Below are 223,384 nucleotides of genomic sequence, written 5' to 3' on the forward strand. Positions count from 1 at the left end.
GATCGATCGCGTTCCGCTTCTCCGGGCGGTCCAGGGTCGCGATCACGCGGTCGGCGCGCTCCTCGATGCGCAGCGTCATGACACGAGCTCCACGATCATCGCCGTGCCCTGGCCGACGCCGACGCACATCGTGGCGAGGCCGTAACGTGCGCCCTCGCGCTCCATGCGTCCGAGCAGCGTGACGATCAGCCGCGATCCGCTGGAGCCGAGCGGGTGGCCGAGGGCGATCGCACCGCCGTCGGCGTTCACGATCGCGGGGTCGAGTCCGAGGCGGCGGATGCAGGCCAGCGACTGCGAGGCGAACGCCTCGTTCAGCTCGACGGCGCCGATGTCCGCGATGGTCAGCCCGGCCTTGTGCAGCGCCTTCTCGGTCGCCGGAACCGGGCCGAGCCCCATGATCTCGGGCGCGAGGGCCGCCGTGGCCGAGGCGACGATGCGCGCGCGGGGGCGCAGGCCGTGCGCGGCGACGGCCTGCGCGCTCGCGACGAGGATCGCCGAGGCCCCGTCGTTGAGGGAACTGGAGTTGCCGGCCGTGACGACCGCGCCGCCGGCGACGACGGGACGGAGCCCCGCGAGCACGTCGAGCGCGGTGTCGCGGCGGGGTCCCTCGTCGGTGTCGACGAGCCCGCGGGCCGTCTCGACCCCCACGATCTCGGGGACGAAGCGCCCCGCGTCGATCGCAGCCAGAGCGCGCTGATGGCTCAGGAGCGCGAACGCGTCGGCATCCGCCCTCGAGATCCCGTCGACGCGCGCCACCTCCTCTGCGGTCTCCGGCATCGAGAAGGTCGCCTTGTCACGTGCGCTCAGCCGAGGGTTCGTGAATCGCCAGCCGATCGACGTGTCGAAGGCGGCTCCCGGCTTGCTCCATGCCCGCTCCGGCTTCGCCTGCACCCAGGGCGCCCTGGTCATGGATTCGACGCCGCCGGCGACGATGAGGTCGGCGTCGTCCGCGCGCACGGCGTTCGCCGCGAGGGCGATGGCCGACATCCCCGACGCGCACAGCCGGTTCACGGTCAGCCCGGGGACCGAATCGGGAAGGCCGGCGAGCAGCACGGCCATGCGGGCCACGTTGCGGTTGTCCTCGCCCGCCTGATTCGCCGCGCCCAGGATCACCTCGTCGATCGCATCGACCGGCGCCGTCGACCTGCTCACCGCGTCGCCGACGACGAGGGCGGCGAGGTCGTCCGGGCGGACGCTGGAGAGCGCGCCGCCGTAGCGGCCGACCGGGGTGCGCGCACCGCCGACGAGGTAGGCCTCGGACATCGTCATCCTCCTGTCTGCCGCCACTGGCAGATAATTTCAGACCGATCGGTCAGGAATACATTCTCAGATGAACCGGCGGTTGGCAACTCCGAGATGACAGACTGGTCGCATGCCCCGCACCGATCCCGCAGATCCGACGCCGAAGCGGGGCAGGCCGGGCTACGACCGCGAGCAGGTGCTCGCCGTCGCGGTGAAGGTGTTCAACGACCACGGCTACGACGCGACCAGCGTCGCCGACCTCACCGCCGCGCTCGGGCTGACGAAGTCGGCGCTCTACCACCACTTCGACTCCAAGTCCGCGATCCTCGAACTCGCGCTGAACGACGCGCTCGACGGACTGGAGCAGGTCGTGGACGACGCCGTGGCGCAGCATCCGCTCGCCGCCGACCGTCTGCGCTCGATCGTCCGAGGAGCCGTTCGCGTGCTCACCGAGAAGCTCCCCTCCGTGACCCTGCTGCTGCGGGTGCGGGGCAACAGCGAGGTCGAGACGACGGCGCTGCGGCGTCGGCGCGACTTCGATCAGCGGGTCACGGCGATCGTCGCCGAGGCGCAGCGCGAGGGGCTGATCCGCGATGACGTCGATGCGGCGGTCGCGACCAGGCTCATCTTCGGCATGATCAACTCGGTCGTCGAGTGGTACCGACCAGGCGGCCCCGTAGACCCCGAAGAGCTCGGCGAGGACATCCTGCGCGTGAGTCTGGACGGGCTCCAGTCGCGCTGACCTCGGGTCGTCGGCCGGGATCAGGTGCGGCGATGCGGCGCCGGATCAGTCCTCGGCCGGCGCGACTCGCGGGGGCCACGTCGTCGAGCCGAGCTCGCGGGAGATGTTGCGGGCCGTCTCCCGCAGGGCCGCGAGCACCACGTCGGATGCCGGGGCCTGCGCGGTCGGCATCACGACCGCGAGCGCCGCGACGATGTCGCCCCGCGCGTCGGCCACGGGCGCCGCGATCGACGTCTCGCCGAGCACGGCCTCGTCGGTCTCCGAGGCGCTTCCCCGTTCGACGATCGCCGGCAGCTCGAGGGTGAGCCTCGCGACGTCGGTCACGGTGTCGCCGGTCAGACTGCGCAGCGGCTGCGCGAACACGTCGCGCTGGAACCCCTGATCGTAGGCGAGCAGCACCTTGCCCATCGCAGACGCGTGCGCCGGGATCGCGACCCCGGTCTCGAGCATCTGCTGGCTGTCGTCCGGGCGCAGGTTGTGGTGGATCACCAGCACGTCGGTGAAGTGCGGAGCGCCGAGCCGCACGGACAGGCCGGTGCGGCGGGCGAGATCCTGCGTCCAGCGCATCGCGCGGGCGCGGACGTCGAGGGTGTCGAGGTAGACGTTGCTCAGCCGCAGCAGCGTGGGGCCGAGCATGTAGCGTTGCCCGCCGCGCTCCTTGGCGACGAGGCCGTGCTCCCTGAGCGACTTGACGATGCCGTGCACGGTCGACGGGGGGAGGTCCAGCGCGAGGGCGAGGTCGGTGATGCCCAGATGCCGGGCGCCCTGCAGCAGCTCGAGCACCTTCGCGGCGCGGTCGATGGCCTGGATCATGCGGCCCTCCCTCTCAGACGATTCTTCCTCGAATCGGCGACTCGACGGGGTCTTGACATCCCGTCCGACTCCGAGCATATTCGACATTAACGAATTCCTTTCGGATTTCGACGACTTTCAGCCAGGCAGTGATCAAGGGAGATCGGACGATGAAGAAGCTCATCAACAACCCTGCGGACGTGCTCATCGAGTCGCTCAGGGGAGTCGCCGCGGCGCACCCCGAGCTGTCGGTGGACCTCGACACCAGCGTCATCACGCGCGCGACGCCCAAGGCGCAGGGCAAGGTCGCCGTGGTGTCCGGTGGAGGCTCAGGACACGAGCCGCTGCACGGCGGATTCGTCGGCATCGGGATGCTCGACGCCGCCGTGGCCGGTGAGGTCTTCACCTCGCCGACCCCCGACCGGGTGCAGGCCGCCACGAAGGCCGTCGACCGCGGCGCCGGGGTGCTGCACATCGTGAAGAACTACACCGGAGACGTGCTGAACTTCGAGATGGCCGCCGAGCTCGCCGAGATGGAGGGCATCGAGGTCGGCACGGTCGTCGTCGACGACGACGTCGCCGTGCAGGACTCGCTGTACACCGCCGGTCGACGCGGCGTCGGTCTCACCGTGCTGCTCGAGAAGATCGTCGGCGCCGCCGCGGAGGAGGGGCAGGACCTCGCCTCCGTCGTCGCACTCGCCCAGCGCGTCAACGCCCAGGGCCGGTCGATGGGCATGGCGCTCACGAGCTGCACGGTGCCGGCCGCAGGCAAGCCCACCTTCGATCTCCCCGAGGACCAGATGGAGATCGGCATCGGCATCCACGGCGAACCCGGTCGCCACCGCGAGCCCCTCGCCCCGGCATCCGACATCGCCCGGCAGCTGGTGGAGCCGATCCTCGCCGACCTCGATTTCACGGGACCCGTGATCGTGATGCTCAACGGCATGGGCGCCACCCCGCAGATCGAGCTGTACCTGATGTACGCCGAGGTGGCTGCTCTGCTGGAGAAGGCCGGCGTGCAGATCGTGCGCAACCTCGTCGGCAACTACATCACCTCGCTCGACATGGCCGGATGCTCGGTCACGGTACTCAAGGCCGACGACGAGATCCTGCGGCTGTGGGATGCGCCGGTCGTCACCCCCGGTCTGCGGTGGGGCGCCTGATGGGGAACGTGGGAGTCGCGGCGCTGCAGGACTGGATCGCGCGATTCAGCGCGGCTGTCGCCGAGAAGAAGGACTGGCTCACCGAGCTCGACTCGGCCATCGGCGACGCCGATCACGGAGCGAACATGTCGCGGGGCATGGGCGCCGTCGTCGAGAAGCTGAGCGGAGGCGCGCCGGCCACGGCGGATGAGCTGCTCAAGACGGTGGGGATGACCCTGGTCAGCTCGGTGGGCGGCGCCAGCGGCCCCCTCTACGGCACGTTCTTCCTGCGCATGGGGATGAGCGCGGGAGCGGTCGACTCCCTCGACGGCGCGTCGCTCGCCGGCGCTCTGCGCGCAGGTCTCGACGGCATCGTCGCCCGGGGCAAGCCCGAAGCGGGGGACAAGACCATGTTCGACGCGATGTCTCCGGCCGTCGACGCATTCGACGGGGCCCTCGCGGGCGGCGCCTCCGTGAGCGAGGCGGCCCACGCGGCCGCGGTCGCGGCGGCGACGGGTCGGGATGCGACGCTCCCGCTCGTGGCGCGCAAGGGCCGCGCCAGCTACCTCGGGGAGCGCAGCGCGGGTCACCTCGACCCCGGCGCCGCGTCGACCGCTCTGCTGTTCGAGACGCTGGACGCCGCGATCGCGGCCGCCTCCTGATGATCGGCATCGTCGCCGTCTCCCACAGCGCTCGGCTCGGGGAGGCGGCGCTCGAACTCGCCCTCCAGATGGTGCAGGGCGGTGGCGTGCAGGTGCGCGTCGCGGCAGGAGCGGGAACGGATGCCGAGGGCACGCCGATCCTCGGAACAGACGCGACCGCGGTGGCCGCGGCCATCGACGAGCTCGCCCCCGACTGCGACGGCGTGCTCGTGCTGATGGATCTGGGGTCTGCGGTGATGAGCGCCGAGCTCGCCCTGGAGTTCCGGACCAGCGAGGTTCCCGTGCGGCTCGTTCCCGCGCCGTTCGTCGAGGGACTCCTCGCCGCCGTCGTATCGGCGGCGACCGGGGCGTCGCTGGACGTCGTCGCCGACGAGGCCTCCGCTGCTCTGGGGGCGAAGACCGGGCAGCTGGGAGAGCACACGACCGAGCCCGAGCGGGAACCCGCGGACGAGCGCGGAGAGGCGCAGGGGGAGCGGATCACTCGCACCGTGCGGGTGCGCAATCCGCTCGGCATCCACGCACGCCCCGCCGCGCTCATCGCCAAGGCATCGACGGGAGCCGAGGTGCGGCTGCGCCTCCTGCCCGACGGGCCGGAGGCGGCCGCGGCCAGCCTGTCGCGCCTGCTGATCCTCGGCGCACGTCAGGGCGATGAGATCGAGCTCTCGGCGTCAGGAGACGCCGCCGAGGAGGCGCTCACGCGTCTCGCCGCCCTCTTCCACGACGGTTTCGGCGAGGGCGTCGAGGCGGCGGCGCCTGCTTCCGCTCCCGTCGAGGCGCCCCCTGCGACCGTCGCGGCCGGCGCGGTGCTGCGGGGCCGTGGCGTGAGCGCGGGGGCCGCCGCTGCGGTCGTCGTGCGTCTCGCGCCGCCGCTGCCGGAGCCCGAGGCCGACATCGTGATCGACGAGGCCGACCGCGATGCGGAGGTCTCCGCGATCGAGTGGGCAGCGGTCGCGGTCGCCGACGAACTGCGCAGCCGCACGGCGGAGGCGTCAGGCGAGGCTCGCGACATCCTCGACGCCTCTCGGCTGCTGGCCTCCGACCCCGAGCTCGTCTCCGAGGCGTCCGCGCTCGTGCGGACGAAGGGACGTACCGCCGCGCGCGCCGTCTGGGAGACCGCATCCGCGCACGAGAAGGGACTGGCCGCTCTCGGCGGACGGATGGCCGAGCGGGCCGCCGACATCCGCGACGTCCGCGACCGGATCATCGCCGAGATCCTCGAGGTGGAGATGCCGGGGGTGCCCCAGCGGGACGAGCCGTTCGTGCTCGTGGCGACCGATCTCGCCCCCGCAGACACCGCAGCGCTGGACGGAGGGCGCTGCGTCGCCCTGGTCACGGAGCAGGGCGGACCGACCTCGCACACGGCGATCATCGCTCGCTCCCTCGGGCTGCCGGCCGTCGTGGGCGTCGCGGGGGCGACGGGGATCGCCTCGGGCGCGACCGTCCTGGTCGACGGGGACCGAGGCATCGTCGAGGTGGAGCCGTCACCCGCCAGGATCGACGCGGCGGTCGCCGCCGCCGTCATCGTGCCGTTCGACGGCGCGGGCAGGCTGGCGGACGGCCACGAGGTGCCGCTGCTCGCCAACGTCGGCGGAGCGGCGGATGCCGTGGCCGCCGCAGCGGCCGGCGCGGAGGGCATCGGGCTCTTCCGCACCGAGTTCTGCTTCCTGGACCGCACGGAGGCTCCGTCGGTCGAGGAGCAGATCGAGGCCTATCGCAGCGTCCTCGCAGCGTTCCCCGGACGCAAGGTCGTGGTGCGCACGCTCGATGCGGGCAGCGACAAGCCGCTGCCGTTCGCGAACGCCGACGACGAGGAGAACCCCGCGCTCGGTGTGCGCGGGCTCCGCATCGCCCGTCGTTCGCCGGCTCTGCTCGAGGATCAGCTGCGCGCCCTCGCCGCCGCGGCCGCCTCGGAAGACGCGCTGGTCGAGGTCATGGCGCCCATGGTGGCCACGGTCGAGGAGGCGCGGGAGTTCGCCGAGCGGGCGCGTGCAGCGGGGCTCGCGCGCGTCGGCATCATGATCGAGACGCCGTCGGCCGCGCTGCTGGCCGCGGAGATGCTGGAGGTCGTCGACTTCGTCAGCATCGGCACGAACGACCTCGCCCAGTACACGCTCGCCGCCGACCGCCTCCTCAGCGATCTCGGCGACCTCAACGACCCGTGGCAGCCCGCGGTGCTCCGCCTGATCGGCACGGTCGGCGCCGCGGGGCGGGCGGCAGGCAAGCCCGTCGGCGTCTGCGGTGAAGCGGGGGGAGACCCTGCGCTCGCGCCGGTGCTCGTCGGACTCGGAGCGACGAGCCTGTCGATGACGCCTCGCGCCCTCGGACGGGTCGCGGCATCCCTCGCCGGTGTCACGGATGAGGAATGCCGCGCGGCTGCCGAGGCCGTGCTCGCGGCACGGACGGCGGAGGAGGCCAGAGCCGCGGTATCCGTGGCGCTCGGATCCTGACGTCCTGCCGGTCACACCCTCCCGAAGGCGCGGAGGGGATGCTCGATGAGCTCGACCACGCGTCGCAGGAACGAGGCGGCGTACCCGCCGTCGCAGACGCGGTGGTCGAAGACGAGCGACAGCTGGGCGATGCGTCGGGCGACGATCTCGCCCTCCACCACCCACGGACGCTCCAGGATGCGACCGAGGCCGAGGATCGCCACGTCGGGGTGGTTGATGATCGCGGCGGACCCGTCGACGCCGAAGCCGCCGTAGTTGTTCAGGGTGAAGGTCGAGCCCCGCAGGCGCTCCGGCGGCATCGTTCCGCCGCGCGCGGTGCCGGCGAGCTCGCGGAGAGCGGCGTCGAGGTCAGCGGCGCTGAGGGCATCGGCGTGCGGGATGACGGGGACCATGAGGCCACGGGGAGTGTCGGCGGCGATGCCGAGGTTCACTCCCTCGAACTCGATGACCTCCGACGCGTCGGGGGAGAGGCGCGAGGCGAGCAGCGGATGGTCCTCCAGCGCGATCAGCACGAAGCGGGCGATCAGCGCGGTGATCGAGGGCGCACGTCCGCCCTCTGGCGCCATCTCGGCGCGGGCGTTCCAGAGCGCGGTGGCGTCGACGTCGACCCACACGGTCGCCTCGGGGATCTCGGCCCTGCTGCGGCTCAGCGTCGCATTCGCAGCCTTGCGCAGGGGCGACATGCGGGTGCGGGACCGCACGGCCAGGCCGTCGATCCGTGCGTCGCTCTCGAGAGCGGACGCCGCCGGACCGCCCTCCACGGGAGCGGATGCCGCGGCCGTCACGCCGTCCACGGCGTGATCGACGGCCGCGCGGAGCACGTCGGCCCTGGTGATCGCTCCGTCCGCCCCGGTCGGCGCGATGAGGCGCACGTCGAGGCCGAGGTCTCGCGCGAGCCGGCGGACGAGGGGTGAGCGCACGGCGACCGGTCGACGGGCGGCCGCCTCTGCATCCGAATTTCGGATGATCGTACGATTCTCGGATGCCGTTGGCGGAATCGTCCGAGAAATGCGCGGGTCTCCGATTTCAGGAGTCGTGACCGGGGTGTCCGGAGCGGCAGACGAGAGATCCGGAGTCACGGTCGGAGCACCCGGACGCGCGGCGGGGCGCCGGCGCCGCCCCGTGGCACCGCGCTCCGAGGTTCCGTAGCCGATGAGGACGTTGCCCGAGCCCGCGCGCTCCTCGGTGCGGTAGGCCTCGTGGGCGTCGGATGCCGCGGCATCCGCGACCTCGAGCACGGGTGCTCCGACGTCGATCGTGTCGCCGGGGGAGCCGTGCAGCGCGATGACCACGCCGGCGAACGGGGACGGCAGCTCGACGACGCTCTTCGCCGTCTCGACCTCCGCGATGGGCTGATCCGTCGTGATCGTGTCGCCCACAGCCACGAGCCACTGCACGAGACCGGCCTCGGTGAGTCCCTCGCCGAGATCGGGGAGGCGGAAGACGCGCGCGGTGAGGGCGCTCACTTCTCGTCCTCCCAGTGCAGCGAGTCGATCGCGTCGAGAACGCGGTCGACGTCGGGCAGGTACCAGTGCTCCAGCTTGGGCGGCGCGTACGGGGTGTCGAAACCGGTGACCCTGCGCACGGGGGCCTCCAGATACTCGAAGCAGCGCTCGAACACCCGCGCCTGGATCTCCGACGCGACGCTCACATAGCCCGGAGCCTCCGCGATCACGACCGCGCGGCCCGTCGAACGCACGGCGGCGGTGACCGTCTCGTCGTCGAAGGGCGACAGCGAGCGCACGTCGACGACCTGCACGCTGCGTCCCTCGGCGGCGGCGACCTCGGCGACCTCCAGCGCCAGCGGCACCGAGGACCCGTAGGCGAGCAGGGTCACATCCGTGCCGTCGCGGGCGACGCGTGCGGTGCCGATCTCGGCGGTGACCGAGGTGTCGACCTCGCCCTTGGCCCAGTAGAGCTTCTTCGGCTCGAGGAAGATCACGGGATCGGGGGAGGCGATCGCGGCGCGCAGCAGCGAGTACGCGTCTTGCGGAGTCGATGGGCTGACGACCGTGAGACCGGGGGTGTGCGCGTAGTACGCCTCCGATGAGTCGCAGTGATGCTCGACCCCGCCGATGCCGCCGCCGAACGGGATGCGGATGACCAGCGGCATCCGCACCCCGCCCCGCGTGCGGTTGCCGAGCTTGGCGACGTGGCTGACGACCTGCTCGAACGCAGGAAGCGCGAAGGCGTCGAACTGCAGCTCGACCACGGGGCGCATGCCGTTCATTGCCATGCCGACCGCCGTGCCGACGATGCCCGACTCCGCGAGCGGTGTGTCGAAGCATCGGTCCTCGCCGAACCGGGCCGTGAGGCCGTCGGTGATGCGGAACACGCCTCCGAGGGCGCCGACGTCCTCCCCGAAGACGACGACCTCCGGATCCGCCTGGATCGCATCGGCGAGGGCGAGGTTGAGTGCGGCCGCCATGCTCATCGTGGCCACGGCGGGTGTCGACGCCTCTGTCCGGACGTCGTGCTCGGCGATGGTCATCGTGCGCCTCCTGAGGTCTCGGCGGGGGTCCGATCGATCTCTCCGCGGAGCAGCTGCCACTGCTCCTCGAGCTGCGGTGAGCGGGTCGCGGTCACGAAGCGGAAGAGGTCTTCGGGGTCGAGCTCGGCATCCGTGTTCAGCGCGTCGCGCATGGCCTGGGCGATCGTCTCGGCCCCGGCCGCGTACTCGGCGTCGAGCGCCTCGTCGAGGACGCCGGAGGCCGTCAGGTGTGCACGGAGGCGCGTGAGCGGGTCCCTGGCCACCCAGGCCTGCACCTCGGCGCGCTCGCGGTAGCGGGTGTCGTCGTCGGCGTTGGTGTGCGCCTGCATCCGATACGTGTGGGCCTCGACGAGAGTCGGCCCTCCGCCGGTGCGCGCGCGGTCCACGGCCTCTCCGAGCACCGCGAGGACCGCGGCGACGTCGTTGCCGTCGACGCGCTGCCCCGGCATGCCGTAGCCGATGGCCTTGTGCGCGAGGGAGGGGGCGGCGGTCTGACGCGAGAGCGGCACCGAGATCGCGAACCCGTTGTTCTGGACGAAGAACACGACCGGCACGTGGAAGACCGCGGCGAAGTTCATCGCCTCGTGGAAGTCGCCCTCGCTCGTGGCGCCGTCGCCGCAGAGTGCGACGACGACCGTGTCCTCGCCCCGCTGCTTCGCCGCATAGGCGAAGCCGACGGCGTGCAGGAGCTGCGTGGCGAGCGGGGTCGCCTGCGGGGCGACCCGATGGGTCTTCGCGTCGTAGCCGGAGTGCCAGTCGCCCTTGAGCAGCACCAGGGCGTCGGCGGCGCTGACACCGCGCGCGATCACGGCGACGGAGTCGCGGTAGGTCGGGAACAGCCAGTCCGTCTCGGCGAGGGCGAGCGCGACCCCGATCTGGCAGGCCTCCTGCCCGTGCGACGACGGGTACACCGCGAGTCGCCCCTGCCGGACGAGGGCGCTGGCCTGGTCGTTGATCCGCCGGCCCTCGACGAGACCGCGGTACGCGCGCAGCAGGCTGGCGGTGTCCGGCAGCGCGTAGTGGTCGTCGGCGACGACAGCGCCGTCCTGGTCGATCAGCTGCACCGCCTCTTCACGCGGGAGCATGTCCGTGTCCTGCATCCGTCCGCCCTCCTTGCCGAACTCGATGGGTCCAGCATGCGTCGCTCCGCGCACTCGTCCAAGATCTATCCGCGAATCCTGGACGAATGGATGAGGATTGTTGATTCAGGCATCGAAGTGTCAGAATTCATCGACAGAACGAAGGGGTGCCATGATCACGCTCGACGACACCGATCACGCGATCCTCCGAGAGCTGCGTCAGGACGCCCGCGCCTCGATGACGGCGATCGCGGATGCCGTGCACATCTCCCGCGCCGGCGCCCACGCCCGCATCAAGAGGCTCACCGAGGCCGGCGTCATCACGGGGTACGCCGTGCGGACCGACCCCGTGCTGCTCGGTCACCACGCCAGCGCGTACGTCATGCTCGCGATCGAGCAGGCCACCTGGCAGGACGTGAGCGCTCGGCTGCGCGCGATCCCCGAGATCGAGCACATGGCGCTGGTCGGCGGGGACTTCGACGTCATCCTCCTGGTGCGCGCGAGTGATGCGCGAGACCTCCGCCGCATCGTGCTGGAGGACATCCAGGCGATCCCGTCGATCCGCTCGACGCGGACCACGCTGATCTTCGAGGACTTCACCAGGGCCTGAGAGTCACGGGAGGGTGTCCGCCTTCCCTCGATCCCTTCGCACTCGGACATCACCGGCGCGCTCCGCGACAAGTCCGGCGGGCCGCGGCATCCGACAATGAAGGGGACCGGGGCTGTCCACCGGTCGAAGCCCCCGCTCGAAGGAGAGTCCCGATGTCCGAATCCGCCGCATCCGCAGCCGCCGCGCTGCTCGACCGCATCCAGGCGCCGGAGGGCGCAGGACGAGAGATCCCGGACGCCGCGACGCGCGAGATCATCGGACGGGCCCCCGTCGACTCGGTCGACGTCCTCGACGACGCGATCGCGCGTGCCAGGGCGGCACAGCCCGCCTGGGAGGCGCTCGGCCACGAGAAGCGGATCGAGCTGCTGCTCGCCGCGGCCGATGCGATCGACGCGAACGCGGAGGCTCTCGCCTACATCCTCTCGCGCGAGCAGGGCAAGCCGCTGAACGGACCGAACGCCCGGTTCGAGCTCGGAGCGTGCTCGGCGTGGCTGCGCACGAACGCTGCGACGGTGCTGGAGTCGCAGGTGCTCGTCGACGACGAGAACCTGCACGCGGAGCTCGTGTACAAGGCGGCCGGGGTGGTCGGGGCGATCGGTCCGTGGAACTGGCCGCTCATGATCACGATCTGGCAGATCGGGCCGTCGCTGCGCATGGGCAACACGGTCGTCGCGAAGCCCAGCGAGTACACGCCGCTGAGCGTGCTCGCGATGCTCTCGGTCATGAACGAGGTCCTTCCGGCCGACGTCCTCATCGGCGTCTCCGGCGACCGCGAGGTCGGCTCGCGTCTCGCCTCGCATCCCGACGTCGCCAAGATCATGTTCACGGGCTCGACGGCCACGGGGCGCCGCATCATCGAGAGCTCGGCCGGCAACCTCGCCCGCCTCACGCTGGAACTGGGCGGCAACGACGCCGGCATCGTGCTGCCGGGCACGGATGCCGCGGCGATCGCGCAGGACCTCTTCTGGGGCGCGTTCATCAACACCGGCCAGACCTGTGCGGCGATGAAGCGCCTGTACGTGCACGACTCGGTGTACGACGACGTCGTGAACGCGCTGGGCGAGATCGCGGCGTCGGTCCCGATGGGCAACGGCCTCGACGAGGACAACGTCCTCGGACCGCTGCAGAACAGAGCGCAGTTCGACATCGTCTCGCGGCTCGTCGACGACGCGAAGGCGTCGGGGGCGCGGGTCGTCACGGGCGGCGAGGCCGCCCCGGAGCTGGGCGAGCTGTTCTACCGGCCGACCATCATCGCCGACATCTCGAACGACGCCGCCCTCGTGCAGGAGGAGCAGTTCGGACCGGCCCTGCCGATCATCCGCTACTCCGACGTCGACGAGGCGTTCGCCTGGGCGAACGCGGTCGATGTGGGCCTCGGCGCGTCCGTGTGGTCGAGCGATCCGGATGCCGCCCGCGAGGCGGCGACGCGCATGCAGTCCGGCACGGTGTGGATCAACTCGCACGGCGGGCTGCACCCGATGGTGCCGTTCGGCGGGGTGAAGAGCTCGGGCTACGGCCTCGAGTTCGGCGTCGAGGGACTCAAGTCGGTCGCGGTGACGCAGGTCGTCTCCGGCCCCGGACGGAAGGGCTGAGGCGTGCGGACCGCGATCGTCGTCGGCGCCGGCACATCGGGCGCCATCGTCGCGCGACGGCTGGCCGATGCGGGCGTCGCCGTGACCCTGATCGAGGCGGGCGGCTACGACACCAACCCCGCGATCCACGACCCGTCCCGTGCGGGGGAGCTGTGGCACTCCGCCGAGGACTGGGACTTCTTCACGGTTCCGCAGGAGCACGCGGCCGGCCGCCGACTGCATCTGCCTCGGGGCAAGGTGACGGGCGGATCGCACGCGCTGAACGCGATGATCTGGGTGCGGGGCGCGGCATCCGACTACGACGGATGGGAGCGCGACGGGGCGACCGGCTGGGGCTGGTCGGACGTGGAGCCGGTCTACGAGGCCATCGAGAACGACCTGCTCCCCGTGACCGATGACTACCCGCTGTCGCCGATCCAGGCGTCGATCATCGAGGCCGCCGTGCAGGAGGGACTGCCGCACAACCCGGACTACAACGCCGGCACCCTCGACGGCGTCTCGCAGGAGCAGGTCACGATGCGTGACGGGCGCCGCGTGAACACGTGGATGGCATACGCGCAGCCGATCACCGACCGCCTCACGGTCGTCACCGGCCGTGAGGTGCACTCGGTGATCGTCGAAGACGGTCGGGCGCTGGGGGTCCGGCTCGGGGAGGGGGCGGATGCCGAGGAGTTGCGGGCCGACGAGGTCATCCTCTCGGCGGGCGCCCTCGGGTCTCCGGTGATCCTGCTGAGGTCCGGTATCGGGCCGGCGGAGGAGCTGGCCGCACTCGGCATCCCGGTCGTGCAGGACTCGCCCGAGGTCGGGAAGAACCTGCACGACCACCTCCTGTCTCCGGTGATCTTCACCACGTCGCGACGCATCGGACCGCCGCAGCCCGGCGTCTCGGTGACGCAGAGCCACCTGTTCTGGCGCAGCCGGCCTGACCTCGCCGAGCCCGACACTCAGCCGATCCACTTCTCGGTTCCGATGTGGGGCGACCTCGAGCCGCGGGGCGACGACGGCTTCACGCTCATGGCCGGTCTCGTCACCCCGCACAGCCGCGGCGCGCTCACACTCTCGGGCCCCGGTCTCTCGGACGAGCCGCTGATCGATCTGGCGGCCCTCGCCGACGAGCGCGATGTGGCCTCTCTCGCGGCGTCCGTGCGCCAGGGACGCCGCATCGGCGCGCAGCCCGCCCTCGCGGGGGAGTGGGGAGCGACCGAGGTCTACCCCGGACCCGAGGTGGCCGATGCCGACGTCGAGGACTGGGTGCGCCGCACCGCCATCACCTACCACCACCAGGTCGGCACCTGCCGCATGGGCAGCGATGCGGGCGCCGTGGTCGACCCGCAGCTGCGGGTCAGGGGGATCGCGGGGCTGAGTGTGATCGACGCCTCGGTCATGCCCACGGTGCCGACGGGCAACACGAACGCGCCTGCGGCGATGATCGCGGAGCGCGGGGCGCGGTTCCTGCTCGGGGCGTGAGCGCCGGAGGCGACGATGACGGTGTCAGCGGGCGGCGCGGGCTTTCGGACGGCGGAACGTCGCGAGGAGAGCCTCGAGAGCGTCGTTCAGGCGCCCGTCGCCCGCCGAGTCGGGCATGAGCACGGCGATCATCTGCCATCCGGCGTTGCGCGAGGCGACCTCGCTGACCGCGGTCTCGATGTCGACGTGGTCGGCGAGCTCGCCGTCTTCGCGCGCCTCGGTAAGGAATCGCCGGAACAGCTCCCGCCAGTGCAGGTTGTTCACGCGATGGATGCGGGTGACCTCGTCGTCCTGGGAGGCGTGATCCCAGAAGGAGATGACGACGCGCGCGTACAGCGGGCCGTTGGGGCTGTAAGGGAGGATCTCCCGGCACACCCGCTCCAGAGCGGCGAGGCCGCGGATCCCCTCGATGCCCGCGTGGATCCGATCGTTCGCCTGGGTGTAGAGGCGCAGGAACGCCGCGGTGAGCAGGCTCTGCTTGTTCGGGAAGTACCGCGCGATGGCGCCGTGCGCGTAACCGGCCTCCGTCGCGATCTCGCGCATCGTCAGCTTCTCGAACCCGACGCGGATGATGACCTGCACCGCGGCGTCGGCGATGTGGTCGCGGCGTTCGTCATGGTCGACGATCTTCGGCATGGCAGGCCCCCCTCGTTCTCACGATTCTAGTTTTGACCTTTTTAGTCACCAAATGGTGACGAATGTGATGCAATCGTAACCAATCAAATACAAGGCAAGAGTACGATCTTTTTAATCACCAACTGGTGACTAACTCGAAGAGGAGTTGCAATGAACGTCCATCGACTCACCCGTCGCGCCGGCGGTGTCCTGGCCGCGGTCGGGGTGCTCGCCCTCGCCGCCTGCTCGTCGTCTCCGGCTGCCGAGCCTTCTCAGGGCGGGGGAGGCGGGATGACCACGGTCAAGGTCGCCACGATCGGCCTCACGTCCGACGGCGCACTGCTCACCGGGATCGCGCAGGGCTTCTTCGAGGACGAGGGTCTCGAGATCGAGACCTCCATCGTCGCGAACCCTCCCGCCGGTCTCGCGGCCGCGCAGAGCGGCCAGGTCGACATCGCGTACTCGCCCAGCATCCCCCTGCTGAACGCGCTCTCCAGCGGCGTCCCGCTCACGGTCATCGGCGCGGCCGACGGCTACATCGACGGCGCAGCGGACTCCGAAGACCCCGACGCCCTCGACGACACCGGCCTGTATGCCAGCGCCGACAGCGGCATCACCTCCGTGGCCGATCTCGCAGGCGCCACCATCGCGATCCCCGCCCGCAAGGCGCAGCTCGAGGTGGTGATCGCCGACGCTCTCCAGGACGAGGGGATCGACCCCGCCGCCGTGAACTGGGTGGTGCTCGACTTCACCTCCGCCGTGGCCGCGCTCAAGAGCGGGACGGTCGACGCCGCGGGCCTCGTGAACCCCTTCACGGCCGAGGCCGATGCGATCGGCGCCGTCCGGCTCTCCTCGCCGTCCGTCCGGTTCTTCGAAGAGGGCGCGACGGGCCTCTGGACCGCCGGCGCCTCCACGGTCGAGAACAGGAAAGACGTGATCGCGGCGTTCCAGCGGGCGCTGGCCAAGACCAACGCCTATGCGAACGAGCACCCGGAGGAGGCGATCACGGCGGGTCTGGAGTACACCGGATCCACGCTCTCCCTCGACGAGGTGAAGGTGCCGTACTGGCCTCTCGCCGTGCTCCCCGAGGAGCTGGAGCGCGTCAACGACAAGCTCGTCGCGCTCGGCTTCCTGGCGCAGCCCGTTCCGCTCGACGGCGTGATCGTCAGCGCGAAGTGACCGCGGGCATGCGCACCTCCTCCGTGGCCGGCGCTCTCGTCGGCGCACTCGGCGTCGTGTGCGGTCTCGGGGCGTGGCAGCTGGCGGCGACCGTCGGGCCGCTGTCCTCGTCGCCGCTGCCCACCGCGACTGAGGCGATCGGTGAGGCGGTGCGCATGCTCGGCACCGCACAGCTCTGGGAGGCCATCGGCGCGACGCTCGCCATGGCCCTGCTCGGACTCGTCCTCGCCGTGGCGGTGGGAGTCCTCCTGGGCGTCGCGATCGGCACGTCGCCGCTCGCGCTGCACGCCACCCGCGTCCCGCTGGAGTTCCTCAAGCCCATCCCGCCCATCGTGATCCTGCCCATCGTCGTCCTCGTGCTCGGTCCGACCTCCGGGATGGGTGTGTTCCTGGTGTTCTTCGGCTGCGTGACGGCGATCGCGGTGCAGTCGGCGGCCGGCGTCTTCGACACCGACCCGGTGGCGAGGGCGACGGCGCGGTCGTACGGCATGGGGTCGGCCGAGATCCTGGGCCGGGTGGTGCTCCCCAGCGCCCTGCCCTACATCGGCACCGCGGTGCGTGTCGCCGCACCCACCTCGCTCGTCGTCGCCGTGGTCGCCGGACTCCTCGGTGGCGGTCCAGGGCTCGGACAGAGCCTGCTGCTGTCGCAGATCTCCGGCAATCAGCCGCAGCTGTTCGCCTATGTCGTCATCCTCGGCGTGCTCGGCCTGATCATCCAGGGTCTGAGCCAGCAGGGGGAGCGGATGCTGCTGCACTGGCACCCGCAGTACCGGAAGCAGGACCACCGATGACCCTGACCACCTCCATCCAGACCAGGGCCCGCGTGCGCCGCAGCAGGTCGCAGAGCGGGTCGCCGCGGTGGATCCTCATCGGCGCCGAGATCGCAGTGCCCGTCGTGCTGCTCGCCGCCTGGTGGCTCGCCTCCGCCGGGTCGACGAACACCTTCTTCCCTCCGCTGCAGACCATCCTCACCCGCCTGGGGCAGCTGCTGCAGACGCCGGCGTTCCTCGGCAGCGTCGCCTCCTCGGTCGGCAACCTCGCGCTCTCGTTCGTGCTCGCCACCCTCATCGGCGTGATCCTCGGCTGCGCACTCGGGCTCGTCCGACCGCTGAGCTGGTTCGCCGAGCCCGCCATCCACTTCTTCCGCGCCATCCCTCCGGTGGCTCTCGTGCCGATCTTCGTGTCGCTGATCGGCTTCGGCAACGAGACCCGCGTGCTGTCGATCACGTTGGCCGCGGTGTTCCCCATCCTCATCTCGACGATCGACGGCATCAGGGCGGGAGAGCCGACGATGGAGATGGTCACCAGGGTCTACCGGCTCACCCCGGCCGAACGCCTGTTCCAGGTCGTGCTGCCCGGCGCGGGGCCGCGCATCCTCTCCGGCATGCAGGTCAGCCTCATCACGGCGTTCGTCGTGATGATCGCCAGCGAGATGCTCGGGTCGTCGACCGGACTCGGAGCGGCCACGCTGCTCGCGCAGCAGTCGTTCGCGATCCCCGACATGTGGGCGGGCATCCTCGTGCTCGGCATCATCGGCTACGCGGCCACGGCCGTCTTCACCCTCTTCCGGCGCCGCGTGCTGCGCTGGTACATCGCCTCGCAGCAGCAGGAGAAGAACTCATGACCATCGCAGAACAGGCCCCCGTCCGCCTCAGCGTCGCAGGCCTCGCCAAGTCCTATCAGACGAAGAACGGTCCGGTCCCCGTGATCGCCGACCTCACCTTCGACGTGCGCGTCGGGGAGGTGTGCTGCATCGTCGGCCCGTCCGGCATCGGCAAGACGACGCTGCTGAAATGCCTCACCGGGCTGCAGAGCATCACCGCGGGAACAGCGGCCATCGACGGCCGGCCCATCGACGGGCCGCCGGAGGAGATGGCCCTGGTGTTCCAGGAGTACACGCGGTCGCTCATGCCGTGGCTCACGGTGGAGAAGAACGTGCGGCTGCCGCTGAAGCACCTGCGGCTGCCCGTCGCCGAGCGTGAGGAGCGGGTGTCCGCAGCGCTCGCCGCGGTCGGTCTGGCCGGAGCCGAGTCGAAGTACCCGTGGCAGCTCTCCGGCGGGATGCAGCAGCGCGCCGCCATCGCCAGGGCCATCGCGTATCGCCCCGAGGTCCTCGTGATGGACGAGCCCTTCGCCTCCGTCGACGCGCAGACGCGCTTCGAGCTGGAGGACCTGTGCCTGCGCATCCGCGAGCAGTTCGGCATGACGATCGTCGTCGTCACCCATGACATCGACGAGGCGGTGTACCTCTCCGACCGCGTCGTCGTGCTCGGCGAGCGACCCGCGAAGGTGACCGAGATCATCGAGATCGACTTCGGCGGCCCCCGCGATCAGCTCCGCACGCGCGCACTGCCCGCCTTCGCGGAGCTGCGGACGGAGATCTTCGAGCTGATCAGGAGGGCCGGCTAGATGGCGGATCGGACGGCACGCGGATACGAGGCGTTCGAGGGGCGGGTCGCCGAGTTCACCTCGGACTCCGCACCGTGGTGGCCCGCGCCGCGACGGGCGCGGAGGAAGGCCCCGAACATCATCGTGATGCTCATCGACGACCTCGGGTTCAGCGACCTCGGCCCGTTCGGGAGCGAGATCGAGACGCCGCACATCGACGCCCTCGCCGACGACGGCTGGGTCTTCACGAACTACCGCACGGCGCCGATGTGCTCGCCGGCCAGGGCCGCCCTGCTCACGGGCCTCAACCCCCACCGCGCCGGCTTCGGCTTCGTCGCCCACATCGACCCCGGCTATCCGGGGTTCAGCTGTGAGCTGCCCGCCGACGCCCCGACGCTGGCGGAGTCGCTGCGCGCGGGCGGCTATGCGACCTTCATGGTCGGGAAGTGGCATCTCACGCTCGAATCGCGCCTGCACGACGGCGCGGATCGCGCCAGCTGGCCGCTGCAGCGAGGGTTCGACCGGTACTTCGGCAGCATGGACGGCTTCACCTCGCTGCACCATCCGCACCGCCTCGTGCAGGACAACTCCGTCGTCGGCATCCGCGAGTTCCCCGACGGGTTCTTCCTCACCGACGAGCTCACCGATCGCGCGATCGGGATGATCGACGACCTCCGGGTGAACGACCAGGAGAAGCCGTTCTTCCTCTACTACGCGCACACCTCGGTGCACGGGCCCATCCAGGCGAAGGACGCCGACATCGAGAAGTACCGCGGCCGCTACGAGGCGGGGTGGAGCGCCCTTCGCGAGGAGCGCTTCGCCCGTCAGCGCGAACGGGGAATCGTGCCGTCGCACGCCCGGCTTCCGGAGGACGCCATCGCGGACGGCGACCGGATCCCCTCCTGGGATGCGCTGGGCGAGGACGAGCGCCGCCTGTTCGCACGGCACATGGAGGTGTATGCAGCGGCGGTCGACGAGATCGATCAGAGCGTCGGGCGGCTCCTCGAACGGCTGGAGCGCAGCGGAGAGCGCAACAACACGATCGTCATCCTCGCGAGCGACAACGGAGGGACGGCCGAAGGCGGTCCGAGCGGCACGCGCAGCTACTTCGCGCAGTTCGGCACGCACGGAGGGATGCCGGAGGGCTGGGTGACCGATGTGCCCCGCGACGTCGAGGAGATCGGAGGGCCGCGGCTCTTCGGGCAGTACCCCACGGGGTGGGCCCGCGTCTCGAACACCCCGTTCCGCTCGTTCAAGTCGACGACCTACGAGGGCGGGGTGCACGCTCCTCTCATCATCTCGTGGCCGGATGCCCCCATGGAGGGCGGACTGCGCGACCAGTTCGTGTTCGTCTCCGATCTCGCTCCCACGCTGCTCGACCTCGCCGGCGTGACCCCGCTCTCCGAGCGCGGTGGTCGCACGGCGCAGGACATGGACGGCGGCAGCATCGCGGGCGTGCTCGCCGATCCCGACGCCGAGGGGCGCGAGGCGCAGTACTTCGAGTGCGTCGGCCGCCGCGCACTGGTGGAGGGCGAGTGGAAGGCACTGTCGGCGACGGCGCCGACGAAGGCCGAGGGCGCCGAGGGGGGCGAGTGGGAGCTGTACCACCTCTCCGCCGATCCCACCGAGACGGTCGACCTGTCGGCGGAGCATCCGGAGCGCGTGGCGCGGATGGCGGAGCGCTGGCACGCGGAGGCCTGGCGCAACACCGTGTTCCCGCTCGACGACGACGGCTCCCTCTTCCGGCTCCGGCCAGACACGGAGGAGCCGCTGTCGGCGCCGATGACGCTCGTGCCGTTCCGGCCCCCGCTGGAGCGCTTCCGCTCGGCGAAGCTCACGGTGCTGCGCTCCTTCACGATCGAGATCGAGATCGAGACCCGCGCGGAGGCGGCGGGCGTCATCGTGGCGCACGGTGACCAGGGCGGCGGCTATCTCCTCGCCGTCGACGACGGACGGCCGCTCCTCGTGTACAACGCGTACGGCGCCATGCACCGCGCACGCGGCGATCGCCTGGGGGAGGGCGCGCATCGTGTGCTCGTCCGTTTCGACGAGCGACCCCACCTGCGCTGGCGCCTGGGCGTCGACGTCGACGGCGTCGAGGTCGCGGTCGTCGAGGACGTGCCCATGCTGCTCGGGATGGCCCCGTTCACCGGCATCAGCGTCGGCTACGACTACGGGGGTCCCGTCGACTGGGAGCTGCACGAGGCGCATCGCACCTATCCGTTCGGCGGGGGCGAGCTGCGATCGGTGCGGTACGTGCCCGGCCGGCGCTCCTCCTATGACGGGACCGTGCTGCGGGCCGTGGGCGAGGCGGTGCAGGCGATCGCCGACTGAGCGCGCAGGTGCGGCGCGGCGCGGTCAGAGCGCGCAGCGGAATCCGAGGTGCGTTGTCGCCGAGTCCTCGGTCTGCGAGGAGCGGGCGGCCGGGCGGTAGCGGAGGCAGTACTCGGGGGCGCAGAGGTGCGAGCCGCCCTTGGTGACGCGCCGTGCAGGTCCCCGTGCTGCCGAGTCGAGGAGGGTGACGCGGTCGCCGGGCTGAACCGTCGGGGTCATGCCGTGGCGCGGGGTCCAGGCATCCGCCGTCCACTCCCACACGTTGCCGATCATGTCGCTCAGACCGTACCCGTTGGCGGGGAACGCGCCGACGGGCGAGGTGCCCGACCAGCCGAGGGCTCCGGTGCTCCGGTAGGGGAACTCGCCCTGCCAGGTGTTGGCCATGAGGATGCCGGACGGTCGCAGCTCGTCGCCCCACGCGTAGCGCGCCCCCACGAGTCCGCCGCGGGCGGCCCACTCCCACTCGGCCTCCGTCGGCAGACGCTTGCCCGCCCACTCCGCGTAGGCCAGAGCATCCGCGAAGGCGATCTGGACGACCGGGTGATCGAGGATCTCGTCCACGTCCGATGATGGACCCTGCGGCGCCCGCCAGTGCGCTCCGGGCTGCCAGCGCCACCACTGGCGCCAGTCGCCGAGGTCGACGGGGCCGGCGGTGGGGGTGAAGACGAGCCCGCCGGGGACGAGCGTCGCGGGGTCGGCTCCGGGGAAGTCGGCGGGATCGAGCGGGCGCTCCGCGACGGTCACGTACCCCGTCTCGGCGACGAAGCGGGCGTACTCGGCGTTGGTGACCGGATGCTCGTCGATGTCGAAGGCTGCCACCTCGCGCTCGACGACGGGTCCCTCCTCCGGGTAGTGATCGTCAGAGCCCATCCGGAGGAGCCCGGCGGGGATGCGCACCATCCCGTGGCTCATCGCAGCGCCGACAGCACGGAGAAGACCAGCGCGACGGCTCCGAAACCCGCACCGAGCACGGCGAGGAGGACGAGCATGGCGCCGCCGTGCGGGGAGACGCCGGTCGCGCCCGAGAGGAACGCGCCCAGCCTGCGCTGGCGTCGGTGGGCGGCGAACCAGAGGGCGCATGCGGAGAGCAGCCCGACGATGCCCGGAGCGAAGCCCCAGAACGTGGCTTCCGGGGGCAGGGCGATCGGCAGGACGCGCAGCGACAGCAGCGAGCCGATCGCGATCGAGAGCGCCGTGCGCCGCCACGCGAGCTCGGTGCGCTCGAGCTGCAGCCCCGGGTCGAACGGGCGGTACGCCGTCATCGCCACAGCACACCGGCCGTGACCAGCAGCCCGACGACGACGACCACGACGGCGAGCAGCAGGGCGGAGAAGGCTCCGGGGAGCGGCCGGGACAGGCGCAGGGCGCGCTCGGCGCGCATCCACTCCCACCAGGCCAGGGGAGCGACCGCGGTGCCCGTCACGATCAGCAGCAGCGACGCGGCGAGCCGGAACCCCGGGTGCAGGTCGAGGCCGAGCACTTCGAGGGCGACGCCGCCGGCGATCAGCGCGAGTCCGGTGCGCGTCCAGGCCAGGAAGGTCCGCTCGTTCGCCAGGGAGAACCGCGGATCCGGCTCGTCGCCGACGGAGTAGACGGAGCGGGGGAAGCGGCGCATGGGCTCATCGTATCGATGCATGGTCAGCCGGCCGCGAACACCTCTCGGCCGGAGAACCACGTGGAGAGCACGCGCGTCTCGATGATGCGCTCCGCGTCTCCCGCGATCGCATCCCGCTCCAGGACGACGAAGTCGGCGGACTTGCCCACCGCGATCGACCCGGTCTCGTCGCCGAGGCCCATGGCCGTGGCGGCGTTGATCGTGAAGACCTCCAGGGCCTCTTCGGCGGTGATCGCCTGCTCCGGCCACAGCACGCCGGGCGCGCGGTGCAGCGGATCGGCGCGGGTGACCAGACCCTGCAGTCCCTCCAGCGTGTTGGGCGATTCGCACACCGGCCAGTCCGACCCGCCCGCGACCAGGGCGCCCGCGTCGAGCAGCGCCCTGTTCGGCTGGGAGTGCTCGGCGCGCTCGCCGAGCACATCGGCCAGCGCCTGCGTGATGACACCGGGGAACCAGATGAACGGGGAGATGTCGGCCGACACGCCCAGCGCGTGCAGGCGGGGGATGTCGGCATCCGCCAGGAACTGCCCGTGCGCGATCTGGATCGGCGTCGTGAAGCCGTCGGCGCGGATCCGCTCGGCGACGTCGAGCACGAGACGGGCCGAGCCGTCGCCCGTGCAGTGCACCTTGGCGCCCAGCCCGCGCTCCGCGACCGTGCGGAGCCAGCCGTGGAGCTCGTCGAAGGTCATCGTCGTCTCGCCGTGGAAGTGCGCGCCGTGCGCGGCATCCGCCACATACGGTTCGAGGAACGACGCCGTCCTCGCCGGCGGCACCCCGTCGAGGAAGATCTTCACGAAGTCCGGCCGGTGGTGCGGCGTGCGGAACTCCTCGCCGCGCTCGACGAGCGCCTGTCCGATCGGGTCGAAGCCGAAGATCTCGTCGTTGATGAGCAGCGATGACACGACCCAGGCGTTCAGGTCGCCGTCGCGGTCCAGCGTCGCGAGCGCCGAGAGGATGTCGGTCGAGACCCCCGCATCCTGGAAGGTCGTGATGCCGAAGGAGTTGAGCAGCTCGACCCCGCGCCGAGAGGCGGCGACGTGCTGCTCCGCGGTCAGGCCGCCGCTGCGGTCGTACGCCTCCTGCACGGGGATGCCCGCCGCTTCCAGCAGCACCCCGGTCGGGGTGCCGTCGTCGGGATCGAGGATCGTCACGCCGCCCGAGGGGAGGCCGTCGGCCGTGATGCCGGCGAGCTCCAGGGCGCGCGTGTTCGCCCAGCGGTTGTGCCGGGAGTCCTCGACGATCACGACGGGCCGTCCACCCGCGGCCTCGTCCAGCCGCAGGCGGGTCGCCGTGTTCGCGAGCGTCGGCAGCAGCGTCGTCGCGACGACCCCGCCGATGATCCACGCGTCCTCGGGAAGGGTCGCCGCCTTCTCGGCCACCCTCTCCAGGATCTCGTCGAGGGTGAGCGACGGGGGCAGCGAGAGCTCGAAGAGCTCGGTGCGACCGGCGAGCGCGTGGTGGTTGTGGACGTCGACGAAGCCGGGGTAGACCGCGGCGTCGCCGACGTCGAGCATCCTGGTCTCGGGCCCGCGATGGGCGGACACCGCAGACAGCGCGCCGACGGCCGAGATCCGGCCGTCCCGCACCGCGAACGCCTCCGCGAACGGCTGCGACCGGTCGGCGGTGCGGATCACCGATCCGGTGACGATGAGGTCTGCGGCATCCGTCATCTCAGATCCTTCCGAACTCCGCGGGCTCCAGGCCGGCGCTGTGGTGAGTGGTCGAGATGAGGCGGCCGTGCGCGCCGAACGTGAAGTGCGTGGGGATCTCGCCCGTCTCGTCGAGCCCGAACAGCACGCCGTGCGAGCGGATGGCGTTCACGTCGCGGTGGTCGGCGATCGTCACGGATGCGCAGGGGATGACCTTCTCACGCCACGCGAAGATGTAGATGCCGGGGCGCACCTCCCACACGGTGTTCTCGTCGGTGTCGGCGAGGCCGCGCTCGGGGCCGGCGAGGCACTGCCACGAGTACCAGCGCTCAGACAGGTACACGTGCTCGTAGGCGTGCTCGGTGCTGTAGACCCACTCGACGCGGCGGCCGATGAGGGACGTGGTGGGAGCGGCCTCTGCTCCGGTGACCTCCGCGCCCTCGATGATGCTCGGGGCGAAGACGTGCTGCACGCGCGTCTTCCCCTTCTCGGGCGCGGGGAGGATGAGCGAGATCACCGCGAGCGCACGGCCGTGCCGAAGATCGAGCACGAGGGAGACGGCCTCGTTCGGCAGGTAGTCGTGGTGGAACTGCACGTAGAACAGGTCCTCGTCGACCTCGACGGCCTCGTAATCGTCGGTGTCGGATGCCGCGGCGGTGCTGTCATCGGCGCCGGGCTGGTAGTCCCAGGTGACCGTGGTGTCGGCGAAGCGGTGCACGATGCGGGTGCCGCGCCCGTCGACGACGGTGATCTCGCGGCCGCTGAGGGCGGTCGTGTGCGGGGCCTTGTTCGCGTCGAAGCCGGGGGCGAGGCCCTCGAGGGGCAGCCAGGTCGAGGTGTCTGCGGGGTTCAGGGTCGTCATTTCTTCTCCTGTCGGATGGGGCGGGTCAGCGGGCGCTGACGCGCTCGAGGTCGGTGGCGAGACCGTCGTACACGGCCGGTCGGGACTTCTTCAGGTACGCGCCGTAGACGATGCCGCCGATCACGGCGAGCACGAGCAGCAGCGGCATCAGGCGGATCGCGAGCTCCTGGGAGCCGGCGACGATGTCGAAGTTCACGATCGCGAGGATCGAGATCGCCGCGATGCCGAGGAAGCCGATGCCCGGCGCGATGAACGTGCTCCACCACCGCGGGTCGCCCTTGCGGCGGAAGTACACGACGATCGAGATCGCCGCGAGGCCCTGCAGGATCAGCACGCTGAGCGTGCCGAAGCCGAGCATCGCGGGCACGAGCGTGACGATCGGGTCGGCTCCGGCGATCGCGAAGATCACGGCGACGATCGCGGCGAACGACGCCTGCACGATGCCGGCGAGCTGCGGTGCGCCGTTGGTGCGGGTGCGGGAGAGCGCCTGCGGCAGGATGCGGGCGCGGCCGAGGGAGTAGAGGTAGCGCGTGGCGGAGTTGTGGAAGGCGAGCATCGCGGCGAAGAGGCTCACGAGCAGCAGGATCATCATGACCGTGGTGAGCGGGCCGCCGAGGTACTGCTGCGACAGCGTGAAGATGAGGTCGCCGGTGGGCAGGTGCTCCACCGCGGTGGCCTGCGCCTGCGCGACGCCGGTGGCGCTGACGACGGCCCAGGTGGTGACGCCGAGGATGATGCCGATCGCGATGATCGCCGTGTACGTCGCGCGCGGGATCGTCCGCAGCGGCTGCTTCGCCTCCTCGCTGAACAGCGCCGTGGCCTCGAACCCGAGGAACCCGGTGGCGGCGAGCAGCAGGCCGATCGGCAGAGAGCCCGAGAGCACCCACTCCGGGCTGAACGCCGCGACGTCGTAGCCGGTCTGCACGAGCACGGAGATGTCGAACACGACGAGCATCAGCGTCTCCAGCACCAGGCACACGCCGAGGATCTTGGAGCTGAAGTCGACGCCGACCCTGGCGAGCACGAAGCACACCACGATCGAGGCGAGCCCCCAGACCAGCCAGTGCACGTCGAGGCCGGTGAGGTCGCGGATGATCGTCTGCATGAAGAAGCCGCTGGTGCCGATCGTGCCCACGACGAAGAAGTTGTAGCCGAGCGTCGCGATCAGCCCGGCGATCAGTCCGCCGGTGCGGCCGAGGCCCTTCACCACGAAGGCGTAGAAGCCGCCGGCGTTGACGAGCTGCTTCGACATCTGCGCGTAGCCCACCGCGAAGAGCAGCAGGATCGCCGCGACGATGAAGAACGACATGGGCGTGCCGCCGCCGTTGCCCAGCGCGATGGCGAGCGAGGCGACGACGACGATGCCCGTGAGCGGCGCGACGGCGGCGAGCACGAGGAAGACGATGCCGGCGACGCCCAGGGCTCCTGGGCGGAGGGAGGTGTGCTCTGCGGATGGTGCGATCGGATCTGCCACGGCGGCTCCTTTGCTCGGTGACGGCCGTGCGCGCACGGCATCGACGACGAGGGGGATCGTCGATAGAGCGAGTCTGCTCCGCCCTCGTCGCCCGCGCTTGACCCTGAGTGAAAGACGATGGTGTCAGCGTGCACAGCCGCGTCGGGGTGCTTCGACGTCGAGGACGCCGCAGAGCAGGATGACTGTCAGGACGCCGCCGTCCTCCGCGTCGACAGATGCGCCGGCGGGGTCAGGAGAGGCGACATGGACCTGCATCTGAGCGGTACGACCGCCCTCGTCACCGGGGCGGGGAGCGGCATCGGCAGGGCCGTCGCGCTCGCGCTCGCCGCCGAGGGGGTGCGCGTCGCGCTTCTCGATCGCGACGGAGCGGCCCTCGCGCGGACGGCCAGCGGATGCCCGGGCGCCCTGCTCCTCGTGGCGGACGTGACGGACGAGGCGCAGGTCGCCTCGGCTCTCGCGCGGGTCGACAGGCTGGACGCTGTCGTGTGCTGTGCGGGGATCTCCGGCCCCGTGGGCGCCGGCATCGAGGACGTCTCGCTCGCGGAGTGGAACGCGGTGCTCTCCGTCAACGTCACCGGGCCCTTCCTCGTGCTCCGCGCGGCGCTGCCCCTGCTGCGCGCATCGGCCGCGGCATCCGTCGTCCTGATCTCCAGCGACTCCGCCTTCGTCGCCTCTCCCGGCATGGCGCCGTACTGCGCGTCGAAGGCCGCGCTGGTGCAGTTCGGCAGGGCGCTGTCGGTCGACCTCGCGGGCACCGGCATCCGCGTGAACACCGTCGCCCCCTCGGTCGTCGACACCCCCATGAGCCGCGGAGACCTGGGCGACACGGCTCTCGACGAGGCGGCGTTCCCCGTGCAGACGGCCGACGAGGTGGCCGCGCACGTCTCGTACCTGCTGTCGCCGCGCAGCCGCGCGGTCAACGGCACCACCCTTCTCAGCGACTTCGGGTACACCGCCCGGTCGGGATTCCCCGCTTGAGCGCGCACGCGCCAGACAGACAGGAGCAGCACATGGGACTCGTAGTCGGATCGACGGTCTCCGGACGCGTCGTCGTCATCACCGGAGGCGGCACGGGCATCGGAGCGGCCATCGCCGAGCGGTACGCGGCCGAGGGGGCGCACGTCGTCGTCGTCGGACGCCGGGCCGAGCCGTTGCAGGCGGTGGAGAAGGCGGTCGGCGCGCACGCGATCATCGCGGATGCCGCGGACACGGAGTCCGCCAAGGCCGCAGTGGCCGAGGTGCTGGCGACGTTCGGCCGCATCGACGTGCTGGTCGCGAACGCCGGAGGCCACGGCTTCTCACCGGTCGGCGACACCGATGACGCGGGGTGGGACGCCGCCATCCGCGCCAACCTCACGACGGCGTTCGTCATGGCGCGCGAGGCGCTGCCCGCACTGCTGGAGTCGAAGGGGCAGATCGTGATCGTCTCGTCGCTCGCCGGGCTCTTCGCGGGGCCGTCGGTGGCCGGGTACACGGTCGGCAAGCACGCGCTCATCGGCCTCACCCGTACGCTCGCGCGCGACTACGGCAAGCACGGCGTTCGTGTGAACGCGGTGTGCCCCGGGTGGGTGCAGACGCCGATGGCCGACGACGAGATGGACGAGTTCGCCACGCACGCCGGCCTCGGGTCGCGCGAGGAGGCCTACGCCACGGTGACCGCTGACGTGCCGCTGCGGCGCCCCGCGCGTCCGGCCGAGATCGCCTCGGTCGTGCGCTTCCTCGGATCGGGCGAGTCGTCGTACATCACAGGCGCCGTCATCGTCGCCGACGGCGGCTCGCACGTGGTGGACGTGCCGACGATCGCCTTCGACCACGCCGGGATGTAGGGATCGCGGCGGGGTCGGGGATCGGCGCAACAGCCGGACGGGTTCCCCGTCGTTGAGCGATCGTGTCTGACGGCTCTGTTCCGGAATATTAGCCTGAACAGCCGAAAACCGGCCTCGAATGTCGGTGGCTCTCGGTTGGATGGAGTCATGAGCAGCACCGCCGGCATCCTCGATCGGGTCGTCACCGACCTCGATCTGATGCTGGGTGCCGTCGGGTTCGGCGGGCTGTCCGCGACCGAGCGGATGGACGTGCTCAGAGGCGCAGGCGAGGCACTGCGGCGGCTCGAGGCGATCGTCGTCGAGACGGTCGCCGATGCCGATGCCCGAGAGCTGCCGGATGCGTTCGGATGCCGGTCGCTGAACGAGCTCCTGCAGCGCGTGCTCCGCGTGGATGCCGCGACTGCGGCGCGCATGGTGAAGTCGGCATCCGCCCTGCGTCGAGAGCTGAGCCTGCTCACCGGGGAGCGCCTGCCTGCGCGGTGGCCTGCGCTGCGTGAGGCGATGCTCGACGGGGAGGTGGGCGTCGCCGGACTCCTCGCTGCGACCGGCCCGATGGAGCAGGCCGGGGATCGCATCGGCGCAGCCGACCGTCTGCGCGCCGATGCCGAGCTGGCAGATCAGGCGCGGGGCATCGTCAGGGAAGACGACGGCCGTACGACTGCGGTTCCGCCCGCCACTCCCGACGACCTGCGGCAGTACTCGCAGCTGATCGCGCTGTACCTCGACCCCGACGGCTCGACGCCGATCGAGGCGCGCGCGTCGCAGCGGCGCTCCGTGGTCATCGGGCGGCTGCGCGACGGCGCCTATCCGATCCGCGGTGCTCTCCTGCCCGAGGTGTATGCGCAGCTGCAGCTGATCTTCGACGCCCAGCTTAATCCGAAGGTCGAAGGACCCGCCGATCTCGGCGTGATGTTCCGACCCTCCGAGGAGCTGACGGGAGATGCGCGTCCTGACGCGGAGCAGCGGGGCGACGCCGACTCGCGCACGCGGGCGCAGAAGCAGCACGATGCGCTGGCCGCCGCACTGGGCATCGCGGCTCGACACGACGACATGCCGTCGCTCGGCGGCGCGGCCCCCACCCTCGTGGTGCACGTCGACGCGGCGCAGATCTCTGAACGCGAGAGCGGCGGATGGGCGACCATGCCCGGCGTCGAGGCGCCTGTTCCGGCATCCGTGGCGGTCCACACCGCGTGCTCAGGGGCTGTGCAGCGCGTGCTCTTCGACGAGGGCCGCATCGTCGGGATCAGTGCGACCGACCGCGTCTTCACGGCGACTCAGCGCCGCGCGATCGTGCTCCGCGACGGCGAGTGCCTGATCCCCGGATGCCACGTCCCCGCGTCGTGGTGCGAGATCCACCACGTCACCGAGCACGCGCGCGGCGGCCCGACCCACACCGACAACGGGGTGCCCCTGTGCTGGCATCACCACCGGACCCTGGATCGCTCCGGATGGGAGATCCGGATGTCGGAGGGTGTTCCGCAGATCAGGGGTCCCGGATGGTGGGATCCGAGTCGCGAGTGGCGTGAGCAGCGCCGACCGAGACGCGCTCTCATCGCGGTCGCCTGAGCAGGCGGTGTCTGTTCGGCGACGCCGTCCGTTCGGCGACGCCGGGCGCAGGGCGGGAGCCGAACTCCCGGGCCCGACACGCCGGCGTCCCGACGCAGACTTCGCGCGACGCCTGACCTCAGCCGACGTGCAGCTCGAACCCGCCGTCGACGGCGACCACGGCCACCTGGGTGAGGTCGGCGACGTGGTATTCGGGGGAGTGGGAGGTCGCGTGGGCGCCGACGCCGATCACGCGCATGCCCGCGGCGTGGGCGGCCTGGATGCCGGCCCCCGAGTCCTCGAAGACGACGCAGTCGGCCGGATCGATGCCGAGGAGTTCCGCGCCGAGCAGGAAGCCCTCGGGGTCGGGCTTCGACCTCGACACGTTCTCCGCCGTGACGGTGAGCGCGGGCACGGTGAGCCCCGCCTCGCCCATGCGGGCGTTCATCAGTCGCACGTCGGCCGACGTCACGATCGCGTGCGGGAACGGGAGGAGGTCGGCGAGGAGCACGTCGGCTCCCTCGATCGCCACGACGCCGTCGACGTCGCTCGCCTCGTTGGCGAGCATCTCCCGGTTCTCCTGGAGGTTGATCTCGTGGTCGCGCTCGGGGAGCATGATCGCCATGCTCTGGTGCCCCTGACGGCCGTGCACGACGCTGAGCACCGTGGCGGGGTCGATGCCGTGGGGCGCAGCCCAGGCGAGCCAGAGCCGCTCGACCACCGCGGTCGAGTCGACGAGGGTCCCGTCCATGTCGAGGAGGGCGGCGCGGACGTGGACGATCTCGGTCATGCTCCCAGGCTAGTGCCGCCGCATCCGTCCTTCCTGGGCGCGGACGGGTCGGGTAGCGTCGACGGGAAAGACCGAGGGGGCAGGATGCGGAGAACGCGCAGGGCGATGCTGATCACCGGGGGTGTGCTGCTCGTCGGGCTCGCGCTCGCATGGTTCGCGGTGCGCAACCACGAGGCGATCCACACGATCGTCGGCATGGACACCGTGCTGGGGTGGATCACGCACGGCGCCGCTCTGCTGATCCTGGCCGGCGGAGTCGCCCTCCTCGCCGGAGGCGTCTTCGGGAGCGCCCCTCAGGACGACCCCGAATGACGGCCGGTCAGCCGCCGAGGTAGGCGCGATGCAGCAGTTCGGGGTCGCCCTTGAGCTGCTCAGACGTCCCCTGGAACGAGACCTGACCGCCCGCGACGACCACGGCCTCACGAGCCAGCCCGAGTGCGAGCTGCGTGAACTGCTCCACGAGCAGCACGCCGACCCCGGACTCGGCGATCGACTTCACGATCGGCATGAGCCGCATGAACACGACGGGCGCGAGCCCCAATGACATCTCGTCGATGAGCAGGATGCGCGGTTTCGCGGCGAACGCGCGCGCGAGCACGACCATCTGCTGTTCGCCGCCGGACAGCAGGGCCGTGGGGGAGTCGATGCGCTTCTCCAGTTCGGGGAACTGCTCGAGCGCGGCATCCAGCTCCGCCGGGGTCCTCGCGGTGAGCGAGATGTTCTCCCGCACGGTGAGCGAGGGGAACACGGCCCGTCCCTGCTCGATGTGCACGATCCCGCGCCGCGCCCTGGCGACCCGTGACAGCTTGTCGATCGGGTCGCCGTCGAGCGTCAGCGATCCGGCGGAGTGCGGGGTCACGCCTGACACCGACTCGATCAGGCTCGTCTTGCCCGCGCCGTTCGGTCCCACGAGCGCCAGCACCTCTCCGCCGCGCACGGTGAGCGACACGTCGGAGATCACCGGCCCGGCGCCGCGGCTGACGGTCACACCGTCCAGGACGAGTTCGCTCATGACAGCAGCTCCGTCTCTCCCATGTACGCCTTGACGACGTGGGGGTTCGCCAGCACCTCGGCCTGGGGGCCGCTCGCCAGCACCTTGCCGAAGTCGAGCACCGTGAGCATCGGGCACACCGAGCGCACGAGGTCGAGGTCGTGCTCGATGATGATCAGCGCCACGCCGTAGCGCGACGGCAGCTCCCGCAGGCGGGCGGCGAGAGCCAGGTGCTCCTCGTGCGACAGCCCGGCGGCCGGCTCGTCGAGGATCAGCAGCCGAGGACGCGAGATCACGTTCGCCGCGACTTCCACCAGCCGCCGGGTGCCGACGTCGACGCTCGACAGGCGGGCGCGGGCGGGCGGGCACCCGAAGAACTCGAGGACCTCGTCGATGTCGGATGCCGCGAGCCGCCGCCGCGCGACGAACCGCACGTAGGCGCCCACGGTGAGCGCGGGCGGCACGCGGTCCTGCTGGAACGTGCGCCGCAGTCCCAGCCGGGCCCGCCGCGTGGGGGAGAGTCCGGCGAGATCGCGGTCGCCCAGCAGCACACGGCCGCCGTGCTTCGGCAGGAACCCGCTGATCGCATCGACGAACGTCGACTTGCCCGCGCCGTTCGGCCCGATGAGCCCCATGATCGATGCGGCGGGCACCTGGAACGACACGTCGTCGAGCGCCTTCAGGGCGCCGAACTGCACGGTGAGCCCCTCCACGGTGAGCACGGGGGCGCCGTCGAGCGCGGCCTCGTCCACCGTCGCGGTGGTGGTCGTCGTGATGGCCGCGGCGTCGGCGGGAGCATCCGGGGGCAGCGCTGTCAGCGCCGCGCTCGCGGTCCTGCGGTCGGCGCGGCGCCAGAACACGTCGCGCACGGTCTGACCGAGGTTCGTCCCGCCGGTCAGCGCCTGCACCCCGAGCACGCCGAAGACGACGAAGCCCCAGTTCTGGTCGATGCCCCAGCGCTTGAGCAGCTCGGGCACGAGGACCCAGAGGATGCCGCCGAGGACGGCCATGTCGATGAGGTGCGCGCCCGACATGATCGCAAGGACGTACAGGGCCAGTGACTGCAAGGGCGTGAAGCTCGATGCGAACGGCAGCTGCACCTGTCCGGCGAGCAGGCCACCCGCGATGCCGCCGAGGGCGGCGGAGACGGCGAAGGCGGTGAGCTTGGCGACCTGCACGCTCTGCCCGGCCGCGGCGGTTCCGCGCTCGGAGAAGGCGACGGCCTTCCACGACGAGCCCCAGCGTCCGCGCTGCAGGAAGAACACCCCGAGCGCGCAGACCGCGAGAACCACGATCGACAGGAAGAAGAACTGCCGGTCGTTGGAGAACAGCTCCGGCCGCTCGATCGACGTGCCGTCCACCGAGCCGGGGAACTGGATCTGCACGAGCGTGACGTCGGCGGCTGCCGCGAACCCGAGGGTGACGACGGCGAGGTTGACGCCGCGCAGGCGCAGAGCGGGAAGCCCCACGAGGACGCCGACGAGCCCTGCGGCGACGCCGCCGAGCACGAGCCAGACGATGAAGCCTCCGGGGGCCTGCATCACGTTCAGCAGCGAGACGATCCACGCGCCCACGGCGGCGAAGGTCAGCTGGCACAGGGCGATCATCCCGGCGGAGCCGGTGACGATGCCGAGGCCGAGGATCGCGATGGCGGCGACGACGGCGCTGATCGCGAGGAACACGAAGTAGCCGGGAAGGGCGGCGCTGAGGATCGCGCCCACCCCCACGGCGACGGCGGCGATCGCGAACGGCCAGACGGCCTTGACGACGCGGTTGTCGGACAGGGGCGAGCGGTCAGCGAGCGGCATCCCACACCTCCTTGCGCTGGGTCCACAGGAGCAGGACCACGATGAACAGGAACGGAAGGAAGTTGCGCACCAGCGCGACCTCGTCGATCTGCGCGACGAGACCGCCGAGCACGCCGAGCACGATGCCGCCGACGACGGCGAGGTCGAGCCGCCGGAAGCCGCCGAGGAGCGCCGCGGCGGCCGCGGGGACGATGAGCATCGACAGCCCGGTGGCGTCGCTGGACTGGGTCGGAGCGACGATGATGATCGCGATCGCGCTGATCACCCCGGTCACGAACCACACCGAGATCGACAGCGGACGCGAGCGGATGCCGAGCAGCTCGGCCGTGGTCGGCCGCTCGGACAGAGCCCGCAGCTGCGTGCCGACCCTGGTGCGGCGGAGGATGATCCGCACGACCACGGCGGTGACGATGGCCATCAGCACGGTGGCGACGGTGACCTGGCTGACGACGACGCCCCCGAAGGAGAAGGCGGGGCCCGCGATGATCGGAGTGAAGGGCTGCGGCTTGTTGCCGAACAGGATGAACGACAGCGAGATCAGCAGGAGCAGCGGACCGACGGTCATCGCCGAGCGGGTCGTCGTAGAGGCCTCGGAGAGCCAGGTCGCGGCGATCCAGCCGATCGCCGCGGCGAGGAGCCCCGCGACGAGGATGCCGAGCACGGAGCCGAGCCAGATCGGCAGCCCGAGGCTGCTCACGAACCACACGGCCGTGAACGCGCCGAACATCCCGGTCGCGGCCTGGGCGAAGTTGACGACCCGCACGAGGCGGCTCATCAGCGTCAGGCACACGCCGAGGACGGCGTAGAGTCCGCCGGCGGCGAGACCGGCTATGGCGCCTTGCAGCATGAGGCGTCCTTTCTGATCTGAGGGGGGAGGGGAACTCGAGCGTCGAGCGGGGAGGGCCCCGGTCGTTGAGCGAGCGAGATCCCCGGTCGTTGAGCGAGCGAAGCGAGACGAAACGCCGCGACGGACGTTCGGCGCCGGATGAGGCGTTTCGTCTCGGTCGCTCCGCTCCCTCGCTCAACGACCGGGTGGTGCCGTTCGCTCAGCGACCGGGGCGGTGATGCCCTTCTCGCTCAACGACCGGGGGAGGCGGACTACTCGCCGATGCGCAGCCAGTCGTCGGCGACCTTCTCCCAGGCGTTGGTGCCGGACTTCAGGATGATCGGCCAGCCGGCGGTGTTCTGCGTGCCGAACGCGTAGGGCGTACCCACCATCGGATTGTCGATCGCCTTCATGTCCTGCAGCGCCGTGCTGACGCTCTCCCGCGTGATGTCGCCCTTGATCGACTTCAACACCTCGATGAAGTACGTCGCCGCGAGGTAGCCGCCCTGGCTGAACGACGTGAGCGGGATGTCGTTCTTCTCCATCAGCGCTCGCCAGTCCTTGTTGATGTCGTTGTCGTCGGTGAACGGGTAGAACTCGGCGGGCACGTAGATGCCGGCGCCGGCGTTGTCGACCGCCTTCGCGAAGTTCTCGCTGTAGACGCTCGTCAGGTAGAGCCAGGTCACGTCATCCCAGCCCTGCGCGTTCGCGGCCTTGACCTGGCCGATCGCGTCGGGCTCGACCGGGTTGATCGCGAGGGCCTTGCAGCCCTGCTCGCGCGCCTTGACGATGTAGGGCGTGTAGTCGGATGCTCCGTACGGCACGGTGTCGTCGACGTACTTCGGCTTCTTGCCGGTGATCTCGGTCCACTTGTCGATCGCGGCCTGGTAGGTCGGGCGCGTGGAACCGGCGATCTCGAGCAGGACGCAGATGTCGTCGAGCCCCAGGACCTCGGAGCCGTACTGCAGCGTCAGGGTCATGTCGTTGAACGGGCCGACGTTGGCGGGGGAGATGTTCTTGCTGTCGAAGCATCCCGTGTCGACGCCGATGCCGGGGATGGAGAGGATGCTCTCCTGCTCGTAGTACTTGGCGTTGATCTCGCACTCGATGAGGCTCGCCGAGCCGACCAGCGCGACGGCGCCGTCGCTGCCGACGAGCTCGCGGGCCGAGGCGGTGGCCGTGGCGGGGTCGCCCTTGTCGTCGAGCGCCTTGTAGTCGATCTTCTGGCCGTTCAGGCCCCCGGCCTCGTTGAAGGCGTCGAAGACGGCGGCCGCCGCCTGCGAGGCCTCGGGGAAGGTCGCCGGTCCGCTGATCGTGTTGACGGAGCCGACGACGATCGAACCGCCCCCGCCTCCGCCCGATCCGCCGTCGTCGGCGCAGCCGGACAGGATGAGGGCTGCCACGGCGATAAGGGCCGCAGTGCCTGCTACTCGCTTGTTCATGTGCTTCCTTGCCTCTCGATTTCGGGTGTTGCTGTGCCGACGGGTCAGCCGCGCAGGGCGCGATTGACCAGTTCGGTGTCGGTGAACTGCTCGAAGGCGGTGACCCTGCCGTCGGTCAGCCGCCACACGTGGGCGACCCTGGCGGCGAAGAAGCGCCCGGTCAGCGTGTAGGTGCCGGAGTAGGTGCCGATGCCGACGACCACGTCGCCGCCGTCGACGACCTCGTCGATCGCGACCGTGTAGTCGTCCCACTCCTCCTGGATCCGCTGGAAGACGCCGGCGGCGACCGCGTCGGGGCCGATGTAGGTGCCGGCGTAGGGGAACCCCGCCGCCTCGGTCCACTGCACCTCGTCGGCGAGGGGGGCGAGCATCCCGTCGAGATCGCCGCGGTCGCTCGCGGCGTAGTGCTCGCGGATGATGTCTGCGTTGCTCATGTGCGCGCTCCTCGATCAGACGGGCTGGGCGTCGGGATAGGTGACGGAGCCGAGGGGATAGATGTGGCCGCCGCCGCGGGAGTGCTCGGCGTCCCCGTCTCCGTTGAGGCCGAGGAAGATGCCGGTGGTCATGAGCTGGTATCCGAGATCGTGCAGCCAGACGCTGGCGACGGCGATGCGGAACTCGCGGAAGCAGAACAGGTACAGTCCGTCGGCGAACTTCCAGACGGTCGAGAGATCCATGTCTCCGTGGCCGCGCTGCACGCCCTCCAAGCACTGCCAGGCGTAGCGCTGGCTGGAGACGTAGACGTGCTCGTACAGGTGGTGCGGGCTGTACCGGTAGACGTTGCGCTTGCCGATGAGGTCGCGGCTCGGACCGGGTATCTCGCCCGTCGGATCCCCGCCGTCGACGGTCGCGGCCCAGAACTCCTGGCCGACCTGCGGCTCGCCGGGGAGAGCCTCGGCGGCGATGCGGGAGCGGACGACCGTCGCCCTGCGGGTCGAGGTCGAGTAGACGACGGTGATCGCCTCGCGCTCGCGGCTCTCCAGCGGGATGTTGACGAACACGACGTCGTCGCGCACCGCGACCGCGTCGTACGGGTCGGTCCCCGCGGCGTCGAACCCGGTCCACGTCGCGGCCACGGAATCGAACACGAGCGAGAAGGCCGAGCCGTCGTCGAGGGTGAGCGCCACCGCGGTTCCCGCGAGGGACACGTTCGGCAGGCGGAAGGTGTCGATGCCCGCGGCGAACTCGTCGTAGGTGCGCCACTCGTCGAGTGCCGGGTCGGTGGAGATGTCGGTCATGGAGGTCCTGACGTCGCACACGGCGGAGCATCCTCGCTCCGGGCACCGCAGCTTCGCGGTGCGCTTGCCTCATGCTCGATCCGGGCGCCTCATCCGCTCAAGGCGCGCGCGACCATCGCGCGCCGAGAGTCAACCGGCGTGCCCTCCGGGGCAAGTGCAGGATGCGGGGCGACGGCTCTCACCCGCGCACCGATGCGAGCAGCGGCGCGCCACGACGACGACGGCACGGGCGCGCTGGGCGGCGAGAGGATGCCGGTCGCCGCGCAGCGGCCGTCGGCGAGCCGTCAGTGCGCGGCGCGGTACTCGCTGGGCGAGATGCCGAAGGCCGTCTTGAACGCGCGGCTGAAGTGCGCGGCGTCGACGAACCCCCAGCGCGCGGCGATCGCCGCGACCGGACGGTCGGCGAGCATGGGGTCGAGCAGATCCCTGCGGCACTGCTCGAGGCGTCGCGTGCGGATCCAGGTCGACACCGTGACGCCCTGCTCCTGGAAGAGCCCGTGCAGGTGCCTGGTCGAGATGTAGTGCGCCGATGCGATCGAGGCGGGCCCGAGGTCGGTCGAGGCGAGGTTGCGGTCGATGTAGGAGCGGATGCGCTGCACGAGCGCGCGGTGCGGATCGGCGGAGACCTCGTCGAGACCGAGCTCGCGGGTGAAGACGGTGGACACGAGGTCGAGAGCGCTGTGCGCGAGGCGGGCGCCGGTGGTCCCCGCGAGCTGGTCGAGATTGCCGGCGAGCTGGGTCAGGTAGGGCACGACCATGCCGCCGAGCCCCTCCTGACCGGAGATGCGCACGGCCGTCAGCTGTCCGATCATCTCCGGCGGCAGGCTGATCAGATGCTTCGGGAACATCACGACCATGGTGCGGAAGTCCTCGTCGAACACGAGGGAGTACGGGCGGTCGGTGTCGTACACGGCGAGGTCGCCGGGGCGCAGCACGGCCTCCCGGTCGTCCTGGATGAGCAGGCCGGTGCCGGCGAGCATCAGGCTCAGCTTGAAGTAGGAGCGATCTCCGCGGGCGATGAGCTCGGGGGTGCGCTCGACCACGTGCGACGTCGCGCGCAGGTCCGTCACGTGCACTTCGTCGACGGAGGCCGCGCGGATCATGCCGCGGAAGTGGTCTGCTCCGCTGCTGGAGACCTGCAGGGGGACGAAGGACTCCGACACCGCGGCGCGGAACTCGCTGATGTTGCGCGCGACGAGAGTCGACACCGATTCGGCGGAAGCCGTGGGTGCACCGTTCATGAAAGATCACCTCGGGTGGTGGAACGACGACGTTGTATACGATCCGTTCCGTGATGTTATCACCGACTGCGCCCGCCCCGCGCGGCTTCTAGGATGTGGAGCGGAGGGCGGAGCATGAAGAGGATCGGCGAGCAGGCCATGCGGGTGCTGCGACAGCTGCGGGGGCCGGACACATCCGATTCCGTGTTCGAGGCGACGGCGCTGATCGTCGGGACGCTGTTCCTCGTGCTGGGGTTCGTCATCGCCTTCCCGGTGTTCTTCGGGCACGAGCTCGCGATCAGCGGATCCGGCTCGATCGGCGGCTTCGCCGCGTACGGCGGGGCTCTCACCGCCGTGCTCGCGTTCGTCCTCGGACGGGTCGCCGTGCGTCCGGTCGAGATCGCGGAGGATGCCGTGCGCGACGGTTTCAGCGTGCCGGGGGACCGGCTGCGCTGGTACGACCTCGCGGCGATCGCCTTCGCGCACGCGGCGATCGCGTATCTGGGCTGGCTCGGCATCGCGAAGCTGCTCGAGCTCAGCTTCATCGGCGCGCCCGTGTTTGCCTTCCCCGGCGCGATCCTCGTCAGCGTCGCGTTCGCGCTCACCGCCTACGTGAGCTTCCTCAGCGCGGTGGCCCTCACCCCGATGGTGCTCTCGCTGGTGCTGGCGGTGTTCCTGGTGGTCGGGGCGTTCGCCGCGATGCTCGCCTCGAGCGACGAGAACTGGTGGCGCGACAACCTCTCCGCCCTGGGCATGAGCACCAACAGCGCGTCGATCGCGTTCAACGCGACGCTGATCATCGCCGGCGTCATGATCACCACGATCTCCCGCTACGCGACGGCCGGGCTGCCGGTCGACGACGAGAAGGATCGGCGGGGTCGCTTCCTGGTGCGCGGCGGGCTGATCCTCATGGGCGTCTTCCTCGCCTGCGTCGGGATCTTCCCCGTCGACGAGTTCTTCCTGCTGCACAACACCGTCGCGACCGGCATGGCCGTCGTCTTCGCCGTGGTCGTGGTGGGCCTGCCCTGGTTCCTGCGGACGATCCCCCGCGTCTTCGTGCTGTTCGGGTGGGCGTACGTGCTCGTGATCGCCGTGCTCGGGGCGTTCTTCGCCGTCGGCTACTACAACCTCACGGCCGTCGAGCTGATCGCCGCCGTCCTGATCTTCAGCTGGATCATCGTCTTCCTGCGGACCGCTGGGTCCGTCGTCGGCAGCACGGCGGGCGACCCGGTCCCGGTCACCGCAGAGGGGTGACCGAGGCCGGGCCGCCCGGTTCGTCGTCGCGCTGACTCAGCCGCGGCGTGCGCGGAGGCCGAGGACGGCGGCGAGGAGGCCGACCGCGGCGATCACGGCCGCGCCGACGAACGCCGCGCTGTAGCCGGCGGCATCCCCGCCGTCGACGCTCGCGCCGGCGCTCACCGCGGTGAGCACGGCGAGCCCGACCGCGGAGCCGATCTGGTAGCTCGTGTTGACGAGGCCGGACGCGACGCCCGCCTCTTCCGGCGGCGCGCTCGCGATCGCCGTGCTCAGCGACGGAACGAAAGCGAGCGCCATGCCGGATGCGGCGACCAGGGACGCGGGCAGCACGTGGGCCGCGTACACGCCGTCGGAGGGAGCGAGCGCCAGCCAGCCGACGCCGACGCCCAGCAGGACGAAGCCGGATGCCACCATGGTCCGCGTGCTCAGCCGCGCCGACAGGCGAGGGGCGACCAGAGTCATGCCGATCACGATCAGCACCGTCATCGGCACGAGCGCCGCGCCCGCGGCGAACGCTGATGCGCCGAGCACGTTCTGCAGGTACAGGTTCAGGAAGAACCACATCGGGATCCAGGAGGCGCCCAGCAGGAGCTGGGCGATGTTGGCGCCGGCCAACTGGGGCAGACGCAGCATCCCGAGGCGCAGCAGCGGCTCGGCGGCGCGAGCCTGCCGGGCGACGAACAGCCCGAGGAGCAGGATGCCCGCGCCCAGCGATCCGGTGGCCTCGATGCTCAGCCACCCGATCTCCGGCGCCCGCACGACGCCGTACACGACCAGGGCGAGGCCCGCCGTGCCCGCGATCGCGCCGAGGAGGTCGACGCGACCCGTCGCTCGCACGCCGCGAGGGAACGCGATCGGTGTGAGAGCAAGGATCGCGATCGCGATCGGCACGGTGATGTAGAAGACCCAGGGCCAGCCGAGGTACTCGGTGAGCAGTCCGCCGAGGAAGACTCCGGCCGTGCCGCCGATCGGGGCGGCCGCGCCGTAGACGGCGAATGCGCGGGGGAGCTGTGGCGTCCCGCCGAACAGCGTCATGAGCAGCGTCAGCGCGGCGGGCGCGATCAGCGCGGCCCCGGCGCCCTGCACGGCGCGGGCGGCGATCTCGACACCGGCGTCTCCGGCGAGGCCGGCGGCGAGGGAGCCCGCGAGCAGCACCGCCCACCCGATGGTGAACATGCGTCGCGCCCCGAAGAGGTCGGAGAGCCTCCCGCCGAGCAGCAGCAGTCCGCCGAAGGCGATCACATAGGCGTTGAAGACCCACGACAGGGCCTCCTGCGCGAATCCGACGTCGCGGGCGATGTCGCTGAGCGCGACGCCGATGATCGACGTGTCCATGATGACGACGAACTGGGCGGCGGCGATGAGCGCCAGTCCCAGTCCGCGGCGGGGGGCTCTCGGGAGCGGGGCGGCTCCGGCGTTCTGTGTCGTGGACACGGGATTCCTCTCGATCGGGACGCCGACGGCCGGCATCCTCTGAAAGGACTCAATGGAATACCCCCCTAGGGTATTCCCGACGGCATGCGAAAGCGTCGTCCGAGGGGGCGGAGTCACTCGGCGCGCAGCTCGCGGGTGGCGTCGGCCGTGCGCTGCAGGGCGTGCACGGAGTGCGCGTGTCGCCGCTGCGCGACGCCGACGAACACCGCGTCGACGAGGGCGAGCTGCGCGATGCGGCTCACCATGGCGCCCGCGCGGAAGCGCGACTCCCTGGCGTGCGTGAAGAGGGTGTGATCCGCCCCACGGGCGAGAGGGGAGTCGGGGGCGCCGGTGATGCCGATCGTGGCGGTGCCGTTGTCGCGGGCGGTCTGCAGGAAGCGCACGGTCTCCAGCGTGGTGCCCGAGTTCGAGAAGCCGATCGCGACCGACTTCGTGGCGCTGAGCGCGGCGGCGGCGCTCGCCTCGTGCGAGTCCGAGAGCACGATCGCCGATCGGCCGATCCGCAGCAGCTTGTGGCCCAGATCGTCGGCGGCGAGGCGGCTGGCGCCGATGCCGAAGAGGAGGATCCTGTCGGCATCGTCGATCGCGTCGACCGCGGATGCGAGCACGTCGTAGTCCAGGTTGCCGACGGTCTCCTCGATCGCCAGGAGCTCGAGGGCGGCGATCTTCGCGGTCGCCTCGCGCAGGGTGTCGCCGGCGGAGATCTCCGAGCCGAAGCCCGTGGGCATGCTGAACTGGGCGGACTCCCTGCCGAGCTCCGTCGCGAGTGACACGCGGAGCGCCGCGTAGCCGCTGACGCCGATGGCGCGGCAGAAGCGCACGACCGATGCGACCGAGGTGTCACACGCGGCGGCGAGCTCGTTGATCGTGAGGTCGACGACGATCGACGGGTTGTCGCTCACGGCGCGGGCGATGCGCGCGAGGGAGGGTGGCAGCGTCTCGGTGGCCGTGGCTATCGTGGTCTGGATGCTCATGCCGCCCTCTCGGTCGTGGCGGACCTCTCCGCGTTGAATAATTGTTTCACGCCCTCGCGACTATGCGTAGACTATTTTCATGACTTCGCCCGCCCCCGCATTCGCCGTCGACCTCGGCAAGACCCGGTGCCGGGTCGTGCGCGTCGTCGATCGGGAGCGAGTGCGTCACGACGGTGTCGGCGCCCCGGGCCTGGCCGCCCCGCACGGAGCGGACGCCGCCTTCGATGCGATCGTATCGCTGCTCGCGCGATTCGAGGGCCCGATCGGACCCCTAGGAGTGGGGGCTGCGGGTGCCTGGGCGGCTCCGCAGGCGGCATCCGCCCTGGCTCGACGACTGGCGCGGCAGACGGGGGCGCCGGTCGTCGTCGCCTCCGACGTCGTGACCGCGCATGCGGGCGCTCTGGACGGAGCCGAGGGCACCCTGCTCATCGCGGGAACGGGCGCCGCCGCACTCGGAGCGGATGCCGACGGCGTGCGCCTCGTCGACGGCTGGGGTCCTGAGCTCGGCGACTTCGGCAGCGGCTCCTGGTTGGGACGGGAGGCGCTGCGCGCGGTGGTGCGCGCGTCCTCGGGCCTGGGTCCTGCGACCGTGCTGACCGCCGCCGTCGAGACCGTGGTGGGCCCCGCGTCGGCCGTCCCGTCGTGGATCGGCCGCGATGAGCCCCTGGCCAGACGGCTCGCACAGCTGGCGCCGCTCGTCCTGGAGTCCGCCGAGCGCGGCGACGACGTCGCCCTCGCGATCGCCGACGAGGCGGTCAGGCTGCTCACCGCCACGACCGTTGCCGCCTCCCGCACGGCGAATGCGGCACTGCACGGCGGCCTCACCGACCACGGATGGTTCCGCGCCCGGCTCACCTCGTCCCTCGACTCCGCCGACCGCACCGTCGTCGCCTCCGCGGGCGACGCCATCGACGGAGCGCTGATGCTCGCGCTCCGCACCGACCTCCCCCACGAAAGGTTCGCGCACCGTGCCGAATGACGACCGTCTGACCGAGCTCCTCGACGAGCTCTCGCGCCTCGACACCGAGGCCTCGACGACCGAGCGCGGCGACCTCGACCTGCTCGGCTCCGTCGAGCTCGTGCGCGCGATGAGCGCGGAGGACCGCAGGGTCCCCGAGGCTGTCGCCGATCGCGCCGAGGAGATCGCCGCAGCCGTCGACGGCATCACCGCGCGGTTCCGCCGCGGCGGGCGTCTGATCTACATCGGCGCGGGAACCGCCGGTCGCGTCGGCGTGCTCGACGCGAGCGAGTGCCCGCCGACGTTCGGCACCGACCCGTCGATGGTCGTCGGACTGATCGCGGGAGGCGAGACGGCGATCCGCTCCGCCGTCGAGAACGCCGAGGACGATCAGGATGCCGCCGAGCTGTCGCTGCGCGAACTGGCCCTGACCGCAGACGACACGGTCGTCGGGATCTCGGCTTCCGGTCGCACCCCGTACGTGGTCGGAGGACTGCGCTTCGCCCGCGGCATCGGCGCGCTGACGGTCGCGATCGCCTCGAACGCGCACTCCGCGATCGGTGCGGAGGCCGAGATCGCGATCGAGGTCGTCACCGGCCCCGAGTTCATCTCCGGCTCGACGCGTCTGAAGTCGGGGACCGCGCAGAAGCTCGTCGTGAACATGCTCACGACCCTGTCGATGATCAAGCTCGGCAAGACCTACCGCGGGGTCATGGTCGACCTCCTCGCCACGAACGAGAAGCTCCGCGCGCGCTCCATCCGCACCGTGATGCAGCTCGCCGGCGTCGAGGCCGAGGAGGCCGCCGTCGCGCTGTCCGCCGCTTCGGGTTCGGTCAAGCTCGCACTCCTCATGCTGGCGACGGGCGCTCAGGCGGATGCCGCGGCATCCGCCCTGGAGAGCGCCGACGGCATCCTGCGCGAGGCGATCGCCGCACTGAGCTGACGCGCGCCTCGTCTCGAGGTGCGCGTCAGCTCAGTGGCCGCAGGTGCAGGCGGCGCCTCCGCCGCAGCATCCTGCGTCTGCGGTTCCATGCGCCTGGGACGACTCCGGCACGTCCATCGCGGGGTTCTGGTCGAGGAAGCCGTAGGGCTTGAACCAGAAGCCGGCGTAGTCGACGGGCATGATGGGCCAGTCCTCCGGGCGCGGGAAGTGCGTGAGCCCGAAGGTGTGCCACAGCACGATGTCCTCGCCGTCGATCGACCGGTCGTCTGCGGTGTACTCGGGGAGGCCTGCACCGCCCTGGTGGGCGTTCGGGTAGCGTCCGGCGGGCCAGATCTGGCCTGGTTCGTGCTTCGTCGCCCACAGATGCTTGGTCGCGAAGGCCGCGCGGGCCGCCACGGAGGATGCGGGGTCGGCCATCAGCAGGGCGGTCGGCTCGGGGATCAGGTGGTACGCGGTGGGGCGGCCCACGGCGTTCGTGCGCGAGGCGCTCTGGATCTCCCACACCCGGGCGACCGAGGTGTCGGCCTCGCGCTGCGCCTGCTTCTCGGTGACGAGCGGGGTCTCCGACCAGCTGAAGGCGTTGCCGAACGGGTTCTCCGCTCCCATGGGCACGCGCTGCGCGTCGACCTCCACGAGGCGGTTGTCCTCGCCGTCGATCGCCACGTCGAGACGCGCGCTGAACAGGTGCTGGTGCACCGGTGCGAAGACGCCGGGGGCGAGCTCGGTCGCGTGCCTCTGCCGCACGCCCGGTTCTCCCGCGCCGACGAAGACGATGCCCGTGGCCTTGGCCGTGACCTCGATCGAGCCGTCGAGGTAGAAGTGCCAGTAGAAGCCGTAGTCGTAGTTGCCGATCGTGGAGAAGTACGACACCACGAAGCGGCGCGAGCGGCGCACGTCGGCGCGACCGGCCAGATCGGTGTGCTTCCAGAGGATGCCGTAGTCCTCCTCGTGCATGCAGACGACGTTGGGGATGCGCACGGGGTGCCCGTGGTCGTCGGCGACGTACCCGTCGAGGTAGCGGATGACGCCGAGGCAGTCGCATCCGAGCTCCAGGTGGTTGGCGTTCTTGCCGAGGAGGTACTCGCCCGCGTCGAAGTAGCTGATCCAGAAGCGTCCGGGCGCGGTGTCGCCGTAGGGGACGACCATCTCGGGCACGCTCGCACGGCTGAGCACGGAGCGACCGTCGAAGCTCACGTCGTGCAGCACGAGACCCTCGCGGGCGTTGAAGCTCACGCGCATGGACCAGTTCTCCCACTCGACCAGGGAGCCCGACACGGAGAAGCTCGGGCCCTCGGGCTGCGTGATCTCGATGGGCTTGAGGGTCGTGCGGGCCTCGCCCTGCACCTCGGGGTAGTAGTTGCCGTGGCCGGCGGGCACCGGCACATCGCCCACGTCCTCGACGCGGATCACGCTGTTCGCCGTCAGGTCGATGTGCACGATCAGACCCTCGACAGGGTGTGCCCACGGCGAGTCGTCCTCGTCGTACTTCAGGAAGGTGAGGGAGCGGATGACGCGGCGACCCACCTCGTCGGCGCGCCCCGTGTATCCGGGGGCGAGGGGACCGCAGAACGCGAGCTCCATGTGGTCTTCGAGGCCGCGCCGCCGCATCGCGGCCTGCCACTCGGGCGAGGCCTTGGCGATCGCCTCCGCGCGCTCGTACTCCTCGAACAGGTACTGCGGCTGGCCGTAGGGCGGCGCGTCGTTCGGCACGCGCTCGGCGCTCACGACCTCACCGCGCGTGATCGAGACGACGACCTCTGTCGCGACGCCCGTGGCGGTGTCGAGCAGGGTGGCATCGACGCGACGGTCGATGGGGGCGCCCGGCGTCCACGCGGCGAGCTCGGCCTTGGTCGGCTCGTCGGGGAGGAGCATCGGCACGCGGACGGTGTCGCCCATGAGGCCTGCGGACTCGAGCACCGCCCTGGCGGCGGCGATCTCGGCGCCCGTGAGCGGGTCGAGGGGATGCGGCGCGGCGATCTTGTCGATGGTGACGGGCTGGTGGGACATCGGCGTACCTCACTATTTCGAGCGATTGCTCAATAAACGGGTTTCGACGATGGTACGACGGCTCAGGGCCTGCGCACAAGCCTTTCGAGCGCGTGAGGGGTCGCGTATCGCCGCATCGCGGGCGGAGGATCCGACGATGTGTGGCCCCTCACCCTCCGCACCGGGTGTGAATGCGGGCGTGAGTGCGGGTGCGGCGTGGGCGGGGGTGCGTGGCGCGGGCGTGGGGTGCGTTGCGCGGGCGGGGTGTGCGGCGCGGGTGTGTGGCGCGGGTGGGGTGCGGGGGTGGGGGTGTGCTGCGGAGCGTCAGGCGCGCCAGGGGGAGAGGATGCCGTCGAGCACGGCGGCGTGGGCCGCGGCATCCTGCGGCTCGGTGACCTCGACGACCTGCTGGCCGTAGGTGATCGAGCGCAGCAGTGCCATGACGGCATCCGTCGGCGTCTCCGTGCGGAGCTCGCCCGCGGCCACGGCTTCGTCGAGGGCGTCGCGGATGCTGCTCTGCCAGGTCGCGAGGGTGGGTGCGGCGGCATCCGGAGTCGGCGCGAGCGTCGCGAGGCGTCCCCAGAAGCCGACGACGACGCGCGCCTCGCTGCGGGTGCGCTCGTCGAGGGGGAGCACCTCGCCCATGAGCGCCTCCAGTCGCGCGAGCCCGTGCAGTCCTGCCGTGGCCGCGGCGATGCGCTCGTCGGTGCGGCGGGTGACCTCCGCGGCGGCGGCGCGGATGACGTCGTCGAATCCGTCGAAGTAGTGCCACAGCGAGCCGGTGGCGACGCCGAGCTCCTTCGCGACGGCGCGCGACGACACGCTCTCGTGCCCGTCGCGGGCGGCCACCGCGAGCAGCGCCTCGGCGATCTGCCGGCGGCGCTCATCATGGTCGACGACGCGGGGCACCTGCCCATCCTGCCGCATCCGAAGTGGGTCTGGCTATTTTGAGCGCTCGATCAATATAATGCGGGGGTGGATCCCATTCTGCCCGCAGCACCGTGGCTGATGGCACTGGCGGCGCTGGTGTCGGCGGTCGCCTGCGTCGCGGCCTGGCGCGCGGTGCCCTGGCAGGGGCGGCAGTCCGCCCTCGTCATGGCGGCGGCGATGCTCGTCGTCGCGGCGGGCGGCGGCGACGTGGCACGGGGACTCCTCCTCGGCGCCGTCCTGCTGCTCTCGGCCATGCTCGGGACGATCGGCGTGCGGGGGACGCCCGCTGCGGCGGCCTGCTGCCACCGCGCCCTGGTGTCTCTCGTCATGGCGGTCTGCGCGTTCCAGAGCGCCTCGGCCGGCTCGTCGAGCGACGCCGTCGCGACCTCGGGGCATGCAGGGCACGGCCTGAACGGGGTCCTCTCGATCATCGGGATCGTGGGCGTCGTCGGCGTCGTGCTGTGGACGGTCGTCGCCGAGTGGTTCGTCGAGCCCGTGCACGAGGGGCGCGCGGCGACGTTGCTGACGATCGAATCGTGGGCGATGGCCGCGGGCGTCGCCGTCATGTGCCTCGGCTTCTGAACCGGCGACGGGGCCCGCGACTCCCGGTCACGGCGCGGATTCGGTAGCGTGGCCGGATGCCCCTCGCCCTCATCACCGGCGCCGCCCGCGCGAACAGCATCGCGGCCGGCATCGTCCCCCGTCTCCGCGCCGCCGGCTGGACGGTCGTCACGAGCGACCTGACCGATGCCGACGTGCCCGCCGACCTCTCGACGCCCGAGGGGCCCGAGCAGCTGATCGCCGAGGTGAACCGTCGATACGGCGCGATCACGGCCCTCATCCTCAGCCACGCGCACGACGTCGAGTCCGGCATCCTCGACACGACGGCCGAGAGCTTCGACCTGCACGTCGCCGTGAACGCCCGCGCGAGCCTGCTGATGATCGCCGCGTTCGCCCGCCAGGCGGGGGAGGGCGGCGGAGTGATCGTCGCGCTCACGAGCGATCACGTCACCGGCAACCTGCCCTACGGGGCCTCGAAGGGGGCCCTCGATCGGCTCGTGATCTCGGCCGCGCGCGAGCTGGGGCCGAAGGGCATCTCGGCGAACGTGCTCAACCCCGGTCCGATCGACACGGGCTGGATGGACGACGAGACCCGCACGGCCCTCGGCGGGATGACTCCGCTTGGCCGGCTCGGGCGCCCCGCCGATGTGGCCGCGACCGTGGAGTTCCTCGTGTCGGACGAGGGCCGCTGGATCTCCGGTCAACTGCTCAAGTCCGACGGGGCCTTCTCGGCCGAGTTCTGAGGCCGACGCTCAGCCGCGCGCGGCCGGGCGCACGAACACCCAGGCGGAGATCGCGGCCACGGTCGCGGCCGCCGTCATCGTGAGCGCCATGGTGAGCGCGGTCGTGCCTCCGATGCCGGCCGCGAGCGGGGCGACCACGGGGCCGAACAGGAACATCGACACACCCAGGAGAGCCGAGGCCGTGCCCGCCCGCGCCCCGTGGTGGGCCAGCGCGAGGGTCTGCCCGTTCGGCCCGCCGATCCCCGCGCACAGCATGAAGCCGATGAGCGCTGCGGCGACGCCGATCACTCCGGCGCCGCCGATCGCGACCACCAGGAACGCCGTCGTCGCGATCAGGGTGGCCGTGATGCCCCCGAGGTACACCCGCAGCGGTCCCCGGCGCCGCACCACGAGGCGGCTGGCCTGACTGCCGAGGATGTTCGCGAGCGCTCCGGCGGCGAACGCGAAGCTAAAGGTCTGCGGGCTCAGCCCGAACCGGTCCTGCAGCACGAACGGCGACATCGACAGATACGTGAAGAACGCGACCCCGCCCGCGGCGCCCGCGCACAGCACGGCGAGGAACAGCCGGTCCCGCACCACGGCGCCCGCGTGCCCTGCGAGCACCCGCACGCCGCCGCCGTGCCGGTCACCGCGGTCGAGGGTCTCGGGGAGCGCCAGCACGACCACGAGCAGCAGAGCGACGCCGACACCTCCCAGCACCCAGAAGATGCCGCGCCAGTCCATGATCCGCGCGAGCTGGCCGCCGACGAGGGGCGCGATGACCGGTGCCGTGCCCGAGACGAGGAACAGCAGCGACAGCATCCTCGACAGCTCGACGCCCTCGAACTGGTCGCGGGCGACGGCGAGACAGATGACGATGCCCGCGGATCCGGCGAGACCCTGCAGGAACCGCGCGAGCAGCAGCAGCTCGATGCTCGGCGCGACGGCGCACAGCACCGAGAGCACGGCGAACGCGGCGACGCCGACCATGAGCGGCAGGCGCCGCCCCAGGCGGTCGCTCAGCGGGCCGGCGATCAGCTGACCGAGCCCGAGCCCGATCATGCACGCCGACATGGTCGCCTGGCCGAGCGCCTCCGAGGTGCCGAGGGATGCCGCGAGCTGAGGCAGCTGCGGCAGATAGAGGTCCATCGACAGCGGGCCGAAGGCCTCGAGCATCCCGAGCACGAGCATGGCGCGCAGCGCCCCCATGCGCGGGCGGGGAACGCTCATCCGCCGAGGCGCAGCACGCGGCGCAGCCAGCTCTCGCGCGCGGCGACGGCGGCCTTCGAGACCTCGGCGTCGGGGGAGAAGCCGGCGAAGCCGTGATATCCGCCGGCCCACACGTGCAGCTCGGCCTGTCCGCCCGTGGCCCAGATGCGCAGCGCGTAGTCCACCGCCTCGTCGCGGAACGTCTCCGCGGCGCCGACCTCGATGAACGCAGGAGCGAGTCCGGAGAGGTCGCGCGCTCTGGCAGGCGCGACGTACGCGGACAGGTCGTCACCGAACCGGTCGGCGCCGGCGATCGCGTCCCACGCGGTGTCGTTGTTGTTGCGGTCCCAGGCGCCGAAGCCGTCGTACTGACGGCTGGAGACGGTCTCGTTGCGGTCGTCGAGCATGGGGCAGCCGAGCAGCTGGCCGGCCAGGCGCGGCCCGCCGCGGTCGCGCGAGAGGAGCGCCACCGCCGCCGAGAGACCGCCGCCGGCGCTCATGCCGGACGCGATGATGCGCTCTGGGTCGATGCCGAGCTCGTCCGCGTGCGCCGCCATCCACTCCAGGGCGGCGTAGCAGTCCTCGGCCTGCGCCGGCCCTGGATGCTCGGGCGCCAGTCGGTACTCGACGGCGACGCCGACGACGCCGTGGCGCTCTGCGAGGTCGATGAGCTCCCCGGTGCCGAAGAACCGCGTGCCCAGCACCATTCCCCCGCCGTGGATGGAGAGCACGGCGGGGGCGGGGGCGGAGGAGGGGCGAGCGGGCCGGACGACCGTGATCTCGACGTCGGGGGCCCCGGCGGGGCCGGGGATGAGGCGGTCGTCCCAGGAGACCGCGCGGCCGGCGGTCTGCACGCTCATGGGCGGGATGATCGTGGCGAAGTGGTCGCGGTTCGCATGGATGGTGTCCGCGCGCAGCGGGATGATCTCGACGAGGTCGACGAACGCGTCGAGCCCGGCGACGAGCTCGGGGTCGTAGGGGACGGGGATGCTCATCGGGCGGACCCCCACGTGCGGCGGAGCCACGACGACCGGGCCGACAGGGCCGCCCTGGTGATCTCGGCATCCGGCATGTACATGTCGAAGCCGTGCGCCCCGCCGCCCCACACGTGCAGCTCGGCCTGGCCGCCGGTCGCCCAGATGCGCATCGCGTACTCGGTGTCCTCGTCGCGGAAGGCCTCGGCCTCGCCGACCTCGATGAACGCGGGAGGGAGACCCGCGAGATCGGCGGCGCGGGACGGAGCGGCATAGGCGGGGGCGTCCGCGCTGAAGGCGAGCTCGTCGCCCAGCACGCACGACCAGGCGAGCAGGTTCATCTCGCGCTGCCACGTGCCGATGCCGTCGTACTGCCGGCTCGCCACCGTGGTGTTCGTGTTGTCGATCATGGGGCACAGCAGCAGCTGCCCCGCCATGACGGGACCGCCGCGGTCGCGGGCCATGAGCGCCACCGCGGCCGTGAGTCCGCCGCCGGCGCTGCCGCCGCCGACGATGATGCGCTCGGGGTCGATGCCGAGCTCCTCGGCTCTGGCGTGCGCCCACACGAACGCGGCGTAGCAGTCCTCGACACCCGCGGGGAACGGATCCTCCGGAGCCAGGCGGTACTCGACGTTGACGGCGACGACCCTGTGCTCCTCGACGATGTCGACGACGCGCGCGGTCTCCCACGAGCGATGCCCCACGATCATGCCGCCGCCGTGGATGTTCACGAATCCGGGCAGCACCTCGCCCTCGCTGCCCCGTGGGCGGAAGACGGTGATCTCGACATCGGGGGCGCCGGCGGGGCCGGGGATGATCCTGTCCTCCCAGATGATCGCCCGCCCGGCGATCACCGCGTCGGTGCCGGGGAACATCCGATCGGTGCCCGTCCGAGGCAGGGTGTCGCGGGTCAGCGGAGGCTGAGGGTTCTTCGCGAGCTCGTCGAGCACGGCCTGCACCTCGGGGTCGAAGGGCACGGGGGCGACGGTGGGGTGTCCGGCGGCGGTGGCGGTCATGCGGTTCTCCTGGGGTCGTTGGGGATGGGTGTTTCGTCTCGTCGCTAGCGCTCCTCGCTCAACGACCGAGGGCTCCTGCCCCGGTCGTCGGGCGAGCTTTCCCGGTCGTCGAGCGACGCTTCGACTCGCTGACGCTCGCTCAGCACGAGTCTCCGCGAGACGACACACGGTGAGGCCCGCACGGCATCGGCTACGGGCCCTCGGGGTCGACGACGCCGCGATCGGCCCAGAACGGCTCGACCAGGCGACGCAGCTCGGCAGCGCCCACTCGGTCGACGAGTTCGGCGGCGTCGAGGTTGGCGCGCAGCTGCTCGACGCTCGACGCGCCGAACAGGGTCGTGGTGAGCGCCGGGTGGGTGAGCGTGAACCCGATGCCCAGCTGCGCCGGCGTGACGCCGAGCGACGAGGCGACCTCGGTGAACGCGGGCACGTCGGCGATGATGCGCGCCCGGATGTCGCCGGGGTCGCGGCCGATCTGGCGACCGCCGTCGACCTTCCCGGCGAGCACGCCGCCCTCCAGGCAGTCCGACGCCTGCAGGGTCAGACCCTGCTCCCACAGCCGCGCGAACGGTTCGCCGTCGGGGATCGAGCGCCGCGACACGCTGTACTTCAGCTGCGCGATCCGGGGGCCGGCGACCCCCTCGGCGGCCGCGATGTCGATCAGGGTCTGGATGCTCGTCGCCGACCAGTTGTTCACACCCCAGGCCCGGATGAGCCCGGCATCCGTCAGCCGCGCCAGGTCGAGCACGAGGTCGCGCAGCTCCAGGTCGTCGCGGCGGAGGTCGCCGAGGATCACGAGGTCGGCGTGCTCCACCCCGACCCGCATGAGCGCGTTCTCGAGCTGCGGACGGAACCCGTCGGCGCCGAAGGCCTCGAGCCACAGCTTCGACGACAGCAGCCACTCGTCGCGGCGGAGGCCGGCCGCGCGCACCATGCCGGCGAAGATCACGTCGGTGAACACCGGGGGCGAGCCGGGCGCGGAGTACACGCCAACGTCGAACAGGTTCACGCCGCGATCCACCGCTTCGCGCAGCATGCCGACGGCATCCGCGAAGTCCATGCGGTCGTAGGTGTGCCAGGAGCCGAGCGAGAACAGGGAGGAGCGGATGCCGCTGCGTCCGATCTCGCGGAGGGGGAGCGTCGTGGTCATGGGGTCCTCACCGTCTCGGGTCGATGACGGCCTTGACCTCATCGAGCTGGTGCATGTGCGCGATCTTGTCCGAGGCCTCGGCGAGGCCGACCGGTGGGCTGAACAGGTCGTCCCACGGGTAGCGGTCGGCGAAGGACTCGAAGAAGCCGATCGCACGGGAGTAGTCGGAGATGTCGCCGTTGAGCGAGCCGACCAGGGTCAGCTCCTTGCCCATGACGGTGCTGAGCGCGAAGCCGTCGCCGGCGGGGCCGGTGGATCCGACGATCACGACGGTGCCGCGCTGGGCGGCCATCCCGACGGCGTCCGGTCCGATGCTCGGCGCCCCGGCGACGTCGAAGACGACGTCGGCGCCGCGGCCCTCGGTGAGCTCGAGCACCTGATCGACCACGGGACCGTCGCGGAAGTCGACCACCGCATCCGCTCCGAACCGTGCCGCGAGCTCGAGGCGCGACGCCGGGGCGCCCACCGTGATCACGCGACCCGCTCCGGCGATCTTCGCGACCGCCGTGGCGAAGATGCCCAGCGCGCCAGAGCCCTGCACGACGACCGTCGAGCCGGGGCGGATCCGCCCTGCGCGCTCGAACGCCCGCAGCACGGTCTTCGCCGCGCAGCCGGCCATCGACGCCCAGGTGTCCTTCACGGATGCCGGGAGCTGCAGTTTCGCAGCCCCCGGGGTGACGTAGGCGTACTCGGAGAGGCCAGCGGTGGCGAACGGGTGCACGTCGGCGCGCTGGAGGAAGCCGTAGCCGCGGCGCGAGCAGGCGACGGGTTCGCGCAGCACGACGCAGCCGTAGCACTCGCCGCACGTCGACTCCGACCAGCCGATGCGGTCGCCGGGAGAGAGGGGGCGGCCGAGAGCGTCCTTCGTGTCGGGTCCGGTGGCGACGATCTCGCCCACCATCTCGTGCCCGAGCACCATCGGGAGCATGCCGGGGAACGTCATCCGGCCCTCCCAGATCTCGATGTCGGTGCCGCACAGGGTCGTGCAGGAGATGCGCACGAGGGCGGCCCCCGGCTCGACGTCCTGGGGGAGGGGCAGGTCCTGCAGCGTGAGCGGCTCGCCGTGTGCGGTGAGCACGGCGGCGCGGGTCGTGGCGGGGAGCGTCATGGGGTGTCCTCTCAGACCAGGAGCTGTCCGCCGTCGACGGCGACGGAGACCCCGGTGATGTGGCTGGCGGCGTCGCTCGCGAGGAACAGCACGAGCGGTGTGATCTGGTTGACCTCGGCGATCGTGCCGAGGGGGATGCGCGATTCCCAGGCCGCGCGGGCCTGCGGGTCGGAGGCGAAGGCGGCCGTGAGCGGCGTGAGCACGGGGCCCGGGGCGACCGCGTTGACGCGCACCCCGGACGGGGCCAACTCGATCGCGGCCGTGCGGGTGAGGGCGTCGACCGCGGCCTTGGTCGCCTCGTAGTGCCCGAGACCAGGGGTGGGCTGGCGTGCCCCGATCGACGAGATGTTCACGATCGTGCCGTGGCCGGCCTCGGCGAGCAGCGCTCCGAAGACCCGGAGCATGAGGAACGTCCCGCGGACGTTCACGCGCAGGGCCGCGTCGACCACGTCGACGGGAACCTCCTGCAGCGTGCCCCCTCCCGCCACGATCCCGGCGTTGTTCACGAGCACGTCCAGGCCCCCGGTCGTGCCGATCCTCTCGGCAGCGGCGCGCACGGACGCCTCGTCCCCGATGTCGAGGGCGAGCGCGGTCGCTCCGATCTCCGCGGCGACGGCGGAGGCGGCATCCGCGTTCACATCGCCGATGAAGACGTCGGCGCCCTCGGCGCGGAAGGCGGCGGCGATGCCGCGGCCGAGACCGGAGGCGCCTCCGGTGACCAGGACTCTGCGGGCGGTGGATTCGGTCATGCTCGTCCTCACTGACGCTTCTCTGACGGGGGTGTCTCCGTTATATTCTACAAACATAGAAAAACACAACCCCGAGTCGTGCACGCCGAAGGAGCCTTCATGCCCATTCCGACATATCCCCGCATGCCGCTGCAGCGCGGGGGAGCGCCGGTGCCCCCGCTAGCCCTCGGATCGTGGAACACCTGGGACAGGATGCCGCAGGCCGAGGCGGTCGAGCTGATCGGCCGAGCCGTCGAGCTCGACGCCGGCTTCTTCGACGTCGCGTACTACAACATGGGTCCGCACGCGGAGAACTCGACGACCGACATCCTGTTCGGACGGGCGCTGCGGGAGAGCGGCGTGGATCGCTCCGACATCGTGCTGTGCGGAAAGCTGTGGCTGTGGGATTGGCCGAACCAGGGCTTCCGCGCGCAGCTCGCCGAGTCGCTCGACAGGGCGGGTCTCGACCGCTTCGATACCCTCGTGGTGGGGGACTACCTCGACGCCCCCGACGTCCCGCGCCTCGTCGCCGACGTGAACGAGCTCATCGATCAGGGGCTCGTCGGCTCATGGGGCATCAACAACTGGCGCATCGAGCACACGCGCCAGGCCCTCGCCGACGCCGCGGCCCAGGGGCTCGCCGGGCCCGTGTTCGCGCAGCTCAAGTACGGCATCGCGCGTCGGGCGATGGCCGAGGGCGACGCCTACGGGCCGCTCTTCGCCGACGGCACGCTCACGCTGCAGGCGTCCGACGTGTTCGAGGGCGGGATCCTCGCCACCGGGCGCACTCCGCAGCGCAAGATCGGCGCCGACGTCGGCGGCATCCGCGAGCGGATCGCCGCCGTCTATCCCGAGGTCGCGCGGGTCGCGGCGGACTTCGGGGTCACCCCCGCCGCCCTCGGCATCGCGTTCTGTCTGTCGAACCCCGCGACCGCGAACGTGCTCTTCGGCGCCTCGCGCGTCGAGCAGCTCGAGCAGAACCACGCGGCCCTCGCCCTCGCTCGCGACCACGGACCCGAGGTGCGCGCAGAGCTCGCGGACTGCTGGGTCGATCGCGAGGTGCGCGCAGACGGGGCCTGGTGAGAGGGGGCTACGCTTCGCGCTTGTGGGCGAGGGCGAGGGCGCGCTCGAAGGTGGATGTGAGGACGCGCAGCCTCTCGACCCGGTAGTCCTCGTCGGGATCCAGTTCGTCGATGTACTCGTCCCAGACGCGCAGGTAGCGGTCGCGCCAGGTCTCGATCGTCGTGCTGGCGGGGAACGTGGCCCCCACGCGTCCGGCGGAGCCCAGGTCCGTCAGGAGCTCCAGCCAGGCGGGCACCATGCTCCCTCCCCACTCGTCCGGCTCCAGTGCGGTGTCATCGTCCTCATCGGCGAACTGCTCCGAGATCTTCGCGATGAGGTCGTCGGTGATCTCGCCCAGTCCATCGGCGGCCGTGTCGTCTTCGAAGTTCCCTGGTCCCCACGTGCCCACGTCGTGGCTCCTCTCCTGCCGGTTTGTGTTCAGGTTCATTCAATCAGGAGACCGCCGGAATCGCCCTCCGAGACGTCAGTGTCCTCCGCCGAACTCGATCAGCCCCACGCCGATCGCGATCAGGGCGACGCCGATTCCCATCAGGAGCGAGAAGTGGTCCTTGAAGATCACGCGGCCGAGGACGGCGGTGACGGCGACCCCCGCCGCGGCCCATACGCCGTAGGCGACGCCGACGGGCATGCCCATCGCGAGGATCGCGCCGAGGAGGCTGAACGCGGCGAGGTATCCGACGACGATCACGGGGATCCAGCGCTTGCGCCGCAGGCCCTCCGAGGCGCGGAGGCTCAGGGTCGCGGTGACCTCGCTGGCGATCGCGAGCGCGAGCAGCACCCAGGTCACGACGAGACCTCCGCGGTGTGACCGGCGCGAGAGCCGAGCTCCACGAGCAGCACTCCGGCCACGATCACGCCGACGCCGACGATCTGCACGGGGCCGAGCAGTTCGCCGAACAGAACGGCGCCCAGGATGGCGGTCAGCACGACGCCGATCGCCGACCAGATGCCGTAGGCGACGCCGACCGGCATCCCTCGGTCGAGGACGACCGACAGCAGCCAGAGCGACCCGGAGTATCCGATGACGACCAGGATCAGCCACAGAGGGTGCGCGAACCCCTCGGCGGCGCGCAGCGAGAGCGTCGCCGTCACCTCGAGGGCGATCGCGAGGAGGAGCGGCGGCCAGGCCGACGGCCGGGGGCGGTCTGTCATCGAGTGCCTTTCGTGGAGGGTTCGTGGGGAGGAACGCGGGGGATGCTCGCACGATTCCCTGTCCGGCAGATGAACTCCTGCGCTCCTGGGCAAGCCTGGCGCGCCCGGCGACATGTCAGGGCGCCCGCGTCGCGAAATCGCCCCTTGCGCTCTTTTTCCACGCATGTAGACTAACCAGCACGACACATCGAAGTGGCGTCGGATCCGGCTCCCCGGCCAGAGGCCCTTCGTACCTTCTTCACCACTCCCTGCACCCGAGAGAAGGAACCATGAAACGACTGCCCCTCGCGCTCGCCGCGGCCGTGGCCGCGACCATCGCGCTCACCAGCTGCAGCGGCGGAACCTCCCCCGCACCGTCCGGCGACAGCGGCGCCGCCGGACCAGACGCGCTGAACATCGGGAACTTCCTCGATGTCACCTCGTGGGATCCGTCACTGGCCGACATCGGCTTCGACGGCCCCTACCTGTCCGCCGTCTACGACGCCCTCATCGCCCTCGACGCCGACGGGAACCCGATCCCGTCGCTCGCCACCGACTGGACCGTCGCCGACGACGACATGAGCATCGACCTCGACATCCGCACGGACGCGACGTTCAGCGACGGCACCCCGGTGGACGTGGAAGCCGTCATCAAGAGCCTCGACTACCTCAAGGCGGGCGCACGATCGGGGGAGGCCTACGTCAACGTCGCCTCCTTCGAGAAGGTCGACGACGACACCCTCACGATCAACCTCACCCAGCGCGACGACACGATCCTCTACTTCATGGGACTCGGGCGGAGCTACGTGGCATCGCCGGCCGCGATCGACGCCGGCACGCTGGGCAAGGAGCCCGTCGGATCGGGACCGTACACGCTCGACAGCACGACGAGCGTCGCCGGGGCCGAGTACCACTTCACGAAGGTGGCCGACCACTGGGACGCCAAGACCTACCCGTTCTCCGAGCTCGCGATCTTCCCGATCATGGACGCCACCGCTCGTCACAACGCGATGCTGAGCGGTCAGATCAACGTGCAGTACGGCGACGTCGCGAACCAGGCGCAGGCCGACGAGCAGGGCTGGAACACGGCATCCCGTGTGTCCGGCTGGGCCGGCCTCGTGATCACCGATCACACCGGCGCCAAGAGCGAGCCCCTCGGCACGCTAGAGGTCCGCCAGGCGCTCAACTACGCGTTCGACGGCGCCGCGATCCTCGGAGCCGTCGGCAGCGGTGCCGGGGTCGCGACGAACCAGGTGTTCCCCGACGGCGGAGACATCAACGACCCCGCGCTCAACGACACCTACGCGTACAACATGGACAAGGCGAAGGCTCTCCTCGCCGACGCGGGCTACCCCGACGGCTTCTCGATCTCGATGCCGATGTCGCCGATCTTCGAGCAGTGGAAGCCTGCGGCGGAGCAGGCTCTCACCGAGCTCGGCGTGAAGGTCACGTGGGACAACATGCAGATGCCGGATTACCAGCTGAACGCCCCGAACTACCCGATGTTCATCTCGTTCCTCGCGATGGACGGCAACCAGCTCGCCACCGTGGCCCGCCAGGTGACCAGCGTGCAGTGGTTCAACCCCGCACCGGACTACGCCGACAACGAGGTGCTCGCGCCCCTCGTGGAGAAGGTGCAGACGGAGCGCGGCGACGCCCAGACCGCCGCGGTCGAGGAACTGAACAAAGGCCTGGTCGACCAGGCGTGGTGGTCGGTCTGGTACCAGGCGAACAACACGTACTACAGCGCCCCCGGCATCACGCTCCAGCCGGTCGTCGGGATGATGTTCCCGACGCTGCGGTACATCACCAAGGGCTGACGCCCTCATGCCCGGTCGTTGAGCGATCGAGGGCGAGCAGCGTTTCGTCTCCTCGCTGCGCTCGTCGCTCAACGACCGGATGCCGATCGATCCCCCTCCGACCCCCGAGAGGTCCCCATGCTCCTGTTCACGGCGAAGCGCGTGCTGTCAGGCATCCTGCTGCTGGTCGCGGTGTCGATCGGCACGTTCTTCCTCGCCCACCTGGCGATCAGCGATCCCACCGCCGCCCTGCTCGGCACCACGGCGAGCCCGGCGCAGCAGGAGGCGCTGGCGCAGAAGATCGGCCTGGACCGGCCCCTGCTCGTGCAGTTCTGGGACTGGCTGTCGCACGCGGTGCTGCTCGACTTCGGCACCTCCTGGCGCAACTTCCAGCCGGTCGGCGCGCAGCTGGCCATCAAGGTCCCGGTGACCCTGTCGGTCGTGACCTTCGCGACCCTGATCACCGCGGTCGTCGGCGTCGTGTTCGGCATGATCACGGGTCTCCGCCCTGGCACCTGGTTCGACCGGGTCATCAAGGGCGTCTCGGTCGTCCTCTTCGCCCTCCCCGGATTCTGGATCAGCCTCGTGCTGGTGATGTGGTTCGCCGTGCAGCTGAAGTGGTTCCCTGCCGTGGGCTACGTGACGCCGACCCAGTCGGTCGACGGGTGGCTGCGGTCCATCACGCTCCCCGCGATCTCGCTCGCCCTGGGCGGCATCGTCGCGGTGTCCGAGCAGCTGCGCAACGCGGTGATCGCCCAGACCCGCCAGGACTGGGTGCGCACGCTCCGCAGCCGCGGACTCTCGCCGGCGCGGGTGAACCTGCACATCCTGCGCAACGCCTCTCCGTCGGCGCTCACCGTCATCGCGCTCATGTTCGTCGGCCTGCTCTCGGGGGCGATCGTCGTCGAGCAGATCTTCAGCCTTCCCGGACTCGGTCAGCTCACCAACCAGTCCTCGCAGAACGGCGACATCCCGATGCTCCTCGGCATCACGGTCATCTCGATCGTCTTCGTCATCCTGATCAACCTCCTGCTCGACCTCGTGCTCGGCTGGATCAACCCGAAGGTGCGCGTCGCATGATAACGACCGACATCCGCGTGGCGTTCGACCGCGCCGCCCAGAAGCGCCGGTCGAGCCTGTTCCGCCGCTTCCTGAGGCATCCGGGCGGCTGGATCCCGCTCGCGATCTTCCTCCTCATCGTGCTCGTCGGCGTGTTCGCGCCGCTGCTCGCGCCGATGGACCCGAACCTCGTCGACCTCGCCGCGGCCAAGGCGCCCCCCGGGCCGGAGCACCTGCTCGGCGGGGACTCCACCGGCCGCGACATCCTGAGCCGGCTGATCTACGGAACCCGCACCACGATCTGGGGTGCGCTCATCACGATCGTCGTCGCCCTCGTGATCGGCGTGCCGTCGGGCGTCGCCGCCGGCTACTTCGGCGGCGTGCTCGACCGGGTGGCGACGTGGATCAGCGATGCGCTGCAGTCGATCCCGGGCATGATCATCCTCCTCGTCGTGGCCGCGGGCAGCCGCAACAACTTCGAGGTCCTGATGGCGACGGTCGGCGTCTTCATGGTGCCCGGCTACTTCCGCATCTCGCGGTCGCAGACCCTCGCCGTGCGCGGGGAGACCTACATCGACGCGGCCAGAGTCTCCGGCCTCTCCGACGGGCGCATCATCTTCCGCCACGTGATCAAGGCCGTGTACCCGCCCGTCATCATCCAGACCGCCCTGACCGCGGGCATCGCGATGGGCATGCAGGCCGGCCTGCAGTTCCTCGGCATCGGCGACTCGAACGTCCCCAGCTGGGGAGCCATGATGCTCGAGGGCTTCCGTCTCATGCTCACCTATCCGCTCATGCTGCTGTGGCCGTCGACGGCGCTCGGCGTGACGATCGCGGTGCTCGCGATCATGGGATCGACGCTCGCCGAGCTCGTGCAGGTCCGCACCCCCCGGGTGGCGAGGCGCAGAGCGGATGCCGCGGCGCGCCCCTCCACGCCGGCCACCGGAACCGCACGTCACCAGGCGGCCGACTCCGCGCTGCGCGTCGAGAACCTGCGCGTCGTGCACGCGACGCCGACCGGCGAGACCGAGGTCGTGCACGGCGTGACGCTCGACGTCGCCCCTGGCGAGGTCGTCGGGATCGTCGGCGAGTCCGGCTCGGGCAAGTCGCAGACGGTGTTCTCCGTGCTGGACCTGCTGCCGTCGACCGGCCGGGCGGAGGCCGATGCGATCTGGATCGGCGGCGAGGACGTCAGTCATGCGACGGCGACACAGCGTCAGGCGCTGCTCGGCCGCGAGATCGGCTACGTGCCGCAGGAGCCGATGAGCAACCTCGACCCCTCGTACACGATCGGCCACCAGCTCGTCGAGCCGCTGCGTCGCACGCACGGACTGAGCAGGGCGGCGGCGAAGGAGCGGGCCAGGGCCATGCTCATCAGGGTCGGCCTCACCGATCCCGACCGGGTCATGCGCAGCTATCCGCATCAGGTCTCCGGTGGCATGGCGCAGCGCGTGCTCATCGCCGGCGCGATCGCAGGCAAGCCCTCGCTCCTCGTGGCCGACGAGCCGACCACCGCGCTCGACGTGACGGTGCAGGCCGAGGTGCTCGAGCTGCTGCGTGAACTGCAGGCCGAGTACGGCATGGCGCTGCTGATCGTGACTCACAACTTCGGTGTCGTCGCCGACATCTGCGATCGGGTGATCGTGATGCGCGGGGGTGACATCGTCGAGTCCGGTCAGGTCGACGACCTGTTCGCGCATCCGGCCGAGGAGTACACACGGGAGCTGATCGCCGCATCCCTCGACGACGCGGAGGGGCGCGCGGCGCTCGACGCCGCACGCACCACGGAGGTGTCCGCATGACTCCGCAGCATCCGTCCTCCGGATTTCGGACGCTCGCGCGTTTCTCGGAGAGTTCGGCCGGGATCGTCCGAGATTCCCGCAAGCGTCCGAAATTCGGATCCCCGGAGGTGTCCGCATGAGCGCTCTGCTCGAAGTGAACGATCTCGTCGTCGAGTACGGCCGAGGGCGCAGCGCCTTCCGCGCCCTGCACGGCGTGTCCCTCGACATCGCTCCGGGGGAGTGCCTGGGGCTGGTGGGGGAGTCCGGATCGGGCAAGTCCACGCTCGGCAAGGCGATCCTGGGGCTCGCCCCGGTGACCTCGGGGAGCATCCGCTTCGACGGGCGCGAGATCGGCGGACTCGGAGGGCGCAGTCGCCGCGCGCTGGCCGACGACATCCAGGTCGTCTTCCAGGACCCGTACGGCTCGCTCAACCCGGCGATGACGATCGGCGACATCCTCGCCGAGCCCCTGCTCACGACCGGGATCGGCGCGAACGGGGCGGCGGCGAAGGTCCGCGAGATGCTCGACCGCGTGCGGCTGCCGAGCACCGCGATGGAACGCTACCCGAGCGAGTTCTCCGGCGGGCAGCGGCAGCGCGTCGCGATCGCCAGGGCGCTTGTGCGCGGCCCGCGGCTGATCGTGTGCGATGAGCCGGTGAGCGCGCTCGACCTCACCACCCAGGCGACGATCCTCGACCTGTTCATCGAACTGCAGCGCGACACGGGCGTCGCCTACCTCTTCGTGTCGCACGACCTCGGCGTGGTGCGTCGCGTCTGCCACCGCGTCGCCGTGATGTACCGCGGCGAGCTCGTGGAGATCGGCGAGGGCGAGCAGGTCACGCGTCACCCGCAGCATCCGTACTCCGAGCGTCTGCGGCTGGCGTCGCCGGTCGCCGACCCCGCCGCGCAGCGCGAACGGCGTGCCCGATGGCTGGCTCTCCGGGAGGTGCGCGATGCGGCTGTACGGTAGCACCAGGCTGAAAGGACGCCATGCCGAAGATCATCGATCACGACCAGCGTCGGCGGGACATCGTCGAGGTGGCGAAGAGCATCATCCTCAAGGGGGGCTTCGAGGCTGCCACCATGCGCAGTATCGCCGCGGAGGCGGGCTTCGCGAACGGGGCGCTGAAGCACTACTTCCCCGGCAAGGAGAGCATCGTCGCGGCGACGTTCGAGACGATCCTGCAGCAGATGGCCGAGGGCGTGGCCGCAGACACCGCGGAGTCGGCGTCGGCGGAGGACGCGCTGCGCGGGTGGCTGGAGGCGACGATCCCTCGGGATGCGGAGCAGATCGCGGCCGGTCGGGTGCTGCTCGCGCTGTGGGAGTACGCGATGTCGAACGAGTCCCTGGCGGAGCTGTACCGCAGCCACCTCGCGAACTGGCGCACCTCGTTGATCGCCCGCATGGAGGCGGCGCGCGACGAGGGGGCGATCCGGGAGCAGGACTACACGGCCGCGGCGAACGAGTACATCTCGGTCGCCGTCGGCGCGACCGTCATCAACCTCATGTACCCCGACGGCGACCGGGTCGCCGACTACCAGGCCTACATCGACCAGTTCCTGTCGCGGTTGCGCTAGTCGGAGCGCACGCCGCTCCGACGGCGGCGACGCGCCTGATCCGAGAGGACGGCGCGCCGTGACTCCTACCCTTTCCGTTCACCGCCGTCCCGGCTCAGGTCGCCCTGTGGTGTTCCTGCACGGCCTCGCGTCGTCCGGAGCCCTGGACTGGCCGGATGCCGAGTGGCAGGGCGTGCTCGGAGACCGACCGGCCCTCGTCGTCGATCTGCCGGCGCACGGCTCCAGCCCGGTGTCGGGGACGGCGCCGACGTCACGGGTGCTCGACGCCATCGCGTCCGCGGTGGGCGAGGAGGAGGTCGATCTCGTCGGCTACTCGCTCGGGGCACGGCTGGCGTGGGATCTCGCGCGGCATCCGTCCGTGCGGGTCCGACGGCTCGTGCTCGGCGGACTCGCCGCTGGCGAGCCCTTCGCCTCGGTGGATCTCGCGGCCGCGCGTTCGGCCCTCGACGGAGGAGCGTCTCCGGCGGATCCGCTGACCGGGATGATCCTGCACATGGTCTCCCTCCCCGGCAATCGCGCCGGTGAGCTGCTCGATCTGATCGAGGGGCTGGCCGCCGAGCCGTTCACCCCCGCGAGCGGGGGCCCGACGCAGCCCGTCCTGCTGATCGGCGGCGCCGAGGACGGCATGGCCGCGGGCATCGACGACCTCGCCGCGCTGTTGCCGGATGCCGGTGCGGTCCGGGTGCCCGGCGACCATCTCGCCGCACTGCATGCACCGGAGTTCCGCGCCGCCGTGCGCGACTTCCTCGCGGACTGACGCGTGCGGATCGCGTTCGGGGCTTTCCCCATCCTCAAATTCCTACAACTGTAGACACTCCTTTGCATCTGAGCGCATCCTGCGCATCCTCACGAAAGGCACTCACCATGACGAACACCCCCGACGCCGCACGGATCCTGGACATCGCGACGGGCTACATGGCCTCGAAGCAGCTCTTCGAGGCGAGCCGGATCGGACTCTTCGCCGCCGTCGCTGGCGGCGCCGACACGGTCTCCGCGATCGCAGAGCGTTGCGGCGTGAGCGAGCGCATCGCCCGCATCCTCGCGGACGCGATGGCCGCGAAGGGGCTGCTCACGCGCGCCGACGGGGTCTACGGCGTGGCGCCGGATGCCGCGGCCTACCTCACCGGGGCGGACTCGGCGATCGACCTGGCGCCCTTCCTCACGTTCCTCGGCGAGATCAGCTACCCGCACTGGCTGCAGTTCTCGCACACCGTCGACACGACCGAGCCGGGCGACCTGCAGATGGACGATGCGCGCTGGGCGACGTTCATGGCCGGCGTGATGACCTACAACGCCCTGCACGCGCAGGAGTTCGGCCGCCTGGTCGACCTCGCGGGAGCCGCGAAGGCCCTCGACTTCGGCGGCCTCTCCGCCGGCTTCGCGCTCGCGGCCATGGCGCAGAACCCCGAGCTCCACACGACGTTCGTCTACGCTCCCGGATTCGAGGGCGGCATCGCCGAGGCGATCGAAGAGGCAGGGGTCGCCGAACGGGCCGTGGTCGAGGTCGGCGACACGGCGACGGCGACGCCGCAGGGCGAGTACGACGCGGTGTTCGCGAACCACGTGATCCACCGCTTCAGCGCCGAGGAGAACGCGCAGATCTTCCGTAACCTGCGTGCCGCCGCGCGGACGGGGGCGACGCTGACGGTGCTGGACTTCTTCCTCGACGACGACGCCGAGCAGCGGGGCATCGACGCGCTGCACGCGGGCGAGTACCTCGTGATCGACGGCACGGTCGTGTACCCCGAGTCCGAGGTGCGCGGATGGCTGACGGATGCCGGATGGCAGGTGCGCGAGAAGATCGCGCTCCCCGCCAGCCCGCGCGTGCTCGTCGCCACCGCGGTGTGAATCTTCCCCGAGAGGGGAGCTGAGCTGGTCCGAGGGGGATCAGAGAGGCGGGCGGCACGCGAGAGCGTGTCGCCCGCCGTTTTCCTGGGGCGGGTGTCGTCGTCGCTGGCGCGTCGTCTCGTCGCTGCGCTCCTCGCTCAACGGCCGGGCTTCCTTCGCGGGGGTCGTTGAGCGAGCGGAGCGAGTCGAAACGCGGTGAGGGGCGCGCGCCCTCAGTCGCGGGGCTTCTCGGTCTTCGTCTCTGCGGGGGTTCGTCGGTCATCGCTTTCGCGGGTCGTTGAGCGAGCGGAGCGAGTCGAAACGCGGGGAGGTGCGCACGACCTCAGTCGCGCGCGAAGACCGTGCGTCCTTCGACGATGGTCCTGGCGACTCCGATCGACGCGAAGGCGCGGCCGGGCTCGAGGGGATCCTCGTCGAGGACGGTGAGGTCGGCGACCTTCCCCGGTTCGAGGGAGCCCTTCCATTCGGCGGCGCCGTCCTGGCGTGCGGCATCCGTCGTCATCCGGCGCAGCAGCGCCGTGCGGGTCGCGATGTCGTCCGAGCCGAGCAGATCGAGCGCGGCGTCGAGGCCGAGGCGCCAGTCGGGGGAGGCGATGGGCGCGTCGCTGGTGATCGTCGTGAGCACGCCCGACGACAGCATCTCGGCGAGCGGCCACGCCGCGGCGAGGCGCTCGGGGCCCAGCTGGGCTCCCGCCCAGGCATGCGTGTGCGCGGCGATCATCGGCTGCACGGCGAAACCAGCCCCCATGGCGCGCAGCCGCGCGATCTGATCGTGCGTCGCGAGATCGCCGTGCACGACGTAGTGCGGTGCCCTCGGCGGGGCGGGCAGCGCTTCGAGGACGCGCAGGAACTCCTCGATCGAGCGGTCGCCCGTGGCATGCACGGCGACCTGCAGGCCGCCGCCCGCCGCGAGCTCGATCATGCGGCGGAAGGCCGCGAGCGGGTCGTCGCCGCGGGTGAGGAGGTGGCCCGTCGATCCGTCGGCGTAGGGTTCGCACACCCACGCGGTGGCCATCGGGGGGATGCCGTCGGCGAAGATCTTGACTCCGGGGATCGAGAGCCATCGCGCGTCGGTCTCCGGCGCGGGGGAGTGGATGCCGCGTTCGAAGTCCGCGAGCGTGCTCTCGCCGTCGATCGTGCCGAAGAGCCGCAGCAGGGTGACCCGTGAGGTCTGCGCGCCCTCGCGGTGCAGGGCGACGTAGGCGTCGAGCATGTCGGTGCCGAAGCATCCGGTCTCGCCGTCGTCCTCTCCGGGGCCGATGCCCGGCTCGGTGTAGCTCGTGATGCCGAGCTCGGCGAGGAGGCTCCACGCGTGCCGCAGGGCGGCGCGGCGCTCGGCGGCGGTCGACACGAGGGTGCCGGACGGCTGATGCTCCGGCGGCGTGTCGGAGAAGAAGAGGTGCGGCCAGCGGGCTCCCAGCCAGGCGGCGTGCAGGTGGGCGTCGTTGATGCCGGGGACGACGGTGCGGCCGTCGAGCTCGACGGTCGAGGGGGCTCGCAGGGCCTCGGCATCCGCGTCGAGCGCGACGATGCGTCCCCCGCGGACGGCCAGGGCGGATGCCGTCGTGCCCGCAGCGTCGAAGGTGCGGATGCGTCCACCGCGGATGATCAGATCGGCGTCGTCGCCGGCGACTGTCGTACTCATTATTCCACCAGCGTAGACGAAAAGATTCCGCAGCGCGAGAGGATTCGCGAGGGCGTGTCGGCGGCGCGTACCCTGGTATCACCCCCGAAGCTCACCCGGCAATTCCGCGCGCCGGCGACCCCTCGGCGCGCCCACACAGATGCAAGGATGCAGATGACCGACGCACAGCGCGACGACTGGACCGCCCGAGAAGAACTCGCCGAGCGGATGATCCCCCTCATCGGCGCGCTCAAGCGCGAGCACGACGTGATCACGTCTCTGCACGGGCACCGCCTGCTCGGGCTCTCGGCCACGGGCATCGTCGAGGTGCACGACCGCGTCGAGCGGCTCGGCCACGCCCCGCTCGCCCTCGACGACACGCTCGCCGTGCTGGAGGCCGTGCACGCGCTGACCCCCGGCGCCTCCTCCCTCGACCTCGCCCGTCTCGCCGAAGGGCACGCGGACAGCGGCCAGGAGCTCAGCGCCTACCTCGAAGAGGTGCTCGCCCCCGCGGTCGGCGCCGTCGCCGCAGAGCCCACCGATGTCGTGCTGTACGGCTTCGGCCGCATCGGGCGCCTGCTCGCCCGCATCCTCATCGCCCACACCGGCGGCGGCAGCGGGCTCCGCCTGCGCGCCATCGTCGTGCGCCGCGGTTCGGAGAACGACCTCGTCAAGCGCGCCTCGCTGCTCCTGCACGACTCGGTGCACGGACGGTTCGCCGGCTCCGTCACCGTGGATGAGGAGGCCGAGCAGATCATCGCCAACGGCACCCGCATCCAGGTGATCTACTCCGACGACCCCGGCGCCATCGACTACACGGCGTACGGCATCCACGACGCGATCGTCGTCGACAACACCGGACGCTGGCGCGACGAGGCCGGTCTCTCGCAGCACCTGAACTCCACGGGCGTCGCACGCGTGCTGCTCACCGCACCGGGGAAGAGCCCGCTCAAGAACATCGTGCACGGCATCAACGACGGCGTCATCGACGATGCGGACCGCATCCTGTCCGCCGCATCCTGCACCACCAACGCGATCACGCCGGTGCTCGCCGCGATCGACGAGGCCTACGGCGTGGTCAAGGGGCACGTCGAGACGGTCCACTCGTTCACGAACGATCAGAACCTCATCGACAACTTCCACAAGGGCGACCGTCGAGGCCGCTCCGCGGTGCTCAACATGGTCATCACGGAGACCGGGGCCGCGAAGGCCGTCGCCAAGGCGCTGCCGCAGCTGGAGGGCAAGCTCACGGGCAGCTCCATCCGCGTTCCCACCCCCGACGTGTCGCTCGCGGTGCTCCACCTCACGATCGCGCGCCCCGCCACGAAGGACCAGGTCAACGACTACCTCCGACGCGTCTCCCTGCACTCGCGCCTGCGTCAGCAGATCGACTACGTGGAGTCGCCAGAGGTGGTCTCGACCGACTTCGTGGGCTCGCACCGCGCCGGGATCGTCGACGGCCTCGCCACGATCGCCGACGAGGACACGCTGATCCTCTACGTCTGGTACGACAACGAGTTCGGATACTCCTGCCAGGTGATCCGCGTGCTGGAGACGATGGCGGGGTCGCACCCCGTCGTGCTGCCGGCGCGCCGCACGGTGACGCTCGAGGGCTGAGCGGGCGGATGTCGGCGCCGCACGGCAGTATGGGGGCATGACGCCCAGCGCCCTGCTGTCCGAACGGCTCCGCTCCCACAGGCTCACCGCGCCCGCGCGCACCGTGACGGATGCCGCCTCGCACATGCTCGCGGTGCAGGGTCAGGAGTTCCTCGCCGGTCGGTGGGCTCTCGGCATCCGGACGAGCGGGGCGCCAGCGCTCTCCGCGGTCGACAGGGCCTTCGCGCGCGGCGAGCTCGTGCGGTCGTGGACGATGCGGGGAACGCTGCACATCATCCCCGCCGCCGACCTGCGCTGGGTGCTCTCGATCACCGGCGAGCGGCAGCGCAAGCAGGTCGCGGGCAGGCACCGGGAGCTCGGCATCGACGGGGAGATGCTCGCCCGTGTCGGAGGGGCGCTTCGAGAGCGCCTCGCCGACGGCGGCAGAACGCGGGCGCAGCTGCTCGACGACATCGCGGCGCTGGGCATCGACCCGTCGGCGCAGCGCGGGGTGCACCTCATCGGCGCGCTGTGCGTCGACGGCGTCCTCGTGCAGGGGCCGGTGGTTGCGCGCGACGGAGCGGTCGGACGTGAGCAGCTGTTCGTGCTGGCCGATGAGCACCTGCCCGATGCCGTCGCGCCGGACGACCCGCTGGCGGAGTTCTTCGTGCGCTACATCGACGGCCACGGCCCCGCGGGCGCCGCGGACTTCGCGTGGTGGTCGGGGCTGACCCTCGGCGCGGCTCGCGAGGCGGTCGAGCGTGCCCGGCATCGCGTCACCGAGGTCGAGGAGGGGCTCTTCGTGTCCGCCGTGCGGCCGCGTCGTGGTCGTGGGGTCGATGACGCCGAGCTGCGCGCACTGCCGATGTTCGACGAGTACTACATCTCCTACGCCGACCGCACCCCTGTCGCCGATGCCGACGCCATGGCGCGCATCGGCCCAGGCAAGAACGGGATGGTGAGGGCGAGCCTGCTCGCGGGCGGGCGCATCGCCGGAGCATGGACCCACTCCGCCGCCGTGGGGCGGCACCGCGATGCGCCGATCGCCGAGCCCTTCGACGCGGCGCTGGATCCGGATGCCGTCCACGCGGCGCTCAGCCGGTACGGCGACTTCGTCGCCCGCTGATCCCTCTTCGCGTCGACGCGTCGTCAGGGCTCACTCGTCGGCGTGCCGCCCGAGGAAGTTGTAGACCTCGTTGTCGTCGACACCGGGGAAGGCGCCGCGGGGGAGCGGCGAGAACATGTGCGTGTGCACGCGGGCGCTCGGCCACGCCTTCCCGCTCCAGCGCTCAGCGAGGTCGGACGGAGGCCGGCGGCAGCACGCCTCGTCGGGGCAGGTCGAGACGGCGCGGTCTGCGGTCTCCCGCCCGCGCCACCAGCGCGCGTCGTCGAACGGCACGCCGACCGTCACCGAGAACTCGCCGTCGGTCGCCGAGCCGGTCTGCGTGGAGCACCAGAACGTCCCGGAGGGGGTGTCGGTGTACTGGTGGTGCTCCGTGGTGCGGTTCTGCTGCGTGAACGCACCGCGCGCCTGGAACTTGCGGCACACGCGCTGCCCCTCGACGGCGCCCGTGACGTCCATGGGCAGCGGCAGGTCGTCGTTCTCGTAGACGCGGGTGATCGCGCCGTTCGCCGCGACGCGCAGGAAGTGCAGCGGCATCCCCAGGTGCTGCGTGAGCAGGTTCGTCATCCGCATGCCCGCCGCCTCGTGCGTGACGCCGAACGCGTCGCGGAAGTCCTCGACCGCGAGGTTGCGGTCCTTCTTCGCCTGCTGCAGGAAGGCGACGGATGCCGTCTCCGGCATGAGGCAGCATGCCGCGAAGTAGTTGATCTCCAGGCGCTGCTGCAGGAAGTCCGCGTAGTCGGTGGGGGGCGTGTGGCCGAGCAGTCGGTGGGCCATCGCCTGCAGGGCCATCGACCGCAGGCCGTGACCGCCGGGGATGGACGCAGGGGGCAGGTAGATCCGTCCGTTCTCGAGGTCGGTGACCGACCTCGTCGAGTGGGGAAGATCGGTCACGTAGATGAGCTCGAACCCGAGCTTCTCGGCCATGATGCTCACCGTGCGGTGGGTGAGCGCGCCCTGCACGTGCCCTGCGGCCCGCAGATGCTTCTCGGCGAGCTTCTCGATGTCGGCGAGGTAGTTGTGCTGGGCGCGCATGCGCAGGCGGAGCTCGGTGTTCGCCCTGCGCGCCTCCTCTGGAGTCGCGATGGCCTCGCGCTCGCGGCGCTGCAGCTCGCGGTGCAGCCCCAGCAGCGACTCGATCGTCTCGTCGCTCATGCCCTTCGTGACGCGGACGGGTGCGATGCCCAGCTGGCGGAACACCGGGCTCTCCTGCGCGCGCTCGAGCTCGATCTCCAGGGCGGCGCGGCGGTTCGGCGGCTCTCCCGAGATGAGGTCAGTGACCTCGGTGCGGGTGGCCTGCGCGATCGCCTGCAGCAGGGAGAGCTTCGGCTCGCGCTTGCCGTTCTCGATGAGGCTCAGCTGGGAGCCGGCGACGCCGACCAGGGCGCCGAGCTCATCGAGGGTGTAGCCGTTCTCCAGCCGGTGGTGACGGATGCGGTGGCCGAGGGTCGTGAGGTGGATGCCGGAGGTCGCCATTCCTTGATCCTATCGAAAGAATTGAGATTCTTATCGCCCGATTCGTCAGAAAATCGCCCTCAACCCAGAAGAAGATGGATGCAACGCCCCCCACTCAAAGGAGCAGCAGTCATGGCCATCGCCGAGATCTTCACCCCTCGAGCAGCATCCGTCGCCCCCGCGCGCACGTTCGGGACGGCGCCGACCTACGACACCCCCGCGATGGCGGAGCTGACCGCCTGGGTCGACGAGATCGCCGCTCTCACGCAGCCCGACAGCATCCACTGGGTCGACGGCTCTCGCGCCGAGAACGACCGGCTGCTGCGCGGACTGGTCGACGAGGGCAAGATCATCAAGCTCAACCCCGAGTGGCGCCCCGGCTCCTACCTCGCCCGCTCGCACCCCAGCGACGTCGCCCGCACCGAGGGCCGCACGTTCATCTCCTCCGAGCGCGAAGAGGATGCCGGCCCCACGAACAACTGGGCCGCCCCCGCCGAGATGCGCGAGAAGATGACCGAGATCTTCGAGGGATCGATGCGCGGTCGCACCATGTACGTCGTGCCGTTCTCGATGGGCCCGGTCGGCGGCCCGCTGTCGCACATCGGCGTCCAGGTCACCGACAGCGCCTACGCCGTCGCCTCGATCGGCATCATGACGCGCGTCGGCGACGCCGTCACCCGCCAGATCGCCGAGGGCGCGCCGTGGGTCAAGACGGTCCACTCCGTCGGAGCCCCGCTCGAGCCTGGACAGACCGACGTCGAGTGGCCGTGCAACGAGGAGAAGTACATCGTGCACTTCCCCGACACGCTCGAGGTCTACTCGTTCGGCTCGGGCTACGGCGGCAACGCGATCCTCGCGAAGAAGTGCTTCGCCCTGCGCATCGCCTCGGTGATCGCCCGCGACGAGGGCTGGCTCGCCGAGCACATGCTGCTCATCCGCGTGATCGACCCCGCGGGCACCGCGTACCACGTGGCCGCGGCGTTCCCCTCCGCCTGCGGCAAGACGAACCTCGCCATGCTCCGCCCGACGATCCCCGGCTGGAAGGTGGAGACCCTCGGCGATGACATCGCGTGGATCCGCCCGGGTGAGGACGGCCGCATGTGGGCCATCAACCCCGAGGCCGGCTTCTTCGGCGTCGCACCCGGAACCGGCGAGTCGACCAACGTCACCGCGGTCGAGACCCTTTGGGGCAACACGATCTTCACGAACGTGGCGCTCCGCCCCGACGGCGACGTCTGGTGGGAGGGTCTGACCGACGAGGCGCCGGCGAACCTCATCGACTGGGAGGGCAACGAGTGGACGCCCGACTCGGGACGCCCCGCCGCGCACCCGAACTCGCGCTTCACGGTGTCGGCCGCGCAGTGCCCGCAGATCTCGGAGGACTGGGAGGCGGCGGTGCCGCTCGACGTCATCCTCTTCGGCGGACGCCGCGCGAGCAACGTCCCGCTCGTCGTCGAGGCGACCGACTGGACGCACGGTGTGTTCCTCGGATCGAACATCTCGTCCGAGCGCACGGCCGCCGCCGAGGGCACGGTGGGCGAGCTGCGCCGCGACCCCTTCGCGATGCTCCCGTTCTGCGGATACAACATGGCCGACTACTTCGGGCACTGGCTGAAGGTCGGACGCACGCTCCGCTTCGACCGCGCGCCGCGGATCTTCCAGGTCAACTGGTTCCGCCGCGGCTCCGACGGCCGGTTCCTGTGGCCCGGATTCGGCGACAACTCGCGCGTCATCGACTGGATCATCCGCCGCATCTCCGGTGAGGTCACCGCGGTCGACAGCCCCATCGGTCGCCTGCCCCGCACGGAGGACCTCAACCTCGACGGACTCGACGTCCCCGAGGCGGACCTCGAGGAGCTGTTCTCGGTCGACGCCGAGGCGTGGAAGACCGAGGCCGACCTCACGGAGGCGTTCTACGACACCTTCGGCGACAAGCTGCCCGCTGCGCTGCGCGCCGAGCTGGCATCGCTGCGCTACAGGCTGTCGAACGCCTGACACGGACGGGGCGCCGCCATCGGGGGATACGGCGCCCTCCTTTCTGCCAAGGCGGGATGCTCGAGACGAACCCATGGCTGAGTGGTCTCCGGCATCCCGCCTTCGCGCATGCGGAATCCCCGGACCGGGGAGTTCACGGCGATAGGGTCGTGATATCCGCGGTCCGCGCGGTGCTGCCGGGGGGAAGTGCGATGCGTCGAGGTCTGATCGGGGGCGGCGTGCTCGCCGTCCTGTGGTTCTTCTGCGGCTGGCTGCCGTACGTCCTGTCCGGGGCGGGCGGGAGCCTGGCGACGCTCGGGCAGCTGCTCCCGTCGCCGATGCGATGGGGCATGTTCGGGAGCCCCGTGGGCTGGGCGATCGTCGAGCACGTGCTGACGCTCGTCGTGCTCGTCGGCGGGTTCGCGCTGCTCGCCTCCTGGTTCTCGACGAGCAGGGAGTCGACGGCGACGGGACGCACCGCTTTCGCGGCCGCCTGGCTCGCCGCGGTGCTGACGGCCTTCGCGATCGGCGCCGCCCTGGATCTGGGCAGCGTCGCGTCGGCGATCAGCTGGTCGGGCATCAGGGGCGCCGCGGGGAGCACGGGGTTCACGATGTCGACGACCTGGTGGGCGGCGCTGGTCGGCTGGCTCCCCGCTCTGGTCTTCCTCAAGGCAGGGCGGGGGCGGGAGGCGGATGCCACCCCTGCCGAGCGTCTCCGGTCGCGGAGCGTGGTGCTGGCGGCCGTCGTCGCGGTCGCGCTGGTCGCGCTGCCCGTCGCGGCCGAGGCCGGGAACAACGCGGCGCAGGAGCAGCTGAGACAGGACCAGGCCGCGGCCGAGGTCGAGGCTCAGGAACTGGCCGATCCCGACGGCGCCGCTCCGCGAGACCCCGATGCGCCGGGCGAGCCGGTGCCGGCAGCAGCCCCGGCCGAGGGGGCGGCCCCCGACGGCGCGTGCACCGCGGAGGACACGTTCTTGACCGCCCCGGGGACCGACGCCGCGACCGGGCATCGCGGTCAGTGGATCCAGCTCGTGAACGTCTCCGAGGAGCCGTGCGTCGTCGAGGGGTATCCCGATGTCGCGTACGGCGACCAGAACGGGCATCTGCTCGACGTGATCGTCGAGCACGGGGGCGCGTTCATGGCGCAGGACCCTGGACCCGCACCCGTCACCCTCCAGCCCGGCGAGACGGCCTCCGCCGTCATCGGCTGGGACGCGAACTCGGTGAACGGTCAGCTCGCCGCCCGCAGCGTGTGGATCGCCGTGCGTCCGGGGGAGCTGCGGTCCGCCACGGACATCTCACTCGACATCATCCCCGGTGCGACCGTGCACGTGACGGCCTGGCAGATCGCCGCTCCTTCCGGGAGCTGAGCCGACCGGCCGAGCTCTCGCGCTGGGCACCGACCGACGCGGCAGTCCGCGTTCGGCGGCGTGCGCCGGCCGGACTCAGGCCAGCAGCTGGTGACGGGCGAGGTCGCGGTACAGGGGAGTCGACTCGACCAGCTCGGCGTGCGTGCCGGTGCCGGCGACCACGCCGTCCTGCAGCACGATGATCTGATCGCTGTCGACGACGGTCGACAGTCGGTGCGCGATCACGACCAGGGTGCGGTCCGTCGAGACCGCGTCGATGGCCTCGCGCATGCGCTGCTCGTTCACGCCGTCGAGCGACGAGGTCGACTCGTCGAGGAGCAGGATCGGCGCGTCGGTGAGCAGTGCCCGCGCGATGGCGAGACGCTGGCGCTCGCCGCCGGAGAGCATCACGCCGTCCTCGCCGACGGGGGCGTCGAGACCGAGGGGATCGCGCTCCAGCACTTCGCCGAGGTTGACCGCGCGCAGCACACGCTCGCAGTCGGCGTCGGATGCCGTCGGGGCCGCGAGGCGCAGGTTGTCCGCCAGCGTTCCGGCGAGGGTCGGGGCGTCCTGCTCGACGTAGCCGAACTGCGCGCGCAGCTCGTCGCGCGGATAGGTGCGGGCGTCGTGTCCGTGGAGTCGGATCGACCCTCCGGTGGGGTCGTAGAAGCGCTCCAGCAGCGAGAGGATTGTGCTCTTGCCGGCGCCGCTCGGGCCCACGAGAGCCACGCGGGCGCCGCGGGGCACCGTGAAGGACACGCCGCGGAGGACCTCGCGGGAAGGTGAGGGCGCCGGGTCGTCCGCCGACTCCAGGTGCGCGTCGGCGAGCAGGGTCCGCGCCTCGCGCGCGGCCTTCTCCCGAGCGGCGACGACGTTCTCCGGGTAGCGGAAGCGCACGTCGCGGAACTCGACGGCGGGCGCGGCGGCATCCGTCTCATCGCGGGGGACGGATGCCGCGATGGCCTCGTCGTCCTGCGTCTCGGTCGGCAGGTCGAGGACCTCCTGGATGCGTCCGAGCGCGCCCAGCGCCTGGTTCACCGACGTGATCGCGCCGAACGTGGTGGCGAGCGGCATGACCAGCATGAAGAGGAACATGATGAAGGTGATCAGGGAGGCGATCGTGATCGTGCCCGCGGCGACACGGAAGCCGCCGACTCCCAGGACCACGAGCAGCGACAGCTGCAGGGCGATGCCGGCGATCGGCACGACGAGCGAGGAGATCTTCGCGATCCGCACGCCGATGCCGTACGCGTCGGCGGCGAGTGCGGACACGTTCTCGGTCTCGCGCTCGGTGGCGCCGGAGGCGCGCACGGTGCGGATCGAGCCCACCGCACGCTCGACGCCGGAGGCGAGCTCGCCCACCTTGACCTGCTGCGCGGTGGACGCGGTGCGGATCCGTCCGCTCAGGGCCACGACGACGATGACGGACACGCCGATCACGATCACGATGAGCAGCAGGAGCAGGGGGTCGATCAGCAGCATCGCGATCAGGGCGCCGACGAACAGGATCGCGCTCCCGACGGCATCCGCGAGGCCCTGCGTCAGCACGGCGTAGAGGAGCGTGGTGTCGGTGCCGACGCGCGAGACGAGATCCCCGGTGCGGCGGGCGTCGAACTCGCTGATCGGCAGGTGCAGGATGCGGGCGATGAGCTTGCGGCGGCTCGAGTGGACGACCGCGGTGCCCGTGCGCTGGAGGAGGTAGTGCTGGTAACCCGAGATGATCGAGGAGACGACGACGAACCCGATGAGCAGCCAGATCAGGATGCCGAGGCCGCTGTTCGACTGCACGGCCTCGATGACCTGGCCGACGAGGAGGGGCTGGACGAGCGAGGTCGCGGCGCCGAACACGCTGAGCACGGCGACGACGATCAGCGTGCGCTTGTGCTCGAAGAGGAAGGGGAGGAGCTGGCGGAACGTGGCGCGGGGACCGTCTTGCGGCGCGCCGCGTCCGCGTCGGCGTGTCGTCGCCGTGCTGGACATGCGGAACCTCGATCTGAGAGGGGTGGGTACTTCGACCGTACTTCGTGTCGATGCGGTTTCTGTGGATGGGCTGTGTGGCCGGTTCAGCTGCGGCCGAAGCGGCGGTGCGCGGCCTGCTTCGTGACGCCGAGTGCGCTCGCGATCGCCTGCCAGGAGTAGCCGAGATTGCGGGCCTTGCGCACCTGCGCCTCCTCGGCGCGCGCGATGTCGAGGCGGAGCCCCGCCAGGCGGTGCAGCTCGGCCAGGGGTTCTGCCCCGTCTTCGGAGACGGCGGATGCCTTCACCATGATCCACGACCTTTCCGTCAACGATCATTGACGTCCATCCTGATCGAAGAGTCGGCGAATGTCAACATGAATTGACGACAGGTCCGTCCCCTCCGACAGGGCGGCCGGGCACCGGGCGCCGGCCCTTCGCCTCGATAGGATGAGGCATCCGGAAGCCGCGTGAACCCGCACGGAACGGCGACCGGCCACCACCCGCCGATGGAGTCCCCGTGGCCACGATCGACCCCCGACGTCTGCTCGTCCTGCGCGCCTTCGTGCTCTCCGACTCCGTCACCGCCACGGCGGCCGCACTGCACCTCACGGCATCCGCCGTCTCCCAGCAGCTCGCCGCGCTCGAACGGGAGGTCGGTCAGCAGCTCATGGTGCGCACGGGGCGCAAGCTCGCGCTGACGCCCGCCGGACGCATCCTCGCCGAGCACGCGGAGGAGATCAACTCCCGCCTCAAGATCGCCGAGGCGGAGCTCGCCGCGCACTCCGGCGGCCTCCTCGGGCAGCTGCGCATCGGCGCGTTCCCGACCGCGATCAGCTGGGTCGTCGCCCCCGCGATCGTGGAGCTGCGCCGCAACGCCCCTGGTATCGACGTCAAGGTCGTCGACGCCGAGGCGCACATGAGCCACCGCATGCTCATGCGCGGAGACATCGACGCCACCGTCAGCCTGGAGTACGAGTCCGACCCCGAGCGCGATTCCCCCGACATCGTGAAGTTCCCGCTCTACATCGAGCGGTTCAAGGCGGCGGTCCCGCACAGCCACCCGCTCGCCTCATCCGACGGTGTGGAGCTGACGCAGCTCATCGAGGACGGCTGGATCATGCCCTCTCCCGGAAACCCCTCGCGCACCATGGTGCTGCAGGCGTGCGCGGAGCTGGGGTTCCACCCGACGATCACGCACGTGTCTGACGACTACCGCGCCGCGGTCTCGCTCGTCGCCGCCGAGGCCGGGGTGTGCCTGGTGCCGGAGTCCGCACTGTCCGCGCGGGATGCCGAGTGGGTGACGATCCTTCCCACGCAGGGGATCGCCCCGCTGCGCAAGGTCATCATGACCACACGTCGCGACAACCAGGGGCATCCGGTGGTGCGCGCGGGCCTCGACGCGATGCGGACCGTGCTCGCCGAGCCCGACTCGGAGATCCACGGTCCGCTCGCGCGTTCCGACACGTTCAGCGTGGAGTGACCGACCCCGTCGACGGAGCGTTCTCGCGGAGGAAGGCGTCGACGTGCCGGTGGTACTCGACCGGCTTGTCGCGGCGCACGCAGTGGTGCGCCCCGTCGATCACGACGATGTCGAATCCGGGAGCGACCGCGGTCAGGCGCTCACGGGAGTGCTTGTCGACGATGACGTCGCCGGTCCCGGTGACCAGCAGCGCGGGCACCCCGGTCGGTCCGACGGTGATCTGGCGGGCCGTGGGGGTCCAGATGCGGCGCTTCTCGTGCACGCGCTGCTCCATGTAGGCGATGTCGACCGCCTTCATGGCCTCGGCGAGGGGCCGCAGCTCCTCCTCGGGCCAGTGCGGCTTCTGGGCGCGCTGCATCTCGACGAGCTCGTCGACGGTCGCGGTGTCGGCGAAGTCGAACGGGTCCTTCTCGGTCTGCTCCACGCTGAGCCACGGGTTGGGGCCGGCCTCCGGCACCCACCACGGCGGATCCTCCAGCACCACCCCGGCCACCAGATGAGGCGCGTCGGCCGCGACGAAGGCGGCGATGCGCGCGCCCATCGAGTGCCCGACGATCAGCGTCCGCCGTCCGGTCTCCTCGAGGATGTCCTCCAGGATGTCGATCGCGTCCTGCACCATCACGTCGGTCGACGGCACGCCCTCGTGCTCGGGGAGGCGTCCGGGCGAGCGGCCGTGACCCCGCGCATCGGGGGCGACGATGTGGAAGTCGTCCCCCCAGCGGTGCACCGCATCCCCGTAGCAGGCGCCGGACTCGACGGCGCCGTGCAGGATCAGGATGACGGGAGCCTCTTCGGCATCCCGTCCGAACTCTCGGACGAACAGGTCAGTACCCACGTGTCCTCTTTCTGTCTCGTGCCGGGCCGGCTTCTGGCCGAACCACGGCGTCGTGGTCATTCGGTGAGTCATGGTCACGATCGTCGCACGTGCGCCCGATCGTGCGCACGGGGGCGTCGTCATGAGTCGGGAGCTCCGCCTCGGGCGTCGCGTCGACGAGGGACTGCGTGTACGGATGCTGCGGCGAGCGGAAGATCTCGTCCGACGGCCCCGTCTCGACGATCCGCCCGCGGTTCATGACCGCGACGCGATCGCTGTAGAGGCGGATCACGGCGAGGTCGTGGCTGACGTGCAGGAACGAGATCCCCTGATCGCGCTGCAGGTCGGCGAGCAGGTTGAGGATCTGCGCGCGCACCGAGACGTCGAGCGCCGAGGTCGGCTCGTCCGCGATGATCAGGGCGGGCTTGAGCGCGAGCGCCCTGGCGACCGCGACGCGCTGCAGCTGTCCGCCTGAGGCCTCGTGCGGGTAGCGCTCGAGGTAGTCGGAGCCCAGCCCCACCGAGGCGAGCAGGTCGATCAGCTCCGCCGTCGAGGTCGTCTCGCCGTGCGCGCGGAACACGTTCTCGAGCGTCTGCCGCACCGTCTGCCGCGGATTCAACGAGGCCAGCGGATCCTGGAACACCATCGCGACGTTGCGCCGCAGGCCGCGGAGGCCCTTCGCGCTGAGCTGCGCGATGTCCTGCCCGTCGGTGACGACGGAGCCGGAGCTCGGAGCGATCAGCCCGTTCGCCATCCGCGCCAGGGTCGACTTGCCCGACCCCGACTCGCCCACCAGCCCCAGCGCCTCGCCGCGGCCGACGTGCAGGGTGACGCCGTCGACCGCGAGCGCGGTCTTGCGGTTCCGGCCGAACACGCCTCCCGTGCGGTAGCGCTTGGTGACGTCCGTCATCACGAGGATCGGTTTGCTCATCGGGCGGCCTCCTGCAGGTCGGGGAGACGATCGAGGTGGCACGCGGCCCGGTGCAGGCCGTCGGTGCGCGCGCCCCGCACGGTCGGCGCCGGCAGCTCGGTCTCGCACCGTCCGTCGAGCTGCGCGGCGAAGGCGCAACGGGGAGCGAACGCGCACCCGGCTCCTGCGTCCCGCAGCGACGTGGGGACCCCGGGGATCGCTCGGAGCCGCGCCCGCTCGCCCTCGGCGTCGAGACGCGGGGTCGCGGCCCTGAGCCCCGCGGTGTACGGATGGGCCGGCCGTTCGAAGATGTCGCGCAGGGTCCCGTACTCGGCCTCGCGCCCTGCGTAGAGCACGAGCACATCGTCGGCGGCGCTCGCGACGACCCCGAAGTCGTGGCTGATCAGCAGCATCGCCATGCCGTACTCGTCCTGCAGGCCGCGCAGCAGCGCGAGGATCTGCGCCTGCACGGTGACGTCGAGGGCCGTGGTCGGCTCGTCGGCGATCAGCAGGGCGGGGCGGTTCACCAGCGCCATCGCGATCACCGCGCGCTGGCGCATGCCGCCGGAGAACTCGTGCGGATAGCGTCGGGCGCTCTCGGCGGGGTTCGGGATGCCGACGCGGTCCAGCATCTCCACGGCGCGAGCGAGCGCGGCGCGGCGGGAGACGGAGGAGTCGTGGAGCCGCACCGCCTGCACGATCTGCGCCCCGATGCTGAGGTAGGGGCTCAGCGCGGAGAGCGAGTCCTGGAAGACCATCGCGACGTCGGCTCCGCGGATCCGGCGCAGCGCCCTCTCATCGGCGGTGAGCATCTCGCGACCGGCGACGCGGATGCTGCCGCGCGCGCTCGCCGCCGGAGGCAGGAGCCGCATGATCGAGCGGCCCGTGATGGTCTTGCCCGAGCCGGACTCGCCCACCACGGCGAGCGTGCGGCCCTTCTCGACCGAGACCGAGAGGCCGCGGACGACGTCGACGTCGGCGCCGCCCAGGGCGAAGGAGATGGAGAGGTCGTCGATCTGGAGCACGGGTTCAGGCACGGCGGATCCTCGGGTCGAGAAGCGGCATGAGCATGTCGGCGAGGAGGTTGCCGATGATGATGAGGAAGGCGGAGAACAGGGTGACCCCGACCACCAGGCTGAGATCGGACTCGTTCACCCCCGCGAGCAGGAGGTCGCCGAGGCCGTGGAGGCTGAACACCTTCTCGGCGATCACCGAGCCGCCCAGCAGCGCGGCGACGTCGAGGGCGAACATCGCCACGATCGGGATCATCACGCCGCGGACGGCGTGCGCGTTCACACGGCGGGGGGATGCACCACGCGCGGTCATCGCGACCAGGTGGTCGGAGGACAGCTCGCCGAGGAGCTGGGTGCGCGTCACCCTGATGTAGCCGGCCGCCAGGATGATCGACAGCACCATCCACGGGCCGATCAGATGCCAGGCCCACTCCCACGGCGACTCCGAGATCGGGACGAACCCCGAGTAGGGGAGCGCGTTCAGCATGAACCCGAACACCTGCACCACGAGCAGGCCCACGAGGAACGTCGGCACGGCGAGGCCGAACATCGCGAAGCCGGCGGAGAACCTGTCGATGAGGCCGCCCTTGCGGATGGCGGATGCCGCGCCGAGGCCGACGCCGACGAGGAGGCAGAGCACCGCGGCGCCGAACGTCAGCGACAGCGTCACGGGAAGGCGCTCCACGATGAGCGTCGTCACGTCGCTCTGGTTGGGGAACGAGTACCCGAAGCAGGGGGCGGCGCAGTGCACCTGCTGCGAACCGGAGCCGTAGGTGCGGCCGACGAACAGCCCCTTCACGAACTCGACGTACTGCCAGAGCACGCCCTTGTCGGTCTGCATGTAGGCGCTGACCTTGGCGAGGGTGTCGGCGGGGCAGGGCTTGCCGCACATGGCGCGAGCGGGGTCGCGCGATGCGCCGAAGAAGAGGGCGATCGTCACGAAGGCGATCGCGAGGAGCATGAACACCGCGGTGAACAGGCGGCGGGAGATGTAGCCGATCATGATGCGTCCTCCGTGCGCACATCGAGGACGTCGCGGAGCGCGTCTCCGGCGAGAGTGGCCCCGAACACGATGCAGAACACCACAGCGCCGGGGAAGACCATGTACCAGACGTCGGCGCCGCTGTAGATCCAGGGGAGGGAGTCGGACAGCAGCTTGCCGAGGTCGGGGACGTCGCCGCGCAGGCCGACGCCGAGGAAGGAGAGACCGGCGACCATGCTGACGTTCGCCGGGAGGGACATCGCGAACAGCACGACGACGAGTCCGAGGAGGTGGGGGAGCATCTCCCGGCGGATGATCTGCCAGGGCGGCGCACCGGTGGAGCGTGCGGCCTCGACGAACGCGCGGGCGTTCACGGCTCCGGCCTGGGCCCCGATGATCCGGGCCGGCACCGTCCAGCCGAAGAACGCGAGCACGAACACGAGCACCAGCTCCCGGGGGAACTCCGGGGGGACGATCACCATCACGGCGATCACGAACATCAGCCCGGGGAAGCCGAACATGAAGTCGATCACCCGTCCGGCGACCGCGTTGAGCCAGCCGCCGAAGTAGCCCATCGCGGTGCCGAGTGCGGCCGCGAAGACGATCGAGATGATGCTGGCCGCGAAGGCGATGAACAGCGAGGAGCGGATGCCGTAGACGATCTGCGCGAACAGGTCGATGCCGGTCACCGGGGCGACGCCGAGCCAGTGCTCGGCGCTCACGCCGCCGAGGGGGCCGAGCGGCCGACCGCCGTTCGGGTCGAGGAGATCCGTGTGGAACGAGTACGGGTCCTGCCCCTCGAGCGCGACGAGAACCGGCGCGAGCACCCCGGCGAGGAGCGGGATCGCGAGCATCACGAGTCCGATCACCGCCGAGCGCTTCCGGGTGAAGCGGCGGAGGACCGACGGGCGTCGGCCCTCCGCGCGCTTCGTGTCGACCAGGGTCATGGTGCTCACTCGGAGATGCCGACGACCAGCTCGTTCGCGAACGGCGGGTAGGCGGGGATGAAGTAGTTCACGATGTTCGATCCGGCGAGAGCCTGGGTGCGCTGCACCAGGATCGGGACGATCGGAGCATCCTCCATGATCTGCCTGTCGATCGCGGCCCACATCTCTCCGGCCTTGTCGAGGTCGGGCTCGGAGATCGCGGCGTCGATCGCGGCGTCGACATCGGGGTTCGAGTAGTTCGAGGCGTTCCCGCCGCCGTTCCCGATCTCGCTGGATGCGAACAGCGGCTGGATCGTGCTCATGCCGCTCGGGAAGTCGGCTCCCCATCCGCTCGTCGTCATGTCGTAGTCGCCGCCCCCGGAAGAGACGAGCTCGTACCAGGTGTCGGAGTCGAGCCCGTTCAGCTCGACCGTGATCCCGGCCTTCTCGAGGGAGTTCTTGATGCTGAGGGCCTCCTTCTCCTCGATCGCGCTCACATCGGTCGGGTAGGTGAGGCTCAGCGTGAGATCGGTGACGCCGGCATCCGCCAGGAGCTTCTTGGCCTTGTCGACGTCGCCCTTGTCGCCGCCGTCGTAGAGGTCGAACTCCTCGTAGCCCGGCATGCCGGGCGTCATGATCGTGGAGCTGATCTGCCCGCCGAACTTCGGGCCTCCGTAGACGCTCTGCACCTCGGCCTTGTTGAGGGCGAAGTTGATCGCCTGGCGGACGCGCACATCCGCCAGCTCGGGGCTCTTCATGTTCAGTGCGAGGTAGCGGAAATAGCCGGAGGGGCCGTTGGCGAGGCGGTCCGAGATCGAGGGGTCGGACTCGATGCGCTGGAACTGGGACGGCGAGATCAGGGCGTTGCTGATCGCGTCCTTGTCATCGCCCTTGTCGTCGATGAGGCGCTGCACGATCGTGTCGTTGTTCAGACCCATGTCGACGACGATCTTGTCGGGGCCCGCGAATCGCACGTCGTCGGTCTTCTCATCCCAGTGCGGGTTGCGCTCCAGCACGGCCTGCGAGCCCTTGGAGTACTCGGTGATCATGTACGGGCCGCTGGCGACGGGGTGCTCGCCGTAGGTCTCCGGCTCCGTGTCGGCGGCGGCCGGCACCGGCGCGAACGCGGGCATGCTCACGATCCACGGCCAGTTGCCGAACGGGCGGTTGAGGTGGAACACGATCGTCTGGTCGTCGACGACCTCGATCGAGTCCAGCTCCTCGCCGTCGTAGGGGCCCTCGTAGTCCTCCGCGCCGACGAGCAGGGTCTTGTGGTAGCCGAGGCCGCCCTGGAACATCGGGGCGAACGACCGCTCGACGCCGTACTTGACGTCCGCGGCGGTGATCGGGGTGCCGTCGGAGAAGAGGAGATCGTCCTTGAGCGTGAAGGTCCAGGTCTTCCCTCCGTCGTCGGTGGTGCCGGTGTCCGTCGCCAGGTCGGGGGTGAGGATCGTCTCCTTGTCGGGGAACGTCTGCCACGAGGTGAGTCCGCGGTGGACCCAGCGCAGGCGGCTCGTGGGCACCATCTGCGCGTTCGCGGTCTCCCACGACTCGTTCGCACGACGGGAGAGGTAGTGCAGGGTGCCGCCGGTGGGGACGGACTCCATCGCCGTCGCCGTGCCGTCGGACGTGGACTCCGTGGGGCCGGAGTTCGCATTGCACCCGGTCACCACGAGGGCGACGACGAGCGCGAGCCCTCCGAACAGCACTTTCCGAGATCGATTCACCATTGATCGCGCTTCCTGTGAGGCGGTCCCCCATCGGGTCGGGGGCGAGAGTGGTCTCTCAGGAATGCAGTCTGTCGGCGCGTCTGCGACGGCGTCCATCGAGCAGTTCTGCACGTGATCTGTAAGAAGAACTTAACGATCGCAGGCGTTCGCCGAGATGACTCGAGGCGGGCACGCACAGTGCGACGTGGCTCGGGTCCAAGAATAGTCGATCAGGCCGCTCTTGACCAGAAGAAGCCCGCCGGTGTGCGGAGGCCGCCGTGCTGAGACAGACTGGGCGGATGCTGTCCGCTCCGAAGCTCACGTCCGGCGACAGGGTCGCCGTGCTGTCCCCGGCCTTCGCCGCCCCCGCGGTCGCGCCCGCCCTGCACGAGCAGGCGATGAGCCGTCTCGCGACCCTCACCGGGCTCGTCCCGGTGGAGTATCCGACGACGAGACTCCTCGACGCGACGCCCGAGGCGAGGGCCGCCGATGTCAACGCGGCGTTCGCCGACCCGAGCATCCGCGCGATCCTCGCGACGATCGGCGGAGACGATCAGATTCTGGTGGTGCCGCATCTCGACGCCGCGCTCGCGACGGCGGATCCGAAGCCGTTCGTCGGATACAGCGACAACACGAACATCCTGAACTGGCTGTGGACCCACGGCATCAGCGGATACTATGGCGGCTCGACCGCGGTGCACCTCGGCCCCGGCCCCGCCGTCGACGACGTCCACCTGCGTGCGCTGCGCGCCCTGCTCCTCGAGGGCGGGACGCTCGAGATCACCGAGCCGGGGGAGTCGGAGGACGTGGGCCGGCGCTGGGCCGATCCGCGCGCGCTCACCGAGTACGGAGATCGCGTGCCCACCGAGCCGTGGACCTGGGCGGGCCCCGCCGCGCGGGTGGCGGGGCGGACCTGGGGCGGCTGCCTGGAGTCGATCGACGGTCTGGCGTTCCTCGGGCGTCTGCCGCAGCCGCACGAGCTCGAGGGCGCGATCCTGCTGCTGGAGACGAGCGAGGAGCGCCCGCCGGCCGGCTGGGTGGCGCGCTGGCTGCGCTACCTCGGCGAGCTCGGCATCCTCGGGGCCGTTGCGGGCGTGGTCATGGCACGGCCCCCGGTGAGCGACGTCGAGTTCCGGCCGACGCCCGGTGAGGCGAAGGCGCTGCGCGACGCTCAGCGCGACGTCGTGATCGATGTGGTCGGACGATACAACCCCGATGCCGTCGTCTGCGTCGGCGTCCCGTTCGGCCACACGCGACCGCAGTGGATCCTGCCCTACGGCGGGACGATGGTGCTCGACGGCGCCGTGCAGACGATCACCGCGGACTACTGAGACCGGGGGAGGGAGCCGACACGGTGGCCCGGCCGCTCACTCCTCCGTGACGCCGAGCGAGAGGCCGGGCAGGAAGTCGGCGGTGGGGGAGAGCAGCTGCTCCAGCTCGAGCACGACGAGTCGGTTCTCCCCGGAGCGTGTCGCGGGCGACGGCGCATAGAGCGTCCGCTGCGGGCCGTTGCGCCAGTACCGCCCGAGGAAGAATCCGTTGAGGAACGCGTACCCCTTGCTCCACGCCGCGGTGTCGATGAAGAGATCGGTCGGCTCATCGAGGTCGAACGCCGCGGTCCACGCCGAAGGTCCGGCCGTGCTCGTGGTCAGAGGCAGGTGCGCGGCGATCTGCGCCACGTCCAGCGGCGTGGACGCCCAGCCGACGAGGGGCGCCCCCTCCAGCGTCACGGCGCCGATGAGGCCCTTCCGCTCGCCGAGGCGGTGGTCGTAGTTCACCCGACCCTGATCCTCGACGAGGATGCTGAGCACGCGTCCGTCGGGGATCGCGATGGTCCGGTCGTGGCGGGTGCGGGCGAGCGTGCCGACGGGCACGCCGTCGATGCTCACCCAGGCGAGGTCGCGCACGTCGTCGAGACGGAGCACGCCGCCGCGCCCCTCGGGGAGGTCGACGTCGTACCGCACGAGCGCGCTGAGGTGCGAGAGCTCCTCGAAGGACGCGGGGGCGTCGGTGCGGACGGCGGATGCCGGAGCATCCGTCCAGGAGCCGGCGGGGTCGAGGTCGACGGAGAACGTCGGGGCCTCGCGTCGCGGCGCGGGCAGCTCGTCGGGCACCGGCGCGTGCTTCGCGATGACGTCGCGGAAGGCGAAGAACTTCGCGGTGGGCTGTCCGGCCTCGTCGAGCGGCGCGTCGTAGTCGTAGGAGGTGACGAGGGGAAGGTAGCGCCCCTTGTCGTTGGCCCCGTTGGTGAGGCCGAAGTTCGTACCGCCGTGGAACATGTAGATGTTCACGGATGCCCCGGCCGCGAGGAGCGCATCGAGGTCGGATGCGGCGGCCTCCGTGCTCGTCACGTGATGCACGCCGCCCCACCAGTCGAACCAGCCGTCCCAGAACTCGGAGCACATCAGCGGTCCGGTCGGCTGATGCCGACGGAGCGTGGCGAGGCGCTCGACGCTGCGCGAGCCGAACGACGCGGTCTTGTGCAGCCCGGGCAGGCTGCCGTCCTCCAGCATCTGGGCCGTGGGCTGATCGACGGTCGTCAGCGGGACGGTGATCCCGGCATCCCTGGTGACCTCGACGAGAGCGCGGAGGTACTCCTTGTCCGAGCCGTAGGCGCCGTACTCGTTCTCGATCTGGACGAGGACGACGGGTCCGCCGCGGTCGATCTGCCGGGGAGCGACGATCTCGTACACGCGGCGCAGGTACGCGCTCACGTCGGCGAGGTAGGCCGGGTCGGACGACCGCAGCGCGGTGCCGTCGGCGGTGAGCCAGACGGGGAGTCCGCCGTTGTGCCACTCGGCGCAGATATAGGGTCCGGGGCGGACGATGGCGTCCAGGCCCTCGGCGTGCACGAGGTCGAGGAATCCGCCGAGATCATTCCAGCCCGTCGCATCCCAGTCGCCGCGCCGCGGCTCATGGGCGTTCCAGGCGACGTAGGTCTCGATCGTGTTCAGCCCCATCAGCCGCGCCTTGCGGATGCGGTCCTGCCACTGGTCCGGGTGCACGCGGAAGTAGTGGATGGCGCCGGAGATCACCTGGTGCGGGCGGCCGGCGCGGAGGAAGTGGTCGTCGCCGAGGGAGAAGCTGGTCACGATGAAGTGCTTTCGATGAGAGGGCGGGCGCGCCGTGCGGCGCGCCCGCCCCGGGTGTTACTTGTTGACGGAGAAGCCCTGGGCGTTGCCGTACTCGACCAGCGCGTCCTGCCAGGCGGTGAGGCCCTCGTTCAGGTCGGTGCCGTTCTGGTACGACTGTCCGACGGTGTCGCCGAAGATGCTGTTCGCGTAGACCTGGTAGGGCAGGTAGTGCCATCCCTTGACGACGCTCTTCGCGGCATCCGCGAGCACCTCGTTGATCTTCTGGCCGCCGAAGTACTCCGGCGCCTCGCTGAGGAACTCGTCGCTGGAGAGCTCGGCGTTGGTCGACGGGAACCCGCCGGACTCGAGGAAGATCTTGATGCTGTCCTCGGAGTTGTTCAGCCACCACAGGAAGCCCGCGGCGAGGGCCGGGTTCTTGCTCTGGGTGGTCACGGCCTGACCGCCGCCGCCGTTCTCCGCGCTGGCGGGCGAGCCGTCGTAGGTCGGCATCGGGGCGACGCGCCAGTCTCCCGAGCCGTCAGGGGCGCCGGAGATGAGGTTGCCCGGCATCCAGGCGCCGATGATGAGGGTCGCAATGCTGCCGTCGCCCAGGCCGCGGAACCACTCGTCGCTCCAGCTGGAGGTGGGGGCGACGAGGCCCTCGGAGACGAGGCGGTTCCAGTTCTCGGTCCACTTCTTCGACCCGGCATCCTGGAGGTCGATCGTGACATCGGTGCCCTCCGTCTGGAACGGCGTGCCGCCGGCCTGCCAGATCATCGAGGTCGCGAAGCCGGCGTCGCCGGTGTCGTTGGTGATGTACGCGTTCGGGTTCGCCGCGTGGATCGCCTTGGCGGCCTCGTAGTACTCGTCCCACGTGGTGGGGACGGCGATGCCGGCCGCGTCGAAGACGGACTTGTTGTAGAACAGGGCCATGGGGCCGGAGTCCTGCGGGAGGCCGTAGATCGCCTTGTCGCTGGTCACGGAGCCCCAGGTGGATGCCGTGTAGTCGTCCTCGAAGTCGGCGAAGCCGTACTGCGCGAGGTCGACGAACGAGTCCGTCAGCGAGAACTGCGGGAACGCCTGGTACTCGATCTGCACGACGTCGGGGGCGCCGGATCCGGCCTTGATGGCGTTCTGCAGCTTGGTGTACTCGTCGTTGTTCGTTCCGGCGTTGACCAGGTTGACCTTGACGTTGGGGTAGGCCTTCTCGAACGCCTCGACCTGGGCCTCGGCGGAGGGCGTCCACGACCAGTAGGTGATCTCGCCGCCCTTCTCGAGTGCCGCCTTGACGGAGTCGAACGTGCCGTCGCCTGCGGCGCTGCCGCCGCCGTCGGAGGCGCCGCCGGCGGAGCAGCCGGCGAGGGCGATGGCGGCGACGGTGCCGGCCGCGAGCACGGTGAGGGCGCGCCGCACCGCGGGTGAGGGAAGGTGCTTCATTGCTGTGTCCTTTCGGGAGGTGGTCCGGCTCTGGACCGGGTGTTGCAGGGAGGGGGACGGGAGGCTACTGCTTGACGCTTCCCGCGGTGAGACCTGACTGCCAGAAACGCTGCAGCAGCAGGAAGGCGATGACGATCGGGACGATCGTGAGCAGGGAGCCCATGATCACGAGGTTGTAGATGGGCTGCGAGCCCGCGCCGATCGCCTGGGAGCTCCACTGGTTGAGGCCGACGGTGAGCGGATACCAGGCGGGGTCGGAGAGCATGATCAGGGGCAGGAAGTAGTTGTTCCAGGTCGCGACGACCGTGAACAGCGCCACCGTCACGATGCCGGGCGCCAGCAGGCGCAGCGAGATCGTGAAGAAGGTGCGGAACTCCCCGGCGCCGTCGATGCGCGCCGCCTCCAGCAGTTCGGTCGGCACCGACTCCGAGGCGAAGACCCAGATGAGGTAGAGGCCGAACGGGCTGATCAGGGAGGGGATGATCACGGCCCACGGCGTGTTCGTGAGCCCGAGCTCGCTGAACAGCAGGAAGGTCGGCACCGCGAGGGCCGTGCCGGGAACGGCGACCGCGCCGAGCACGACGGCGAACACGGCACGGCGGCCGGGGAAGCGGTACTTGGCGAGACCGTATCCCGCCATCGTCGCGAGCAGCGTCGCGCCGCCCGCCCCCACCACGACGTACAGCAGCGTGTTGCCGAGCCAGCGCAGGAAGATGCCGTCGCGGTACGTGAAGGTCGCCGCGAGGTTGTCGAAGAAGGCGAAGTCGTCGGCGAACCACAGCCCGAAGGAGCTGAAGAGGCCCGACTGGGTCTTGGTGGAGCTGAAGAGCAGCCAGACCAGGGGGACGATCGTGTACAGGCCGTACACGATCATCACGATGAGGAGCGTGTTGGACTTGCGCGGGTTCAGGGGGTCGTTCCGACGGGTCCGCGGGCGGGCGAGGGGGAGAGCCATGTCAGCGCACCTCCGACTTCGAGCCGCGCAGTTGCACGACGTAGGCGATGACGGCGGTGATGACGCCCATGATGATGGCGATCGTCGCCGCGTAGTTGAACTGCTGCCCGGCGAAGGACAGGTTGTACGCGTACATGTTGGGCGTGTAGTACGTGGTGATCACGTTCGGCGCGAGCGGCCGCAGGATGTTGGGCTCGTTGAAGAGCTGGAAGCTGCCGATGATCGAGAAGATCGTCGCGATGACGACCGCCCCGCGCACGGACGGGATCTTGATGGAGAAGATCGTGCGCCAGGCGCCGGCCCCGTCGAGGGAGGCGGCCTCGTACATGTCGGTGGGGATGGTCTTCAGCGAGGAGTAGAAGATCAGCATGTTGTAGCCCACGAACTCCCAGGTCACGATGTTGCCGATCGAGGCCAGCATCCACTCCTTCGCGAACGGCGTGAGCGCATCGAATCCGAGGAGGTCGTTGACGTTGCCGGCGAGGCCGAACTGGTCGCCGTAGATGTAGCCCCACATGAGGACGGCGACGACGGCGGGCACGGCGTAGGGCAGGAAGATCAGGATGCGGAAGAAGGATGCTCCCCGCAGTCGCGCGCTGTCGAGGGCGAGCGCCGCGCCGAGCGCCAGCGCGAGCATGATCGGGACCTGCACCACGAGGAACAGCAGGACGCGGCCGAACGCCTCCCAGAACTGCGGGTCGGTGAGCGCTCGCACGTAGTTGTCCAGGCCGACGAAGGCCGTGCCGCCGATGAGCTTCTCCTGGAAGAAGCTCAGGTAGAGCGCGTAGGCGAGCGGCGTGAGGAACACCAGGGCGAAGACGACCATGAAGGGGCCGACGAACGCCCAGCCGTTCCAATTGCGCTTCTCGCGGCGGGGGATGCTCAGCGCACCTCGTGCCGCGGTGATTTCTGTCGTCATCGACGAGACCTTCTCTGATTCGGGCGTCGGGTGCGCCATGTGTCAACGTCAACATATGCGATGGACTGTTAGTGTGTCAACGTCAACACATGAATGGAGGTGATCGTGTCCTCAGCAGAAACGGCAGAGTCGCCGCATCGGCGCCGTGAACCTTCCATGGAGGATGTCGCACGCGAGGCCGGAGTGTCCGGTCAGACCGTCTCGCGCGTCGTCAACGCGCGCGGCTACGTCGGCGCGGCGACCAGAGAGCGCGTGGAGGCGGCGATGCAGCGCCTCGGATATCGGCCGAACAGCGCAGCGCGCGCCCTGCGGTCGGGCAGATTCCGCACCATCGGCGTCGTGATGTTCTCGTTCAGCTCGTACGGCAACCAGCGCACGCTCGACGCGATCGCGGTGCGCGCCGCCCAGCTCGGATACGCGCTCACCCTCATCCCGGTCGAGTCCAGCGCGCGCGACACCGTCGCCGGCGCCTTCCGTCGCCTGGAGGAGCACGCCGTCGACGGCATCATCATCGTCATCGAGGCCCACCAGCTCGACGAGGCCGACGTGGAGATCCCCGATGCGCTGCCCGTCGTGTTCGTCGACTCGAACCGCACGGTCGAGCATCCCTTCGTCGACACCGATCAGGCTCAGGGCGCACGCCTGGCCACCGAGCATCTCCTCGATCTCGGGCACGACACGGTCTGGCATGTCGCGGGGCCGGAGAGGTCCTACTCCGCAGAGCGCCGTCGGGAGGCCTGGCAGGCGACCCTCGAATCGCGCGGACTCCACGTCCCCGGCGCCCTGGTCGGCGACTGGAGCGCGCAGTCCGGCTACGCCGCGGGTCTCCGCCTCCGAGAGGTCGACGGAGTCACCGCGGTCTTCGCGGCGAACGACCAGATGGCGATCGGCGTGCTGCGGGCTTTCCGCGAGATCGGCCGCGACGTGCCGGGCGACGTCAGCATCGTCGGGTTCGACGGGCTGCCGGACGCCGCGCAGCTGTGGCCTCCTCTGACGACCGTGCAGCAGCATCCGGAGCGCGTCGGGGCACTCGCCGTCGACGCCCTCCTCGCGGAGCTCGACAGCGGAGAGCGACGGCACACTCCGCTCGTCGGCACCGAGCTCGTGGTTCGGGGCAGCACGGCGCCGCCGCGGAGGCGCTAGGCGGCTGCGCCGAGCCGCGCCGAGAGCTCTCGTGCCGTGCGCGACACGAACACGCCGAGGGCTTCGAGGCGGGTGCCGATGCGCGCCTTCGGGGCGCTGACGTTGACGGCCGCGACGACCCTGCCGGTGAAATCCGTGATCGGGGCCGAGGCCGCGACGACGCCGAACTCCAGCTCTTCATCGGACAGCGCAAAGCCGCGTTCGCGGATGCGCTCCAGCTCGGCGAGGAGGCTTGCGAAGTCTGCGACGGGGGAGTTCCCCGGAGGCGGCGCGTCGAGGACCGGGAACACCGAGGGGTCGGCCTGATCGAATCTCCCGACCAGTGGCTGATCCTGCCCGTGGTCTTCGTACCAGCGCGCCAGCGAGACCTCGTCCCAATCGCTGAGGAGTGCCCGGCCCGACGGCGTCCGCCAGGCGGCGGTCGTGGTGCCGGCCCATCCCGTGGTCCGCACGTCATGGGGGCTGAGTTCGCTGAGCAGCGTGAGCACGTTGCCGCCCCGGAGCACGCAGAGGTGGCTCGTCTCCCTCGTCGACTGCACGAGCCGGCGGAGGATCCCGCGCGACGCATGCACGAGCGTCGTCGTCGCCGTGTGGGCCGCGAGGGCGTACAGGCGGGGCCCGAGCAGGTAGCGCAGCGAGTCCTCGTCGCGCTCGACCAGGCCGTTCTCGGCGAGTGTGGCCAGGGTGCGTGACACGACGGCCTTGTCGCGCCCGGTGAGCTGGGCGACCTGCGACACTCCGAGCCCTCCGGCTCTGAGTGCTTCATCGGTTCCGAGCAGTTCGAGGATCTCGATGTCGCGGCCGAGGCCTGACGAGTTCCGTCGGGGAGCGGGGGGAGAGGCGGGGGAGGTCACGCCTTCATCCTATGCAGAGTGTTGCCATAGTCACAACACCCTTTGACCAAATGGATACTCGCGCTACGGTGAGAGTCATCCCGGTACCGGCCTCAACGACGAGACAGGAGCCCTCTTGACCGGATTCAACTGGGAAGACCTCATGGCCTTCCTCACCCGCCGCGCAGACGACATCCTCGATCTGACGCGCGACCACCTCGTCGTGGTCCTCATCTCCCTCGTGCTCGCTTCGGCGATCGGGATCGCGCTCGGCATCGTCATCCGAGACAGCCGCATCGCCCGCACCACCGTGCTCACGGCGGCAGCCGTCGCGATCACCATCCCGTCGCTCGCCCTCCTCGCCCTGCTCAGCCCGGTTCTCGGCCTCGGCTGGCTGCCGACCGTCGTCGCGCTCGTCTTCTACTCGCTCCTCCCCGTCGTGCGCAACACGGTCGTCGGACTCCGCGAGGTGCCGGTGTCCGTGCTCGAATCAGCACGGGGGATGGGGCTCGGCCCGGTGCGGGTGCTGCTCACCGTGCAGCTCCCGATCGCCTGGCCGATCATCATGACCGGTGTGCGCGTCGCCGCTCAGCTCACGGTCGGCATCGCCGCCATCGCGGCCTACGTCGCGGGGCCCGGCCTGGGCGAGTACATCTTCAAAGGCCTCAGCTCGCTCGGCTCGAAGAACGCGCTGAACTACGCGCTCACCGGCACCGTCGCGGTGATCATCCTCGCGCTCGTCCTCGACGGCATCCTCGCGCTCGTCGCCCGTCTCACCACCTCAAGGGGTCTCCGTGCCTGACATCACCACGAACACCGGCGTTCTCTCCTCTCTCGCGGCCCAGCAGGGCGGGGTCGACATCGTCCTCGATCACATCACCAAGCAGTACCCAGGGCAGCAGTCGCCGGCCGTCGAGGACTTCTCGATGCGCGTCGAGCCAGGCGAGCTGATCATGTTCGTCGGCCCCAGCGGCTGCGGCAAGACCACGACGATGAAGATGATCAATCGCATCATCGAGCCGACGTCGGGGGCGATCCGCATCAACGGCGACGACGTCCTCTCCCTCGACGGCAACGAGCTCCGCCGCCACATCGGCTATGTCATCCAGCAGATCGGCCTCTTCCCGCACTTCACGATCGCCGAGAACATCGCGATCGTCCCCAAGCTCCTCGGCTGGTCGAAGGCGCGGATCGCGGAGCGGGTCGACGAGCTCCTCCGCACGGTGCAGCTCGATCCCGGCGTCTTCGCCGACCGCTACCCTCGTCAGCTCTCCGGCGGTCAGCAGCAGCGCGTCGGCGTCGCACGGGCACTGGCCGCCGATCCGCCCGTCATGCTCATGGACGAGCCCTTCGGCGCGACCGACCCCATCACTCGCGAGAAGCTGCAGGCCGAGTTCCTCCGACTGCAGGCCGACATCGGCAAGACGATCATCTTCGTCACCCACGACTTCGAAGAGGCGATCAGGATGGGCGACCGCATCGCGGTTCTCAGCGAGCGCAGCCGCATCGAGCAGTTCGACACCCCCGCGCGCATCCTCGCCGAACCCGCCAACGACTATGTGCGCTCCTTCATCGGCGAGGGGGCGGCGCTCAAGCGCCTCGCCCTGATCCCCGTCGCCGACGCGAGGATCGGCGCAGCGGACGACGCGGCCCCGCTCTCGACGGTCGATGAGGGGTCGTCCCTCCGCGAAGCACTGGACACCCTCGTGCTGAGCGGCGCGCCCCGCGTCAACGTGACCCGCGACGGCCGTGTCGTCGGCTCCATCGACCAGTCGGCGATCTCCGCCGCGCTCGGGGTCGAGGTGCCCTCGCGCCGCGTCGGGGAGGCATGACGATGACGACCCCTCAGGTCGTCCCCTCGGCGACGGCGATGCTCCAGACACAGAGCGCTCCGCGTCGCGGCATGCCCGTGCTGCTGCGACGATCGATGCCGCTGATCGTCGTCGCAGCCGTGCTGTGCCTCACCTACCTCTGGGTGGCTGGGCTGGACCTGGACTCGATCGAGAAGCGCACGCTCAACGGCGGCTACATCATGGCCCGCATCGGTGAGCACCTGGTGCTCTCGATCACCGCATCGATCCTGGTCGCCGTCCTGGCCATCCCTGCGGGGATCGCCGTCAGCCGCTCGCGCTCCCGGGTGTTCCGCGGCATCGTCGTCGGCATCGCCAACGTCGGACAGGCGACTCCCGCGATCGGCGTCGTGATCCTGTTGGCGATCGTGTGGCAGACCGGGTTCGCGACGGCTCTCGTCGCGCTCGTCGTCTACTCCTTCCTTCCTGTGCTGCAGAACACGATCGCGGGTCTCGCCCAGGTCGATCCGAGCATCCGGGAGGCGGCACGCGGCATGGGGATGACGACGGGGCAGGTGCTTCGCCGTGTGGAGCTCCCGCTCGCCTCTCCGGTCATCCTCGCGGGCTTGCGGACGGCTCTCGTCTTCGCGGTCGGCGTGGCGACCGTCGCGACCTTCATCAACGCCGGGGGCCTGGGCGACATGATCATCAACGGCCTCAAGCTGCAGCGCTATCCCGTCCTCGTCGTCGGAGCGATTCTCGTCGCCGCGATCGCCGTGCTCATCGACTGGGCGGCCGGCGTCGTGGAGGACATCGTTCGCCCCAAGGGCCTCTGAACATCCCCAGCATCCGCATTCCCTCCCGAAAGGAAACTCGACATGACATCACGAACCATCGCCACCGCGTCGTTGGCGGCACTCGCCGCCGGCGCACTCCTCCTGACCGGATGCGCATCCGGAACCGCCGGCGGCTCCGGCGCCAAGGGCGACGAGCTGAAGGGTCTCACCGGCGAGATCGGCTCGAAGGACTTCTCCGAGCAATACATCCTCGCCTACATGACCGCCGAGCTGCTCAACGCGCACGGCGCCGACGTCGAAGCCAACACCAAGCTCGTCGGTTCCGCGAACGTGCGGCAGGCCCTCGAGAACGACCAGTTCCTCGGGTACTGGGAGTACACCGGCACCTCCTGGATCACCTACAACGGCAACACCGCGCCGGTGCAGGGCGCCGAAGCCCAGTTCGACGCGGTCAAGAAGGCCGACGCCGAGAACGGCATCGCGTGGCTCGACCCCGCCCCGTTCAACAACACCTACGCCTTCGCCATCCGCGCCAGCGAGGCGAAGAAGCTCGGCGTGAAGACGCTCAGCGACGTCGCAGGGCTCCCGAGCGCAGACCAGACCTTCTGCATCGAGAGCGAGTTCTCGACCCGTGACGACGGCTGGCCAGGACTCAAGGCCGCCTACGGCTTCGACGCCCCCGACTCCAACGTCACGATGCTCGACACCGGCGTGATCTACACCGCGGCTCAGAAGGGCGACGACTGCAACTTCGGCGAGGTGTTCCAGACCGATGGCCGCATCCCGGCTCTCGACCTCGTGGTGATGCAGGACGACAAGGAGTTCTTCCCCAGCTACCAAGGCGGCTTCACGCTCAAGGAGAGCACGCTGAAGAAGTACCCCGAGATCGCCGACGTGATGGCCGAGCTGAGCCCGCTGCTGACCACCGAGGTCATGCAGACGCTCAACGCCAAGGTCGACGTCGACGGCGACGACCCTGAGGACGTCGCGATCGACTGGCTCGAGGAGCAGGGACTCATCTGATGACCTCGGCCCTCCAGATCGGCGAGAGCTTCGTCGGAGACGGCGTGAACGCGGCGCACATCAACACGGTGCTCGGTCACCGAGAGGGTCCGGCGGGGACGGCGTGGGCGACAGCCCTCGCCGGCCCCAGCCAGGGTCACGTCCCCTTCGTCGCGGTGCTCCGGCCGTCGCTCCCCGTTAAGCCCTTGACGCTGTTCGTGACCAAGGCCGCCCCGGCCGGCGATGAGCACGGGCTCCTGATCTGGGGACCGGCGCAGGCCGGCGTCGCCGCAGGAGTCGCGGATGCCGTCGCCGACGGTGCGATCCCGCGGGAGCACGCCGACACCCACGCGCTGATCGCCGCGGTGTGGGTCAACCCCGCAGCCGACGACGCCGACGCCGTGTACCGCAACAACCGGGAGGCCACGCGCATCGCGCTCGCGAACGGCGCGGCCTCCCTCCCCGACCTCGACGAGGTGCTCGCCGCGAGGCACGCACCGTCCAACCCCTTCTACACTCCGACTCCCGCACCGAAGGACACGCACGACCGATGAGTTCCCCCACCTCTCCGCTCGACGAGACCCGGCCCACCGTCGGGTTCATCGGACTCGGCAACATGGGCTCCGGCATGACCAGGAACCTCCAGGCCGCCGGTTTCCCACTCGTCGTCACAGACGTCCGGCGGGAATCCGCCGACGAGCTCGTGGCGGGCGGCGCACGCTGGGCCGACACGCCCCGTGAGGTCGCGGCATCGAGCGATCTCGTGATCACGATGCTGCCGACGCCGAAGATCGTCGCGGATGTCGCCGGCGGGGCTGACGGCCTCGTGGCAGGGCTCCCCGACGGAGGCACCTGGATCGACATGTCGACCTCGGTGCCCGAGGTGCAGGCCGGTGTGCGTGCTGCGGAGGAGGGGAGGGGACTGCACCTCCTCGACGCCCCCGTGAGCGGCATGTCCGTCGGTGCGGCCGACGGGATGCTGCAGATCTTCGTGGGCGGAGAAGCGGAGGATATCGAACGCCTGCGCCCCGTGTTCGAGGCGATGGGCGACCCCGAGCGGATCCTCCACGTCGGCGGCCCCGGCGCCGGCTACGCCGTGAAGCTCATGATCAACCAGCTCTGGTTCTCGCACCTGGTCGCGACCGCCGAGGTGCTCTCGGTCGGCGTCGCCGCCGGCGTCGACCTCGGTGTGCTCCGCGATGCGCTCGTCGCGAGCCCCGCGAACAGCACGTTCGTCTCGCGCGACGTGCTCTCGATCCTCGACCATGGCGACTACGACGAGGGCTTCGCGATCGCGCTGGCCTGCAAGGACCTCGGCCTGTCGGTCGATCTGGCCCGCTCGGTCGGGATGCCGGTGGAGCTGTCGTCGCTCGTGGAGCAGATCTTCCGCCGGGCCCGTGCGAGCTACGGCGACCGCGCGGGCGAGATGACCCCGGTCAAGCTGTACGAGGAACTGCTGGGCCGCGACCTGCGCCGCGAGGTGCACGCATGACCGCCGCGCGCGAGACCGAGGTCATCGCCTCCGTCCCCACCGGACTGCTGATCGGCGGAGAGTGGCGGGCATCGGCATCCGGTGCGACATTCCCCGTGTACGACCCGGCGACCGGCGACCTGCTCGCCGAGGTCGCGGATGCGACTCCCGAAGACGGCATGGCCGCGCTCGACGCGGCTGCGGCCGCGCAGGCCTCGTGGGCGGCGACCGCGCCCAGGGAGCGGGGCGAGATCCTGCGCAGGGCGTTCGAGCTCGTGACGGCGCGCGCGGACGACATCGCGCTCGTGATGACGCTCGAGATGGGCAAGCCGCTCGCCGAGTCGCGCGCCGAGGTCGGCTACGGCGCCGAATTCCTGAGATGGTTCTCCGAGGAGGCGCCGCGCATCTCCGGTCGTTACGCCACAGCCCCCGATGGACGCAACCGCCTGCTGGTGGCCAAGCGGCCGGTGGGCCCGAGCCTCCTGATCACGCCGTGGAACTTCCCGCTGGCCATGGCCACGCGCAAGATCGCACCCGCGCTCGCGGCGGGCTGCACCTCGGTGCTCAAGCCTGCAGCGCTCACCCCGCTCACCGCCCTGCTGTTCGCGGAGGTGCTGCGCGAGGCCGGCGTGCCGGACGGCGTCGTCAACGTCATCCCCACCTCCCGCGCCGGTGCCGTCACCGGGCCGCTCATCACCGACCCGCGGCTGCGCAAGCTGTCGTTCACGGGGTCGACCGAGGTCGGCCGTCGGCTCATCGCGGATGCCGCGCACCAGGTGCTGCGGGTGTCCATGGAACTCGGGGGCAACGCGCCCTTCCTGGTGTTCGAGGACGCCGACGTGGATGCCGCGGTCGAGGGAGCGCTGCTCGCGAAGCTCCGCAACGGCGGGGAGGCGTGCGTCGCGGCGAACCGCTTCCTGGTGCACGAGAGCATCGCCGAGGAGTTCACCGCCAAGCTGGTCGACCGCATGGCGGGCTACGTGAACGCGCGCGGCACCGAGCCGGAGTCGACGCTCGGACCGCTCGTCGACGAGTCCACGCGCGAGAAGGTCGCCGAGCTGGTGGCGGGCGCGGTCGAAGACGGCGCACGCGTCGCGCTCGGCGGCGCGATCCCACAGGGCCGCGGCTACTTCTACCCCGCCACCGTGCTCGTGGACGTGCCGCAGGATGCCCGCATCCTCCGTGAGGAGATCTTCGGCCCTGTCGCCCCGATCACCACGTTCAGCGACGAGGACGAGGCCGTACGCCTCGCGAACGCCAGCGAGTACGGGCTGGTGTGCTTCGCATACACGCGCGACCTGAACCGGGCGCTGCGTCTCGCCGAGCGCCTCGAGACCGGGATGTTCGGCCTGAACACCGGCCTCGTCTCGAACCCGGCTGCGCCCTTCGGCGGCGTGAAGCAATCGGGCATCGGCCGGGAGGGCGGGTTCGAGGGCATCGACGAGTACCTCGAGACGACCTACATCGGCATCTCCGACCCCTTCGCCTGAACCTGCATCTCCTGAAGGAACCACTGTGCACATCACCGATTTCTCCCTCGATCACTTCTCCCTGCGGGGGAGGAGCGCGATCGTCACGGGTGGCAACACCGGTCTCGGCCAGGCATTCGCCCTGGCTCTCGCGAAGGCCGGAGCCGACGTCTTCGCGCCCACGCTGTTCGACGACGGAGGCGAGACCGCAGGTCTCATGGCCGCGGCAGGCGTCCGCTACGAGGAACTGCGGATCGACATCACCGAGACCGGTGCGCCCGCGCGCGCGGTGGCGGCGTGCGCGGCGGCGTTCGGCGGTCTCGACATCCTCGTGAACTCGGCCGGCATCAGCCGGATCGCCGAGGTCACGGAGTTCGGACGCGACCTGTGGGACCCCATGGTCGCCGTGAACCTCACTGCCGCATTCGAGATGTCGCACGAAGCCGCGAAGCGCATGATCCCGCAGGGCTCGGGCAAGATCATCAACATCGCCTCGCTGTTCTCATTCCTGGGCGGACTGGGCTCACCGGCCTATGCCGCGACCAAGCACGGCATCGCCGGACTCACGCGGGCCTACGCCGACGAGCTGGGCGGTCACGGCATCCAGGTGAACGCGATCGCGCCCGGCTATTTCAACACCCGCATCACGGAGGAGTCCCGCTCAGATCCCGAGTCGAATCGACGCATCGTCGACCACACCCCGGCGGGGAGGTGGGGAGACGTCGCCGACCTCATGGGAGCGACGGTGTTCCTCGCCAGTCCCGCTTCCGACTTCGTCAACGGGCACGTGCTGACCGTCGACGGCGGCTATCTGGTGCGCTGACCGCGGCACCTCGACACACGACACTCGAACGAACAGGACACATCCCCATGGTCGCTTCCCGATCCGCCCTCTCCCGAGAGGAGATCGTCTCCGGTCTGCGTGCGCTTCTCGGCGCCGATCAGGTCGACACCGACGCCACCGCACTGCGCGAGGCGAGCGTCGACCGCTTCAAGAAGTACACCTCCGTGCACGGCATCTTCGACGGTCCGATCCCCGCGGCGATCGTCTACGCCCGTTCGACCTCCGACGTCTCGGCCATCCTCGCCTTCGCGGACGAGAACGTCATCAACGTCGTGCCCCGCACGGGACGCACCGCGACCGAAGGAGGTCTGGAGACGATCGTGGACGACTCGATCGTCCTGGACGGGTCGCGCATGGACGCGATCCTCGAGATCGACCCGATCGACATGATGGTCACGGCGCAGTGCGGCGTGCCGCTCCAGCTGCTGGAGGACACGCTGCGCGCGCAGGGTCTCACCACGGGCCACTCGCCGCAGTCCAAGCCGCTCGCGCAGATGGGCGGGCTGGTGGCGACGCGTTCGATCGGCCAGTTCTCGACCCTGTACGGCGGCATCGAGGACATGGTGGTCGGGCTGGAGGCCGTGCTGCCCGGCGGCGAGATCGTGCGGATCAAGAACGTGCCCCGCAGAGCGGCCGGTCCCGACATCCGGCACATCCTGATCGGCAATGAGGGCGCGCTCGCGGTCATCACCGAGGTCACCGTCAAGGTGTTCCGCTACCAGCCGGAGAACAACCGCTTCCTCGGCTACCTGGTCGACTCGCTCCCCGCCGGCGTCTCGGGGCTCCGCGACATCATCGTCGCCGGCTATCACCCGTCGGTCGCGCGCGCGTACTCCGAGGAGGACGCCGCGCAGCACTTCTCGCACTTCGCCGGCGGCAAGGCCGTGGTCGTGGTCGTGGCCGAGGGACCGAAGGGCATCGCGGAGGCCACCGAGGCCGGAGTCCAGGAGATCTTCGCGCGCATCCCGCACGAGAAGGTCGACCCCGCGCTGATCGAGACCTGGTTCGACAACCTCAACTGGGGTCAGGACAAGATCGACGCCGAGAAGCGCGAGATGCTCGAGAAGTCGCACCTGGGCTACACGACCGAGGTCTCGATCGACTGGTCGGGTGTGCAGGATCTCTTCGAGTCGGTCATGCACAGGGCTCGCACGGAGTTCCCGCGAGCCGCCGATCTGACGATGCTCGGCGCCCATTCCTCGCACAGTTACCAGACCGGGACCAACCTCTACTTCGTGTACGACTACGACATCGCGTGCGAGCCGCGCGAGGAGATCACGGAGTACCACGAGCCGCTCAACGCGATCGTGGTGGAGGAGGCGCTGCGCCTCGGCGGCTCCATGGTGCACCACCACGGCATCGGCAAGTACCGTACGCCGTGGACGCTGGAAGAGCACGGCAGCGCGTACTCGCTGCTCCGCGTGCTCAAGGACGGCCTCGACCCGCACGGCATCATGAACCGGGGGACCATCTACCCGCTGGAGCAGGCGGAGACGGCGACGGCGGAGTGAGCGAGACGGCGGAGGGCTTCGTGCTCGCGATCGACAACGGATCGCAGAGCACCAAGGTCCTGATCGTCGACGGCTCAGGGAGCGTGCACGCGAGCGCGCGGGTCGCGCTGCGACCGTACTCCACCCCGGCGCCGGGCCGATGGGAGCACCCGGACGATGATCTGTGGGACTCGATCGTCGTCGCGGTGCGCGCGGCCCTGGACGACTTCGACGGTGACCCCGCGGAGATCCGCGGGGTCGGACTCTGCACGATCCGCTTCTGTCGCGCCGTGCTCAGGGCCGATGGCTCGCTCGCCCAGCCGATCATGAGCTGGATGGATGAGCGGCTTCCTCGCGCCTACGAGCGGGAGACGGACGACTCGGTATACGTCACGACCTCGTCCGGCTACCTCGGCCATCGCCTCACGGGAGAGCGGCGGGATGCGGCAGGCAATTACCAGGGCATGTGGCCGATCGACACGCGGCACTGGGCCTGGAGCGACGATCCAGCGGAATATGCCCGGTGCGGCATGGAACCCGGGATGCTGTTCGATCTCGTCGCGCCGGGTGAGCAGCTGGGCACGCTGACGGCCGAGGTCGCGGCGACCACCGGGCTGCCCGAGGGGCTCCCGGTGTTCGCGACCTCGAACGACAAGGCCGTCGAAGCGCTGGGCGCGGGACTCCGCGACGAGGGCGATGCCCTTCTCTCGCTCGGCACCTATGTCGCGACCATGACCCCCGGCCCGCAGCCGATCGATGCGCACCCCGACGTGTGGACGAACTTCGCATCGGAGCCGGGCAGGTACCTGTACGAGAGCGGAGGGGTCCGTCGCGGCATGTGGACGGTGAGCTGGTTCCGCGATCTCGTGTCGCCGCTGGGCGCGGAGGTCTCCGAGGACGAGCTCAACTCGGGCGCCGAGCTCGTGCCGGCTGGCGCTGGAGGACTCGTCGCCGCGCTCGACTGGCTCGCGCCGGCCGACGAGCCGTGGCGTCGCGGCGCGCTCGTGGGTTTCGATGGCACGCAGGGGCGGTTCCACGTCTACCGCGCGATCCTCGAGGCTCTCGCGATCGAGACCGAGACCGGCGACGCCCGTGCGCGCGTCGCGCTCGGGCGCCCGCGCGGGACCCTCGTCGTCACGGGCGGTGGCAGCGGATCGGAGCTGATGCTGCAGATTCTCGCTGCCGTGTACGGTGTGCCGGTCCGCACTCCTCTGGTCCGCGATGCGGCAGGGATGGGCGCGGCGATCTGCGCGGCGGTAGGGGCCGGCATCCACCCGGACTGGGGGTCCGCCGTCGCATCGATGGTGCGTGTCGGAGCGCGCGTGGAGGTGGACCCGGTGCTGGCCGAGGCCTACGCCGAGGTCCGCGCGACCTACGCGCGCGTGCTGCCGCGGGTGCGGATGCTGTTCGCCGACGAGGACTGAACCCGTCCCCGCCGGACGGCGCGGGTCGCGCCGTCGGGGCTCAGCGCCAGATGGCCGCGATGCCGGCGTTGACGGCGGTCAGGATGCCGACGAGCCAGAACACGGCGGGGGCGATGGCGTCGCCGCGCTTCTGGCGGGCCGTGCCGATGCCGAGCAGGGCTCCGATGATCAGCAGGATGACCAGCTTGGTGCCGATCTTCACGTAGTTCATCTCGGCGCCCTCCGGCAGGCCCCACGGCGCGGCGAGTGCGAGACCGGCGACCGCGGCGATCGTCATTCCGACGCTCATCAGCCGCGTGAACTCGCGCGTGCCACCGAACGCCTGCACAGCCCAGGAGCCGAAGAGCACGGCGAATCCGATGAGGTGGACGAACAGGACGATGTGGCGCAGGATCTCCATGCGCTCACCGTACGCCGGAACCGGTATTCCGCGCCAGATAGGCGACCCTCAGTGCTCACGCCTCCGAGCGCTATTCCGAGGGTCGTCCGTTGTGCGACGAGGTCGCGCGCTCGGTCCGATCGCGCGACCCGTCGCCCGTCAGCCCCGCAGCTCCCTGATGAGGAGCGCGGTGCGCAGCGCGGCATCCGCGGCCTCTGCGCCCTTGTCCTCCGTGGAGCCCTCGAGGCCGGCACGGTCGAGACCCTGCTGCTCGTCGTCGAGGGTCAGCACGCCGAAGCCGACCGGCTTGCCCGCGTCGAGCGACACCCGGGTGAGGCCGTCGGTCGTGGCCGCCGAGACGTACTCGAAGTGCGGGGTGCCGCCGCGGATGATCACGCCGAGCGCGACCACCGCATCCGCTCCGCCGGCGAACGCCGCCTGCGCGGCCACCGCGAGCTCGAACGAACCGGGCACGCGCACCAGGCGATGCGTCGCCTGCGCCTCGTTCAGGATGCGCTCCGCTCCGGCGATCAGGCCGTTCGTGATGGTGTCGTGCCAGGTGCCGGCGATGATGACGACGTCGAGTCCCCGCCCGTCGATGCTCCCGGCCTGGGGTGCGCCTGCGCCGCTCATTCGTCGTCCTTTCCGTCGGCGAGAGCCTCTGCGAGCTCCGCCTCTCCGATGATGTGACCCATCCGGTCACGCTTGGTCTCGAGGTACTGGTGGTTGTTCGGCCCGACGCCGACGATCAGCGGCACCTGCTCCACGACGTCGAGCCCGAGCTCGCGCAGCTGCTTGACCTTGTCCGTGTTGTTCGTCAGCAGGCGCACCTTCGACACGCCGAGATCGGCGAGGATGCCCGCCGCCGCCGCGTATTCGCGGGCGTCGGCGGGGAGGCCGAGGGCGAGGTTCGCGTCGACCGTGTCGAGCCCCTCCTCCTGCAGGCTGTACGCCCGGAGCTTGTTGATGAGCCCGATGCCCCGTCCCTCGTGACCGCGCATGTAGATGACGATGCCGCCCTCCTGCTCGATCGCGTCGAGCGCCGCGTCCAGCTGAGGCCCGCACTCGCACTTCAGCGAGCCGAACGCCTCGCCGGTGAGGCACTCGGAGTGCACGCGCACCAGCGCGGTCTCGGTCGGCTCTCCCGAGACGACGGCGATGTGGTCCGTGCCGCTGACCCTGTCCTTGTACGCGAGGAAGCGGAACGTGCCGTGCGAGGTCGGAACCGTCGCATCGGCCCTCAGGCTCACCCTCCTGCCGGGGGAGGCGACGGCGCCGTCGGGGTCGATCTCGTTGAGGTGCGCGATCAGCTGCTCGATCGTGATGACGGGGACGCCGTCGCGCTCGCCGAGCTCGAGGAGGCCGGGCATCCGCATCATGCTGCCGTCTTCGGCGACGACCTCGGCGATCGCGCCGACCGGACGCAGCCCCGCCAGCTTCATGAGCTCGACGGCCGCCTCGGTGTGGCCGCTGCGTTCGCGCACGCCGCCGTCGACCGCGCGGAGCGGCAGCACGTGGCCGGGGCGGATCAGATCGCCCGCGGTCGACGAGGGGTTCGCCAGCACGTTCAGGGTGTGCGCGCGGTCGTGCGCGCTGATGCCGGTGGTGACGCCGGACGCGGCATCCACGCTGACCGTGTACGCGGTCGAGCGCGCGTCCTCGCTGGTGGCGACCATGGGCTGCAGGTTCAGGCTGTCGGCGAGATCGGTGGGCATGGGCGCGCAGATGAACCCCGACGACCAGCGCACGGTCCAGGCGACCCACTCGGGTGTCGCGAGTTCGGCGGAGAGGATGACGTCGCCCTCGTTCTCGCGGTTCTCGTCGTCGGCGACCAGCACCGGCCGGCCGGCGCGGAGCGCGTCGAGCGCTTCGGGGATGGTGGACAGGCTCATCGCGAGCCTCCTTCCTGTGCGACGCCGAGCTCGCGGAAGGCGAGCAGACGTTCGACGTGTCGGGCGAGGACGTCGGTCTCGAGGTTGACGCGGTCGCCGACAGAGCGCGCGCCCAGCGTGGTGGCGGCGAGGGTCTCCGGGATGAGGGAGACCTCGAACCACGCGTCGGCCTCGGACGGGGCGCTCACGGCGCTCACCGTCAGAGACGTGCCGTCGACCGAGATGGAGCCCTTGTCCACGACCAGCGGGGCGAGGTCGGCGGGGAGGCTGATCCGCAGCACGCTCCACTGCGCGCCGGGGCGCACCTGGAGCACGGCTCCCGTGCCGTCGACGTGGCCCTGCACGATGTGGCCGCCGAGGCGGGCGCCCACGGGCATCGCCTTCTCGATGTTGACGCGGGTGCCCACGGTCGCGCCGCCGATGGCAGCCACGTCGAGGGTCTGCTTCATCACGTCGGTGTCGAAGGTGTCGGCGGTCGAGCCCACCACGGTCAGGCAGACGCCGGACACCGCGATCGACTCGCCGTGCACGGCATCCGCTGCGGCCTTCGGCGCGCGCACCGTGAGCCGCCAGCCGTCGCCCGCTGGCGCGATGGCGGTGATCTCGCCGATCTCCTCGATGATTCCGGTGAACATCAGGCAGCTCCTTCGTCGTGAGCGTCGGTCGCGGTCGCGGGGTGTGCGATCGCGAGCAGGTCGGGTCCGAGCGGCCGCCACTCGTCGATGTCGAGGCGCACGGCCGCGTCGATCGACGGCACGCCGATGTCGGTGAGGGCGAGGCGCCGGCCGCCGAGCAGCACGGGCGCGACGTAGGCGAGCACGCGATCCGCGAGACCCGCGGCGATGAAGGCGCTGGCGAGCGTCGGGCCGCCCTCGACGAACACGCTCTGGACTCCGCGCGCGTGCAGATCGGCGACGACGGCCCGCAGGTCTCGGGTGTCGTAGAAGACGGGGGAGTGCGGATGCCTGCGCACCGCGGCGTCGTCAGGGGTCGGCCTCGAGCCGATCACGACGGGGACAGGCTGGTGCGGATACAGGGCATCGCCGTCACGGGCGGTGAGCGCGGGGTCGTCGGCGAGCACGGTGCCGGTGCCGACGACGATGGCGTCGGCGGCCGCGCGCCGTCGATGCACGTCGGCGCGTGCCGCGGGCCCCGTGATCCACTGGCTGGAGCCGTCGTCCGCTGCGGCGCGTCCGTCGAGGCTCTGCGCCCACTTCACGGTGATGTGCGGTCGCCCGAGACGCTGCACGGTGAGCCAGCCGTCGATCAGGGCGTGCGCGGCATCCGCCTGCTCGCCGGACTCGACGTGGACGCCGGCGTTCCGCAGCCGCTCCGCGCCTCCGCCCGAGACCGCGCCGGGGTCGTCGAGGGCGTACACCACACGGGCGACGCCGGCGTCGATCAGGGCGAGGGCGCACGGGCCGGTGCGGCCGGTGTGATTGCACGGCTCGAGGGTGACCACGGCCGTCGCTCCGCGGGCGGCGCCCGGCGTGAGCTTCGAGAGCGCATCGACCTCCGCGTGCGGGGTGCCGGCGCCGTGGTGCCAGCCCTCGGCGAGGACGTCGCCGTCGGGGGAGAGGATGACGGCGCCCACCTGCGGGTTCACGCCCCGCGGCCCCTGCGCTGCGAGTTCGAGCGCGCGACCCATCGCGCGGCGCTCAGCCTCGGTCACTGCCATCCGTCGTCCTCCTCTGAGGCTCCGGGGGATGCAGAACGCGCGCGCGAGCGCGCCGTGCTGCCTCCCTTCCGGACTAGCGAGATGACTCTCGCATCACCGTCGGTTCCGGATTTCCACCGGATCGGCATCCCGGTGGAACCGAGACGCTCGCGGACTGTCACCGCCGGTTCGGATTCACACCGACCCCGGAGCACGTTGATGCTCTGAGTGTACTCAACGCGTCTGACAGAGATTCATTCCGCGACATGAAAGGGAATGCGGTGCTACTTGAGCAGCCGCGACAGGCGGCGATCGGCGAGCGGCTTGCCGCCCGTCTGGCACGTCGGGCAGTACTCCATCGAGCGATCGGCGAAGAACACGCTCCGCACGATGTCGCCGCACACGGGGCACGCCTCCCCGCGGCGGGCGTGCACCTGCATGCCGCGGCGCTTGGCATCCTTCAGATCGGCGGGGGGCTTGCCGGAGGCCGCGGTCACCGCATCCGTCAGCGTCGCGTGCGTCGCGGCGAACAGCCGGTCGATCTCGTCGTCGTCGAGCTTCGCGGAGATCGCGTACGGAGACATGCGCGCGGCGTGCAGGATCTCGTCGGAGTAGGCGTTGCCGATGCCGGCGATCACGGCTTGATCGCGCAGGAGGCCCTTGATCTGCATCCGCTTCCCCGCGAGCAGGCCGGCGAAGACCTCGCGCGTGAACGACGGGTCCAGCGGATCAGGCCCGAGACGGGCGATGCCGGGGACGTCCTGCGGATCCCGCACGACGTAGACCGCGAGCGACTTCTTGGTGCCGGCCTCGGTGAGATCGAACCCGCTGCCGTCGTCGAGGGCGATGCGCAGCGCGATCGGCGACTTGCCCGGCTTGATCAGCGTGGTGGGGAGCGTGTCGTACCAGCGCAGCCACCCGGCCTTGGCGAGGTGGAATGCGAGGTGCAGGTCGTCGCGGCACGTCAGCACGACGAACTTGCCGTGGCGGGACGCCGCCGTGATCTCCGCGCCCTGGAGTGCGTGGATGGGCGGATCGTAGGTCTTCAGCGCCGAGATCGCCGCCACCGTGGCGCGGGTGATGGTGCGCCCGACGGCGCGCTCGGCGAGGAACGTCGTCAGTCCCTGGACCTCGGGCATCTCCGGCATGGACTCATCCTGACACCGGCATCCGACATCCGGCTAGGGGCGACGCTCAGACGGCGCTCAGCAGCAGGCGGATGCTGGCGGCGCGCAGGTGCTCGACGGCATCCAGGTCTCCGCGCAGATAGGCGATGAGCGCGTTGAGGAAGATCCCGTCGAACAGCGCATAGGCCGACGACGGATCGACGACGGGCGCGCGTCCCTCGAGTTCGGAGAAGCGCTGGACGACGGCCCACACCATGTCGCTGAGCAGCGCGTCGATCGCGATGATGGTGTCGCGGAAGCCGGCGTCGAACAGGGCCTGATTGCGCAGGTCGTACCAGAGCCGGTGCATGTCGGCTTCGTCGCGCAGCGTGGACGCCATCTCTGCGCCGAACCGCTCGGCGAGTTCGGCTCCGCTCCTCGACGACTCGACGATGGGGTCGTAGCGCCGTGCGCACTCCGACTTGTACTGCCAGATCGCCTGGCCGATCAGATCGTCCTTGTCCTCGAAGTAGTAGTGCAGCAGCCCGTGCGACAGCTCGCTCTGGGCGGCCACATCGCGCAGGCCGGTGCGGGCGAATCCGCGCTCGGCGATGGCCGTCAGCGCGGCATCCGCCAGCTCGCGTCGACGCGCGGCGAACTTGTCGGTCCCCGCCCGCTCCGCGCGCACAGCCGCATCGCCCATCACGCCTCCTCCGGTCTCGGTGAAGCGATCATACGCCCTGCGGAGGGCGCTGATCCGCGTTTTTGGGCAGATGTCCAGATTTTCCTTGTCAAGTGTCCAAATTTCTGATCTGCTGTCCCCATCGCTTTCAACGACGAAAGGAACGGATCGACATGACCACTGATCTCACGGGGACACGTGCCCTGATCACCGGCGGCGCGAGAGGGCTGGGGCTGCGCACGGCGCAGGTCCTCGCCGAGAGGGGAGCAGCCGTCGTCCTCGCCGATGTCGACGAGTCGGCCGGCACGGCAGCCGCCGCGGCGCTCACGGCAGACGGACGTCAGGCGACGTTCGTGGCCCTCGACGTGACGGATGACGCGTCCTGGACCGCCGCCACCGCGCAGGCGCTGGACGCCCTCGGCGGACTCGATGCCCTCGTGAACAACGCGGGCATCGAGATCTCCGACCTTTTCGTCGACCTCGACGCCGCGAACATGCGCAGGATCCTCGACGTGAACGTCCTGGGTACGGCGCTCGGCATCAAGCACGCCTTCCGCAGCATGCGCCAGGACGACGGTTCGGGAGCAGGCGGCGCGATCGTGAACATCGCCTCGGTGGCGGCGACCATCGCCTTCCCGGGCATCGCAGCGTACTCGGCATCCAAGTCCGCCGTCGAGCGGCTCACCAAGGTCGCCGCCGCGGAGTCGGGCCGTCTCGGCTACGGCGTGCGCGTGAACACCGTCTGCCCAGGGCTCGTCCCCAACGCGATGGGCGCGCAGCTGGCCGGGGACATGGAACGGCTGGGGCTGTTCCCCTCGGCGCAGGACGCCGTGACCGCCGTGGTCGGCCTGACGCCATCGGGGCGCCTCGCGACGGAGGACGACATCGCCGCGGGGATCGCGTTCCTGCTCTCCTCGGACTCGGCGTTCGTCAACGGGACGACGCTGTCGATCGACGGCGCGATGGGGATGTGAGGAGAACACCATGAGCACGGACAAGCCCGTCGTCGTCTACGGCGTCAGCGGATACACGGGCCGGTTGATCTGCGAGTACCTGCGCGAACTCGGCGTGCCCTTCGTGGCCGCGGGGCGTGATGCGGAACGCGTCCGCGAGGTCGTGGAGAAGATCCCGGGGATCGAGACGGCCGACTACGAGATCGTCGGCGTCGAGAACGACGCCGCGGCGCTGGCGGAGGCATTCGACGGCGCCACGGTGATCTGCAACACGGTGGGACCGTTCATCAAGTTCGGCCCGGAGGTCGTCGAGGCCGCCCTGCGGATCGGGGCGCACTACACCGACACCACCGGAGAGCAGGACTGGGTGATGGCCGCGCGCGACCGATGGGGCGCGCAGTTCGCCGCGAAGGGGCTGCTGCTGTCTCCCGGCATCGCGCACATGTACACGACGAGCGAGATCGCGGCCAACATCGCCCTCGAGCCCGGGGGATACGACACCCTCGACATCCTCGTGTTCTGGAAGGGGCTGCCGACCTTCGCGTCGACGCAGACCATCTTCACGATCCTCAAGGCCGACTGGTACTACCTCGAGCAGAACCAGCTCGTTGCGTGGGACCACCTCTCGAGGTTCGACGTGACGGTGCCCGGCTACCACGAGCAGGCCGTCGCGGTGCCGTGGGGCGGGATGTCGCATCCGATCTGGTTCCAGCACGACCCGCGGGTGTCCAGCGTCCGCTCCTTCGGCGGCGTGCTCAACCGCGCCGTGATGGAGAACGTGGGATTGACGGTGCAGATGTTCGAGGAGCAGATCAAGCCGCTCGAGCCGGAGGCGCAGGAGAAGGCGCTCGCCGACATCGCCGCGGGCCTCCAGGCGAGCATGCCGCCGCGTGAGAACCCGCGCTACAACAGGTCGGTCGACTCGGTGCACGCGTCCGGTCCGCTCGGTCGGTCGCACGTGGTGATCCACGGCAACAGCAACTACAAGCAGACCGGACTGCTGCAGGCCTTCGCCGCGTTCTCGCTGATCCAGGAGGCGCCCCGCCGGGTCGGATTCGCCTCGGCGTGCCAGGCGTTCGGGTACCACGAGCTGCTGGGGCAGCTCCGCGCCTTCGGCCTCGTCGCCGAACCCGTGGTCACCCGGGTGTGACCACCCCACAGGGGCGGCGCGCCCCCCCCGCGCGGCGCCCCCCCCCCCCCCCCCCCCCCCCCCCCCGGGGCCCCCCCCCCCCCCCCGGGGCCCCCCCCCCCCCCGCGGCGCCCCCCCCCCGCCGCAGGCACCCTCGATCCCTCTGGAGCACCCATGCACTTCGCCGCACTGCCCGCCGTCCGCGCCGCCGAGGCCCCGGCAGCGCCCAGCCTGCGCGACGACGCCGTCGAGCTCAGCAACGCCGACCTCCTCGCCAGGGTCGAGGCCGCGGCTGGAGCGCTGCACGCGCGCGGTGTTCGCGCCGGCAGCGTCATCGCCCTGGCACTGCCCAACCGGGTCGAGCTGATCGTCGCGCTGTTCGCCGCGTGGCGACTGGGAGCGGCGGTCACGCCGATCAATCCGGTCCTCGGACAGACGGAGGCGGCGTATCAGGTCGCGGATGCCGGCGCGGTGCTGGTCGTCGCGGAAGACGGCACGCGCGATCTCGGCGCACCCTCCGTCCTCCTCGACGAGCTCGCAGCGGGGGACCGCGTCCTCGGGCATCCTCTGACGACGACCGACGATCTCGCGCTCCTCATCTACACGAGCGGAACGACCGGGAGCCCGAAGGGCGTCATGCTCACCCACGCCAACCTCGACGCGATGACCGCGTCGTTCGTGGAGTGGTTCGAGCTCGGAGCCGCTGATCACAGCCTCCTCGTGCTCCCGCTGTTCCACGCGAACGGCATCGTGCTCGGCACGCTGACCCCGCTGCGCGCAGGGGGCCAGGTCAGCATCACCGGGCGCTTCTCACGCGACAGGTTCTTCGCCGACGTCGAGCGGCTGCGCCCCACCTACTTCTCCGCCGTGCCGGCGATCTACGCGCTGCTCTCCTCTCTGCCCGACGACGTGCGGCCGGACACCTCGTCGCTGCGCTTCGCCGTGTGCGGCGCGGCGCCGATGCCGGCCGAGTCGATCGAGCGCTTCGAGAAGCGGTTCGACGTCACGATCGTGGAGGGCTACGGGCTCTCCGAGACGACCTGCGCCTCGACCATCAATCCACTGCACGGAACCCGCAAGCCCGGAACCGTCGGTCTTCCGCTGCCCGGCCAGCGCGTCGCCGTGATCGGAGAGGACGGCCGGCACCTGGCATCGGGCGAGGTCGGCGAGGTGGTGGTCTCCGGCCCCGTCGTCATGGCCGGGTACCTGGGGCGTCCCGAGGAGACCGAGCGGACCGTGGTGGACGGATGGCTGCGCACCGGCGACCTCGGCCGGTTCGATGAGGACGGCTACCTGCAGATCGTCGACCGCATCAAGGACATGATCATCCGAGGGGGAGAGAACCTCTATCCCAAGGAGATCGAGAACGCGCTCTACACGCATCCGGACGTGCGGGAGGCCGCCGTCGTCGGCGCACCGGACCCCGTGCTGGGCGAGATCCCCGTCGCCTTCGTGTCGCTGAGCGCGGACGCCGCGGCCACACCCGACGAGCTCGACGCGCATGCGCGCAGCATCCTGGCGTCGTTCAAGTGCCCCGCTCGCATCATCGTCCTCGACGAGCTCCCCAAGAACCCGGTCGGCAAGATCGACAAGCCGGCGCTCCGCCGCGGACTGCGGGTCGCGTCGTGAGCGTCGTCGTCGCCGGCGTCGGGATGATCCCGTTCGTCACGCCCTCGCGCACCGCGTCGTACGACGTGATGGGGGAGCGGGCGATCCGGGAGGCGCTGGCGGATGCCGGCATCGGACTCGACGTCGTGGACGCGGTGTACGCGGGGTACGTCTACGCCGACACGGCGGCCGGACAGACGGCCGTCTACGGGGTGGGGACGACGGGGGTCCCGGTGTTCAACGTCAACAACTACTGCGCGAGCGGATCGAGCGCGCTGTGGCTGGGGCGCCAGGCGATCCTCTCCGGCACGGCCGACTGCGTGCTCGTCGTGGGGTTCGAGCAGATGGCCCGTGGCGCGATCGGCAGCATGTACGACGACCGCCCGGACTCGCTGTGGCGGTTCACCGAGTCGCGGGTGGCGCATCGCGGCGCCTCCGATGCGCCACCGGCCGCGCAGTTCTTCGGCGACGCCGGGGCGGCGTACGCGGAGAGGTACGCGATGGATCCCGCCGTCTTCGCGCACGTCACGGTCAAGTCCCGTCGGCACGCCGCCGCGAACCCCTACGCGGTGTTCCGCGATCCGATCACGGTGGAGGAGGTGCTCGCTTCCCCGCACGTGTACGGGCCTCTCACACGACTGCAGTGCTGCCCGCCGACCTGCGGAGCGGCCGCGGCGGTGCTCTGCACCGAGGAGTTCGCGCGGGCGCACGGACTCGACGCCTCGGTGCGCATCCGAGCCCAGGCGATGACGAGCGACAGAGCCGACACGTTCGGCGGAGACGCGATGGCGCTCGTCGGAGCATCGATCGCGCAGCGCGCCGCGGATGCCGTCTACGAGGAGGCCGGCGTCGATCCACGCGACCTGCGGGTCGTGGAGCTGCACGACTGCTTCACGACGAACGAGGTGCTCGCCTACGAGGCGCTGCGCCTCACGCCCGAGGGCACGAGCGAGCGCTTCATCCTCGACGGGCAGAACACCTATGGCGGACAGGTCGTGACGAACCCCTCGGGCGGACTGCTCTCGAAGGGGCATCCGCTCGGCGCCACGGGACTCGCGCAGTGCGCAGAGCTGGTGTGGCAGCTCCGGGGCACGGCCGGTGACCGCCAGGTCGACGACGTCACTCTCGCGCTCCAGCACAACCTCGGCCTCGGCAGCGCGTGCGTCGTCACCCTGTACGAGCGGGTCTCCGGAGCGTGAGGGGTCAGCATCTGCCGGATACGGGGGCATAGATGCGGCATTCTGCGACCCCTCACGGCCGGCAGGGTCAGAGGATCGGCCAGGGCACGGGTGTGCGGTCGTCGGAGGGGAGGAGGCCGGCGGTCCAGCCGTCGTCCCGCCCGCGCGGGCTGGTCAGGGCCTGGCGGCGCAGGCCCTCGTAGCGGAACCCGAGCGCCCTGGCTGCACGTGCAGAGGGGATGTTGCCGACGACCGCCTGCCACTGGATGCGGGCGAGTCCGAGCTCGGCGAAGCCCCACTCGACCACGGCGCGACCCGCCTCGACCAGATATCCGCGACCGCGGGCCTCCCGCGCCATCCAATAGCCGAGTTCGGCGTGCGCGCCGCCGACCTGCGGCGTGAATCCGTCGAGGCTGATGACGCCGAGGAACGCGTCGTCCGCCCGGATGCCCCACACGGCGCCCGTCTCCTCCGCCCAGCCGTCGGCGATCATCCGGATGAACCCGTCCGCGTGCTCGCGCGTGTACGGGCTCGGCACCGTCGTCCAGCGTGGGATCTCCGGGTCCTGGCAGGCGCGGTCGATCGCCTCGGCATCCGCCTCCGTGGGCGTGCGCAGGACGAGACGATCGGTGGTGAGGGTGACCGGTTCCATCCCGGCATCCTATGCGCCGGACCCGATGTCGGAGGCCCCGGTCTAAGCTTGTCCGGTGACTGTTCCGGGGATTCTGCGCGCCTTGGAAGAGGCGTCTCTGTATCGTGACGCCCTCAGCTGGGCGCAGACCGACGCCGATCTCGGCCTCGTCGACGGACTCGACGCCCCGGTGCTCGCCGGGCTGCTCGAGAAGCGTCGTGCGGCGGGCCAGACGGCGGCGGCGCTCGCCGTGGTGCCCACGGGGCGTCGTGCGGAGAGCCTGGCCGCCGCTCTCGGCGCCTACCTGCCGGACGCCGAGGTGCTCACCTTCCCCGCGTGGGAGACTCTGCCGCATGAGCGGCTGAGCCCCAGCCCCGACACGGTGGGCCAGCGCCTCCAGGCCCTTCGCCGCATCGCCGAGTGGACGGGGGATCACCCGCTGATCGTCGTCGCCTCCGTGCGCGCGGCACTCCAGCCGATCGCCGGCAACCTCGGCGAGATCGCCCCCCTCGAGCTCAGGATCGGCAGCAGGGGCAACGAGCTCGACACGGTCGCGGCGCAGCTCGTCGAGCGTGCCTACTCGCGCGTCGACATGGTGTCGCGCCGAGGAGAGTTCGCCGTGCGCGGCGGCATCCTCGACGTGTTCCCGCCGATCTCCGAGCATCCGTACCGCGTCGAATTCTTCGGCGACGAGATCGACCAGATCCGCGCGTTCTCCGTCGCCGACCAGCGCTCACTCCCGGGAGACGTCGATCTCGTCGACCTGCAGCCGAGCCGAGAGCTCCTCCTCACGCAGGACGTGCGTGACAACGCGCGTGCGCTCAAGGATGCGTTCCCCGCCATCGCGGGCATGCTCGAGAAGATGGCCGAGGGCATCCCCGTCGAGGGCATGGAGTCGCTGCTGCCCGCTGTCGCGGGTCCGCTCAAGTCGCTGGTCGAGTATCTGCCGGAGGGCAGTGTGACGGCGATCATCGACCCGGAGCGCTCGACCGCACGCGCGATCACGCTCGGCGACACCAACCGCGAATTCCTCGATGCCGCGTGGAGTGCGGCGACCTCCGGCGCCTCCGCCCCCATCGACCTGGGCGCGGGCGACTTCCTCACCATCGCCGAGCTCCGCGAGGTCGTGCGCGACCGCGGCGGCGTCCTGTGGCGGCTGAGCCCGTTCTCGATCGGCGACGCCGACGTCGACACCGCGGATGCCGTGGTGATCCCGTCCTTCCACGGCAACGTCGACGGTGCGATCTCCTTCGTCGACGCCCGGGTCTCGGAAGGGTGGCGCGTGGTCGTCATCGCGACCGGCGCCGGTCTCGTCGACCGCGCACGCGACGTGCTCTCCGACCGCGGCATCGCCGCCCGCGTCGTCGACTCCCTCACCGGCCTGCCCGACGGAGGGGTCGCGACCCTCGTCACGGGGTCGGTGGAGGCCGGGTTCCAGGTGCCGGAGGCGAAGCTCGCCGTCCTCACGGACAACGAGTTCTACGGCCGCACCATCGGCGGCGACCAGCGCGTCGTCAAGAAGCTCGCCTCGCGGCGCAAGAACGTCGTCGATCCGCTGCAGCTCAAGCCGGGCGACTTCGTCGTGCACTCGACCCACGGCATCGGCCGCTTCGTGGAGATGACGCAGCGGGAGGTCTCCACCGGAGGCCGCAACGCCACGAAGTCGGTGCGCGACTACCTCGTGCTGGAGTACTCGCCGTCCAAGCGCGGCTACCCTGGCGATAAGCTCTTCGTCCCGACCGACCAGCTCGACTCGCTCTCGAAATACGTCGGCGGCGAGGCCCCGACGCTGTCGAAGATGGGCGGCAGCGACTGGGCTGCGGCGAAGGGCAAGGCGCGCAAGGCCGTGCGCGACATCGCGGTCGAGCTCGTCAAACTGTACTCGGCGCGCATGGGGGCCAAGGGACACGCGTTCGGCCCCGACACGCCCTGGCAGCGTGAGCTGGAGGAGGCGTTCCCGTTCGCGGAGACTCCTGACCAGCTGCAGACGATCGACGAGATCAAGGCCGACATGGAGCGGCCCATCCCGATGGACCGGCTGCTGTCGGGCGACGTCGGCTTCGGCAAGACCGAGGTCGCGGTGCGTGCGGCGTTCAAGGCGATCCAGGACGGCAAGCAGGTCGCCATGCTCGTGCCGACGACCCTGCTGGTCAAGCAGCACCTGGAGACGTTCACCGAGCGCTTCGCCGGATTCCCGGTCAAGGTGCGTCCGCTGTCGCGGTTCCAGACCGACAATGAGGCCCGGCTCACGCTCGACGGCCTCCTCGACGGCACCGTCGACATGGTCATCGGCACGCACCGCATCCTCACCGACCAGGTGATGTTCAAGGACCTCGGTCTGATGATCATCGACGAGGAGCAGCGCTTCGGCGTCGAGCACAAGGACGCGCTGAAGAAGATGAAGACGAACGTCGACATCCTCGCGATGAGCGCCACGCCGATCCCGCGCACGCTCGAGATGGCCGTCACCGGCATCCGCGAGATGTCCACTCTCGCGACGCCGCCCGAGGACCGGCATCCGATCCTCTCCTTCGTCGGACCCCGCAGCGACAAGCAGATGGCGGCCGCGATCCGCAGGGAGATCCTCCGCGAGGGGCAGGTGTTCTTCGTGCACAACCGGGTGCAGTCGATCCAGCGCGTCGCGGCGGAGCTCGCCGAGCTCGTGCCGGAGGCCCGCATCGCCGTGGCGCACGGTCAGATGGGGGAGCACCAGCTGGAGCAGGTCGTCGACGACTTCTGGGAGCGCAAGTTCGACGTGCTCGTCTCGACGACGATCATCGAGACCGGGCTCGACATCTCCAACGCCAACACGATCATCATCGACCGCGCCGACAAGTACGGTCTGAGCCAGCTGCACCAGCTCCGCGGACGCGTCGGCCGCGGACGCGAACGCGCCTACGCGTACTTCCTCTACGACGACATGAAGCCGCTGTCCGAGACGGCGGCCGACCGGCTGCAGACCATCGCCGTGAACAACGACCTCGGCTCCGGCATGCAGGTCGCCCTCAAGGACCTGGAGCTGCGGGGCGCGGGCAACATGCTCGGCGCGGAGCAGGCAGGTCACATCGCGGGCGTCGGCTTCGATCTGTACCTGCGCATGATCGGCGAGGCCGTGTCCACGTTCCGCGGCGAGGAGGTCGAGAGCGGGCAGGAGCTGCGGCTCGAGCTCCCGCTCGACGCGCGGATCCCCGAGTTCTACATCGACAGCGAGCGACTGCGCCTGGAGGCGTATCAGAAGCTCTCGGCGGCTTCGGCCGCGACGGCCAAGGACGAGGCGATCGACCTCGTCATCGCCGAGCTCACCGACCGCTACGGAACTCTGCCAGAGGAGGTCGAGGGGCTGATCGCCATCGCCCGCCTGCGCCGTCGCGCCGCGAGGGCCGGGCTGACGGATGTCGTCACGATGGGGTCGAACCTGCGGATCGCCCCGGCGCGCTTCGAGGACTCGATCAAGGTGCGGATGCAGCGGCTCTACCCGAAGGCGAAGCTCGTCGGCGGGGGAGAAGCGCTGGTCGTGCCGATGCCGACCGTGCCCGCTGCCGTCGGCGTCGGCCTGGAGCCGCTCGCCGACAAGGCCCTGCTGGAGTGGGTGGCGCAGCTGTTCACCGCGCTCTTCCCCGAGCCGGTCGCGGCCGGTCAGCGGGACTGACGTGGGGCGGCTGAGCATCAAGCGCGCGCTGCAGGTGCTGTCGACGGTGCTGGCGGCCGTCGCCGGGGCGCTCGTGCTCTTCCTGCCCAGCTACACCGTGGTGCGCACGGACTCCGCGGGGAACGAGAGCACCAGCACCCTGAGCATCTGGCAGTACAACGGTCCGATCATGCTGCTCGTCGTGGCGGTCCCGGTCGTCATCGCGCTGGTCCCTGCCCTGGTCCGCGGGAGGTGGTGGCCGGTCGTGAGTCTCGTCTCGGCGGGGCTGCTCCTCGGTGTCGCCTTCCTCGGCGCACCCACCGTGGGGTTCGCCTTCCTGCCCGCGGTCGTCGCCGCCGTCGTCGCGGCGATGATGCGGCCTCGCGTGGGGTCGCCGCGGGAGTAGTCGTCACCCTGCCGGTGCGACGCTGACCCGGAAGGCTCCCGTCTGCCCGTGGCTGTCGACCTCCACCGCGAACCCCTCTCCCACCGTCGTCACCTGCGTGATCGTCGTCGAGGGGCAGCTCACCTCCAGCAGAGACGGCGTGGTGTGGCTGGGCGGGGCATCTCCTTCGGCGAAGCGCAGATCGAGAGTCTCTGCGCCGACGCACTCCAGAACCACGGTGAGATCTCCTGGTGGCTGGCTCTGATCCATCCAGAAGGCCGGCTGGGTCGCATCCTCCGGGCCGAAGCTTCCCCACATCGACGCAGGAGCGACCAGGGCCACGGCTGGGGAGAGCTCGTCGTAGTAGGACGCGTACTCGTCGACGACGACGACGGACGACGGGGACGGAGTCGGGGTCGGTGCAGGCGGAGTCGGGGAGGGGAAGCATCCCGTCAGCACGGCAGCGCCGAGCACGATGCCGGCGGCGGATGCGAGCCGCACCGCATCCCGCGCTGCCGGCAGCGCACGGTAGGGGACGTCGACCATGCCCCGAGCGTAGTCGTGGTCGGCGCAGATGACGTCGGAGTTCCGCACCGACACCCCCGCCTGGGATCCGGCGGAGCACAACTTCGGAGGAGGGGCGCGACACGCCGAGGACGAGCGGGATGCCGACGGGGTGTCGATCTGCCGCTCCGAAGCCGTGCTCGGGGGAGCGAGGCGAGACCCACCTGCCGCACCCCGGTTGCGGGGGAATCGTGCACGCCCGTCCGTCCGTCGCACTAGTCTGGCGGCATGTTGTACGAGCACCTCGGGGCTCGGCCCCGGATCCATGACACCGCCGTCGTCGCTCCCACAGCCGTGATCTCCGGAGACGTCGAGATCGGCCCGAACTGCCAAGTGCTGCACGGAGCCGTGATCACCGCGGAGGGCGGCCCGATCACGCTCGGCGAGCACGTGATCGTGATGGAGAACGCGCTCATCAGGGCGACCGCCGCGAACGCGGTGCACATCGGGGCGCACACACTCGTCGGCACGCTCGCGAGCATCGCCGGCGCCACGGTGGGCGAGGAGGTCTTCCTCGCCTCGGGGGCCCGCATCTTCAACGGCGCGCTGATCGGCGACCGCTGCGAGGTGCGCGTCAACGCGATCGTGCACCGCAGGGCGGTCCTCCCCGCGGGCGCCGTCGTCCCGATCGGCTGGGTCGCGGTGGGCGATCCGGTCCAGCTGCTCTCGCCCGACCGCGAGGCGGAGATCGCCGCCGCCCAGCCCGAGCTGGACTTCCCCGGTCACGTGTTCGGGGTCGACCGCGACACCCCCGATCTCATGGTGCAGCTCACGGAGCGCTACGGCAGCTCCCTCGCGCGGCACGCGCACGACACCGAGGTCCGCGACGCATGAGCGCGGAACAGGGCGGAGGCCTGGTCAGGCCCGCCGTCACAGAGCAGGATGCCGCGACGATCGCGCGCGAGTGCTACGGCCTCGACGCGACGGCGAGCGAGCTCGGCAGCAATCAGGACCGCAACTTCGTGCTGACCGAGGCCGGAGGGGCGCGCAGCGTGCTCCGCGTCGACAACCCGGTCTTCGGCGACGAGGCGCGGGACGCGCAGCACGCGGCGCTGGACGCCTACCGTCGCGTCGGCGTCTCGGTGCCCGCCGTGCTGCCAGGGCTCGACGGCGAGCTCACGCAGCGCTGGCGGGGCTTCGCGGTGCGCCGCAGCGAGTTCGCCGCGGGCGAGCCGATGGTCGATGCGGGGTATTTCGCTCCGGTCGTGCTGGCCGAATTCGGGGCGCTGGCCGCGGCCTCCGTGACGGCCCTCTCCGCTCTCCGGCATCCCGGCCTCGACAGGGCGCACATGTGGGACATGCGCGTCGCCTATGCGGAGACCGTCGCGCTGGAGTCGTCGATCACCGACCCGGAGCTCCGCGCTCGGGTCCGCGCGGCCGCCGACGAGGCGCAGGCCGTCGTCGCCGATCTCGGGCCCGCGCTCCCTGTGCAGCCGATCCACGGCGACCTCACCGACGACAACGTCACGGGGACCCGCGGCACGGATTCGCGCCTGCACCCGGGCACCGTCCTCGATCTCGGCGACCTCGCTCTCGGCTGGAGGGTCGCGGAGCTCGCCGTGTGCGCGTCGTCGATGCTGCATCACGAGCCGGACCGTCCGCTGCGGGTGCTCGACACGATCGCGGCGTTCCACGACCGTGCTCCGCTCACAGACGAAGAGGCGCGTGCCGTGTGGCCGCTCGTCGTGCTCCGTGCGTGCCTGCTCGTCGCCAGCGGGTGGCGTCAGCTCGAGATCGACGGAGACAACGACTACGCGAGGGAGCGCATCGCGGGCGAGCAGGCGATCTTCGACGCCGCGACCCTCATCCCGCTGCGGGAGGTCGTGGAGCACGTGCGGGCGCGCCTGGGGTTCGATGCACCGCGGTTCGAGGCGGCGACGGATGCGGCTCCGCTCGCGTCGCTGCTCCCCGAGCTCTCCGGTCCTGTGGTCGTGCTCGACCCCGGAGTGGAGTCGGCGGAGCTGGAGTCCGGACTCTGGCTCGATCCGGATGCCGAGGCCGCTCTCGCCGCCGCGGCGTTCGCATCGGGGGCGTCGGCCGCGGTGCTCCCGTACGGAGTGTTCCGCCTGACCCGCACCGAGATCGACAGGGCGGATGCCGCCGCGACCTGGCCGGTCGAGACCGAGGTCCACGTCGCGGCCGGGGCGGAGCTCGCCCTCGCCGCGCCGCTCGGCGGCAGGCTCCATGCGCACGAGGGCGGTGCGCAGATCGTGCTCGAAGACGGATGGGTGCTCGGCATCCGAGGCGTGCGGATCGACGGGCTCGTGCCTCGCGAGGTGCGGGCGGGGGAGCGCATCGGCGCGCTCGCGGCCTCCGATGATGCGCGAACGATCGTGATCGGCGCGCGGCGCGAGGATGCGCCGGAGCTTCCACCCGAGGCCTCGGCGGGAGCCGCGCTCGTCGCTCCCGACCGCGTCGCGGCATGGAGCCGTCTCACCGCCGACCCCGCCCCGCTGCTCGGGCTCGCGTCTCTCGTGCAGCACGACGAGTCCGCCGCCGAGCTGCGCCGCAGGGAACGACTGTTCGCCAGTGCCCAGGAGCGCTATTACGAGCACCCTCCGCAGATTGAACGCGGATGGCGGCACCACCTGGTCGACACCACGGGCCGCGCCTACATCGACATGGTGAACAACGTGGCGGGACTCGGGCACGGTCATCCGCGCGTCGCCGAGGCGGCGAACAGGCAGCTGCGCACGCTCGGCACGAACTCGCGCTTCCTGTTCCGCGAGCTCGCCGAGTACAGCGAGAGACTGCTCGCGCTCATGCCGCAGGGGAGCGGGCTCGACACGGTCCTGCTGGTGAACAGCGGGTCGGAGGCGGTCGACCTCGCGCTGCGCCTGGCTCAGGCCGCGACGGGTCGGCGGTCGATCGTGGCGCTGCGCGAGGCGTATCACGGCTGGACCATGGCCAGCGATGCCGTGACGACGAGCGCATACGACAACCCGGATGCCGTCGGCACCCGCCCGGAGTGGGTGCACGTCGCCGACGTGCCGAACGTCTTCCGCGGCACCTACCGCGGCGACGGCACGGCCGAACGCTATCTCGCGGATCTCGCCGCCGACATCGAGATGCTCGCCGCCGAGGGGAGGGACGTCGCGGGGTTCGTGTGCGAGTCGATCCTCGGCAATGCGGGAGGGGTGCTCCTGCCTGACGGGTATCTGGCCGGCGCCTACGAACTCGTCCGCGCCGCCGGCGGTCTGTGCATCGCCGATGAGGTGCAGGTCGGATTCGGCCGCACGGGTCGCCATTTCTGGGGGTTCGAACGCTCCGGCGTGCTCCCTGACATCGTCACGATCGCCAAGCCCATGGGCAACGGGTTCCCGATCGGCGGGGTGATCACCTCCGCTGCGATCGCCGACGCCCTGGCCGCGCAGGGGCAGTTCTTCTCCTCCGCCGGCGGCAGCACGCTGAGCTGTCGGGTCGGCATCGCCGTGCTCGACGCGATGGTCGAAGACGATCTGCAGCGCAACGCCCTGGAGATCGGGGAGCGGCTCGCCTCGGCGCTCAGCGACCTCGGCGACCGGCATCCGCTCGTCGGACCGGTGCACGGGGAGGGGCTCTATCTCGGGGTCGAGCTGGTCCGCGACCGGGAGACGATGGAGCCCGCCGCCGCGGAGGCCGCCGCGATCTGCGAGCGGCTCCGCGAGCTGGGCGTGATCGTGCTCACGACCTCGGAGCGCTCGAACGTCCTCAAGATCAAGCCGCCTCTGTGTCTGACGGCCGCGAGCGCCGACCATGTGGTCCGGATGCTGGACAGGGTGCTGCGCGAAGGCTGGTAGTCGCTGACTCGCCCCCTTCGAATCCCGTGCCGTTCCGTCATGTTAACTGCGTGTTTCGAATCAGTTCTAGGGGTCGCGCTGAGGAATGGATGGGTACATACTGATCCTCAACGTCGGACGACCCGGACTCCGACCCCTTGCGTTGTTCCCTAAGGAGTGAACATATGGCGACAAAGACCAAGCCGCTCGCCCAGGGCGGTGGCACCCTGAAGCGGAACCTCGGCCTGTGGGCGATCGTCGGACTCGGACTCGGCTACATGACGCCCACCGTCGTCTTCGACACGTTCGGTATGGTCGCCCGCGACACGAACGATGTGGTGCCCGCGGCGTACCTCGTCGCCCTGGTGGTGATGGTCTTCACGGCGATCAGCTACGGCAAGATCTCCAGCGCGATCCCGAGCGCCGGGTCGGCGTACACCTACGTGCGCGAATCGATCCACCCGAACCTCGGCTTCATGGTCGGCTGGACCTCGCTGATCGACTACGTCCTGCTGCCGATGGTGAACTGCCTCATCCTCCGCAGCTACCTCGAGGCGCTCTTCCCCGACATCCCGGGCTGGATCTGGGTCGTGCTCTACTGCATCCTGGTCACCTCGGTCATCTACATGACGATGCGCGGCACCTCGAACGCGAACATGATCCTGCTGGTGTTCTCGATCATCGTCATGGCCGTGTTCGTCGTGATGGTCGTCGCACAGCTCATGCGCGGTGAGGGCGCCGCCACCATCGCCTCGGCCGCGCCGTTCATCCACGACGGCGTCACGATGGGCGCGGTGCTCATGGGCGCCACGATCGTGTGCTTCTCGTTCATCGGCTTCGACGCGGTGACGATGTACGCGGAGGAGGCGAAGGATCCCAAGATCATGCCGAAGGCGATCCTGCTCACCGTGCTGCTCGGCGGTGCGATCTTCCTCGTCGCCTCGTACGTCACGCAGCTGCGCTTCCCCGACTGGAACGAGTTCGCCCCTGGTGGCGACATGCAGTACGTCGAGGACTCGACGCTGCCGATCATCGGCAAGCTCGTCGGCGGCGACGTCCTGATGGCGGTCCTGACGGCGGCGGGCTTCGCGGCCACGCTCGCCTCGGGTCTCGCATCGCACGCGTCTGTCTCCCGCATGCTGCTCGTGATGGGACGCAACAACGTCCTCCCACAGCGCTTCTTCGGATACATCAACCCGCGCACGCACACGCCGACCTTCAACATCGTGCTCGTCGGCGCGATCTGCCTGCTCGCCATCCCCTTCACCCTCGAGCTGATCGCCGCGTGGATCAACTTCGGTGCGCTGATCGCGTTCACCTTCGTGAACATCTCGGTGATCGCCTGGTTCGCGATCCGCAAGGGCCGTCGGAAGACGCCGGGCGACATCTTCAACTACATCGTGATGCCCGCGATCGGCATGGTGCTCACCGGCCTCCTGTGGGCGAACCTGCACGAGGATGCGCTGCGCGGCGGGCTCGTCTGGACGGTGCTCGGCGTGATCTACCTCGCCGTCATCACGAGGGGATTCCGCAAGAAGGTCGTCGCGTTCGACGAGAACCAGGCCGTGACGGGCTACAACAAGGTCGTCAAGGTGCCGGTCGACGAGAGCTGACGGCATCCGTTCATGAAGAAGGCCGCCCCTCGCTCACGCGGGAGGCGGCCTTCTTCTCGTCGATGAGGGGTCAGATGACGCCCTGGGCGAGCATCGCGGCGGCGACGCGCTCGAAGCCGGCGATGTTGGCCCCGGCGACGTAGTCACCAGGACGGCCGTGGCGCTCGGCGGCGTCGAAGGCCGCGGAGTGGATGTCGGCCATGATCTCGCGGAGCTTGTTCTCGCTGTCGCCGAAGCTCCAACGCTGGCGCGACGCGTTCTGGCTCATCTCCAGTGCCGAGGTCGCGACGCCGCCGGCGTTCGCGGCCTTTCCGGGGGCGAAGAGCACTCCCGCCTTCTGGAAGGCGTCGACCGCGTCGGGGACGCAGGGCATGTTCGCGCCCTCGGAGACGGCGCGCACGCCGTTGGCGATGAGCGCCTCGGCATCGGGCAGGCTCACCTCGTTCTGCGTGGCGGACGGCACGGCGATGTCGACCGGCACCTCCCAGACGCTGCCGCCCTCGACGAAGCGGGCGCTCGGACGGCGGTTCGCGTACTCGACGATGCGGGCGCGCTCGACCTCCTTGAGCTGACGGAGCAGGTCGAGGTCGATGCCGGCGTCGTCGACGACGTAGCCGGAGGAGTCGGATGCCGTGACGGCGGTCGCGCCGAGCTGGGTCGCCTTCTGGATCGCGTAGATCGCGACGTTGCCCGAGCCGGAGATGCCGACGCGCTTTCCGGCGAGCGTCTCGCCGTGCACGGCGAGCATCTCCTGAGCGAAGAACACCGCGCCGTATCCGGTGGCCTCCGTGCGCACCTCGGCGCCGCCCCAGCCTGTGCCCTTGCCGGTGAACATGCCCGACTCGTGACGGTTGGTGACCTTGCGGTACTGGCCGAAGAGGTAGCCGATCTCGCGGCCGCCGACGCCGATGTCTCCCGCGGGGACGTCGGTGTGCTCGCCGAGGTGGCGGTACAGCTCGTTCATGAACGACTGGCAGAAGCGCATGACCTCGGCATCGGACCGGCCGTGCGGGTCGAAGTCCGATCCGCCCTTGCCTCCGCCGATGCCCTGACCGGTGAGGGCGTTCTTGAAGATCTGCTCGAAGCCGAGGAACTTGATGATCGAGAGGTTCACCGACGGGTGGAAGCGCAGGCCGCCCTTGTAGGGGCCGAGCACCGAGGAGAACTGGATGCGGTAGCCGCGGTTGACCTGCAGACGTCCGGCGTCGTCGACCCACGGCACGCGGAACATGATCTGGCGCTCCGGCTCGACCAGGCGCTCCAGGATGCCGCCGTCGATGTACTCCGGGTGCTGCTCGAGCACCGGGGCGATCGAGTGCAGCACCTCGTGCACGGCCTGGTGGAACTCCGGCTCGTGCGGGCTGCGGGCGAGCACCGTGTCGAAGACGGGCTGCACGGAGTCGGCGAGCGGATGGAAGTCAGGGGTCGTCGTTGCGGTCACGCGAATGCTTTCTGAAAGGGGGATTTTGAGCGCGGGCGATCGTGTCGCGTGAGTGCTTCGCCGGATCAGGCGGAGTTTTCACTCTACCGGCCGCGCGGAGCGGGCCGTCCTCTGCGACGTGCGTGCGCAGCTCACCCGGTGTTCTGCAGGCCGGCGGCGACGCCGCTGACAGACAGCAGGAGGAGCCGGCGCTGCTCCTCATCGACACCCGAACCCGTCGCGTCCTGTGCGGAGCGCAGAGCGCGGAGGGCGCGCAACTGCAGCAGCGAGAGCGCGTCGACGTAGGGGCTGCGCAGCTGCACGGCTCGCTGCAGCACGGGCTTGTTCACGAGGAGGCCCTCACCGCCCGTGAGGCGGATGACCCACTGCCGAGTGAGAGCGAGCTCATCGAGCACGAGAGCCGCGAGGTCGTCGCGGTCGCCGAGGGCGAGGTACTGGCGGGCGATGCGCTCGTCGGTCTTCGCGAGGCTCATCGCCACGTTGTCGATCATGGTGCGCAGCAGCGGCCATTCGCGGTAGGCCTCGACCAGCAGCGCCTCGTCTCCGACGGCGTCGAGCGCGGTGCCGAGGCCGAACCAGCCGGCGAGGTTGATGCGCGCCTGAGTCCATGCGAACACCCACGGGATCGCACGGAGGTCCTCGAGGGATTCGACCGAGAGCCCGCGGCGGGCCGGGCGGGACCCGAGGGCGAGCAGGCCGATCTCCTCCATCGGGGTGACCGTGGCGAACCAGGGCGCGAAGCCCTCCGCCTTGACCAGCGAGAAGAAGCGCTCCCGCGAGGACACGTCCATGGTGCGGGCGATGTCCGCGTAGCGAGCGGCCGCGCTGCTCGTGCGCTCCTCGACCGTGGGGGAGGAGGCGAGCAGCGTCGCCGCGGCCACCTGATCGATGTGGCGCATCGCGATGGCCGGCTCGCCGTAGCGGGCGAAGATGACCTCGCCCTGCTCGGTGAGCTTGAACCGGCCGTCGACGGAGTGCGGCGGCTGCGCGAGGATCGCCGAGTTCGCCGGGCCCCCGCCGCGTCCGAGCGCGCCGCCGCGTCCGTGGAAGAGGGTCAGCTCGATGTCGGCATCCCGCGCCCACTGGGCGATCTTCTCCTGCGCCTCGTAGAGCGCGAGGTTGGCGGCCACGGGGCCGACGTCCTTCGAGGAGTCGGAGTAGCCGAGCATGACCTCCAGCCGGTTGCCGGTCGCGGCCATGCGCGCACGGAACTCGGGGAACTCGACGGCCTCGGCGAGGATGCCGGGGGCGGCCTGCAGGTCGGCGAACGTCTCGAACAGCGGGACGACGTCGAGCACGGGGGCATCGTCGCCGAGCGCGTGCCGGGCGAGACGGTGTACGGCCGCCAGGTCGGAGGCCGCCTGCGTGAAGGAGACGACGTAGCGTCCGGCGGCGCGGAGCCCGCGATCGCGCTGGATCTCGGCGATGGCGCGGAAGACCTCCAGCACCTCCTCGGTCTGCGCGCTGACGGGCTCGCCGCTCTCGATCTCCGCAAGAGCCTTCGCGTGCACCTGCGAGTGCTGGCGCACCTCCAGCTCGGTGAGGTGGAACCCGTAGGTCTCCACCTGCCAGATCAGATGCTGGACGCCGCCGAAGGCGTGCCGACGGGCGCCGGCTTCCGCCAGCGATCCCTGCACGGCGCGGAGATCGGCGAGCAGCTCGTCCGGGCCGGAGTAGCGGAGCTCGTCGCCGCGCCGGGTCGCCGCGACCCGACGGGCGAGCACGAGGATCACCCGACGGTGCGGCTCGCCGGGGGAGCGGGTCGCCAGCTCGGCTGCCTCCCGTGGCTCCCTCGCGGCGTACGCCTCCCACAGTGCGATGACCTCGGAGCTCGGCGGCGTGTCCTCCGCGTCGAGGGTGAGCGTGCGGCCGATGCGCTCCAGGGCGCGCTCGAGTCCGCGCAGCACGTGATCCGAGGCGATCTGCGAGGCCTCGCGCGTCACGGATGCCGTGACAAAGGGGTTGCCGTCGCGGTCGCCGCCGACCCAGGAGCCGATGCGCACGAAGGCCGGCACGACGGGGGCGCTCGCGCCCGACTCCTCGCCGCGCAGCGCGTCGTCGATGGTGCGGTACACGTGGGGCACCGTCGTGAACAGCGTCTCGTCGAAGACGCCCATGACCGTGCGCACCTCGTCTGTGGGCGACGGCTTTTGCGCGCGCAGCGGAGCGGTGCGCCACAGGGTGTCGATCTCCTCCAGCATCCGGCGTCGCGCACGGTGCTCCTCGGCCCCGCCCGCGCTCGCCGCGTCGTGCTGGGTCAGCAGCTCCGACAGGCGTCGGATGCTCGACGACACCGCGCGGCGACGGGCCTCCGTGGGGTGGGCGGTGAAGACGGGGTGGAAGCGCAGGCCCTGCAGCCGGCGGCGCGCCTCGTCCTCGCCGACCTCGCTCTTCAGTCGCGCGTACGCGGTGGCGACGGTGTCGGCGGCATCCTCTCGGCCCGGCTGACCCGCGCGCTCGCGCAGCACGCGCACGCGCTGGTGCTCCTCGGCGAGGTTGACCAGGTGGAAGTAGCAGGTGAAGGCGCGGGCCACCTCGTCGGCGCGCTGCACCGTGAAGGACTCGGCGATCGCCGCCGCCCTGTCGAAGGCGTCAGGGGTCTCCTCGTCGTACGCCTGGATGGTGGCGAGGCGGAGGCGCTCGACATCTTCGAACAGGTCGTCGCCTCCGGCTTCGCGCAGCACCTGGCCGAGCAGCGCGCCCAGCATCCTCACGTCGGATCGCATGGCGTCCGGGATGCCGCGGCCTGCTTCGAACCGTCCGATGACGCGGATCGCTTCGGTGTTCGTGGGCTCGGGAAAAGACTGTGCGGGGGTCACCCTTCGAGAGTAGCCGGGAGCGGAAGGGTGCTCCGCCCGCATGACGCGTCGTAACGAACTCTTCATGAACGGCGCCGGTCCGATCGGTCTCCGCGTCTCGTGCGGCCGCTGCGGACGCGGCCGCACGTAGCATGGTGGGAATGCGCATCTCGGCGAACCCCCTCCGCGGTCAGCAGTTCCCCGCCGTCCTCCTGCTGATCGCAGCGGGCCTCGGGATCCTGCTCGCCAACCTGCCCACGCACGACGGGATCGCCGCCGTCCTGGACATCCACATCGCCGTGCCCGGCACCGCGCTCGATCTCTCCATCGCGCACTGGGTGTCGGACGGGCTGCTCGCCGTCTTCTTCCTCGTCGTCGCGATCGAGCTGCGACACGAGCTCACGCACGGCGAGCTCGACTCCCCGCGCAAGGCGCTCCAGCCCGCGATCGCCGCCACCGGAGGCGTGCTGGTCCCGATCATCGTCTACCTCCTGATCGCCGGCGACGCGAGCACCGCGTCGGGCTGGCCCGTGCCGACGGCGACCGACATCGCCTTCGCCCTCGGCGTCCTCGCGATGTTCGGTCGAGGACTGCCGTCGGGCGTGCGGGTGTTCCTCCTCGCCCTCGCGATCCTCGACGACATCATCGGCATCATCTTCATCGCGGTGCTGTTCGCGCACGATGTGCAGTGGCTGCTGCTCGTGCTCGCCGTGGTCGCGGTGGCCGCCTTCTGGGCGCTGAGCCGACTGCTGCACGCCACGGGGCATCCGGCGATCGCGCTGGCGATGGCTGCGGTCGGCATCGTGGCCTGGGGACTCGTCGCCGCGTCCGGCATCCACGCCACGATCGCCGGCGTGCTGCTGGGGCTCGTGATGGCCCCGATTCCTGCGGGGCGCGTGCGCCACGCCCTCGAGCCGACCGTGAACGGTGCGATTCTGCCGCTCTTCGCCTTCGTCGCGGCGTTCGTGGTGATCCCCGCGGTGTCTCCGACCGAACTGTCGCCGGCGTTCTGGGGCATCGTGATCGCGCTTCCCGTCGGCAAGATCGTGGGCATCTCCCTCTTCGGCTGGATCGCCATGCGCATCCGTCCGCGCGGCGCCGCGCCCGCTCTCCCGTTCGCCGACCTGCTCGCGGCCGGCGCGTTGGGCGGCATCGGCTTCACCGTGTCGCTGCTGCTCGCGAACCTCGCCTTCGCGGCGGACGACGGCATCCGCGATCAGGCGATCCTCGGCGTCCTCGTCGGCTCGCTCATCGCGCTCCTGCTCTCGGCGGTCGTGGTGTCCCTGCGCTCCGGCTGGTACCGTCGCGTGTCCGCCGCGTCCTCATGACCACGAAGGAGTCCGCATGACGACTGCCGACCAGGACCCGCTGCGCGAGGTCGCCGAGACCATGCGGGCCGTGCGCGAGCGGTGCGTGTGGTCGCAGCGGATCACCCACCGCGACCTCGTGCCGTACCTGATCGAGGAGTCGCACGAGGTGATCGACGCCGTCGAGAGCGGATCGCGCGCCGATCTCCGCGAGGAACTGGGCGACCTGCTCTGGCAGGTGCTGTTCCACTCGGCGATCGCCGCGCAGGACCCGGACGACCCCTTCGACGTGGACGACGTCGCCCGCACGCTCAACGAGAAGATGGTGCGACGGCATCCTCACGTCTTCGCCGGTGAGACGGCCGAGACGCCCGAGGAGGTGCTGGTGCACTGGAACGCCGCGAAGGCCGCGGAGAAGCGCACCAGGCGGAGCGTGCTCGACGGCATCCCGCGCGGCATGCCGGCTCTCGCGCTGGCGCAGAAGGTCGTCGGCCGCGCCGAGGGCGTCGGCGCCGTGGTGCCGGCGCCCGCACAGACCCCGGGGTCCGAGGCCGAGCTGGGCGACGCGCTCCTCTCGCTCGTCGCGTTGGCTCGCGACAGCGGGTGGGATGCCGAACGGGCGCTCCGCGAGCGCCTCCGAGTGCTCGAAGACGAGGTCCGCGCCGCCGAGTCCGACCGCTGAGTCGTCGAGTCGCTCCGCCGACCTGGAAAGATGGAGGCGTGGCTACTGTGAACCCGCCGCGCGGCATGCGCGACATCCTCCCCGCCGACAAGGCGCGCCGCGAGCGCGTCCTCTCCGTCATCCGCGACCGCTATCGCGCGCACGGCTTCGACGAGATCGAGACCCCGGCCCTCGAGGAGTACTCGCGTCTGCATGCGGGCATCGGCGGCGACAACGAGAAGCTCGCCTACAACGTCCTGCGCCGGGGACTCGATGCGGAGGCGATCCGCGAGGCGGCCGACGACACGGCGGCCCTCGCCGACCTCGGACTCCGCTACGACCTCACCGTTCCGCTCGCCCGCTTCTACGCGAGCAACCGCGGTCAGCTGCCCGGCGTCTTCCGCTCGATCCAGATCGGTCCTGTGTGGCGCGCCGAGCGTCCGCAGAAGGGCCGCTACCGCCAGTTCGTGCAGTGCGACATCGACATCATGGGCGACGAGTCCTCGCGGGCCGAGGCGGAGCTCATGGTGGCCTCGCTCGACGCGCTGGACGCGCTGGGGCTCGAGGGCGCGACCGTGCGCATCAACGACCGGCGGGTGCTCGACTGGATGCTGGAGACCTTCGGCTTCGGCGCCGACGAGCGTCCGGGGGTGCTGATCACGATCGACAAGCTCGACAAGATCGGTCCCGACGGCGTGGCCGCGGAGCTCCGCGAGCGCGGCGCCGCGCCGCAGGCGGTGGACGCCTTCGAAGCGTTCCTGCGGCGTCCGCAGACGATGGAGTACAACCCGTTCGGCGAGCGGCAGATCCGCAAGGCCCTCCCGGAGGACGCGCCGGAGGAGATCGTCGCACACCTCGTCGGCATCGGAGACGCCGTCGCCGCCGGCACCGGCCGCACCGACATCCCGCTCCTCTTCGATCCGTTCCTCGTCCGGGGCATGGGCTACTACACCGGCACGATCTTCGAGCTGGCGCACCCCTCCGTGGACTACTCGCTGGGCGGAGGCGGGCGCTACGACGGCATGATCGGGCGCTTCCTCGGACAGCAGGTCGCGGCCGTCGGGTTCTCGCTCGGCTTCGAGCGGCTCGTCGACCTCGTGACCGCCGACGCGGATGCCGCGGCGCGGGCCGTGGTGCTCATCCACGACGCCGACGTGCCGGTCGCGGAGCTCGTCGCGCACAAGGCCGCGCTCGTCGCCGACGGCGCGCGCGTGCGCCTGGAGCGCCGCACGAAGAACCTCAAGGCGCTGCTCGAGCGCTCGGCCGCCGACGGCTACACCGCCTTCGCGACCGTCGCCCCCGGTGCGGCGGAGCTGGAGCTCAAGCCGCTCAGCTGAGCGGGTGCAGGCGTTCGTCTCGTCGCTGCGCTCCTCGCTCGACGACCGGGTGACGCCGGTCGTCGAGCGAGCGGAGCGCGTCGACACGCTCGTCTCCTGCCACGACATCGGCCCCGCGGACGGTCTCGGGCCGCCCGTTCACCCGGCGTTCACGGCGGTCGGGTCGAATCATGGGGTGGGCCGCTATCGTCTCCTCGCCGCGCTCGGGATCGGTGCGACGGCATCCGTCTTCGGCATCCGCCTTCTGCTGACGAGGCAGGCGGCGATCGCCCGCCGCCGGATCGGCAAACCGCTCGGCGAGGAGTCGCTCGACGCGGACCGCGTCTGGCGTCGCGCGTTCGAGGGCGAGCCGATCGAGCTGCTGCTGCTCGGCGACTCCCTGGCCGCCGGTCTCGGCGCTGAGCGACGCAAGCAGACGCTCGGAGGCCGGCTCGCGAAGGGGCTGGCGGCGCGGATGCACCGTCCCGTCCGACTGCGCACGGTCGCGGTCGTCGGCGCGGAGTCGCCCGATCTCGCCGCCCAGCTCGACGCCGTGCCGGAGGGGTATCGGCCGCACGTCGCGGTGATCGTGGTCGGCGGCAACGACGTCACCCATCGCATCCCGACGTCCGTCTCGGCCCAGCACCTCGACGACGCGATCCGGAGACTCCGCGCCCAGGGTGCCGAGGTCGTCGTCGGCACCTGCCCGGACCTCGGCGCCCTGCGCGCGGTCCCGCAGCCGCTGCGCCGCCTCGCCGCGAGCATGTCCCGCCGTCTGGCGGAGGTGCAGGCGGAGACGGCGGCGCAGGCGGGGGCAGAGGCCGTCGACCTGCGCCGCGCGGTCGGACCGATGTTCCTCGACGAGCCGGAGGAGATGTTCAGCCTCGACCGGTTCCACCCCAGCGCTCTGGGCTACCGTCGGACGGCCGAGGCGCTGCTTCCCGCGCTGTGCCGTTCCGTCGAGCGGCTCACTCCGCCGGTGCGGCGCTGAACGACGCCGCCCACTCGGCGACGCGGCGCGCGCTCTCCTCCTCGGAGATGTCCTCCACCCGCGTCATCACCGACCAGCGCACGCCGAAGGGGTCGCGGATGCTCGCGAACCGGTCTCCCGACACGAAATCCGACGGCGCCTCGCGCACGACGGCCCCCGCGGCCACGGCGCGCTCGACGACCGCGTCGACGTCGGGCACGTACAGGCCCATCGAGTAGCAGTCGTCCTCCCCGGCCGGGGCGGGGACGAGGTGGTAGTCGGGGCTCGGCTCTCCCAGCTGCAGGTGCCCTGCGCCGAAGTCGAGGTCGGCGTGGGCGACCACCCCGCCGAACTCGGTCACGTCGATCACACGCGCGCCGAAGACGTCGCGGTAGAAGTCGATCGCATCCTTCGCCCCGGCGATCGCCAGGAAGGGGGTCAGCGAGGTCGCGCCGTGCGGGCGCCCGTCTGTCGTGTGCTCGCCGGTCGCGCCGGCAGGTGTGCTGTTCGTCATGGGGACAGCGTAGGAAGGGGATGATGCCGCGGGCTTGAACATCCGCGACAACCTCGACGGGTGCCGTGTCGGCGGCGGACCGTACGCTGGGGCGATGGTGAACCCCACGCGCGGCGTGCTCTATCCGGCGAGGCTGCCGCAGTTCCATCGGCTGCCTCCGACGGATGCCGCGCGCGAGCTCGTGGTGTGGTTCCGGGTCCCCGAGTGGGACGTCGAGCCGGGGCGGTCCTCACGGCAGGAGGTCGTCGGCTATCCGGCCCTCAACCTCGTGGTCGAGCCCGACGCCGTCACCCTCTCCGGCGCGACGACGCGCTCCTCGCACCGCGACCTCCGCGGCACGAGCTGGGCGGTCGGAGCCATGCTGCGGCCGGCCGCGGTCGCGGCGCTCGTCGACGATCCGTCGTCCCTGGTCGACGGGGAGCGGGTCCTCGACGAGCCGGAGCTGCGCGCCGCCGTCGTCGCGGCGATGTCGTCGGGGGAGGGGCATCGCGAGCGGGCGGTCGACGCGTTCTCCGCGTGGATCGCCGCACGCGTGGGAGAGCCGGGAGACGTGGCCCTGCAGGCGAACACCCTCGTCGACGTGCTCCTGGGCGAGAGCGCGGCGGCCTCGCCCGAGGAGGCGGCGACACGTCTCGCGGTGTCCGTGCGCACCCTGCAGCGTCTCGCGCACCGCTACGTCGGACTCTCTCCCGCGGCGATGATCCGCCGGAGGAGGCTGCAGGACGCCGCCGAACGGCTGCGGGTCGACCCCGGTGCGGATCTGGCAGCACTCGCCGCCGAGCTCGGATACGCCGATCACGCGCACCTCACCCGTGACTTCCGCAGCGTGCTCGGGATCGCCCCGCGCACGTACCGGGCCGATGCGGCGGACTGATCAGGCGCGGGCGAGCCGCAGACGCAGCATCCGGTAGCCGACGCCGACGAGCACGACGCCCGTGCCGATGAGCGAGGCCACGACCGGCAGGGAGTTCACGAGGACGAGGCAGCCCAGCGCGCCGGCGACCTGCAGCCAGCGCGGATAGCGTCGAGCCGCGCCGTGCTGCCGGAACGCGGCGGCGTTCGCGATCAGGTAGTACAGGAGCACCCCGAACGAGGAGAAGCCGATCGCCCCGCGGAGGTCGGCGACGAGCACGATGACGATCACGACCGCCCCGACGACGATCTCCGCCCGCCGGGGGACGTGCCACCGCTCGTCGACCGCTGACAGGAATCGCGGCAGGTCCGACTCCCTGGCCATCGCGAGGGTGGTGCGCCCGACGCCGGTGAGGAGCGCGAGGAGCGCGCCGAGGGAGGCCGTCGCCGCGGCGACCCGCACGAGCGGCACCGCGCCGTCCCAGCCGGACCGGGAGACGATCTCCGCGAGCGGGGCGGCCGTCGTCGCGGCATCCGCTCCGAGCACCAGCAGCGTCACGACGGCGACCAGTGCGTAGACGAGCACGGCTCCGCCGAGGGCGAGCACGATGGCGCGGGGGATCGTGCGAGCCGGGTCGACGACCTCCTCGCCCATGGTCGCGATGCGCGCGTACCCTGCGAAGGCGAAGAACAGCAGCCCGGCTCCCTGCAGCACCCCGTACGCGGTCGCGTCGGGGAGCGGAACGGGGGCGGCTGTCGGTGCGGACGAGAACCCGGCCGCGACGACGACGGCGAGGCCGAGCAGCGAGACGACGACGAGGATGCGGGTGACCAGGGCCGTCCGGGTGATGCCGAGGCAGTTCACCGCGCACAGGGCGGCGACGGCGAGGACGGCGACGGGCACCCGCCAGCCCTCCGGAGCCGCGTACGCCGCGAACGTCATCGCCATCGCCGCGCAGCTCGCGATCTTGCCGATCACGAAGCCCCAGCCGGCGATGAAGCCCCACCACGGACCGATCTCGGCGCGCGCGTACGCGTACGTCCCGCCGGCGACAGGGTGCGCGGCGGCGAGCTGGGCGGATGCCGTGGCGTTGCAGAACGCGACGAACGCGGCGATCGCGAGCGCGATGAGCAGCCCGCCCCCGGCGGCCGCGGATGCCGGTCCCCACACCGAGAAGACACCGGCGCCGATCATCGATCCGAGGCCGATGGCGACGGCGTCGCGGAGGGTCAGGCGGCGGGCGAGGGGCACTCCGTCATCGTGCCACGGACCGGTGAACGATCGGTGTCCTCCTCGACGACGAGGGGGAGGGAGAGGACGGCGGGGGAGTCTCCGCCGAGCGCGAGCGTCTGCGTGCTCGGGACGAGTCGCGAGTGATCGCGCACGGGGTCGTCGGTGCCCGGGTTGCGCAGGTGCAGGGGGTGGGCGCCCGACGAGACCTGCACGCGCAGGCGATGCCCCGCGGCGAAACGGTGCGCGAGAGGGGCGAGGGGCAGTCGGATGCGCCGTGGCTCACCCGCCGCCGTCCCGGAGTCGGACTCCGGGGCGAGCCGGACGTAGCCGTCGGTGATCGCCAGCGATGCGCCCTTCGCGTCGACCTCGCACAGTCGCACGAAGAGGTCGGCTCGCGGATTCGACGATGACAGCGTCAGCTCGATCGACGGCTCTCCGATCACGGTGAGCGGCTCGGCGAGGAGCTCGCCGGTGAAGACCAGCACATCGTCGCGGGCCTCGCGTCGACGCTGCTCGCGACGGCCGGCCCCGAACGGGTTGAGCGTGCGACCACCGGCGTCCGGAGTCGGATCGGACGGGTCGTAGCGGTACGACATCGTGGTCGGAGCCCGGGTCGCGTCGGCGGCGGAGAGCCCGCCGTCTCCGGTCAGCTCGAGCCGCTGCGGTGAGCTGTCCGGGGGCCAGGAGGCGAGCTCGCGCCATCCGCCGCCCCCGCTGATCTCCACCCGGGCTCCCGTGGTCGTTCCCGTGCCCTCGAACTGGCGCAGCGCCTCGCGCACCCCGAGCACAGTGGTCTCCGGTGCACCGTGGATCCAGTCGCCCACGACGAGTCGGACAGGGACCCCGGCCTCCGTCAGCGCCGCATGGTCGTGCAGCTGGCCGACGAGGAAGAGATCCTGCCACCCGGCCATCAGCGTGACCGGCGGCACCGTCTGCGGGTCCGAGGCGAAGTGCATCGGCTCCCACCACGGGTCGCCGGCGTCGCTGTGCTCGACCCAGTCGCGGAAGAACGGCGGGTCCTCGCCGAGAGCGACGCGGACCGCATCGCTCGGTGGCGCGGTGAGCGCACCGCGCACGAAGGCCCTCCGCGCGCGCAGCAGCGCCCAGAGGCGCGCGAACAGGGGGCGCTCCTGGATGCCGAGGGCATAGGCCCAGGTGAGCGGCGTGTCGATCGAGAATCCGCCTCCGGGGTAGAGGATCGCGTCGTCGAAGCGTCGTGCCGAGACGGCGATGCCCATGGCGTCGGGGCGGAGGTCTCCATCGCAGTACGCCCACTGGGTCACGCCGAAGTAGCTGCCGCCCCAGGAGTGCACGCGCCCTGTCGACCAGGGCTGCGCGCGCAGCCACCGCATCGTGGCCTGGCCGTCGGCGACCTCGTCGTGCAGGGGGGTGAAGCGGCCCCCGGAGCCGAAGGTGCCCCGGCAGCTCTGGACCACGACGTGGTGCCCGCGCTCGGCGATGAAGCGGGCGACCCCTGCGGCGCCGTCCCGGCCGTAGGGCGTGCGGATGAGCAGCGTCTGATCGCCGGCGCCGTCGGCCCACCAGTGGTCGGTGAGGAGCTCGACCCCGTCGTCGGCGGCGACCGGGATGCCGATGTCGCGATGCACGTCGGGGTGCGTCGCTGGCGGCATGTCCGAGGCCGCACGGAGGCGGCGGTACTCGTTGCGTGCCGCACGCGGCATCCGCCGGGGCCCGCTCATCGCACCGCCTTCACCCGGGTGACCGCGAAGGCGGCGAGGAGCGCCATCGCGACGGCGCCGACATAGAGCGCCACGAAGTTCTCCCCGGTGGGGGAGCCGATGCGCGTCACGAAGAAACCGAACACGGGCACGAGGATACCGGGGAGCAGGTAGGCGAGCGCGACGATGCCGAGGTCCTTGCCCGCGTCCTCCGTCGACGGCAGGCACTCCGTCATGAGGGCGACGTCGGCTGCGATGTATGCGCCCTGCCCCGCGCCGACGATCGCGATGCCGATGAGGAAGAACGCGATGTCTCCGAACGAGACGGCGAACACGAGGCCCACCGCGCTGGTCAGGGCGCCGATCACCACCGTCGGCTTGCGCCGACCCGTGCGATCGGAGATCACGCCGAACACGAACGCCATCACGAGGTTCATGAGGGTGAAGGCGGCCGTCGCCTGGGTCTGCACGCCCGCGATCTCGGCGGGGTCGTCCAGGCCGAAACGGCTGGAGATCGTGAGGTAGAGGTAGCTCGTCACCGACACGATCGACGCGGTCATGAAGAAGCGGCAGACCCAGGCCCACGCGAAGTCCGGGTAGCGACGCGGACTCAGCCAGAACGTCTCCCGCACGCCGCGCCAGTCCATCGGCGGGGCGGGAACGGTGCGGTGCAGGTCGCGGAGAGCGAAGAACAGCGCGATCGCGAGCACGGACGCGAGTCCACCCGGGATCAGGAACATGCCGACCTGGCCGGTGCCGGCGACCGCTCCGGCCAGCGCGACGCCGCCGAGGATGCCGATCGTCGTCGCGGCCCCGGTGACCGCCGACATGATCGCACGGATCCGGCGGCGGATCTGATCGGCGAACAGGGTGTGCACGGTCATGGACACGGCGCCCCAGCCGATGAGCACGAGGACGACCCCGAGGCCCAGCAGGAACAGCGAGGTCGCGAAGGCCTGGACGACGTAGCCGACGGCCGCGACGAGCACGCCGTAGAGGATCCACGGGCGGCGGATGCCGAGCCGCGACATGGAGCGGTCGCTGAGGCGTCCGAAGATCGGGGTCGTGACGAGGATCGCCGCGCCGCCGACAGTCAGCACGATGCTGAGGTCGCCCGTCGCCTGGTCGGGATTCCACTCCTTCAGCAGCTGCGGCACGGCGACGCCGGCCACGCCCTGGGCGATGCCGGTCGCGAGCCAGGTGAGCACGAAGGCGATCCAGAACCAGAGGGTCTGGCGCTCGCCGGGGATGGCGTCCTCCGCGAGCGGGGGGACGGGAGGGGAGGGGAACACGGGGTCGACTGCGTGGGTGGACATCATCGTCTCCAGAGCGGGTGAGGGGTCGGGTCAGGTCGGGTCAGGTCGGTTCAGGGTCGGGCGGTGGTTGAGACGGAGAGCGGGGCGTAGGCGGCGGCGAGTTCGGCGGTGAGCGCATCTCGCCAGTCGCGTGCTCCCTGCCATCGGGTGACACCGGGGGAGCCGTGCACATGCCCCTCGCCGACACGGAGGGTGACGGGGACCCCGGCGGCGCGCAGCGCCTCCGCATAGGCGACGGCGCCGTCTCGGAGCGGGTCGAACTCCGCGACGAGGATCAGCGCAGGGGGCAGGTCCCGATGGTCGGCCGCTTCGAGGGGGGAGGCCTCGGCGAGGGGCGCCCCGGCGCGGTAGACGTCGGCGAGGACCTCTGCGCCCTCCATCCCCGAGGCGCGGCGGTATCTCGTGAAGGAGCCGCCGGTCGGCCGCAGGGTGGCCGGCAGCACCTCCAGGGTCTGGTGGTGCAGCGCGCGCCCTGCGTCCCGTTCACACAGCGCCGTCGATGCGGCGATCGTCGCTCCCGCCGAGTTGCCGCCGATGCCGAGCCGGGAGGGGGCGATGCCGAGTTCGTCGGTGCGGAGGCGCAGATCGGCGAGCGCGGCGACCGCATCCTCCACCGCGGCCGGGAACGGATGCTCGGGCGCGAGGCGGTACTCGAGCGAGATGAGCTGCACTCCCGAGCGGAGAGCGCGGTCGGCGCAGAGCCGTTCGTTGACGATCTCGTCGATGGTTCCGCCCACCCAGCCGCCGCCGTGCAGCCAGAGCACGGTCGGCAGGAGTCCGCTCGCGCTCTCCGGGCGGAACCGGCGTGCACGGAGGAGTCCGTCGCCGCCGGCCACCACCGTCTCGTCGACGCGCACGCCGTCTCCGGCGGGTTCGGTGAACTCCAGCGCGAGCAGGTCGCTGAGCTCCCACGCGGCGAGGCGTCGCGCGGCGGGGTCGTCCGAGTCGATGCCGGGGATCGCGGCGGAGAGCTCCTCGGCGCGACGGATCCACTCTCGGACGGGGGCCGCGAGCGGAGGGATGCCGTGTTCGGATCCGGTCATGCGCGCCCCCGATCGTGCAGGGTGCGCAGCTCGCCGACGAGGATGCGGTGCGCAGCATCCGCCGCCGGCACGTACCCCGTGGACCCCAGGGATCCGTGGGTCTGTCCGATGAACCGGATCGCCGTCACCGGGACGTCGGCTGCGGAGAGCGCACGCGCGTAGGCCTCTCCGTCACCGCGGAGCGGATCCAGCTCCGAGGTCAGGATGAGCGCGGGCGGGAGGCCCTCGTGGCTGTCGGCGAGCAGCGGGGACGCGTACGGGTGGCGGGCCAGTGCGCGGTCGTCGCCGACGTACTGCCGCACGAGGGCCTGTCCGGCCGTGCGCACGATCACGCCCGGCATCCCCGCGCTGATGCCGCGCATGTCCGCGTGGCCGATCGTGAGGTCGAGCGCCGGATTCTCCAGCACCTGCATCGCGATCGGCCTGTTCTCGCGGTCGCGGTTCATGAGGGTCACGGCTGCCGCGAGGTCGCCGCCGGACGACGCGCCGCCCACCGCGAGACGGTCCCGCGACCCGCCCAGGTCCTCGGCGTGCGCGTACGCCCATTCGAAGGCGCTCCAGCACTGCTCGGGCTGCGCGGGGAAGCGCTGCTCCGGCGCGTGGGAGTAGTCCGCCGCCACGATGATGATCCCGGCATCCCGTGCTCGCTGGCGGAACCGTGCGTCCCACGACACCCAGTCGATGCCGGCGATCGTGAAGCCGCCGCCGTAGAAGTAGACGAGGATCGGCAGCCCCGCACCCCGGGTCGCGGGCACGGCGCCCGGCCAGTACACGCGAACCCGCACGTCGGGGTGCTCGTCCACGGGGACGGTGCTGTCCTCCGTCGCCACGGCGATCGGCTCGATCCCCAGCGCCGCGCTCACCGCCGTGTCGTTCTCCTGGGCGACCCGTCGGCGCCCGGAGGGATCGGCCGGTTCGGGCGCGAGCAGGGGAGCGATCCTCTTCTCGTACGCGGCGACGGCGCTGTCGAGCGTCGGTCTGCGGTAGCGGGGGCTTCTCGGCATCGGTCATCTCCTTCGACGGCTGCGGACTAGTCTGAGGAATCGAAGAACTTCGATGAAGTGCGGAGGCCGGAACATGCGCGCACGCCCTGGACGGGTCACGATCTACGACGTCGCCGAGCGGGCCGGCGTGAGCATCTCGACCGTGTCGCTCGCCGTCAGCGCCCCGCACCGGGTGCGTCCGGAGACCAGGGAGCGGATCGTCGCGGCCGCCACCGCCCTCGGCTATCGGATGACGGCCGGGCGCCGGGTGGGTGCCGCCCGGATCGCCGTCGCCGCGCCGTTCACGACCTATCCCTCGTATCTGCGCCGGCTGTCCGGCATGCTGCGGCGGGCCAGGGATGCCGCGGTCGACATCATCCCGTACGACCTCGACTCCGCGGCATCCGCCGACGAGCCGCTGCTCGACGTCCTGCCCACCCGCACCGACGTGTCGGGGCTCGTGGTGATGGGGGTGCCGCTCGGAGGGGCGGCGAGGCGTGCGAGTCGCGCGGCGCGCATCCCCGTCGTGTACGTCGACGTCGTCCCCACACGCGCCGATGTCGGCGGACCGGTCGTGCTCGTGGACGACCGCGACGGTGGCGCGCAGATCGGCCGTCACCTCGCGGAGCTCGGCCATCGCCGGGTCCTGTTCGTGCACGAGCCGCAGCGGTCCGAGGCCTACGTCTCGGCGGGGATGCTGCGCATCGACGGCCTCGAAGAGCACGTGGCGGTCACCAGGCTCGCCTTCTCCGACCCGGCATCGATCGACGACCGCGTCTTCCGGGCGGCGCTCGCCGCCGATGCCACGGCGATCGTCGCGAACCACGACCAGTTCGCCGCTGCGATCCTGAGCGCGCAGCGCGCACGGCCGGAGCGCGACCGCCTGGCGGTGGTCGGCTACGACGACGGCGAGGTGGCCGCGGCGCTCGGGCTGACGACCGTGCGGCAGCCGTTCGAGGAGAGCGGGCGGACGGCGCTCGAGCTGGTGCTCGGGCTCGTCTCGGGCGCGACCGCGTCGCATGAGACCGTGCGGCTGGCTCCGACGCTGGTGGCCCGCGCCTCCACGCTGGTCCCTGCGGCGTCGGCGGCGGGCGAGGGCGTCAGGAACGCGCCGCGGTGACCCGCTTCTTCTCGCGGATGTAGACCTCGCGGCGGACCCTCGCCACGACGTCGCCCTCGCGGTCGGTGATGACGGTCTCGAACCACTCGAGCACCTTCGCTCCGCCCTTCGCCTTCTCGCGGATCTCCTCCGCCTGCTCCCTCGACACCTCGAACTCGGCGGTGAGCACACCGCGACCCGGCTTGAGGAACTCGATCTCGCCGCGGGTGTCCCACACGACGTAGTCGCGGCCGAGCTGGTGCATCACGAGCATGAAGAAGTACGGGTCGGTCATCGCCGACATCGACCCGCCGAACGCGGTCTTGACGTAGTTGCGGGTGAACACGTTCACGTGCAGCTCGACCGTGGCGTGCGTCCAGTCCTCGCTGAATCGACGGATGCGGATGCCGCTGAAGAGGTTCGGGATCCACAGGCTCATGCCCAGTGCGAGACGGCGAGGAGTGATGCGCATGACGTCAGTCTGGACGAGGGTCCGAGTCGGCACAAAGCTCTCTGGAGGGTTGCCACAGTTGTTCTAGTTCTCCTAGAATTACTAGAACACGGTAGAGGGAGGTGAGAGATGCTGCTCAGAGTCGATGCCGACAGCGCGCGGCCCCTGTACGACCAGGTCGCGGCATCGATCCGCGCCGACATCCTCGCCGGCGCCCTCGCCCCCGGTGATCGCCTGCCGCCGGCGCGCGATGTGGCGGGTGCGCTGGAGATCAACCAGCACACGGTCCTCCACGCCTACCAGCGGCTGCGCGACGAGGGCCTCATCGATCTCCGCCGTGGCCGGGGCGCCGTGATCGCCGCGTCCGCCGCCCCGCTCGCCGAACTCGCCCACGACATCGACGTCCTCGTGCGCAAGGCCGCCGCACTCGGTGTCTCCGCCGAGACGCTCGCCGGCATCGTGCACTCGCACCGCGGTGATCGCTCCGATCATCGCACTCCCGAGGAGAACCAGGAGGTCTCGCCATGACCACCCACGACCTGACCCGCACGCCCCCGTCGCTGCTCCGGCGCGCGCGGCTGACGTTCTTCCTCGTCGCCGTGATCGTTCCCCTCGTGCTGACTGCTGCCGCGGCTGTCGTGGTGATCGCGTGGCTGCCCTCGCTGCCCGACCCGGTCGTGACGCACTGGGGGGTCAGCGGCGCGGACGGGTTCGGCCCTCCGACGACGTACCTCTGGCTGCTGCTCGGGATCGGACTCGTGCTGCCCGTGCTCATGGCAGTGACGACGCTCTCCGCCGTCGGGGCGCACTGGGGCGGCGCCGCCCGGCTGATGGGTGCGCTCGCCGCAGGCATGGCCGCGTTCGCCGCCGGCATGAGCCTCGGCTCGCTCGGAATGCAGCGCGGCCTCGCCGATGCGGGCGAGACACCGGGCGTCGGGGGAGTCATGGCTCTGTCCTTCGCCGCGCTGCTCGTCGTCGGTGCGGTCGCTTGGGCGGTGCAGCCCCGCGTGCGCGCCGAGCAGGGACGCACGCTCGAGCCCCGCCACGCTGTGCACGTCGCAGACGGGGAGCGGGTCGTGTGGCTCGGCACGGCCTCGATGCCGCGCCTCGCGCTCATCGCCGTCTCCGTGCTGCTGCTCGGCATCGCCGGACTCGCCGCGTTCATGCTCGGCACGGGTGTCGACGGCGGGTGGGTGGTCGCGCTCTCGCTGGTCGTCATCGTGATCGCGATGGCCACAGCCACCGCCTTCCGCGTGCGGGTCACGCCGGAGGGGTTCTCCGCCAGGGCGCTCGTCGGCTGGCCGCGGATCAGCATCCCCCTCCGAGAGATCGAGTCGGCCCGCGCCGTCGACATCTCGCCCTTCGGCGAGTTCGGCGGCTGGGGCTGGCGCATCGCGGTGGACGGCAGGACGGGCATCGTCATGCGCCGCGGGGCGGCCATCGAGATCAGCCGACGCGACAAGCGGCCGTTCATCGTCACGATCGACGGCGCCGAGGAAGCCGCGGCGCTGCTGCAGGCCTACGTCGAACGGGGAGCCGCGACGCCGCGAGGCGACAGAACAGGAGACACGGCATCATGACCGATCGGATCGCACCTCGGGCTGGCCGCGTGCCGTGGGCAGCCGTCATCGCCTTCACCGTCCTGGCCTGTGCGCTGGCCTGGCTGGTGTGCCTGCCGCTGTGGCTCGGCGACGGACTAGCCGAGCCCCTCTCCGGAGTGCTGCTCCCGGTGATGATGCTCACCCCGACCATCGCCGCTCTCATCGTCGTGTTCGCGATGCGCGTGCCGCCGAGAGGCGGACGGCTGCGGTTCCTCGGCCTCTGGCCTCTGCGACCGGCGAAGCGCGTCGTCTGGCTCATCGTGCTCGGCTGGCTCGCCCCGCCGATCATCGTGGCCCTCAGCATCCTGCTCTCCGCGGCGCTCGGCGTCGTCCAGCTCGACTTCGCGTTCTCCGGGTTCGCCGCGCAGCTCGAGAGCGCTCTGCCGCCGGGGACGCCGCTGCCTCCGGTCGGGGTGGTCGTCGCCGCGCAGATCGCCATGATCCCTGTCGGCGCCATCCTGAACAGCGTCTTCGCGTTCGGTGAGGAGCTCGGCTGGCGCGGATGGCTGGTGCCGGCGCTCCGGCCGATGGGAACCTGGCCCGCGCTCCTGCTGAGCGGCGCGATCTGGGGTCTCTGGCACAGCCCGGTCATCCTGCTCGGTTACAACTTCGGCCGCACGGACGTCACCGGGGTCCTCTTCATGGTCGGGGGCTGCGTGGCCTGGGGCATCCTGCTCGGCTGGCTGCGGTTGCGCTCGGCCTCGGTCTGGCCCGCCGTCATCGCCCACGGCTCTCTCAACGCCGCTGCCGGACTCATCGTGCTCGTCGCGGCGACTCAGCCCGACATGGCGCTGGCCGGTCCGCTCGGCGTCGCGGGATGGATCGTCGTCGCGGTGATCGTCGCGGTGCTCGCGCTCACTGGGCAGTTCCGCCTGCAGCCGGAGCTCGCCGCTCCCGCGCGTCCCGCCGAGGCCTCGCCGCCGCTGCCGGACGCCCCTTGACCGGACTCGCGGCGCGGGGTTGGCTGAAGGCATGGACTCCACACCCTCGGCCTGGGCCGCTGCCGATGTCTTCCTCGCCGACACCCTGGTCGGTCATGATCCCGGCCTGGACGCGGCGCTGGACGCTCAGCACGCGGCGGGCCTCCCCGAGATCGAGGTCGCACCGGTCAGCGGCAAGCTGCTGAATCTGCTCGCACGCATGAGCGGAGCGAGGCGCGTGCTCGAGATCGGCACCCTCGGCGGGTACTCCACGATCTGGCTGGCGCGAGCGGTCGGCGCGGAGGGGCGCGTCGTGACGATCGAGGCCGAGGCGGACAACGCCGCCGTCGCCAGGGCAAGCATCGACGCCGCGGGGGTCGGCGAGCGCGTGGACATCCGCATCGGCAGGGGCGTCGACGTGCTGCCCACCCTCGTCGGCGGCTTCGACCTCGTGTTCATCGACGCCGACAAGGAGTCGAACACGATCTACCTCGACTGGGCCGCGAGGCTCGGCCACCCCGGAACCGTGATCGTGCTCGACAACATCGGGCGCGAGGGCGAGATCGTCCGCGAGGACGCGACCGATCCGAAGGTCGTCGGAACGCGGGAGGGACTGCGGATGCTGGGGGAGGACCCCCGGTTCGACGCGACCGCGCTGCAGACGGTCGGCGTCAAGGGCTGGGACGGGGTGGCCATCGCTCTCGTGCGGTGACTTTCGGCACGGCTAGACTGGCCACGGATCGACGTCGCTCCACCACAAACCCCTTTTCTGAACAAGGAGCACTTCTGTGGCACTGATCGAGGCTGTAGGCGCACGCGAGATTCTCGACTCGCGCGGAAACCCGACCGTCGAGGTGGAGGTGCTCCTCGACGACGGCGTCGTCCAGCGGGCGGCTGTCCCCTCGGGCGCATCCACCGGCGCGTTCGAGGCGTACGAGCTCCGCGACGGCGACAAGTCCCGCTACGGGGGCAAGGGCGTCCTGAAGGCCGTTTCCGCCGTCATCGACGAGCTGGGCCCGGCCATCGAGGGCGTCGAGGCGAGCGAGCAGCGCATCGTCGACGAGATCCTCAACGAGACCGACGGCACCGAGAACAAGCAGCGCACCGGCGCGAACGCGATTCTCGGCGTGAGCCTCGCGGTCGCCAAGGCCGCGGCCGACTCCGCCGACCTGCCGCTGTTCCGCTACCTGGGCGGCCCGAACGCGCACGTGCTGCCCGTTCCGCTGTTCAACGTCATCAACGGCGGCGAGCACGCCGACAACGGCATCGACATGCAGGAGTTCTTCCTCGCCCCGATCGGCGCCGAGACCTACTCCGAGTCGCTGCGCTGGGGCGTCGAGACCTACCACGTGCTCCGCAGTGAGCTGAAGGCCGCTGGCTACGCGACCGGCCTCGGCGACGAGGGCGGCTTCGCCCCCGACCTCCCCAGCAACCGCGAGGGCCTCGAGTTCCTCATCAAGGCGATCGAGAAGGCCGGCTTCACCCCGGGCAAGGACATCGCCCTCGGCCTCGACGTGGCCGCCACGGAGTTCTTCTCCGACGGCGTCTACCGTCTCGACAACAAGGACTGGACCGGCCCCGAGCTGATCGAGTACTACCAGGGCCTGGTCAACGACTTCCCGATCGTCACGATCGAGGATGCTCTCGCCGAGGACGACTGGGACAACTGGAAGCTCCTCACCGACGCGCTCGGCTCGAAGGTGCAGCTGGTCGGCGACGACCTGTTCGTCACCAACCCGCAGCGCCTCGCCGACGGCATCAAGCGCGGCGTCGCCAACTCGCTGCTCGTCAAGGTGAACCAGATCGGCACCCTGACCGAGACGTTCGACGCGGTCAGCCTCGCGCAGCGCTCCGGCTACACGGCGATGCTCTCGCACCGCTCCGGCGAGACCGAGGACACCACGATCGCCGACCTCGCGGTCGCCACGAACGCCGGTCAGATCAAGACGGGTGCGCCTGCTCGCTCCGAGCGCGTCGCGAAGTACAATCAGCTTCTGCGCATCGAAGAGGAGCTCGGCGACGCCGCGGTCTTCGCGGGTCGCTCGGCGTTCCCGCGGTTCTCGGCCTGATCGGCTGACGCGCACGCACGATTGACCGTGCCGCCCTGAGGCGGCAGACGAGAGGGGGAGCCTTGGCGAGACGTCCGGCTCCCCCTTCTCCGTCTCCGCGGCCGTCGACCTCCGCGCCGCGGACGGCACCAAGCCCTCGGAAGAGGCCCTCCGCGCGGACCTCTTCCTCGACAGGGGGCGCAGCAGGTCGCAGCGTCGACGTCAGGGAATGGGCCTCCGGCATCCGGCTGTCCGCCTTCTCGGTGATCATGCTCTCCCTGGTCGTCCTCGGCGCCTGGGTGCTCGTGCCGACTCTCGGCACCTTCATCGATCAGCGTCAGAAGATCGCCGCCCTGGAGTCGTCGATCCAGGTCTCGCAGGAGAAGATCTCCTCTCTCGAGGCGGAGCGCGATCGCTGGACCGACCCGGCCTACATCACCACGCAGGCCCGAGAGCGGCTGTACTACGTCAAGCCGGGCGAGATCGTGTACCTCATCGACAACGACCTCGACCCCGCGGCGCTGCCACAGGAGCAGAAGCCGGTGAGCGACACGCTCGAGGAGGATCCGGCCGACTGGATGCCGCAGATGCTGCGCACCCTGACAGCCGCCGGACTCAGCCAGACGGCCGTCCCCGCGCAGTGACGCGCCCGGAGCAGGTAGCTCCGAGCATCCTCCCGGCGGCCTCCCCTACGCTGGTGGGGTGACCACCCCGCCGTTCCCCGCACCCACGCCCGCTGAGCTCGCCGTGGTGTCCGCACAGCTGGGACGCCCCGCGCGCGGCGTCGTCGGCATCGCCGCCCGCTGCGCGTGCGGCAACCCGACCGTGGTCGCCACCACTCCGCGGCTGCCGGACGGCACCCCGTTCCCCACGTTCTACTATCTGACGCACCCCGCGGCGACCGCCGCGATGTCGACGCTCGAGGCCACGCAGGTGATGCCGGAGCTCGCAGCGCTCCTCGCCGAAGACGACGACATCGCCGCCGCGTATCTGACGGCGCACCAGGCGTATCTCGCCGATCGCGCGCAGTTCGGCGACGTGCCCGAGATCGACGGCATCTCCGCCGGCGGAATGCCCACGAGGGTCAAGTGCCTCCACGCGCTCGCGGGTCACGCTCTCGCGGCGGGCCCCGGCGTGAACCCCATCGGCGACGAGGCGCTCGCCCGCTCGACCTGGTCTCCGCAGAACTGCCGGTGCGACGACCCTGGGGCCGCTGTGCGCGAGGAACCCGTGGCATGAGCCGACGCCGGATGCTGCGCAGCGCCGTCGCGGTGGCGGTGATCGCGGCATCCGTCCTGCTCGCCGGAGCGGCGGCGACGCCCGCGCCCGTTCCCGACGACCCCTCGGATCCCGTACGGGCGACCGAGTACTGGCTCGACGGCGCCCGCATCCGCGAGGCCTGGCAGACGACCCGCGGCGCCGGCGCGACGATCGCGGTGATCGACACCGGCATCGGCAAGGTCCCCGGCATCTTCGACGGCGCCGTCGCGGGCGGCACCGACGTGTCGGGCAGCGGGACCCCGGACGGACGGACCCCGATCGGCGCGATCGACGGCAACCACGGGTCCTGGGTCGCCTCCCTCGCCGCAGGTCGCGGAGCCCCCGACGGAAAGGGCATGATCGGCGTCGCGCCCGAGGCGAAGCTCCTCTCGATCTCCGTCGGCTTCGGCGCATCGGCATCCGTCCCGTTCACCGAGCAGGTCGCCAAGGCCATGCGCTGGGCGGTCGACAACGGGGCCGACGTGATCAACCTCTCGTTCACGACGAACACGCTGGACTGGGACCGGAGCTGGGACGACGCGTTCCTCTACGCGTTCGAGCACGATGTGGTGGTGGTCGTCGCCGCGGGCAACCGGGGGAGCGGCACCAACATCATCGGCGCACCCGCGACCATCCCGGGGGTGCTGACGGTCGGCGGCGTCGACCAGACCGGCTCGGCGAGCGTCGAGGCGTCGACCCAGGGCATCACGATCGGCGTCGCCGCGCCCAGCGAGGGCCTGATCGGCATGTCGGCGGACGGCACGCTCGCCTCGTGGAGCGGCACCAGCGGCGCCGCTCCGATCGTCGCCGGCGTCGCCGCGCTCGTCCGGTCCGCGCATCCCGACATGTCCGCGGCCAACGTCATCAACCGCATCATCAAGACGGCGGTTCCCGCTCCCGGCATGACGAAGGCTCCCGACCCCCTCTACGGATACGGACTCCTGAACGCCGAGGGCGCGGTCACCGCCGATGTCCCCTCCGTCACGGAGAACCCCATGGGCGACCTCGCCGGATGGGTCAAGCTGTTCCGCCGCGCGCAGACCCAGCCCGCCCCGGTTCCCACCTCCACACCGGTCGCCGTGCCGCCTCTTCCGGCGGCGGATTCGCCGACGGAACCGGGTTCTCCGCTGCTTCCCAGCGCCGATTCACTGCGCTACGGTACCCTGCCGCTCGTCGCGCTCACAGTCCCTGGTATCCTGATAGCGCTTGGCGTCACCGCAGCTGCCCGGCGCATCCGATCGGCGCGCGCTCGCACGCCACATTCCTGACTCCGAGGAGTTGTCCCCCTGTGCCTCAGAACAGCACTGTGCCCAAGATTCTGATCGTCGGCGGCGGCTACGCAGGCTTCTACACGGCGTGGAAGCTGGAGAAGCACCTTCGCAAGGGCGAAGCCGACGTGACCATGGTCGACCCGCTGCCGTACATGACGTACCAGCCGTTCCTCCCCGAGGTCGCCGCGGGCTCGATCGAGGCACGCCACTCGGTCGTGGCTCACCGTCGTCACCTGAAGCGCACGAACGTCCTCACCGCCAAGGTGACGAACATCGACCACGCCAACAAGGTCGCCACGATCACCCCGCCGCTCGGCGAGCCGTACGAGTTCGCGTACGACCAGATCGTCGTCACCGCTGGCGCCGTGTCGCGCACGTTCCCGATCCCCGGCATCGCCGACAACGCGATCGGCCTCAAGACGATCGAAGAGGCCGTCGCGATCCGCGACCGCGTGATGTCCAACTTCGACAAGGCCGCGTCGCTGCCCGCAGGGCCCGAGCGCGACCGTCTCCTCACGGTCGTCGTCGTCGGCGGCGGCTTCGCCGGCATCGAGGTGTTCGCAGAGCTCCGTTCGCTGGCCTCGTCCCTGGTGGGCAAGTACCCGCAGCTGAGCTTCGACGACACGCACTTCCACCTCATCGAGGCGATGGGCCGCATCATGCCCGAGGTCTCGCTGCAGACGAGCGAGTGGGTGCTCAAGGACCTCGCCAAGCGCGGTGCCAACGTGCACCTCGACACGCAGCTCACGAGCGCGGTCGACGGCAACGTCGAGCTCTCGACGGGCGAGGTCATCCCGACCGACGTCATCGTCTGGACCGCCGGCGTCATGGCCAACCCGACCGTCGTGCGCGGCGGAGACCTTCCGGTCGAGGAGCGCGGTCGCATCCAGACCCGCGCCGATCTGCGCGTCGGAACCCCGGAGGCCTTCGTCGAAGGCGCCTGGGCCGCCGGTGACGTCTCGGCCGTTCCCGACCTGTCCGGTGGCGGCGTCGGCGGCTTCTGCGTGCCGAACGCCCAGCACGCCGTGCGCCAGGCCAAGCTCCTCGCGAAGAACCTCGTCGCCGTGCTGCGCGGAGAGGACCCGAAGGAGTACTTCCACAAGAACCTGGGCGCCGTCGCCGGCCTCGGTCTCTACAACGGCGTGTTCCAGTCCGGCAAGCTCGCCCTCAAGGGCTTCGTGGCGTGGGTCGCGCACCGCGGCTACCACGGTCTCGCGATGCCCACGTGGGAGCGCAAGTGGCGAGTCCTCTGGGGCTGGTGGAACAACCTGTGGCTGGGTCGTGACCTCGTGAACCTCGAGACGGTCCAGAACCCGCGCTACGTCTTCGAAGAGTTCGCCGCTCGTCCGCGTCCGGCGGCCGATGCAGCCGCTCCGGCGGCCGCGAAGACCGCGCCCACCGCCAAGGCATCCGCAGCCGACAAGGCCGCTGCAGACAAGGCCGAGGTCGCCGAGAAGGCTCCGGCGAAGAAGGCCGCTGCGAAGAAGCCCGCCGCCGAGAAGGTCGCCGCCAAGTAGTCCGCCTCGTCTCGCGCGAAAGGCCCTTCCCGCTCGGGGAGGGCCTTTCGCGTTCCCTCGTGGCTCGGAGGAGAGGCATAGCTCCGCCGGATAGTCTCGGGCGAGCAAGGGGAGTACTCCCGTCTGCGGCGCAGTCGTCACTACGGACATGTCATCGTGTCCCGGCCCGCCGGCCCGTGAGGGTGGAGGAGACCTTGGCGTCCGCCTGGCGGACCGCCGTGGTGCCCCCTGCCGTCGTCCCGACGTGGTGGTCCCCGCCGGTCCGCTTCGCTCCACGAAGGGATCACCCATGGGAAAGCTCTCCCGTCTCCTCGGCCTGGCCACGGAGGCCCTCGACAAGACCACCGGTTCGACACGCGGTGAACACGGCGGTGCGTCCCGCTCGACCGAGTGGGGCGACCTGGGGCGTCGGGCCGCCGACGTCGTGCGGGGGTCGTCCGAGCCCTCCTCCCATCGGCCCGCACCCCAGGAGGCGCGTCCAGCGTCCGCCGACCGGTACTCGCCCCCGCCGGCCGGTGCGCCGACGACCTCCGGACCGGCGAGCTCAGCGTCGCCGGTCTCCGAGTCGGATCGAGCGGCGATCGCCCGCTACGACTACCTTCTCCGCACGGCCGACCCCGAGCAGGTCGAGAGGATCCACCGCGACGCCTTCGCGCGGCTGACCCCGCAGCAGCGCGAGCACGTCGCCGCGCGGATGCGCGAGGAGCTCCCGCCGGGCGAGCGTCCGCGCTCTTCCTCGTCGGAGGATCTGTCGCGCGCCGCCGGCCGTGCAGAGGCCATGAACCCCGGCCGCATGCGCGGGCTCCTCTCGCGTGTCCGCGGTGGGGGCGCCGGGGGCGCGGCGCTCGCGGGAGGCGCCGCGGTCGGCGTGCTCGGGGTGGTCGCCGGTGGCGCCGTGCTCAGCACCGTCGCCGCTCCGCTCCTGGACCAGGCCGCGGGCTTCGGCGTCGACTTCGAGTCGCTCGCCGCCGGTCTGGACGTCGAGGCGCTCGCCGGCGGGTTCGATGTCGAGTCGCTCACGGGCGGCGCGGAGGACCTCGCAGGCTCGGTCGGAGACACGGTGTCCGGTCTCGGCGAGACGGCCTCGGGATGGGGAGAGCAGCTGGGGAACCTCGGCATCCCGGGTATCGGCGACCTGTTCGGCAGATGAACGCCCGAAAGGATGACTCAGCCGAGCCTTCTCCGATATCCGCACAGCCCCTGACAGAGACGAGCCCTTGATGAGCCCCGCCGCTGCCGTCGCGACAGCCGCCGAACACGGTTTCACCGGACTGACCGGTTTCGCCGCCGATGTCCTCACCGCCCTCGGCGACGTCGGGGTGGGGGTGCTGGTGTTCATGGAGGTGCTGATCCCTCCCATCCCGAGCGAGGTGATCCTGCCGTTCGCGGGATACCTGAGCCAGAGCGGCGAGCTGCACCTCGGCTGGCTCATCTTCTGGAGCACGCTCGCGTCGTGGATCGGCGCTCTGCTGCTCTACGGACTCGGACGCGCCATCGGGATGGAGCGCGCCGTGCGATTCCTCGCGGCGACGCGACTGGTCAGCAGATCCGACCTCGACCGCGGCGTGCACTGGTTCGCGCGCAGCGGCGGGTGGACGGTCCTGGTCGGCCGGATGGTCCCCGGCATCCGGAGCCTGATCTCGATACCGGCCGGTGCCTCGCGCATGGGGCTGGTGCGCTTCAGCGTGTACACGATCGTCGGCAGCGGCCTCTGGAATGCGATGCTCATCGGCGTCGGAGCCGCCCTCGGCACGCAGCACGAGAAGCTCGAGAGCTACCTCGGATACCTCGACTACGTCGTGTACGCCGCGATCGCCGTGGCGTTCGTCGTGCTGGTCCTCCGCAGGGTCCGGGAGTCGAGAGCCCAGGCTACAGCACTCGCCGATGCTGCCGTGCTCGACGCCGCGGGGGAGCGAGAGTACCCCCGGTCGGACTCGAACCGACACTGAAGCGATTTTAAGTCGCCTGCCTCTGCCATTGGGCTACGGGGGCCCGTCGCCAGCCTACAAGCGCGACCGGGGTGCGACCGGGTTCCCGATTCTGTGAATCCGAGTCCGAGAAGCCGTAGGGTGGGGGAGTGCTCGACCTCACCGAAGAACTGAGCCCCACACCGGTCGCGCCCGAGTGGGAGGAACCCGCCCGATACTGGCCACGGCTCTCCGCGGCCACCGGACATCTGCCGGCGCCCGTCGCCGTGATCGACCGAGAGGCGCTGCGCCACAACGCGCTCGATCTCCTCGTGCGCTCGGGTGGTCTGCCGATCCGCGTCGCCTCCAAGTCGGTGCGCGTGCGCGCGGTTCTCGACGCGGTGCTGGCGCTTCCGGGGTTCCACGGGATCCTGGCGTTCACACTGCCGGAGGCCCTCTGGCTCGCCGACACGCACGACGACATCGTGCTCGGCTATCCGACCGTCGACCGCGCGGCGCTGCAGCGACTGTTCGCCGACGAGCAGGCCGCCGCGCGCATCACCCTCATGATCGATGACCCGGTGCACCTCGATGTCATCGACAGCGTCGCAGGACCCGGGAACCGTCCGGAGATCAGGGTCGCGATCGACGTCGACGCCTCGCTGCGCTCACCGCTGCTCGGGCACATCGGCGTGCGCCGCTCCGGACTGTTCACCGCCGGCGAGGTCGCCGCGTTCGCTCGCAAGGTCGTCGCCCGTCCGGGCTTCCGGCTGGTGGGGCTGCAGATGTACGACGCTCAGATCGCCGGTCAGGGAGACGCCGCAGGGCCGGATGCTCCGCTCATCCGCGCGGTGCAGGCGCGGTCCCGATCGGAGCTCCGCGAGCGCAGGGCGGAGATCGTCGCCGCGACCGCTCCCATCACGCCGCTCGAGTTCCTCAACGGCGGCGGCACCGGCTCGCTGGAGTTCACGGGCAGCGACGAGTCGCTCACGGAGGCGAGTGCGGGCAGCGGTCTGCTCGGCGGGCACCTGTTCGACGGCTACCGCTCCTTCCGCCCCGCCCCGGCGGCAGCCTTCGCCTTCGACGTGGTGCGCAGGCCGACCGCCGACATCGCGACGGTGCTGGGCGGCGGATGGATCGCCTCCGGGCCGCCCGTGGCGTCTCGCCAGCCGCTTCCCGTCTGGCCGGAAGGTCTGCGCATGATGCCGCGCGAGGCCGCGGGAGAGGTGCAGACACCGCTGCAGGGGAGAGCGGCGACGACTCTCGGCGTCGGCGACCGCGTCTGGTTCCGCCACTCCAAGAGCGGAGAAGCCGCGGAGCGCATCGACGCGTACCACCTCGTCTCCGGCGACGAGATCATCGACGAGCTGCCCACGTACCGGGGTGAGGGAAAGGCGTTCCTGTGACGAGAATCGGCGGCACCTGGCAGAACTGGGCGCGCTCGGCATCCGTGAAGCCCCTCAGAGTGGAGCGTCCGCGCTCTCCCGAGGGAGTGCAGCGCGCGGTGACCGCTGCGGTCTCGCAGGGCCTGACGGTGAAGGCGGTGGGGGCAGGACACAGCTTCACCGGCATCGCCGTCGCTCCCGGCGTGCTGCTGGAGCTCGACGACCTGCAGGGACTGGTGTCGGCGGATGCCGCGACCGGTCGGGTGACGCTGCTCGCGGGCACCAGACTGCACCGGATTCCCGCGCTGCTCGCGCCCTACGGACTCGCGATGCAGAACCTGGGGGACATCGACCGGCAGTCGATCTCCGGAGCCATCTCGACCGGCACCCATGGAACCGGCGTCGGATACGGCGGACTCGCCACCCAGGTGGTCGGCGTCACGATGATCACCGCCGCCGGAGAGTTCCTCCGCATCGACGAGCAGCAGAACGCCGAGATGCTCCCCGCCGTGGCCCTCGGGCTCGGCGCACTCGGCATCCTCGTCGAGGTCACTCTGCAGTGCGTGCCCGCGTTCGTCATGACCGCGATCGACGAGCCGGCTCCGCTGGACGACGTGCTCGCCACGATCGACGAGCGCGCCGCCTCATCCGATCACTTCGAGTTCTACTGGTTCCCCCACACGGACGTCGCCCTCACCAAGAGGCAGACGCGGCTTCCCGAGTCGACGCGCCGTGAGCCGCTCCCTCCCGTCGGGCGGTGGATCGACGAGACCCTGCTCTCCAACGGCGTGTATCGCGTGGTCTGCGCGGCCGGTCAGGCCGTGCCCTCGATCACGCCGCCGTTCAGCAGGCTCGCGGTGAAGCTCACGGGCGACCGCACGTACACCGATCTCTCGCACCGCGTGCTCACGCAGAGCCGCACGGTGCGCTTCCGCGAGATGGAGTACGCGCTGCCGGTCGAGAACGTCGTTCCGGCCTTCCGCGCCGTGCAGGAGCTGATCCGGGAGCGCGGATGGCGGATCGAGTTCCCCATCGAGGTGCGCTTCGCTCAGGAGGACGACCGCTGGCTGTCGACCGCCCACGGACGCGCGTCCGGCTACATCGCCGTGCACCGCTACTGGCGCGCCGACCCGACGCCGTACTTCGAGGCGGTCGAGCAGATCATGGTCGAGTACGGAGGGCGTCCGCACTGGGGCAAGCTGCACACGCGCACCGCGGATCAGCTGCGCGAGAGCTACCCGCGATTCGACGACTTCACGGCCCTGCGTGACCGACTCGACCCCGAGCGGCGCTTCGCCAACCGCTACCTCGACCGCGTGCTCGGCGCCTGACCCCACCGCGCGGCGTACCCAGTCGACGCGCAGAGAGCGTCGATAGGATGGGGACAAAACGAGGAAGGGTGGGGCTCTGATGGAATGGCTCGTGCCGGTACTGATCATCGTCGGTCTGGTTCTGCTCATCGGAATCTATCTCTGGGCGACGTACAACTCGCTGGTGCAGCTCAACGTCCGCGTCGATGAGGCATGGAGCGGCATCACGGTGCAGCTCAAGAGACGCGCGGATCTCATCCCCAACCTCATCGAGACCGTCAAGGGCTACGCGTCTCACGAGAAGGCCGTCTTCGAGAACGTCACCCGTGCGCGTGCGGAGACGCTGTCGGCGGGCGGGCCGGGCGAAGCCGGCATCGCCGAGGGCCACCTGCAGCAGGCGCTGCGCAGCCTGTTCGCGGTCGCCGAGGCGTACCCGCAGCTGCAGGCCAGCCAGAACTTCCTCCAGGTGCAGCAGTCGCTCGTCGACACGGAAGACAAGATCCAGGCCGCGCGACGCTTCTACAACGGCGGGGTGCGCGAGCTGAACACCAAGATCAAGGTGTTCCCGAACAACCTCTTCGCCAAGGGGCTCGGCTTCACCGAGCGCGAGTTCTTCGAGGTGGCCGACAGCGGAGCGATCTCCGAGCCTCCGCGCGTGCAGTTCTGACGCCTCGCTGGGATCTGACGTCTCACCAGACTGTGGTGCTTCACGGGGCCTTGGCGCCTCACGGCGCGGTGTCGTCCCGCCGGATCTGACGGCTCACCAGACTGCGGTGCCGTGCGGCATCCGACGTCTCACCACACGGAGAGGTCGACCGCGCTGTCGGTGACCTTCGCGTCGCCGCGCACCGCCCAGTCGTCTGTGCGATAGGTCTCGGTGCGCGCGGCACCGTCCTGCCCGGTTCCGCTGACCGTCGCGACGAGCGCTCCGCCGCTCGCCGTGAAGGAGTCTCCGTCCAGCACCAGCGACGGCAGCTTCTCGACGCGATAGCGGATGCTGCTCACCGTGGAGAACTCGGTGCCCCAGGGGATGCGGATGCCGCAGTGCTCCGGTGGTTCGCTCGCCGTGCTGTCGGCGCACGCCGTGAGCAGGTCGTCGAGCGCGGCCTGGGCCCGCTCGGCGGCAGGGGCGGCCGTGGTCGCCACGGGGCTCGGGGTGGGTCGAGCCGCGGGCGGAGCGCTCGCCGCCAGCCAGATCCACGCCGCGGCGGCCGCGGTCACCAGGACCGCGACGACGGCGCCGATGATCCACCCCGCCCGTCTGCTCACGCAGCGCTCTCCCTGGCGTGCACGTGGCGCGTCACCGAGGCGTCACCTCTCGCATCGAGCTCCCTGTGCAGGGCGTCGGCGGCCGTTCCCCAGCCCGACACCGACACGTGCTCCAAGCCCTGCCATGAGGCCGCGAGGGCGAGCTCGGCCGCGATGCGCTCCGCGTCTTCCGCTGGCCGGGCCTGCGGCTCCCACCAGGCCGACTGCACCTGCAGCGTCGAGGCGGCGCGATCGGCCTTGAGATCGACGCGAGCGACGATCCTGTCTCCGACGAGCACGGGCAGGGAGTAGTACCCGAAGCGTCGTTTCTCGGCCGGTACGTAGATCTCGATCCGGTAGTCGAGGTCGAACGCCCGCAGAGCCCTGTCCCGGAACCATACGACCGGGTCGAACGGCGTCAGCAGCGCCGCGGCATCCACCTTCCGCGGCAGGACGGCGTCGGCATGGCGCCACGCGGGGAGCGGGCGCCCCTGCCGCTCCCACCCCTTCACGTGCACGGGCACCAGCTCACCGGCATCCGTCAGGTCGGCGATCGCGGTGCTGATCGCGGACCGATCACGGATGCGGTAGTAGTCGGCGAGGTCGGACGCCGTCGCGATTCCGGAGGAGCGGGCGGCGCGACGCGTGAGCTCGCGGATCGCGTCGGGCACCGCGATCTCCTGCGACAGGATGCCCGCTGGCACGACCTGCTCGGCCAGCGCGTAGGTGCGCTCGAAGCCCTTGCGACCGCTGATGGCGACGTCGCCGGTGCGCCAGAGGTGCTCGAGGGCGAGCTTCACCTCGTCCCAGTCCCACCAGGTGCCGCGTTCGCGCGGAGCGTCGGCCCTGATGTCGGCCGGCCGCAGCGGACCGCGTGCCCGCAGCTCGTCCTGCACCCACGCGAGCGTGCGGGCATTGCCGGCGGCCCAGGAATCGGGGTTCGAGAGCCGCTTCCGGAAGTACTCGCGGCGGAAGCGCCACAGCGGCCAGTCCTCGATCGGCATGAAGGTCGCCTCGTGAGCGAGGTACTCGACGTAGTGGGTCGTGCGAGAAAGGAAGACCCGATCGAGCAGCGCCGGATCGTACGCCCCGAGTCGAGAGAACAGCGGCATGTAGTGCGACCGTGCGAACACGTTGACCGAGTCGATCTGCAGCACGCCGAGCCGCCCCATGACGGTATGCAGGTGGCGGGCGGAGACGGATGCGGGGCGCGAGCGCGTGAAGCCCTGCGCGGCGAGAGCGATCCGTCTGGCCTGGGCGGCGCTGAGGGTGTCTGTCACGTCGCCAGCGTAACGCCGGCTGCCGACACCGGCCGCTCCGGCGTTCGCCGACGCCTGATCCCCGTAGACTTGGGCGATGAGTGAAGAGCAGCGTCCGAGGCTGAGGGATCTCTTCCGCCCGCGCCCGGTCTCGACCGACCGCACCGTCATCACAGAGGCCGACGAGGCCGTTCCGATCGGGTTGCGCATCACGGCGGGCTTCGCCTGGCGCATTCTGCTGATCGCGGCCGTGGTCGCCGGGTTCATCTGGATCGTCATCCAGCTGAAGCTCCTGGTGATCCCGCTCATGGTCGGCATCCTCGTCACCGCCCTGCTCTGGCCGGCTTTCGAATGGATGCTGCGTAAGGGATTCCCCCGCTGGGCGGCGGTGGCCACCTCGCTCGTGGGCACTCTCGGCATCGTCGCGGCCCTCATCACGCTGGTGGTCTGGCAGATCCGCACCCAGCTTCAGGACGTGCAGGATCGCAGCGCCCAGGCGGTCGACGATCTCCAGAAGTTCCTGATGGGCGATCCGCTGAACCTCACCCAGAAGCAGATCGACGGCTATCTCGATCAGGCCCGGGGCTTCTTCAACGACCAGGCCGATCTGCTGCTCAACGGCGCACTCACGGTCGGCACGACCGCCGCGCACGTCGTCACCGGCGCCGTGCTGGCGTTGTTCATCCTGATCTGCCTGCTCGCCGACGGCGGGGGCATCTGGAAGTGGACGCTGCGGCTCTTCCCGCGAGCCGCTCGCCCCGCCGCGGACGGCGCCGCCCGCAACGGGTGGGCGACGATCGTCAACTACGCCCGCACGCAGCTCTTCGTCGCCGCCATCGACGCCGTGGGCATCGGGCTCGGAGCGCTGCTGCTCGGCGTCCCGCTCGCGATCCCCGTCGCCGTGCTGGTGTTCCTCGGCTCGTTCGTGCCGATCGTCGGAGCGGTCGTCACGGGTGCGATCGCCGTCCTGCTCGCCCTCGTCTACAACGGACCGTGGATCGCCCTGGCGATGCTCGGCGTCGTGCTCCTCGTCCAGCAGGTCGAGGGCCACATCCTGCAGCCGATCATGATGGGCTCCGCGGTGAAGGTGCACCCGCTCGCGGTCGTGCTCGTCGTCGCCGGCGGGTCGATGATCGGCGGCATCCCCGGGGCGCTGTTCGCGGTTCCCCTCGCGGCGTTCGTCAACGTCGCGGCCGTCACCGTCAGCACCGGGTCCTGGCGCACCGGCGCCCAGCCCGATGCGGACCTTATCTGGAGTACAGTCCCGCGGCAGCGGAGAAGGAGCAATCGATGAGCGCAGTCCCCAGCCTGACCGAGTTCGAGCACGCGGCTCAGAGCCTGGCTGAGGTGATTTCGCACACGCCGACGCTGCCGTCCCGTGCGCTGTCGGACATTCTGGGCGCGCCCGTGCTGCTGAAGATGGAGAACCTGCAGCGCACCGGATCCTTCAAGATCCGCGGGGCCGCCTACCGGCTGTCGCGGCTGAGTCCTGAGGAGCGCGCACGCGGCGTCGTGGCGGCATCCGCCGGCAATCACGCCCAGGGTGTCGCTCTGGCCGCGCAGTCGCTCGGCATCCCCGCCACGATCTTCATGCCCCTGGGCGTTCCCGTCCCCAAGCTGCTCGCGACCAGGGGCTACGGCGCCGACGTCGTGCTGGAGGGGGAGACGGTCGCGACCTCGCTCCGTCTTGCGGCGGAGTTCGCCGAACGCACCGGCGCCGTGCTGATCCACCCCTTCGACCACCGTGACATCGTGATCGGCCAGGGCACGCTCGGACTCGAGCTCCTCGAAGACGCTCCCGAGGTCGACACCATCCTCCTCGGCATCGGCGGGGGCGGCCTGATCGCCGGCGTCGCCGCCGCGGTCAAGGCCCGTGCCGCCGAGCTCGGACGCACGGTGCGCATCATCGGCGTCCAGGCCGAGAACGCGGCCGCGATCCCGCCGTCGCTCGTGGCCGGACACCCCGTCGACATCGAGACACGGCCCACGATCGCCGACGGCATCCTCGTGGCGCGCCCAGGGGCGATCCCGTTCGACATCATCAAAGACCTCGTCGACGAGGTGGTGACCGTCACGGATGACGACCTGGCGCGTGCGATCCTCGTGCTGCTCGAGCAGGCGAAGGTCGTCGCGGAGCCCGCCGGAGCCGCAGGAGTGGCGGCGATCCTCGCCGGCAAGGTCACGGCGACCGGCACGACCATGGCGGTGATCTCCGGGGGCAACATCGATCCGCTGCTGCTGCAGCGCGTCGTGTCGCACGGGCTCGCGGCATCCGGTCGGTACCTCACCATCCGCATTCCTCTGCCCGACCGGCCCGGTCAGCTCGCCCGCGTGTCGGAGCTCATCGCCGAGGCCGGAGCCAACGTCATCGAGGCGATGCACACCCGGCATGGGCACGGCCTGCAGATCAGCGAGGTGTTCCTCGAGCTCAGCGTCGAGACGCGTGGCGCGGAGCACTCTGAGCACACGCTCGACACGCTGCGCCGTGCGGGCTTCGAGCCCATCGTCGTCCCCGACTGAGCGCATCACACGAAGAAGCCCCGTCCGTGAGGACGGGGCTTCTTCGTGTGATGCGGGACGCGATCAGCCCGTGTAGGTCTCGACGTCCACGATCTCGACCGAGATCGAGCGGCCGTTCGGAGCCTCGTACGACGACTTCTCGCCGACCTTGAGGCCGAGGATCGCCTGTCCGAGGGGGCTCGCCTCGCTGTACACGTCGAGGTCGCTGCCCACCGCGATCTCGCGGCTGCCGAGGAGGAAGACCTCCTCGCCGCCGGCGACGATCGCGGTGACGACGGTGCCCGGCTCGACGATGCCGCGGCTCGCGGGAGCCTCGCCGACCTTCGCGGTCTTGAGGAGGCTCTCCAGCGTGCGGATGCGCGCCTCCTGCTTGCCCTGCTCGTCCTTGGCGGCGTGGTATCCGCCGTTCTCCTTGAGGTCGCCCTCTTCGCGTGCGGCCTCGATGCGCTTGGCGATCTCGTCGCGGCCGGTGGTGGACAGGTGCTCCAGCTCAGCGACGAGCCGGTCGTATGCTTCCTGCGTGAGGAAGGGAACCTGAGCATCGGTAGACATGACGAAGCTCCTTCGTTCGGTATCCCGGCCGCACCTGCGGGGGATATGCCAAGACGCCCCGGCACGGTGCCAGGGCGTCGTCTGTCTGCGTCGAGTCTAGGCGACCCAGCAGGTGTTCACCAAACCTGTGGTGGCCTTCGACACGGTCGGCACCGTGGCGGACAGCGCCTGGGAATGGTCGTCCCCTGCGGGGATCTCGACGACCTTCCAGCCCACGACGCCGAACTCCTCGTCGAGCGCCTCGACGATGCACGTGACGGCCTTCCCCTGCACTCCGGTGAGCTGGAACCGCACATTCACGCTGTGCTGGTCGACGAGGTCGAAGCCGAGATCGTCGGCATCCACCGACTGCATCTCGCGCACAGCGGTCATCCATCCGAACGCGCCGATCGCGACGACGGCGACGACGATCGCGATGATCCACGGCATCCGCTTCCTGCGGGTGCGGCCATAGCGTTCGTCGAGCTCTTGTGCGGTCGTCACGGGTGGGGTCTTCCGGTCGTTAGGCTGGTGGTTCCAGGTTATGCGACCTGCGCATGAAAGGCCGACACATGCTCGCTCTGACCGACACCCCGATGCCGACGCCCACGATGACGGTGAAGCCGGAGTTGGTCACCCCCGGCTTCGTCGGCTTCGCCGCGGTCGTGATCATCCTCATCGCGGTGATCCTGCTCATCCTCGACATGAACCGCCGCATCCGGCGCGTGCGGTACCGCGAGGAGGTCAGGGAGGAGCTGGATGCCGAAGAGGCCGCGCTCGCGGCCGACAGAGCCACCGAGACCGACGCCGACCTCCCGATCGTCGACGAGGGCGATGACGATCCGCTGAGGCGCTGAGGCGCTGAGGCACTGAGGGCGGCCCCTCCGGGCGATCAGCCCGGGATACCCAGCGAGGGGCTCAGCGGAGCAAGCGCGATGAGCAGGCACGCCGCCCAGTGACACAGGAACGCGAGCACCGTGCACACGTGGAAGATCTCGTGGAAGCCGAAGCGCCCCGGCCACGGGTTGGGCTTCTTCATCGCGTAGATGACCGCGCCGACCGTGTAGAGCAGTCCACCGACGATCACCAGCACCACCATCGCGACATTCGCGCGGAACAGATCGCCCATGTACATCACCGCGGCCCAGCCCAGCGCCAGGTAGAGAGCCACATAGAGCCAGCGGGGGGCATTGAGCCAGAACACCCGGAACAGGATGACGAGCAGTGCGCCGCTCCACACGAACACGAGCAGCAGCGTGCCCTTCTCCGGGGGGAGTGCGAGCACGGCGAGCGGAGTGTAGGTTCCGGAGATCAGCAGCACGATGTTCACGTGATCGATGCGCTTGAGGATGACCTTGACGGCGGGGCGCCAGTTGAAGCGGTGGTACAGCGCCGAGTTGCCGAACAGCAGCAGCGAGGTCGCCATGAACACCGCGGATGCCCACTTGCCGGGAGTTCCGACCGTGAGCGCGATGAGGACGATGCCCGCGACGATCGCGATCGGGAAGATGCCGGCGTGGATCCAGCCGCGCCAGGTCGGCTTGATCTCGACCGCGGCGTCCTTCGCCGCCGCGTCGAGGAGCGGCAGCTGCGGGACGTCGGGAAGCGAGGGCTCGGGTGTGCTCACGTGCTCACTCTAGGCCGGGCCGCATGCCGTGAGGCGTACATATCCACAGCTTCCGCTCCGGCTCAGGGCCCTCCGGCGCGGTAGCGTAGGGGAGTGATGTCACGGGAGAGTCAGGGGCGAGGTCCGCTGTACCGGCTCTACACCAGCCGACTGCGCCGCCACCTGAACCGCGCGTCCATGCCGCACCACGTCGCCATGATGATCGACGGCAACCGTCGGTGGGCGAGACAGCTGGGCTACACGACGCCGGCGGAGGGCCACCGCGCCGGCGCCGCCAAGATGCGGGAGTTCCTCGGCTGGTGCGATGAGCTCGGCATCCGGGTGGTCTCGCTGTACCTCCTCTCGAGCGACAACCTCCGCAAGCGCGACTCCGCGGAGCTCGCCGACCTGATCGAGATCATCGCGGAGCTCGCCGAGGCCCTCTCCCGCGAGGGCAATTGGCGGGTCAAGCACGTCGGGCGCTCCGACATCCTCCCGAAGGAGCTCGCGCGGGTGCTGGCGGATGCCGAGGAGCGCACGCGCGATCACACCGGACTCCATGTGAACCTCGCGGTCGGCTACGGCGGACGCAACGAGATCGTCGACGCCGTGCGCAGCATCCTGGTGAAGCACGAGGCCTCCGGCGGGACGATGGAGGACCTCGCGGCCCATCTCACCCCCGAGATGATCGGCGAGCACCTGTACACGGGCGGCCAGCCCGACCCCGACCTCGTGATCCGCACGAGCGGTGAGCAGCGGCTGAGCGACTTCCTGCTCTGGCAGAGCGCGCACAGCGAGTTCTACTTCGTGGAGGCTCTCGGCCCTGACCTGCGCCAGGTCGACTTCCTCCGCGCGATCCGCGACTACGCCGATCGCGACCGCCGCTTCGGCCGCTGAGCCGGCGTGCCAGAATGACGCGGTGAGCACTTTCGACGACTACCTCGCGACCTTCGACGCCGAACCCGGCTATCTGAACTGGGCCGCCTTCGGACCGCTGTCGCCCTCCGTTCGCGAGGAGGTCTTCGCCGACGCCGATCTGCTCGGCAGCGGACGTCCGTCGTCTCTCGCGCTCGTGGAGGAGCGCCTCGGGCAGGCGCAGGAGCTCGTCGCCGAGCTCCTCGGTGCAGACGCCGCCGACGTGACCCTGCAGGGCTCGTCGACGCACGGCCTCATGCAGGCGCTGTACGGGCTCTCGGGCGCTGTCGTCGCGGCCACGGGGGAGTTCCCGAGCGTCAGCCTCACGCTGGAGCGTGCGGCTCAGGCTTCTCACGGCGCCCTCGTGCCGCGATGGATCTCCCCGGAGGACGGGCGCGTGACCCCGGATGCCGTCGCCGGAGTGCTCGACGACGAGGTGTCGGCGGTCGCGGTGAGCCACGTCGACTTCCGCACGGGCTATCGGGTCGACATCGCCGCGCTGCGCGAACTGATCGGCGCCGACCGTCTGCTGATCCTCGACGCCGTGCAGTCCTTCGGTCTCGTGGAGGCCGACTACGCCGCGGCCGACGTCGTCGTCGGCCACGGATACAAGTGGCTCAGGGCGGGACGCGGCACCGGCTTCGCGTGGTTCTCCGCGCGGGCGCGAGAGCGCATCGTCCCCGTCCTCAGCGGGATCACCGGCACCACGGCATCCGGACTCGTCATCGACGAGCTGCCGGGGCCGGCGGCGTCGGGGCAGGCGTACACGGTCAGCCGCCCGGACACGCTGGCGGCCGGGCGGCTGGCGATCGGCGTCCGCGATGTGCGCGACGCCGGCGTCGCGTCGATCGAGGAGCGCCTCGCGGAGCGGGTCGATGCGGTCCTGGAGATCGTCGACCGGCACGGCATCGCGGTGAGCTCTCCCCGTGAGCGCTCGGCCCGCGCGGGGATCGTGACGCTGGCGCCCGAGGAACCCGCGCGACTCGCGGCGGCGTTCGCGAACGCCGGGCTCGTCGTCACCGCCCGCGGCGCATCGGTGCGTCTGGCCCCGCACGCCGGGACGGACGACGCGACCCTGCAGCTCCTCGACGACACCCTGGCATCGTTCGGCAACGAGACGTTCATCAGCGCGTAACGAATCGATGGCGTGTCGTCGCGCGGAAATGTCCGCGCCTGGTCGTACCTTCTAGGCATCGGGCAAGGCGCCCGGTCGGGTCGGCCTCAGGTTCTCGACTCGTGACCCCCTGGTCGACTCGTTCGCAAAGCCGGGAATCCCCGGGTCGGGAGTGGTCGTGACCTCACGTACAGCGCAGCAGCCCACAGGCACCGCGCAGCAGCAGTCCACCCGCAAGACGACGCGAGGGGCGTCGCCGCAGGGTCCTGATCAGGACCTCCGCACCTACGTGCTCGACACGTCCGTGCTGCTGAGCGATCCGCAGGCGTTCTTCCGCTTCGCCGAACACTCCGTCGTTCTCCCGGTGGTCGTGATCAGCGAACTGGAAGGCAAGCGCCACGACCCCGAGATCGGCTACTTCGCCCGTCAGGCGCTGCGCCACCTCGATGATCTGCGGGTCGAGCACGGACGACTCGACTTCCCGGTCGAGGTGGGCGACGGCGGCACGCTCCGCGTCGAGCTCGCCAACACCGACTCATCGGTGCTCCCCGCCGGGATCCGGCTGAGCGACAACGACACCCGCATCCTCTCCGTGGCCATGCACCTCGCCGCAGACGGGCAGGACGTCACCATCGTGTCGAAGGACCTCCCGATGCGCGTGAAGGCGGCATCGCTCGGCCTGCGCGCCGAGGAGTACCTCGCCGAGCAGGCCGTCGATTCCGGATGGACGGGAATCACGACCCTCGACCTCTCCGGAGACGAGATCAGCGACCTCTACGAGAGCGAGGTCGGCCTCAGCGAGGACGCCAGGGGGCTGCCGGTCAACACCGGCCTCATCATCCACTCGGAGCGGGGATCCGCGCTCGGACGGGTCACCCGCGACGGCGAGTACCGGCTCGTCCGCGGCGATCGGGACATCTTCGGCATGCACGGCCGCTCCGCCGAGCAGCGCATCGCGATCGACCTCCTGCTCGACCCCGACATCGGCATCGTCTCCCTCGGCGGACGTGCGGGCACCGGCAAGTCGGCACTGGCGCTCTGCGCCGGGCTGGAGGCCGTGCTGGAGCGCCAGCAGCAGAAGAAGATCATCGTCTTCCGGCCGCTGTTCGCCGTCGGCGGGCAGGACCTGGGGTACCTCCCCGGCGACCGCGACGAGAAGATGGGACCGTGGGGCCAGGCGGTGTTCGACACCCTCGGCTCGGTCGTCTCGGGCAACGTCATGGAGGAGGTCGTCGAGCGCGGCATCCTCGAGGTGCTCCCGCTGACGCACATCCGCGGGCGCTCGCTGCACGACGCGTTCGTGATCGTCGACGAGGCGCAGTCCCTGGAGCGCAATGTGCTGCTGACCGTCCTGAGCCGCATGGGTCAGAACTCGCGGGTCATCCTGACCCACGACGTCGGACAGCGAGACAACCTGCGCGTGGGCCGTCACGACGGCATCGCCAGCGTCATCGAGACGCTCAAGGGGCACGACCTGTTCGCCCACGTCACCCTGACGCGCTCCGAGCGCTCGGCGATCGCCGCACTCGTGACCGAGCTGCTGGAAGGCAGCGAGCTCAGCTGACAGACGCAGAAAGACGGATGCCGCGGGGACTAGGTCCCCGCGGCATCCGTCTTTTCGACGACCGGCTCAGCCGGCGTGCGTCATGCTCAGCAGATCGAGCTTCTCGTCGAGCTGCTCGAGGGTGAGCTCTCCGCGCTCGACGTAGCCGAGGTCGATCACCGCGTCGCGCACCGTGATGCCCTTGGCGACCGAGTGCTTCGCGATCTTCGCCGCGGCCTCGTAGCCGATGAGCTTGTTGAGCGGCGTCACGATCGACGGGCTCATGCCGGCGAACGCCGCTGCGCGCTCCAGGTTCGCCTGCAGGCCGTCGACGGTCTTGTCGGCGAGCACGCGCGAGGCGTTCGAGAGGAGGCGGATCGACTCGAGCAGCGCCGTGCCCATGACCGGGATCGCGACGTTCAGCTCGAACGAGCCGGAGGCGCCGGCCCAGGCCACGGTCGCGTCGTTGCCGATGACCCTGGCGCACACCATGAGCACGGCCTCCGGGACGACCGGGTTGACCTTGCCGGGCATGATCGAGGAGCCGGGCTGCAGGTCGGGGATGTGCAGCTCGCCCAGACCGGTGTTGGGGCCGGAGCCCATCCAGCGCAGGTCGTTGTTGATCTTGGTCAGCGAGACCGCGATGGTGCGCAGGGCGCCGGATGCCTCGACGAGGCCGTCGCGGTTGGCCTGCGCCTCGAAGTGGTCCTTCGCCTCGGTGATGGGCAGCTCGGTCTCGGTCGCGAGCAGCGCGATCACCTTCTGCGGGAAGCCGAGCGGCGTGTTGATGCCGGTGCCGACAGCGGTGCCGCCGAGCGGGACCTCCGCGACGCGGGGGAGAGCAGACTGCACGCGCTCGATGCCGAGGCGGATCTGACGCGCGTAGCCGCCGAACTCCTGGCCGAGCGTCACGGGCGTGGCGTCCATGAGGTGCGTGCGGCCGGACTTGACGGCGTCCTTCCACAGCTCGGCCTTGGCCTCGAGAGCCACGGCGAGGTGGTCGAGTGCGGGGATGAGCGTGTCGATGAGCGCCTGGGTGACGGCGATGTGCACGGACGTCGGGAACACGTCGTTCGAGGACTGCGACGCGTTCACGTGGTCGTTGGGGTGCACGGTCGCGCCGAGGATGCGCGTCGCGAGGGTCGCGAGCACCTCGTTCATGTTCATGTTCGACGACGTGCCGGAGCCGGTCTGGTAGGTGTCGACCGGGAACTCGCCGTCGTGGATGCCGGCGGCGACCTGGTCCGCGGCCTGGGCGATCGCGTCGGCGATGGCGCCGTCGAGCGTGCCGAGCTCCTTGTTGGCGAGCGCTGCGGCCTTCTTGATGCGCGCGAGGGCGGCGATCTGCGTCGACTCCAGGCCCTTGCCCGAGATCGGGAAGTTCTCCACGGCTCGCTGGGTCTGCGCACCGTAGAGCGCGTTCACGGGCACCCGCACCTCGCCCATGGTGTCGTGCTCGATGCGGTACTCGGTGTCGGTCATTCCGAACCCTCCTTGGTTTCGGGGTCGTTCCCCTGGATGTGTGTCTGGTGCTTCTATCGGGGGTCTGTGGCGTCGATGCCGACGGTGATGACCGGGACAGCGGTGCCCTCGGCCAGTCGGTAGTTGGCGCCGACGATGCCCAGGCGACCCTCTGCGACGGCGTTGGAGATGAGCTCCGACGACTGCAGCAGGTCGCTGACGGTGTTGCGCAGGTGCTCCCGGCCGACCAGCTCCGAGTCGATGTCGGCGACCGTGGTGCCGCCGTTCTCGACGAGCACCTTGCGGGCCGCGGGGACGATCGGGGCGATGAGCTTCCAGATGTGCGGAGGCAGGGGAGTGGCGTCGATGGCGGTGCCGTCGATCGCCGCCCGCACCGCACCGCAGGAGTCGTGCGCGAGGACGACGATCAGGGGCACGTTCAGCACGGCCACCGCATACTCCAGGCTCGCGACGATCGACTCGCCGATGACCTGGCCCGCATTGCGCACGACGAACAGGTCGCCGAGGCCGAGGTCGAAGATGATCTCGGCCGCGAGGCGCGAGTCCGAGCATCCGAAGAGGGTCGCCACCGGGTTCTGCGCCGCGGCCAGGTCCTTCCTCCGAGCGACGTCCTGGTTGGGATGGCGGGGCTCGTCGGCGACGAAGCGCTGGTTGCCCTCCTGCATCTGCTTCCAGGCGGCGGCGGGGGTGAGAGCCGTGGTCATGAGGCCTCCGAGAGGGCGTGGATCTGCGGGATGAGGGATTCGGCGAGCTCGGCCGTCGAATCGGCCGAGCGCGACCCGTACAGGAGCACGTAGTCGGATCCGGCCTGGGTGCCGATCGCGTAGGTGATGTTCTGCTTCGCGCCGGCGTCGCCGACCCGGTAGACATCCCACTCGACACCGCCGATCGTGGTGGTGTCTGTGGGAGCCGTGCCGTTCAGACGCTGCGGGGCCCAGCTGGATTCGGCGTCGAAGGCCTGCGCGATCTTGATGTATCCGCGCTCCTCGTCGCCCTTCGGAGCGAGAGTGACGTCCCACACGACCGTGGATCCGCTGGTCAGCTCCGCCGCGTTGACGCGCCAGAAGGTGCCGGTATCGGGGAGGATGACGGGGCGCTTCATGGTGGATTCCACATCGGCGGCGATACCGGCGATGTCGACCTTGGGGGCGGATGCCGGCTCGCCCCGCGGTACCGCGAAGACGATGATGGCGACGACCGCCAGCGTCACGATGAGGGCGGCGACCAGGCTGCGCACGTTCTGGCTGGAGCGGTAGGCCGTGCTGGACTCGGCCTTGCGTGCCGCGGTCTCTTCGGGAGTCTCCGGGCGTCCGAGCTCGGCGACGATGGGGGCGGGCTTGTTCACGATTCGTCCTCTTCGGATGCCGTGGCACGGGCGGCGTCCAGGCGGCGCTTCGCGCCCAGCAGCCACTCCTCGCAGCGGGCGGCGAGAGCTTCGCCGCGCTCCCACAGGGCCAGCGACTGCTCGAGGGTCGGCGCGCCCTGCTCGAGTTCGGAGACGACCCTCACGAGCTCGTCGCGTGCGGCCTCGAACGACAGCGTCTCAACCGGGGTGTCGTTCTGCGCGCTCACCCCACCATCCTACGCGGTGCCCGGGGACACTCCCCTCGGGCCCCGGTCGTCGTCAGGGCGCTTCGGAGATCTCGCCGTCGGACACCGCGGCGACCGATCCCCGGTCGACGGTGATCGTCAGCGGAGTGCCCGCGGGGGCGTCGGCGGCGTCGCGCAGGATCACACCGCCGTCGAGGTGGGCGATCGCGTAGCCGCGGGCCAACGTCGCCGCGGGCGAGAGTGCGCGCAGGGAGGCACGCAGCTCGCTGGTCTTCCGTCCTGCGGCGTCGAGCTGGCGGGAGATCGTGTCGCGTCCCCTGGACTGCAGCAGCCACAGCTCCTGAGCGCGGTTGTCGATGATCGGATCGGGGGAGCGCAGCGCCGGGCGCGAGCGCAGCTGCTGCAGCTGCGCGATGTCATGGCCGACGCGCTGCGTGAGCCGGGTCGTCGCGCGCGAACGCAGCTGCCCGATGAGCGCGCGCTGCTCTCCCACATCGGGGACCACGCGCTTCGCCGCGTCCGTCGGAGTGGACGCCCGCAGGTCGGCGACGTCGTCGAGCAGGGGGTGATCGTTCTCGTGACCGATCGCGCTCACGATCGGGGTGGACGCAGCGGCCACGGCGCGCACGAGGCGTTCGTCGCTGAAGCCGAGCAGGGTCTGCGGATCGCCGCCCCCTCGGGCGATGATGATGACGTCGACCTCGGGGTCGGCATCCAGCCGGGCGAGTGCGGCGAGAGTGTCGGGTACGCAGCGGTCACCCTGCACGGCGGCGTACTCGGTCCGGAACCGCACTTGCGGCCACCGCAGCTCGGCGTTGCGATGCACATCCTTCTCGGCATCCGAGCGCTCGCCGGTGATGAGTCCGATCACGTGCGGGAGGAAGGGGAGCCGCTTCTTCCGGGCGGGATCGAACAGGCCCTCCTGACGCAGCTGCGCGCGCAGCTTCTCCAGGCGCTCGAGCTGATCGCCGAGGCCGACGTGCTTCATGGCCGAGACGGCGAAGCTGAAGTCGCCGCTCTTGACGAAGTAGTCGGACTTCACTGCGGCGATGACGTGATCGCCGACGCCGAGGTCGTTCGGGATGCGCGCGCGCACGCTCGACCAGATCCTGATCGAGATCTGGGCATCCGAGCGCGTGTCCTTGAGGCGGGCGAACACGTTGCCTGCACGCACGTTCCAGGAGGTGATCTCGCCTTCGACCCAGACCGTGTTCCACCTGGCGATGAAGTCGCGGATGGTCGCATTCAGCCGTGCGACCGAGGTCGGAGCGTCCGCCGTCGAATCGCGCGGCGCGACAGCATCGGCGGGCGGCGCCTCGCCCGGCGCCGTCTCGGCTTCGAAGACCGTCATGTGCTCCCGTCCTACCCGGCTCTGTCCAGCTTTGCGGCGGTAGAATTCCAGAGTGACTTCGACTGCCGTGCATCTGCCTGCCCCGCGTATCCCACGAGTGCGTGCGGCGGCCGGGCGGCTTCAGGATAACCCGGTCCAGGGACAGAAGCGGGTTCTGCTCGCCGCGCCCCGCGGCTACTGCGCCGGCGTCGACCGTGCGGTGGTGGCGGTGGAGAAGGCGCTGGAGCGCTACGGGGCGCCGGTCTACGTGCGCAAGCAGATCGTCCACAACATCCACGTCGTCACCGAGCTGGAGGCCAAGGGGGCGATCTTCGTCGAAGAGGTCGACGAGGTGCCTGAGGGCGCCCACGTCGTCTTCAGCGCCCACGGCGTCTCGCCGGCGGTGGTGAACGCGGCGTCGGATCGAGGACTCCACGCGATCGACGCGACCTGCCCCCTGGTGACCAAGGTGCACCGCGAGGCCGTGCGCTTCGCACGGGACGACTTCGAGATCCTGCTCATCGGGCACGAGGGACACGAAGAGGTCGAGGGCACGGCGGGTGAAGCCCCCGAGCACGTCACGGTCGTGAACTCCCCGGAGGAAGCCGACACCGTCCAGGTCAAGGATCCGTCGAAGGTCGTCTGGCTGTCGCAGACCACGCTCTCCGTCGACGAGACGATGGAGACGGTCAACCGCCTCCGTCTGCGCTTCCCCGAGCTGCACAACCCGCCGTCCGACGACATCTGCTACGCCACCCAGAACCGTCAGGTCGCGATCAAGAAGGTCGCGGCGAACGCCGACCTCGTGATCGTCGTCGGCTCCTCGAACTCGTCGAACTCGGTGCGTCTCGTCGAGGTCGCGCTCGAGTACGGCGCCAAGGCCGCCTACCGCGTGGACTACGCGGAGGAGGTCAAGCAGGAGTGGCTCGACGGCGTCGCCACGGTCGGTGTGACCAGCGGAGCATCCGTTCCCGAGGTGCTCGTGCGCGAGGTGCTGGATGCTCTCGACGGCGCCGGCTACCACGACGTCGAAGAGGTGCGCACGGCTGAGGAGGACCTCATGTTCTCGCTTCCCAAGGAGCTGAGGCAGGACGCCACGGGGCAGCGCGACGCGCGCGCCCTCGGCGGGCGGGCCTCCGGGGGCGCATAGGAGTGAGCGCCGCGGAAGCGGAACCCACCCTCATCGGCTCGGTGCAGCGCGCCCTTCGCCTCGTCGACATCGTCGCGAACTCGCCCCGTCCTCTCCCGGCGAAGATGCTCGCCGCCATCACCGGCCTCACGCCGGGTACCACGTACAACCTGGTCCGAACCCTTGTGCACGAGGGCTATCTGTCCAGCGAGCCCGACGGGCTCGTGCTGGGGAGTCGGTTCCCCGCCTTCCAGACGGAGCTCGACGCCAGGGGCGTGTTCCTCGCCAGGGTCCGCGCGGCGCTGCGAGATGTGACCGAGGAGGTCGGTGCGACGGCGTACCTCTCCCGCTACGCCGACGGGGAGATGCACCTCGTCGACATCGTCGATGCAGTGCAGAACCCCCGGGTCGAGCTGTGGGTCGGGCTGCAGTCGAGCGCGCACGCGACGGCGCTGGGCAAGCAGATCCTGGCCGATCTGTCGGAGGAGCAGCGTGCAGACTACCTCGCCAGGCACCGACTGGAGGAGCTCACGCCGCGCACCATCAGCGACCGCGCGACGCTCCTCGCCCAGCTGGAGCACTCACCCGGGTTCGCGGTCGACCGCGAGGAGTATGCGATCGGCGCCACCTGCGTCGCCGTCCCGGTCATCGCGCCGAACGTCACGGCATCCCTGGCGATCTCGCTGCCTGCGGAGCTCGCGGTCGTCGACATGACGCTGGTGACCGCGCTGCGGCGCGCCGCGAGACGGCTCTCGCTCCAGCTCGGAGCGGATGCTCTGGACGGTGGCGGCCCGGGCGCGGAGTTCAGTATCTGACCGTCGGTTCACTATTTGAAGAACTGCATCTAGCGCAATGGCATGCGCTTTCCTATGATCAGAGTTGTAGTCGTCAGTGCAACGACGCTACAGGAGGTGGAACGTCCCCAGCGTTCTGCAGCCCACTTGGATGACGAGCGTCCCCAGTGCTCTGAGTCCGCGGCCCCGAGGAGTCCCCACTCCGCCGGGGCCGCCATCATGTTCGGGGCTTCTTCTCGCGGCTCGGCGCCAGGGGAGCAGCGCTCGTCTCCGCCTGGATGCCGCTCCAGGCCAGGGCGGTTAGCATGGCGTGATGATCGATCAGCGGCCACAGTACGGCGAACTCGCGACTCCGGAAGAACAGCGCAGAGCCGCCGGCCTCCCGCCGCTGAGCGAGGTCGAGTCCGTCGAGCCCGTCGCTCCTGTCGCCTCCGAGGTCGCGCCCGCAGCAGCGCCCCGTCGCCCCGTCGACCGATTCGCGACCGTCGTGCTGCTCGCCTATGGCCTCGTCAACGTCATCACCGCTGGCCTGTCGTACCTCGACTTCGGCAGGGTCATGACCGAGGTCATGAAGGTGATGGGGATCGACGGGGAGTTCACGAACTACGACCAGGGCAGGATCTGGGGCACGGTCGCCGCGATCGTGCTCGTCATCGGATGGTGCCTCACCGCCGTGATCTCGCTGCGGAGGCTGCGCCAGGGCAAGCTCACCTGGTGGGTGCCGCTCGTCGGCGCCGCGGTGACGCTGCTGGTGACCTCCGTCTTCGCGGCGATCCCTCTGATGGGAGACCCGGCGTTCATCGCGTACCTCGAGAGCATGACGACGCGATGAGCCGTCTCGTCGCCGTCTGCGCGGTCCATCAGCTGCTGCCGGATGCCGGCACCGTCGGGATCACCGCGATCGACAAGAGGGCGGTCGAGGGGCCGGTGAAGGTCGGCTCCTACGGCGTCTACGCCGACGTGCAGGCCGATCGCAGACATCACGGCGGACCGGACAAGGCGCTGTACGCGTACTCCGAGGAGGATGCCGCCTACTGGGCGGCCGAGCTCGGACGCGACACTCCTCCTGGGTGGTTCGGGGAGAACCTGCGGGTCGAGGGCATCGACGTGAACGCGGCCCTGGTGGGCGAGCAGTGGCGGATCGGCTCGACCGTGATCGTCGAGGTCACCATGCCGCGCACGCCGTGCCAGACGTTCGCCCGTCGCGTCGGCGGCGATGCGGAACGCGGCTGGGTGAAGCGCTTCTCGGATGCGCGTCGTCTCGGTCCCTACCTCCGCGTGGTGAAGAACGGCAGGATCGAGGCCGGCGACGAGATCGTCGTGGTCCACCGCCCCGATCACGCCCCGAGCATCCTGGACATCTACCGGGGTCCGTGACCCGCAGTCCGTGCGCGGCGCCGCCGACGGCGGGGTTCGCGGCTGTCCGGGAAGAGCCCCGCTCAGACGGAGAATGCCCCGGCCGTTCCCGGCCGGGGCATTCCGTGACGATGCTCGTCTGTCAGCTCTTCGACTGTCCGTAGGAGCCGAGCTGGCGGGTCGACTCGACGACGCGGGCGGCCATCGCGGTCTCCGCGATCTTGCCCCAGGCGCGCGGGTCGTACAGCTTCTTGTTCCCGACCTCGCCGTCGACCTTCAGGACGCCGTCGTAGTTCTTGAACATGTAGTCGGCGATCGCACGCGTGTACGCGTACTGCGTGTCGGTGTCGATGTTCATCTTGATGACGCCGTTGGCGACCGCGAGGGCGATCTCCTCGTCGGTCGAGCCGGAGCCGCCGTGGAAGACGAGGTCGAGGGGCTTGGCAGCCGTGTTGTACTTCGCAGCGACCTCGGCCTGGATCTCGCCGAGGAGCTCCGGGCGCAGCTTCACGCCGCCCGGCTTGTACACGCCGTGCACGTTGCCGAAGGTGAGGGCGGCGATGTAGCGGCCCTGCTCGCCGAGGCCCAGTGCCTGGACGGCCTGGTCGACGTCGGCGAAGGTCGTGTAGAGAGCCTCGTTCGAGCCCTCGTGCTGCACGCCGTCCTCCTCGCCGCCGACGACGCCGATCTCGACCTCGAGGATGGCGTTGATCGCCTTCATGCGGGGGAGGAGGTCCTTGGCGATCTCGATGTTCTCCGCGAGGGGAACGGCCGAGCCGTCCCACATGTGCGACTGGAAGATCGGGTTGCGGCCGGCCTTCACCTCTTCTTCGGAAGCGGTGATCAGCGGCTCGACGAAGCCGGCGAGGGCGTCCTTCGGGCAGTGGTCGGTGTGCAGCGCGACGGTGACGGGGTAGTTCTTGGCGACCTCGGTCGCGTACCGGGCGAAGGCGAGAGCACCGGTGGCACGTGCCTTGACCGTGTGGCCGGCGAAGTAGTCGGCGCCGCCCGTGGTGACCTGGATGATGCCGTCGGAACCGGCCTCGGTCAGGCCCTGGAGGACGGAGTTGATCGTCTGCGAGCTCGAGACGTTGAATGCGGGGTACGCGAAGCCGCCGGCCTTCGCGCGGTCGAGCATTTCTGCGTACTGGTCCGGGGTGGCGACGGGCATGAGAACTCCTGCGATAGGTGAGCCGGGACAGCAGTCACTCTAGCCGGGAAGGGGAGGGGATGCCGTCGGGATGACGCTCCGGAGGGGGACTCTCTGCCGCACGGTTAAGAATCACGATTCCTTCATGCGATTTTGCCCGAAAGGAGGCGACTGCCACCGCGATTCTGGCTACTCTTGCCGCATGGTGAGTCTGACTGGTGATCTGAGCCCTCTTCGTCCCGACCGCAACCTCGCAATGGAGCTGGTGCGCGCGACCGAGGCGGCCGCGATCCGTGCGGTGCCGTTCATCGGCCGTGGCGCGAAGGAGGCCGCCGACGGTGCGGCTGTCGACGCCATGCGCGCCTTCCTCGGCACCGTCGCCTTCCAGGGGCAGGTCGTCATCGGCGAGGGCGAGAAGGACAACGCCCCGATGCTCTTCAACGGCGAGGTCGTCGGCACGGGCACCGGGCCGCTCTGCGACATCGCGGTCGACCCGATCGACGGCACCTCCCTGACAGCAGCCGGCCGCCAGAACGCGCTGTCGGTGATCGCCGTGTCCGACCGTGGAACGATGCTCGACGCGTCCAGCGTCTTCTACATGGACAAGCTCGTCACCGGTCCCGCGGGCGTCGGCGTCGTCGACATCCGCCTCCCGATCGGCGAGAACATCCGTCGCCTCTCGGCCGCGCTGGGCAAGCCGGTCGACGAGATCGTCGTCTCCGTCCTGAACCGTCCGCGCCACGAGCAGCTCATCCAGGAGATCAGGGATGCCGGAGCCGGCACCCGTCTGATGAGCGACGGCGATGTCGCGGGCGGCATCAACGCCGCACGCCACGGCGCGCGCACCGACATGTGCGTCGGCGTCGGCGGCAGCCCCGAGGGCATCGTGACCGCGTGCGCGATCAAGGCGCTCGGCGGTCACATCCAGGGCCGCCTGTGGCCTCGTGATGACGACGAGCGTCAGCGCGGCATCGACGCCGGTCTCGACATGGACAAGGTCTATGAGGCCGACGATCTCGTCCGGGGCGACAACACGATCTTCGTGGCGACGGGTGTGACCGACGGTCAGCTCGTCGCGGGTGTGCGTCGCGAGGGCGGCTACATCTACACCGAGAGCGTCGTGCTGCGCGGCGCATCGGGCACCCTGCGGCGGATCGCCTCGGAGCACCTCGTCTCGAAGTGGCTCTGATCCTGCGCTGACGGCGACGCGCGGCATCGTGAGAGCTGCGGTGCGCGCGGCATCGTTATCGAGACGGAACCCCTGCCCGGAGCGCTGAGCCGTGGTTTCCGTGCGCGTCGTGTGACAATTGTCTCTGGGTTTCTCACCGTCGACGGAGCCGCAGGCACCGCAGACACAGGAGGGCGAAGCAGATGGCAACGCAGCACACGAGCGATTCGAAGGCCGCACCGACCAAGTTCGTCACGACGAACACCGGGCGCATCCTCCGGGTGAACGTCGACGAGATCGACGCGGCAGCCAAGGCTGCAGCCGCCTCCGCCGCCACGGTCCATGCAGTCGACCCGGCACGGCGTGCCGATGTGCTCTTCCGCGTGCGTCGCGACGAGGGACACGAGGTCAGCGCTTGGTGGATGATCGGCGCCTTCCTCGCCACCAGCGGACTGGTGATCCTCCTGCTCTCGGGCGTCCCCGGCGTCGCCTGAGCAGCTTTCCGGCGTCGCCTGACTGAGTCTCCGGCGTCGTCTGATCAGGTCTCTGATCGGAGCGGACTCCGGTCGGAGTGGACTCCGGTCGGTCTCTGATCGGAGCGGACTCCGGTCGGACTCTGGTCGTTTCGACGGCCTCAGTCGCCCTCGAGCCGCTGACGCACATCGCCCAGCTCGGCCCGCACGGGCTCGGCGGCATCCACGTCGCTGACGAGCTCGGCCGCTGTGAATCGGCGCGCGCTGCCTCCGATCACCTGCGGCGACGCGTCGAGCGTCGAGGAGTCGATGCCGGGGAACTGCCGGGCCGTCACGAGCACGCGGTTCTCCAGCGAACCGGCGAAGCGGTTGTAGCTGTCGACCGTGCGCTCCAGGGCGCGGCGGAGGTCGTCGGCATGGCCGGCCAGCACGCCGAGGCGGTCGTACAGCTGCGTGCCGAGGGCGAGCAGAGTGCGAGCCTCGGTCGACACCTCCTGCTGGGTCCAGGTGTAGGCGACCGTCTTGAGCACCGCCCAGAGATTGACGGGTGAGGCCAGCGCCACCCGGCGGCTGAAAGCGTAGTCGAGCAGTGTCGGATCCTCGTCGATCGCCGCGGCGAGCAGCGATTCGCTCGGCAGGAAGCAGATCACGAATTCGGGGCTCGACTCGAGGCCAGACCAGTAGGCCTTCTTGGTGAGCGCATCGATGTGTGCGCGCACCGCTTTCACGTGCTTCTGCATGAGCATGCGCCGCTCCGCCTCGTGCGCGTCGCCCGCCGGCAGTGCCGATGCCTCGAGATAGGCGTCGAGGGGGACCTTCGCGTCGACGGGGATCGACGCGCCACCGGCGAGCCTGATCACCATGTCGGGCCGGCCGACGCCGCGATCCGAGGAGACGGTCGACTGCAGATCGAAGTCGACGTGCCGGGTGAGGCCGGCGGCCTCGACGACGCGCCGCAGCTGCGTCTCACCCCACACGCCCCTGGTCACCGTCGACTTCAGTGCTCCGGCGAGCGACTCGGTCGTCGCGCGCAGCGCCTCATCGGACTCGTGCGCGCGACGCAGCTGCTCGGCGAGCGACCCGAACTGCGCATGGCGCTCCTGCTCGATCGTCGCGATCTTGTGCTGCATCTGCTGGAGGCTCTCGCGCACGGGTGCGAGCGCCGTCAGGACGGCGTTCTGCTGCTGCACGCGGATCGCCTCGGCCCGCTGCTCTTCACGGGCGTGCTCGACGGCATCCCGATACAGGTCGTACTGGCGGTCGCGGTCGTCGCGCGCGGCGGCGAGATCGGCCTGCGCTCTGGCCAGTTCCGCCGCTCCTCGGCCCGAGCGCAGGTACCAGCCCAGGGCGGCACCGGCCGCGAGGGCGATGAGGAGGAGGACGATCGTCAGAGGATCCATGGATCCGATGATGCCCTCGACCACCGACATCGGCGGGATGTCAGGCGACGGCGCGTTCCTCCGCCGCGGTGACGGGTTCGGTGACGCGGAGGCCCAGAGCCCTGGCGAGACCGAACACGTCCGACACCTCGGCGCGTCGAGCGGAGTCGATCACGATCTCGGCGCAGGCGCGGGCATCGGCCAGCGCATCGTGGTGCGAGAACTCCGAGAAACCTGCGGCGGCAGCGGCCTTGGGCAGACGGTAGGAGTCGAGCTCGTACGTCTTCCGCGCCACCTGCAGGCTGCACAGCGAGCGGTACGGCGGGCAGATCTCGCCCGTCGCCTCCGAGGCGCGACGCAGCACGTTCAGATCGAATCCGGCGTTGTGCGCGACCAGCACGTCGGCGCCGGCGAACGCGCACAGGCGGTCGAACTGCTCGGACCAGGTGGCGGCATCCCGCACGTCGTGCGGACGGATGCCGTGGATCTTGACGTTCCACTCCTGGAACTCGTCGTGGCCTGCGGGCGGTTGGATCAGCCAGCCCGCGGTGGCGACGACGCGGCCATCGCGAACGCGGACGAGTCCGACGGAGCAGGCCGAGGCGGGGCTGGAGTTCGCCGTCTCGAAGTCGATCGCGGTGAAGTCCAGGGGCACCTCTCCACTTTCACCCCGCCCTCCGAGCGGGTCCGGAAGACTCGCCGTAGGCTGGCGATATGGCTGAGGATATGGCGACGTCGTTCGGAGCAGAGGCGGGGAACTACGAGGCGGGGAGACCCGACTATCCGTTCGAGGCGGTCGCCTGGATGCTCGAGCCGATGCCCGCGGGCTCCACGCGCATCGCCGACGTCGGGGCGGGCACGGGCAAGCTCACCCGAGTGCTCGCCGCGGCCCCGGATGCCGAGATCGTGGCGATCGACCCGGATCCTGCGATGCTCTCCGCCCTGCGCGATGCCGTGCCCGGTGTGCCGACCTTCGTGGGCACCGCCGAGTCCCTGCCGCTGCCGGACGCGGGTCTCGACGCCGTCGTTCTCGGCCAGGCGTGGCACTGGGTGGACCCCGTGACGGCCTCCGCAGAGGTCGGGCGCGTCGTGAAATCCGGAGGAGTGCTGGGGCTGATCTGGAACCTTCGTGACGAGCGCGCCGACTGGGTGCGCCGTCTCACCGAGATCATGCACGGCAGCAACGCCGAGATCATGATGGCCGAGGGAGGCCCTTCGATCGCGACGCCGTTCGGGGAGCTCGAGGAGGAGACCTGGGAATGGGTGCGGCCCATCACCCGTGAGCAGCTGCACAGCATGGCGTCGTCGCGCAGCTACATCATCACGGCATCCGATGAGGAGAAGGCGCGTGTCCACGGCGAGATGGACGCCCTGTTCGACGAGCTGGGACTCCACGGGGATGCCGTGATCGATCTGCCGTACGTGACGCGGGCGTTCCGCGCGATCAGGAGCTGAGGCCGGCGGGATCCTGCCGACCGGGCGCTCCGAGACCCGGCCAATCGACCGGGATCCGGATCGTCGCGCGCGAACCTTCCGGATCTCGAGCGGAGATCCGGATCCGGGAGGGCGTCTACCGGGCGCAGGTTCGCGGCATCCGCCCCCGGTAGACTCGACTTCCGTGGCTCTTACAATCGGAATCGTCGGCCTGCCCAACGTCGGCAAGTCCACCCTCTTCAACGCTCTCACCAAGAACGACGTGCTCGCGGCGAACTACCCGTTCGCGACGATCGAGCCCAACGTCGGCGTGGTGAACCTGCCCGACTCGCGTCTCGACAAGCTCGCGGAGATCTTCGGCAGTGAGCGCATCCTCCCCGCCGCGGTGTCGTTCGTTGACATCGCCGGCATCGTCCGGGGCGCGAGCGAGGGCGAGGGTCTGGGCAACAAGTTCCTCGCGAACATCCGCGAGGCCGACGCGATCGCCCAGGTCGTCCGCGGCTTCGCCGATGACGACGTCGTGCACGTGGACGGCGCGGTGAACCCGGCGTCCGACATGGAGACGATCAACGCGGAGCTCATGCTCGCCGACCTCGAGACCGTGGACAGGGCGATCACCCGCTACGAGAAGGAAGTCCGCGGCAAGAAGATCGAGCCGATCGTGCTCGAGACCGCGCAGGCGGCGAAGGAGGCCCTCGAGCGCGGCGTGCTGCTCTCGGTGTCCGGCCTCGATCTCGCGCCGATCCGCGAGCTCGGCCTGCTCACCTCGAAGCCCGTCATCTTCGTCTTCAACGTCGACGAGGGCGTGCTGACGGACGCTGCCCGCAAGGAGGAGCTGGCCGCGCTGGTCGCCCCCGCGAAGGCGATCTTCCTGGACGCGAAGATCGAGTCCGAGCTCATCGACCTCGACCCTGAGGATGCCGCTGAGCTGCTGGCCTCGACGGGACAGGACGAGTCGGGTCTCGACCAGCTCGCCCGCATCGGCTTCGACACCCTCGGCCTGCAGACGTACCTGACGGCGGGCCCCAAGGAAGCGCGCGCCTGGACCATCGGCAAGGGCTGGAAGGCCCCGCAGGCCGCCGGAGTCATCCACACCGACTTCGAGAAGGGCTTCATCAAGGCGGAGATCGTCTCGTTCGACGACCTCGTCGAGACGGGGTCGGTCATCGAGGCCCGCGCCAAGGGCAAGGCCCGCCTCGAAGGCAAGGACTACGTCATGCAGGATGGCGACGTCGTGGAGTTCCGCTTCAACAACTGACTCACACACGGAGGGGAGCGGCGGCAGGGCGCCCTCAGCTGAGCTGTCGTCACCGGCTGAGAACCGACCCGTCTGTCGCGTGAGGCGGCTCCACCGCTATGGTCGTGGCATGGACGATCATGTCGGACTCCACGACTGCGTCGTGTGGACGCGGCCGACGGAGCTGCGTTGATCAGGTGGAACCGGGCGAGCTTCGCCGTATACGGTGGCCGGCGGTCGGCCTCGGAGATCAGCGAACTGCTGAACCTGGAGCCCGATATGCATGGCGATGTCGGAGAACTGACGCCAGCCGGGCATGCAGGCCGCAAGCTCAAGCCGCAGTACCTCACCTACCAGCGCACCTACTGGTCGATCGACGTCGACTCCGATAGCCACCGGGTCGACGCGGAAGACGAGACGGGATTCGCGGCGCTGACTGCGCTCGTCGGGCTGTTTACTCCGCGGGCGGAGGCACTTGTCGAGTTGCGGAAGGATGCGGAGACCGTTCTGTGGTGGTCGGGCGACTCTGACAGCACCCAGGGCGGATTCGTACTGACCGCCGACCTCATCGGACAGCTTGCTCTTCTCGGCTGCGATGTACGCGGGACGGCGTACATCTCAGTCGAGGAGAGCGAGGTCGCTAGATCGGACTGAAGCGTCGGCCAGCGGCAGCGAAGGCGAACGTCCGAGTTGCGCCTGTAACGTCCGTGCTCGCCGTCCTGGTGCTTTTCGCGAGAACCTCGATCTCCCGCTCGTCGTCGATGGGCCTCGCCGTATGTCGGATGCCGGTGCGACGATGGACGCATGCCCGAATCTCCGGAGGTGCAGGCGCTCGTCGAGTTCTTCGATGAGCGAGTCCGAGACCGTGTCATCGCTGAGATCGACATCGGCGAGTTCCGCATCATCAAGACTCGCGAACGCCCGCCTGCGTCGCTCATCGGCGCGCGGATCTCCGGTCTACGGCGCTTCGGGAAGCACCTCGGGATCGACACCTCGGCGGGGTGGATGATCATCGGGTTCGGACGCAACGGCTGGATCCGGTGGAAGGCGGCAGGAGATGTCTCTGTCGACGAGCTCGTTCCGGAGGTCGCGAGAGTCACCCTCGATGACGGTGCAGTGATGCGGATCGTCGACGCGGGCGACTTCCTCGCTGTCACAGCTGCGATCGTGGACGCCCCTTCGGACGTCGCGGGCATCGCGGCGCTAGGCCCGGACCCGCTCTCAGTCGACTTCTCCCGCGAGGACTTCGAGCGCGCACTCGGCACCCGCAAGAAGCAGATCAAGGCGCTGCTGCAGGAGCAGACGTCCATCGCGGGAATCGGCAACGCCTACTCCGATGAGATCCTGCACCGGGCGCGCCTCTCTCCGGTCGTGCACGCTGCGGTGCTGGACTCCGAGGCCAGAGAGAGGCTGTTCGCCGCCACCGTCGACATCATGCGCGGAGCGCTCGCCGACCGCCGGGGACTGCCTCCTGACGCCCTCAAACCCGCAAAGGTTCAAGCCATGTCCGTCCATGGGCACACAGGGCAGACATGCCCTGTGTGCGGCACCACGATCGTCGACCACATCTTCGGAGGAGCATCCGCGCAGCGTTGTCCCCGGTGCCAGCCGGATCAGGCGGACGGGGGCGTGCGGTGAGTCCAGATAGAGCGATCTGAACCGGCCGAGCAGCAGGAGCGCCGGCGCTTCCGGCGACGCGCGCGTCCGCCGCACGGTTGTGGGGAGATACGCTGGAGAGGCCGTTTCGGTCCTTGAGGCTAGCGACGGCCCATACACCCAGGCGCAGCGCCGCAGACGAAGCATCGATCGTGCAAGGAGACCGACGCAGATGACCGACACCCAGATCTTCGAGCCCGACGGACGCGCGATCCCCTTCGTCGACGAGGGAGACGGTCCGGTCAAGCTCGTGCTGATCCAGGAGCACGGTCTCGCCGCCGATGTGCTCGGCGTCGTCGCGCATTACCTCGCCGAGGAGGCCGGGTTCCATGTGCTGCGCATCGGGCACAGGGCCGACGCTGCCGACGCCTCGTTCGAGGAGCGGGTCGAGGATGCTCTCGCCGTCATCGATCATGTCGGTCTTCAGGACACGTGGATCGGCGGGCACGGCTTCGGCGGGACCGTGGCGCGCGCACTCGTCGCGGCGCACCCCGACCGCGCGAACGGCCTCTTGCTGCTCGGCGTCGAGGAGGCTGATGTCGAGATCGCGCCGGCGATCCCCGTGCTCATCGTGCAGGGCACCGATGACGACGTGAACCCGCCGGTCAATGCCGAGCGCCTGCACTCGACGATCCCCGACCGGTCGAGCATCAAGACCATCGGCGGAGACCACCTCTTCCCGATGCACCACCCGATCGAGACCGCCGTGGTCATCGAGGAGTACCTCGACTGGGACTGAGTTCGCCCTATGCTGATCGCGTGACCCAGACGCCCGTGCTGCGCTAGCGCGCGTCAGCGCCCCTGGCGCTTCTTGTAGGGCTTGGGCTGACCCTTGACCACCGGTGCGCGGCCCCTGCCCTTGGAGGCCTTGGCCTTGCCGCCGGCCGGGGCGGCAGGCTTCGCGACGGGAGCCGGCTCCGCGGCGATCCGCTCCCTCGCTTCATCGAGCAGGAGCAGCCCGGCTGCGGTGATCTTCGTCTCGCCTCCACGCGTGACGAGAGGGTGCCCCACTTCGTCCTCCAGCTTCTCGATCGTCGAGTAGAGCGCGGCGAGCGGGATGCCGAGGGACTCTGCGGCGCGGGGGAAGTGCAGCTCCTCGGCGACGGCGACGAAACGTCGAAGCTGGGTGATGTTCACGGAGAGCCGTTCCTTTCCCGCGAGGATCGCGGTCGACTCCCCAGCGTACGCGTCGCTACGGTGCCGCAGCGACGCGGTCGGCGTACGCTGTGCGTGTCACCGACCGAAGGAGCAGCCGTGCCCGACCACGATGAGCATGCCCCTCACGGGCATATCCCCGCGCCCGGCGAGCCGACCGTCCCGGAGCTGGAGGCCGACGAGAACGTCGCTCCGAGGCCGGAGGAGGAGATCGCCGACATCCTGCGATCGGCACCCGACCTGAAGGACCACAGCCGGCAGCGCGAGTGAGCGGGATGCCGTGTCATCCGCCGACCTGCGTCGATGACAGGATTGTATGATGACCGCGACACTGGTGGCCCAGGACCTGGCCGGAGGGTACGGTCACCGCACCCTCTTCGACTCCCTCGATCTCACCGTCGCTCCCGGCGACGTGGTCGGCGTGGTGGGGGCGAACGGCGCGGGAAAGTCCACCCTCCTCCGCCTGCTCGCCGGGCTCGACGAACCTCAGGCGGGGAGCATCGCGCTGGCGCCAGCCGACGCGTTCGTCGGCTGGCTGCCGCAGGAGCACGAGCGCATCGCGGGGGAGACGGTGTCGGCGTACATCGCGCGCCGCACGGGATGCGCGTCCGCGACAGCGGAGATGGATGCCGCGGCTGCCGCGCTCGGCGACCCCTCGCTCGCGCGCCCGGGAGCAGACCCGGCCGATGTCTACTCGGCGGCGCTCGACCGCTGGCTGGCGAGCGGAGCCGCGGACCTCGAGGAGCGCGTCCCCGCCGTGCTCGCCGAACTGGGACTCGACCTCGGCGACGCCGCCGGGGACGCGCTGATGACCTCCCTGTCCGGAGGGCAGGCGGCAAGAGTGGGGCTCGCCGCCCTCCTCCTCTCGCGATTCGATATCGTGCTGCTCGATGAGCCCACCAACGACCTCGACCTCGACGGTCTGGAGCGTCTGGAGACGTTCGTGCGCGGACTCCGCGGTGGAGTGGTGCTCGTCAGCCATGACCGCGAGTTCCTCTCCCGCTGTGTGACGCGCGTGCTGGAGCTCGACCTCGCGCAGGGCACGAACCGCGTGTACAGCGGCGGCTACGACGCGTACCTGGAGGAGCGGGCGACCGTGCGTCGGCACCTGCGCGAGAAGTACGACGAGTTCGCGGAGAAGAAGGCCGACCTCGTGTCCCGCGCACGGACGCAGCGGGAATGGTCGAGCCAGGGCGTGCGCAACGCCATGAGGAAGTCGCCGGACAACGACAAGATCCGCCGCAAGGCCTCCACCGAGTCGAGCGAGAAGCAGGCGCAGAAGGTGCGTCAGATGGAGAGCAGGATCGCCCGGCTCGAGGAGGTCGAGGAACCGCGCAAGGAGTGGCAGCTCGAGTTCAGCATCGCCGCTGCGCCGCGATCGAGCTCGGTCGTGTCGACCCTGAGCGCCGCGATCCTCCGTCAGGGCTCCTTCACCCTCGGCCCGGTGTCGCTCCAGGTGAACGCGGGGGAGCGCATCGGCATCACCGGACCCAACGGTGCGGGCAAGTCCACCCTGCTGCGCGCGCTGCTCGGCCAGCAGCTCCCCGATGACGGCACCGCGAGCCTCGGGGCGAGCGTGCAGATCGGCGAGATCGACCAGGCGCGCTCCCTCCTCGCCGGGGCCCGACCGCTCGCGGGAGCATTCGAGGACCTGGTGCCGGAGTACGCGACCGGCGAGGTGCGCACCCTGCTCGCGAAGTTCGGACTCAGGGCCGACCATGTCAACCGGCCGGTCGACGAGCTGTCGCCAGGAGAGCGCACGCGCGCGGGGCTCGCGCTCCTGCAGGCGCGCGGCACCAACCTGCTCGTGCTCGACGAGCCGACGAACCACCTCGATCTCGCGGCCATCGAGCAGCTGGAGCAGGCCCTCGATTCGTATGAGGGCACCCTGCTGCTCGTCACCCACGATCGACGGATGCTCGACACCGTGCGGACCGACCGCCGCTGGCGCGTCGAGGAGGGCCGGGTCACCGAGCTGTGACCGGCATCCGGCCGTCCGAGCCGCGCCGGATCGCCGATGCACTCCGACCCGCCATGCGGCTCGCCCGATAGCATCCAGGTATGGCCACACCCTCCGCGCGCGCATTCGTCCGTCTGCGGGCTCTCCTCTCGATCATCGGCGGACTCGCCGCAGGTATCGCCGTGGGGCCGTTGCTGGGGGTTGCTGCGGGCATCCTGACCGGATGGGGCGTCTTCGCGCTGACGAACGTGATCTGGGTGCTGCTGCTCATCTGGAGGATGGATGCCGCCGACACGAGGGCGCACGCGACGCTGGAGGCCCCCGGTCGCCGCGTGGCGCGACTGATCTCGATCCTCGGAAGCCTCGTCAGCCTGGGCTCCGTGCTCGTCGTGCTCGTGCAGGCGCAGAAGACCCCGGGCGTCGAGGAGTATCTGCTCGCGGGCATCGCCGTGCTCAGCGTCGCCGCATCCTGGGGGCTCATCCACACCGAGTACGTGCTGCGGTACGCCCGTATGTACTACTCCGAGCCGGTGGGAGGGATCGACTTCAACCAGGAGGAGGACCCGGAGTACACCGACTTCGTCTACTTCTCTGTCGGGCTGGGGATGACGTACCAGGTGTCCGACACGAACCTCACCCGCAACGAGTTCCGCCGGGTCGTGATCGCCCAGACCGTGCTCGGCTACCTCTTCGGCACCGTCATCCTCGCGTCGATCATCAACCTCGTCGTCGGACTCGGCTGATCCGGATCAGCCGTCCCGCGCCGCGTGTCGGACGCCGCTCCGGATCGACGTCGTGATCTGACCGGCACCGTTCCACCCGGCGCCGGACAGCACGGATGCCGCGACCTGGAGGCCGCGGCATCCGCTGTCCCGACCGCGAGGTCAGACGGTCTGGGGGAGCACCGTGAACGAGACGGATCCCGCCTCGTCGACTCCCGCATCGAGGATCTTGTCATCGAGCACCGCCGACGCGGGCTCGTCGATGAAGAGCCGCACACCGGACGCCTCGAGGACGTGATCGCTGGGCTCTGGATGCGCGGTGACCTGCACGGCCAGTCGTGCGCCGCCCGCCGTCTCGGGGGCGGTGGAGTGGATGCGGAGACCCGCATCGGCCGCGTCGCTCTGACGGCTGACCAGGGTCGTCATGATCGCGGTGGCGTTGTCGGTGAGGGTGAGCATGGGTGCTCTCCTTTCCGGTTGGGGCATGCCGAGGTCACGACATGTCCGGGCCACGCTTCCTCACCCGACGGGATGCCGCAACCCTCGACCGCGGATTCGGAGGGTCCTCACACCTCAGCCCGCCCGACGAGCGGCGAGCATCCGCCACAGCCCCGCCCACAGCGCTCCGACGAGCACCACGGAGCAGACGAGGGTGAGCGCACCGGCCGACCTGCCGACGGTGAAGTCGACGATCAGCGTCGTCACGCCCACGGTGAGGAGACCGATCACGAAGAGGTCGAGAGTCACGATGCGCGCGGCGATCCGCACGAGCTCGGGCTTGCGCCTCCGGCCGAACAGGGCGCGATGCATGCCGACCGGGGTCAGCGAGAGCAGGGTCGCGACGGCGGCGAGGGCGACGAGCACGATGTACAGCACGTGCTGTGCGGCATCCATCTCGGTGAAGCGCTGCTGGAACGCGACGGCGAGCAGGAAGCCGGTGAGGATCTGCGTGCCGGTCTGCATGACCCGCAGCTCCTGCATCAGCTCGTCCCAGTTGCGATCGGCGCGCTTGTTGGGAGTCTCGTCGCGTCCGTCGGCGAGGTCGTCCACCTCGGGATCAGTGCTCATGACCCCAGTCTCGCGGGGCGCGCAGGGAGCCGTCTAGAGCGTCGTGGGCGCGGAGCCCTCTTCGCGCAGCCGTGGCTCGGTGCGGCGCTCGGGGCGGACACCTGCCTTGTCGGCGTAGAAGGCGCGGATGCGGTCCATGTCGGCGGCGACGTCTCCGGTGAGGTCGATCGTCGGGCCCAGCCCCGTGGTCATCGTCGTGCGGTCGACGAAGCCGAGCGTCACCGGCATCCCCGTCTGGACGGCGATGCGGTAGAAGCCGCTCTTCCAGTACTCGTTGCCGCCGCGGGTCCCGTCCGGGGTGACGACGAGCCCGAAGACGGCGCCGTCGTTGACCTGGCTCACCACGTCGTTCACGACCCTCGCAGGATCGGCCCGGTCGACGGGGATGCCGCCGATCCCACGCATGATCGGCCCTCGCCAGCCGCGGAAGAGGCTCTTCTTGCCCAGCCAGTGCACGTCGATGCCGAGGCGCCACGCGATGGCGAGCATCAGCACGAAGTCCCAATTGGAGGTGTGCGGAGCACCGATGAGCACGGTGGGCCGTGTCGGCGCCGGCTCCGAGGCGAGCGTCCAGCGGCTGAACACCCAGAAGAGGCGGGCGACGAATGACCTGAGCATCCCTCAACCGTAGGGGGTGAGCCCTGTCGATCCGCTGTCGGTCTCGTCGCCTCCTCATCCCGGGCGCGTCGTGCGCTCCGATGCGGGGCGGAGGGGCGTCGAAGACGGAGCCATCCCCGCGCAGCAGGCGTACCATCGAAGGATGACGAAGATACAGGGGGACGGCGTCGGCGCGGATGCGCCTGAGACGCTCCACTCTCTTCTCGGTACCCTCAACCTGCTCGGCGACGACGCCGCGGGTTACTGCAGCGGCGGCGTCTGCCACTTCCCGGCGCCCCCTGTCGAGAAGGCCGAGTAGCGGCAGACGCCTCGCCGGTCAGTGTCCGGCGTGCTGCGGGGTGCTGCCGTCGTCTTCCGGCTTGCGGATGAAGAACGCGCCCACCACGGTGAGCGTGGCGATGACCGCGCCGATGAGGAATGCGACCTGCGACCCGGAGGCGACAGCCGCCGGGTCATCGGATCCGCCGTTCGCGTTCATGACCACGGTGTACACCGCGACCATGACCGCGATGCCCGCGGCGCCGGCGACCTGCTGCACGGTGCCGATCACGGCGCTCCCGTAGGAGTAGAACTTCGGCGTGAGCGAAGCGAGGGACGCCGTGAACAGCGGAGTGAACGACAGCGCGAGACCGATCGACAGCGTGATCTGCGAGAGCAGCACCACCCACACCGGGGTGGTCGTGCTGAGGGTCGTGTAGAACCACAGCGTCGCCGCGGCGAGGATCGCACCGGGGATCAGCAGGATCCGCGTGCCGCGCGCGTCGTAGATGCGGCCGATGATCGGTCCGAGCAGGCCCATCGCCAGGGCGCCGGGGAGGATGATGAGGCCGGCCTCGGTGGTCGGCAGCATGAGCGCCTTCTGCAGGTAGAGCGGGACGAGCGTGATGGTTCCGAAGAACGCCAGCGAGAGCAGGAACATCTGCGCCATGGACAGCGAGAAGCCGAGCGAGCGGAAGACGCGCAGATCGAGCAGCGCGTCGTCCTTGCGCTGCAGGATCACCTGACGCCACAGGAACGCACCCAGTGCGATGACGCCGACGACCAGGGCGATCACCAGCGGCGCCGGGTTGGCTCCGCCTTCGCCGAGGGCGCCGATCTGGCTGAGACCGTAGACGATGCCGCCGAAGCCGAAGGCCGACAGGATGATCGAGAGCACATCCAGCGGAGCGTTCGTCGTCTCGCCGACGTTGGTCAGCCAACGCCATCCGACGAACATCGCGACCAGTGCGATCGGCAGCACGACGACGAAGATCGAGCGCCAGCCGAAGTGGTCGAGAAGGAAGCCCGACATCGTCGGACCGATCGACGGAGCCAGCGAGATCACGATGCTCACGCGGCCCATCATGCGGCCGCGCGACTCGTTCGGCACGAGGTTCATCATCGTGGTCATGAGCAGCGGCATCATCATCGCGGTGCCGCCCGCCTGCACCACACGGGCGACCAGCAGCATCTCGAACCCCAGCGCGAACGCGGCGAGCAGGGTGCCGGCGGAGAACAGCGCGAGGGCGGCCAGGAACACCTGACGGGTCGTGAAGCGCTGCAGCAGGAAGCCGGTCGTCGGGATGACGACGGCCATCGTCAGCATGAAGGCGCTGGTGACCCACTGTGCGGCGATCGGGGTGATCCCGAGGTCGTCGATGAGATGCGGGATCGCCATGCCCATCGTGGTCTCGTTGAGGATCGTGACGAACGCGGCCGTCAGCAGGACCCAGATCACGCGCATGTCCCTGCGCGGGATCAGGCCTGTCGAGGGGGCCGGGGTCGTCGAGATGGAGCCGGTATCGACGGCAGACATGGGCGGCCTCCAGAAGGCATCGAGGAAAGGGGGATGCGTGCGAGTGCACGAGAGTCACTCAGCGTAACGGCTGCCTCGGACATTTCATTCCGAACTCACAGGAATCCGCCCTCAGCGGATGCGGAGCCTGTGTCGGCGGGGCTGGGTACGCTGGCGTGATGAGCATGGGCATGGGCGGCGGTCCGCGCGGCGGATTCCACGGGGTCGACGCGGCGGCGCAGCGGCGCATCAACGCCGCCGCTCCGCGCATCGACGGGCTCGGCTCGCGGGTGATCGCCCTCTTCCACCCCTACCTCTGGCGCATCGGCTTCACGGCCTCGCTCGTGATCATCGGCGCCGCCATCGCCGTCGTCCCTCCGCTCCTCGTGCAGCGGATCTTCGACGACGCGCTGTTCCCGGTGTCCGGCGGCGGACCGCAGCTCGATCTGCTGCTGGGGCTCGTGCTCGCGACGATCGGGCTGTTCCTGCTGTCGGCGGTGCTCGGCGTCGCGCAGACGTGGCTGACGTCGACCGTCGGCAACAGCGTGACCGGCGATCTGCGGGTGAAGCTGTTCGAGCACCTGCAGGCGATGGAGCTCGGGTTCTTCACGCGCACCAAGACGGGCGTGATCCAGTCGCGGCTGCAGAATGACGTCGGCGGCGTCTCCGGAGTGCTGACGAACACCGTCACCAGCATCCTCGGCAACACGGTGACGGTCGTGGCGTCCCTCGTCGCCATGATCCTCATCGACTGGCGGCTGACGCTCATCGCCGTCGTGATGATGCCGTTCCTCATCCTGGTCCAGCGCCGCGTCGGCCAGCTGCGGGCGCGCATCGCGGGCGAGACGCAGGAGTCGCTGTCGGAGCTCACCTCGATCACGCAGGAGACGCTGAGCGTCTCGGGGATCCTCCTCTCCAAGTCCTTCAACAGGCAGCGCACCGAGTCCGCTCGCTATCAGGCCGAGAACCGCAACCAGGTGATGCTGCAGGTGCGACGGGCGATGAGCGGTCAGGGCTTCTTCGCGGTCGTGCAGGTGCTGATGTCATCGGTCCCGGCGATCATCTACCTCGTCTCGGGCTATCTGATCGCCGGGGGCACCGGTGCGATCACCGCCGGAACGGTCGTGGCGTTCACCACAGTGCAGGCGCGCCTGCTGATGCCGCTGATGGGGCTCATGCGGGTCTCCCTCGATCTGCAGACCTCGTCCGCACTCTTCGCGCGCATCTTCGAGTACCTCGACCTCGTGCCCGAGATCCAGGATGCTCCGGGGGCGATCACGGTCGCCGAGGCCCCAGGGCCTCGGGGCCGGATCGAGTTCGCCGACGTCGTCTTCCGCTATCCGGATGCCGCCCCCGATGCGCGTCCGACGCTTCAGGGCGTGTCCTTCGTCGCCGAGCCGGGAAAGCACGTCGCCTTCGTCGGCCCGTCCGGTGCGGGCAAGACCACGATCCTGTACCTCGCACCGCGGCTGTATGAGGCGCACGGCGGCGCCGTGCTGTTCGCCGGAGCCGATGTCCGAACCCTGACGCAGGAGTCGATCATCGACCAGGTGGGCATCGTCTCGCAGGAGACCTACCTCTTCCACGCGACGATCCGCGAGAACCTGCTCTACGCGAAGCCGGACGCCACGGAGGACGAACTCGTCGCGGCGTGCACAGCGGCCAACATCCACCACATCATCTCCGGCTTCGAGAACGGCTACGACACGATCGTCGGCGAGCGCGGGTACCGGCTCTCCGGCGGCGAGAAGCAGCGCATCGCCATCGCCAGGGTGCTGCTGAAGGATCCGCCGGTGCTCCTGCTCGACGAGGCGACCTCGGCGCTCGACACGGTGTCGGAGCGCGTCGTGCAGGAGGCTCTGGACGAAGCGGCCAAGGGCCGCACAACGCTCACGATCGCCCACCGGCTGTCGACGGTGATGGGGGCCGACGTGATCCACGTGCTCGAGGCGGGGCGCATCGTGGAGTCCGGCACCCACGCAGAGCTGCTCGCCCAAGGCGGGCTGTACGCAGAGCTCGCTGCGCAGCAGGTCGCCGCCTCGCTGGTGCTCGACACCGAGACGGAGGTCGAGCAGTCCGTCACCGGAGGGCTCGCCGCCGCGTTCGCCGATCGTCGTGCAGACAGGGCGCCTGCGGATTCGGCGGGCGAGGATGCCGTCGCCGCGCTCACCTCTCCGGTCCCGCTCCTCGACGCGAGGATCGCCGAGGAGCGGGTGTATCCGAACGAGGCGTAGCGGCGCTCAGTGCACCGAGAGACCGCCGTCGACGAACAGCGAGTGCCCGGTGACATAGGCCGAACCCGCGCCGGCGAGGAAGACCGCCGCCGCCGCGAAGTCGGAGGGGAGGCCGTTGCGGCCGATCATGGTCCGCGATGCGAGGGCGGCGATCTGCACGGGGTCCTCCTGCAGCCGCGCGTTGAGGGGCGTGAGCACGAAACCGGGCACGAGGGTGTTGCTGGTGACCCCGGTCCCGCCCCACGCCTCCGCCTCCGAGCGCATGAGCGACTCCACAGCCCCCTTGGAGACGCCGTAGATGCCGCTGCCGACGAAGGCGCGATGCGCCTGCTGCGAGCTGATGTGGATGAGTCGTCCGTAGCCGCGTTCGGCCATGCCGACCCCGTAGCGCTGGCCGAGCAGGAACGGAGCGAGGGCGTTCACGGTCATGGTCGCGTCCCAGTCGTCCTCGGTGATGTCGGCGAAGGCTGGACGGATGTTGATCCCCGCGGAGTTCACGAGGATGTCCGGTTCGCCGAAGGGTTCGGCGGCGGCCTCGGCGACCGCGCGGATGCCGGCGCGAGTGCTCAGATCGCCGACCACGCCGACGGCGCGGCCGCCGGCGTCGGTGAGCTCGCGCACGGTCTGCTCGACGCGGTCGGCCCCGCGGGCCACGATGACGGTCGCGGCACCCGCTCCAGCGAGCGCGGTGGCGATGCCCCGGCCGATGCCGGAGCTGCCGCCGGTGACGATGGCGGTGCGGCCGTCGAGGCCGAAGAGGGAGTCGAGATAGGTGTTCATGTGTCTCCTGAGGTGGGAAGACGCGGATCGTTCAGCGGCTGGGCGGCGTGTCCACGGCGTGACACGCCGTACGAGGGGTGACGGTCTGCGGCTTCCCGAGGTGGACCGGCGTCACCAGGCGAGCGCGGCGACGAGGTCGGGGTCGGGGTGGGCGTCTGCGAACTCGGGCAGTGACCGCAGTTCGGCGATGAACGCCGAGACCGCCGCAGCGTATGCGGGGTCCGGATGGGTGCCGGCGATCTCCTGGAGCGGCGGCACGTCCATGGTGAGGATGAGCTCGAGTCTAGCCGTGACCGCGGCGTGGGCCCCGGCATCGCGCAGAACCCGGATGCCCCCGCGCAGCGCGGTGAGGTAGTCGAGCAGGACGGGCAGCTGCGCCTTTCCCTGCGTGATCGAGGTGCCGTCGGCGCGGAGCCGCCAGCGCACGACGGTGTCAGGGATCACGTCGAAGGCACGGGCGCGCGTGTACATCTGCTGCGCGACGATCTGATCCTCGTAGGCGACGCCCTCGGGGAAGCGCAGATCGGCCCAGAACGCGGCGCGGCTCACCTTCGACCAGGCGACGATGTTCGCGGACGCCCGCGGGTGCTCGACGATCGTCGTGCCGAGGCGTGCGGGGTCGGTCGCGGCGGCGACCCACGGCTGCACGCGCCCGGCGACGTAGCGCTCGCCGTCGAAGCGCGAGCGCACGTAGGCAGCGGCCGCGAAGTCGCTCCCCGTCTCCGCGAGGGTGCCGGTGAGTCGCGCGAGGGCGGTGGGGGCGAGTTCGTCGTCACCGTCGAGGAACCCGAGATACTCGGTGTCGACGAGGGACAGCCCGACGTTCCGCGCGGCGCCGAGGCCGATAGAGGCCTCATGTCGGAGCATCCGGAATCGCGGGTCGGAGGAGGCGGCATCCGCGAAGATCGCCGCGGTCTCGTCGGTCGATCCGTCGTCGATCAGGATCGCCCGCCACCGTGATTCCGTCTGCGCACGCAGGGAGTCGAGAGCGGCCGGAGCGAACGCGGCGATGTCGCGCCCGGGGACGATCACGGTCACGAGCGGAGCGGATGCAGTCACCAGCTGAGTCTATGGCGAGCGGATGGGGGCGGAGGCGGCTCAGCGACCGGTGACGGAGCGCACGGACTCCGCGACGAGAGCCGCGAGCTGCCCTGCGGCCTCGTCGGGGAGAGCCTCGCGCCCGAACGTGAAGCGCACCGAGGTCTGCGCGACCTCGGGCGGGATGCCGCAGGCCAGCAGCACATGCGAGGGTTCGTCGCTTCCGGCGGCGCAGGCCGAACCGCTCGAGGACACGACTCCGCGGCGCTCCAGCTCCAGCAGCACCGCCTCGCCGCTGACCCCGGCGAAGGTGAAGCTCGCGGTGCCGGGAAGCCGGTGCACCGGGTCGCCGGTCAGAGCGGCCTGCGGAGCGGACGCGAGCACGCCGGCGATGAAGCGCCGTGTGAATGCGCCGACTCCGGCCGCGACCTCGGTGCGCTCCGCGTCGGCGAGTTCCAGGGCGGTCGCCAGAGCCACCGCGCTCGCGACGTTCTCGGTGCCGGAGCGGCGCCCGCGCTCCTGTCCGCCGCCGTGCAGCAGCGGCTCCAGCGGGATCCGTCCGCGCACGGCCAGCGCTCCGATGCCCTTCGGGGCGCCGAGCTTGTGGCCGGCGATCGCGATGGAGCCCGCACCGAGACCGTCGAGCGGCAGCCACCCGGCGGACTGCACGGCGTCGACGTGCAGCGCGGCACCGGCCTGGTCGACCACGGCCGCGATCGCGACGACGTCCTGCACCGTGCCGATCTCGTTGTTCGCGTGGCCGAGCGCGACCAGCGCGGTGTCGTCGCGGAGCACGGCGGCGACGGCATCCGGCGTGATCCGCCCTGCCGAGTCGACCGCAGGCGAGGACACCTCGACGCCGTGGAAGCGGCGCAGGTAGTCGGCCGACTCGAGGATCGATTCGTGCTCGATGGGGGAGACGACCAGATGCCTCCGCGGGGAGGCGAGCACGATCCCCTTGACCGCGAGGTTGTTTGCCTCCGTGCCGCCGCTGGTGAAGACGACGTCTCCCGTGCGCATCCCGAGCACCCGCGCCACACGTCGGCGGGCGTCGTCGAGCGCGCTCGCCGCGGCCTCGCCGACCGTGTGGTGACTCGAGGGATTGCCGAAGACCCCGGTCAGGTACGGGCGCATCGCCTCGAGCACTTCCGGTCGCACCGGCGAGGTGGCGGCGTGATCCAGGTACAGCATCAGTCGATCCTGACGTCCAGTCCGAGGTCGAGGGCGCGGGCGGAGTGCGTCAGGGCGCCGACGGAGATCACGTCGACGCCGGTGGCCGCGATGGCCGCGGCGGTGTCGAGGCTGACACCGCCGGAGGCCTCGACCTGTGCGCGATCGCCGATGAGCGAGACGCCCGCCCGCAGATCGTCCAGCGAGAAGTTGTCCAGCAGCACGGTGTGGGCGCCGCCGTCGAGCACGGCCGGGATCTGATCGAGCCGGTCGACCTCGACCACGATGTGCGTCGTGTGGGGGAGGTGCGCGAAGGCGTCGCGAAGCCTCCCGGCGAGGTCGCCGCCGGCGCGCTGCAGCACGGCGAGGTGGTTGTCCTTCGCCATCACGGCGTCCGACAGGGAGAACCGGTGGTTGCGGCCGCCGCCGGAGATCACGGCGTGCCGCTCGAACGCGCGGAGTCCCGGTGTCGTCTTGCGCGTGTCGGCGATGCGGACGCCGGTTCCCTCCACGGCGCGGACGTATGCCGCCGTGAGAGTCGCGATGCCGCTCATGCGCTGGGTGAAGTTCAGTGCGATGCGCTCGGCGGTGAGGATGCTCCGCGCGGATCCCGTGACCGAGGCGAGGACATCTCCGGGGCGGAACTCGTCGCCGTCGCCGACGTGCACGTCGACGACGAGGGACGGGTCGGTGAGGGCGAACGCGGCGGTGAAGACCTCGCCGCCGCTGAACACCCCGTTCTCGCGCGCGACGAGGTCGGCGGTCGCCGTCGCGTCGGCTGGCAGCAGGGTCGTGCTGGTGAGGTCGCCCCAGGGGGCGTCCTCGTCGAGGGCGGCGGCGACGACGCGGGTGACGGTGGCTGCGGTGAGCATCAGACTCTCTCCAGACGAGGGGCTTCGAGGTAGTGGGCGCCGACGCTCGCGGTGCGGTTCCGTGCGGCGGAGGCGGTCTCGGCGGCGAGGAGGAGGAGATTCGCGTCTTCGTGCTCGGCGGCGGTGGCGGGGGCGACGGCATCCGCCTGCCAGGCCAGGATGACGTCGATGGCGCGCGCGAGCCCGTCCTCTGTGCGGAGGAGGCCCACGTCGTCCCACATGAGCCGCTGGAGCGCCGCGCGGGTGAAGCTCTCGTGACCGCACCGGTGGCGAACCTGGTCGCTGCGGTCGCGAACCTGGTCGGCGAGGCGCGGGGATGCCGACCGGTTCCGCGACCGGAACGGCGGGTGCGGGTCCGAGAGCGCCGTGGCTGCCCTGGCCCCGAAGACGGCGCCCTCCAGCAGCGAGTTGCTCGCGAGGCGGTTGGCGCCGTGCACGCCGGTGCGTGCGATCTCGCCGACGGCGAAGAGTCCGGGAAGGGTCGTGCGGCCGTCGAGATCCGTGACGACGCCGCCCATCAGGTAGTGGGCGGCCGGGGTCACGGGGATCGGCTCTCGGGCCCAGTCGAATCCGCGCTCGCGGGTCACCCGGTCGATGGTGGGGAAGCGCTCCGCCAGCCGTGCCGCGCCCAGCATGGTCGCGTCCAGCCGGACCGGAGAACTCTGCGCCGCCGCCTGCCTGGCGATCGCGCGGGACACCACGTCGCGGGGGGCGAGCTCGCCGTCGGGGTGGGTGTCGAACACGAAACGGCGGCCCTCGTCGTCGATCAGTGTCGCGCCCTCACCGCGCACGGCCTCGGAGACGAGGAACGCGGGCTCCGACACGAGGATCGTCGGGTGGAACTGCACGAACTCCAGATCGGCGACCGCGGCGCCGGCCCGGAGCGCCGCGGCGATCCCGTCGCCGGTGGTTCCGAGCGGATTCGTCGTGTGCACGTAGAGGTGCCCGGCTCCTCCGGTCGCGAGGATGACGGCATCCGCCTCGCGCTCCACCAGACGTCCGTCGACGAGAGTGCGGATGCCGCGCACCGATCCGTCGCGCGTCAGGAGGTCGACGAGGAAGGCATGCTCCGTGACGTCGATGCTCGTGCGCCGCACCGCGGCGACCAGTGCCAGGGAGATCGCGGCGCCCGTGGCGTCTCCGCCCGCGTGAACGATGCGCGCATGGCTGTGCGCGGCCTCGCGTCCGAGCAGGAGCCGCCCGTCGGGTGCCCGGTCGAACGCGACGCCGCGCGCGATCAGCTCGGCGATGCGCGCGGCCGCGTCGTCGACGAGCACGTCGACGGCGGCGGCGTCCGACAGCCCCGCGCCGGCGGCCATCGTGTCGGCGGCGTGCCGAGCGGCCGAATCCCCTGGTCCGTAGACGCCCGCGACCCCGCCCTGCGCGAACCCGGTGCAGCCGTCGCCGAGCGCGCCCTTGGTCACGAGCGAGACCCGATGCCCGGCCTCGTGCGCGTGCAGCACCGCGGTGAGCCCTGCGATGCCTGAGCCGACGACGATGACGTTCATCTCGCGCCCGCCGTGACCGGGGGCTTCGCCGCGAGCATCCGTTCGAGCGCCACACGGGCGGGAGCCACCACGTCGTCAGACACCGTGATCCGGTTGGGCGTGCGTCCGGCGACGAGCTCCTCCAGCACCCAGGCCAGGTAGCCGGGGTGGATGCGGTACATCGTCGAGCACGGGCACACGACAGGGTCGAGGCAGAAGATCTCGTGCTGCGGGTACTGGGCCGCCAAGCGCCGCACCAGGTTGATCTCGGTGCCGACGGCGAAGGTCGTGGGCTCGGTCGCCGCCTCGATCGCCTTGCGGATGTAGTCGGTGGAACCGGCCTCGTCGGCGGCGTCGACGACCTCCATCGGGCACTCGGGGTGCACGATCACGCGCACTCCGGGGTGCTCGGCGCGGGCCTGGTCGATCTGCGCGACGGTGAACCGTCGGTGCACGGAGCAGAACCCGTGCCACAGGATGACCTGCGCATCGGCCAGCTCGTCGGCGGTCGAGCCGCCGAGCGCCCTGCGCGGATTCCACATCGGCATCCGATCCAGCGGAACGCCCATCGCCTTGGCGGTGTTGCGGCCCAGGTGCTGATCGGGGAAGAACAGCACGCGCCTCCCGCGCTCGAACGCCCACTCCAGCACGGTCGCGGCGTTCGACGAGGTGCACACGATGCCGCCGTGACGGCCGACGAAGCCCTTGATCGCCGCAGAGGAGTTCATGTACGTGACGGGGATCACCGGGACGCGCCCGTCGTCGTCGACCGCGTCCATGTCGCCGTAGATATCGGCGAGCTGCTCCCAGCAGTCCTCGACCTGGTCGATGTCGGCCATGTCGGCCATGGAGCACCCGGCGGCGAGATTCGGCAGGATGACGGCCTGGTCCGGTGTGGAGAGCAGGTCGGCGGTCTCGGCCATGAAGTGCACGCCGCAGAAGACGATCGCCTCGGCATCCGTCCGGCCCTTCGCGGCCGTGGCGAGCTGGAAGGAGTCGCCCACGTAGTCGGCGTGGCGCACGACCTCCTCGCGCTGGTAGAAGTGGCCGAGCACGACGACCCGGTCTCCCAGTGTCTCCTTCGCGGCGCGGATGCGGGCGTCGAGCTGGTCTTCGTCCGCTTCGCGATACTCGACCGGCAGCTCACCCTGCCGGGGCGCGCCGGTGGGGATCACGTCGCCCATCGAGGAGCCGGGGCCGTAGCCGGGACGGGTGTCGAAGTCCCAGGGGCCGGCCGCGAGATCGGTGCTGCAGGTGGCGTCTGTCGACGCCCCGCTCACGATCTCCTGGAGCTGGTGGTCGACCGACGGGTCGAGGCGGGTGACGGGGATGAAGGTGATGCTCATCGGATGCTCGTTTCCTCGGGGCCGAGCGGGCCGCGATCGGCCAGCGCGACATCGGTGTTGTAGCGGTAGAGACGTGCGGGGCGGTGGCTTCCGGTGCGGAAGCGGTCGGTGGGGAGCAGGTTGCCTGAGGCCTCGACCTGGCGACGGAAGTTCGCCGGGTCGAGGGACTTGCCGAGGATCGCCTCGTACGCCTCGCGCAGATCGGCGAGGGTGAACTCGGCGGGGAGGAATCCGTGGGCGACGCGGCTGTAGCCGACCTTGTTGCGGAGTCGCCAGAGCGCGTACTCGATGATCTTGGCGTGGTCGAAAGCCAACTCGGGCAGAGCGTCGATCTCGAACCAGCGCACGTTCTCGGGGGCGAGACCCGAGGCGCGGTGGGCGGCGATCTGTGCATCGACGTCGTCCTGTCGCAGCAGCGCCCAGTACACCAGGGAGACGACCCTGGTGGGGGAGCGGTCGACCGCTCCGAACGCGTAGAGCTGCTCGAGGTAGCTCGGAGAGAGGCCCGTCGTCTCGGCGAGTGTACGGGCGGATGCATCGACGGGAGACTCCGCTGCCGTGAGCCATCCGCCGGGGAGCGCCCACTGGTCCGCGAAGGGCTCGCGCGTCCGCAACACGAGCGGAAGGGCGAGCACGGCGGCGCCCGACTCCGCGCGCCGCAACGTGAGGATGACGGTCGAGACCGCCACGCGGATGCTTTGAGTCATAGTTACCTTAACCTCCGCTGTCGATCTTAGTGTCCTTTCGACCTTTAGGGGGGAATCATGACGGATCCGAAGGTCGAGGCCGAAACGTTACCTCCGGTCGGCGCCGAGGGTTGTCACCCCGGGCGGGGTTTGTTAGGTTGCTGTCCTAACAAACCTTTCGCGGTTTGTTCAATGGACCTCACCCGGGGTTCGACTCCATCCGGAGATCCCTCCTGCAGTGCAGCACCGAGAGGAAACACCAGAATGATCCGAAATGGGAAGCGCAGACTCGCGCTCACCGCTCTCGCGGGGGCCTCGGCTCTCGCCCTCACCCTGACCGGCTGCGCCGGCGGGGGAGACACGCCCTCCGGCGATGCTCCCGCCGGCTTCGATGCCGAGGGAGCCAAAGGCCAGGACATCACGTTCTGGGTCATGGGCGGTGACACGCCGGACGAGGCGCGCGAGTACCTCGTCGACCAGTACAAGCAGGCGACAGGCGGCACGCTGAAGATCCAGCAGCAGGACTGGACCGACGCCCTCACGAAGCTGACGAACCAGCTCCCCGACGAGAAGAACACCCCCGACGTCACCGAGATCGGCAACACGTGGTCGCCGACCTTCACCACGGCGGGCGCCTTCTCCGACCTGAGCCCGATCTACGAGGACCTCGGCGGCGACAAGCTGCTCCACTCCTTCGTCGAGGTCGGCGAGGTCGACGGCAAGCAGTACGCGCTGCCCTACTACTTCGGCTCGCGCTACGTCACCTACCGCAAGGACATCTGGCAGGCCGCGGGTCTCGAGGTCCCCACCACGCTCGAGGAGTTCAACGCCGACGTCGCGAAGCTCAAGACGCCTGGCCAGTCCGGGTTCTACATCGGCGGTCAGGACTGGCGCAACGGCGTGTCGTGGGTGTTCGCGAACGGCGGCGAGCTGGCGAAGAAGGACGGCGACAAGTGGGTCTCGACCCTCTCCGACGCGAAGACGATCACCGGACTGGAGCAGTTCCAGACCCTGTTCGAGGACGCCTCGAACGCGCCGGCGACCGAGGACGACTCGACCCCGTGGGTCAACATCAACAACGACAAGGACGGCGCGGCGCCCTCTGCCGCGACCATCATCGCTCCGGGATGGGCGCACTGGTCGATCGGCGACTACGTCGGCGACGATGACAAGGGCAAAGAGAAGCGCGAGTGGAACGACGAGATCTTCGGCGTCTTCCCGCTGCCCGGCACGACGGCGGGTGAGCCCGCTCCCGTGTTCGCGGGCGGTTCCAACATCGCCATCTCGGCGAAGAGCACGAAGCAGGCCGGCGCCAAGGAGCTGCTGCGCATCATCTTCTCCGACGACTACCAGAAGCTGCTGGCCAAGAACGGCCTCGGCCCGGCCAACACCGACTTCGTCGGCGACCTCGGCGACGACCAGTTCGCGAAGGCTCTGGTCGACTCCGCGCTGAACTCGAAGCTCACCCCGGCAGCGCCCGGCTGGGCGGCTGTCGAGGGGCAGAAGATCCTCGAGGAGTTCTTCGGCAAGATCGCCGAGGGCGGCGACGTGAAGGCCTTGGCGAAGGAGTACGACGCCAAGATCGATGCGATCATCAACGGCTGACGCCTGCGGCGGGGCTGGACTCCGGTCCAGCCCCGCCGCATTCTGATCCTCGGATTCGTGATCTCATGACCCTCACCGCACCTTCTCCGTCGACGGCATCCGTCGACGTCCCTCCGGCGCGCCGTCGGAACTGGGCCCCCTACGTCCTGATCCTCGGCGCGTCGCTCGTCCTCCTCCTCGGCATGGGCTATCCCGTCGTCTGGCAGATCATCACCTCGTTCCAGAAGTACGGCGCGCTCCAGCAGCTGGGGGGCAAGGCTCCGGACTTCGTCTGGTTCGCCAACTACATCTCCATCGCGCAGAACGCCACGTTCTGGGAGGTGACGCTGCGCTCGGTCCTCTTCTGCATCGTCACCGCGGCGATCACCGTGGCCGTGGGCGTCCTCATGGCGCTCCTCATGACGAAGGTGCCCGCCGTCGTCCGCTTCATCCTGCAGATCGCGCTCCTGCTGGCCTGGGCGATGCCCGTGATCGCGGCGATGACCGTGTGGATCTGGCTGTTCGACCGGCGCCGCGGCGTCGTCAACTACCTGCTGAACCTCATCCCCGGGGTCGACGTCGGACAGTTCAACTGGATCGGCACGACTCCGGCGCTGTTCTTCACGGTCGCCGGGATCATCATCATCTGGATGTCCGTCCCGTTCGTCGCCTTCTCGGCCTACGCCGGTCTGACCCAGGTCAGCGGAGAGGTGCTCGAGGCGAGCCAGCTCGACGGCGCCGGCGCGTGGCAGCGGTTCCGCTACGTGATGTTCCCCGTGCTCAAGCCCGTCATCGCGATCGTGCTGTTGCTGAACCTGATCTGGGACCTGCGGGTGTTCGCGCAGATCACCCTCCTGCAGGATGCCGGGCCGAAGTCCACCGACTACGACCTGCTCGGCACCTACATCTACAAGACCGGCGTGGCCGGATTCGACTACGGCGCGGGGGCTGCGATGTCGATCTTCGTGCTCGCGATCACGATCGCGCTGAGCTGGTTCTACGTGCGCAGCCTCATCAAGGAGGAGACATCATGATGACAGCGGTCGCAGAGCGACGCGCCGAATCGGGCGTCGCCGTCTCGCCGTCTCGGGTAGCCGTGCGCAGGCGCCGGCGGTTCCGGCCGGGCGTGTGGCTGCTCAGCATCCTCGCCCTCGTGCTCGCCGGGATGTGGGCGTTCCCGGTGTACTGGATGGTGAACTCCTCCATGCTGTCCTCGGTGACGTTGGAGGCGTCGACGCCGACCTTCTTCCCCATCGGGGGGAATCTGACGAACTTCGAGCGGGTGCTCACCCCCTCCTTCTTCGCCGCCCTCGGAGTGAGCGTCGGTGTGACGCTGCTCTCGGTCGCGGTCTGTCTCGTGTTCGCGTTCCTCGCGTCCATCGCGATCAGCCGGTTCCGGTTCCGGGGCAGGGTGAGCTTCATCGTCACGATCCTGCTCATCCAGATGCTCCCCGCCGAGGGGCTGTTCATCGCGCAGTACAAGATGATGTCCGCGATGGGGCTGCTGAGCAACGTCTTCGGGCTCAGCATCCTGTACGTCGCGGCCGTCGTGCCGTTCACGATCTGGATGCTGAGAGGGTTCGTCGTCGGCGTGCCGGCAGAGCTCGAGGAGGCGGCCATGATCGACGGGCTGAGCCGCACTCAGGCGTTCATGCGGATCACGCTTCCGCTGCTGGCGCCGGGGCTGGTCGCGTCCGGGGTCTTCGCCTTCCTGCAGTGCTGGAACGAGTTCACGGTGGCGCTCGTGATCATGGAGAACAACCGCACGCTCCCGCTGTGGTTGCGGGGCTTCGTGCAGCAGAGTGCGACGCAGGCGATCGACTGGGGCCAGGTGATGGCGGCGTCGGCGATCGTGGCGATCCCGGTGATCATCTTCTTCGTGATCGTGCAGGGGCGGATGACGAGCGGTCTCGTCGCCGGAGCCGTCAAGGGCTGAGCTCGGAGCGGTGGCGGTGGTCGGATCCGACTGCCGCCACCGTGCGGCATGCCGTGAACTCCTGTTCACCGGGGAGTCGGGGGATTCGCGTCCTGACGGCGACGAGTATGCCGGCGCGACCGTGCCCGTCATCGCGATGTCGGCCGGAGCCGCCCTGCTCGCGCTCGGCGGAGTGCTCCTCGCGCGTCGTCGGCGCAGCCTGAGCTGACGGCATCCGCTCCCGTCGCACTCTTCCTCGCTCGGACCACTCCGCGCGACGCAAAGTGCGACGGGAGCGGACCCCTCGGAGCCGCTAGACTGAACCCACAACCGAACACAGGCCGTATGACCCACGCGGGAGAGCCCCGGCGAACGCAGCCGGGCACCGAAGGAGCAAGCCTCCCCGCCAATCTCTCAGGTACGCGTACCGCGCGGGTCCGGCCACTCTGAAAAGCGATCTCGCGATCCGCCGACGGTGAAAGCCCCCACGGGCGAAGCTCTCAGGCCCATGACAGAGGGGGAGTTCCGAGGAACGGCGATGCCGCCGTTCCGCCCGTTCCAGCCCGGGAGAACTCCATGTCCGACCCCCGCTACACACCGCTCCGCGAGCGCCACGAGGCGCTCGGGGCATCGTTCACCGACTTCGGCGGCTGGCAGATGCCGGTGCGCTACACGTCCGATCTGGCCGAGCACCACGCCGTTCGCGAGGCTGCCGGGATCTTCGACATCTCGCACATGGCCGAGTTCACGATCGTCGGCGCCGGTGCGGCCGAGTACCTCGACTACGCGCTGGCCGGACGTCTCTCGGCGCTCGCGATCGGCAAGGCGAAGTACTCGCTGCTGCTCGCCGAGACCGGCGGCATCATCGACGACGTCATCGTCTACCGGCTGGGCGAGGACGACTTCCTCATCATCTCCAACGCCGGCAACCGCGACGCCGTGCGTGCGGCGCTGCGGGAGCGGGTCGCCGGACACGAGGTCGTCGTCGAGGACGTCTCCGACGCCTATGCGCTCATCGCCGTGCAGGGACCTGCCGCCGAGGCCATCCTCGCCGCGACCGAGGGCATCGACGACGTCTCCGTGCCCTGGGCGGAGCAGAAGTACTACGCCTGGGCGAGCGCCACCTTCAACGGCGCGGCCATCCTCCTCGCTCGCACCGGCTACACCGGTGAGGACGGCTTCGAACTTCTCGTCGCAGGCCCCGACGCCACCGCTCTGTGGGACGCGGTGCTCGCCGCCGGCGCCCCGCACGGGCTCGTCCCCGCAGGTCTCGCGGCCCGCGACACGCTGCGTCTCGAGGCGGGCATGCCGCTCTACGGGCATGAGCTCACCCTCGACACCAAGCCGGCCCAGGCGGGTCTCGGCCGCGTGGTCGTCACCGCCAAGGAGCGCTTCGTCGGCAAGGACGGCGTGGATGCCGCAGCAGGCGCCCCCGTGCTCGTCGGCCTGACCGCCGAGGGCAAGCGCGCGGGCCGTGCCGGATACGCCGTCGTCGCCGAGGACGGATCGCCGCTCGGCGAGATCACCAGCGGCGCCCTCAGCCCGACGCTCGGCCACCCGATCGCGATGGCTTTCGTCGCTCCTTCTTCCGCGGAAGAGGGAACAGCAGTATTCCTGGATGTGCGGGGGACCAGGATCCCCGCGACCGTGACCGCCCTGCCTTTCTACCGGAGGACCAAATGACCGATCTCACCGCACTCAAGTACAGCGAAGAGCACGAGTGGGTCGCCCTCGACGGCTCCGTGGCGACCGTCGGCATCACCGACTTCGCCGCTGACGCCCTCGGCGACATCGTGTTCGTGGAGCTCCCGGCCGTCGGCACGACGTTCGCCCGCGGCGCCGTGTTCGGCGAAGCGGAGTCGACGAAGTCCGTCTCCGAGCTCTACGCACCCGTCGCCGGCACGATCACGGAGATCAACCAGGCCGTCGTCGACGACCCGGCACTGCTGAACTCCTCGCCCTTCGAGGACGCATGGCTCGTCAAGGTCGAGGTCGCCGACGGCGCGCTCGACGGACTGCTCGACCGCGACGCCTACGTCGCGCACACGGAGGGCTGATCGACCAGTGGTCTCCTTCGCCGATCGTCACATCGGAACCCCGGCATCCGCTCAGCGCATCATGCTCGATGCGCTGGGCGTCGAGTCCGCGCTCGATGACGGGAGCCCCGTCGAGGCGCTGATGCGCCAGGCCGTCCCCGCATCGATCTTCACTCCTGCACGCGGCGAGAGCGTGATCCCGCGCGCCGCGAGCGAGACCGAGGCTCTCGCCGAGCTGCGTGCTCTCGCATCGCGCAACACGGTGAACCGGCCGATGATCGGCCTCGGGTACTACGGCACGATCACGCCCAGCGTGATCCAGCGCAACGTGCTCGAGAACCCCTCGTGGTACACGGCGTACACGCCGTACCAGCCCGAGATCTCCCAGGGGCGCCTCGAGGCGCTCATCAACTTCCAGACGATGGTCTCCGAGCTCACCGGCCTCACCACCGCCAACGCGTCGATGCTCGACGAGTCGACGGCCGTGGTCGAGGGCATGCTGCTCGCCCGTCGCGCCTCGAAGTCGGGGTCGAACGTCTTCGTCGTCGACGCCGACGCCTTCCCGCAGACCCAGTCGCTGCTGAAGACGAGGGCGGATGCCGTCGGCATCGAGCTCGTGACCGTCGACCTCGCCGCGGGGGAGGAGCTGCCGGCCGAGCTGTTCGGCGTGTTCGTGCAGTACCCCGCCGCCTCCGGTCGCGTGTGGGACCCGAGCGCCGTGATCGACGCCGCGCATCTCGCCGGCGGTCTGGCCGTCGTCGCCGCCGACCTGCTCGCCCTCACGCTCATCGCCTCGCCGGGCTCGCTCGGCGCCGATGTCGCGGTCGGCACGACGCAGCGCTTCGGAGTGCCGATGGGCTTCGGCGGACCGCACGCCGGCTACATGGCGGTGCGCGCAGGCCTCGAGCGTCAGCTGCCGGGTCGCCTCGTCGGCGTGTCGGTGGATGCCGACGGCAAGCCGGCCTACCGCCTGTCGCTGCAGACCCGTGAGCAGCACATCCGCCGCGAGAAGGCCACGAGCAACATCTGCACCGCGCAGGTGCTCCTCGCCGTGATGGCGTCGATGTACGCCGTCTATCACGGCCCCGACGGGCTGCGCGCGATCGCCGCCGACGTCGCCCGCAAGGCGGACGCGCTCGCGACGTGGCTGATCGAGCTCGGTCTCGATCTCGAACACGAGGCGTTCTTCGACACGCTCCGGGTCCGCGTCCCCGGGCGCGCGGCGGAGATCGCGGCACTCGCGCACGAGTCGGGCTACCTCGTGCACGAGGTCGACGGCGACACCGTCGGCGTCTCGGTCGACGAGACGACGACGTTCACCGATCTCGATCGGGTCGCGGGATTCTTCGCGGCGGGGAGCGGCCGGTCCTTCGGCTACATCGCCGCGTCCGATCACGGCCGCCTCCCCGAGGGTCAGCTCCGCAAGGACGAGTACCTCACGCACCCGGTGTTCCACGCGCACCGCAGTGAGACGGCCATGATGCGGTACCTCAAGAGCCTCGCCGACCGCGACTACGCGCTCGACCGCGGCATGATCCCGCTCGGTTCGTGCACGATGAAGCTCAACGCGGCCACGGAGATGGCCGCCATCACGTGGCCCGAGTTCGCCGGCATCCATCCCTTCGCGCCGCTGTCCGACGTCGGGGGCTACCTCGACCTCATCACACAGCTCGAGGGCTGGCTGGCCGAGGTCACCGGCTACGACGCGGTGTCGCTGCAGCCCAACGCGGGGTCTCAGGGCGAGCTCGCCGGACTCCTCGCGATCCGCGGCTACCACCTCGCCAACGGCGATGACCAGCGCACCGTGTGCCTCATCCCGTCGTCCGCGCACGGCACGAACGCGGCATCCGCCGTGCTCGCCGGCATGAAGGTCGTCGTCGTCGCGTGCGACGAGCTGGGCAACGTCGACCTCTCCGACCTGCGCGCCAAGATCGCCGCGCACGCCGCGGAGCTCTCGGCGCTGATGATCACGTATCCGTCGACGCACGGCGTGTACGAGCACGACGTGGTGGAGATCACCTCGGCTGTGCACGAGGCCGGCGGCCAGGTGTACGTCGACGGCGCCAACCTGAACGCCCTGCTCGGCTACGCGCGGTTCGGCGACCTCGGCGGAGACGTTTCGCACCTCAACCTGCACAAGACGTTCGCGATCCCGCACGGCGGCGGCGGCCCCGGCGTCGGACCCGTCGCGGCCAAGGCGCACCTCGCTCCGTTCCTGCCGTCGCACCCGCTCGCGCAGCGCGCTGAGCACGCGGGCGGCTTCGTGTTCGAGGGCGGTCCGGTGTCGGGCGCTCCCTACGGATCGGCCGGTGTCCTGCCGATCTCCTGGGCGTACGTGCGCATGATGGGCTCCGCCGGTCTCCGCGATGCGACCGCCGCGGCCGTGCTGTCGGCGAACTACATCGCCGCGCGCCTCGGCGAGCACTACCCGGTGCTCTACACGGGGGAGAACGGCCGGGTCGCACACGAGTGCATCCTCGACCTGCGCCCCCTCAAGGAGGCCACGGGCATCAGCGTCGACGACGTCGCCAAGCGGCTCATCGACTACGGCTTCCACGCGCCGACCATGTCGTTCCCCGTCGCGGGCACCCTCATGGTCGAGCCGACGGAGTCGGAGGACCTGGGCGAGATCGAGCGCTTCATCGAGGCGATGATCATGATCAAGGCCGAGGCGGATGCCGTGGCCGCCGGGCGCTGGCCCGCCGACGACAACCCGCTCGTGCACGCGCCGCACACCGCGGTGTCGCTCATCTCGGGGGAGTGGACCCACGCGTACACCCGAGAGGAGGCCGCGTACCCGGTTCACGCGCTCGTGGCCGGCAAGTACTGGCCGCCGGTGCGCCGCATCGACCAGGCGTACGGAGACCGCAACCTCGTGTGCGCCTGCCCGCCGGTGGAGGCCTTCGCCTGACCCGCATCGTCTGACGCCGAACGGCGCCGTGCCTGACCCGCGAGGGGAGCACGGCGCCGTTCTGCTGTGTCCCGCGGTGTCGTCATGTGACGGGGATGTATCCAGATGATCGCAAGTCAGTAACGGTTCATTCACTTGGTGCGACCGGATGCCGCTCACCGGGTTACGCTCAGGTATCCCTGCGCGCTCGATGACGCGTGCGCAGCCTGGTAAATCGTCCACAGGAGGACATAAAGTGAAGCGCAACAAGATCGCCCTTGCGGGCGCCGCGCTGCTCGCCATCGGTGCCCTGGCCCTTGCGGGCTGCGCCAGCGGTGGAGGCAGCAACTCCGGAGAGGGCAGCACGGGCGGCAAGACCGATCCCGATGCCATCATCACGGCGAACGGTTCCGAGCCTGAGAACCCGCTGATCCCGACCAACACGAACGAGGTCGGCGGCGGCAAGATCCTGGACGAGATCTTCGCAGGTCTGATCTACTACGACGCCGACGGCAAGCCTGTCAACGACATGGCCGAGAAGATCACCACCGAGGACCCGCAGCACCTCACCGTCAAGCTCAAGGAGGGCCAGACCTTCACCGACGGCGAAGAGGTCACGGCTGACAACTTCATCAAGGCGTGGAACGAAGGCGCGAAGGCGTCGAACAAGCACCTGTCGAGCTACTTCTTCGAGGACATCGAGGGGTTCAGCTGGGATGAGGACAGCGAGCTCACCGGTCTCAAGCAGGTCGACGACTACACCTTCACCATCGCGCTGAACAAGCCGGCCTCCGACTTCGCGCTGCGTCTCGGATACTCGGCCTTCTACCCGCTTCCGGACGTCGCTTTCGAGGACATGGCCGCATTCGGGGAGAACCCCGTCGGCAACGGACCGTACAAGCTCGACGGAGACGGCGCGTGGCAGCACGACGTCAAGATCGACCTGGTTCGCAACGATGACTACAAGGGCGGGCGCAAGCCGGCCAACGGTGGACTCACCATCACCTTCTACGCCACGCAGGAGGCTGCGTACGCCGACCTCCAGGGCGACAAGGTAGACGTCATCGACGCCATCCCGGCGATCTCCCTGCCGACGTTCCAGGACGACCTGGGCGATCGCGCTGTGAACCAGCCGTCCGCCGTCTTCCAGTCGTTCACGATCGGTCAGTTCCTGCCGCACTTCTCCGGCGAAGAGGGCATCCTCCGTCGCCAGGCGATCTCGATGGCGATCGACCGCGACCAGATCACGGACAAGATCTTCTCGGGCACCCGTACCCCGGCCAAGGACTTCACGTCCCCGGTCATCGCGGGCTGGTCCGACTCGGTCCCCGGCAACGAGGTCCTCTCCTACGACCCCAAGAAGGCGAAGGAGCTGTGGGCAGAGGCCGACAAGATCTCGCCGTGGGACGGCACGTTCCAGATCGCGTACAACTCTGACGGCGGCCACCAGGAGTGGGTCGACGCGGTGACCAACCAGATCAAGAACAACCTCGGCATCGAGGCTTCCGGGGCGCCGTACCCGACGTTCGCGGTGATCCGCGAGCAGGTCAACAACCGCTCCATCAAGACCGCCGCCCGTTCGGGTTGGCAGGCCGACTACCCCGGTCTGTACAACTTCCTCGGCCCGCTCTACGCGACGAACGCCGGGTCCAACGACGGCGACTACTCGAACCCGAAGTTCGACGAACTGCTCGCATCCGGTATCAGCAACCCTGATGCGGACGAGCAGCTCAAGGACTTCACCAAGGCGCAGGAGATCCTCTTCAACGACCTCCCCGCGATCCCTCTGTGGTACTCCAACGTGACCGGTGGTTACAGCAAGAACGTCGACAACGTCACGTTCGGCTGGAACTCCGTGCCGCTGTACTACCAGATCACGAAGGCTGCCGAGTAAGTCGGACAGAACTGAAACCTACGAGGCGGTGACGGAACTCGTCACCGCCTCGTAGGCTGTTCTCGTCTACCCTGCTCGCGTTCCTACGGAAAGGGACAGCGGATGCTCAGTTACATCCTCAGACGCCTCTTGCAGGTGATCCCCGTGTTCTTCGGGGCCACCCTGCTCATCTACTTCCTGGTTTTCGCAATGCCAGGAGACCCGATCCTCGCCCTCTTCGGAGATCGCACCCCGAATCCGGCGCTCGTGGAGGCGCTTCGTGAGCAGTATCACCTGAACGAACCCTTCATCGTCCAGTACTGGTACTACATCACCGGAGTGTTCCAGGGCGACCTGGGCACCACGTTCTCCGGCAGGCCGGTGACCGCGGTCCTCGCCGATACGCTTCCGGTCACCGGGCGGCTGGCCGTGATGGCGATCGGCATCGAGTTCACGCTCGCGATCATCATCGGCACGGTCTCCGCGCTGCGCAAGGGCAAGGTGTTCGACAACGTCGCACTCTCCGTCGCCCTGATCGCGATCGCGATCCCGATCTTCGTGCTCTGCTTCCTCGCCCAGTACTTCTTGGCGATCCAGTGGGGCTGGTTCAACCCCACCGTGGGCGCGGACAACGGCTGGGGCGGGCTCTGGCTTCCCGCGATCGTTCTCGGCTTCAGTCTCTTCGCCGTGAGCATGCGCTTGATGCGCAGCTCCGTCATCGACACCCTGAACCAGGACTGGGTGCGCACCGCTTACAGCAAGGGCCTGTCGCGCGGGCGGGTCATCCCCGTGCACGTGCTCCGCAACTCGCTGATCCCGGTGATCACCAACTCCGCCACCAACTTCGGCGTGCTCCTCGTCGGAGCCACCGTCACCGAAGGCATCTTCAACGTTCCCGGCGTCGGCAACACGCTGTACCAGGCGGCGATCCGAGGCGAAGGACCCACAGTGGTCTCGTTCGTCACGGTGTTCGTCATCCTGTACGTCCTGGTGAACCTGATCATCGACCTTCTCTATGGTCTGCTCGACCCGAGGATTCGCTATGTCTGATCCGACGACACAGAAGCACTACGTCGCCCCCATCGAGACGGAGTCGATCTCGGTCGACGCCGTGCGCATCGCCGAGAAGCCCAGCAACCTGTGGCGAGACGCGTGGAGCGATCTGCGCCGCCGTCCGCTGTTCTGGTTCTCCGTGGTCCTGGCTGCCTTGTTCATCGTCATCGCGGCCTGGCCGTCGTTGTTCACGAACGTCGATCCGCGCAGCTGCGACCTGATGTACAGCAACGAGGGCGCGACCGCCGGGCACCCGCTCGGCTTCACGTTCCAGGGCTGCGACATCTACTCGAGGCTCATCTGGGGCGCCCAGACGTCGCTCGCGGTCGGCATCATCGCGACGCTGCTCTCCGCTGTGCTCGGGCTGATCATGGGCGCTCTCGCCGGCTTCTACGGAGGATGGATCGATGCGCTGCTCTCGCGAGTCGGCGACATCTTCTTCGCGATCCCGTACATCCTCGCCGCCGTCGTGGTGATGACCGTCTTCTCCGACTCTCGGTCGGTGTGGACCCTCGCCTTCGCGATCGGCGGGTTCGCCTGGGCATCGACGGCGCGCGTCGTGCGCGCCGAGATCCTGCGCGTGCGACAGGCCGACTTCGTCATGGCCTCGCGCTCGCTGGGCCAGTCCAAGTTCGGCACGCTGGTGAAGCACGTGATCCCGAACGCGATCGCACCGCTCCTCGTGGTGTCCACTCTCGGCCTTGCCGCGGCGATCGTGGCAGAGGCCACACTGTCGTTCCTCGGCGTCGGCCTCGGCAGCAGCGTCATGTCCTGGGGCAATGACATCAGCCAGGCTCAGGCCGCACTGCGAGTCGCGCCCATGGCACTCATCTATCCGTCGATCGCGCTCACGCTCGCCGTGCTCGCGTTCGTGACTCTGGGCGAGCTCATCCGCGACGCCCTCGACCCGAAGGCGAGGGCGCGTCGATGAACGACCGAACTGCCCCACAGATCCCGCTCCTGAGCGTGCGCGACCTCAAGGTCGCGTTCCGCACGCAGGAGGGGCTGCGCGAAGTCCTTCACGGCGTGAGCTTCGATGTCATGCCGGGAGAGACCGTCGCGATCGTCGGTGAGTCCGGATCGGGAAAGTCGACGACCGCCACGGCGATCGTGAACCTCCTTCCGGGAACAGGCACGGTCACCGGAGGGTCGATCACGCTCGACGGGCGTGAACTCACGACGCTCAACCGTAGTGCGATGGAGAACGTGCGCGGTCGAGACATCGGCTTCGTCCCGCAGGATCCGATGTCCAACCTCAACCCGGTGTGGAGCATCGGATTCCAGGTCAAGGAGGCGATTCGTGCAAACGGCATCGCCCAGGGTCGGGCGGCGGTCAAAGCCCGCGCGGTAGAGGTCCTCCAGCAGGCGGGCCTCGCCGATGCGGAGAAGCGTCTCCACCAGTTCCCGCACCAGTTCTCGGGTGGCATGCGCCAGCGAGCGCTCATCGGAATCGGCCTCGCCGCGGACCCGAAGCTGTTGATCGCCGATGAGCCCACGTCGGCGCTGGACGTCACGGTACAGCGTGTGATCCTCGATCACATGGCATCCCTCACTCGCGACAGGGGTACCTCGGTGCTCTTGATCACGCATGACCTCGGCCTCGCTGCCGAACGTGCCGAGAAGATCATCGTGATGAGCAACGGCAACATCGTCGAGGCGGGGCCGAGCCGACAGATCCTCGAGGATCCTCAGCACCCCTATACGAAACGTCTGGTCGGGGCCGCGCCGAGCATCGCGTCACAGCGGATCCAGGCGATCGTGGAGGACCGTGGAATCGAGACGCTGGATGATCTGGCTGACATCCCGCCGACCGTCCGCGTCGCGGGACTGACGAAGGACTACAAGATCCGGCAGGGCAGTTTCCGCAGCGAGGCGTTCCGTGCGGTGGATGACGTGTCGTTCGAGATCCCCAAGGGGAAGACTCTCGCACTCGTCGGCGAATCGGGTTCAGGCAAGTCGACCGTTGCGAAGATGGTGCTCAAGCTCGAGGAACCGACCAGCGGAACGATCGAGATCGACGGTCAGGATGTCTCGCGCCTGTCGAACGCCCAGGCGTTCGGTCTTCGACGACGGATGCAGCCGGTCTTCCAAGACCCCTACGGGTCGTTGGATCCGCTGCGCAACATCGGCAACACCATCGCCGAGCCGTTGCAGATCCACGGCGTAGGAGATCGGGCCTCCCAGCGTGAGCGCGTGGAGGAACTGCTCGACCAGGTCTCGCTTCCGCGCGCTCTCGCCACACGGTATCCGAACGAGCTCTCCGGCGGTCAGCGGCAGCGCGTGGCGATCGCGCGCGCGCTCGCGCTCAAGCCCGACATCGTGGTGCTCGACGAGGCGGTCTCGGCTCTGGATGTTCTGGTGCAGGACCAGGTGCTCAAGCTCCTGGCCGAGCTGCAGTCAGAACTCGATCTGACCTACCTCTTCATCACGCACGACCTTGCGGTCGTGCGCGTCTCGAGCGATCTGGTCTGCGTCATGGAGCGCGGCAAGGTCGTGGAGAAGGGGACGGTCGACGAGATCTTCGCCAATCCGCAGCAGGAGTACACGCAACGGCTGCTCCAGGCCATCCCTGGTGCGTCGATCACGCTCGGCGGTCACTGAGAGTGACAGCAGAGTCGTCCTCCGGGGCCGCACGGACGATCCGTGCGGCCTCGGGGATCGTTTCGCTCGTGCTGTGCTCCGCTCTGGCGATCTTCCTCCTCGGCGACGCGGTGGTCCGCGGCGGCTGGGCCCAGACGCTCCTGATCGCGCCGTGGGTGCTCCTCGGTCTCTGGGTCGTCTATGAGATCGCCTTCGTGTCAGCGGTCGGCATCGACGACAAGGGGGCGACGGTGCAGAACATGCTTCGACGCACCTCGTTCGGCTGGAGCCGTGTGCGCGACATCGATCTGCGCTGGCAGCTCGTGTTCTCGCTGGATGACGGTACAGACGTGAGCTGCTTTGGAGGTCCAGCCAAGGCGCGCCCCGTGCGCCGACCGCGTGAGGACGAAGAGGCGAAGACTCCGACGGGGTTGCGGGATCTCACTGAGATCCGCGATCGCTGGCAGGGAGCCCCCGATGAAGCGGATGCTCCGATCGTCCGGTCCTGGGACCTGCGGGCGCTCATCGCCCTCGGAGTGATCGTCGTCTGGGCCGTCGCATCGGTCCTCATCGCGAACTCCTGACGCCCGAGCTCAGCCGGGCAGGCCGAACAGCGCGGGCCAGGTGGCGGCCGCCCAGGGGTAGCCGACGAAGACGGTCGCGTCGATGGCGAAGTGCGCCACGAGGAACGGCAGCAGGCGCCCGGTGCGCTGGAACAGCCAGCCGAACAGCAGGCCCATCGCGAAGTTGCCGATGAAGGCGCCCGGCCCCTGGTAGAGGTGGTAGCTGGCGCGCAGCGCCGAGGTCGCCAGGATGATCGTCCACGGTCCCCAGCCGAGCTGCTTCAGCCGAGCGAAGAGGTAGCCGAGCACGACGAACTCCTCCTGCAGCGCTGCTCGCGCGGCGGAGAGAAGCAGCACGGGGACCGTCCACCAGTAGGCGTCGAGCCCGCCGGGGTCGACGGCGACGAAGAGTCCGCTCGCGCGCCCGATGATGTACAGAGCGAGACCGGGGACGCCGATCGCCACCACGAGCAGGATGCCGCGCCCGGCATCCCGTCCGATCCTGGTGCCGTCGAGGCCGAGCCGACCCAGGTGCGGGCGCGAGCTCTGCCACAGCAGGAAACACACCAGGATCACGGGGACCAGCGAGAATCCGATCGACAGGACCTGGTAGACGAGGTCGAAGATCTCACGGTCGCTTCGCGAGGGGTTGAGCGTCGCCGTCTGATCCGCGAGGGGAGTGGAGTCGGTCAGACGGTAGGCCAGCTGCACGACCGCGTAGACCGCGGACTGGCCGAGACCGAGGCCGAGCACGATGGCGATCTCCCACCAGATGCGGGCGCGAGAGGGGGTGCGGGACGGGTCGACGCTGGTCACGCACCCGATCGTACGACGTGCGCTCAGGAACCGGCTGCGCGCATACGGTATCCTGGAACGTCGGGTTCCCGGCGTTTCCCACCACCTTCTTAGGATTCCTGCATGGCGCACGCCCTCCGTTCAGACCTCCGCAACGTCGCAATCGTCGCTCACGTCGACCACGGCAAGACCACCCTCGTCGACGCGATGCTCCGCCAGACGGGCTCGTTCGGCGAGCACTCGCACGTCGAGGAACGCGCGATGGACTCCAACGACCTCGAGCGTGAGAAGGGCATCACGATCCTCGCCAAGAACACGGCGATCACGTACAAGGGCAAGCACGCCGACGGCAAGGAGATCACGATCAACGTGATCGACACCCCCGGCCACGCCGACTTCGGCGGCGAGGTTGAGCGTGGCCTGTCCATGGTCGACGGCGTCGTGCTGCTCGTCGACGCGAGCGAGGGACCGTTGCCGCAGACCCGCTTCGTCCTGCGCAAGGCTCTCGAGTCCAAGCTCCCGGTCATCCTCCTGGTCAACAAGACCGACCGCCCCGACGCCCGCATCGCGGAGGTCGAGGAGGAGGCGCACGACCTGCTGCTGGGGCTGGCATCCGACCTCGTCGACGACGTGCCCGACCTCGACGTCGACGCCCTGCTCGACGTGCCGGTCGTGTACGCGTCCGGTCGTGCCGGCGCCGCGTCGCAGAACCGTCCCGCCGACGGCTCGCTGCCCGACAACGACGACCTCGAGCCGCTGTTCGAGGCGATCCTCGAGCACGTGCCGGCTCCGGCGTACGACGACGAGGCTCCGCTGCAGGCCTGGGTCACCAACCTCGACTCCAGCCCGTTCCTCGGCCGCCTCGCGCTCCTGCGCGTCTTCAACGGCACGCTCAAGAAGGGCCAGACGGTCGCCTGGGTGCGCGCCGACGGCACCACCAGCAACGCCCGCATCACCGAGCTGCTGAAGACCCGCGCCCTCGAGCGCTACCCGGCCGAGTCCGCGGGCCCCGGCGACATCGTCGCCATCGCCGGCTTCGAGAACATCACCATCGGCGAGACCATCGCCGACCCGGACGACGTCCGTCCTCTCCCGGCGATCACGGTCGACGACCCCGCCATCTCCATGACCATCGGCACGAACACGTCGCCGCTCATGGGCAAGGTCAAGGGGCACAAGCTCACCGCTCGCATGGTGAAGGACCGCCTCGACAAGGAGCTGATCGGCAACGTCTCGCTGAAGGTCGTCGACATCGGCCGCCCCGACGCGTGGGAGGTTCAGGGTCGTGGAGAGCTGGCCCTCGCCATCCTCGTCGAGAACATGCGCCGGGAGGGCTTCGAGCTCACCGTCGGCAAGCCGCAGGTGGTCACCAAGAAGATCGACGGCAAGACCTACGAGCCGTTCGAGCACCTCACGATCGACACGCCGGAAGAGCACCTCGGCGCGATCACGCAGCTCCTCGCGAACCGCAAGGGCCGCATGGAGAACATGACCAACCACGGCACCGGCTGGGTGCGCATGGAGTTCATCGTCCCGTCGCGCGGCCTCATCGGCTTCCGCAGCGAGTTCCTCACCACGACCCGCGGCACCGGCATCGCGAACGCGATCTCGCACGGGTACGAGCCGTGGGCAGGGCAGATCACCACGCGCCAGAACGGCTCGATCGTCGCCGACCGCCAGGGCGTCGTGACGCCGTTCGCGATGATCGCGCTGCAGGAGCGCATGTCCTTCTTCGTGCAGCCCACGCAGGAGGTCTACGAGGGCATGGTCATCGGTGAGAACTCGCGTGCAGACGACATGGACGTGAACATCACCAAGGAGAAGAAACTCACCAACATGCGCTCGGCGAACGCCGACAACTTCGAGTCGATGACGCCTCCGCGTCTGCTGACCCTCGAGGAGAGCCTGGAGTTCGCGCGTGACGACGAATGCGTCGAGGTGACTCCGGAGAGCGTTCGCATCCGCAAGGTGATCCTCGACCAGACCGTGCGCGGCCGCGAGACCTCTCGTCTCAAGCGTCAGGACGCGAACGCCTGAGAATAGCCTGCGAGGTCGCTAGCCAGCACCTCCACGAAAGGGCCCCGTACCGCCGAGATGGCGCGTACGGGGCCCTTTTCTCATGAATTGTCCAGGTCGGACAGATTTTTCGTTCAGGAAGCGCGTACAGACTCGAAGACTTGCGCCTGGGACGAGCTCCCGATGAGTCTCCTGCGAGGGCGTACGACGACCCGAAAGTCGACCTCTTCATGCTTCAGAACACCCGTGCGCTTCAGCGCGCCGCCGCAGCGGCATCCGCCCGAGCCGCCGTCACCTCCCGTCGCCCGACCCTGCTCTTCGGCGCCGCGACCGCAGCGATCCTCGGGATCGCCCTGACGGTGGGGTTCACCTCCGCATCGGCAGCCGGAGCCGAGAACGGCGCACCGGCCCCGGCAGCGGCCCAGCTGGTGCCCGGCACCGTGCCGCTGGCGAAGATCGCCGACGAGGCCTCCACGTCACTCGTGGAGGCGCGAGGCGCCGTGACCGCGGCCGAGAATCTCGCGGCCGACGTCGTGTCGTCGGGTCTCGATGTCGGTCCGATCGATGCGACCGTCGACACGAGTGAGCTCCGCGACGGCATCGACGCGCTCAAGGAGCGCGATGTCATGCCGCCGATGATCCTCGCCGTGCGCTCGGCCGACCTCGTCCAGGAGACGGACGAGGTCGTCGCCGCGACGGCCAGCCTGCAGTCCGCGTTCTCTGCGGCCCAGGAGAAAAAGGCTGCGGAGGATGCGGCCCGCGCGGCAGCGGAGCAGGCAGCCGCAGCGGCAGCGGCCCTCGCAGCGGCGAACACCCCTGACGGGGCGAAGGCCACTGCCCAGTCGATGGCCGCGAGCCAGTACGGCTGGGGAGCGGACCAGTTCTCCTGCCTCAGCTCGCTGTGGAACAAGGAGTCGAGCTGGAACTACCAGGCCCATAACCCGTCGGGCGCCACGGGCATCCCGCAGGCCCTGCCGGGGAGCAAGATGGCCTCCGCGGGCTCCGACTGGCAGACCAACGCCGCCACGCAGATCGCCTGGGGCCTCGGCTACATCTCCTCCGTGTACGGGACTCCGTGCAGCGCCTGGGGTCACTCCCAGGCCACCAACTGGTACTGATCGCGAGTCGCGCGGCTTGCGTGAGCCACGCTTACCGCCGCAAAGGGCGGGTGCCTCGTGCAGGCGCCCGCCCTTCGCGATGACCCGGGGTCAGCGCAGCTCAGAGATGAGGACGGCGCTGGTGCCCGCGGCGACCGCTTCGAAGACGTGCGGGGCGTCGCCGGGGTAGGTGAGGTAGTCGCCGGGGTTCAGGAGCACGGGGTCATCGGCCGGCCCGACCTGTGCCCGACCCGTCATGAGGACGACGTGCTCGATGGTGCCGGGGTGATGCGGGTCGGACCTCCTGGCGTCTCCAGGTTCGGCCTTGATCAGGTAGATGTCCCGGCGCGCACCGGGCGGGCTCGCCGAGAGCAGTGTCGCGCTGTAGGCGGCCGCCGATGACGGCACCCCGGCGAGGTCGTCGGCGCGGATCAGGGTGGGAGCGTGCGACTGCTGGTCGACGAGCACAGCGAACGGCACCCCGAGCGCCACACCGAGCGCCCACAGCGTCTCGACGCTCGGATTGCCCGCCCCGCTCTCGAGCTGCGACACCGTGGCCTTCGATACGCCGGCGCGACGTGCGAGCTCGGAGACGGAGATCCCCGCGGCCTCCCGCTCTCGACGCAGGGTCCGTGCGATGCGGGTGCGCAGATCTTCCATGTGTTCATCATGTCAAACGATCGTTCGCTTGACTATGACCCCCGGCATGTTCAGAATGATGTTCATGTGTTCATCGGATCGAACGGTGTCTCCGTGAGCGCCGAGCGCGAGGTGTGGCGGGAGGCGCTCGGGGTCGTGCTCGCGACCAGTGCCTACGGCATCTCGTTCGGAGCCCTCGCGGTGGCGGCAGGCCTTGATGTCTGGCAGGCCTGCGTGCTGAGCCTGCTGATGTTCACCGGCGGCTCGCAGTTCGCCTTCGTCGGGGTCTTCGCCGCCGGCGGACTCGCCGCCCTGCCGTCCGCAGTCGCCTCGGCCGCACTGCTGGGTGTGCGCAACGTCGCCTACGGCATGCGGATGTCGCCGATCATCGGCGGTGGAGCGAAGCATCGCGCCTCGGCCGCGCACTTCACGATCGACGAGTCGACCGCCGTCGCGATCTCGCAGAGCGATCCTCGGCTGCGACGGATCGGGTTCTGGGTGACGGGCATCGGCATCTTCGCCGGCTGGAACGTCACCACTCTCATCGGCGCGCTCGTCGGAGACGTTCTCGGCGATCCCCGGGCGTGGGGACTGGATGCCGCGGCGGCCGCCGCATTCCTCGCACTCCTGTGGCCCCGGCTGAAGCAGCGCCAGGCCATCGCGGTGGGCGCCGCCGCGGCCGTGGTCGCGGCATCCCTCACCCCGTTCATCATGCCGGGGCTCCCCGTGCTGGTCGCCGCCCTCGTCGCGATCCTGGTCGGCTGGTTCAACTGGTTCAGCGCGCCCGCCCCGCGTGCGGAGGCCGACGCATGAGCCTGTGGGGCGCGATCCTGCTCGCCGCCATCATCTGCCTCGCCCTGAAGGCCGTGGGGTATCTGGTGCCTCCCCGGGTGCTCGAGGAGCCGCGTCCCGCTCGCATCTCCGATCTGCTCACGGTCGCGCTGCTCGCCGCCCTCGTCGCGGTCCAGACGCTGGGAGCCGGGCAGGCGGTCGTCGTCGACGCACGGGTGCCCGCGCTCCTGGTCGCCGCCGGGCTGCTGTGGTTGCGGCAGTCGTTCCTCGTCGTGGTGTTCGCGGCGGCGCTCGTCGCCGCGCTGCTCCGACTCACGGGCCTCGCCGCCTGAGCCGCCCCCGTGCGTCCATAGGGTGCGCGCGTAGGATCGAGGGGTGAAGTGGCTCTCGAAGATCGTGTCGTGGATCGCCGCGGCGATGGTCGGCGGTGTCTTCGGCGTCGCCGGGACCATCGCCCACAGCGTGATGTGGGGACCCGTCCCGATCGGGATCATCATCGGCACGATCGCCTGCGGATCGATCCTGATCGGCATCCGCGCCCTCACGCATGACCGTGCGGCCACGGTCGCGGCCGGACTCGGGATGGTCGGGATGCTGATGCTGATCTCCGGCGTCGGCCCCGGCGGATCCGTGGTCGTCCAGAACACGCCGGCCGGACAGGTGTGGATCTACATCGTCGCCGGTCTGGTGCTGCTCACCGTGGCGTGGCCCTCTTTCCGGCGCCTCCCGGTGCGCACCGAGGCGGCCGCGCCGGCGCCCGAGGCGGACGCGCGCGCGTAGACTGATCCCGTGACGTATGTGATCGCCCTTCCGTGCGTCGATGTGAAGGATCGTGCCTGCATCGACGAGTGCCCCGTTGACTGCATCTATGAGGGTGAACGCTCGCTGTACATCCACCCCGACGAGTGCGTGGACTGCGGCGCCTGCGAGCCGGTATGCCCCGTGGAGGCGATCTACTACGAGGACGACCTCCCCGAGGAGTGGCAGGACTACTACAAGGCCAACGTCGAGTTCTTCGACGAGATCGGCTCGCCCGGCGGCGCTGCCAAGGTCGGCGTCATCTCGCACGATCACCCCATCATCTCGGCGCTCCCGCCGCAGGGCGAGTAGCCGGTGAGCGTCCGCGACCTGGCTGATTACCCCTGGGATGCGGTCGTCCCGTACCGCGACAGGGCAGCGCAGCATCCGCGCGGCATCGTCGACCTCTCCATCGGTTCCCCGGTCGATCCGACGCCCGAGATCGTGCGCAGGGCGCTGGCGGAGGCCACGGACGCGCACGCGTACCCGCAGACCGTCGGCACCCCCGCGCTGCGCGAGGCGATCGTCGACTGGTACTCCCGACGCCGCGGAGTGAGCGACCTGACCGTCGCGAACGTCCTCCCGACGATCGGCTCCAAGGAGCTGGTGGCTCTGCTGCCGACGCTGCTCGGACTCGGCGACGGCGACATCGTCGTGCATCCGCGCATCGCGTACCCGACGTATGAGGTGGGCGCCCGGGTGGCCGGAGCGACCCCTGTCGCCCTCGACGACCCCGCGGAATGGCCCGAGGGTGCGAAGCTCATCTGGATCAACTCCCCGGGCAACCCCGACGGCCGCACCTGGACGGTCGAGGAGCTGCGCGTCGCGGTCGAGCGCGCCCGCGAGCTGGGCACCGTTCTCGCCAGCGACGAGTGCTACGCGGAGCTCGGCTGGGACGGACGCTGGGCGACTGAGCCGATCCCGTCGATCCTCGACCCTCGCGTGACGGGGGGAAGTCGGGCGAATCTGCTCAGCGTCTACTCCCTGAGCAAGCAGTCCAATCTCGCGGGCTACCGAGCGGCCTTCGTGGCCGGATGCGCGCGCATCGTGGGGGAGCTGCTCACCGCCCGCAAGCATCTCGGTCTCATGCCGCCGGCGCCGGTGCAGCACGCCATGGCCGTGGCTCTGGGCGATGAAGAGCACGTCCGCCTGCAGAAGGAGCTGTACCGCACCCGTCGTGACGCGCTTCGTCCGGCGCTGGAGGCCGCAGGCTTCCGCGTCGACGGATCCGAGGCGGGTCTGTACCTCTGGGCGACCGAGGGGCGTGACGCCTGGGAGAGCATGGACCGCCTGGCCGGTCTCGGCATCCTCGCCGGCCCCGGTCCGTTCTACGGCGCCCACTCCGGTGAGCACATCCGGCTGGCGCTGACGGCTCCGACGGATCGCATCCTGGAGGCCGCTCGTCGCCTGAATGGTGAGAATCTGTAGGTTCTCCCTCGAAGTCCGCTGTCCTTTTGGCGGATGTCACAGTTGGTCATGGCGGCTACTAGGCTGTAAAGGCGATTCGGTCGTGACCCGACCTGGCGCTGTGCGCCGTGACATCGCCACTTCCGGCTTGATCAACACCCTTGAGGAGGCCCGCGTGAGCGCAGGGGCAGAGCAGCAGGCTACGGCGAAGCTGACGATCGGTGAGACCACCGCAGAATTCCCCGTGGTGCGAGGCACCGCAGGACACGACAGCATCGATTTCTCGACCCTTACCCGCCAGACGGGCTACACCGGACTCGACTACGGATTCGTCAACACCGCGTCCACGAAGTCCGCCATCACCTTCATCGACGGCGACAAGGGCATCCTGCGCTATCGCGGCTACCCGATCGAGCAGCTCGCGGGGCAGACCAGCTATCTCGAGGTCGCCTGGCTGCTCATCTACGGCGAGCTCCCCTCGGCATCCGAGCTCGCGGAGTTCGACGAGAAGATCCGTCGCCACACCCTTCTGCACGAGGACCTCAAGCGCTTCTTCTCCGCGCTGCCGCACACCGCGCACCCGATGTCCGTGCTGTCCTCGGCGGTGGCCGCCCTCTCGACCTACTACGAGGGCCAGACCGACCCGCACAACCCCGAGCACGTCGAGCTGAACATGGTCCGCATGCTCGCCAAGCTGCCCGTGATCGCGGCGTACGCGCACAAGAAGAGCGTCGGCCAGGCGTTCCTCTACCCCGACAACTCGCTCGGCTTCGTCGAGAACTTCCTCAAGCTCAACTTCGGAGTCCACTCCGAGGAGTATCAGGTCAACCCGGTCATGTCGAAGGCCCTCGAGCTGCTGCTCATCCTCCACGAGGACCACGAGCAGAACGCATCGACCTCGACCGTCCGCCTCGTCGGATCGACCGGAGCGAACCAGTTCGCCTCGATCTCCGCCGGCATCCAGGCCCTGTCCGGCCCGCTGCACGGCGGAGCGAACGAGGCCGTCCTCACCATGCTCGGCCAGATCCGCGATTCCGGCCAGAGCGTGTCGCGCTTCGTCGACCGGGTGAAGAACAAGGAAGAGGGCGTGAAGCTGATGGGCTTCGGGCACCGGGTCTACAAGAACTACGACCCGCGCGCGAAGCTCGTCAAGGAAGCCGCCGGCGAGGTGCTCGCCGAGCTCGGCGTGACCGATCCGCTGCTCGACCTGGCGCAGGAGCTCGAGGAGATCGCCCTCGCCGACGACTACTTCAAGGAGCGGCGTCTCTACCCGAACGTCGACTTCTACACGGGCGTGATCTACAAGGCGATGGGCTTCCCGACGCGGATGTTCACGGTGCTGTTCGCGATCGGCCGCCTTCCCGGATGGCTCGCGCAGTGGCGCGAGCTCCAGCTCGACCCGCAGACGAAGATCGGTCGCCCGCAGCAGCTCTACACAGGGTCTCCCGAGCGCACGTTCCAGACCCGCTGAGGCTCCGGCCGCGATGCCTGTCGTCAGCGCGGAGGCGATCGTTCCGGTCGATCCTGCGACGGCATTCGCGGTGTCGCAGACGACGGGATCCGTCCGGCGACGCTGGGATCGCTTCATCATCGAGCAGCATCTCCTCGACGGGGCGGATGCCGCAGCCAAGGGCGTGCGGACTTTCACCCGCCAGCGCTTCGGCTTCGGCATGGTGAGCCGCTACGTCTCCTACGCTCCGCCGACCAACGTCGGCATGGTGATGGAGCGCGGTCCGTGGTTCTTCGAGAAGCTCGGAGGCGGATGGCGCTTCACCGAGGTCCCGGAGGGGACGCTCGCGGTCTGGAAGTACAACTTCTCCTGCCGGCCCCGCTGGCTGGCTCCCGTGGCCGAGTGGATCGGCGCCCGCGTCCTCGGTTTCGAGATCAGACGCAGGCTCGCCGGGTTCGTGAGCGGATGCTCCGACCCGGCGGTCCTCGCGGCTGTACAGCACTGACCCAGCCCTGCCCGTGCCCCTTCCCGGGCAGATGCCGACGCCCCACCTGCGCATCGACGCCCCATCGCGCTGACGTCTGTCAGGCGGGGCGTCGACGGCCAGATGGGGCGTCGATGCGGAAGGGTGCGGGTCAGCGACCCTGACGGGGCGCGCCGCCGCGGCGCTGGCCGCCCTGCGACTGGCGCTGGCCGCCCTGGCGGGCGCCGGCGGGCTGGCCCTGGCCACCCGCGCCGCTGCCTGAGCTGCGACGACGGCGACGGGCGGGCGGGTTCGCCGCGCCGCTCTTCTCGCCGCCGGCCGGGCGCTGCTTGGGCGCCTGGCGCTGCTGCTGCTGCACCGGTGCGGGGCGCACATGCGGCGCGCGCTCCGGGACGAGCTCGGTGACGGCGGCCGTCGTGAGCTCCTCGAGCGGGGCCGTGATCGCGGCCTTGCGCAGGAGGTCCTTCACGTCACGGCGCTGCTCGGGCAGCACGACGGTCACGACGGTGCCCGCGGCGCCGGCGCGAGCCGTGCGGCCTGAGCGGTGCAGGTACGCCTTGTGCTCCATGGGAGGGTCGACGTGGACGACCAGGTCGACGTTGTCGACGTGCACACCGCGTGCGGCGACATCGGTCGCGACGAGCACGCGCACGCCGCCGTCATCCGGGTCGGAGGAGAACGCGCCCAGGTTGCGCTCACGCGCGTTCTGGGACAGGTTTCCGTGCAGATCGACCGCGGGGATGCCCGCGGCGGTGAGCTGCTTGGCGAGCTTCTTCGCCTGGTGCTTGGTGCGGGTGAAGAGGATGCGACGGCCGGTGCCCGACGCGAGATCGCGCACGAGCGTGGTCTTGTTCTCGGTGGAGTCGACGACGAGCACGCGGTGCGTCATCTCGCCGACCGGCACGCTCTCCTCGTCGACCTCGTGGCTGACCGGGTTCGAGAGGAAGCGGCGGGCGAGGCTGTCGATGCCCCGGTCCAGCGTCGCGCTGAACAGCAGGCGCTGTCCACCGGCGGGCGTCGCCTGGAGGATGCGGGTGACGCCGGGAAGGAAGCCGAGGTCGGCCATGTGGTCGGCCTCGTCGAGCACGGTGACCTCGATCGCGCTGAGGCGCACGACCTGCTGCTTCATGAGGTCTTCGAGGCGGCCGGGGCAGGCCACGACGATGTCGACGCCGCCGCGCAGCGCCTGCTCCTGCGGACGCTGGCTGACGCCGCCGAAGACGGTCGTGACGGAGAGGCCGGCAGCCTCGGCGAGCGGGGCGACGGTCGCGGCGATCTGGGTGGCGAGCTCGCGCGTCGGTGCGAGCACCAGTCCGCGCGGGAGGCCGGAGCGGCGCTTGCCGCCGGAGGCGGCGAGGCGGGCGACGAGGGGCAGGGCGAAGGCGATGGTCTTGCCGCTGCCCGTGCGTCCGCGACCGAGCAGGTCGCGTCCGGCGAGGGAGTCGGGAAGGGTGTCGCGCTGGATGGCGAACGCCTCGGTCTTGCCGGAGGCGGCGAGAACGGCGGCGAGTTCGGCGGGCACGCCGAGATCAAGGAAAGAAGGCATAGAGAAAGCTCCGTAGGGCGCACGTATGACGGCGAGCCTGATAAAGGTGGGTATGAGGTGGGCGACGGCGCAGACAGCGCATCGGTTCGCCGTTCGAAAAGGCCAGGCTGATTGCTGGTTGTGGGAGCAGATCTCTGCTCGCTTCGGTCCTCGGAGACCCCGTTACGACGACGACG

At 70.2% G+C, this 223,384-nt stretch carries 213 protein-coding genes, 1 tRNA gene and 2 riboswitches (1 of these 216 cut by a window edge); of the genes, 118 read left to right on the forward strand and 96 right to left on the reverse strand.

The window, feature by feature from the left end:
• Together ACFY5A_RS10475 and ACFY5A_RS10480 are read right to left on the reverse strand one after the other, a co-directional pair.
• Positions 1 to 79, reverse strand: the start of a protein-coding gene (locus tag ACFY5A_RS10475) for an enoyl-CoA hydratase/isomerase family protein (protein WP_387233780.1). The gene continues 686 nt to the left of window position 1, outside the view; the window shows 79 of its 765 coding nt (coding positions 1-79); it begins with the start codon at positions 77 to 79; its stop codon lies off the left edge, out of view.
• Positions 76 to 1,263, reverse strand: coding sequence for an acetyl-CoA C-acyltransferase (locus tag ACFY5A_RS10480; RefSeq protein WP_341939907.1), 1,188 nt, complete (start codon positions 1,261 to 1,263; stop codon positions 76 to 78). Before ACFY5A_RS10480 ends, ACFY5A_RS10475 begins: the two co-directional genes overlap by 4 nt.
• A gap of 109 nt (positions 1,264 to 1,372) precedes the next feature.
• Here ACFY5A_RS10480 and ACFY5A_RS10485 point away from each other — a divergent pair, with 109 nt between their 5' ends.
• Positions 1,373 to 1,984 (forward strand): TetR/AcrR family transcriptional regulator, encoded by a 612-nt coding sequence (locus tag ACFY5A_RS10485; protein ID WP_105676674.1) that lies wholly within the window; start codon positions 1,373 to 1,375, stop codon positions 1,982 to 1,984.
• A 45-nt stretch (positions 1,985 to 2,029) separates the two neighbouring features.
• On the opposite strand, the gene ACFY5A_RS10490 is transcribed toward ACFY5A_RS10485, so the two are convergent.
• The gene (locus tag ACFY5A_RS10490) at positions 2,030 to 2,797 is read right to left on the reverse strand and encodes an IclR family transcriptional regulator (RefSeq protein WP_387233784.1); all 768 of its coding nucleotides are present in this window, start codon (positions 2,795 to 2,797) and stop codon (positions 2,030 to 2,032) included.
• A gap of 149 nt (positions 2,798 to 2,946) precedes the next feature.
• Here ACFY5A_RS10490 and dhaK point away from each other — a divergent pair, with 149 nt between their 5' ends.
• Genes dhaK through ptsP form a run of 3 tightly spaced genes read left to right on the forward strand, consistent with a single transcriptional unit; the run spans position 2,947 to position 7,027 of the window.
• Positions 2,947 to 3,939 carry a dihydroxyacetone kinase subunit DhaK gene (dhaK, locus tag ACFY5A_RS10495; protein ID WP_223586852.1) on the forward strand — a complete coding sequence of 331 codons (993 nt, stop codon included), beginning with the start codon at positions 2,947 to 2,949 and terminating at the stop codon, positions 3,937 to 3,939.
• Entirely contained in the window at positions 3,939 to 4,580 is a 642-nt protein-coding gene (gene dhaL / locus ACFY5A_RS10500) for a dihydroxyacetone kinase subunit DhaL (RefSeq protein ID WP_105676688.1), read from the forward strand. Before dhaK ends, dhaL begins: the two co-directional genes overlap by 1 nt.
• Entirely contained in the window at positions 4,580 to 7,027 is a 2,448-nt protein-coding gene (gene ptsP, locus ACFY5A_RS10505) for a phosphoenolpyruvate--protein phosphotransferase (protein WP_387233787.1), read from the forward strand. The genes dhaL and ptsP overlap by 1 nt, the downstream gene beginning before the upstream one ends.
• Positions 7,028 to 7,038: 11 nt before the next feature.
• On the opposite strand, the gene ACFY5A_RS10510 is transcribed toward ptsP, so the two are convergent.
• The 3 genes from ACFY5A_RS10510 to pdhA are packed head-to-tail and all read right to left on the reverse strand — an operon-like array spanning position 7,039 to position 10,618.
• Positions 7,039 to 8,493, reverse strand: coding sequence for a dihydrolipoamide acetyltransferase family protein (locus tag ACFY5A_RS10510; RefSeq protein WP_387233789.1), 1,455 nt, complete (start codon positions 8,491 to 8,493; stop codon positions 7,039 to 7,041).
• Entirely contained in the window at positions 8,490 to 9,518 is a 1,029-nt protein-coding gene (locus ACFY5A_RS10515; RefSeq protein ID WP_341939901.1) for a transketolase C-terminal domain-containing protein, read from the reverse strand. The genes ACFY5A_RS10510 and ACFY5A_RS10515 overlap by 4 nt, the downstream gene beginning before the upstream one ends.
• Positions 9,515 to 10,618 carry a pyruvate dehydrogenase (acetyl-transferring) E1 component subunit alpha gene (gene pdhA / locus ACFY5A_RS10520; protein WP_387233792.1) on the reverse strand — a complete coding sequence of 368 codons (1,104 nt, stop codon included), beginning with the start codon at positions 10,616 to 10,618 and terminating at the stop codon, positions 9,515 to 9,517. The genes ACFY5A_RS10515 and pdhA overlap by 4 nt, the downstream gene beginning before the upstream one ends.
• A gap of 151 nt (positions 10,619 to 10,769) precedes the next feature.
• Here pdhA and ACFY5A_RS10525 point away from each other — a divergent pair, with 151 nt between their 5' ends.
• From ACFY5A_RS10525 to ACFY5A_RS10535, 3 genes are all read left to right on the forward strand, one after another.
• Entirely contained in the window at positions 10,770 to 11,207 is a 438-nt protein-coding gene (locus tag ACFY5A_RS10525; RefSeq protein ID WP_105676682.1) for an Lrp/AsnC family transcriptional regulator, read from the forward strand.
• Between the two features lie 152 nt (positions 11,208 to 11,359).
• Positions 11,360 to 12,799, forward strand: a complete 1,440-nt coding sequence (locus tag ACFY5A_RS10530) for an aldehyde dehydrogenase family protein (RefSeq protein ID WP_341939899.1) — start codon at positions 11,360 to 11,362, stop codon at positions 12,797 to 12,799.
• Positions 12,800 to 12,802: 3 nt separating this feature from the next.
• On the forward strand, positions 12,803 to 14,266 hold the full coding sequence (locus ACFY5A_RS10535; protein WP_341939898.1) for an FAD-dependent oxidoreductase: 1,464 nt from the start codon (positions 12,803 to 12,805) through the stop codon (positions 14,264 to 14,266).
• Positions 14,267 to 14,290: 24 nt separating this feature from the next.
• Here the strand turns inward: ACFY5A_RS10535 and ACFY5A_RS10540 are convergent, their stop codons facing one another.
• Positions 14,291 to 14,902, reverse strand: coding sequence for a TetR/AcrR family transcriptional regulator (locus ACFY5A_RS10540; protein ID WP_105677027.1), 612 nt, complete (start codon positions 14,900 to 14,902; stop codon positions 14,291 to 14,293).
• 150 nt (positions 14,903 to 15,052) lie between these two features.
• Here ACFY5A_RS10540 and ACFY5A_RS10545 point away from each other — a divergent pair, with 150 nt between their 5' ends.
• Genes ACFY5A_RS10545 through ACFY5A_RS10565 form a run of 5 tightly spaced genes read left to right on the forward strand, consistent with a single transcriptional unit; the run spans position 15,053 to position 20,782 of the window.
• Entirely contained in the window at positions 15,053 to 16,060 is a 1,008-nt protein-coding gene (locus tag ACFY5A_RS10545) for an ABC transporter substrate-binding protein (protein ID WP_387233796.1), read from the forward strand.
• Between the two features lie 8 nt (positions 16,061 to 16,068).
• Positions 16,069 to 16,851, forward strand: coding sequence for an ABC transporter permease subunit (locus ACFY5A_RS10550; RefSeq protein ID WP_341939896.1), 783 nt, complete (start codon positions 16,069 to 16,071; stop codon positions 16,849 to 16,851).
• Complete coding sequence (locus tag ACFY5A_RS10555; RefSeq protein ID WP_387233799.1) at positions 16,848 to 17,684, forward strand: ABC transporter permease; 837 nt, start codon at positions 16,848 to 16,850, stop codon at positions 17,682 to 17,684. Before ACFY5A_RS10550 ends, ACFY5A_RS10555 begins: the two co-directional genes overlap by 4 nt.
• The gene (locus tag ACFY5A_RS10560; RefSeq protein WP_387233802.1) at positions 17,681 to 18,469 is read left to right on the forward strand and encodes an ABC transporter ATP-binding protein; all 789 of its coding nucleotides are present in this window, start codon (positions 17,681 to 17,683) and stop codon (positions 18,467 to 18,469) included. The genes ACFY5A_RS10555 and ACFY5A_RS10560 overlap by 4 nt, the downstream gene beginning before the upstream one ends.
• Positions 18,470 to 20,782: an arylsulfatase gene (locus ACFY5A_RS10565; protein ID WP_387233804.1), complete on the forward strand. Its 2,313-nt coding sequence runs from the start codon at positions 18,470 to 18,472 to the stop codon at positions 20,780 to 20,782. It begins immediately after the preceding gene.
• A gap of 24 nt (positions 20,783 to 20,806) precedes the next feature.
• Here ACFY5A_RS10565 and ACFY5A_RS10570 read toward each other — a convergent pair whose 3' ends face one another.
• The 6 genes from ACFY5A_RS10570 to ACFY5A_RS10595 are packed head-to-tail and all read right to left on the reverse strand — an operon-like array spanning position 20,807 to position 26,382.
• Positions 20,807 to 21,682 (reverse strand): formylglycine-generating enzyme family protein, encoded by an 876-nt coding sequence (locus ACFY5A_RS10570; protein ID WP_219844644.1) that lies wholly within the window; start codon positions 21,680 to 21,682, stop codon positions 20,807 to 20,809.
• 8 nt (positions 21,683 to 21,690) lie between these two features.
• Positions 21,691 to 22,044, reverse strand: coding sequence for a DUF202 domain-containing protein (locus tag ACFY5A_RS10575; RefSeq protein ID WP_341939891.1), 354 nt, complete (start codon positions 22,042 to 22,044; stop codon positions 21,691 to 21,693).
• Positions 22,041 to 22,397, reverse strand: coding sequence for a DUF202 domain-containing protein (locus ACFY5A_RS10580; RefSeq protein ID WP_341939890.1), 357 nt, complete (start codon positions 22,395 to 22,397; stop codon positions 22,041 to 22,043). The genes ACFY5A_RS10575 and ACFY5A_RS10580 overlap by 4 nt, the downstream gene beginning before the upstream one ends.
• A 23-nt stretch (positions 22,398 to 22,420) precedes the next feature.
• A complete protein-coding gene (locus tag ACFY5A_RS10585) occupies positions 22,421 to 24,067 on the reverse strand; it encodes an amidohydrolase (RefSeq protein ID WP_387233809.1) in 1,647 nt (548 codons plus the stop codon).
• Position 24,068: 1 nt separating this feature from the next.
• Entirely contained in the window at positions 24,069 to 24,908 is an 840-nt protein-coding gene (locus ACFY5A_RS10590) for a molybdenum cofactor biosynthesis F family protein (RefSeq protein WP_105677014.1), read from the reverse strand.
• 25 nt (positions 24,909 to 24,933) lie between these two features.
• Complete coding sequence (locus tag ACFY5A_RS10595; protein WP_341939887.1) at positions 24,934 to 26,382, reverse strand: APC family permease; 1,449 nt, start codon at positions 26,380 to 26,382, stop codon at positions 24,934 to 24,936.
• 243 nt (positions 26,383 to 26,625) lie between these two features.
• Between ACFY5A_RS10595 and ACFY5A_RS10600 the strand changes: the two genes are divergently transcribed.
• From ACFY5A_RS10600 to ACFY5A_RS10610, 3 genes are all read left to right on the forward strand, one after another.
• On the forward strand, positions 26,626 to 27,360 hold the full coding sequence (locus tag ACFY5A_RS10600) for an SDR family NAD(P)-dependent oxidoreductase (RefSeq protein WP_387233812.1): 735 nt from the start codon (positions 26,626 to 26,628) through the stop codon (positions 27,358 to 27,360).
• Between the two features lie 32 nt (positions 27,361 to 27,392).
• The gene (locus ACFY5A_RS10605; RefSeq protein WP_105677011.1) at positions 27,393 to 28,208 is read left to right on the forward strand and encodes an SDR family NAD(P)-dependent oxidoreductase; all 816 of its coding nucleotides are present in this window, start codon (positions 27,393 to 27,395) and stop codon (positions 28,206 to 28,208) included.
• A gap of 147 nt (positions 28,209 to 28,355) precedes the next feature.
• On the forward strand, positions 28,356 to 29,774 hold the full coding sequence (locus ACFY5A_RS10610) for a DUF222 domain-containing protein (RefSeq protein WP_387233815.1): 1,419 nt from the start codon (positions 28,356 to 28,358) through the stop codon (positions 29,772 to 29,774).
• Positions 29,775 to 29,892: 118 nt separating this feature from the next.
• Here the strand turns inward: ACFY5A_RS10610 and ACFY5A_RS10615 are convergent, their stop codons facing one another.
• A complete protein-coding gene (locus ACFY5A_RS10615; protein WP_341939883.1) occupies positions 29,893 to 30,543 on the reverse strand; it encodes an HAD-IA family hydrolase in 651 nt (216 codons plus the stop codon).
• An 84-nt stretch (positions 30,544 to 30,627) separates the two neighbouring features.
• Between ACFY5A_RS10615 and ACFY5A_RS10620 the strand changes: the two genes are divergently transcribed.
• Positions 30,628 to 30,855, forward strand: coding sequence for a hypothetical protein (locus ACFY5A_RS10620; protein ID WP_387233818.1), 228 nt, complete (start codon positions 30,628 to 30,630; stop codon positions 30,853 to 30,855).
• Positions 30,856 to 30,862: 7 nt separating this feature from the next.
• On the opposite strand, the gene ACFY5A_RS10625 is transcribed toward ACFY5A_RS10620, so the two are convergent.
• The 7 genes from ACFY5A_RS10625 to ACFY5A_RS10655 form a co-directional block, all read right to left on the reverse strand.
• A complete protein-coding gene (locus ACFY5A_RS10625; protein WP_105677006.1) occupies positions 30,863 to 31,555 on the reverse strand; it encodes an ABC transporter ATP-binding protein in 693 nt (230 codons plus the stop codon).
• Positions 31,552 to 33,342 (reverse strand): ATP-binding cassette domain-containing protein, encoded by a 1,791-nt coding sequence (locus ACFY5A_RS10630; protein WP_387233822.1) that lies wholly within the window; start codon positions 33,340 to 33,342, stop codon positions 31,552 to 31,554. The genes ACFY5A_RS10625 and ACFY5A_RS10630 overlap by 4 nt, the downstream gene beginning before the upstream one ends.
• Positions 33,329 to 34,189, reverse strand: a complete 861-nt coding sequence (locus tag ACFY5A_RS10635) for a branched-chain amino acid ABC transporter permease (RefSeq protein WP_105677004.1) — start codon at positions 34,187 to 34,189, stop codon at positions 33,329 to 33,331. Before ACFY5A_RS10635 ends, ACFY5A_RS10630 begins: the two co-directional genes overlap by 14 nt.
• Positions 34,190 to 34,440: 251 nt before the next feature.
• Entirely contained in the window at positions 34,441 to 35,610 is a 1,170-nt protein-coding gene (locus ACFY5A_RS10640; protein ID WP_341939880.1) for an ABC transporter substrate-binding protein, read from the reverse strand.
• Positions 35,611 to 35,654: 44 nt separating this feature from the next.
• On the reverse strand, positions 35,655 to 36,044 hold the full coding sequence (locus tag ACFY5A_RS10645) for a nuclear transport factor 2 family protein (protein WP_341939879.1): 390 nt from the start codon (positions 36,042 to 36,044) through the stop codon (positions 35,655 to 35,657).
• A 15-nt stretch (positions 36,045 to 36,059) separates the two neighbouring features.
• Positions 36,060 to 36,848 (reverse strand): MoaF C-terminal domain-containing protein, encoded by a 789-nt coding sequence (locus tag ACFY5A_RS10650; RefSeq protein WP_387233826.1) that lies wholly within the window; start codon positions 36,846 to 36,848, stop codon positions 36,060 to 36,062.
• Positions 36,849 to 37,132: 284 nt separating this feature from the next.
• Complete coding sequence (locus ACFY5A_RS10655; protein ID WP_105676999.1) at positions 37,133 to 38,089, reverse strand: helix-turn-helix domain-containing protein; 957 nt, start codon at positions 38,087 to 38,089, stop codon at positions 37,133 to 37,135.
• 114 nt (positions 38,090 to 38,203) lie between these two features.
• Between ACFY5A_RS10655 and ACFY5A_RS10660 the strand changes: the two genes are divergently transcribed.
• Positions 38,204 to 39,322 carry a DUF998 domain-containing protein gene (locus ACFY5A_RS10660; protein ID WP_223586832.1) on the forward strand — a complete coding sequence of 373 codons (1,119 nt, stop codon included), beginning with the start codon at positions 38,204 to 38,206 and terminating at the stop codon, positions 39,320 to 39,322.
• Positions 39,323 to 39,358: 36 nt separating this feature from the next.
• Here the strand turns inward: ACFY5A_RS10660 and ACFY5A_RS10665 are convergent, their stop codons facing one another.
• Together ACFY5A_RS10665 and ACFY5A_RS10670 are read right to left on the reverse strand one after the other, a co-directional pair.
• The gene (locus ACFY5A_RS10665; protein WP_387233829.1) at positions 39,359 to 40,759 is read right to left on the reverse strand and encodes an MFS transporter; all 1,401 of its coding nucleotides are present in this window, start codon (positions 40,757 to 40,759) and stop codon (positions 39,359 to 39,361) included.
• Positions 40,760 to 40,872: 113 nt separating this feature from the next.
• A complete protein-coding gene (locus ACFY5A_RS10670; RefSeq protein ID WP_341939876.1) occupies positions 40,873 to 41,733 on the reverse strand; it encodes a MurR/RpiR family transcriptional regulator in 861 nt (286 codons plus the stop codon).
• Positions 41,734 to 41,812: 79 nt separating this feature from the next.
• On the opposite strand from ACFY5A_RS10670, the gene ACFY5A_RS10675 reads away from it, so the two are divergent.
• Both ACFY5A_RS10675 and murQ read left to right on the forward strand, forming a co-directional pair.
• A complete protein-coding gene (locus ACFY5A_RS10675; RefSeq protein ID WP_341939875.1) occupies positions 41,813 to 42,712 on the forward strand; it encodes a BadF/BadG/BcrA/BcrD ATPase family protein in 900 nt (299 codons plus the stop codon).
• Positions 42,702 to 43,634 (forward strand): N-acetylmuramic acid 6-phosphate etherase, encoded by a 933-nt coding sequence (gene murQ, locus ACFY5A_RS10680; protein ID WP_387233833.1) that lies wholly within the window; start codon positions 42,702 to 42,704, stop codon positions 43,632 to 43,634. Before ACFY5A_RS10675 ends, murQ begins: the two co-directional genes overlap by 11 nt.
• Before the next feature lie 30 nt (positions 43,635 to 43,664).
• Here the strand turns inward: murQ and ACFY5A_RS10685 are convergent, their stop codons facing one another.
• On the reverse strand, positions 43,665 to 45,641 hold the full coding sequence (locus tag ACFY5A_RS10685; RefSeq protein WP_387233836.1) for a primary-amine oxidase: 1,977 nt from the start codon (positions 45,639 to 45,641) through the stop codon (positions 43,665 to 43,667).
• A gap of 303 nt (positions 45,642 to 45,944) precedes the next feature.
• Entirely contained in the window at positions 45,945 to 46,529 is a 585-nt protein-coding gene (locus ACFY5A_RS10690) for a TetR/AcrR family transcriptional regulator (protein ID WP_223586827.1), read from the reverse strand.
• 66 nt (positions 46,530 to 46,595) lie between these two features.
• Between ACFY5A_RS10690 and ACFY5A_RS10695 the strand changes: the two genes are divergently transcribed.
• Both ACFY5A_RS10695 and ACFY5A_RS10700 read left to right on the forward strand, forming a co-directional pair.
• Positions 46,596 to 47,132: a hypothetical protein gene (locus ACFY5A_RS10695; protein WP_387233839.1), complete on the forward strand. Its 537-nt coding sequence runs from the start codon at positions 46,596 to 46,598 to the stop codon at positions 47,130 to 47,132.
• 56 nt (positions 47,133 to 47,188) lie between these two features.
• Positions 47,189 to 47,854, forward strand: coding sequence for an SDR family oxidoreductase (locus ACFY5A_RS10700; RefSeq protein ID WP_105677529.1), 666 nt, complete (start codon positions 47,189 to 47,191; stop codon positions 47,852 to 47,854).
• Positions 47,855 to 47,863: 9 nt separating this feature from the next.
• Here ACFY5A_RS10700 and ACFY5A_RS10705 read toward each other — a convergent pair whose 3' ends face one another.
• The 6 genes from ACFY5A_RS10705 to ACFY5A_RS10730 all read right to left on the reverse strand — a co-directional run bounded on the left by ACFY5A_RS10705 (position 47,864) and on the right by ACFY5A_RS10730 (position 54,039).
• Positions 47,864 to 49,063 carry a multidrug effflux MFS transporter gene (locus ACFY5A_RS10705; RefSeq protein ID WP_387233843.1) on the reverse strand — a complete coding sequence of 400 codons (1,200 nt, stop codon included), beginning with the start codon at positions 49,061 to 49,063 and terminating at the stop codon, positions 47,864 to 47,866.
• Positions 49,060 to 50,037 carry an alpha/beta hydrolase gene (locus ACFY5A_RS10710; RefSeq protein WP_341939870.1) on the reverse strand — a complete coding sequence of 326 codons (978 nt, stop codon included), beginning with the start codon at positions 50,035 to 50,037 and terminating at the stop codon, positions 49,060 to 49,062. The genes ACFY5A_RS10705 and ACFY5A_RS10710 overlap by 4 nt, the downstream gene beginning before the upstream one ends.
• Positions 50,034 to 51,032 (reverse strand): alpha/beta hydrolase, encoded by a 999-nt coding sequence (locus ACFY5A_RS10715; RefSeq protein WP_387233847.1) that lies wholly within the window; start codon positions 51,030 to 51,032, stop codon positions 50,034 to 50,036. The genes ACFY5A_RS10710 and ACFY5A_RS10715 overlap by 4 nt, the downstream gene beginning before the upstream one ends.
• A gap of 190 nt (positions 51,033 to 51,222) precedes the next feature.
• On the reverse strand, positions 51,223 to 52,182 hold the full coding sequence (locus ACFY5A_RS10720) for an aldo/keto reductase (RefSeq protein ID WP_387233850.1): 960 nt from the start codon (positions 52,180 to 52,182) through the stop codon (positions 51,223 to 51,225).
• Positions 52,183 to 52,189: 7 nt separating this feature from the next.
• Positions 52,190 to 53,290 (reverse strand): zinc-binding dehydrogenase, encoded by a 1,101-nt coding sequence (locus ACFY5A_RS10725; RefSeq protein WP_387233853.1) that lies wholly within the window; start codon positions 53,288 to 53,290, stop codon positions 52,190 to 52,192.
• 11 nt (positions 53,291 to 53,301) lie between these two features.
• Complete coding sequence (locus ACFY5A_RS10730; RefSeq protein ID WP_387233856.1) at positions 53,302 to 54,039, reverse strand: SDR family NAD(P)-dependent oxidoreductase; 738 nt, start codon at positions 54,037 to 54,039, stop codon at positions 53,302 to 53,304.
• Between the two features lie 99 nt (positions 54,040 to 54,138).
• Here ACFY5A_RS10730 and ACFY5A_RS10735 point away from each other — a divergent pair, with 99 nt between their 5' ends.
• Positions 54,139 to 55,101 carry an aldo/keto reductase gene (locus ACFY5A_RS10735; protein ID WP_387233859.1) on the forward strand — a complete coding sequence of 321 codons (963 nt, stop codon included), beginning with the start codon at positions 54,139 to 54,141 and terminating at the stop codon, positions 55,099 to 55,101.
• Between the two features lie 7 nt (positions 55,102 to 55,108).
• On the opposite strand, the gene ACFY5A_RS10740 is transcribed toward ACFY5A_RS10735, so the two are convergent.
• Genes ACFY5A_RS10740 through ACFY5A_RS10750 form a run of 3 tightly spaced genes read right to left on the reverse strand, consistent with a single transcriptional unit; the run spans position 55,109 to position 56,253 of the window.
• Complete coding sequence (locus ACFY5A_RS10740; protein WP_387233862.1) at positions 55,109 to 55,528, reverse strand: DUF4259 domain-containing protein; 420 nt, start codon at positions 55,526 to 55,528, stop codon at positions 55,109 to 55,111.
• A gap of 36 nt (positions 55,529 to 55,564) precedes the next feature.
• On the reverse strand, positions 55,565 to 55,888 hold the full coding sequence (locus ACFY5A_RS10745; protein WP_105676101.1) for a multidrug efflux SMR transporter: 324 nt from the start codon (positions 55,886 to 55,888) through the stop codon (positions 55,565 to 55,567).
• Complete coding sequence (locus tag ACFY5A_RS10750) at positions 55,885 to 56,253, reverse strand: multidrug efflux SMR transporter (RefSeq protein WP_105676103.1); 369 nt, start codon at positions 56,251 to 56,253, stop codon at positions 55,885 to 55,887. Before ACFY5A_RS10750 ends, ACFY5A_RS10745 begins: the two co-directional genes overlap by 4 nt.
• Positions 56,254 to 56,522: 269 nt before the next feature.
• Here ACFY5A_RS10750 and ACFY5A_RS10755 point away from each other — a divergent pair, with 269 nt between their 5' ends.
• From ACFY5A_RS10755 to ACFY5A_RS10785, 7 genes are all read left to right on the forward strand, one after another.
• On the forward strand, positions 56,523 to 58,052 hold the full coding sequence (locus tag ACFY5A_RS10755) for an ABC transporter substrate-binding protein (RefSeq protein WP_387233866.1): 1,530 nt from the start codon (positions 56,523 to 56,525) through the stop codon (positions 58,050 to 58,052).
• Positions 58,053 to 58,169: 117 nt separating this feature from the next.
• Positions 58,170 to 59,111, forward strand: a complete 942-nt coding sequence (locus ACFY5A_RS10760; protein WP_105676105.1) for an ABC transporter permease — start codon at positions 58,170 to 58,172, stop codon at positions 59,109 to 59,111.
• On the forward strand, positions 59,108 to 60,892 hold the full coding sequence (locus ACFY5A_RS10765) for a dipeptide/oligopeptide/nickel ABC transporter permease/ATP-binding protein (RefSeq protein ID WP_387233869.1): 1,785 nt from the start codon (positions 59,108 to 59,110) through the stop codon (positions 60,890 to 60,892). The genes ACFY5A_RS10760 and ACFY5A_RS10765 overlap by 4 nt, the downstream gene beginning before the upstream one ends.
• A 115-nt stretch (positions 60,893 to 61,007) precedes the next feature.
• The gene (locus tag ACFY5A_RS10770; RefSeq protein ID WP_341939860.1) at positions 61,008 to 61,841 is read left to right on the forward strand and encodes an ATP-binding cassette domain-containing protein; all 834 of its coding nucleotides are present in this window, start codon (positions 61,008 to 61,010) and stop codon (positions 61,839 to 61,841) included.
• A gap of 20 nt (positions 61,842 to 61,861) precedes the next feature.
• The gene (locus ACFY5A_RS10775) at positions 61,862 to 62,449 is read left to right on the forward strand and encodes a TetR/AcrR family transcriptional regulator (RefSeq protein WP_387233872.1); all 588 of its coding nucleotides are present in this window, start codon (positions 61,862 to 61,864) and stop codon (positions 62,447 to 62,449) included.
• A 106-nt stretch (positions 62,450 to 62,555) separates the two neighbouring features.
• Positions 62,556 to 63,206 carry an alpha/beta fold hydrolase gene (locus tag ACFY5A_RS10780; protein ID WP_387233875.1) on the forward strand — a complete coding sequence of 217 codons (651 nt, stop codon included), beginning with the start codon at positions 62,556 to 62,558 and terminating at the stop codon, positions 63,204 to 63,206.
• A gap of 107 nt (positions 63,207 to 63,313) precedes the next feature.
• Positions 63,314 to 64,297 (forward strand): methyltransferase dimerization domain-containing protein, encoded by a 984-nt coding sequence (locus tag ACFY5A_RS10785; protein ID WP_387233877.1) that lies wholly within the window; start codon positions 63,314 to 63,316, stop codon positions 64,295 to 64,297.
• A gap of 322 nt (positions 64,298 to 64,619) precedes the next feature.
• Here ACFY5A_RS10785 and ACFY5A_RS10790 read toward each other — a convergent pair whose 3' ends face one another.
• Positions 64,620 to 65,942 (reverse strand): amidohydrolase, encoded by a 1,323-nt coding sequence (locus ACFY5A_RS10790; protein ID WP_387233880.1) that lies wholly within the window; start codon positions 65,940 to 65,942, stop codon positions 64,620 to 64,622.
• Positions 65,943 to 66,089: 147 nt separating this feature from the next.
• On the opposite strand from ACFY5A_RS10790, the gene ACFY5A_RS10795 reads away from it, so the two are divergent.
• Both ACFY5A_RS10795 and ACFY5A_RS10800 read left to right on the forward strand, forming a co-directional pair.
• On the forward strand, positions 66,090 to 67,538 hold the full coding sequence (locus tag ACFY5A_RS10795) for a glyceraldehyde-3-phosphate dehydrogenase (RefSeq protein WP_387233883.1): 1,449 nt from the start codon (positions 66,090 to 66,092) through the stop codon (positions 67,536 to 67,538).
• A gap of 37 nt (positions 67,539 to 67,575) precedes the next feature.
• Positions 67,576 to 68,643, forward strand: coding sequence for a winged helix DNA-binding domain-containing protein (locus ACFY5A_RS10800; RefSeq protein WP_387233886.1), 1,068 nt, complete (start codon positions 67,576 to 67,578; stop codon positions 68,641 to 68,643).
• Positions 68,644 to 68,673: 30 nt separating this feature from the next.
• On the opposite strand, the gene ACFY5A_RS10805 is transcribed toward ACFY5A_RS10800, so the two are convergent.
• Positions 68,674 to 70,116 carry an XRE family transcriptional regulator gene (locus ACFY5A_RS10805; RefSeq protein WP_105676123.1) on the reverse strand — a complete coding sequence of 481 codons (1,443 nt, stop codon included), beginning with the start codon at positions 70,114 to 70,116 and terminating at the stop codon, positions 68,674 to 68,676.
• A gap of 111 nt (positions 70,117 to 70,227) precedes the next feature.
• On the opposite strand from ACFY5A_RS10805, the gene ACFY5A_RS10810 reads away from it, so the two are divergent.
• Positions 70,228 to 72,090 carry a phosphoenolpyruvate carboxykinase (GTP) gene (locus tag ACFY5A_RS10810; protein WP_387233889.1) on the forward strand — a complete coding sequence of 621 codons (1,863 nt, stop codon included), beginning with the start codon at positions 70,228 to 70,230 and terminating at the stop codon, positions 72,088 to 72,090.
• Between the two features lie 191 nt (positions 72,091 to 72,281).
• Entirely contained in the window at positions 72,282 to 73,439 is a 1,158-nt protein-coding gene (locus tag ACFY5A_RS10815; protein WP_341939854.1) for a DUF4232 domain-containing protein, read from the forward strand.
• 75 nt (positions 73,440 to 73,514) lie between these two features.
• On the opposite strand, the gene ACFY5A_RS10820 is transcribed toward ACFY5A_RS10815, so the two are convergent.
• Both ACFY5A_RS10820 and ACFY5A_RS10825 read right to left on the reverse strand, forming a co-directional pair.
• Positions 73,515 to 75,398, reverse strand: a complete 1,884-nt coding sequence (locus ACFY5A_RS10820) for an ABC transporter ATP-binding protein (protein WP_387233892.1) — start codon at positions 75,396 to 75,398, stop codon at positions 73,515 to 73,517.
• Between the two features lie 83 nt (positions 75,399 to 75,481).
• Positions 75,482 to 75,685, reverse strand: a complete 204-nt coding sequence (locus tag ACFY5A_RS10825) for an AsnC family protein (RefSeq protein WP_223586807.1) — start codon at positions 75,683 to 75,685, stop codon at positions 75,482 to 75,484.
• A 209-nt stretch (positions 75,686 to 75,894) separates the two neighbouring features.
• On the opposite strand from ACFY5A_RS10825, the gene ACFY5A_RS10830 reads away from it, so the two are divergent.
• On the forward strand, positions 75,895 to 76,857 hold the full coding sequence (locus ACFY5A_RS10830) for a LysR family transcriptional regulator (protein ID WP_105676131.1): 963 nt from the start codon (positions 75,895 to 75,897) through the stop codon (positions 76,855 to 76,857).
• On the opposite strand, the gene ACFY5A_RS10835 is transcribed toward ACFY5A_RS10830, so the two are convergent.
• Genes ACFY5A_RS10835 through ACFY5A_RS10860 form a run of 6 tightly spaced genes read right to left on the reverse strand, consistent with a single transcriptional unit; the run spans position 76,844 to position 83,232 of the window.
• On the reverse strand, positions 76,844 to 77,692 hold the full coding sequence (locus ACFY5A_RS10835) for an alpha/beta fold hydrolase (RefSeq protein ID WP_181155940.1): 849 nt from the start codon (positions 77,690 to 77,692) through the stop codon (positions 76,844 to 76,846). The two genes, ACFY5A_RS10830 and ACFY5A_RS10835, sit on opposite strands and share 14 nt — an antisense overlap.
• Complete coding sequence (locus ACFY5A_RS10840) at positions 77,682 to 78,602, reverse strand: ATP-binding cassette domain-containing protein (RefSeq protein ID WP_387233896.1); 921 nt, start codon at positions 78,600 to 78,602, stop codon at positions 77,682 to 77,684. The genes ACFY5A_RS10835 and ACFY5A_RS10840 overlap by 11 nt, the downstream gene beginning before the upstream one ends.
• A complete protein-coding gene (locus ACFY5A_RS10845; RefSeq protein WP_341939850.1) occupies positions 78,599 to 79,618 on the reverse strand; it encodes an ABC transporter ATP-binding protein in 1,020 nt (339 codons plus the stop codon). Before ACFY5A_RS10845 ends, ACFY5A_RS10840 begins: the two co-directional genes overlap by 4 nt.
• Positions 79,611 to 80,597: an ABC transporter permease gene (locus ACFY5A_RS10850; RefSeq protein ID WP_105676139.1), complete on the reverse strand. Its 987-nt coding sequence runs from the start codon at positions 80,595 to 80,597 to the stop codon at positions 79,611 to 79,613. Before ACFY5A_RS10850 ends, ACFY5A_RS10845 begins: the two co-directional genes overlap by 8 nt.
• A complete protein-coding gene (locus ACFY5A_RS10855) occupies positions 80,594 to 81,523 on the reverse strand; it encodes an ABC transporter permease (protein ID WP_341942590.1) in 930 nt (309 codons plus the stop codon). Before ACFY5A_RS10855 ends, ACFY5A_RS10850 begins: the two co-directional genes overlap by 4 nt.
• A 5-nt stretch (positions 81,524 to 81,528) precedes the next feature.
• Positions 81,529 to 83,232, reverse strand: a complete 1,704-nt coding sequence (locus ACFY5A_RS10860) for an ABC transporter substrate-binding protein (RefSeq protein WP_105676143.1) — start codon at positions 83,230 to 83,232, stop codon at positions 81,529 to 81,531.
• A 278-nt stretch (positions 83,233 to 83,510) separates the two neighbouring features.
• Between ACFY5A_RS10860 and ACFY5A_RS10865 the strand changes: the two genes are divergently transcribed.
• Entirely contained in the window at positions 83,511 to 84,542 is a 1,032-nt protein-coding gene (locus tag ACFY5A_RS10865) for a S66 peptidase family protein (protein ID WP_387233901.1), read from the forward strand.
• A gap of 36 nt (positions 84,543 to 84,578) precedes the next feature.
• Here the strand turns inward: ACFY5A_RS10865 and ACFY5A_RS10870 are convergent, their stop codons facing one another.
• The 4 genes from ACFY5A_RS10870 to ACFY5A_RS10885 all read right to left on the reverse strand — a co-directional run bounded on the left by ACFY5A_RS10870 (position 84,579) and on the right by ACFY5A_RS10885 (position 89,596).
• Entirely contained in the window at positions 84,579 to 86,303 is a 1,725-nt protein-coding gene (locus ACFY5A_RS10870; RefSeq protein WP_387233904.1) for a beta-galactosidase family protein, read from the reverse strand.
• 57 nt (positions 86,304 to 86,360) lie between these two features.
• Positions 86,361 to 87,722, reverse strand: a complete 1,362-nt coding sequence (locus tag ACFY5A_RS10875) for an ABC transporter substrate-binding protein (RefSeq protein ID WP_387233907.1) — start codon at positions 87,720 to 87,722, stop codon at positions 86,361 to 86,363.
• 64 nt (positions 87,723 to 87,786) lie between these two features.
• Positions 87,787 to 88,677 carry a carbohydrate ABC transporter permease gene (locus ACFY5A_RS10880; RefSeq protein ID WP_341939846.1) on the reverse strand — a complete coding sequence of 297 codons (891 nt, stop codon included), beginning with the start codon at positions 88,675 to 88,677 and terminating at the stop codon, positions 87,787 to 87,789.
• A 1-nt stretch (position 88,678) separates the two neighbouring features.
• Complete coding sequence (locus tag ACFY5A_RS10885; RefSeq protein ID WP_105676186.1) at positions 88,679 to 89,596, reverse strand: carbohydrate ABC transporter permease; 918 nt, start codon at positions 89,594 to 89,596, stop codon at positions 88,679 to 88,681.
• Between the two features lie 156 nt (positions 89,597 to 89,752).
• Here ACFY5A_RS10885 and ACFY5A_RS10890 point away from each other — a divergent pair, with 156 nt between their 5' ends.
• Positions 89,753 to 90,739, forward strand: a complete 987-nt coding sequence (locus tag ACFY5A_RS10890) for a LacI family DNA-binding transcriptional regulator (RefSeq protein ID WP_341939845.1) — start codon at positions 89,753 to 89,755, stop codon at positions 90,737 to 90,739.
• Here the strand turns inward: ACFY5A_RS10890 and ACFY5A_RS10895 are convergent.
• On the reverse strand, positions 90,736 to 91,593 hold the full coding sequence (locus ACFY5A_RS10895; protein WP_387233912.1) for an IclR family transcriptional regulator: 858 nt from the start codon (positions 91,591 to 91,593) through the stop codon (positions 90,736 to 90,738). The two genes, ACFY5A_RS10890 and ACFY5A_RS10895, sit on opposite strands and share 4 nt — an antisense overlap.
• Before the next feature lie 115 nt (positions 91,594 to 91,708).
• On the opposite strand from ACFY5A_RS10895, the gene ACFY5A_RS10900 reads away from it, so the two are divergent.
• The 10 genes from ACFY5A_RS10900 to ACFY5A_RS10945 are packed head-to-tail and all read left to right on the forward strand — an operon-like array spanning position 91,709 to position 101,859.
• A complete protein-coding gene (locus tag ACFY5A_RS10900; protein ID WP_341939843.1) occupies positions 91,709 to 92,374 on the forward strand; it encodes an ABC transporter permease in 666 nt (221 codons plus the stop codon).
• Positions 92,367 to 93,404: an ABC transporter ATP-binding protein gene (locus ACFY5A_RS10905; RefSeq protein ID WP_387233915.1), complete on the forward strand. Its 1,038-nt coding sequence runs from the start codon at positions 92,367 to 92,369 to the stop codon at positions 93,402 to 93,404. The genes ACFY5A_RS10900 and ACFY5A_RS10905 overlap by 8 nt, the downstream gene beginning before the upstream one ends.
• A complete protein-coding gene (locus ACFY5A_RS10910) occupies positions 93,401 to 94,198 on the forward strand; it encodes an ABC transporter permease (protein WP_341939842.1) in 798 nt (265 codons plus the stop codon). The genes ACFY5A_RS10905 and ACFY5A_RS10910 overlap by 4 nt, the downstream gene beginning before the upstream one ends.
• A gap of 42 nt (positions 94,199 to 94,240) precedes the next feature.
• Positions 94,241 to 95,182, forward strand: a complete 942-nt coding sequence (locus tag ACFY5A_RS10915; protein ID WP_341939841.1) for a glycine betaine ABC transporter substrate-binding protein — start codon at positions 94,241 to 94,243, stop codon at positions 95,180 to 95,182.
• Complete coding sequence (fae, locus tag ACFY5A_RS10920) at positions 95,182 to 95,715, forward strand: formaldehyde-activating enzyme (protein ID WP_341939840.1); 534 nt, start codon at positions 95,182 to 95,184, stop codon at positions 95,713 to 95,715. The genes ACFY5A_RS10915 and fae overlap by 1 nt, the downstream gene beginning before the upstream one ends.
• Positions 95,712 to 96,653 carry an NAD(P)-dependent oxidoreductase gene (locus ACFY5A_RS10925; protein WP_387233920.1) on the forward strand — a complete coding sequence of 314 codons (942 nt, stop codon included), beginning with the start codon at positions 95,712 to 95,714 and terminating at the stop codon, positions 96,651 to 96,653. Before fae ends, ACFY5A_RS10925 begins: the two co-directional genes overlap by 4 nt.
• Complete coding sequence (locus tag ACFY5A_RS10930; protein WP_387233923.1) at positions 96,650 to 98,122, forward strand: NAD-dependent succinate-semialdehyde dehydrogenase; 1,473 nt, start codon at positions 96,650 to 96,652, stop codon at positions 98,120 to 98,122. Before ACFY5A_RS10925 ends, ACFY5A_RS10930 begins: the two co-directional genes overlap by 4 nt.
• Positions 98,123 to 98,147: 25 nt before the next feature.
• On the forward strand, positions 98,148 to 98,924 hold the full coding sequence (locus ACFY5A_RS10935) for an SDR family oxidoreductase (protein ID WP_341939837.1): 777 nt from the start codon (positions 98,148 to 98,150) through the stop codon (positions 98,922 to 98,924).
• Positions 98,925 to 98,971: 47 nt separating this feature from the next.
• Complete coding sequence (locus tag ACFY5A_RS10940) at positions 98,972 to 100,456, forward strand: FAD-binding oxidoreductase (protein ID WP_387233926.1); 1,485 nt, start codon at positions 98,972 to 98,974, stop codon at positions 100,454 to 100,456.
• A complete protein-coding gene (locus ACFY5A_RS10945; RefSeq protein WP_341939835.1) occupies positions 100,453 to 101,859 on the forward strand; it encodes an FGGY family carbohydrate kinase in 1,407 nt (468 codons plus the stop codon). Before ACFY5A_RS10940 ends, ACFY5A_RS10945 begins: the two co-directional genes overlap by 4 nt.
• A gap of 40 nt (positions 101,860 to 101,899) precedes the next feature.
• Here the strand turns inward: ACFY5A_RS10945 and ACFY5A_RS10950 are convergent, their stop codons facing one another.
• From ACFY5A_RS10950 to ACFY5A_RS10980, 7 genes are all read right to left on the reverse strand, one after another.
• Entirely contained in the window at positions 101,900 to 102,259 is a 360-nt protein-coding gene (locus ACFY5A_RS10950; protein ID WP_341939834.1) for a Fe-S protein, read from the reverse strand.
• A gap of 138 nt (positions 102,260 to 102,397) precedes the next feature.
• A complete protein-coding gene (ribH, locus tag ACFY5A_RS10955; RefSeq protein ID WP_341939833.1) occupies positions 102,398 to 102,871 on the reverse strand; it encodes a 6,7-dimethyl-8-ribityllumazine synthase in 474 nt (157 codons plus the stop codon).
• Complete coding sequence (ribA, locus tag ACFY5A_RS10960) at positions 102,868 to 104,130, reverse strand: GTP cyclohydrolase II (protein ID WP_341939832.1); 1,263 nt, start codon at positions 104,128 to 104,130, stop codon at positions 102,868 to 102,870. Before ribA ends, ribH begins: the two co-directional genes overlap by 4 nt.
• Entirely contained in the window at positions 104,127 to 104,765 is a 639-nt protein-coding gene (locus ACFY5A_RS10965; protein WP_341939831.1) for a riboflavin synthase, read from the reverse strand. The genes ribA and ACFY5A_RS10965 overlap by 4 nt, the downstream gene beginning before the upstream one ends.
• Positions 104,765 to 105,808, reverse strand: coding sequence for a bifunctional diaminohydroxyphosphoribosylaminopyrimidine deaminase/5-amino-6-(5-phosphoribosylamino)uracil reductase RibD (ribD, locus tag ACFY5A_RS10970; protein WP_387233930.1), 1,044 nt, complete (start codon positions 105,806 to 105,808; stop codon positions 104,765 to 104,767). Before ribD ends, ACFY5A_RS10965 begins: the two co-directional genes overlap by 1 nt.
• A 52-nt stretch (positions 105,809 to 105,860) precedes the next feature.
• A riboswitch (FMN riboswitch) is annotated at positions 105,861 to 106,004 on the reverse strand.
• Between the two features lie 67 nt (positions 106,005 to 106,071).
• Positions 106,072 to 106,935: an Fpg/Nei family DNA glycosylase gene (locus ACFY5A_RS10975; RefSeq protein ID WP_223586796.1), complete on the reverse strand. Its 864-nt coding sequence runs from the start codon at positions 106,933 to 106,935 to the stop codon at positions 106,072 to 106,074.
• A 46-nt stretch (positions 106,936 to 106,981) separates the two neighbouring features.
• Positions 106,982 to 107,596 carry a TetR/AcrR family transcriptional regulator gene (locus tag ACFY5A_RS10980; protein WP_105676163.1) on the reverse strand — a complete coding sequence of 205 codons (615 nt, stop codon included), beginning with the start codon at positions 107,594 to 107,596 and terminating at the stop codon, positions 106,982 to 106,984.
• Between the two features lie 152 nt (positions 107,597 to 107,748).
• On the opposite strand from ACFY5A_RS10980, the gene ACFY5A_RS10985 reads away from it, so the two are divergent.
• The 4 genes from ACFY5A_RS10985 to ACFY5A_RS11000 all read left to right on the forward strand — a co-directional run bounded on the left by ACFY5A_RS10985 (position 107,749) and on the right by ACFY5A_RS11000 (position 112,464).
• Positions 107,749 to 108,549 (forward strand): SDR family oxidoreductase, encoded by an 801-nt coding sequence (locus ACFY5A_RS10985; protein WP_344011635.1) that lies wholly within the window; start codon positions 107,749 to 107,751, stop codon positions 108,547 to 108,549.
• Positions 108,550 to 108,559: 10 nt separating this feature from the next.
• The gene (locus tag ACFY5A_RS10990; RefSeq protein WP_387233935.1) at positions 108,560 to 109,678 is read left to right on the forward strand and encodes a DUF5938 domain-containing protein; all 1,119 of its coding nucleotides are present in this window, start codon (positions 108,560 to 108,562) and stop codon (positions 109,676 to 109,678) included.
• Between the two features lie 153 nt (positions 109,679 to 109,831).
• Positions 109,832 to 111,286 carry an AMP-binding protein gene (locus ACFY5A_RS10995; RefSeq protein ID WP_341939826.1) on the forward strand — a complete coding sequence of 485 codons (1,455 nt, stop codon included), beginning with the start codon at positions 109,832 to 109,834 and terminating at the stop codon, positions 111,284 to 111,286.
• Positions 111,283 to 112,464, forward strand: a complete 1,182-nt coding sequence (locus ACFY5A_RS11000) for a lipid-transfer protein (protein ID WP_387233939.1) — start codon at positions 111,283 to 111,285, stop codon at positions 112,462 to 112,464. The genes ACFY5A_RS10995 and ACFY5A_RS11000 overlap by 4 nt, the downstream gene beginning before the upstream one ends.
• A 67-nt stretch (positions 112,465 to 112,531) precedes the next feature.
• On the opposite strand, the gene ACFY5A_RS11005 is transcribed toward ACFY5A_RS11000, so the two are convergent.
• Complete coding sequence (locus tag ACFY5A_RS11005; protein WP_387233942.1) at positions 112,532 to 113,095, reverse strand: GNAT family N-acetyltransferase; 564 nt, start codon at positions 113,093 to 113,095, stop codon at positions 112,532 to 112,534.
• 55 nt (positions 113,096 to 113,150) lie between these two features.
• On the opposite strand from ACFY5A_RS11005, the gene mfd reads away from it, so the two are divergent.
• Complete coding sequence (gene mfd, locus ACFY5A_RS11010) at positions 113,151 to 116,723, forward strand: transcription-repair coupling factor (RefSeq protein ID WP_387233945.1); 3,573 nt, start codon at positions 113,151 to 113,153, stop codon at positions 116,721 to 116,723.
• A 1-nt stretch (position 116,724) separates the two neighbouring features.
• On the forward strand, positions 116,725 to 117,108 hold the full coding sequence (locus ACFY5A_RS11015) for a hypothetical protein (protein WP_387233948.1): 384 nt from the start codon (positions 116,725 to 116,727) through the stop codon (positions 117,106 to 117,108).
• 3 nt (positions 117,109 to 117,111) lie between these two features.
• Here the strand turns inward: ACFY5A_RS11015 and ACFY5A_RS11020 are convergent, their stop codons facing one another.
• Complete coding sequence (locus ACFY5A_RS11020; RefSeq protein WP_387233951.1) at positions 117,112 to 117,633, reverse strand: hypothetical protein; 522 nt, start codon at positions 117,631 to 117,633, stop codon at positions 117,112 to 117,114.
• A gap of 246 nt (positions 117,634 to 117,879) precedes the next feature.
• On the opposite strand from ACFY5A_RS11020, the gene ACFY5A_RS11025 reads away from it, so the two are divergent.
• The 3 genes from ACFY5A_RS11025 to ACFY5A_RS11035 all read left to right on the forward strand — a co-directional run bounded on the left by ACFY5A_RS11025 (position 117,880) and on the right by ACFY5A_RS11035 (position 123,022).
• Positions 117,880 to 118,485: a gamma carbonic anhydrase family protein gene (locus ACFY5A_RS11025; RefSeq protein ID WP_387233954.1), complete on the forward strand. Its 606-nt coding sequence runs from the start codon at positions 117,880 to 117,882 to the stop codon at positions 118,483 to 118,485.
• Complete coding sequence (locus tag ACFY5A_RS11030) at positions 118,482 to 121,430, forward strand: aminotransferase (protein ID WP_387233957.1); 2,949 nt, start codon at positions 118,482 to 118,484, stop codon at positions 121,428 to 121,430. Before ACFY5A_RS11025 ends, ACFY5A_RS11030 begins: the two co-directional genes overlap by 4 nt.
• 164 nt (positions 121,431 to 121,594) lie before the next feature.
• Positions 121,595 to 123,022: an APC family permease gene (locus ACFY5A_RS11035; protein ID WP_341939819.1), complete on the forward strand. Its 1,428-nt coding sequence runs from the start codon at positions 121,595 to 121,597 to the stop codon at positions 123,020 to 123,022.
• A 70-nt stretch (positions 123,023 to 123,092) separates the two neighbouring features.
• Here the strand turns inward: ACFY5A_RS11035 and gdhA are convergent, their stop codons facing one another.
• Together gdhA and ACFY5A_RS11045 are read right to left on the reverse strand one after the other, a co-directional pair.
• Complete coding sequence (gene gdhA, locus ACFY5A_RS11040) at positions 123,093 to 124,463, reverse strand: NADP-specific glutamate dehydrogenase (protein ID WP_387233961.1); 1,371 nt, start codon at positions 124,461 to 124,463, stop codon at positions 123,093 to 123,095.
• Between the two features lie 131 nt (positions 124,464 to 124,594).
• Positions 124,595 to 127,282 (reverse strand): phosphoenolpyruvate carboxylase, encoded by a 2,688-nt coding sequence (locus ACFY5A_RS11045; protein ID WP_387233963.1) that lies wholly within the window; start codon positions 127,280 to 127,282, stop codon positions 124,595 to 124,597.
• A 140-nt stretch (positions 127,283 to 127,422) separates the two neighbouring features.
• Here ACFY5A_RS11045 and ACFY5A_RS11050 point away from each other — a divergent pair, with 140 nt between their 5' ends.
• From ACFY5A_RS11050 to ACFY5A_RS11065, 4 genes are all read left to right on the forward strand, one after another.
• Positions 127,423 to 128,589: a Na+/H+ antiporter NhaA gene (locus ACFY5A_RS11050; RefSeq protein WP_387233966.1), complete on the forward strand. Its 1,167-nt coding sequence runs from the start codon at positions 127,423 to 127,425 to the stop codon at positions 128,587 to 128,589.
• A 16-nt stretch (positions 128,590 to 128,605) separates the two neighbouring features.
• The gene (locus tag ACFY5A_RS11055; protein ID WP_341939816.1) at positions 128,606 to 129,250 is read left to right on the forward strand and encodes a MazG family protein; all 645 of its coding nucleotides are present in this window, start codon (positions 128,606 to 128,608) and stop codon (positions 129,248 to 129,250) included.
• Between the two features lie 65 nt (positions 129,251 to 129,315).
• A complete protein-coding gene (locus ACFY5A_RS11060; protein ID WP_387235926.1) occupies positions 129,316 to 130,566 on the forward strand; it encodes a histidine--tRNA ligase in 1,251 nt (416 codons plus the stop codon).
• 175 nt (positions 130,567 to 130,741) lie between these two features.
• Complete coding sequence (locus ACFY5A_RS11065) at positions 130,742 to 131,536, forward strand: SGNH/GDSL hydrolase family protein (RefSeq protein WP_387235929.1); 795 nt, start codon at positions 130,742 to 130,744, stop codon at positions 131,534 to 131,536.
• Here ACFY5A_RS11065 and ACFY5A_RS11070 read toward each other — a convergent pair.
• The gene (locus tag ACFY5A_RS11070; RefSeq protein WP_105677389.1) at positions 131,514 to 132,029 is read right to left on the reverse strand and encodes a glyoxalase/bleomycin resistance/extradiol dioxygenase family protein; all 516 of its coding nucleotides are present in this window, start codon (positions 132,027 to 132,029) and stop codon (positions 131,514 to 131,516) included. The two genes, ACFY5A_RS11065 and ACFY5A_RS11070, sit on opposite strands and share 23 nt — an antisense overlap.
• A gap of 94 nt (positions 132,030 to 132,123) precedes the next feature.
• On the opposite strand from ACFY5A_RS11070, the gene ACFY5A_RS11075 reads away from it, so the two are divergent.
• On the forward strand, positions 132,124 to 132,903 hold the full coding sequence (locus ACFY5A_RS11075; protein WP_387233969.1) for a helix-turn-helix domain-containing protein: 780 nt from the start codon (positions 132,124 to 132,126) through the stop codon (positions 132,901 to 132,903).
• Here the strand turns inward: ACFY5A_RS11075 and ACFY5A_RS11080 are convergent, their stop codons facing one another.
• The 5 genes from ACFY5A_RS11080 to ACFY5A_RS11100 are packed head-to-tail and all read right to left on the reverse strand — an operon-like array spanning position 132,904 to position 139,157.
• Positions 132,904 to 134,133, reverse strand: coding sequence for an APC family permease (locus tag ACFY5A_RS11080; RefSeq protein ID WP_387233972.1), 1,230 nt, complete (start codon positions 134,131 to 134,133; stop codon positions 132,904 to 132,906). It abuts the gene before it with no gap.
• Positions 134,112 to 135,815 carry a CocE/NonD family hydrolase gene (locus ACFY5A_RS11085; protein ID WP_387233975.1) on the reverse strand — a complete coding sequence of 568 codons (1,704 nt, stop codon included), beginning with the start codon at positions 135,813 to 135,815 and terminating at the stop codon, positions 134,112 to 134,114. Before ACFY5A_RS11085 ends, ACFY5A_RS11080 begins: the two co-directional genes overlap by 22 nt.
• Positions 135,812 to 137,110, reverse strand: a complete 1,299-nt coding sequence (locus ACFY5A_RS11090; protein WP_387233977.1) for an MFS transporter — start codon at positions 137,108 to 137,110, stop codon at positions 135,812 to 135,814. The genes ACFY5A_RS11085 and ACFY5A_RS11090 overlap by 4 nt, the downstream gene beginning before the upstream one ends.
• A gap of 50 nt (positions 137,111 to 137,160) precedes the next feature.
• Positions 137,161 to 138,153, reverse strand: a complete 993-nt coding sequence (locus ACFY5A_RS11095; protein ID WP_387233980.1) for an alpha/beta hydrolase — start codon at positions 138,151 to 138,153, stop codon at positions 137,161 to 137,163.
• On the reverse strand, positions 138,150 to 139,157 hold the full coding sequence (locus ACFY5A_RS11100; protein ID WP_387233983.1) for an alpha/beta hydrolase: 1,008 nt from the start codon (positions 139,155 to 139,157) through the stop codon (positions 138,150 to 138,152). Before ACFY5A_RS11100 ends, ACFY5A_RS11095 begins: the two co-directional genes overlap by 4 nt.
• Before the next feature lie 73 nt (positions 139,158 to 139,230).
• On the opposite strand from ACFY5A_RS11100, the gene ACFY5A_RS11105 reads away from it, so the two are divergent.
• Complete coding sequence (locus ACFY5A_RS11105) at positions 139,231 to 140,256, forward strand: LacI family DNA-binding transcriptional regulator (protein ID WP_387233986.1); 1,026 nt, start codon at positions 139,231 to 139,233, stop codon at positions 140,254 to 140,256.
• Here the strand turns inward: ACFY5A_RS11105 and ACFY5A_RS11110 are convergent.
• The gene (locus tag ACFY5A_RS11110) at positions 140,237 to 140,707 is read right to left on the reverse strand and encodes a DUF4442 domain-containing protein (protein ID WP_341939806.1); all 471 of its coding nucleotides are present in this window, start codon (positions 140,705 to 140,707) and stop codon (positions 140,237 to 140,239) included. The two genes, ACFY5A_RS11105 and ACFY5A_RS11110, sit on opposite strands and share 20 nt — an antisense overlap.
• 108 nt (positions 140,708 to 140,815) lie before the next feature.
• On the opposite strand from ACFY5A_RS11110, the gene ACFY5A_RS11115 reads away from it, so the two are divergent.
• From ACFY5A_RS11115 to ACFY5A_RS11165, 11 genes are all read left to right on the forward strand, one after another.
• The gene (locus tag ACFY5A_RS11115; RefSeq protein ID WP_387233989.1) at positions 140,816 to 141,214 is read left to right on the forward strand and encodes a GntR family transcriptional regulator; all 399 of its coding nucleotides are present in this window, start codon (positions 140,816 to 140,818) and stop codon (positions 141,212 to 141,214) included.
• Positions 141,211 to 142,266 carry a DUF1648 domain-containing protein gene (locus tag ACFY5A_RS11120; RefSeq protein WP_387233992.1) on the forward strand — a complete coding sequence of 352 codons (1,056 nt, stop codon included), beginning with the start codon at positions 141,211 to 141,213 and terminating at the stop codon, positions 142,264 to 142,266. Before ACFY5A_RS11115 ends, ACFY5A_RS11120 begins: the two co-directional genes overlap by 4 nt.
• Positions 142,263 to 143,228 carry a CPBP family intramembrane glutamic endopeptidase gene (locus tag ACFY5A_RS11125; RefSeq protein WP_387233995.1) on the forward strand — a complete coding sequence of 322 codons (966 nt, stop codon included), beginning with the start codon at positions 142,263 to 142,265 and terminating at the stop codon, positions 143,226 to 143,228. The genes ACFY5A_RS11120 and ACFY5A_RS11125 overlap by 4 nt, the downstream gene beginning before the upstream one ends.
• 31 nt (positions 143,229 to 143,259) lie before the next feature.
• Positions 143,260 to 143,919 (forward strand): O-methyltransferase, encoded by a 660-nt coding sequence (locus ACFY5A_RS11130; protein WP_341939802.1) that lies wholly within the window; start codon positions 143,260 to 143,262, stop codon positions 143,917 to 143,919.
• A 76-nt stretch (positions 143,920 to 143,995) separates the two neighbouring features.
• Positions 143,996 to 145,276: a phosphopyruvate hydratase gene (gene eno, locus ACFY5A_RS11135; protein ID WP_105672602.1), complete on the forward strand. Its 1,281-nt coding sequence runs from the start codon at positions 143,996 to 143,998 to the stop codon at positions 145,274 to 145,276.
• Between the two features lie 248 nt (positions 145,277 to 145,524).
• On the forward strand, positions 145,525 to 145,899 hold the full coding sequence (locus ACFY5A_RS11140; protein WP_341942587.1) for a septum formation initiator family protein: 375 nt from the start codon (positions 145,525 to 145,527) through the stop codon (positions 145,897 to 145,899).
• A 58-nt stretch (positions 145,900 to 145,957) separates the two neighbouring features.
• Positions 145,958 to 146,494 carry a DUF501 domain-containing protein gene (locus tag ACFY5A_RS11145; protein WP_341939801.1) on the forward strand — a complete coding sequence of 179 codons (537 nt, stop codon included), beginning with the start codon at positions 145,958 to 145,960 and terminating at the stop codon, positions 146,492 to 146,494.
• On the forward strand, positions 146,491 to 147,783 hold the full coding sequence (locus ACFY5A_RS11150; protein ID WP_341939800.1) for a S8 family serine peptidase: 1,293 nt from the start codon (positions 146,491 to 146,493) through the stop codon (positions 147,781 to 147,783). Before ACFY5A_RS11145 ends, ACFY5A_RS11150 begins: the two co-directional genes overlap by 4 nt.
• Positions 147,784 to 147,821: 38 nt before the next feature.
• Complete coding sequence (locus tag ACFY5A_RS11155; protein WP_387234000.1) at positions 147,822 to 149,303, forward strand: NAD(P)/FAD-dependent oxidoreductase; 1,482 nt, start codon at positions 147,822 to 147,824, stop codon at positions 149,301 to 149,303.
• A 289-nt stretch (positions 149,304 to 149,592) separates the two neighbouring features.
• Positions 149,593 to 150,453, forward strand: coding sequence for a cation-transporting ATPase (locus ACFY5A_RS11160; RefSeq protein WP_387234003.1), 861 nt, complete (start codon positions 149,593 to 149,595; stop codon positions 150,451 to 150,453).
• Between the two features lie 70 nt (positions 150,454 to 150,523).
• A complete protein-coding gene (locus tag ACFY5A_RS11165; protein WP_387234006.1) occupies positions 150,524 to 151,252 on the forward strand; it encodes a DedA family protein in 729 nt (242 codons plus the stop codon).
• Here the strand turns inward: ACFY5A_RS11165 and ACFY5A_RS11170 are convergent.
• Positions 151,223 to 151,295, reverse strand: a tRNA-Leu gene (locus ACFY5A_RS11170). The genes ACFY5A_RS11165 and ACFY5A_RS11170 overlap by 30 nt on opposite strands.
• Positions 151,296 to 151,380: 85 nt before the next feature.
• Between ACFY5A_RS11170 and ACFY5A_RS11175 the strand changes: the two genes are divergently transcribed.
• The 3 genes from ACFY5A_RS11175 (at position 151,381) to ACFY5A_RS11185 (ending at position 154,572) form a co-directional block, all read left to right on the forward strand.
• A complete protein-coding gene (locus tag ACFY5A_RS11175) occupies positions 151,381 to 152,616 on the forward strand; it encodes an alanine racemase (protein WP_387234009.1) in 1,236 nt (411 codons plus the stop codon).
• On the forward strand, positions 152,613 to 153,926 hold the full coding sequence (locus ACFY5A_RS11180; RefSeq protein ID WP_105672594.1) for a D-arabinono-1,4-lactone oxidase: 1,314 nt from the start codon (positions 152,613 to 152,615) through the stop codon (positions 153,924 to 153,926). Before ACFY5A_RS11175 ends, ACFY5A_RS11180 begins: the two co-directional genes overlap by 4 nt.
• Positions 153,927 to 154,005: 79 nt before the next feature.
• On the forward strand, positions 154,006 to 154,572 hold the full coding sequence (locus ACFY5A_RS11185; protein WP_105672593.1) for a LemA family protein: 567 nt from the start codon (positions 154,006 to 154,008) through the stop codon (positions 154,570 to 154,572).
• Between the two features lie 128 nt (positions 154,573 to 154,700).
• Here ACFY5A_RS11185 and ACFY5A_RS11190 read toward each other — a convergent pair whose 3' ends face one another.
• Both ACFY5A_RS11190 and ACFY5A_RS11195 read right to left on the reverse strand, forming a co-directional pair.
• On the reverse strand, positions 154,701 to 155,174 hold the full coding sequence (locus ACFY5A_RS11190; RefSeq protein ID WP_341939795.1) for a hypothetical protein: 474 nt from the start codon (positions 155,172 to 155,174) through the stop codon (positions 154,701 to 154,703).
• Positions 155,171 to 156,433: a DNA glycosylase AlkZ-like family protein gene (locus tag ACFY5A_RS11195; RefSeq protein WP_341939794.1), complete on the reverse strand. Its 1,263-nt coding sequence runs from the start codon at positions 156,431 to 156,433 to the stop codon at positions 155,171 to 155,173. Before ACFY5A_RS11195 ends, ACFY5A_RS11190 begins: the two co-directional genes overlap by 4 nt.
• A 76-nt stretch (positions 156,434 to 156,509) precedes the next feature.
• On the opposite strand from ACFY5A_RS11195, the gene ACFY5A_RS11200 reads away from it, so the two are divergent.
• Both ACFY5A_RS11200 and ilvA read left to right on the forward strand, forming a co-directional pair.
• Complete coding sequence (locus tag ACFY5A_RS11200) at positions 156,510 to 157,706, forward strand: AI-2E family transporter (protein WP_341939793.1); 1,197 nt, start codon at positions 156,510 to 156,512, stop codon at positions 157,704 to 157,706.
• On the forward strand, positions 157,703 to 158,932 hold the full coding sequence (gene ilvA, locus ACFY5A_RS11205; RefSeq protein WP_105672590.1) for a threonine ammonia-lyase: 1,230 nt from the start codon (positions 157,703 to 157,705) through the stop codon (positions 158,930 to 158,932). Before ACFY5A_RS11200 ends, ilvA begins: the two co-directional genes overlap by 4 nt.
• A gap of 63 nt (positions 158,933 to 158,995) precedes the next feature.
• On the opposite strand, the gene greA is transcribed toward ilvA, so the two are convergent.
• Both greA and ACFY5A_RS11215 read right to left on the reverse strand, forming a co-directional pair.
• A complete protein-coding gene (greA, locus tag ACFY5A_RS11210; RefSeq protein ID WP_105672589.1) occupies positions 158,996 to 159,484 on the reverse strand; it encodes a transcription elongation factor GreA in 489 nt (162 codons plus the stop codon).
• A 96-nt stretch (positions 159,485 to 159,580) separates the two neighbouring features.
• A complete protein-coding gene (locus ACFY5A_RS11215) occupies positions 159,581 to 159,967 on the reverse strand; it encodes a DUF4307 domain-containing protein (protein WP_105672588.1) in 387 nt (128 codons plus the stop codon).
• 68 nt (positions 159,968 to 160,035) lie between these two features.
• Between ACFY5A_RS11215 and ACFY5A_RS11220 the strand changes: the two genes are divergently transcribed.
• Positions 160,036 to 160,320 carry a hypothetical protein gene (locus tag ACFY5A_RS11220; protein WP_223586764.1) on the forward strand — a complete coding sequence of 95 codons (285 nt, stop codon included), beginning with the start codon at positions 160,036 to 160,038 and terminating at the stop codon, positions 160,318 to 160,320.
• Positions 160,321 to 160,355: 35 nt separating this feature from the next.
• Here ACFY5A_RS11220 and ACFY5A_RS11225 read toward each other — a convergent pair whose 3' ends face one another.
• Positions 160,356 to 161,090, reverse strand: a complete 735-nt coding sequence (locus ACFY5A_RS11225) for a hemolysin III family protein (RefSeq protein ID WP_105672587.1) — start codon at positions 161,088 to 161,090, stop codon at positions 160,356 to 160,358.
• Between the two features lie 96 nt (positions 161,091 to 161,186).
• Here ACFY5A_RS11225 and ACFY5A_RS11230 point away from each other — a divergent pair, with 96 nt between their 5' ends.
• The 3 genes from ACFY5A_RS11230 to ACFY5A_RS11240 all read left to right on the forward strand — a co-directional run bounded on the left by ACFY5A_RS11230 (position 161,187) and on the right by ACFY5A_RS11240 (position 164,662).
• Positions 161,187 to 161,966, forward strand: a complete 780-nt coding sequence (locus ACFY5A_RS11230; RefSeq protein WP_105672586.1) for an isoprenyl transferase — start codon at positions 161,187 to 161,189, stop codon at positions 161,964 to 161,966.
• Positions 161,967 to 161,988: 22 nt separating this feature from the next.
• Positions 161,989 to 163,119, forward strand: coding sequence for an aminotransferase class V-fold PLP-dependent enzyme (locus ACFY5A_RS11235; protein ID WP_387234016.1), 1,131 nt, complete (start codon positions 161,989 to 161,991; stop codon positions 163,117 to 163,119).
• A 157-nt stretch (positions 163,120 to 163,276) separates the two neighbouring features.
• A complete protein-coding gene (locus ACFY5A_RS11240; RefSeq protein WP_374197879.1) occupies positions 163,277 to 164,662 on the forward strand; it encodes a PhoH family protein in 1,386 nt (461 codons plus the stop codon).
• A 66-nt stretch (positions 164,663 to 164,728) separates the two neighbouring features.
• Here the strand turns inward: ACFY5A_RS11240 and ACFY5A_RS11245 are convergent, their stop codons facing one another.
• Genes ACFY5A_RS11245 through xseA form a run of 5 tightly spaced genes read right to left on the reverse strand, consistent with a single transcriptional unit; the run spans position 164,729 to position 169,025 of the window.
• Positions 164,729 to 166,123 (reverse strand): class II fumarate hydratase, encoded by a 1,395-nt coding sequence (locus ACFY5A_RS11245; RefSeq protein ID WP_387234019.1) that lies wholly within the window; start codon positions 166,121 to 166,123, stop codon positions 164,729 to 164,731.
• A gap of 53 nt (positions 166,124 to 166,176) precedes the next feature.
• Positions 166,177 to 166,827 (reverse strand): carbonic anhydrase, encoded by a 651-nt coding sequence (locus tag ACFY5A_RS11250; protein WP_387234022.1) that lies wholly within the window; start codon positions 166,825 to 166,827, stop codon positions 166,177 to 166,179.
• Positions 166,824 to 167,468, reverse strand: a complete 645-nt coding sequence (locus tag ACFY5A_RS11255) for a DUF4245 family protein (RefSeq protein ID WP_387234025.1) — start codon at positions 167,466 to 167,468, stop codon at positions 166,824 to 166,826. The genes ACFY5A_RS11250 and ACFY5A_RS11255 overlap by 4 nt, the downstream gene beginning before the upstream one ends.
• Positions 167,465 to 167,695, reverse strand: a complete 231-nt coding sequence (locus tag ACFY5A_RS11260; RefSeq protein WP_105672581.1) for an exodeoxyribonuclease VII small subunit — start codon at positions 167,693 to 167,695, stop codon at positions 167,465 to 167,467. Before ACFY5A_RS11260 ends, ACFY5A_RS11255 begins: the two co-directional genes overlap by 4 nt.
• A 52-nt stretch (positions 167,696 to 167,747) precedes the next feature.
• Positions 167,748 to 169,025 carry an exodeoxyribonuclease VII large subunit gene (gene xseA, locus ACFY5A_RS11265; RefSeq protein ID WP_341939787.1) on the reverse strand — a complete coding sequence of 426 codons (1,278 nt, stop codon included), beginning with the start codon at positions 169,023 to 169,025 and terminating at the stop codon, positions 167,748 to 167,750.
• 88 nt (positions 169,026 to 169,113) lie between these two features.
• On the opposite strand from xseA, the gene ACFY5A_RS11270 reads away from it, so the two are divergent.
• From ACFY5A_RS11270 to ACFY5A_RS11285, 4 genes are all read left to right on the forward strand, one after another.
• Positions 169,114 to 170,154 (forward strand): 4-hydroxy-3-methylbut-2-enyl diphosphate reductase, encoded by a 1,041-nt coding sequence (locus ACFY5A_RS11270; protein ID WP_308116192.1) that lies wholly within the window; start codon positions 169,114 to 169,116, stop codon positions 170,152 to 170,154.
• Between the two features lie 2 nt (positions 170,155 to 170,156).
• Positions 170,157 to 170,948 (forward strand): IclR family transcriptional regulator, encoded by a 792-nt coding sequence (locus tag ACFY5A_RS11275; protein WP_105672579.1) that lies wholly within the window; start codon positions 170,157 to 170,159, stop codon positions 170,946 to 170,948.
• Positions 170,949 to 171,240: 292 nt separating this feature from the next.
• Positions 171,241 to 171,759 carry a DUF6264 family protein gene (locus ACFY5A_RS11280; protein ID WP_341939786.1) on the forward strand — a complete coding sequence of 173 codons (519 nt, stop codon included), beginning with the start codon at positions 171,241 to 171,243 and terminating at the stop codon, positions 171,757 to 171,759.
• On the forward strand, positions 171,756 to 172,304 hold the full coding sequence (locus tag ACFY5A_RS11285) for an MOSC domain-containing protein (protein WP_105672577.1): 549 nt from the start codon (positions 171,756 to 171,758) through the stop codon (positions 172,302 to 172,304). Before ACFY5A_RS11280 ends, ACFY5A_RS11285 begins: the two co-directional genes overlap by 4 nt.
• A 121-nt stretch (positions 172,305 to 172,425) precedes the next feature.
• Here ACFY5A_RS11285 and fbaA read toward each other — a convergent pair whose 3' ends face one another.
• The gene (fbaA, locus tag ACFY5A_RS11290) at positions 172,426 to 173,454 is read right to left on the reverse strand and encodes a class II fructose-bisphosphate aldolase (RefSeq protein ID WP_341939785.1); all 1,029 of its coding nucleotides are present in this window, start codon (positions 173,452 to 173,454) and stop codon (positions 172,426 to 172,428) included.
• 181 nt (positions 173,455 to 173,635) lie between these two features.
• Here fbaA and glpX point away from each other — a divergent pair, with 181 nt between their 5' ends.
• Both glpX and ACFY5A_RS11300 read left to right on the forward strand, forming a co-directional pair.
• Positions 173,636 to 174,622: a class II fructose-bisphosphatase gene (glpX, locus tag ACFY5A_RS11295; RefSeq protein ID WP_105672575.1), complete on the forward strand. Its 987-nt coding sequence runs from the start codon at positions 173,636 to 173,638 to the stop codon at positions 174,620 to 174,622.
• Positions 174,623 to 174,804: 182 nt separating this feature from the next.
• Entirely contained in the window at positions 174,805 to 175,095 is a 291-nt protein-coding gene (locus ACFY5A_RS11300; protein ID WP_105672574.1) for a hypothetical protein, read from the forward strand.
• A gap of 140 nt (positions 175,096 to 175,235) precedes the next feature.
• On the opposite strand, the gene ACFY5A_RS11305 is transcribed toward ACFY5A_RS11300, so the two are convergent.
• Together ACFY5A_RS11305 and ACFY5A_RS11310 are read right to left on the reverse strand one after the other, a co-directional pair.
• Positions 175,236 to 176,474 carry a DNA recombination protein RmuC gene (locus ACFY5A_RS11305; protein WP_387234032.1) on the reverse strand — a complete coding sequence of 413 codons (1,239 nt, stop codon included), beginning with the start codon at positions 176,472 to 176,474 and terminating at the stop codon, positions 175,236 to 175,238.
• Positions 176,475 to 176,514: 40 nt separating this feature from the next.
• Positions 176,515 to 177,108, reverse strand: coding sequence for a 3'-5' exonuclease (locus ACFY5A_RS11310; protein WP_387234035.1), 594 nt, complete (start codon positions 177,106 to 177,108; stop codon positions 176,515 to 176,517).
• 59 nt (positions 177,109 to 177,167) lie between these two features.
• Here ACFY5A_RS11310 and ACFY5A_RS11315 point away from each other — a divergent pair, with 59 nt between their 5' ends.
• The 5 genes from ACFY5A_RS11315 to ACFY5A_RS11335 all read left to right on the forward strand — a co-directional run bounded on the left by ACFY5A_RS11315 (position 177,168) and on the right by ACFY5A_RS11335 (position 181,519).
• Positions 177,168 to 177,908, forward strand: coding sequence for a class I SAM-dependent methyltransferase (locus tag ACFY5A_RS11315; protein ID WP_341939782.1), 741 nt, complete (start codon positions 177,168 to 177,170; stop codon positions 177,906 to 177,908).
• A 163-nt stretch (positions 177,909 to 178,071) separates the two neighbouring features.
• Entirely contained in the window at positions 178,072 to 179,145 is a 1,074-nt protein-coding gene (gene ychF, locus ACFY5A_RS11320) for a redox-regulated ATPase YchF (RefSeq protein ID WP_105672571.1), read from the forward strand.
• 144 nt (positions 179,146 to 179,289) lie between these two features.
• Positions 179,290 to 179,778 carry a hypothetical protein gene (locus ACFY5A_RS11325; protein ID WP_387234038.1) on the forward strand — a complete coding sequence of 163 codons (489 nt, stop codon included), beginning with the start codon at positions 179,290 to 179,292 and terminating at the stop codon, positions 179,776 to 179,778.
• A 150-nt stretch (positions 179,779 to 179,928) separates the two neighbouring features.
• Positions 179,929 to 180,762, forward strand: a complete 834-nt coding sequence (locus ACFY5A_RS11330; RefSeq protein ID WP_387234041.1) for a DNA-formamidopyrimidine glycosylase family protein — start codon at positions 179,929 to 179,931, stop codon at positions 180,760 to 180,762.
• 190 nt (positions 180,763 to 180,952) lie between these two features.
• Positions 180,953 to 181,519, forward strand: coding sequence for an alpha/beta fold hydrolase (locus ACFY5A_RS11335; protein ID WP_387234044.1), 567 nt, complete (start codon positions 180,953 to 180,955; stop codon positions 181,517 to 181,519).
• A gap of 53 nt (positions 181,520 to 181,572) precedes the next feature.
• Here the strand turns inward: ACFY5A_RS11335 and ACFY5A_RS11340 are convergent, their stop codons facing one another.
• Positions 181,573 to 181,917 (reverse strand): LysR family transcriptional regulator, encoded by a 345-nt coding sequence (locus ACFY5A_RS11340; RefSeq protein WP_387234047.1) that lies wholly within the window; start codon positions 181,915 to 181,917, stop codon positions 181,573 to 181,575.
• A 117-nt stretch (positions 181,918 to 182,034) separates the two neighbouring features.
• Here ACFY5A_RS11340 and ACFY5A_RS11345 point away from each other — a divergent pair, with 117 nt between their 5' ends.
• The 3 genes from ACFY5A_RS11345 to ACFY5A_RS11355 all read left to right on the forward strand — a co-directional run bounded on the left by ACFY5A_RS11345 (position 182,035) and on the right by ACFY5A_RS11355 (position 184,638).
• Positions 182,035 to 182,205 carry a hypothetical protein gene (locus ACFY5A_RS11345; protein WP_341939777.1) on the forward strand — a complete coding sequence of 57 codons (171 nt, stop codon included), beginning with the start codon at positions 182,035 to 182,037 and terminating at the stop codon, positions 182,203 to 182,205.
• 49 nt (positions 182,206 to 182,254) lie between these two features.
• Positions 182,255 to 183,916 carry an ABC-F family ATP-binding cassette domain-containing protein gene (locus ACFY5A_RS11350; protein ID WP_341939776.1) on the forward strand — a complete coding sequence of 554 codons (1,662 nt, stop codon included), beginning with the start codon at positions 182,255 to 182,257 and terminating at the stop codon, positions 183,914 to 183,916.
• A gap of 80 nt (positions 183,917 to 183,996) precedes the next feature.
• Positions 183,997 to 184,638: a DUF1345 domain-containing protein gene (locus ACFY5A_RS11355; protein ID WP_341939775.1), complete on the forward strand. Its 642-nt coding sequence runs from the start codon at positions 183,997 to 183,999 to the stop codon at positions 184,636 to 184,638.
• Positions 184,639 to 184,779: 141 nt separating this feature from the next.
• Here the strand turns inward: ACFY5A_RS11355 and ACFY5A_RS11360 are convergent, their stop codons facing one another.
• The 3 genes from ACFY5A_RS11360 to ACFY5A_RS11370 all read right to left on the reverse strand — a co-directional run bounded on the left by ACFY5A_RS11360 (position 184,780) and on the right by ACFY5A_RS11370 (position 186,303).
• On the reverse strand, positions 184,780 to 185,076 hold the full coding sequence (locus ACFY5A_RS11360) for a Fe-S cluster assembly protein HesB (RefSeq protein WP_387234051.1): 297 nt from the start codon (positions 185,074 to 185,076) through the stop codon (positions 184,780 to 184,782).
• Between the two features lie 114 nt (positions 185,077 to 185,190).
• On the reverse strand, positions 185,191 to 185,685 hold the full coding sequence (locus tag ACFY5A_RS11365; RefSeq protein WP_387234054.1) for a DUF6328 family protein: 495 nt from the start codon (positions 185,683 to 185,685) through the stop codon (positions 185,191 to 185,193).
• A 33-nt stretch (positions 185,686 to 185,718) separates the two neighbouring features.
• On the reverse strand, positions 185,719 to 186,303 hold the full coding sequence (locus ACFY5A_RS11370; RefSeq protein WP_387234057.1) for a 1-acyl-sn-glycerol-3-phosphate acyltransferase: 585 nt from the start codon (positions 186,301 to 186,303) through the stop codon (positions 185,719 to 185,721).
• 142 nt (positions 186,304 to 186,445) lie between these two features.
• On the opposite strand from ACFY5A_RS11370, the gene ACFY5A_RS11375 reads away from it, so the two are divergent.
• A complete protein-coding gene (locus ACFY5A_RS11375; protein ID WP_387234060.1) occupies positions 186,446 to 186,601 on the forward strand; it encodes a hypothetical protein in 156 nt (51 codons plus the stop codon).
• A gap of 18 nt (positions 186,602 to 186,619) precedes the next feature.
• Here ACFY5A_RS11375 and ACFY5A_RS11380 read toward each other — a convergent pair whose 3' ends face one another.
• The gene (locus tag ACFY5A_RS11380) at positions 186,620 to 188,098 is read right to left on the reverse strand and encodes a DHA2 family efflux MFS transporter permease subunit (RefSeq protein WP_341939770.1); all 1,479 of its coding nucleotides are present in this window, start codon (positions 188,096 to 188,098) and stop codon (positions 186,620 to 186,622) included.
• Positions 188,099 to 188,256: 158 nt separating this feature from the next.
• On the opposite strand from ACFY5A_RS11380, the gene ACFY5A_RS11385 reads away from it, so the two are divergent.
• A complete protein-coding gene (locus tag ACFY5A_RS11385; RefSeq protein WP_387234065.1) occupies positions 188,257 to 190,311 on the forward strand; it encodes an ABC transporter ATP-binding protein in 2,055 nt (684 codons plus the stop codon).
• 6 nt (positions 190,312 to 190,317) lie between these two features.
• Here ACFY5A_RS11385 and ACFY5A_RS11390 read toward each other — a convergent pair whose 3' ends face one another.
• From ACFY5A_RS11390 to ACFY5A_RS11420, 7 genes are all read right to left on the reverse strand, one after another.
• On the reverse strand, positions 190,318 to 191,091 hold the full coding sequence (locus ACFY5A_RS11390) for an SDR family NAD(P)-dependent oxidoreductase (protein ID WP_105672559.1): 774 nt from the start codon (positions 191,089 to 191,091) through the stop codon (positions 190,318 to 190,320).
• A 111-nt stretch (positions 191,092 to 191,202) separates the two neighbouring features.
• On the reverse strand, positions 191,203 to 192,150 hold the full coding sequence (locus ACFY5A_RS11395) for a glycosyltransferase family A protein (protein WP_105672558.1): 948 nt from the start codon (positions 192,148 to 192,150) through the stop codon (positions 191,203 to 191,205).
• Between the two features lie 39 nt (positions 192,151 to 192,189).
• Complete coding sequence (locus ACFY5A_RS11400) at positions 192,190 to 193,320, reverse strand: cysteine desulfurase family protein (RefSeq protein ID WP_341939767.1); 1,131 nt, start codon at positions 193,318 to 193,320, stop codon at positions 192,190 to 192,192.
• The gene (gene nadC / locus ACFY5A_RS11405) at positions 193,320 to 194,171 is read right to left on the reverse strand and encodes a carboxylating nicotinate-nucleotide diphosphorylase (protein WP_387234070.1); all 852 of its coding nucleotides are present in this window, start codon (positions 194,169 to 194,171) and stop codon (positions 193,320 to 193,322) included. The genes ACFY5A_RS11400 and nadC overlap by 1 nt, the downstream gene beginning before the upstream one ends.
• Positions 194,171 to 195,679 (reverse strand): L-aspartate oxidase, encoded by a 1,509-nt coding sequence (gene nadB, locus ACFY5A_RS11410; protein ID WP_387234073.1) that lies wholly within the window; start codon positions 195,677 to 195,679, stop codon positions 194,171 to 194,173. The genes nadC and nadB overlap by 1 nt, the downstream gene beginning before the upstream one ends.
• Positions 195,676 to 197,004, reverse strand: a complete 1,329-nt coding sequence (nadA, locus tag ACFY5A_RS11415) for a quinolinate synthase NadA (protein WP_387234076.1) — start codon at positions 197,002 to 197,004, stop codon at positions 195,676 to 195,678. Before nadA ends, nadB begins: the two co-directional genes overlap by 4 nt.
• The gene (locus tag ACFY5A_RS11420) at positions 197,001 to 197,711 is read right to left on the reverse strand and encodes an NUDIX domain-containing protein (RefSeq protein ID WP_341939763.1); all 711 of its coding nucleotides are present in this window, start codon (positions 197,709 to 197,711) and stop codon (positions 197,001 to 197,003) included. The genes nadA and ACFY5A_RS11420 overlap by 4 nt, the downstream gene beginning before the upstream one ends.
• Before the next feature lie 243 nt (positions 197,712 to 197,954).
• Here ACFY5A_RS11420 and ACFY5A_RS11425 point away from each other — a divergent pair, with 243 nt between their 5' ends.
• The 12 genes from ACFY5A_RS11425 to ACFY5A_RS11480 all read left to right on the forward strand — a co-directional run bounded on the left by ACFY5A_RS11425 (position 197,955) and on the right by ACFY5A_RS11480 (position 212,205).
• Complete coding sequence (locus tag ACFY5A_RS11425; RefSeq protein WP_341939762.1) at positions 197,955 to 199,295, forward strand: extracellular solute-binding protein; 1,341 nt, start codon at positions 197,955 to 197,957, stop codon at positions 199,293 to 199,295.
• A gap of 65 nt (positions 199,296 to 199,360) precedes the next feature.
• On the forward strand, positions 199,361 to 200,308 hold the full coding sequence (locus ACFY5A_RS11430) for a carbohydrate ABC transporter permease (protein ID WP_387234080.1): 948 nt from the start codon (positions 199,361 to 199,363) through the stop codon (positions 200,306 to 200,308).
• Positions 200,305 to 201,210, forward strand: coding sequence for a carbohydrate ABC transporter permease (locus tag ACFY5A_RS11435; protein WP_387234083.1), 906 nt, complete (start codon positions 200,305 to 200,307; stop codon positions 201,208 to 201,210). The genes ACFY5A_RS11430 and ACFY5A_RS11435 overlap by 4 nt, the downstream gene beginning before the upstream one ends.
• Positions 201,211 to 201,226: 16 nt before the next feature.
• Positions 201,227 to 201,418, forward strand: a complete 192-nt coding sequence (locus ACFY5A_RS11440; protein ID WP_341939760.1) for an LPXTG cell wall anchor domain-containing protein — start codon at positions 201,227 to 201,229, stop codon at positions 201,416 to 201,418.
• A gap of 116 nt (positions 201,419 to 201,534) precedes the next feature.
• Positions 201,535 to 201,629, forward strand: a riboswitch (glycine riboswitch).
• A gap of 136 nt (positions 201,630 to 201,765) precedes the next feature.
• Entirely contained in the window at positions 201,766 to 202,872 is a 1,107-nt protein-coding gene (gene gcvT / locus ACFY5A_RS11445; RefSeq protein WP_387234086.1) for a glycine cleavage system aminomethyltransferase GcvT, read from the forward strand.
• Positions 202,869 to 203,246 (forward strand): glycine cleavage system protein GcvH, encoded by a 378-nt coding sequence (gene gcvH / locus ACFY5A_RS11450; RefSeq protein WP_105672547.1) that lies wholly within the window; start codon positions 202,869 to 202,871, stop codon positions 203,244 to 203,246. The genes gcvT and gcvH overlap by 4 nt, the downstream gene beginning before the upstream one ends.
• Before the next feature lie 61 nt (positions 203,247 to 203,307).
• Positions 203,308 to 206,136, forward strand: a complete 2,829-nt coding sequence (gcvP, locus tag ACFY5A_RS11455; protein WP_387235931.1) for an aminomethyl-transferring glycine dehydrogenase — start codon at positions 203,308 to 203,310, stop codon at positions 206,134 to 206,136.
• Positions 206,137 to 206,371: 235 nt separating this feature from the next.
• Entirely contained in the window at positions 206,372 to 208,009 is a 1,638-nt protein-coding gene (locus tag ACFY5A_RS11460) for an ABC transporter substrate-binding protein (protein ID WP_341939757.1), read from the forward strand.
• A gap of 102 nt (positions 208,010 to 208,111) precedes the next feature.
• Positions 208,112 to 209,038 (forward strand): ABC transporter permease, encoded by a 927-nt coding sequence (locus ACFY5A_RS11465; RefSeq protein WP_341939756.1) that lies wholly within the window; start codon positions 208,112 to 208,114, stop codon positions 209,036 to 209,038.
• The gene (locus ACFY5A_RS11470; protein WP_341939755.1) at positions 209,031 to 209,972 is read left to right on the forward strand and encodes an ABC transporter permease; all 942 of its coding nucleotides are present in this window, start codon (positions 209,031 to 209,033) and stop codon (positions 209,970 to 209,972) included. The genes ACFY5A_RS11465 and ACFY5A_RS11470 overlap by 8 nt, the downstream gene beginning before the upstream one ends.
• On the forward strand, positions 209,969 to 211,642 hold the full coding sequence (locus ACFY5A_RS11475; RefSeq protein ID WP_341939754.1) for an ABC transporter ATP-binding protein: 1,674 nt from the start codon (positions 209,969 to 209,971) through the stop codon (positions 211,640 to 211,642). The genes ACFY5A_RS11470 and ACFY5A_RS11475 overlap by 4 nt, the downstream gene beginning before the upstream one ends.
• Positions 211,643 to 211,710: 68 nt before the next feature.
• Positions 211,711 to 212,205 (forward strand): PH domain-containing protein, encoded by a 495-nt coding sequence (locus ACFY5A_RS11480; RefSeq protein WP_387234092.1) that lies wholly within the window; start codon positions 211,711 to 211,713, stop codon positions 212,203 to 212,205.
• A 9-nt stretch (positions 212,206 to 212,214) separates the two neighbouring features.
• Here ACFY5A_RS11480 and ACFY5A_RS11485 read toward each other — a convergent pair whose 3' ends face one another.
• On the reverse strand, positions 212,215 to 213,000 hold the full coding sequence (locus tag ACFY5A_RS11485; protein ID WP_341939752.1) for a type II CAAX endopeptidase family protein: 786 nt from the start codon (positions 212,998 to 213,000) through the stop codon (positions 212,215 to 212,217).
• A 102-nt stretch (positions 213,001 to 213,102) separates the two neighbouring features.
• On the opposite strand from ACFY5A_RS11485, the gene typA reads away from it, so the two are divergent.
• Complete coding sequence (gene typA, locus ACFY5A_RS11490) at positions 213,103 to 215,016, forward strand: translational GTPase TypA (protein ID WP_223586736.1); 1,914 nt, start codon at positions 213,103 to 213,105, stop codon at positions 215,014 to 215,016.
• Between the two features lie 209 nt (positions 215,017 to 215,225).
• Positions 215,226 to 216,113, forward strand: coding sequence for a phospholipase (locus ACFY5A_RS11495; RefSeq protein WP_341939751.1), 888 nt, complete (start codon positions 215,226 to 215,228; stop codon positions 216,111 to 216,113).
• Positions 216,114 to 216,203: 90 nt separating this feature from the next.
• On the opposite strand, the gene ACFY5A_RS11500 is transcribed toward ACFY5A_RS11495, so the two are convergent.
• Positions 216,204 to 216,752, reverse strand: coding sequence for an XRE family transcriptional regulator (locus ACFY5A_RS11500; RefSeq protein ID WP_341939750.1), 549 nt, complete (start codon positions 216,750 to 216,752; stop codon positions 216,204 to 216,206).
• 93 nt (positions 216,753 to 216,845) lie between these two features.
• Here ACFY5A_RS11500 and ACFY5A_RS11505 point away from each other — a divergent pair, with 93 nt between their 5' ends.
• The 7 genes from ACFY5A_RS11505 to ACFY5A_RS11535 all read left to right on the forward strand — a co-directional run bounded on the left by ACFY5A_RS11505 (position 216,846) and on the right by ACFY5A_RS11535 (position 221,683).
• Positions 216,846 to 217,544: an AzlC family ABC transporter permease gene (locus tag ACFY5A_RS11505; protein WP_341939749.1), complete on the forward strand. Its 699-nt coding sequence runs from the start codon at positions 216,846 to 216,848 to the stop codon at positions 217,542 to 217,544.
• Positions 217,541 to 217,855, forward strand: a complete 315-nt coding sequence (locus tag ACFY5A_RS11510) for an AzlD domain-containing protein (protein ID WP_223586733.1) — start codon at positions 217,541 to 217,543, stop codon at positions 217,853 to 217,855. Before ACFY5A_RS11505 ends, ACFY5A_RS11510 begins: the two co-directional genes overlap by 4 nt.
• Positions 217,856 to 217,898: 43 nt before the next feature.
• Positions 217,899 to 218,303: a histidinol dehydrogenase gene (locus tag ACFY5A_RS11515; protein WP_223586732.1), complete on the forward strand. Its 405-nt coding sequence runs from the start codon at positions 217,899 to 217,901 to the stop codon at positions 218,301 to 218,303.
• A 9-nt stretch (positions 218,304 to 218,312) separates the two neighbouring features.
• Entirely contained in the window at positions 218,313 to 218,633 is a 321-nt protein-coding gene (gene fdxA, locus ACFY5A_RS11520) for a ferredoxin (RefSeq protein ID WP_387234099.1), read from the forward strand.
• Between the two features lie 3 nt (positions 218,634 to 218,636).
• A complete protein-coding gene (gene dapC, locus ACFY5A_RS11525) occupies positions 218,637 to 219,749 on the forward strand; it encodes a succinyldiaminopimelate transaminase (protein WP_387234102.1) in 1,113 nt (370 codons plus the stop codon).
• Positions 219,750 to 219,903: 154 nt separating this feature from the next.
• Positions 219,904 to 221,199, forward strand: coding sequence for a citrate synthase (locus ACFY5A_RS11530; protein ID WP_105672536.1), 1,296 nt, complete (start codon positions 219,904 to 219,906; stop codon positions 221,197 to 221,199).
• A gap of 13 nt (positions 221,200 to 221,212) precedes the next feature.
• The gene (locus tag ACFY5A_RS11535) at positions 221,213 to 221,683 is read left to right on the forward strand and encodes an SRPBCC family protein (protein ID WP_387234105.1); all 471 of its coding nucleotides are present in this window, start codon (positions 221,213 to 221,215) and stop codon (positions 221,681 to 221,683) included.
• A gap of 130 nt (positions 221,684 to 221,813) precedes the next feature.
• Here the strand turns inward: ACFY5A_RS11535 and ACFY5A_RS11540 are convergent, their stop codons facing one another.
• The gene (locus tag ACFY5A_RS11540; RefSeq protein WP_387234108.1) at positions 221,814 to 223,208 is read right to left on the reverse strand and encodes a DEAD/DEAH box helicase; all 1,395 of its coding nucleotides are present in this window, start codon (positions 223,206 to 223,208) and stop codon (positions 221,814 to 221,816) included.
• Positions 223,209 to 223,384 lie beyond the last annotated feature (176 nt).

The sequence above is a fragment of the Microbacterium sp. NPDC012755 genome (genome assembly GCF_042901325.1).
GTDB classification, from domain to species: domain Bacteria; phylum Actinomycetota; class Actinomycetes; order Actinomycetales; family Microbacteriaceae; genus Microbacterium; species Microbacterium natoriense.

Bases quoted from the DNA above. Each gene is read 5' to 3' on its own strand.
- ACFY5A_RS10650 (WP_387233826.1), bottom strand. From the start codon at position 36,848: ATGACCGACATCTCCACCGACCCGGCACTCGACGAGTGGCGCACCTAC.
- ACFY5A_RS10730 (WP_387233856.1), bottom strand. From the start codon at position 54,039: ATGACCGAATCCACCGCCCGCAGAGTCCTGGTCACCGGAGGCGCCTCC.
- ACFY5A_RS10675 (WP_341939875.1), top strand. From the start codon at position 41,813: ATGACTTCGCCCGCCCCCGCATTCGCCGTCGACCTCGGCAAGACCCGG.
- ACFY5A_RS10565 (WP_387233804.1), top strand. From the start codon at position 18,470: ATGGCGGATCGGACGGCACGCGGATACGAGGCGTTCGAGGGGCGGGTC.
- ACFY5A_RS10995 (WP_341939826.1), top strand. From the start codon at position 109,832: ATGCACTTCGCCGCACTGCCCGCCGTCCGCGCCGCCGAGGCCCCGGCA.
- ACFY5A_RS11400 (WP_341939767.1), bottom strand. From the start codon at position 193,320: ATGCTGTACCTGGATCACGCCGCCACCTCGCCGGTGCGACCGGAAGTG.
- ACFY5A_RS11070 (WP_105677389.1), bottom strand. From the start codon at position 132,029: ATGACGAACAGCACACCTGCCGGCGCGACCGGCGAGCACACGACAGAC.
- ACFY5A_RS11160 (WP_387234003.1), top strand. From the start codon at position 149,593: ATGGGAAAGCTCTCCCGTCTCCTCGGCCTGGCCACGGAGGCCCTCGAC.
- ACFY5A_RS10530 (WP_341939899.1), top strand. From the start codon at position 11,360: ATGTCCGAATCCGCCGCATCCGCAGCCGCCGCGCTGCTCGACCGCATC.
- ACFY5A_RS11330 (WP_387234041.1), top strand. From the start codon at position 179,929: ATGCCCGAATCTCCGGAGGTGCAGGCGCTCGTCGAGTTCTTCGATGAG.
- ACFY5A_RS10560 (WP_387233802.1), top strand. From the start codon at position 17,681: ATGACCATCGCAGAACAGGCCCCCGTCCGCCTCAGCGTCGCAGGCCTC.
- ACFY5A_RS10545 (WP_387233796.1), top strand. From the start codon at position 15,053: ATGAACGTCCATCGACTCACCCGTCGCGCCGGCGGTGTCCTGGCCGCG.
- ACFY5A_RS10720 (WP_387233850.1), bottom strand. From the start codon at position 52,182: ATGACCACGACGCTCCCCCTCCGCGAGATCGGACGCAGCGGCATCCGC.
- fbaA (WP_341939785.1), bottom strand. From the start codon at position 173,454: ATGCCCGTCGCCACCCCGGACCAGTACGCAGAAATGCTCGACCGCGCG.
- pdhA (WP_387233792.1), bottom strand. From the start codon at position 10,618: ATGCAGGACACGGACATGCTCCCGCGTGAAGAGGCGGTGCAGCTGATC.
- ACFY5A_RS10890 (WP_341939845.1), top strand. From the start codon at position 89,753: ATGGAGGATGTCGCACGCGAGGCCGGAGTGTCCGGTCAGACCGTCTCG.
- greA (WP_105672589.1), bottom strand. From the start codon at position 159,484: ATGTCTACCGATGCTCAGGTTCCCTTCCTCACGCAGGAAGCATACGAC.
- ribD (WP_387233930.1), bottom strand. From the start codon at position 105,808: ATGGCAGTGACCGAGGCTGAGCGCCGCGCGATGGGTCGCGCGCTCGAA.
- ACFY5A_RS11165 (WP_387234006.1), top strand. From the start codon at position 150,524: ATGAGCCCCGCCGCTGCCGTCGCGACAGCCGCCGAACACGGTTTCACC.
- ACFY5A_RS10820 (WP_387233892.1), bottom strand. From the start codon at position 75,398: ATGTCCAGCACGGCGACGACACGCCGACGCGGACGCGGCGCGCCGCAA.
- ACFY5A_RS11375 (WP_387234060.1), top strand. From the start codon at position 186,446: ATGACGAAGATACAGGGGGACGGCGTCGGCGCGGATGCGCCTGAGACG.
- ACFY5A_RS10785 (WP_387233877.1), top strand. From the start codon at position 63,314: ATGACGAACACCCCCGACGCCGCACGGATCCTGGACATCGCGACGGGC.
- ACFY5A_RS10755 (WP_387233866.1), top strand. From the start codon at position 56,523: ATGAAACGACTGCCCCTCGCGCTCGCCGCGGCCGTGGCCGCGACCATC.
- ACFY5A_RS11495 (WP_341939751.1), top strand. From the start codon at position 215,226: ATGCTTCAGAACACCCGTGCGCTTCAGCGCGCCGCCGCAGCGGCATCC.
- ACFY5A_RS10825 (WP_223586807.1), bottom strand. From the start codon at position 75,685: ATGGTGAAGGCATCCGCCGTCTCCGAAGACGGGGCAGAACCCCTGGCC.
- ACFY5A_RS11095 (WP_387233980.1), bottom strand. From the start codon at position 138,153: ATGACCGGATCCGAACACGGCATCCCTCCGCTCGCGGCCCCCGTCCGA.
- ACFY5A_RS11035 (WP_341939819.1), top strand. From the start codon at position 121,595: ATGGCGACAAAGACCAAGCCGCTCGCCCAGGGCGGTGGCACCCTGAAG.
- ACFY5A_RS10930 (WP_387233923.1), top strand. From the start codon at position 96,650: ATGACCGCCGCGCGCGAGACCGAGGTCATCGCCTCCGTCCCCACCGGA.
- ACFY5A_RS10715 (WP_387233847.1), bottom strand. From the start codon at position 51,032: ATGACCGCCACCGCCGCCGGACACCCCACCGTCGCCCCCGTGCCCTTC.
- ACFY5A_RS10660 (WP_223586832.1), top strand. From the start codon at position 38,204: ATGAAGAGGATCGGCGAGCAGGCCATGCGGGTGCTGCGACAGCTGCGG.
- ACFY5A_RS10910 (WP_341939842.1), top strand. From the start codon at position 93,401: ATGACGATGACGACCCCTCAGGTCGTCCCCTCGGCGACGGCGATGCTC.
- ilvA (WP_105672590.1), top strand. From the start codon at position 157,703: ATGAGCGCAGTCCCCAGCCTGACCGAGTTCGAGCACGCGGCTCAGAGC.
- ACFY5A_RS10635 (WP_105677004.1), bottom strand. From the start codon at position 34,189: ATGCTGCAAGGCGCCATAGCCGGTCTCGCCGCCGGCGGACTCTACGCC.
- ACFY5A_RS10480 (WP_341939907.1), bottom strand. From the start codon at position 1,263: ATGTCCGAGGCCTACCTCGTCGGCGGTGCGCGCACCCCGGTCGGCCGC.
- ACFY5A_RS11435 (WP_387234083.1), top strand. From the start codon at position 200,305: ATGATGACAGCGGTCGCAGAGCGACGCGCCGAATCGGGCGTCGCCGTC.
- ACFY5A_RS11300 (WP_105672574.1), top strand. From the start codon at position 174,805: ATGGCAACGCAGCACACGAGCGATTCGAAGGCCGCACCGACCAAGTTC.
- ACFY5A_RS10615 (WP_341939883.1), bottom strand. From the start codon at position 30,543: ATGACCGAGATCGTCCACGTCCGCGCCGCCCTCCTCGACATGGACGGG.
- ACFY5A_RS11335 (WP_387234044.1), top strand. From the start codon at position 180,953: ATGACCGACACCCAGATCTTCGAGCCCGACGGACGCGCGATCCCCTTC.
- ACFY5A_RS11385 (WP_387234065.1), top strand. From the start codon at position 188,257: ATGAGCATGGGCATGGGCGGCGGTCCGCGCGGCGGATTCCACGGGGTC.
- ACFY5A_RS11250 (WP_387234022.1), bottom strand. From the start codon at position 166,827: ATGACCACGGCTCTCACCCCCGCCGCCGCCTGGAAGCAGATGCAGGAG.
- ACFY5A_RS11125 (WP_387233995.1), top strand. From the start codon at position 142,263: ATGACCGATCGGATCGCACCTCGGGCTGGCCGCGTGCCGTGGGCAGCC.
- ACFY5A_RS10540 (WP_105677027.1), bottom strand. From the start codon at position 14,902: ATGCCGAAGATCGTCGACCATGACGAACGCCGCGACCACATCGCCGAC.
- ACFY5A_RS10805 (WP_105676123.1), bottom strand. From the start codon at position 70,116: ATGGCGACCTCCGGCATCCACCTCACGACCCTCGGCCACCGCATCCGT.
- ACFY5A_RS11390 (WP_105672559.1), bottom strand. From the start codon at position 191,091: ATGAACACCTATCTCGACTCCCTCTTCGGCCTCGACGGCCGCACCGCC.
- ACFY5A_RS11025 (WP_387233954.1), top strand. From the start codon at position 117,880: ATGTTGTACGAGCACCTCGGGGCTCGGCCCCGGATCCATGACACCGCC.
- ACFY5A_RS11510 (WP_223586733.1), top strand. From the start codon at position 217,541: ATGAGCCTGTGGGGCGCGATCCTGCTCGCCGCCATCATCTGCCTCGCC.
- ACFY5A_RS11105 (WP_387233986.1), top strand. From the start codon at position 139,231: ATGCGCGCACGCCCTGGACGGGTCACGATCTACGACGTCGCCGAGCGG.
- ACFY5A_RS10570 (WP_219844644.1), bottom strand. From the start codon at position 21,682: ATGGTGCGCATCCCCGCCGGGCTCCTCCGGATGGGCTCTGACGATCAC.
- fae (WP_341939840.1), top strand. From the start codon at position 95,182: ATGACCTCGGCCCTCCAGATCGGCGAGAGCTTCGTCGGAGACGGCGTG.
- ACFY5A_RS11115 (WP_387233989.1), top strand. From the start codon at position 140,816: ATGCTGCTCAGAGTCGATGCCGACAGCGCGCGGCCCCTGTACGACCAG.
- ACFY5A_RS11380 (WP_341939770.1), bottom strand. From the start codon at position 188,098: ATGTCTGCCGTCGATACCGGCTCCATCTCGACGACCCCGGCCCCCTCG.
- ACFY5A_RS11285 (WP_105672577.1), top strand. From the start codon at position 171,756: ATGAGCCGTCTCGTCGCCGTCTGCGCGGTCCATCAGCTGCTGCCGGAT.
- ACFY5A_RS10600 (WP_387233812.1), top strand. From the start codon at position 26,626: ATGGACCTGCATCTGAGCGGTACGACCGCCCTCGTCACCGGGGCGGGG.
- ACFY5A_RS11220 (WP_223586764.1), top strand. From the start codon at position 160,036: ATGCTCGCTCTGACCGACACCCCGATGCCGACGCCCACGATGACGGTG.
- ACFY5A_RS10710 (WP_341939870.1), bottom strand. From the start codon at position 50,037: ATGAGCATCCCCGTCCCCTACGACCCCGAGCTCGTCGCCGGGCTCGAC.
- ACFY5A_RS10655 (WP_105676999.1), bottom strand. From the start codon at position 38,089: ATGAACGGTGCACCCACGGCTTCCGCCGAATCGGTGTCGACTCTCGTC.
- ACFY5A_RS10705 (WP_387233843.1), bottom strand. From the start codon at position 49,063: ATGAGCGTTCCCCGCCCGCGCATGGGGGCGCTGCGCGCCATGCTCGTG.
- ptsP (WP_387233787.1), top strand. From the start codon at position 4,580: ATGATCGGCATCGTCGCCGTCTCCCACAGCGCTCGGCTCGGGGAGGCG.
- ACFY5A_RS11370 (WP_387234057.1), bottom strand. From the start codon at position 186,303: ATGCTCAGGTCATTCGTCGCCCGCCTCTTCTGGGTGTTCAGCCGCTGG.
- ACFY5A_RS11430 (WP_387234080.1), top strand. From the start codon at position 199,361: ATGACCCTCACCGCACCTTCTCCGTCGACGGCATCCGTCGACGTCCCT.
- ACFY5A_RS10590 (WP_105677014.1), bottom strand. From the start codon at position 24,908: ATGACGACCCTGAACCCCGCAGACACCTCGACCTGGCTGCCCCTCGAG.
- ACFY5A_RS11185 (WP_105672593.1), top strand. From the start codon at position 154,006: ATGGAATGGCTCGTGCCGGTACTGATCATCGTCGGTCTGGTTCTGCTC.
- ACFY5A_RS10855 (WP_341942590.1), bottom strand. From the start codon at position 81,523: ATGACCCTGGTCGACACGAAGCGCGCGGAGGGCCGACGCCCGTCGGTC.
- ACFY5A_RS11120 (WP_387233992.1), top strand. From the start codon at position 141,211: ATGACCACCCACGACCTGACCCGCACGCCCCCGTCGCTGCTCCGGCGC.
- dhaK (WP_223586852.1), top strand. From the start codon at position 2,947: ATGAAGAAGCTCATCAACAACCCTGCGGACGTGCTCATCGAGTCGCTC.
- ACFY5A_RS10770 (WP_341939860.1), top strand. From the start codon at position 61,008: ATGAGCGCTCTGCTCGAAGTGAACGATCTCGTCGTCGAGTACGGCCGA.
- ACFY5A_RS10880 (WP_341939846.1), bottom strand. From the start codon at position 88,677: ATGGCTCTCCCCCTCGCCCGCCCGCGGACCCGTCGGAACGACCCCCTG.
- ACFY5A_RS10740 (WP_387233862.1), bottom strand. From the start codon at position 55,528: ATGAACCTGAACACAAACCGGCAGGAGAGGAGCCACGACGTGGGCACG.
- ACFY5A_RS10860 (WP_105676143.1), bottom strand. From the start codon at position 83,232: ATGGTGAATCGATCTCGGAAAGTGCTGTTCGGAGGGCTCGCGCTCGTC.
- ACFY5A_RS10980 (WP_105676163.1), bottom strand. From the start codon at position 107,596: ATGGGCGATGCGGCTGTGCGCGCGGAGCGGGCGGGGACCGACAAGTTC.
- ACFY5A_RS11420 (WP_341939763.1), bottom strand. From the start codon at position 197,711: ATGACTCAAAGCATCCGCGTGGCGGTCTCGACCGTCATCCTCACGTTG.
- ACFY5A_RS10630 (WP_387233822.1), bottom strand. From the start codon at position 33,342: ATGCCGCTCGCTGACCGCTCGCCCCTGTCCGACAACCGCGTCGTCAAG.
- ACFY5A_RS10925 (WP_387233920.1), top strand. From the start codon at position 95,712: ATGAGTTCCCCCACCTCTCCGCTCGACGAGACCCGGCCCACCGTCGGG.
- ACFY5A_RS10985 (WP_344011635.1), top strand. From the start codon at position 107,749: ATGACCACTGATCTCACGGGGACACGTGCCCTGATCACCGGCGGCGCG.
- ACFY5A_RS10580 (WP_341939890.1), bottom strand. From the start codon at position 22,397: ATGCGCCGCTTCCCCCGCTCCGTCTACTCCGTCGGCGACGAGCCGGAT.
- nadC (WP_387234070.1), bottom strand. From the start codon at position 194,171: ATGCTCACCGCAGCCACCGTCACCCGCGTCGTCGCCGCCGCCCTCGAC.
- ACFY5A_RS10940 (WP_387233926.1), top strand. From the start codon at position 98,972: ATGGTCGCTTCCCGATCCGCCCTCTCCCGAGAGGAGATCGTCTCCGGT.
- ACFY5A_RS10975 (WP_223586796.1), bottom strand. From the start codon at position 106,935: ATGCCGGAGATGCCCGAGGTCCAGGGACTGACGACGTTCCTCGCCGAG.
- ACFY5A_RS11130 (WP_341939802.1), top strand. From the start codon at position 143,260: ATGGACTCCACACCCTCGGCCTGGGCCGCTGCCGATGTCTTCCTCGCC.
- ACFY5A_RS10640 (WP_341939880.1), bottom strand. From the start codon at position 35,610: ATGAACAAGCGAGTAGCAGGCACTGCGGCCCTTATCGCCGTGGCAGCC.
- ACFY5A_RS10550 (WP_341939896.1), top strand. From the start codon at position 16,069: ATGCGCACCTCCTCCGTGGCCGGCGCTCTCGTCGGCGCACTCGGCGTC.
- ACFY5A_RS10525 (WP_105676682.1), top strand. From the start codon at position 10,770: ATGATCACGCTCGACGACACCGATCACGCGATCCTCCGAGAGCTGCGT.
- ACFY5A_RS10810 (WP_387233889.1), top strand. From the start codon at position 70,228: ATGGCCATCGCCGAGATCTTCACCCCTCGAGCAGCATCCGTCGCCCCC.
- ACFY5A_RS10700 (WP_105677529.1), top strand. From the start codon at position 47,189: ATGCCCCTCGCCCTCATCACCGGCGCCGCCCGCGCGAACAGCATCGCG.
- ACFY5A_RS10575 (WP_341939891.1), bottom strand. From the start codon at position 22,044: ATGACGGCGTACCGCCCGTTCGACCCGGGGCTGCAGCTCGAGCGCACC.
- ACFY5A_RS10685 (WP_387233836.1), bottom strand. From the start codon at position 45,641: ATGTCCCACCAGCCCGTCACCATCGACAAGATCGCCGCGCCGCATCCC.
- ACFY5A_RS11315 (WP_341939782.1), top strand. From the start codon at position 177,168: ATGGCTGAGGATATGGCGACGTCGTTCGGAGCAGAGGCGGGGAACTAC.
- ACFY5A_RS10645 (WP_341939879.1), bottom strand. From the start codon at position 36,044: ATGAGCAACGCAGACATCATCCGCGAGCACTACGCCGCGAGCGACCGC.
- ACFY5A_RS11005 (WP_387233942.1), bottom strand. From the start codon at position 113,095: ATGGAACCGGTCACCCTCACCACCGATCGTCTCGTCCTGCGCACGCCC.
- ACFY5A_RS11030 (WP_387233957.1), top strand. From the start codon at position 118,482: ATGAGCGCGGAACAGGGCGGAGGCCTGGTCAGGCCCGCCGTCACAGAG.
- ACFY5A_RS10610 (WP_387233815.1), top strand. From the start codon at position 28,356: ATGAGCAGCACCGCCGGCATCCTCGATCGGGTCGTCACCGACCTCGAT.
- ACFY5A_RS10815 (WP_341939854.1), top strand. From the start codon at position 72,282: ATGCGTCGAGGTCTGATCGGGGGCGGCGTGCTCGCCGTCCTGTGGTTC.
- ACFY5A_RS11360 (WP_387234051.1), bottom strand. From the start codon at position 185,076: ATGCTCACCCTCACCGACAACGCCACCGCGATCATGACGACCCTGGTC.
- ACFY5A_RS11060 (WP_387235926.1), top strand. From the start codon at position 129,316: ATGCGCGACATCCTCCCCGCCGACAAGGCGCGCCGCGAGCGCGTCCTC.
- ACFY5A_RS10555 (WP_387233799.1), top strand. From the start codon at position 16,848: ATGACCCTGACCACCTCCATCCAGACCAGGGCCCGCGTGCGCCGCAGC.
- ACFY5A_RS11100 (WP_387233983.1), bottom strand. From the start codon at position 139,157: ATGCCGAGAAGCCCCCGCTACCGCAGACCGACGCTCGACAGCGCCGTC.
- ACFY5A_RS10875 (WP_387233907.1), bottom strand. From the start codon at position 87,722: ATGAAGCACCTTCCCTCACCCGCGGTGCGGCGCGCCCTCACCGTGCTC.
- ACFY5A_RS11540 (WP_387234108.1), bottom strand. From the start codon at position 223,208: ATGCCTTCTTTCCTTGATCTCGGCGTGCCCGCCGAACTCGCCGCCGTT.
- ACFY5A_RS10735 (WP_387233859.1), top strand. From the start codon at position 54,139: ATGCCCATTCCGACATATCCCCGCATGCCGCTGCAGCGCGGGGGAGCG.
- ACFY5A_RS10990 (WP_387233935.1), top strand. From the start codon at position 108,560: ATGAGCACGGACAAGCCCGTCGTCGTCTACGGCGTCAGCGGATACACG.
- ACFY5A_RS10915 (WP_341939841.1), top strand. From the start codon at position 94,241: ATGACATCACGAACCATCGCCACCGCGTCGTTGGCGGCACTCGCCGCC.
- ACFY5A_RS11050 (WP_387233966.1), top strand. From the start codon at position 127,423: ATGCGCATCTCGGCGAACCCCCTCCGCGGTCAGCAGTTCCCCGCCGTC.
- ACFY5A_RS10965 (WP_341939831.1), bottom strand. From the start codon at position 104,765: ATGTTCACCGGAATCATCGAGGAGATCGGCGAGATCACCGCCATCGCG.
- gcvP (WP_387235931.1), top strand. From the start codon at position 203,308: ATGCTCGATGCGCTGGGCGTCGAGTCCGCGCTCGATGACGGGAGCCCC.
- ACFY5A_RS11020 (WP_387233951.1), bottom strand. From the start codon at position 117,633: ATGGTCGACGTCCCCTACCGTGCGCTGCCGGCAGCGCGGGATGCGGTG.
- ACFY5A_RS11535 (WP_387234105.1), top strand. From the start codon at position 221,213: ATGCCTGTCGTCAGCGCGGAGGCGATCGTTCCGGTCGATCCTGCGACG.
- gcvT (WP_387234086.1), top strand. From the start codon at position 201,766: ATGTCCGACCCCCGCTACACACCGCTCCGCGAGCGCCACGAGGCGCTC.
- ACFY5A_RS11470 (WP_341939755.1), top strand. From the start codon at position 209,031: ATGTCTGATCCGACGACACAGAAGCACTACGTCGCCCCCATCGAGACG.
- ACFY5A_RS10950 (WP_341939834.1), bottom strand. From the start codon at position 102,259: ATGGAGATCCTGCGCCACATCGTCCTGTTCGTCCACCTCATCGGATTC.
- ACFY5A_RS10840 (WP_387233896.1), bottom strand. From the start codon at position 78,602: ATGAGCAAACCGATCCTCGTGATGACGGACGTCACCAAGCGCTACCGC.
- ACFY5A_RS11055 (WP_341939816.1), top strand. From the start codon at position 128,606: ATGACGACTGCCGACCAGGACCCGCTGCGCGAGGTCGCCGAGACCATG.
- ACFY5A_RS11500 (WP_341939750.1), bottom strand. From the start codon at position 216,752: ATGGAAGATCTGCGCACCCGCATCGCACGGACCCTGCGTCGAGAGCGG.
- ACFY5A_RS10850 (WP_105676139.1), bottom strand. From the start codon at position 80,597: ATGATCGGCTACATCTCCCGCCGCCTGTTCACCGCGGTGTTCATGCTC.
- ACFY5A_RS11465 (WP_341939756.1), top strand. From the start codon at position 208,112: ATGCTCAGTTACATCCTCAGACGCCTCTTGCAGGTGATCCCCGTGTTC.
- nadB (WP_387234073.1), bottom strand. From the start codon at position 195,679: ATGAACGTCATCGTCGTCGGCTCAGGCATCGCAGGGCTCACCGCGGTG.
- ACFY5A_RS10750 (WP_105676103.1), bottom strand. From the start codon at position 56,253: ATGACAGACCGCCCCCGGCCGTCGGCCTGGCCGCCGCTCCTCCTCGCG.
- ACFY5A_RS11085 (WP_387233975.1), bottom strand. From the start codon at position 135,815: ATGAGCGGGCCCCGGCGGATGCCGCGTGCGGCACGCAACGAGTACCGC.
- ribA (WP_341939832.1), bottom strand. From the start codon at position 104,130: ATGAGCCTGTCCACCATCCCCGAAGCGCTCGACGCGCTCCGCGCCGGC.
- ACFY5A_RS11475 (WP_341939754.1), top strand. From the start codon at position 209,969: ATGAACGACCGAACTGCCCCACAGATCCCGCTCCTGAGCGTGCGCGAC.
- ribH (WP_341939833.1), bottom strand. From the start codon at position 102,871: ATGAGCGGCGCAGGCGCACCCCAGGCCGGGAGCATCGACGGGCGGGGA.
- ACFY5A_RS11200 (WP_341939793.1), top strand. From the start codon at position 156,510: ATGAGTGAAGAGCAGCGTCCGAGGCTGAGGGATCTCTTCCGCCCGCGC.
- dhaL (WP_105676688.1), top strand. From the start codon at position 3,939: ATGGGGAACGTGGGAGTCGCGGCGCTGCAGGACTGGATCGCGCGATTC.
- ACFY5A_RS10515 (WP_341939901.1), bottom strand. From the start codon at position 9,518: ATGACCATCGCCGAGCACGACGTCCGGACAGAGGCGTCGACACCCGCC.
- glpX (WP_105672575.1), top strand. From the start codon at position 173,636: ATGGTGAGTCTGACTGGTGATCTGAGCCCTCTTCGTCCCGACCGCAAC.
- ACFY5A_RS10760 (WP_105676105.1), top strand. From the start codon at position 58,170: ATGCTCCTGTTCACGGCGAAGCGCGTGCTGTCAGGCATCCTGCTGCTG.
- nadA (WP_387234076.1), bottom strand. From the start codon at position 197,004: ATGAGCATCACCTTCATCCCCGTCACCCGCCTCGACCCGTCGGTCGAC.
- ACFY5A_RS11230 (WP_105672586.1), top strand. From the start codon at position 161,187: ATGTCACGGGAGAGTCAGGGGCGAGGTCCGCTGTACCGGCTCTACACC.
- ACFY5A_RS10490 (WP_387233784.1), bottom strand. From the start codon at position 2,797: ATGATCCAGGCCATCGACCGCGCCGCGAAGGTGCTCGAGCTGCTGCAG.
- xseA (WP_341939787.1), bottom strand. From the start codon at position 169,025: ATGACGGTCTTCGAAGCCGAGACGGCGCCGGGCGAGGCGCCGCCCGCC.
- ACFY5A_RS11150 (WP_341939800.1), top strand. From the start codon at position 146,491: ATGAGCCGACGCCGGATGCTGCGCAGCGCCGTCGCGGTGGCGGTGATC.
- ACFY5A_RS10725 (WP_387233853.1), bottom strand. From the start codon at position 53,290: ATGACGCTCCCCGCCACGACCCGCGCCGCCGTGCTCACCGCACACGGC.
- ACFY5A_RS10865 (WP_387233901.1), top strand. From the start codon at position 83,511: ATGCTGTCCGCTCCGAAGCTCACGTCCGGCGACAGGGTCGCCGTGCTG.
- ACFY5A_RS10885 (WP_105676186.1), bottom strand. From the start codon at position 89,596: ATGACGACAGAAATCACCGCGGCACGAGGTGCGCTGAGCATCCCCCGC.
- ACFY5A_RS11305 (WP_387234032.1), bottom strand. From the start codon at position 176,474: ATGGATCCTCTGACGATCGTCCTCCTCCTCATCGCCCTCGCGGCCGGT.
- ACFY5A_RS11090 (WP_387233977.1), bottom strand. From the start codon at position 137,110: ATGTCCACCCACGCAGTCGACCCCGTGTTCCCCTCCCCTCCCGTCCCC.
- ACFY5A_RS11425 (WP_341939762.1), top strand. From the start codon at position 197,955: ATGATCCGAAATGGGAAGCGCAGACTCGCGCTCACCGCTCTCGCGGGG.
- ACFY5A_RS10605 (WP_105677011.1), top strand. From the start codon at position 27,393: ATGGGACTCGTAGTCGGATCGACGGTCTCCGGACGCGTCGTCGTCATC.
- ACFY5A_RS11245 (WP_387234019.1), bottom strand. From the start codon at position 166,123: ATGACCGACACCGAGTACCGCATCGAGCACGACACCATGGGCGAGGTG.
- ACFY5A_RS11140 (WP_341942587.1), top strand. From the start codon at position 145,525: ATGCTCTCCCTGGTCGTCCTCGGCGCCTGGGTGCTCGTGCCGACTCTC.
- ACFY5A_RS11355 (WP_341939775.1), top strand. From the start codon at position 183,997: ATGGCCACACCCTCCGCGCGCGCATTCGTCCGTCTGCGGGCTCTCCTC.
- ACFY5A_RS11280 (WP_341939786.1), top strand. From the start codon at position 171,241: ATGATCGATCAGCGGCCACAGTACGGCGAACTCGCGACTCCGGAAGAA.
- gcvH (WP_105672547.1), top strand. From the start codon at position 202,869: ATGACCGATCTCACCGCACTCAAGTACAGCGAAGAGCACGAGTGGGTC.
- ACFY5A_RS10620 (WP_387233818.1), top strand. From the start codon at position 30,628: ATGCGGAGAACGCGCAGGGCGATGCTGATCACCGGGGGTGTGCTGCTC.
- ACFY5A_RS10800 (WP_387233886.1), top strand. From the start codon at position 67,576: ATGACGCCCAGCGCCCTGCTGTCCGAACGGCTCCGCTCCCACAGGCTC.
- ACFY5A_RS11365 (WP_387234054.1), bottom strand. From the start codon at position 185,685: ATGAGCACTGATCCCGAGGTGGACGACCTCGCCGACGGACGCGACGAG.
- ACFY5A_RS11075 (WP_387233969.1), top strand. From the start codon at position 132,124: ATGGTGAACCCCACGCGCGGCGTGCTCTATCCGGCGAGGCTGCCGCAG.
- ACFY5A_RS10775 (WP_387233872.1), top strand. From the start codon at position 61,862: ATGCCGAAGATCATCGATCACGACCAGCGTCGGCGGGACATCGTCGAG.
- ACFY5A_RS10795 (WP_387233883.1), top strand. From the start codon at position 66,090: ATGCAGATGACCGACGCACAGCGCGACGACTGGACCGCCCGAGAAGAA.
- ACFY5A_RS10485 (WP_105676674.1), top strand. From the start codon at position 1,373: ATGCCCCGCACCGATCCCGCAGATCCGACGCCGAAGCGGGGCAGGCCG.
- ACFY5A_RS10765 (WP_387233869.1), top strand. From the start codon at position 59,108: ATGATAACGACCGACATCCGCGTGGCGTTCGACCGCGCCGCCCAGAAG.
- ACFY5A_RS10790 (WP_387233880.1), bottom strand. From the start codon at position 65,942: ATGAGTACGACAGTCGCCGGCGACGACGCCGATCTGATCATCCGCGGT.
- typA (WP_223586736.1), top strand. From the start codon at position 213,103: ATGGCGCACGCCCTCCGTTCAGACCTCCGCAACGTCGCAATCGTCGCT.
- ACFY5A_RS11110 (WP_341939806.1), bottom strand. From the start codon at position 140,707: ATGCGCATCACTCCTCGCCGTCTCGCACTGGGCATGAGCCTGTGGATC.
- ACFY5A_RS11350 (WP_341939776.1), top strand. From the start codon at position 182,255: ATGACCGCGACACTGGTGGCCCAGGACCTGGCCGGAGGGTACGGTCAC.
- ACFY5A_RS10585 (WP_387233809.1), bottom strand. From the start codon at position 24,067: ATGACGGATGCCGCAGACCTCATCGTCACCGGATCGGTGATCCGCACC.
- ACFY5A_RS10625 (WP_105677006.1), bottom strand. From the start codon at position 31,555: ATGAGCGAACTCGTCCTGGACGGTGTGACCGTCAGCCGCGGCGCCGGG.
- ACFY5A_RS10670 (WP_341939876.1), bottom strand. From the start codon at position 41,733: ATGAGCATCCAGACCACGATAGCCACGGCCACCGAGACGCTGCCACCC.